This window comes from Aeromicrobium massiliense JC14, from assembly GCF_000312105.1.
Lineage (GTDB): Bacteria > Actinomycetota > Actinomycetes > Propionibacteriales > Nocardioidaceae > Aeromicrobium > Aeromicrobium massiliense.
In genome coordinates, this window is the sequence record NZ_HE978636.1 from 1,068,390 (window position 1) to 1,289,651 (window position 221,262).

210 protein-coding genes, 6 tRNA genes and 1 pseudogene (1 of these 217 cut by a window edge) are annotated in these 221,262 nt (G+C 72.7%); 138 read left to right on the plus strand and 79 right to left on the minus strand.

All coding sequences use genetic code 11. The features are described from left to right. Positions 1-2,309 carry the 5' portion of a glycosyltransferase family 2 protein gene (locus HGAM_RS17930; protein WP_019144465.1) on the minus strand. Its footprint begins 25 nt before the window's first position, so the window shows 2,309 of its 2,334 coding nt (coding positions 1-2,309); it begins with the start codon at positions 2,307-2,309; its stop codon lies off the left edge, out of view. Positions 2,310-2,461: 152 nt separating this feature from the next. After that, positions 2,462-4,759 carry a DEAD/DEAH box helicase gene (locus HGAM_RS05455; RefSeq protein ID WP_019144466.1) on the minus strand — a complete coding sequence of 766 codons (2,298 nt, stop codon included), beginning with the start codon at positions 4,757-4,759 and terminating at the stop codon, positions 2,462-2,464. 91 nt (positions 4,760-4,850) lie between these two features. On the opposite strand from HGAM_RS05455, the gene HGAM_RS05460 reads away from it, so the two are divergent. After that, on the plus strand, positions 4,851-5,195 hold the full coding sequence (locus HGAM_RS05460; RefSeq protein ID WP_019144467.1) for an STAS domain-containing protein: 345 nt from the start codon (positions 4,851-4,853) through the stop codon (positions 5,193-5,195). 12 nt (positions 5,196-5,207) lie between these two features. After that, on the plus strand, positions 5,208-6,677 hold the full coding sequence (locus tag HGAM_RS05465; RefSeq protein ID WP_019144468.1) for a DUF7059 domain-containing protein: 1,470 nt from the start codon (positions 5,208-5,210) through the stop codon (positions 6,675-6,677). Between the two features lie 10 nt (positions 6,678-6,687). Here HGAM_RS05465 and HGAM_RS05470 read toward each other — a convergent pair whose 3' ends face one another. Continuing rightward, positions 6,688-7,179 carry a GNAT family N-acetyltransferase gene (locus tag HGAM_RS05470; RefSeq protein WP_019144469.1) on the minus strand — a complete coding sequence of 164 codons (492 nt, stop codon included), beginning with the start codon at positions 7,177-7,179 and terminating at the stop codon, positions 6,688-6,690. A 21-nt stretch (positions 7,180-7,200) separates the two neighbouring features. Next, entirely contained in the window at positions 7,201-8,418 is a 1,218-nt protein-coding gene (locus HGAM_RS05475) for an MFS transporter (RefSeq protein WP_019144470.1), read from the minus strand. Positions 8,419-8,525: 107 nt separating this feature from the next. On the opposite strand from HGAM_RS05475, the gene topA reads away from it, so the two are divergent. From topA to HGAM_RS05495, 4 genes are all read left to right on the plus strand, one after another. Continuing rightward, positions 8,526-11,234 (plus strand): type I DNA topoisomerase, encoded by a 2,709-nt coding sequence (gene topA / locus HGAM_RS05480; protein ID WP_019144471.1) that lies wholly within the window; start codon positions 8,526-8,528, stop codon positions 11,232-11,234. 38 nt (positions 11,235-11,272) lie between these two features. Then, a complete protein-coding gene (tmk, locus tag HGAM_RS05485) occupies positions 11,273-11,926 on the plus strand; it encodes a dTMP kinase (protein ID WP_019144472.1) in 654 nt (217 codons plus the stop codon). A gap of 79 nt (positions 11,927-12,005) precedes the next feature. Beyond that, on the plus strand, positions 12,006-13,160 hold the full coding sequence (locus tag HGAM_RS05490) for a DNA polymerase III subunit delta' (RefSeq protein ID WP_019144473.1): 1,155 nt from the start codon (positions 12,006-12,008) through the stop codon (positions 13,158-13,160). 14 nt (positions 13,161-13,174) lie between these two features. Beyond that, positions 13,175-14,722: an alpha/beta hydrolase gene (locus tag HGAM_RS05495; protein ID WP_019144474.1), complete on the plus strand. Its 1,548-nt coding sequence runs from the start codon at positions 13,175-13,177 to the stop codon at positions 14,720-14,722. Here HGAM_RS05495 and HGAM_RS05500 read toward each other — a convergent pair whose 3' ends face one another. Beyond that, complete coding sequence (locus HGAM_RS05500; protein ID WP_019144475.1) at positions 14,723-15,013, minus strand: chorismate mutase; 291 nt, start codon at positions 15,011-15,013, stop codon at positions 14,723-14,725. It lies immediately after the preceding gene. Between the two features lie 94 nt (positions 15,014-15,107). Between HGAM_RS05500 and HGAM_RS05505 the strand changes: the two genes are divergently transcribed. From HGAM_RS05505 to HGAM_RS05550, 10 genes are all read left to right on the plus strand, one after another. Then, positions 15,108-15,183, plus strand: a tRNA-Thr gene (locus tag HGAM_RS05505). Positions 15,184-15,680: 497 nt separating this feature from the next. Beyond that, positions 15,681-16,682 (plus strand): ABC transporter substrate-binding protein, encoded by a 1,002-nt coding sequence (locus HGAM_RS05510; RefSeq protein ID WP_019144476.1) that lies wholly within the window; start codon positions 15,681-15,683, stop codon positions 16,680-16,682. Positions 16,683-16,818: 136 nt separating this feature from the next. After that, positions 16,819-18,390, plus strand: coding sequence for a sugar ABC transporter ATP-binding protein (locus HGAM_RS05515; RefSeq protein WP_019144477.1), 1,572 nt, complete (start codon positions 16,819-16,821; stop codon positions 18,388-18,390). Continuing rightward, positions 18,383-19,444: an ABC transporter permease gene (locus HGAM_RS05520; RefSeq protein ID WP_019144478.1), complete on the plus strand. Its 1,062-nt coding sequence runs from the start codon at positions 18,383-18,385 to the stop codon at positions 19,442-19,444. The genes HGAM_RS05515 and HGAM_RS05520 overlap by 8 nt, the downstream gene beginning before the upstream one ends. Next, positions 19,441-20,439 carry a galactofuranose ABC transporter, permease protein YjfF gene (yjfF, locus tag HGAM_RS05525; RefSeq protein ID WP_019144479.1) on the plus strand — a complete coding sequence of 333 codons (999 nt, stop codon included), beginning with the start codon at positions 19,441-19,443 and terminating at the stop codon, positions 20,437-20,439. The genes HGAM_RS05520 and yjfF overlap by 4 nt, the downstream gene beginning before the upstream one ends. Then, the gene (locus HGAM_RS05530) at positions 20,436-21,485 is read left to right on the plus strand and encodes a LacI family DNA-binding transcriptional regulator (RefSeq protein ID WP_019144480.1); all 1,050 of its coding nucleotides are present in this window, start codon (positions 20,436-20,438) and stop codon (positions 21,483-21,485) included. Before yjfF ends, HGAM_RS05530 begins: the two co-directional genes overlap by 4 nt. Then, a complete protein-coding gene (araB, locus tag HGAM_RS05535; protein ID WP_019144481.1) occupies positions 21,482-23,182 on the plus strand; it encodes a ribulokinase in 1,701 nt (566 codons plus the stop codon). The genes HGAM_RS05530 and araB overlap by 4 nt, the downstream gene beginning before the upstream one ends. Positions 23,183-23,187: 5 nt before the next feature. Beyond that, complete coding sequence (locus tag HGAM_RS05540) at positions 23,188-23,865, plus strand: L-ribulose-5-phosphate 4-epimerase (protein WP_038951582.1); 678 nt, start codon at positions 23,188-23,190, stop codon at positions 23,863-23,865. A gap of 51 nt (positions 23,866-23,916) precedes the next feature. After that, positions 23,917-25,428, plus strand: coding sequence for an L-arabinose isomerase (araA, locus tag HGAM_RS05545; protein WP_019144483.1), 1,512 nt, complete (start codon positions 23,917-23,919; stop codon positions 25,426-25,428). Beyond that, positions 25,425-26,483 carry an aldose epimerase family protein gene (locus HGAM_RS05550; protein WP_019144484.1) on the plus strand — a complete coding sequence of 353 codons (1,059 nt, stop codon included), beginning with the start codon at positions 25,425-25,427 and terminating at the stop codon, positions 26,481-26,483. Before araA ends, HGAM_RS05550 begins: the two co-directional genes overlap by 4 nt. Before the next feature lie 28 nt (positions 26,484-26,511). On the opposite strand, the gene HGAM_RS05555 is transcribed toward HGAM_RS05550, so the two are convergent. Next, positions 26,512-27,663, minus strand: coding sequence for a pyridoxal phosphate-dependent aminotransferase (locus tag HGAM_RS05555; RefSeq protein WP_038951583.1), 1,152 nt, complete (start codon positions 27,661-27,663; stop codon positions 26,512-26,514). Between the two features lie 64 nt (positions 27,664-27,727). Here HGAM_RS05555 and HGAM_RS05560 point away from each other — a divergent pair, with 64 nt between their 5' ends. From HGAM_RS05560 to fbaA, 6 genes are all read left to right on the plus strand, one after another. Beyond that, positions 27,728-28,327: a vitamin K epoxide reductase family protein gene (locus HGAM_RS05560; protein WP_019144486.1), complete on the plus strand. Its 600-nt coding sequence runs from the start codon at positions 27,728-27,730 to the stop codon at positions 28,325-28,327. 58 nt (positions 28,328-28,385) lie between these two features. Further along, positions 28,386-29,606, plus strand: a complete 1,221-nt coding sequence (locus HGAM_RS17935) for an MFS transporter (protein ID WP_019144487.1) — start codon at positions 28,386-28,388, stop codon at positions 29,604-29,606. 126 nt (positions 29,607-29,732) lie between these two features. Beyond that, complete coding sequence (pyrE, locus tag HGAM_RS05570; protein WP_019144488.1) at positions 29,733-30,386, plus strand: orotate phosphoribosyltransferase; 654 nt, start codon at positions 29,733-29,735, stop codon at positions 30,384-30,386. A 76-nt stretch (positions 30,387-30,462) separates the two neighbouring features. Beyond that, positions 30,463-31,113, plus strand: coding sequence for a TrmH family RNA methyltransferase (locus tag HGAM_RS05575; RefSeq protein WP_019144489.1), 651 nt, complete (start codon positions 30,463-30,465; stop codon positions 31,111-31,113). A 10-nt stretch (positions 31,114-31,123) separates the two neighbouring features. Further along, a complete protein-coding gene (locus tag HGAM_RS05580) occupies positions 31,124-32,506 on the plus strand; it encodes an FAD-dependent oxidoreductase (protein ID WP_019144490.1) in 1,383 nt (460 codons plus the stop codon). 43 nt (positions 32,507-32,549) lie between these two features. Next, a complete protein-coding gene (fbaA, locus tag HGAM_RS05585) occupies positions 32,550-33,569 on the plus strand; it encodes a class II fructose-bisphosphate aldolase (protein ID WP_019144491.1) in 1,020 nt (339 codons plus the stop codon). A 153-nt stretch (positions 33,570-33,722) separates the two neighbouring features. On the opposite strand, the gene HGAM_RS05590 is transcribed toward fbaA, so the two are convergent. Continuing rightward, positions 33,723-34,529: an Fpg/Nei family DNA glycosylase gene (locus HGAM_RS05590; RefSeq protein WP_019144492.1), complete on the minus strand. Its 807-nt coding sequence runs from the start codon at positions 34,527-34,529 to the stop codon at positions 33,723-33,725. Positions 34,530-34,581: 52 nt separating this feature from the next. On the opposite strand from HGAM_RS05590, the gene HGAM_RS05595 reads away from it, so the two are divergent. The 3 genes from HGAM_RS05595 (at position 34,582) to HGAM_RS17940 (ending at position 39,875) form a co-directional block, all read left to right on the plus strand. Then, entirely contained in the window at positions 34,582-34,989 is a 408-nt protein-coding gene (locus HGAM_RS05595) for a DUF3151 domain-containing protein (protein WP_019144493.1), read from the plus strand. A 2-nt stretch (positions 34,990-34,991) separates the two neighbouring features. Beyond that, the gene (locus tag HGAM_RS05600) at positions 34,992-36,632 is read left to right on the plus strand and encodes a phospholipase D family protein (protein ID WP_019144494.1); all 1,641 of its coding nucleotides are present in this window, start codon (positions 34,992-34,994) and stop codon (positions 36,630-36,632) included. A 156-nt stretch (positions 36,633-36,788) separates the two neighbouring features. Then, the gene (locus HGAM_RS17940; protein ID WP_020693412.1) at positions 36,789-39,875 is read left to right on the plus strand and encodes a 5'-nucleotidase C-terminal domain-containing protein; all 3,087 of its coding nucleotides are present in this window, start codon (positions 36,789-36,791) and stop codon (positions 39,873-39,875) included. A 60-nt stretch (positions 39,876-39,935) separates the two neighbouring features. Here HGAM_RS17940 and HGAM_RS05610 read toward each other — a convergent pair whose 3' ends face one another. Then, positions 39,936-40,841, minus strand: coding sequence for a diacylglycerol/lipid kinase family protein (locus HGAM_RS05610; RefSeq protein WP_019144496.1), 906 nt, complete (start codon positions 40,839-40,841; stop codon positions 39,936-39,938). A gap of 91 nt (positions 40,842-40,932) precedes the next feature. On the opposite strand from HGAM_RS05610, the gene HGAM_RS05615 reads away from it, so the two are divergent. The 5 genes from HGAM_RS05615 to purB all read left to right on the plus strand — a co-directional run bounded on the left by HGAM_RS05615 (position 40,933) and on the right by purB (position 47,685). After that, entirely contained in the window at positions 40,933-42,216 is a 1,284-nt protein-coding gene (locus HGAM_RS05615) for an adenylosuccinate synthase (RefSeq protein WP_020693411.1), read from the plus strand. 75 nt (positions 42,217-42,291) lie between these two features. Then, positions 42,292-42,801, plus strand: coding sequence for a hypothetical protein (locus HGAM_RS05620; protein WP_147543557.1), 510 nt, complete (start codon positions 42,292-42,294; stop codon positions 42,799-42,801). Between the two features lie 11 nt (positions 42,802-42,812). After that, positions 42,813-44,060: a phosphoribosylamine--glycine ligase gene (purD, locus tag HGAM_RS05625; protein ID WP_019144499.1), complete on the plus strand. Its 1,248-nt coding sequence runs from the start codon at positions 42,813-42,815 to the stop codon at positions 44,058-44,060. A gap of 51 nt (positions 44,061-44,111) precedes the next feature. After that, the gene (locus tag HGAM_RS05630; protein ID WP_019144500.1) at positions 44,112-46,217 is read left to right on the plus strand and encodes a phosphoinositide-specific phospholipase C-related protein; all 2,106 of its coding nucleotides are present in this window, start codon (positions 44,112-44,114) and stop codon (positions 46,215-46,217) included. Positions 46,218-46,263: 46 nt separating this feature from the next. Beyond that, positions 46,264-47,685 carry an adenylosuccinate lyase gene (gene purB / locus HGAM_RS05635; RefSeq protein ID WP_019144501.1) on the plus strand — a complete coding sequence of 474 codons (1,422 nt, stop codon included), beginning with the start codon at positions 46,264-46,266 and terminating at the stop codon, positions 47,683-47,685. Here purB and HGAM_RS05640 read toward each other — a convergent pair. Further along, positions 47,682-48,584, minus strand: a complete 903-nt coding sequence (locus HGAM_RS05640; protein ID WP_019144502.1) for an Lrp/AsnC family transcriptional regulator — start codon at positions 48,582-48,584, stop codon at positions 47,682-47,684. The two genes, purB and HGAM_RS05640, sit on opposite strands and share 4 nt — an antisense overlap. 208 nt (positions 48,585-48,792) lie before the next feature. Between HGAM_RS05640 and HGAM_RS05645 the strand changes: the two genes are divergently transcribed. The 8 genes from HGAM_RS05645 (at position 48,793) to purQ (ending at position 56,767) form a co-directional block, all read left to right on the plus strand. Further along, positions 48,793-49,191 carry a YybH family protein gene (locus HGAM_RS05645; RefSeq protein WP_019144503.1) on the plus strand — a complete coding sequence of 133 codons (399 nt, stop codon included), beginning with the start codon at positions 48,793-48,795 and terminating at the stop codon, positions 49,189-49,191. Positions 49,192-49,202: 11 nt separating this feature from the next. Then, positions 49,203-50,747 (plus strand): purine-cytosine permease family protein, encoded by a 1,545-nt coding sequence (locus HGAM_RS05650; RefSeq protein ID WP_019144504.1) that lies wholly within the window; start codon positions 49,203-49,205, stop codon positions 50,745-50,747. A gap of 14 nt (positions 50,748-50,761) precedes the next feature. After that, entirely contained in the window at positions 50,762-51,742 is a 981-nt protein-coding gene (speB, locus tag HGAM_RS17945) for an agmatinase (RefSeq protein WP_019144505.1), read from the plus strand. After that, the gene (locus HGAM_RS05660) at positions 51,739-53,088 is read left to right on the plus strand and encodes an NAD-dependent succinate-semialdehyde dehydrogenase (protein WP_019144506.1); all 1,350 of its coding nucleotides are present in this window, start codon (positions 51,739-51,741) and stop codon (positions 53,086-53,088) included. The genes speB and HGAM_RS05660 overlap by 4 nt, the downstream gene beginning before the upstream one ends. A 193-nt stretch (positions 53,089-53,281) precedes the next feature. Continuing rightward, positions 53,282-54,142, plus strand: a complete 861-nt coding sequence (locus HGAM_RS05665) for a phosphoribosylaminoimidazolesuccinocarboxamide synthase (RefSeq protein WP_019144507.1) — start codon at positions 53,282-53,284, stop codon at positions 54,140-54,142. Between the two features lie 78 nt (positions 54,143-54,220). After that, positions 54,221-55,774 (plus strand): long-chain-fatty-acid--CoA ligase, encoded by a 1,554-nt coding sequence (locus HGAM_RS05670; protein WP_019144508.1) that lies wholly within the window; start codon positions 54,221-54,223, stop codon positions 55,772-55,774. Positions 55,775-55,850: 76 nt separating this feature from the next. Further along, complete coding sequence (gene purS / locus HGAM_RS05675) at positions 55,851-56,099, plus strand: phosphoribosylformylglycinamidine synthase subunit PurS (RefSeq protein ID WP_019144509.1); 249 nt, start codon at positions 55,851-55,853, stop codon at positions 56,097-56,099. After that, on the plus strand, positions 56,096-56,767 hold the full coding sequence (gene purQ / locus HGAM_RS05680; protein ID WP_019144510.1) for a phosphoribosylformylglycinamidine synthase subunit PurQ: 672 nt from the start codon (positions 56,096-56,098) through the stop codon (positions 56,765-56,767). The genes purS and purQ overlap by 4 nt, the downstream gene beginning before the upstream one ends. Before the next feature lie 67 nt (positions 56,768-56,834). Here purQ and HGAM_RS17950 read toward each other — a convergent pair whose 3' ends face one another. Together HGAM_RS17950 and mdlC are read right to left on the minus strand one after the other, a co-directional pair. Continuing rightward, a complete protein-coding gene (locus tag HGAM_RS17950) occupies positions 56,835-58,079 on the minus strand; it encodes an MFS transporter (protein WP_019144511.1) in 1,245 nt (414 codons plus the stop codon). Between the two features lie 50 nt (positions 58,080-58,129). Then, positions 58,130-59,713, minus strand: a complete 1,584-nt coding sequence (mdlC, locus tag HGAM_RS05690) for a benzoylformate decarboxylase (protein WP_019144512.1) — start codon at positions 59,711-59,713, stop codon at positions 58,130-58,132. A 99-nt stretch (positions 59,714-59,812) separates the two neighbouring features. Between mdlC and HGAM_RS05695 the strand changes: the two genes are divergently transcribed. Continuing rightward, positions 59,813-60,745 (plus strand): LysR family transcriptional regulator, encoded by a 933-nt coding sequence (locus HGAM_RS05695; RefSeq protein WP_019144513.1) that lies wholly within the window; start codon positions 59,813-59,815, stop codon positions 60,743-60,745. A gap of 3 nt (positions 60,746-60,748) precedes the next feature. Here the strand turns inward: HGAM_RS05695 and HGAM_RS05700 are convergent, their stop codons facing one another. Both HGAM_RS05700 and HGAM_RS05705 read right to left on the minus strand, forming a co-directional pair. After that, positions 60,749-61,096: a VOC family protein gene (locus HGAM_RS05700; protein ID WP_019144514.1), complete on the minus strand. Its 348-nt coding sequence runs from the start codon at positions 61,094-61,096 to the stop codon at positions 60,749-60,751. A gap of 40 nt (positions 61,097-61,136) precedes the next feature. Next, a complete protein-coding gene (locus tag HGAM_RS05705; protein ID WP_038951587.1) occupies positions 61,137-61,844 on the minus strand; it encodes an IclR family transcriptional regulator in 708 nt (235 codons plus the stop codon). A gap of 118 nt (positions 61,845-61,962) precedes the next feature. Between HGAM_RS05705 and HGAM_RS05710 the strand changes: the two genes are divergently transcribed. From HGAM_RS05710 to HGAM_RS05760, 11 genes are all read left to right on the plus strand, one after another. After that, positions 61,963-62,385 (plus strand): nuclear transport factor 2 family protein, encoded by a 423-nt coding sequence (locus HGAM_RS05710; protein ID WP_019144516.1) that lies wholly within the window; start codon positions 61,963-61,965, stop codon positions 62,383-62,385. Between the two features lie 61 nt (positions 62,386-62,446). Continuing rightward, positions 62,447-63,277 (plus strand): SDR family NAD(P)-dependent oxidoreductase, encoded by an 831-nt coding sequence (locus HGAM_RS05715; protein WP_019144517.1) that lies wholly within the window; start codon positions 62,447-62,449, stop codon positions 63,275-63,277. Further along, positions 63,270-64,046, plus strand: coding sequence for an SDR family NAD(P)-dependent oxidoreductase (locus HGAM_RS20755; RefSeq protein WP_019144518.1), 777 nt, complete (start codon positions 63,270-63,272; stop codon positions 64,044-64,046). The genes HGAM_RS05715 and HGAM_RS20755 overlap by 8 nt, the downstream gene beginning before the upstream one ends. After that, positions 64,043-65,488: an FAD-dependent oxidoreductase gene (locus HGAM_RS05725; RefSeq protein ID WP_019144519.1), complete on the plus strand. Its 1,446-nt coding sequence runs from the start codon at positions 64,043-64,045 to the stop codon at positions 65,486-65,488. Before HGAM_RS20755 ends, HGAM_RS05725 begins: the two co-directional genes overlap by 4 nt. A gap of 65 nt (positions 65,489-65,553) precedes the next feature. Further along, on the plus strand, positions 65,554-66,894 hold the full coding sequence (locus HGAM_RS17955) for an MFS transporter (RefSeq protein ID WP_019144520.1): 1,341 nt from the start codon (positions 65,554-65,556) through the stop codon (positions 66,892-66,894). 68 nt (positions 66,895-66,962) lie between these two features. Then, complete coding sequence (locus HGAM_RS05735; protein ID WP_019144521.1) at positions 66,963-67,487, plus strand: MarR family winged helix-turn-helix transcriptional regulator; 525 nt, start codon at positions 66,963-66,965, stop codon at positions 67,485-67,487. Positions 67,488-67,566: 79 nt separating this feature from the next. After that, positions 67,567-68,757 carry a homogentisate 1,2-dioxygenase gene (locus tag HGAM_RS05740; RefSeq protein WP_019144522.1) on the plus strand — a complete coding sequence of 397 codons (1,191 nt, stop codon included), beginning with the start codon at positions 67,567-67,569 and terminating at the stop codon, positions 68,755-68,757. Then, positions 68,754-69,632 carry a hypothetical protein gene (locus tag HGAM_RS05745; RefSeq protein WP_019144523.1) on the plus strand — a complete coding sequence of 293 codons (879 nt, stop codon included), beginning with the start codon at positions 68,754-68,756 and terminating at the stop codon, positions 69,630-69,632. The genes HGAM_RS05740 and HGAM_RS05745 overlap by 4 nt, the downstream gene beginning before the upstream one ends. Further along, positions 69,629-70,807, plus strand: coding sequence for a fumarylacetoacetase (fahA, locus tag HGAM_RS05750; protein WP_019144524.1), 1,179 nt, complete (start codon positions 69,629-69,631; stop codon positions 70,805-70,807). Before HGAM_RS05745 ends, fahA begins: the two co-directional genes overlap by 4 nt. Beyond that, a complete protein-coding gene (locus HGAM_RS05755) occupies positions 70,804-71,571 on the plus strand; it encodes a CoA transferase subunit A (RefSeq protein WP_019144525.1) in 768 nt (255 codons plus the stop codon). Before fahA ends, HGAM_RS05755 begins: the two co-directional genes overlap by 4 nt. After that, a complete protein-coding gene (locus HGAM_RS05760) occupies positions 71,568-72,215 on the plus strand; it encodes a CoA transferase subunit B (protein WP_019144526.1) in 648 nt (215 codons plus the stop codon). The genes HGAM_RS05755 and HGAM_RS05760 overlap by 4 nt, the downstream gene beginning before the upstream one ends. Before the next feature lie 70 nt (positions 72,216-72,285). On the opposite strand, the gene HGAM_RS05765 is transcribed toward HGAM_RS05760, so the two are convergent. Continuing rightward, complete coding sequence (locus HGAM_RS05765) at positions 72,286-72,840, minus strand: hypothetical protein (RefSeq protein ID WP_019144527.1); 555 nt, start codon at positions 72,838-72,840, stop codon at positions 72,286-72,288. Positions 72,841-72,986: 146 nt separating this feature from the next. On the opposite strand from HGAM_RS05765, the gene HGAM_RS05770 reads away from it, so the two are divergent. The 4 genes from HGAM_RS05770 to HGAM_RS05785 all read left to right on the plus strand — a co-directional run bounded on the left by HGAM_RS05770 (position 72,987) and on the right by HGAM_RS05785 (position 76,260). Continuing rightward, entirely contained in the window at positions 72,987-73,253 is a 267-nt protein-coding gene (locus HGAM_RS05770) for a GNAT family N-acetyltransferase (RefSeq protein WP_019144528.1), read from the plus strand. Positions 73,254-73,400: 147 nt separating this feature from the next. Further along, positions 73,401-74,774, plus strand: a complete 1,374-nt coding sequence (locus HGAM_RS05775; protein ID WP_020693403.1) for a DEAD/DEAH box helicase — start codon at positions 73,401-73,403, stop codon at positions 74,772-74,774. A 235-nt stretch (positions 74,775-75,009) separates the two neighbouring features. After that, positions 75,010-75,261: a hypothetical protein gene (locus HGAM_RS05780; RefSeq protein ID WP_019144530.1), complete on the plus strand. Its 252-nt coding sequence runs from the start codon at positions 75,010-75,012 to the stop codon at positions 75,259-75,261. Positions 75,262-75,399: 138 nt separating this feature from the next. Continuing rightward, the gene (locus HGAM_RS05785) at positions 75,400-76,260 is read left to right on the plus strand and encodes an Fpg/Nei family DNA glycosylase (RefSeq protein WP_019144531.1); all 861 of its coding nucleotides are present in this window, start codon (positions 75,400-75,402) and stop codon (positions 76,258-76,260) included. Here the strand turns inward: HGAM_RS05785 and HGAM_RS05790 are convergent. Then, on the minus strand, positions 76,253-76,672 hold the full coding sequence (locus HGAM_RS05790) for a YkvA family protein (RefSeq protein WP_019144532.1): 420 nt from the start codon (positions 76,670-76,672) through the stop codon (positions 76,253-76,255). The genes HGAM_RS05785 and HGAM_RS05790 overlap by 8 nt on opposite strands. Next, positions 76,669-77,955: a hypothetical protein gene (locus HGAM_RS05795; RefSeq protein WP_019144533.1), complete on the minus strand. Its 1,287-nt coding sequence runs from the start codon at positions 77,953-77,955 to the stop codon at positions 76,669-76,671. The genes HGAM_RS05790 and HGAM_RS05795 overlap by 4 nt, the downstream gene beginning before the upstream one ends. A gap of 116 nt (positions 77,956-78,071) precedes the next feature. Between HGAM_RS05795 and HGAM_RS05800 the strand changes: the two genes are divergently transcribed. From HGAM_RS05800 to HGAM_RS05810, 3 genes are read left to right on the plus strand one after another with little or no spacing between them, the layout of a single operon-like run. Further along, on the plus strand, positions 78,072-78,407 hold the full coding sequence (locus HGAM_RS05800) for a YnfA family protein (RefSeq protein WP_019144534.1): 336 nt from the start codon (positions 78,072-78,074) through the stop codon (positions 78,405-78,407). Between the two features lie 50 nt (positions 78,408-78,457). Then, positions 78,458-79,081: a hypothetical protein gene (locus tag HGAM_RS05805; RefSeq protein WP_019144535.1), complete on the plus strand. Its 624-nt coding sequence runs from the start codon at positions 78,458-78,460 to the stop codon at positions 79,079-79,081. Between the two features lie 2 nt (positions 79,082-79,083). Then, positions 79,084-79,899, plus strand: coding sequence for a DUF72 domain-containing protein (locus HGAM_RS05810; RefSeq protein WP_019144536.1), 816 nt, complete (start codon positions 79,084-79,086; stop codon positions 79,897-79,899). A 1-nt stretch (position 79,900) separates the two neighbouring features. On the opposite strand, the gene HGAM_RS20565 is transcribed toward HGAM_RS05810, so the two are convergent. Genes HGAM_RS20565 through HGAM_RS05825 form a run of 3 tightly spaced genes read right to left on the minus strand, consistent with a single transcriptional unit; the run spans position 79,901 to position 81,932 of the window. Continuing rightward, entirely contained in the window at positions 79,901-80,491 is a 591-nt protein-coding gene (locus tag HGAM_RS20565; protein ID WP_019144537.1) for a TetR/AcrR family transcriptional regulator, read from the minus strand. Next, on the minus strand, positions 80,488-81,216 hold the full coding sequence (locus HGAM_RS05820; RefSeq protein ID WP_019144538.1) for an ABC transporter permease: 729 nt from the start codon (positions 81,214-81,216) through the stop codon (positions 80,488-80,490). The genes HGAM_RS20565 and HGAM_RS05820 overlap by 4 nt, the downstream gene beginning before the upstream one ends. Then, entirely contained in the window at positions 81,213-81,932 is a 720-nt protein-coding gene (locus HGAM_RS05825) for an ABC transporter ATP-binding protein (RefSeq protein WP_019144539.1), read from the minus strand. The genes HGAM_RS05820 and HGAM_RS05825 overlap by 4 nt, the downstream gene beginning before the upstream one ends. A gap of 79 nt (positions 81,933-82,011) precedes the next feature. On the opposite strand from HGAM_RS05825, the gene HGAM_RS05830 reads away from it, so the two are divergent. Together HGAM_RS05830 and aroQ are read left to right on the plus strand one after the other, a co-directional pair. Next, positions 82,012-83,091, plus strand: coding sequence for an NADH:flavin oxidoreductase/NADH oxidase (locus HGAM_RS05830; RefSeq protein ID WP_019144540.1), 1,080 nt, complete (start codon positions 82,012-82,014; stop codon positions 83,089-83,091). A 63-nt stretch (positions 83,092-83,154) separates the two neighbouring features. Beyond that, positions 83,155-83,595, plus strand: a complete 441-nt coding sequence (gene aroQ, locus HGAM_RS05835) for a type II 3-dehydroquinate dehydratase (protein WP_019144541.1) — start codon at positions 83,155-83,157, stop codon at positions 83,593-83,595. 34 nt (positions 83,596-83,629) lie between these two features. Here the strand turns inward: aroQ and HGAM_RS05840 are convergent, their stop codons facing one another. Next, a complete protein-coding gene (locus HGAM_RS05840) occupies positions 83,630-83,932 on the minus strand; it encodes a DUF1905 domain-containing protein (RefSeq protein WP_019144542.1) in 303 nt (100 codons plus the stop codon). 74 nt (positions 83,933-84,006) lie between these two features. Here HGAM_RS05840 and purL point away from each other — a divergent pair, with 74 nt between their 5' ends. Further along, complete coding sequence (gene purL, locus HGAM_RS17965; protein WP_019144543.1) at positions 84,007-86,322, plus strand: phosphoribosylformylglycinamidine synthase subunit PurL; 2,316 nt, start codon at positions 84,007-84,009, stop codon at positions 86,320-86,322. Further along, positions 86,322-86,672: a sterol carrier family protein gene (locus HGAM_RS05850; RefSeq protein ID WP_019144544.1), complete on the plus strand. Its 351-nt coding sequence runs from the start codon at positions 86,322-86,324 to the stop codon at positions 86,670-86,672. Before purL ends, HGAM_RS05850 begins: the two co-directional genes overlap by 1 nt. Positions 86,673-86,727: 55 nt before the next feature. On the opposite strand, the gene HGAM_RS17970 is transcribed toward HGAM_RS05850, so the two are convergent. Both HGAM_RS17970 and HGAM_RS05860 read right to left on the minus strand, forming a co-directional pair. After that, positions 86,728-88,038 carry a glycoside hydrolase domain-containing protein gene (locus HGAM_RS17970; RefSeq protein WP_019144545.1) on the minus strand — a complete coding sequence of 437 codons (1,311 nt, stop codon included), beginning with the start codon at positions 88,036-88,038 and terminating at the stop codon, positions 86,728-86,730. 49 nt (positions 88,039-88,087) lie between these two features. Continuing rightward, entirely contained in the window at positions 88,088-89,647 is a 1,560-nt protein-coding gene (locus HGAM_RS05860) for a long-chain-fatty-acid--CoA ligase (RefSeq protein WP_019144546.1), read from the minus strand. Between the two features lie 103 nt (positions 89,648-89,750). Between HGAM_RS05860 and purF the strand changes: the two genes are divergently transcribed. From purF to HGAM_RS20015, 3 genes are all read left to right on the plus strand, one after another. Continuing rightward, on the plus strand, positions 89,751-91,241 hold the full coding sequence (gene purF, locus HGAM_RS17975) for an amidophosphoribosyltransferase (protein WP_019144547.1): 1,491 nt from the start codon (positions 89,751-89,753) through the stop codon (positions 91,239-91,241). Next, entirely contained in the window at positions 91,238-92,305 is a 1,068-nt protein-coding gene (purM, locus tag HGAM_RS05870) for a phosphoribosylformylglycinamidine cyclo-ligase (protein WP_019144548.1), read from the plus strand. The genes purF and purM overlap by 4 nt, the downstream gene beginning before the upstream one ends. Positions 92,306-92,442: 137 nt before the next feature. After that, positions 92,443-92,619, plus strand: coding sequence for a DUF3073 domain-containing protein (locus HGAM_RS20015; RefSeq protein WP_019144549.1), 177 nt, complete (start codon positions 92,443-92,445; stop codon positions 92,617-92,619). Between the two features lie 46 nt (positions 92,620-92,665). On the opposite strand, the gene HGAM_RS05880 is transcribed toward HGAM_RS20015, so the two are convergent. Then, positions 92,666-93,757 (minus strand): Glu/Leu/Phe/Val dehydrogenase dimerization domain-containing protein, encoded by a 1,092-nt coding sequence (locus tag HGAM_RS05880; RefSeq protein WP_019144550.1) that lies wholly within the window; start codon positions 93,755-93,757, stop codon positions 92,666-92,668. Between the two features lie 116 nt (positions 93,758-93,873). Here HGAM_RS05880 and HGAM_RS17980 point away from each other — a divergent pair, with 116 nt between their 5' ends. Next, positions 93,874-94,839, plus strand: a complete 966-nt coding sequence (locus HGAM_RS17980; protein WP_019144551.1) for a sterol desaturase family protein — start codon at positions 93,874-93,876, stop codon at positions 94,837-94,839. Between the two features lie 370 nt (positions 94,840-95,209). Here the strand turns inward: HGAM_RS17980 and HGAM_RS05895 are convergent, their stop codons facing one another. Further along, positions 95,210-95,968 carry an SDR family oxidoreductase gene (locus HGAM_RS05895; RefSeq protein WP_019144553.1) on the minus strand — a complete coding sequence of 253 codons (759 nt, stop codon included), beginning with the start codon at positions 95,966-95,968 and terminating at the stop codon, positions 95,210-95,212. 129 nt (positions 95,969-96,097) lie between these two features. On the opposite strand from HGAM_RS05895, the gene HGAM_RS17985 reads away from it, so the two are divergent. After that, positions 96,098-97,402 (plus strand): APC family permease, encoded by a 1,305-nt coding sequence (locus tag HGAM_RS17985; RefSeq protein ID WP_019144554.1) that lies wholly within the window; start codon positions 96,098-96,100, stop codon positions 97,400-97,402. On the opposite strand, the gene HGAM_RS05905 is transcribed toward HGAM_RS17985, so the two are convergent. Further along, complete coding sequence (locus tag HGAM_RS05905) at positions 97,332-99,413, minus strand: MMPL family transporter (RefSeq protein ID WP_038951591.1); 2,082 nt, start codon at positions 99,411-99,413, stop codon at positions 97,332-97,334. The two genes, HGAM_RS17985 and HGAM_RS05905, sit on opposite strands and share 71 nt — an antisense overlap. A gap of 23 nt (positions 99,414-99,436) precedes the next feature. Between HGAM_RS05905 and HGAM_RS05910 the strand changes: the two genes are divergently transcribed. Continuing rightward, positions 99,437-99,913: a MarR family winged helix-turn-helix transcriptional regulator gene (locus tag HGAM_RS05910; protein WP_019144556.1), complete on the plus strand. Its 477-nt coding sequence runs from the start codon at positions 99,437-99,439 to the stop codon at positions 99,911-99,913. 1 nt (position 99,914) lies between these two features. Here the strand turns inward: HGAM_RS05910 and HGAM_RS05915 are convergent, their stop codons facing one another. Both HGAM_RS05915 and HGAM_RS05920 read right to left on the minus strand, forming a co-directional pair. Next, on the minus strand, positions 99,915-101,690 hold the full coding sequence (locus HGAM_RS05915) for a hypothetical protein (RefSeq protein ID WP_019144557.1): 1,776 nt from the start codon (positions 101,688-101,690) through the stop codon (positions 99,915-99,917). 117 nt (positions 101,691-101,807) lie between these two features. Further along, a complete protein-coding gene (locus tag HGAM_RS05920; RefSeq protein WP_019144558.1) occupies positions 101,808-102,554 on the minus strand; it encodes an NADPH-dependent F420 reductase in 747 nt (248 codons plus the stop codon). 146 nt (positions 102,555-102,700) lie between these two features. Here HGAM_RS05920 and HGAM_RS05925 point away from each other — a divergent pair, with 146 nt between their 5' ends. Then, entirely contained in the window at positions 102,701-103,018 is a 318-nt protein-coding gene (locus HGAM_RS05925) for an ArsR/SmtB family transcription factor (protein ID WP_019144559.1), read from the plus strand. A 50-nt stretch (positions 103,019-103,068) separates the two neighbouring features. Here the strand turns inward: HGAM_RS05925 and HGAM_RS05930 are convergent. The 5 genes from HGAM_RS05930 to HGAM_RS05950 all read right to left on the minus strand — a co-directional run bounded on the left by HGAM_RS05930 (position 103,069) and on the right by HGAM_RS05950 (position 106,097). After that, positions 103,069-103,145: transfer RNA gene (locus HGAM_RS05930), tRNA-Phe, on the minus strand. Between the two features lie 46 nt (positions 103,146-103,191). Continuing rightward, a complete protein-coding gene (locus tag HGAM_RS05935) occupies positions 103,192-104,544 on the minus strand; it encodes a dipeptidase (RefSeq protein WP_019144560.1) in 1,353 nt (450 codons plus the stop codon). Positions 104,545-104,665: 121 nt separating this feature from the next. Further along, a tRNA-Asp gene (locus HGAM_RS05940) sits at positions 104,666-104,739 on the minus strand. 129 nt (positions 104,740-104,868) lie between these two features. Further along, positions 104,869-105,750, minus strand: a complete 882-nt coding sequence (gene gluQRS, locus HGAM_RS05945; protein ID WP_019144561.1) for a tRNA glutamyl-Q(34) synthetase GluQRS — start codon at positions 105,748-105,750, stop codon at positions 104,869-104,871. Positions 105,751-106,024: 274 nt separating this feature from the next. Beyond that, positions 106,025-106,097, minus strand: a tRNA-Glu gene (locus HGAM_RS05950). Between the two features lie 57 nt (positions 106,098-106,154). Here HGAM_RS05950 and HGAM_RS05955 point away from each other — a divergent pair. Genes HGAM_RS05955 through HGAM_RS05975 form a run of 5 tightly spaced genes read left to right on the plus strand, consistent with a single transcriptional unit; the run spans position 106,155 to position 110,540 of the window. Continuing rightward, positions 106,155-106,505 carry a metallopeptidase family protein gene (locus tag HGAM_RS05955; protein ID WP_019144562.1) on the plus strand — a complete coding sequence of 117 codons (351 nt, stop codon included), beginning with the start codon at positions 106,155-106,157 and terminating at the stop codon, positions 106,503-106,505. After that, positions 106,498-107,160, plus strand: coding sequence for a pirin family protein (locus tag HGAM_RS05960; RefSeq protein ID WP_019144563.1), 663 nt, complete (start codon positions 106,498-106,500; stop codon positions 107,158-107,160). Before HGAM_RS05955 ends, HGAM_RS05960 begins: the two co-directional genes overlap by 8 nt. 56 nt (positions 107,161-107,216) lie before the next feature. Next, positions 107,217-108,578 carry an FAD-binding oxidoreductase gene (locus tag HGAM_RS05965; protein ID WP_019144564.1) on the plus strand — a complete coding sequence of 454 codons (1,362 nt, stop codon included), beginning with the start codon at positions 107,217-107,219 and terminating at the stop codon, positions 108,576-108,578. Then, positions 108,575-109,867 (plus strand): class I SAM-dependent methyltransferase, encoded by a 1,293-nt coding sequence (locus HGAM_RS05970; RefSeq protein ID WP_019144565.1) that lies wholly within the window; start codon positions 108,575-108,577, stop codon positions 109,865-109,867. Before HGAM_RS05965 ends, HGAM_RS05970 begins: the two co-directional genes overlap by 4 nt. Positions 109,868-109,871: 4 nt before the next feature. After that, a complete protein-coding gene (locus HGAM_RS05975) occupies positions 109,872-110,540 on the plus strand; it encodes an NUDIX domain-containing protein (protein ID WP_019144566.1) in 669 nt (222 codons plus the stop codon). Here HGAM_RS05975 and HGAM_RS05980 read toward each other — a convergent pair. The 3 genes from HGAM_RS05980 to HGAM_RS17990 form a co-directional block, all read right to left on the minus strand. Next, the gene (locus HGAM_RS05980) at positions 110,488-113,637 is read right to left on the minus strand and encodes an ATP-binding protein (RefSeq protein ID WP_019144567.1); all 3,150 of its coding nucleotides are present in this window, start codon (positions 113,635-113,637) and stop codon (positions 110,488-110,490) included. The two genes, HGAM_RS05975 and HGAM_RS05980, sit on opposite strands and share 53 nt — an antisense overlap. Before the next feature lie 139 nt (positions 113,638-113,776). After that, positions 113,777-114,463: a hypothetical protein gene (locus HGAM_RS05985; RefSeq protein ID WP_019144568.1), complete on the minus strand. Its 687-nt coding sequence runs from the start codon at positions 114,461-114,463 to the stop codon at positions 113,777-113,779. 32 nt (positions 114,464-114,495) lie between these two features. Continuing rightward, positions 114,496-115,005 carry an RNA polymerase sigma factor gene (locus HGAM_RS17990; RefSeq protein WP_020693395.1) on the minus strand — a complete coding sequence of 170 codons (510 nt, stop codon included), beginning with the start codon at positions 115,003-115,005 and terminating at the stop codon, positions 114,496-114,498. A gap of 86 nt (positions 115,006-115,091) precedes the next feature. Here HGAM_RS17990 and HGAM_RS17995 point away from each other — a divergent pair, with 86 nt between their 5' ends. The 4 genes from HGAM_RS17995 to HGAM_RS06015 all read left to right on the plus strand — a co-directional run bounded on the left by HGAM_RS17995 (position 115,092) and on the right by HGAM_RS06015 (position 118,614). Next, entirely contained in the window at positions 115,092-116,015 is a 924-nt protein-coding gene (locus tag HGAM_RS17995) for a serine/threonine-protein kinase (protein ID WP_019144570.1), read from the plus strand. Positions 116,016-116,465: 450 nt separating this feature from the next. Further along, positions 116,466-116,915, plus strand: coding sequence for an ATP-binding protein (locus tag HGAM_RS18000; RefSeq protein ID WP_019144572.1), 450 nt, complete (start codon positions 116,466-116,468; stop codon positions 116,913-116,915). A 13-nt stretch (positions 116,916-116,928) separates the two neighbouring features. Next, positions 116,929-118,272, plus strand: a complete 1,344-nt coding sequence (locus HGAM_RS20695; protein ID WP_019144573.1) for a PhzF family phenazine biosynthesis isomerase — start codon at positions 116,929-116,931, stop codon at positions 118,270-118,272. A 15-nt stretch (positions 118,273-118,287) separates the two neighbouring features. Then, positions 118,288-118,614 carry a hypothetical protein gene (locus tag HGAM_RS06015; RefSeq protein ID WP_019144574.1) on the plus strand — a complete coding sequence of 109 codons (327 nt, stop codon included), beginning with the start codon at positions 118,288-118,290 and terminating at the stop codon, positions 118,612-118,614. 135 nt (positions 118,615-118,749) lie between these two features. Here the strand turns inward: HGAM_RS06015 and HGAM_RS06020 are convergent, their stop codons facing one another. From HGAM_RS06020 to HGAM_RS06055, 9 genes and pseudogenes are all read right to left on the minus strand, one after another. Continuing rightward, a complete protein-coding gene (locus tag HGAM_RS06020) occupies positions 118,750-119,538 on the minus strand; it encodes an exodeoxyribonuclease III (protein WP_019144575.1) in 789 nt (262 codons plus the stop codon). Positions 119,539-119,547: 9 nt separating this feature from the next. Continuing rightward, positions 119,548-120,111 carry a serine hydrolase gene (locus HGAM_RS06025; protein ID WP_019144576.1) on the minus strand — a complete coding sequence of 188 codons (564 nt, stop codon included), beginning with the start codon at positions 120,109-120,111 and terminating at the stop codon, positions 119,548-119,550. Further along, positions 120,092-120,475, minus strand: a pseudogene (locus HGAM_RS21070) (serine hydrolase domain-containing protein); the annotation flags it as partial. The pseudogene HGAM_RS21070 and the gene HGAM_RS06025, both read right to left, overlap by 20 nt. Before the next feature lie 51 nt (positions 120,476-120,526). Further along, complete coding sequence (mnhG, locus tag HGAM_RS06030) at positions 120,527-120,847, minus strand: monovalent cation/H(+) antiporter subunit G (RefSeq protein ID WP_019144577.1); 321 nt, start codon at positions 120,845-120,847, stop codon at positions 120,527-120,529. Continuing rightward, a complete protein-coding gene (locus HGAM_RS06035) occupies positions 120,844-121,110 on the minus strand; it encodes an MrpF/PhaF family protein (protein ID WP_019144578.1) in 267 nt (88 codons plus the stop codon). The genes mnhG and HGAM_RS06035 overlap by 4 nt, the downstream gene beginning before the upstream one ends. Beyond that, entirely contained in the window at positions 121,107-121,634 is a 528-nt protein-coding gene (locus tag HGAM_RS06040) for a Na+/H+ antiporter subunit E (protein WP_019144579.1), read from the minus strand. Before HGAM_RS06040 ends, HGAM_RS06035 begins: the two co-directional genes overlap by 4 nt. Further along, positions 121,631-123,217: a Na+/H+ antiporter subunit D gene (locus HGAM_RS06045; protein WP_019144580.1), complete on the minus strand. Its 1,587-nt coding sequence runs from the start codon at positions 123,215-123,217 to the stop codon at positions 121,631-121,633. The genes HGAM_RS06040 and HGAM_RS06045 overlap by 4 nt, the downstream gene beginning before the upstream one ends. Beyond that, positions 123,214-123,642: a Na(+)/H(+) antiporter subunit C gene (locus HGAM_RS06050; protein WP_019144581.1), complete on the minus strand. Its 429-nt coding sequence runs from the start codon at positions 123,640-123,642 to the stop codon at positions 123,214-123,216. Before HGAM_RS06050 ends, HGAM_RS06045 begins: the two co-directional genes overlap by 4 nt. Positions 123,643-123,721: 79 nt before the next feature. Continuing rightward, positions 123,722-126,577 (minus strand): Na+/H+ antiporter subunit A, encoded by a 2,856-nt coding sequence (locus HGAM_RS06055; protein ID WP_019144582.1) that lies wholly within the window; start codon positions 126,575-126,577, stop codon positions 123,722-123,724. Between the two features lie 27 nt (positions 126,578-126,604). On the opposite strand from HGAM_RS06055, the gene HGAM_RS06060 reads away from it, so the two are divergent. The 3 genes from HGAM_RS06060 to HGAM_RS18015 all read left to right on the plus strand — a co-directional run bounded on the left by HGAM_RS06060 (position 126,605) and on the right by HGAM_RS18015 (position 129,395). Continuing rightward, entirely contained in the window at positions 126,605-127,786 is a 1,182-nt protein-coding gene (locus tag HGAM_RS06060) for a peptidoglycan-binding domain-containing protein (protein WP_147543560.1), read from the plus strand. A 97-nt stretch (positions 127,787-127,883) separates the two neighbouring features. Then, the gene (locus HGAM_RS18010; protein WP_019144583.1) at positions 127,884-128,510 is read left to right on the plus strand and encodes an MFS transporter; all 627 of its coding nucleotides are present in this window, start codon (positions 127,884-127,886) and stop codon (positions 128,508-128,510) included. 51 nt (positions 128,511-128,561) lie between these two features. Then, entirely contained in the window at positions 128,562-129,395 is an 834-nt protein-coding gene (locus tag HGAM_RS18015) for an exonuclease domain-containing protein (protein WP_019144584.1), read from the plus strand. 1 nt (position 129,396) lies between these two features. Here HGAM_RS18015 and HGAM_RS06075 read toward each other — a convergent pair whose 3' ends face one another. Then, on the minus strand, positions 129,397-130,047 hold the full coding sequence (locus tag HGAM_RS06075) for a lysoplasmalogenase (RefSeq protein WP_019144585.1): 651 nt from the start codon (positions 130,045-130,047) through the stop codon (positions 129,397-129,399). 73 nt (positions 130,048-130,120) lie between these two features. Between HGAM_RS06075 and HGAM_RS06080 the strand changes: the two genes are divergently transcribed. Together HGAM_RS06080 and HGAM_RS06085 are read left to right on the plus strand one after the other, a co-directional pair. Further along, positions 130,121-130,471 carry an ArsR/SmtB family transcription factor gene (locus tag HGAM_RS06080; protein WP_019144586.1) on the plus strand — a complete coding sequence of 117 codons (351 nt, stop codon included), beginning with the start codon at positions 130,121-130,123 and terminating at the stop codon, positions 130,469-130,471. Further along, positions 130,468-130,935, plus strand: coding sequence for an SRPBCC family protein (locus tag HGAM_RS06085; protein ID WP_019144587.1), 468 nt, complete (start codon positions 130,468-130,470; stop codon positions 130,933-130,935). The genes HGAM_RS06080 and HGAM_RS06085 overlap by 4 nt, the downstream gene beginning before the upstream one ends. 74 nt (positions 130,936-131,009) lie before the next feature. On the opposite strand, the gene cspE is transcribed toward HGAM_RS06085, so the two are convergent. From cspE to HGAM_RS06100, 3 genes are all read right to left on the minus strand, one after another. After that, positions 131,010-131,213, minus strand: coding sequence for a transcription antiterminator/RNA stability regulator CspE (gene cspE / locus HGAM_RS06090; RefSeq protein ID WP_019144588.1), 204 nt, complete (start codon positions 131,211-131,213; stop codon positions 131,010-131,012). 221 nt (positions 131,214-131,434) lie between these two features. Next, positions 131,435-132,151: a hypothetical protein gene (locus HGAM_RS06095; RefSeq protein ID WP_019144589.1), complete on the minus strand. Its 717-nt coding sequence runs from the start codon at positions 132,149-132,151 to the stop codon at positions 131,435-131,437. A 149-nt stretch (positions 132,152-132,300) separates the two neighbouring features. Continuing rightward, on the minus strand, positions 132,301-133,017 hold the full coding sequence (locus HGAM_RS06100) for a hypothetical protein (protein ID WP_019144590.1): 717 nt from the start codon (positions 133,015-133,017) through the stop codon (positions 132,301-132,303). Positions 133,018-133,232: 215 nt separating this feature from the next. Between HGAM_RS06100 and HGAM_RS06105 the strand changes: the two genes are divergently transcribed. After that, on the plus strand, positions 133,233-134,855 hold the full coding sequence (locus HGAM_RS06105) for a methyl-accepting chemotaxis protein (RefSeq protein ID WP_049798139.1): 1,623 nt from the start codon (positions 133,233-133,235) through the stop codon (positions 134,853-134,855). A gap of 118 nt (positions 134,856-134,973) precedes the next feature. Here HGAM_RS06105 and HGAM_RS18020 read toward each other — a convergent pair whose 3' ends face one another. From HGAM_RS18020 to HGAM_RS06125, 4 genes are all read right to left on the minus strand, one after another. Then, a complete protein-coding gene (locus tag HGAM_RS18020) occupies positions 134,974-135,405 on the minus strand; it encodes a DUF5994 family protein (RefSeq protein ID WP_218915230.1) in 432 nt (143 codons plus the stop codon). A gap of 107 nt (positions 135,406-135,512) precedes the next feature. Next, positions 135,513-135,588, minus strand: a tRNA-Lys gene (locus tag HGAM_RS06115). A 103-nt stretch (positions 135,589-135,691) separates the two neighbouring features. Then, a complete protein-coding gene (locus tag HGAM_RS06120) occupies positions 135,692-136,195 on the minus strand; it encodes a hypothetical protein (protein WP_019144593.1) in 504 nt (167 codons plus the stop codon). Positions 136,196-136,294: 99 nt separating this feature from the next. Continuing rightward, on the minus strand, positions 136,295-136,879 hold the full coding sequence (locus HGAM_RS06125) for a DapH/DapD/GlmU-related protein (protein WP_019144594.1): 585 nt from the start codon (positions 136,877-136,879) through the stop codon (positions 136,295-136,297). 331 nt (positions 136,880-137,210) lie between these two features. On the opposite strand from HGAM_RS06125, the gene HGAM_RS06135 reads away from it, so the two are divergent. Next, positions 137,211-138,419, plus strand: a complete 1,209-nt coding sequence (locus HGAM_RS06135) for a GAF domain-containing sensor histidine kinase (protein ID WP_172636421.1) — start codon at positions 137,211-137,213, stop codon at positions 138,417-138,419. On the opposite strand, the gene HGAM_RS06140 is transcribed toward HGAM_RS06135, so the two are convergent. Continuing rightward, complete coding sequence (locus HGAM_RS06140; protein ID WP_049798209.1) at positions 138,416-139,141, minus strand: MOSC domain-containing protein; 726 nt, start codon at positions 139,139-139,141, stop codon at positions 138,416-138,418. The genes HGAM_RS06135 and HGAM_RS06140 overlap by 4 nt on opposite strands. Positions 139,142-139,289: 148 nt before the next feature. Here HGAM_RS06140 and HGAM_RS06145 point away from each other — a divergent pair, with 148 nt between their 5' ends. The 9 genes from HGAM_RS06145 to HGAM_RS06185 all read left to right on the plus strand — a co-directional run bounded on the left by HGAM_RS06145 (position 139,290) and on the right by HGAM_RS06185 (position 146,627). Beyond that, positions 139,290-139,820: a TasA family protein gene (locus tag HGAM_RS06145; RefSeq protein WP_019144598.1), complete on the plus strand. Its 531-nt coding sequence runs from the start codon at positions 139,290-139,292 to the stop codon at positions 139,818-139,820. Positions 139,821-139,864: 44 nt separating this feature from the next. After that, positions 139,865-140,458, plus strand: a complete 594-nt coding sequence (locus HGAM_RS18025) for a signal peptidase I (protein ID WP_019144599.1) — start codon at positions 139,865-139,867, stop codon at positions 140,456-140,458. Between the two features lie 110 nt (positions 140,459-140,568). Continuing rightward, entirely contained in the window at positions 140,569-142,332 is a 1,764-nt protein-coding gene (locus HGAM_RS06155; RefSeq protein ID WP_019144600.1) for an Ig-like domain-containing protein, read from the plus strand. Further along, on the plus strand, positions 142,332-142,721 hold the full coding sequence (locus tag HGAM_RS06160; protein ID WP_019144601.1) for a hypothetical protein: 390 nt from the start codon (positions 142,332-142,334) through the stop codon (positions 142,719-142,721). The genes HGAM_RS06155 and HGAM_RS06160 overlap by 1 nt, the downstream gene beginning before the upstream one ends. Before the next feature lie 10 nt (positions 142,722-142,731). Beyond that, on the plus strand, positions 142,732-143,439 hold the full coding sequence (locus HGAM_RS06165; RefSeq protein ID WP_019144602.1) for a response regulator transcription factor: 708 nt from the start codon (positions 142,732-142,734) through the stop codon (positions 143,437-143,439). Then, positions 143,432-144,664, plus strand: coding sequence for a histidine kinase dimerization/phospho-acceptor domain-containing protein (locus tag HGAM_RS06170; RefSeq protein ID WP_019144603.1), 1,233 nt, complete (start codon positions 143,432-143,434; stop codon positions 144,662-144,664). The genes HGAM_RS06165 and HGAM_RS06170 overlap by 8 nt, the downstream gene beginning before the upstream one ends. Positions 144,665-144,754: 90 nt before the next feature. Beyond that, entirely contained in the window at positions 144,755-144,907 is a 153-nt protein-coding gene (locus HGAM_RS20570; protein ID WP_019144604.1) for a hypothetical protein, read from the plus strand. Between the two features lie 83 nt (positions 144,908-144,990). Next, entirely contained in the window at positions 144,991-145,608 is a 618-nt protein-coding gene (locus tag HGAM_RS06180) for a DUF47 domain-containing protein (protein ID WP_020693390.1), read from the plus strand. A gap of 20 nt (positions 145,609-145,628) precedes the next feature. Further along, positions 145,629-146,627: an inorganic phosphate transporter gene (locus HGAM_RS06185; RefSeq protein WP_049798211.1), complete on the plus strand. Its 999-nt coding sequence runs from the start codon at positions 145,629-145,631 to the stop codon at positions 146,625-146,627. A 65-nt stretch (positions 146,628-146,692) separates the two neighbouring features. Here HGAM_RS06185 and pstB read toward each other — a convergent pair whose 3' ends face one another. From pstB to HGAM_RS06230, 9 genes are all read right to left on the minus strand, one after another. Next, positions 146,693-147,472 (minus strand): phosphate ABC transporter ATP-binding protein PstB, encoded by a 780-nt coding sequence (pstB, locus tag HGAM_RS06190; protein ID WP_019144607.1) that lies wholly within the window; start codon positions 147,470-147,472, stop codon positions 146,693-146,695. 27 nt (positions 147,473-147,499) lie between these two features. Next, entirely contained in the window at positions 147,500-148,579 is a 1,080-nt protein-coding gene (gene pstA, locus HGAM_RS06195) for a phosphate ABC transporter permease PstA (protein ID WP_019144608.1), read from the minus strand. Further along, a complete protein-coding gene (pstC, locus tag HGAM_RS06200; RefSeq protein ID WP_019144609.1) occupies positions 148,579-149,520 on the minus strand; it encodes a phosphate ABC transporter permease subunit PstC in 942 nt (313 codons plus the stop codon). Before pstC ends, pstA begins: the two co-directional genes overlap by 1 nt. Positions 149,521-149,596: 76 nt before the next feature. Further along, complete coding sequence (pstS, locus tag HGAM_RS06205; RefSeq protein WP_019144610.1) at positions 149,597-150,682, minus strand: phosphate ABC transporter substrate-binding protein PstS; 1,086 nt, start codon at positions 150,680-150,682, stop codon at positions 149,597-149,599. 254 nt (positions 150,683-150,936) lie between these two features. Beyond that, entirely contained in the window at positions 150,937-151,821 is an 885-nt protein-coding gene (locus HGAM_RS06210) for an NUDIX hydrolase (RefSeq protein ID WP_019144611.1), read from the minus strand. A gap of 20 nt (positions 151,822-151,841) precedes the next feature. Continuing rightward, positions 151,842-153,950: an RNA degradosome polyphosphate kinase gene (locus tag HGAM_RS18030; RefSeq protein WP_218915262.1), complete on the minus strand. Its 2,109-nt coding sequence runs from the start codon at positions 153,948-153,950 to the stop codon at positions 151,842-151,844. A 99-nt stretch (positions 153,951-154,049) separates the two neighbouring features. Further along, complete coding sequence (gene mshD / locus HGAM_RS18035) at positions 154,050-154,865, minus strand: mycothiol synthase (RefSeq protein ID WP_019144613.1); 816 nt, start codon at positions 154,863-154,865, stop codon at positions 154,050-154,052. After that, positions 154,862-156,286 carry a carboxyl transferase domain-containing protein gene (locus HGAM_RS18040; RefSeq protein ID WP_049798212.1) on the minus strand — a complete coding sequence of 475 codons (1,425 nt, stop codon included), beginning with the start codon at positions 156,284-156,286 and terminating at the stop codon, positions 154,862-154,864. The genes mshD and HGAM_RS18040 overlap by 4 nt, the downstream gene beginning before the upstream one ends. A gap of 2 nt (positions 156,287-156,288) precedes the next feature. Continuing rightward, positions 156,289-156,999, minus strand: coding sequence for a winged helix-turn-helix transcriptional regulator (locus tag HGAM_RS06230; RefSeq protein WP_019144615.1), 711 nt, complete (start codon positions 156,997-156,999; stop codon positions 156,289-156,291). Positions 157,000-157,099: 100 nt separating this feature from the next. Between HGAM_RS06230 and HGAM_RS06235 the strand changes: the two genes are divergently transcribed. The 6 genes from HGAM_RS06235 (at position 157,100) to HGAM_RS06260 (ending at position 160,542) form a co-directional block, all read left to right on the plus strand. Next, positions 157,100-157,393 (plus strand): MoaD/ThiS family protein, encoded by a 294-nt coding sequence (locus HGAM_RS06235; protein WP_038951600.1) that lies wholly within the window; start codon positions 157,100-157,102, stop codon positions 157,391-157,393. Between the two features lie 46 nt (positions 157,394-157,439). Further along, positions 157,440-158,234 carry a hypothetical protein gene (locus tag HGAM_RS06240; RefSeq protein WP_019144617.1) on the plus strand — a complete coding sequence of 265 codons (795 nt, stop codon included), beginning with the start codon at positions 157,440-157,442 and terminating at the stop codon, positions 158,232-158,234. 47 nt (positions 158,235-158,281) lie between these two features. Continuing rightward, the gene (locus HGAM_RS06245) at positions 158,282-158,725 is read left to right on the plus strand and encodes a thioredoxin family protein (protein WP_019144618.1); all 444 of its coding nucleotides are present in this window, start codon (positions 158,282-158,284) and stop codon (positions 158,723-158,725) included. 180 nt (positions 158,726-158,905) lie between these two features. Then, positions 158,906-159,343 carry a DUF4395 domain-containing protein gene (locus tag HGAM_RS18045; RefSeq protein ID WP_019144619.1) on the plus strand — a complete coding sequence of 146 codons (438 nt, stop codon included), beginning with the start codon at positions 158,906-158,908 and terminating at the stop codon, positions 159,341-159,343. Positions 159,344-159,397: 54 nt separating this feature from the next. Next, positions 159,398-160,246, plus strand: coding sequence for a sulfurtransferase (locus HGAM_RS06255; protein WP_019144620.1), 849 nt, complete (start codon positions 159,398-159,400; stop codon positions 160,244-160,246). Beyond that, on the plus strand, positions 160,246-160,542 hold the full coding sequence (locus HGAM_RS06260) for a DUF1416 domain-containing protein (protein ID WP_019144621.1): 297 nt from the start codon (positions 160,246-160,248) through the stop codon (positions 160,540-160,542). Before HGAM_RS06255 ends, HGAM_RS06260 begins: the two co-directional genes overlap by 1 nt. A gap of 67 nt (positions 160,543-160,609) precedes the next feature. On the opposite strand, the gene HGAM_RS18050 is transcribed toward HGAM_RS06260, so the two are convergent. Both HGAM_RS18050 and dtd read right to left on the minus strand, forming a co-directional pair. Further along, on the minus strand, positions 160,610-161,761 hold the full coding sequence (locus HGAM_RS18050; protein ID WP_019144622.1) for an LCP family protein: 1,152 nt from the start codon (positions 161,759-161,761) through the stop codon (positions 160,610-160,612). Between the two features lie 93 nt (positions 161,762-161,854). Further along, positions 161,855-162,277 (minus strand): D-aminoacyl-tRNA deacylase, encoded by a 423-nt coding sequence (gene dtd / locus HGAM_RS06270; RefSeq protein WP_038951601.1) that lies wholly within the window; start codon positions 162,275-162,277, stop codon positions 161,855-161,857. Positions 162,278-162,337: 60 nt separating this feature from the next. Between dtd and HGAM_RS20865 the strand changes: the two genes are divergently transcribed. From HGAM_RS20865 to manA, 3 genes are all read left to right on the plus strand, one after another. After that, positions 162,338-162,856, plus strand: a complete 519-nt coding sequence (locus HGAM_RS20865; protein ID WP_019144624.1) for a heme-binding beta-barrel domain-containing protein — start codon at positions 162,338-162,340, stop codon at positions 162,854-162,856. Beyond that, positions 162,849-163,793, plus strand: coding sequence for a CAF17-like 4Fe-4S cluster assembly/insertion protein YgfZ (gene ygfZ, locus HGAM_RS20870; protein WP_019144625.1), 945 nt, complete (start codon positions 162,849-162,851; stop codon positions 163,791-163,793). Before HGAM_RS20865 ends, ygfZ begins: the two co-directional genes overlap by 8 nt. Before the next feature lie 105 nt (positions 163,794-163,898). After that, a complete protein-coding gene (gene manA, locus HGAM_RS18055; RefSeq protein ID WP_019144626.1) occupies positions 163,899-165,077 on the plus strand; it encodes a mannose-6-phosphate isomerase, class I in 1,179 nt (392 codons plus the stop codon). A gap of 3 nt (positions 165,078-165,080) precedes the next feature. Here manA and HGAM_RS06290 read toward each other — a convergent pair whose 3' ends face one another. After that, the gene (locus tag HGAM_RS06290; RefSeq protein ID WP_019144627.1) at positions 165,081-166,139 is read right to left on the minus strand and encodes a mannose-1-phosphate guanylyltransferase; all 1,059 of its coding nucleotides are present in this window, start codon (positions 166,137-166,139) and stop codon (positions 165,081-165,083) included. Positions 166,140-166,246: 107 nt separating this feature from the next. Between HGAM_RS06290 and HGAM_RS06295 the strand changes: the two genes are divergently transcribed. The 5 genes from HGAM_RS06295 to HGAM_RS18070 all read left to right on the plus strand — a co-directional run bounded on the left by HGAM_RS06295 (position 166,247) and on the right by HGAM_RS18070 (position 170,819). After that, a complete protein-coding gene (locus HGAM_RS06295; protein WP_019144628.1) occupies positions 166,247-167,173 on the plus strand; it encodes an asparaginase in 927 nt (308 codons plus the stop codon). A 53-nt stretch (positions 167,174-167,226) separates the two neighbouring features. Further along, complete coding sequence (locus HGAM_RS18060) at positions 167,227-167,637, plus strand: helix-turn-helix domain-containing protein (protein ID WP_019144629.1); 411 nt, start codon at positions 167,227-167,229, stop codon at positions 167,635-167,637. Further along, the gene (locus tag HGAM_RS18065) at positions 167,634-168,563 is read left to right on the plus strand and encodes a hypothetical protein (protein ID WP_019144630.1); all 930 of its coding nucleotides are present in this window, start codon (positions 167,634-167,636) and stop codon (positions 168,561-168,563) included. The genes HGAM_RS18060 and HGAM_RS18065 overlap by 4 nt, the downstream gene beginning before the upstream one ends. An 88-nt stretch (positions 168,564-168,651) precedes the next feature. Next, the gene (locus tag HGAM_RS06310; protein WP_019144631.1) at positions 168,652-168,915 is read left to right on the plus strand and encodes a DUF2516 family protein; all 264 of its coding nucleotides are present in this window, start codon (positions 168,652-168,654) and stop codon (positions 168,913-168,915) included. Positions 168,916-169,028: 113 nt separating this feature from the next. Further along, positions 169,029-170,819: a BCCT family transporter gene (locus tag HGAM_RS18070; RefSeq protein ID WP_019144632.1), complete on the plus strand. Its 1,791-nt coding sequence runs from the start codon at positions 169,029-169,031 to the stop codon at positions 170,817-170,819. Between the two features lie 124 nt (positions 170,820-170,943). Here HGAM_RS18070 and HGAM_RS06320 read toward each other — a convergent pair whose 3' ends face one another. Next, positions 170,944-171,234: a hypothetical protein gene (locus tag HGAM_RS06320; RefSeq protein ID WP_019144633.1), complete on the minus strand. Its 291-nt coding sequence runs from the start codon at positions 171,232-171,234 to the stop codon at positions 170,944-170,946. A 62-nt stretch (positions 171,235-171,296) separates the two neighbouring features. Between HGAM_RS06320 and HGAM_RS06325 the strand changes: the two genes are divergently transcribed. The 7 genes from HGAM_RS06325 (at position 171,297) to HGAM_RS06355 (ending at position 177,451) form a co-directional block, all read left to right on the plus strand. After that, complete coding sequence (locus HGAM_RS06325) at positions 171,297-171,926, plus strand: alpha-ketoglutarate-dependent dioxygenase AlkB (protein WP_019144634.1); 630 nt, start codon at positions 171,297-171,299, stop codon at positions 171,924-171,926. 39 nt (positions 171,927-171,965) lie between these two features. Beyond that, positions 171,966-172,259, plus strand: a complete 294-nt coding sequence (locus tag HGAM_RS06330) for a hypothetical protein (protein ID WP_019144635.1) — start codon at positions 171,966-171,968, stop codon at positions 172,257-172,259. Positions 172,260-172,287: 28 nt separating this feature from the next. After that, positions 172,288-173,286, plus strand: a complete 999-nt coding sequence (locus tag HGAM_RS06335) for an ADP-ribosylglycohydrolase family protein (RefSeq protein ID WP_019144636.1) — start codon at positions 172,288-172,290, stop codon at positions 173,284-173,286. Further along, the gene (locus HGAM_RS18075) at positions 173,283-174,236 is read left to right on the plus strand and encodes a PfkB family carbohydrate kinase (RefSeq protein ID WP_019144637.1); all 954 of its coding nucleotides are present in this window, start codon (positions 173,283-173,285) and stop codon (positions 174,234-174,236) included. The genes HGAM_RS06335 and HGAM_RS18075 overlap by 4 nt, the downstream gene beginning before the upstream one ends. Beyond that, on the plus strand, positions 174,233-175,684 hold the full coding sequence (locus tag HGAM_RS06345; RefSeq protein ID WP_019144638.1) for a purine-cytosine permease family protein: 1,452 nt from the start codon (positions 174,233-174,235) through the stop codon (positions 175,682-175,684). Before HGAM_RS18075 ends, HGAM_RS06345 begins: the two co-directional genes overlap by 4 nt. After that, positions 175,681-176,229, plus strand: coding sequence for a cysteine hydrolase family protein (locus HGAM_RS06350; protein WP_019144639.1), 549 nt, complete (start codon positions 175,681-175,683; stop codon positions 176,227-176,229). Before HGAM_RS06345 ends, HGAM_RS06350 begins: the two co-directional genes overlap by 4 nt. A gap of 361 nt (positions 176,230-176,590) precedes the next feature. After that, positions 176,591-177,451 (plus strand): hypothetical protein, encoded by an 861-nt coding sequence (locus HGAM_RS06355; RefSeq protein ID WP_019144640.1) that lies wholly within the window; start codon positions 176,591-176,593, stop codon positions 177,449-177,451. Positions 177,452-177,543: 92 nt separating this feature from the next. Here HGAM_RS06355 and typA read toward each other — a convergent pair whose 3' ends face one another. Continuing rightward, positions 177,544-179,406 (minus strand): translational GTPase TypA, encoded by a 1,863-nt coding sequence (typA, locus tag HGAM_RS06360; RefSeq protein ID WP_019144641.1) that lies wholly within the window; start codon positions 179,404-179,406, stop codon positions 177,544-177,546. Between the two features lie 206 nt (positions 179,407-179,612). Here typA and HGAM_RS06365 point away from each other — a divergent pair, with 206 nt between their 5' ends. Continuing rightward, the gene (locus HGAM_RS06365) at positions 179,613-181,178 is read left to right on the plus strand and encodes a DHA2 family efflux MFS transporter permease subunit (protein WP_019144642.1); all 1,566 of its coding nucleotides are present in this window, start codon (positions 179,613-179,615) and stop codon (positions 181,176-181,178) included. Positions 181,179-181,233: 55 nt separating this feature from the next. On the opposite strand, the gene HGAM_RS06370 is transcribed toward HGAM_RS06365, so the two are convergent. From HGAM_RS06370 to HGAM_RS06380, 3 genes are all read right to left on the minus strand, one after another. Beyond that, positions 181,234-182,811: a Na+/H+ antiporter gene (locus tag HGAM_RS06370; protein ID WP_019144643.1), complete on the minus strand. Its 1,578-nt coding sequence runs from the start codon at positions 182,809-182,811 to the stop codon at positions 181,234-181,236. 168 nt (positions 182,812-182,979) lie between these two features. Continuing rightward, positions 182,980-183,735 (minus strand): SDR family NAD(P)-dependent oxidoreductase, encoded by a 756-nt coding sequence (locus HGAM_RS06375; protein WP_019144644.1) that lies wholly within the window; start codon positions 183,733-183,735, stop codon positions 182,980-182,982. A gap of 19 nt (positions 183,736-183,754) precedes the next feature. Further along, the gene (locus HGAM_RS06380) at positions 183,755-184,897 is read right to left on the minus strand and encodes an acyl-CoA dehydrogenase family protein (protein ID WP_019144645.1); all 1,143 of its coding nucleotides are present in this window, start codon (positions 184,895-184,897) and stop codon (positions 183,755-183,757) included. Between the two features lie 93 nt (positions 184,898-184,990). Here HGAM_RS06380 and HGAM_RS06385 point away from each other — a divergent pair, with 93 nt between their 5' ends. Next, a complete protein-coding gene (locus tag HGAM_RS06385; RefSeq protein WP_019144646.1) occupies positions 184,991-186,505 on the plus strand; it encodes an acyl-CoA synthetase in 1,515 nt (504 codons plus the stop codon). 93 nt (positions 186,506-186,598) lie between these two features. On the opposite strand, the gene HGAM_RS06390 is transcribed toward HGAM_RS06385, so the two are convergent. After that, positions 186,599-187,348: an SDR family oxidoreductase gene (locus HGAM_RS06390; protein WP_019144647.1), complete on the minus strand. Its 750-nt coding sequence runs from the start codon at positions 187,346-187,348 to the stop codon at positions 186,599-186,601. 78 nt (positions 187,349-187,426) lie between these two features. Here HGAM_RS06390 and mshA point away from each other — a divergent pair, with 78 nt between their 5' ends. From mshA to HGAM_RS06410, 4 genes are read left to right on the plus strand one after another with little or no spacing between them, the layout of a single operon-like run. Next, on the plus strand, positions 187,427-188,677 hold the full coding sequence (gene mshA / locus HGAM_RS06395; protein ID WP_038951603.1) for a D-inositol-3-phosphate glycosyltransferase: 1,251 nt from the start codon (positions 187,427-187,429) through the stop codon (positions 188,675-188,677). Beyond that, positions 188,674-189,177 carry a type III secretion system chaperone family protein gene (locus tag HGAM_RS18080; protein ID WP_019144649.1) on the plus strand — a complete coding sequence of 168 codons (504 nt, stop codon included), beginning with the start codon at positions 188,674-188,676 and terminating at the stop codon, positions 189,175-189,177. The genes mshA and HGAM_RS18080 overlap by 4 nt, the downstream gene beginning before the upstream one ends. A gap of 4 nt (positions 189,178-189,181) precedes the next feature. Further along, positions 189,182-189,829: a DsbA family oxidoreductase gene (locus HGAM_RS18085; protein WP_019144650.1), complete on the plus strand. Its 648-nt coding sequence runs from the start codon at positions 189,182-189,184 to the stop codon at positions 189,827-189,829. 47 nt (positions 189,830-189,876) lie between these two features. Then, complete coding sequence (locus tag HGAM_RS06410) at positions 189,877-190,623, plus strand: phosphoglyceromutase (protein WP_019144651.1); 747 nt, start codon at positions 189,877-189,879, stop codon at positions 190,621-190,623. 57 nt (positions 190,624-190,680) lie between these two features. Here HGAM_RS06410 and HGAM_RS06415 read toward each other — a convergent pair whose 3' ends face one another. Together HGAM_RS06415 and HGAM_RS06420 are read right to left on the minus strand one after the other, a co-directional pair. Then, the gene (locus HGAM_RS06415) at positions 190,681-191,361 is read right to left on the minus strand and encodes a response regulator transcription factor (RefSeq protein WP_019144652.1); all 681 of its coding nucleotides are present in this window, start codon (positions 191,359-191,361) and stop codon (positions 190,681-190,683) included. Next, entirely contained in the window at positions 191,358-192,503 is a 1,146-nt protein-coding gene (locus HGAM_RS06420) for a sensor histidine kinase (RefSeq protein WP_019144653.1), read from the minus strand. The genes HGAM_RS06415 and HGAM_RS06420 overlap by 4 nt, the downstream gene beginning before the upstream one ends. Before the next feature lie 134 nt (positions 192,504-192,637). On the opposite strand from HGAM_RS06420, the gene phoU reads away from it, so the two are divergent. Next, the gene (gene phoU / locus HGAM_RS06425) at positions 192,638-193,279 is read left to right on the plus strand and encodes a phosphate signaling complex protein PhoU (protein WP_019144654.1); all 642 of its coding nucleotides are present in this window, start codon (positions 192,638-192,640) and stop codon (positions 193,277-193,279) included. A gap of 67 nt (positions 193,280-193,346) precedes the next feature. Next, positions 193,347-193,877: a DUF1990 domain-containing protein gene (locus HGAM_RS18090; RefSeq protein ID WP_019144655.1), complete on the plus strand. Its 531-nt coding sequence runs from the start codon at positions 193,347-193,349 to the stop codon at positions 193,875-193,877. A gap of 59 nt (positions 193,878-193,936) precedes the next feature. On the opposite strand, the gene HGAM_RS06435 is transcribed toward HGAM_RS18090, so the two are convergent. Beyond that, positions 193,937-194,590, minus strand: coding sequence for a hypothetical protein (locus tag HGAM_RS06435; protein WP_019144656.1), 654 nt, complete (start codon positions 194,588-194,590; stop codon positions 193,937-193,939). Between the two features lie 155 nt (positions 194,591-194,745). Between HGAM_RS06435 and HGAM_RS06440 the strand changes: the two genes are divergently transcribed. Continuing rightward, positions 194,746-195,246 carry a CarD family transcriptional regulator gene (locus HGAM_RS06440; RefSeq protein ID WP_019144657.1) on the plus strand — a complete coding sequence of 167 codons (501 nt, stop codon included), beginning with the start codon at positions 194,746-194,748 and terminating at the stop codon, positions 195,244-195,246. Positions 195,247-195,296: 50 nt separating this feature from the next. Here the strand turns inward: HGAM_RS06440 and ispF are convergent, their stop codons facing one another. Together ispF and HGAM_RS18095 are read right to left on the minus strand one after the other, a co-directional pair. Then, positions 195,297-195,770 carry a 2-C-methyl-D-erythritol 2,4-cyclodiphosphate synthase gene (ispF, locus tag HGAM_RS06445; protein WP_019144658.1) on the minus strand — a complete coding sequence of 158 codons (474 nt, stop codon included), beginning with the start codon at positions 195,768-195,770 and terminating at the stop codon, positions 195,297-195,299. Positions 195,771-195,792: 22 nt separating this feature from the next. Further along, a complete protein-coding gene (locus HGAM_RS18095) occupies positions 195,793-197,034 on the minus strand; it encodes a peptidase C39 family protein (protein ID WP_019144659.1) in 1,242 nt (413 codons plus the stop codon). Positions 197,035-197,206: 172 nt separating this feature from the next. On the opposite strand from HGAM_RS18095, the gene cysS reads away from it, so the two are divergent. Together cysS and rlmB are read left to right on the plus strand one after the other, a co-directional pair. Beyond that, complete coding sequence (gene cysS / locus HGAM_RS06455; protein WP_019144660.1) at positions 197,207-198,619, plus strand: cysteine--tRNA ligase; 1,413 nt, start codon at positions 197,207-197,209, stop codon at positions 198,617-198,619. Next, entirely contained in the window at positions 198,619-199,557 is a 939-nt protein-coding gene (gene rlmB, locus HGAM_RS06460; protein WP_019144661.1) for a 23S rRNA (guanosine(2251)-2'-O)-methyltransferase RlmB, read from the plus strand. Before cysS ends, rlmB begins: the two co-directional genes overlap by 1 nt. A 111-nt stretch (positions 199,558-199,668) precedes the next feature. Here rlmB and HGAM_RS18100 read toward each other — a convergent pair whose 3' ends face one another. Next, the gene (locus tag HGAM_RS18100) at positions 199,669-200,157 is read right to left on the minus strand and encodes a flavin reductase family protein (protein WP_019144662.1); all 489 of its coding nucleotides are present in this window, start codon (positions 200,155-200,157) and stop codon (positions 199,669-199,671) included. 197 nt (positions 200,158-200,354) lie between these two features. On the opposite strand from HGAM_RS18100, the gene HGAM_RS06470 reads away from it, so the two are divergent. The 3 genes from HGAM_RS06470 (at position 200,355) to HGAM_RS06480 (ending at position 203,052) form a co-directional block, all read left to right on the plus strand. Continuing rightward, positions 200,355-201,278, plus strand: coding sequence for a MetQ/NlpA family ABC transporter substrate-binding protein (locus tag HGAM_RS06470; RefSeq protein ID WP_019144663.1), 924 nt, complete (start codon positions 200,355-200,357; stop codon positions 201,276-201,278). Between the two features lie 80 nt (positions 201,279-201,358). After that, positions 201,359-202,384 carry a methionine ABC transporter ATP-binding protein gene (locus tag HGAM_RS06475; protein WP_019144664.1) on the plus strand — a complete coding sequence of 342 codons (1,026 nt, stop codon included), beginning with the start codon at positions 201,359-201,361 and terminating at the stop codon, positions 202,382-202,384. Continuing rightward, positions 202,381-203,052, plus strand: coding sequence for a methionine ABC transporter permease (locus tag HGAM_RS06480; RefSeq protein WP_019144665.1), 672 nt, complete (start codon positions 202,381-202,383; stop codon positions 203,050-203,052). The genes HGAM_RS06475 and HGAM_RS06480 overlap by 4 nt, the downstream gene beginning before the upstream one ends. An 89-nt stretch (positions 203,053-203,141) precedes the next feature. Here the strand turns inward: HGAM_RS06480 and HGAM_RS06485 are convergent, their stop codons facing one another. Both HGAM_RS06485 and HGAM_RS06490 read right to left on the minus strand, forming a co-directional pair. Then, positions 203,142-204,440 carry a D-arabinono-1,4-lactone oxidase gene (locus HGAM_RS06485; RefSeq protein WP_019144666.1) on the minus strand — a complete coding sequence of 433 codons (1,299 nt, stop codon included), beginning with the start codon at positions 204,438-204,440 and terminating at the stop codon, positions 203,142-203,144. After that, positions 204,437-205,603 carry an alanine racemase gene (locus HGAM_RS06490; RefSeq protein ID WP_019144667.1) on the minus strand — a complete coding sequence of 389 codons (1,167 nt, stop codon included), beginning with the start codon at positions 205,601-205,603 and terminating at the stop codon, positions 204,437-204,439. Before HGAM_RS06490 ends, HGAM_RS06485 begins: the two co-directional genes overlap by 4 nt. Before the next feature lie 88 nt (positions 205,604-205,691). On the opposite strand from HGAM_RS06490, the gene HGAM_RS06495 reads away from it, so the two are divergent. From HGAM_RS06495 to HGAM_RS06545, 10 genes are all read left to right on the plus strand, one after another. Then, positions 205,692-205,764 (plus strand) — tRNA-Thr (locus HGAM_RS06495). Between the two features lie 168 nt (positions 205,765-205,932). Further along, positions 205,933-206,391, plus strand: a complete 459-nt coding sequence (locus tag HGAM_RS06500) for a hypothetical protein (RefSeq protein WP_147543564.1) — start codon at positions 205,933-205,935, stop codon at positions 206,389-206,391. Between the two features lie 33 nt (positions 206,392-206,424). Beyond that, positions 206,425-206,859 (plus strand): hypothetical protein, encoded by a 435-nt coding sequence (locus HGAM_RS06505; RefSeq protein ID WP_019144669.1) that lies wholly within the window; start codon positions 206,425-206,427, stop codon positions 206,857-206,859. A gap of 174 nt (positions 206,860-207,033) precedes the next feature. Beyond that, a complete protein-coding gene (locus HGAM_RS06510; protein ID WP_019144670.1) occupies positions 207,034-207,342 on the plus strand; it encodes a hypothetical protein in 309 nt (102 codons plus the stop codon). A gap of 37 nt (positions 207,343-207,379) precedes the next feature. Continuing rightward, the gene (locus HGAM_RS20280) at positions 207,380-208,594 is read left to right on the plus strand and encodes a hypothetical protein (RefSeq protein WP_019144671.1); all 1,215 of its coding nucleotides are present in this window, start codon (positions 207,380-207,382) and stop codon (positions 208,592-208,594) included. Between the two features lie 111 nt (positions 208,595-208,705). Then, a complete protein-coding gene (locus tag HGAM_RS18105) occupies positions 208,706-209,281 on the plus strand; it encodes a helix-turn-helix transcriptional regulator (protein ID WP_019144672.1) in 576 nt (191 codons plus the stop codon). Positions 209,282-209,377: 96 nt separating this feature from the next. After that, the gene (locus HGAM_RS06525) at positions 209,378-210,061 is read left to right on the plus strand and encodes a hypothetical protein (RefSeq protein WP_019144673.1); all 684 of its coding nucleotides are present in this window, start codon (positions 209,378-209,380) and stop codon (positions 210,059-210,061) included. 207 nt (positions 210,062-210,268) lie between these two features. Continuing rightward, the gene (locus HGAM_RS06530; RefSeq protein WP_019144674.1) at positions 210,269-217,237 is read left to right on the plus strand and encodes an Ig-like domain repeat protein; all 6,969 of its coding nucleotides are present in this window, start codon (positions 210,269-210,271) and stop codon (positions 217,235-217,237) included. Between the two features lie 290 nt (positions 217,238-217,527). Next, on the plus strand, positions 217,528-218,664 hold the full coding sequence (locus HGAM_RS20285) for an Ig-like domain repeat protein (protein WP_020693373.1): 1,137 nt from the start codon (positions 217,528-217,530) through the stop codon (positions 218,662-218,664). A gap of 116 nt (positions 218,665-218,780) precedes the next feature. Further along, entirely contained in the window at positions 218,781-220,976 is a 2,196-nt protein-coding gene (locus HGAM_RS06545) for an Ig-like domain-containing protein (protein WP_020693372.1), read from the plus strand. Positions 220,977-221,262 lie beyond the last annotated feature (286 nt).

A 221,262-nucleotide genomic window follows, 5' to 3' on the forward strand; every position in this document is an offset into this window, starting at 1 on the left:
GTGTCCCGGTCGGCGTCCTGCTCCGGGTCGGTCGGGGTCTGCGCGTCGGTCTCGGCCGCGGCGGGACGCTGCCGCGGCGGACGCCGGCGCTCGCTCGAGCCGTGGTAGAGCGCCGAGCGCCAGTCCAGGCCCTCGTCACCGTCGGCCTGGGTGGGCTCGGTCCTGCGCGGCACGAAGAACCAGTGCAGCAGCGCGGTGAGGACGTCCATCACGGCCGGCCCGATGCCGATGAGCGTGATGATCGCGTAGACGGTCAGGACGCAGTTGAGCGCCAGGAAGAACGCGGTGAGCCAGTTCTGGTGCTCCACCTCGCGCCACAGCAGGAAGCCCCACAGCAGCGCCACGAGGATCGGCATGACGATCGACCACGCGGGCGCGGCCGTGCGGTTGCGCACCTTGGGCGTGCGGGCGAACGGGATCTTCTGGCCGCTGAGCGCCTGGCTCAGCGACTTCAGGACGCCCGAGAGGTTGACCGACAGCAGCACGAGGTTGAAGCCGTAGATGCGCAGCACGTCCGTGCGCTTGTAGCCGCAGGTGTGCAGGTCCGAGGCCATCGCCAGGAAGTACGGCACGCCCATGAGCACGACGAGCGGGCTGAGCAGGCGCTGGTCGTACGGGAAGAGCAGCAGGAACAGCAGGCCGACGGTCGCCCAGGTGATGGACGCCATGTAGTTGATCCGCAGCGCGAGCTCCATGAACGTCATCGGCATGCCGCTGGACTTGCGGATCTTCGCCTGCCGCCACAGCTTGGGCAGGATCAGCAGGCCGCCGTTGGCCCACCGGCGGCGCTGGACGACCAGCGAGCCCCAGTCCGGCGGGGTGGCGCTGTAGCTGAGCCGCTCGGGGTAGTTGACCAGGCGCCAGCCGTGCATGGCGATGTCGATGCTGGACTCGGTGTCCTCGATGACCGTGCGGTCCTGGATGTAGCGGTGCACGCGCCGGCCCTGCTCGACCGTGCTGACCTGGATGTCCTCCAGCGCGGCCCGGCGGATGAGCGCGTTGGCGCCGACCCAGAACGTCGCGTCGTACGCGGTGAAGCCCTGGTGCTGGATGTGCTGCAGGTCGGTCGTGGCGCCGGACAGGCGCTCGAGCCGGGTCGGGGCGCCGCGGTACGCCGAGTACGGGGTCTGGATGACCGCGACCCGCTCGTTGCCCGGCTGCTCCATCTCGTGCAGCAGCCGCAGGCAGTACTCGGGCAGCAGGATCGAGTCGGCGTCGAGCGTGAGGACGTACGGGGTCATGGGGACGGTGAGGGTGTGCGGTCCCGGCCCGCTGGCGGGGTAGAGCATGACGCCCTCGGGGGTGTTCTCGGCGTCGTAGGCGCCGCCCATGAGGCCGAGGTAGGCGTTGAGGTTCATCGCCTTGTTCGACTCGTGCGACAGGGACGCGTACTTCTTGCGCTCGAACACGTCCAGGTCGGCCGAGAAGATCCACACCAGGCGTCGGTACAGGTCGAGCGTGCGGTGGGGTCCGGGCGGCTCGCCGGCTGCGATCGCGGCCTCGACGGCGTCGGCGGTCAGCGCCAGGTCGTCGGCCAGCGACAGCAGCACCTGCTCGACGAAGAAGTCCGAGACGTGGTCGGGACGCTCCTCCGCCTCGGCCATGTCAGTCAGCCACGTGGCGGCCCAGCGGTAGTGCTCGAGCATCTCGACGTGGTCGCGCGGCTCGACGGCGACGGACTGGTCGAACTCGGCGGTGCGCCGGAACAGGGCGGCCTCGAACCGGGTGCGGGGCACCGACAGCACGGCCTCGATCTGCGAGGGGAGCAGGCGGGTGGCGGCCAGGCGCTCGCGCGCGACCGGGTCGGTGGGGGTCGGCGGGTCGTCCAGCAGCAGCACGACGCGCAGCGACGGCACCTCCTGCAGGGCGGCCGACCACAGCGTCAGCCGGATGACGTCCGGCTCCTCGGCGTAGGACGGGACGAGCGTCGTGACGGCCTGGTGCCCGGAGGCGAAGTGGCGCTCGAGCGCGGCGCGCGGGACCCGCTCGTGGTCGCGGAAGCGGCGCAGCGCCCCGCGCCGGGCCACCAGGTACATGACCGACGAGAAGCCCAGCGAGCTCAGCACGGCGACGAACAGGATCGTCTCCATCGTGTAGCTGAACCCGCCGAAGCCGTGGTCGAGCCGGTTGCGGACGACGGTCAGGACGAAGTAGGCCAGGCCGGCCAGGATGGTGGCCACGACGGCGGCGCCGGCCAGGAGCAGGGACAGGTCGGAGGGCCGGGGGTGCTGGCGCGGACGCGGGCGGGACGACTTCTCGGCGCCCCACTGTCGGCGACGGACGGGCTGCGGTGCGGGCGCGTCGGGCACGGGGGTTCTCCTGACCGGCCCGGATCTCGGGCCTTCGTCAGTCAACGGCCGGAACCGCCTCCGGACAACCGTTTTTGCCCGATCGTGGAGTGATTGTGGCCTCCATGGGGAGAGGTCGGGACGTTCGTCCCGGTGCCTGCCACCCGGACGGGTCACGCGGACGTGGCCGGGACGGGTGCCTCGGCGAGGAACAGGTCCAGCAGGCGGACGGCGGCGGCCTTGTCGAGCGGGTCGTTGCCGTTGCCGCACTTCGGTGAGTAGACGCACGACGGGCAGCCGTCGGCGCACTCGCAGGCCAGGACGGCGTCGCGCGTGACGGTCAGCCACTGCCGGGCGACCTCGAAGCCGCGCTCGGCGAACCCCGCCCCGCCGGGATGCCCGTCGTAGACGAACACGGTGAGCGTGCCGGTGTCCGGGTGGTGCGCGGTGGACAGCCCGCCGATGTCCCAGCGGTCGCAGGTGGCCAGCAGCGGCAGCAGGCCGATCGCCGCGTGCTCGGCGGCGTGCGCGGCGCCCGGGACGTCGGTGGCGTCGAGGTGCGCGGCGACCGTGGCCGGGTCGAGCGTCCACCACACCGCCTTGGTCGGCAGCGTGTGGGCGGGCAGGTCGAGCGGCTCCTCGCCGAGGATCTCGCCCGAGCCGTTGCGCCGGCGCAGGAACGAGACGACCTGGTTGGTCACCTCGACGTCGCCGACGCTGATGCGCGCCGTGCCCCAGTCGTGCGTGCGGTCCTCGCGCACCACGCGCACCTCGGTGGTGCTGCGGGCGGTGGTCGAGTACGGCGGGTCCTCGCGGTGCACCGCGGCGACGCCGAGGTCGAGGTCGTAGTCGTCGACGACCCACGTCTCGCCCTGGTGGACGTAGACGGCGCCGGCGTGGACGGTCGTGTCGGCCGAGCCCGCGTCGACGGTGCCGACCAGGCGCCCGGTGGCGCCGTCGACGATCTGCACGGGGCTGCCGCCGCTGCCGCGCAGGTCGGCCAGGTCGGCCGCACGGTCGCGGCGGGTCCAGTACCAGGCGTCCTGGCGGCGGCGCAGCCAGCCGGCCTCGGTCATCGCCGCGACGCCCTCGGCGGCGCGCGGCCCGAACAGCGCGAGGTCGGGCTCGGTCAGCGGCACCTCCTGGGCGGCGGCCGCGAGGTGCGGGCCCAGGACGTACGGGTTGTCGGGGTCGAAGACGCTCGCCTCGACCGGGGCGCCGAGCAGCGCCTCGGGGTGGTGGACCAGAAACGTGTCGAGCGGCTCGTCGCGGGCGATCATCACCCCCAGTGCGGGACGTCCGGCCCGCCCGGCGCGGCCCAGCTGCTGCCACAGCGCGGCCCGGGTGCCGGGGTAGCCGACCGTCACCACCGCGTCGAGGCCCGAGACGTCGATGCCGAGCTCGAGCGCGTTGGTGCTCGCGAGGGCCATCAGCTCGCCGCTGCGGAGCTGGCGCTCGAGCGCGCGGCGGTCCTCGGGCAGGTAGCCGCCGCGGTAGGTCGCGACCCGCGTGGCCAGGTCGGGGTCGACGTCGGCCAGCCGCTGCTGGGTGCCCAGCGCGACCGACTCGGCGCCGCGCCGCGAACGGACGAAGGCCAGCGACCGCGTGCCACCGATCACGAGGTCGGTGAGCAGGTCGGCCGCCTCCGCCCCGGCACCGCGGCGCGACGGCGGCGTGCCGTCGTCGCCGCCGATCAGCGGCGGCTCCCACAGCGCGACCGTGGTCTCGGGGTGCGGCGACCCGTCGTCGGTGACGGCGGTGACGTCGAGCCCGGTGAGCCGCGAGGCGAACGCGCCGGGGTCGGCGATGGTCGCCGAGGCCAGGACGAACGTCGGGCTCGCGCCGTGGTGCGCGGCGACCCGGCGCAGCCGGCGCAGGACGTGCGCGACGTGGGCGCCGAAGACGCCGCGGTAGTGGTGGCACTCGTCGACGACGACGTACTGCAGCCCGCGCAGGAACCGCGACCAGCGCTGGTTGCCCGGCAGCAGGACGCGGTGCAGCGTGTCGGGGTTCGTGAGCACGTAGTCGGCGTGGTCGCGCGCCCACGTGCGCTCCTCGCGGGTGTTGTCGCCGTCGACCGTGGCCGCCTTCACCAGGTGGCGCATGGCGCCGAGCCCGAGCAGCTGGTCGGCCGCGAGCGCCTTGGTGGGGGAGAGGTAGAGCACGGTGGGACGCCGCCGGGCCAGCGGGTCGTCGCCGGTGCGCCCGGCGGCCAGCGCGCTCAGCGCGGGCAGCTGGTAGGCCAGCGACTTGCCCGACGCGGTGCCCGTGGCCACGACCACCGAGCGTCCGGCGTGGGCCAGGTCGGCCGCCTCGGACTGGTGCGCCCACAGGTGGGTCAGGCCGCACTCGGCGTAGGCCTGGCGGACGTCGGGGTGGACCCACTCGGGCCAGGCCGCGTAGACGGCGTCGCGGGCCGGCAGCACCCGCCGGTGGGTGACCCGGTCGGCGTAGCGCTGCAACGGATCCACCGCACCATTCTCCCAGACCGGCCCAGCGCAGGACGCTCGACGGGCCGCCTCGGCGGGGGCGTGGTTGAATGCCACCTGACGAGGAGGTGCGATGGAGCTGTCGCTGACGTCCCGGGCCGAAGGACCGTTCGAGGTTCTCGCCGTGGGTGGAGAGATCGATGTGTACACGGCGCCGAAGCTGCGCGAGGCGATCGTGGCTGCGGTCGATGCCGGCCGGACCCGCCTGATCATCGACGTGGAGCAGGTCGACTTCCTCGACTCCACGGGCCTGGGCGTGCTGGTCGGTGCGCTGAAGCGGGTCCGTGGCGAGGGTGGCTCGCTCGACATCGTGTGCACCCACGAGCGCATCCTCAAGATCTTCTCGATCACCGGCCTGGACAAGGTCTTCGGCCTGCACGACTCCGTGCCGGCTGCGGTCTCCTCGCACGACGCCTGAGACAGTGGACGGGTGCTGAGCCCGTCCCACATCGCGTCCCTCCGGTCCGCCCTCGCGGCGGCCGGCTTCACCGTCGACGGCGTGTACGCCGTCCTGGGCGACGAGGCGCACCGCGCCCTGAGCCGCAACCAGACGGTCCCCGCGCTGCGCGCCACCGGTGGTGGCGCGCCCGTGGAGACGCTGACCCGGCTGTTCTCCCTGCAGGTCGCGGTCCCGCGCGAGCGGGCGGACGCGGCCCTGCCCGGGCTGGTCGAGCCGCTGGTCGCCGCCGGGATGCTCGACGCGTCCGGCGGTGAGGTGCGTGCCCTCGTGGACGTCCGCCCGTACGGCGACGAGGGGCACGACTGGTGGGTGGTCTGCGACCTCACGCCCGGCCTCACCGGCGCGCTCGGCGCCACCCGTCCGGACTTCGTGCTCGGCATCAGCGAGGCGTCCTCGTCCCTGGCCCAGCTCGCCCGCCGTGAGCCGGTCGGCCGCGCGCTCGACCTCGGCACCGGCTGCGGCGTCCAGGCCCTGCACCTGGCGCAGCACAGCGGCTCGGTCGTCGCCACCGACGTCAACCCGCGCGCGCTGGCGATGGCCCGGCTCACCGCCGCCCTCAACGGGATCGAGGTGGACGTCCGCGACGGCAGCCTCTACGAGCCGGTCGCCGGCGAGACCTTCGACCTGATCGCCACCAACCCGCCGTTCGTCATCTCGCCGCCCGACGGCGGCGAGCGGCTCGTCTACCGCGACGCCGGCATGCCGGGCGACGAGATGGTGCGCCGCGTGGTGAGCGGTGCCGCCGAGCAGCTCAACCCCGGCGGATGGTGCCAGGTGCTGGCCAACTGGGCGCACACCGACGGCGAGCCCTGGACCGAGCGGGTCCGGAGCTGGATCGAGCCCGCGGGCCTGGACGCGTGGGTGCTGCAGCGTGAGGTCGCCGACCCGGCCACCTACGTCGAGATGTGGCTGGCCGACGCCGGCCTGCGCACCGGCACCGCCGAGCACGCCGCGCGCTACGAGGCGTGGCTGGACTACCTGGCCGCGCAGCGCGTGACCGGCGTCGGCTTCGGCTGGCTGAGCCTGCGCAAGGCCGGGTCCGACCGTCCCGAGGTGCGGGTGGAGGAGTGGACCGGGGAGGTCGCGCAGCCGCTCGCCCCGGCCGTGTCGGAGTGGGCCCTCGCGGTCGACGCCGTCCGTGACGGCGACCTGCTGGCCACGCACTGGCGGGTGGCGCGCGACGTCGTCCAGGAGACGTACGGCCCGGTCGGGGCCGACGACCCCGAGGCGATCATGCTGCACAAGCAGACGGGGGTGCGCCGCACGCGCCGGCTGGACACCATCGGCGCCGGGCTCGTCTCGACCTGCGACGGCGACCTCGCCGCCGGGCAGATCCTGGACGCCCTCGCCCAGCTGCTCGACCAGGACGCCGGCGCGCTGCGCGAGCGCTACGCCCCGCTGGTGCGCGACCTCGTCACCGAGGGCTTCCTGACCGCCTAGCCCCGGCGCGTCAGCAGTCGAGCTGGAGGATCGCCAGGTCGAGCCAGCGGCCGAACTTGGTGCCGACCTCGCTCATCCGGCCGACCTCGCGGAAGCCGCGCCGCTCGTGCAGGCCGATCGAGAGCGTGTTGGTCGCCTCGATCATCGCCACCACGCGGTGCACCGCGTCGGCGCCGTGCGCCTGCGCGACGAGGGCGTCCAGCAGCGCGGAGGCCAGCCCGTGGCCCTGGTGGCCGGGGTGGACGTACACGGAGTTCTCGACCGTGTGCCGGTAGCCGGTCTTGGGCCGCCACGGTCCGTACGTCGCGTACCCGCCGACGACGCCGTCGCGCTCGGCCACCAGCACCGGGTACCCCGCCGCGGTGCGCTCGGCGAACCAGGCCTCGCGGTCGGCCAGGTCGACCGGCGTCTCGTCCCAGATGGCGGTGCTGTGGGCGACCGCCTCGTTGTGGATGGCCCAGATGGCCGGGACGTCGGACGCGGTCGCGGAGCGGACGGACATGCCGTGATCCTCCCGCACGGACTAGATGGGGGTGGACGCCGGCGAGCGTCGTGTCTGCCACACCACCAGGCCCATGGCCCCGAGCGCGACGACGGTCGCCACCGCGCCGCCGACGGCGAACCCGGCCCACGCGCCCTGGGCGTCCATGGCGGCACCGGCGAGCGGGGCGCCGAGCGCGCCCCCGGTCGTGAACGCGGTGCCCTGCCAGCCCATGGCCTCGCCGAGCCGGTCCGGCGGCACCAGCCGCGTGAGCCACTCGCTGGAGGCGGTCAGGGTCGGTGCGCACAGGGCGCCGGCCGGGATGACCAGCAGCGCCAGGCTCCAGACGTTCTGCGCGAAGACGGCCGGCAGGGTGAACAGGCCCAGCGCCAGCAGCAGGTAGGACGGCCGGATGGAGTGCGACCACGCGCCGTAGAGCAGCCCGCCGACCAGCGACGCGAGGCCCCACGTGCCGTAGACGACGCCGACCAGCGCGATCTCGTCCTGCTCGCGCAGCTCGGCGATGATGCCCAGGTCGGTGCCCATGAGCGCCACCATCGAGGCGGCCGAGATGACCAGCAGCAGCACGACCTTCGGCGTGATCCAGCCGCGGACGTCGTGCAGCGTCTCCGGACCGGCCGGGTCGGTCGCGACCGCGGCGCCCGGGCGTCCGGGGCCGGAGCGCAGGTCGGGGTCGAGCACCCAGAACATGACGCCGGCCAGCACGACGCAGCAGCCGATGCCGACCAGGGCGACCGACGGGCTGTAGAACGCCGCCAGGAAGCCGCCGACCGCCGGGCCGATGATGAAGCTCGCCTCGGCCATCGTGGAGTCGGCCGCGAACGCGGTGCGTCGCTGCGACTCCGACACCTGGGCGGTGAGCGCGAGCCGGACGATGGTGTGGATGGGGATGAGGAAGAGGCCGGCCAGGAAGGCCAGCGGCAGGAGCGCGAGGTAGGTCGGCACCAGGCCCAGGGCCGGGACGACGAGCGCGGTCACGACGATCGACGGGACGATCGCCCGCCGCAGCCCCGTGCGGTCGATGCGGCGTCCGCGCCACGGGGCGCCGATCGCGGCCCCGAGCGTCTCGCAGGTGGCGACCAGTCCGGCCTGCTTGTAGCTGCCGCCCATGCCCTCGGTGACCAGCAGCGTCAGCACGAGCGGGAGCGCCATCATCGGGATGCGGGCGAAGAACGCGGCGACGAAGATCGTGCGCACCTGACGGTCGGCCAGCAGCAGCCGATATCCCGAGAACTCCACCGGCGCATCCTGTCACGGCCGTCCATCCCTCAAACGCAGGGATTGACCGGACGCGTTACGGTGTGCGCGTCGAGCCACCGGGCCCGGCCAGATGAGAGGAACCCCCCTTGACCAGCCTCGTGATCGTCGAGTCGCCGAACAAGGTCCGCAGCATCGCGGGCTACCTCGGGGACGGCTACGTGGTGGACTCCTCGATCGGCCACATCCGCGACCTGCCGCAGGGCGCCGACCAGGTGCCCGAGAAGTTCAAGGGCCAGCCGTGGGCCCGCCTGGGCGTCGACATCGACAACGGCTTCGAGCCGGTCTACGTCGTCTCGGCCGACAAGAAGTCGCAGATCACCAAGCTCAAGAAGCTGCTCAAGGACGCCGACGAGCTCGTCCTGGCCACGGATGAGGACCGCGAGGGCGAGGCCATCGCGTGGCACCTGCTGGACGAGCTGAAGCCGAAGGTGCCGGTCAAGCGCATCGTCTTCAACGAGATCACCAAGGAGGCGATCCAGCGCGCGATCGCCAACCCGCGTGACGTCGACATGGACCTCGTGGACGCCCAGGAGACGCGGCGCATCCTCGACCGGCTGTACGGCTACGAGATCAGCCCGGTGCTGTGGAAGAAGGTCATGAGCGGCCTGTCCGCCGGCCGCGTGCAGTCCGTCGCCACCCGCCTGGTCGTCGAGCGCGAGCGCGAGCGCATGGCGTTCCGCACCGCGTCCTACTGGGACCTCGAGGCGACCTTCGACGCCGGTGCCGGCCACGACCCGCGTCGGTTCCCGGCCAAGCTGGCCTCGGTCGACGGCGCCCGCGTCGCCACCGGATCCAGCTTCGACAACACCGGCACGTTGACGGCCAAGAACGTCGTCCACCTCGACGAGGCCCGCGCCGGCGCGCTGGCCGACGCGGTGCGCGGCGAGACGTTCAGCGTCCGCTCGGTCGAGTCCAAGCCGTACACCCGCAAGCCGTACGCGCCGTTCCGCACCACGACGATGCAGCAGGAGGCGTCGCGCAAGTTCGGCTTCGGCGCCGCCCGCACGATGCAGGTCGCCCAGCGCCTCTACGAGGGCGGGCACATCACCTACATGCGCACCGACTCCACGACGCTGTCGCAGACCGCGATCACCGCGGCCCGCTCGCAGGTCAAGGAGCTCTACGGCGCCGACTACCTGCCCGAGAAGCCGCGCACCTACGCCTCCAAGGTCAAGAACGCCCAGGAGGCGCACGAGGCCATCCGCCCCGCGGGCGAGAAGTTCAAGACGCCCGCCCAGACCGGCCTGCGCGGCGACGAGCTGCGCCTGTACGAGCTGATCTGGAAGCGCACCATCGCCTCGCAGATGCTGGACGCCCGCGGCACGACCGCGACCATCCGCATCGGCTCGCAGGCCGCCAGCGGCGAGGACCTCGAGTTCGTCTCGTCCGGCCGCACCATCACCTTCTACGGCTTCCTCAAGGCCTACGTGGAGTCCGGCGACGACCCCGAGGCGCAGGGCGACGACCAGCAGACCAAGCTGCCGAACCTGTCCGAGGGCGACGCCGTCACGGCCGCCGAGCTCGGCCAGGCCGGGCACCAGACCAAGCCGCCGGCGCGCTTCACCGAGGCCAGCCTGATCAAGGAGCTGGAGGACCGCGAGATCGGCCGTCCCTCCACGTACGCCTCGATCGTCGGCACCATCCAGAACCGCGGCTACGTCTACAAGAAGGGCACGGCGCTCGTCCCGGCCTGGATCGCGTTCAGCGTCACCCGGCTCATGGAGGAGCACTTCGGCCGGCTCGTCCAGTACGAGTTCACCGCCGAGCTCGAGAGCGTCCTGGACGAGGTGGCCGGCGGCCGCGAGGACCGGGTCCACGTGCTGAAGGCGTTCTGGAACGGCGAGGGCGACCGCGACACCGGGCTCAAGCGCCTGGTCGAGGACCTCGGCGACATCGACGCACGCGGCCTGGCCACGTTCGAGCTCGGCGAGGGCATCGCCGTCCGCGTCGGCCGCTACGGGCCCTACGTCGAGGGCCCGCCCCTGACGAAGGCCGACGACGGCACCGAGACGCCGACCCGGGCCAACATCCCCGAGGACCTGCCGCCGGACGAGCTGACCCTCGACAAGGCCAAGGAGCTGCTGGCCACCCCGGCCGGCGCCGAGAACGTCCTGGGCGAGCACCCCGAGACCGGACTCACGGTCACCGCGCGGAACGGCCGCTTCGGCCCGTACGTCACCGAGGCGCTGCCCGACGACGCGCCCAAGGGTGCCAAGCCGCGCACCGCGAGCCTGTTCCAGACGATGTCGATCGACACCGTCACGCTCGACGACGCGGTCAAGCTGCTGACGCTGCCGCGCGTCGTCGGCACCGACGTCGACGGCAGCGAGATCACCGCGCAGAACGGCCGCTACGGGCCGTACCTGAAGAAGGGCACCGACTCGCGCTCCCTTGAGAAGGAGGAGCAGCTGCTCACCCTCACCGAGGAGGAGGCGCGCGCGATCTACGCCCAGCCGAAGACGTTCGGCCGCAAGGCAGCCAAGCCGCCGCTCAAGGAGCTCGGCGAGGACCCGGTCAGCGGCAAGCCGATCGTGGCCAAGGACGGCCGCTTCGGTGCGTACGTCACCGACGGCGAGTACAACGCGACGCTGCGCAAGGACGACGACGTCGAGACGCTGACGCACGAGCGCGCGGTCGAGCTGCTGGCCGAGCGCCGGGCCAAGGGGCCGGCCAAGAAGGCGGCGAAGAAGACCACCAAGAAGGCGCCGGCGAAGAAGGCCGCGGCCAAGAAGACGGCCGCCAAGAAGACCACCGCGAAGAAGACGACGGCCAAGAAGGCGACCAAGAAGTCCTGAGGCCCGGGCCGTCGGACGTGCCCCCTAGGATCGGGGGCATGGCCGACCGCTACACCTCCACCGGCGTCTTCCTGGCGCTCGAGGGCGGCGAGGGCGGCGGCAAGACCACCCAGGCCCGCCTGCTCACCGACTGGCTCGCCGGGCTCGGCCACGACGTCCTGCTGACCCGCGAGCCGGGCGGCACGCCGGTCGGCACCGAGCTGCGCCGCATCGTGCTCGACCCGGCCACCGGCGCGCTCAGCCCGCGCACCGAGATGCTGGTCTACGCCGCCGACAAGGCCGAGCACGTCGACGCCGTCGTGCGTCCCGCCCTCGACGCCGGCCGCGTGGTGCTGACCGACCGCTACGTCGACTCGACCATCGCCTACCAGGGCGCCGGCCGGGCGCTCGACCCCGCCGACGTCGAGCAGGTCGCCCGCTGGGCGACCGCCGGCCTGCGCCCCCACCTGACGATCGTGCTCGACGTCGACCCGCGCCTGGGCCTGTCGCGCGCGGGCGCGCCCGACCGCATCGAGGCCGAGCCGCTGGAGTTCCACGAGCGGGTCCGGGCGCACTTCCTGGCGCTGGCCGGACGCGACCCCGAGCACTACCTCGTGGTGAGCGCCGACGACGACCCGCAGGCCATCCACGCCGCCATCCGCCGCGCGGTCGAGCCGCTGCTCGCCCAGGCCGTCGCGGGGGCTCGCCGATGACGCGCGAGCGGAGCGAGCGAGCCGTCCAGGCTCTCATCGGCCGACGTCCGTACCCTGCGCTCTTCACGGAGGTCGGCCGATGACCGTGTGGGACGAGCTGGTCGGCCAGGAACCGGTGGTCGAGGTGCTGCAGCGTGCGGTCGCCGCGGCCTCCTCCGGCGGCAGCGGCATGACTCACGCCTGGCTGTTCACCGGGCCGCCGGGCTCGGGCCGCTCCAACGCCGCGCGCGCGTTCGCCGCCGCGCTGCAGTGCGAGCGCGGCACCGGCTGCGGTGAGTGCCACTCGTGCGTCACGGCCCGGGCCGGCAGCCACCCCGACATCACCCTGATCAGCACCCAGGGGCTGAGCATCGGCACCGACCAGGCCCGCGAGGTCGTGCGCGCCGCGTCGCTGCACCCGTCGTCCGGACGCTGGCAGGTGCTGGTCGTCGAGGACGCCGACCGACTCACCGACCAGGCGGCCAACGCGCTGCTCAAGGCCATCGAGGAGCCGCCGCCCGCGACCATCTGGATGCTGTGCGCCCCGGCGGTCGAGGACGTCATCGTCACCATCCGCTCGCGCTGCCGCTCGGTCGTGCTGCGCACGCCGCCGGCCGCGGCCGTCGCCCGGCTGCTCGTCGAGCGCGACGGTATCGACGCGCAGGCCGCGCGCGAGGCCGCGCAGGCGTCCCAGGGGCACGTCGGACGCGCCCGCGCCCTGGCCACCAAGGACGAGGTGCGCCGCCGCCGGCGGGAGATCCTCGAGCTGGCTGGCTCGCTGCGCACCCCCGGATCGTGCCTGCGCGCCGCGGCGACGATCCACGAGCTCGCCGCCGACCACGCCAAGGACCTCGCCGACACCGCCGACGCCAAGGAGCTGGCCGACCTGCGCGCGGGCTGGGGCGTGGAGGACCGCGGCAAGCGTCCGGCCGGCTACGCGGGCGCGCTGTCGGCGCTCGAGAAGGAGCAGAAGCGACGCCGCACCCGGCTGTCGCGCGACGCGATCGACGGCATGCTGCTCGACCTGCTGTCGCTGCAGCGCGACGTCCTGGCCGTGCAGCTGGGCTCGGTGCGCGACCCGTCCGGCCTGGTCAACGCCGACGTCGCGGGCGAGGTGCAGACCCTCGCGCGCCTGGGGACGGCGGAGTCGACCCTCCGCCGGGTCGATGCCATCCTCGAGTGCAGGGAGTCGGTGGCGGCCAACGCGGCCCCGCTCCTGTGCCTGGAGCGCATGATGCTCGCGCTCGCCGCCTGACCCAGGAGACCGCCGTGACCCGACTGCGCCCCTACCTGCTCCCGCTCGCCGTCGTCGTGGTCGTCGGGGCGATCGTCGCGGCCCTGGTGCTCGTGCTCGAGCGCGACCGGTCCACCGCCGCGGCCCCCGAGCCCACGGGGGAGAAGGGCCCCGCCGGGCTCGAGCGGTTCTACGGCCAGCAGCCGGAGTGGACCGACTGCGGCGACGACGACGCCCGCTGCGCCTGGATCGAGGTGCCGCTCGACTACGCCGAGCCGATCGGGAAGACCATCCGGCTGCGGGCCCGCGAGATCCCGGCCACCGGCGACGACGTCCAGGGACACGTGGTGGTGAACCCGGGCGGCCCCGGTGGTGCGGCGCTCGACTTCGCCGGCCAGGTCGCCGCCGTGCTCGACGACGACGTGCGCGAGACGTACGGCGTCGTCGGCGTCGACCCGCGGGGTGTCGGCTCGAGCGAGCCCGCGCTGGACTGCCTGACCGACGCCGAGCTGGACGCCTGGACCCAGGTCGACTCGACCCCGGACGACGACGCCGAGGTCGAGGCACTGCGGGAGGCGTCGCTGGACTTCGGCCGCGGGTGCGTCGACCGGTCCGGCGCGCTCGCGTCGCACGTGTCGACCGTCGAGGCCGCCCGCGACCTGGACGTCGTCCGGGCCGTGCTCGGCGACGACGAGCTGACCTACTACGGCGCCTCCTACGGAACGTCGCTCGGCAGCACCTACGCCGCGCTGTTCCCGCAGAAGGCGGCCCGGCTGGTGCTCGACGGCGCGATCGCCCCCGACCTGACGCCCGCGGAGGGCGCGCTGGGGCAGAACGAGGGGTTCCAGCGGGCGCTCACCGCCTACCTGGAGGACTGCGTGGCCGACGACTGCCCGCTGGGCGACGACGTCGAGTCCGCCGAGCAGACGCTGGGCGACGCCATCGAGGAGCTCGACGCGAAGCCGCTGAAGGTCGGCGACCGCGAGCTGACGCAGACCCAGGCCTTCTACGGGGTCGCGACGCCGCTGTACGGCGAGCAGAACTGGCCGATCCTCACCGCCGCGCTCGGCCAGCTGCTCGACGGCAACGGGGCCGGGCTGCTGCAGCTGTCGGACTTCTACTTCGACCGGGGGCCCGACGGCCGCTACGCGAGCAACAGCGCCGAGTCGTTCCGGGCCATCTCCTGCCTCGACGCGACCGGGGAGCCGGCGCCGTCGCCGGACGAGGCGGAGCGCCTGGCCGACCAGCTGCGCGAGGTCTCGCCGGTCTTCGGCCCGTTCTTCGCCGGCGACTCGTCCGGCTGCGAAGGCTGGCCCGCCCGCAGCGAGGCCGCGCAGGCCGAGCTCGACGTCGCGGCGCCCGGTGCGCCGCCCATCCTGGTCGTCGGCACCACGCGCGACCCGGCCACGCCGTACGAGTGGTCGCAGCGGCTGGCCGACGCGCTCGACTCCGGCGTCCTGCTCACCCGTGAGGGCGACGGGCACACCGCGCTCGGCCAGGGCAACGAGTGCATCGACGACGCGATCGCGACCTTCCTGCTCGACGGCGAAGCGCCGAAGGACGGGACGGTCTGCGAGGAGTAGCTACTCCTCGCGAGCGGCCTCGTGGTGGCGGATGACCTCGTCGATGATGAAGTTCAGGAACTTCTCCGCGAACGCCGGGTCGAGGTCGGCGTCCAGCGCGAGCCGGCGCAGCCGCTCGATCTGCTGGCGCTCGCGCTCGGGATCGGCCGGCGGGAGATCGTGCTCGGCCTTCAGCCGGCCCACGCGCTTGGTGCACTTGAACCGCTCGGCGAGCAGGTGCACGAGGGCCGCGTCGATGTTGTCGATGCTCGAGCGCATCTCGTTCAGGTCGGCGCGGATGTCGTCGGTCACGGGCACGATCCTAGGCCGACCCCCGATTTCGGTTCCGCGAACCCCTGCGGCTAGACTCGGTGACCGGTCCGGCGGGCGATCCTCGCCAGGCCTCGCCGCCTTAGCTCAGTCGGCAGAGCGTCTCACTCGTAATGAGAAGGTCGTCGGTTCGATTCCGACAGGCGGCTCCACCCGAAGCCCTCGTCCCCAGGACGAGGGCTTCGTCGTTCGTGCGACTGAGTCGGAGAGCGGTCCCACTCCGTCATGAGAAGGTCGTCGGTTCGATTCCGACAGGCGGCTCCACCCGAAGCCCCAGCCCTCGTGGCTGGGGCTTCGTCGTGTCTGTAACTGACTGAGTCGGAGAGCGGTCCCACTCCGTCATGAGAAGGTCGTCGGTTCGATTCCGACAGGCGGCTCCATCCGAAGCCCTCGTCCCCAGGACGAGGGCTTCGTCGTTCCCGGTCCCTGAGCTTGTCGAAGGGGCGAGGCGGACCGGGCACCAGACCGGAGATCTCGTGGCGCCGTGCGGCCCCGCACGTGCGGAGATGCGGTCACGTGAACGCTCACATTCGGAACGCCGATTTCCCGCAAAGGGGTTGACGACTCGTAATGTTAACGTTCACACTCGCTGGAACGTGACACCGGTCACAGTGGGCGGAGACCGCCCCTTCACCCCGAGGAGCACCCAGTGTTGAAGAAGACCTTGATCGCCCTCAGCGCGATCCCACTCACCGTGCTGTCGCTGACCGCGTGCGGCTCGGACTCGGACTCCGGCGACGGTGGCGGCTCGCAGGGCGGCGGCGCCATGACGATGGGCTTCGCCCAGGTCGGCGCCGAGAGCGGCTGGCGCACGGCCAACACCAAGTCGATCCAGGAGAGCGCCGAGACCGAGGACGTCGATCTCAAGTTCACCGACGCCCAGGGCAAGCAGGAGAACCAGATCCAGGCGATCCGCTCCTACATCCAGCAGAAGGTCGACGTGATCGCGTTCAGCCCGGTCGTCGAGACCGGCTTCGACGCGGTCCTGCAGGAGGCGAAGGCGGCCAACATCCCGGTGATCCTCACCGACCGCGCCGTCGACGTCGCCGACAAGTCCCTGTACAAGACGTTCCTCGGGTCCGACTTCGTCCTCGAGGGCGAGAAGGCCGGCGAGTGGCTGGTCGAGAACGCCAAGGACGCCGACGGCAACGGCGACGGCACCATCAACGTCGTCCAGCTCGAGGGCACCACCGGCGCCGCGCCGGCGATCGACCGCGCCGAGGGCTTCGCGAAGGCGATCGGCTCCGACGACACGATCAAGGTCACCGCGTCCCAGACCGGCGACTTCACCCGTGACGGCGGCAAGCAGGTGATGGAGTCCTTCCTGCAGTCCGACGACGGCATCGACGTCGTCTTCGCCCACAACGACGACATGGGCCTGGGCGCCATCGAGGCCATCGAGGCGGCCGGGCTCAAGCCGGGCGAGGACGTCAAGATCATCACGATCGACGCGGTCAAGGACGGCATGCAGGCCCTCGCCGACGGCAAGATCAACTTCATCGTCGAGTGCAACCCGCTGCTCGGCCCGCAGCTGATGGACCTGGCCCAGAAGGTGCTCGACGGCGAGGAGGTCCCCGACCGGGTCGTCACCGAGGAGACGACCTTCACCCAGGAGCAGGCGAAGGCCGCGCTCCCGGACCGCCAGTACTGATGAGCGGCACGTCCGGGCTCGTCGGCCGCACGTCCCCTCGTCCGAGGTGACGAGACCCGGAAGGCGCCGGGCCCGTCCGGACCACACGGCCGGGCCCGGCGCCACCCCTGCGAGGAACCACCCAGAGAGGAACGCGATGACGCAGCTGACGCGGTCGGAGTCCGTGGCCCCACCCGGGACGGATCGACAGCCCGTCATCGAGATGCGCGACATCTCGATCACCTTCGGGGCGGTGACGGCGCTCGACCAGGTGTCCGTCCGGCTCTTCCCCGGCGAGGTGCACGCGCTGATGGGCGAGAACGGCGCCGGCAAGTCCACCTTGATCAAGGCGCTCACCGGCGTCTACTCGGTGGACGCCGGGACGGTGCTCGTCGATGGCGAGCAGCACGAGTTCCACTCGCCGGCCGCGTCCCAGGCCGCCGGCATCAGCACGGTCTACCAGGAGGTCAACCTGGTGCCGAACCTGACCGTCGCCGAGAACATGATGCTCGGTCGCGAGCCCCGCCGGTTCGGCGCGATCAACGTGCGGGCGATGAACCGCAGCGCCCGCCGCACGCTGCTCGAGCTCGGCCTGGACATCGATCCCGGCTCGGTGCTGGAGGAGCACCCGATCGCGGTGCAGCAGCTGGTCGCGATCGCGCGCGCCGTCGACGTGCAGGCCAAGGTGCTCATCCTCGACGAGCCCACCTCCAGCCTCGACGCCGACGAGGTCGAGAAGCTGTTCACGGTCATGCGTCACCTGCGCGACGAGGGCGTGGCGATCGTCTTCGTCTCGCACTTCCTGGACCAGGTCTACGAGATCGCCGACCGCATGACGATCCTGCGCAACGGCCGCATGGTCGAGGAGCGGATGGTCGCCGAGACGTCCCGGCTGGAGCTGGTGCGGCTCATGATCGGCCGTGAGCTGGAGACGCTGGACCGGCTCGACCGCGCACCACGGACCGAGGCCGAGACCGGAGCCCCCGTGCTCACGGCGGTCGGGCTGGGCCGCAAGAACACGCTGCAGGCCACCGACCTGGAGCTGTTCGAGGGCGAGGTGGTCGGTGTCGCCGGACTGCTCGGCTCGGGGCGCACCGAGCTGGCCCGGCTGCTGTTCGGCGCCGACCACGCCGACACCGGCGAGGTCGCGGTCAGGTCCGAGAAGCGGCGCCTGCGCAGCCCGCGGCACGCCATCGACCGCAAGATCGCGTTCTCCAGCGAGAACCGCAAGTCCGAGGGCGTGGTCGGCGACCTCACGGTGGCCGACAACATGCTGCTGGCCCTGCAGGCCTCCCGCGGCTGGTTGCGGCCGCTGCCGCAGGCGACCCGCACCCGGCTGGTGCAGGAGTACATGGCGGCGCTGGACATCCGTCCGGCCGACCCGACGGCGCTGATGCGGAACCTGTCGGGCGGCAACCAGCAGAAGGTGCTGCTCGCCCGGTGGCTGATCACCCAGCCCGAGATCCTCATCCTGGACGAGCCGACGCGCGGCATCGACATCGGCGCGAAGGCGCAGATCCAGGCGAAGGTCGCCGAGCTTGCCGAGAAGGGGATGGCGGTCGTGTTCATCTCCGCCGAGCTGGAGGAGGTCCTGCGGCTCAGCGACCGGCTCGTGGTCATGCGCGACCGCCGCAAGATCGACGAGCGGCCCAACGACGACGTCAGCGTCCGCGACGTCCTGGAGATCATCGCGGGCGAGGCCCGTGCGGAGGGGGAGACCGATGCCTGAGTCCGCGACGCTCGTCCGGCGCGCGCTGCAGCACCCGCTCGTGTGGCCGGTGCTGGCGCTGGCCGTGCTGGTGCTGGTCAACGTCCTGGCCAAGCCGACGTTCCTCAACGTGCGGATGCAGGACGGCCACCTCTACGGCAACGTCATCGACATCCTGCGCAACAGCGCGCCGATCATGCTCGTCGCGCTCGGCATGACCCTGGTCATCGCCACCCGGGGCATCGACCTGTCGGTGGGGGCCATCGCGGCGATCGCGGCGGCCATCGCCTGCACGCGCATCGTCGGCGCCGGTGACGAGGGCGCCCTGGTCACCGCCGTCGCGGCGACGACGTACGCGCTCGTGGTGTGCCTGCTCCTCGGGGCGTGGAACGGCTTCCTGGTGTCGGTGCTGGGGATCCAGCCGATCATCGCGACGCTCATCCTCATGGTCGCCGGCCGCGGCATCTCGATGGCGATCACCGACGGGCAGATCACCACGGTCAACAACCCGTGGTTCAGCGACCTCGCGTCCGGGTTCGTCCTGACGTTGCCGCTCGCCTTCCTGATCGCCGCCGGGATGATGCTGCTCGCGGCCGCGCTGACCCGGCGCACGGCCCTGGGGATGCTGATCGAGGCCGTCGGGATCAACCCCGAGGCCAGCCGCCTGGCCGGCGTCCGCTCGCGGACGATCATCTGGACCGTCTACGCGTTCTCCGGTCTCTGCGCCGGCCTGGCCGGGCTGGTGATCGCCGCCAACACGAACTCGGTGAACGCCAACAGCCTCGGCCTGTGGATCGAGCTGGACGCCATCCTCGCCGTCGTCATCGGGGGCACGTCGCTCATGGGCGGCCGCTTCTCGCTCGCCGGGACGTTCGTCGGGGCGCTGTTCATCGCCACCCTGGCCCGCACGATCCCCAACATCGGCATCCCGTCCGAGGTCAACTACCTGTTCAAGGCGATCGTGGTCATCGCGGTGTGCCTGCTCCAGTCGCCGAAGGCGCGCGCGATGCTGCGCCCGCACCGTCGCGCCGCCGCTCCCCGCCCCACCACCGCGAAGGCAGGTACCCCCGCATGAGCGCCGTCACCGTCCCCCCGTCGACCTGGGACCGGGTCCGCGGGTACGCGCCGCCACCGCGCTACCTGCCCATCGTCGCCACCTTCGCGCTGTTCCTGGGCCTGTACGGCCTGGGCGGCATCCGGTACGAGGGGCTGAGCGACCCGCAGGTGCTGCTGAGCCTGCTGCTGGACAACGCGTTCCTCATCGTGCTGGCCGTCGGGATGACGTTCGTCATCCTCACGGGGGGCATCGACCTCTCGGTCGGGTCGGTGGTCGCGCTGTCGACGATGATCGCGGCCCGGACGCTGCAGATGGGCTGGTCGCCGTACCTGGCGATCGCCGCCGTCCTGGTCACCGGCACCCTGCTCGGCCTGCTGATGGGCGTGCTGGTCCACTACTTCGACATCCAGCCGTTCATCGCCACGCTGGCCGGGCTGTTCCTGGCCCGCGGCCTGACCTACCTGATCAGCGTCGAGTCGATCTCGATCACCGACACGACGTTCACCTCGCTCGCGTTCAAGACCGTGTACATCGGCGAGTACTACCTGCGCTGGACCGCCATCGTGGCGCTGTTGACCGTCGCGGTCGCCGCCTTCGTGCTGGCCCGCACGCGCTTCGGGCGCACGGTCTACGCCATCGGCGGCAACGAGAGCAGCGCGATGCTGATGGGCCTGCGGGTCGCCGCGACCAAGGTGGGCGTGTACGTCATCAGCGGCTTCTGCGCCTCGCTCGCCGGCCTGCTGTTCTCGCTGTACATCCTGTCGGGCAACAGCCTGCACGCCGTCGGCATGGAGCTCGACGCCATCGCGGCGGTGGTCATCGGCGGCACGCTGCTGACCGGCGGACGCGGCTACGTCCTCGGCTCGCTGCTCGGGGTCCTGGTGCTGGGGATGATCAAGACGCTCATCTCCTTCGACGGCACGCTGAGCTCGTACTGGATGCGCATCATCACCGGCCTGCTACTGCTGGCCTTCGTCATCGTCCAGCGGTTCGCGACCAGGCGGCAGCGGTGAGCCGGGCCACGCCGCCGCCGTCGGCGCCGCGCAGCCCGGTCATGGCCGACGTCGCCCGTCTCGCCGGCGTCTCCCACCAGACGGTGTCGCGGGTCATCAACGGCCAGGACAACCTGCGTCCGGCGACCCGGCAGAAGGTCGAGGAGGCCATCCGCCAGCTGGGCTACCGGCCCAACTCGGCCGCACGGGCCCTGGTGACGCGACGGTCGGCCACCATCGGCGTGATCGGCTCCAAGAGCGGCTTCTGGGGACCCTCGACCGTGCACCGGACGATCCAGGCGGCCGGGCGGGAGGCGGGCTACTTCGTCAGCTCGGCCAACCTGCAGAGCCTCACGCGCGACGAGCTCGTCGACGCCATCGACCACCTGCGCGACCAGAGCGTCGAGGGCATCGTGCTGATCTCCGCGACCGACGAGGCGCTCGAGGTGGCGCGGGCCCAGGAGCACCTCGGCGTCCCCGTCGTGGTGGTGGAGGGCGAGCCGGCCAAGACCCGCTGGACGGTCGGCGTCGACCAGGTGGCCGGCGCCGAGCTGGCCACACGCCACCTGCTCGAGCTCGGCCACACGCGCATCGTCCACCTGGCCGGCCCGCCGGACTGGACCGAGGCGCGCGGTCGCCAGCTCGGCTGGCAGAACGCCATGACGGCGGCCGGGCTGGAGCCCACCGAACCCGTCGTCGGCGACTGGTCCGCGGCGAGCGGGTTCGAGGCGGGACGCTCGATCGCCGCCCGCGACGAGGTCACCGCGGTGTTCTGCGCCAACGACCAGATGGCGCTCGGCCTCCTGCGCGCGCTCCACGAGGCCGGACGCTCCGTCGACGCGCCGGCGGGCGGCGTCAGCGTCGTCGGGTTCGACGACATCCCCGAGGCCGCGTACCTCATCCCGCCGCTCACCACGGTGCGCCAGGACTTCCAGTCCGTGGGCCGCCGGGCGATCGAGATCCTGCAGGCCGCGCTGGCGGACCAGCCGGCTCCGGAGAGGCTGATCAGCCCCGAGCTGGTCGTCCGCGTCAGCACCGCCCCCGTGGGAGAGGACCAGCGCTCATGAGCGACGACCGGGACGACCAGTACGTGGTGGGCGTCGACTTCGGCACCCTCTCCGGCCGGGCCGTGGTGGTGCGCGTGTCCGACGGCGCCGAGCTGGGCACGGGGGTGCACGCGTACCCGCACGCCGTGCTCGAGGACGTGCTCCCCGCGCACCTGGCGGGCGTCGAGCGTCCGCTCCCGCCCGAGTGGGCCCTGCAGGTGCCCGAGGACTACCGCGAGGTGCTGCGCGTGGCCGTTCCCGCGGCGGTGGCCGCGGCCGGGATCGATCCGGCCCGCGTGGTCGGCATCGCCACGGACTTCACCGCCTGCACCATGGTTCCCACCCGCGCGGACGGCACCCCGCTCAACGAGGTCGACGGGCTCGCCGACCGCCCGCACGCCTACGTGAAGCTCTGGAAGCACCACGCCGCGCAGCAGCAGGCCGACCGGATCAACGAGCTGGCACGGCAGCGCGAGGAGCCGTGGCTCGGGCGCTACGGGGGACTGATCTCCTCGGAGTGGGAGTTCGCCAAGGGCCTGCAGATGCTCGAGGAGGACCCCGCGGTCTACGACCGGATGGACCACTGGGTCGAGGCGGCCGACTGGATCGTCTGGCAGCTGTGCGGCACGTACGTCCGCAACGCGTGCACGGCCGGCTACAAGGGCATCCGCCAGGAGGGGCGGTACCCGGACCCGGAGTTCCTGGCGCAGCTGGCGCCCGGCTTCGACCGGTTCGTGGCCGACAAGGTCGAGCACCGCATCGGCGCGCTCGGCGACGTCGCCGGCACGCTCACCGCGGAGGCGGCCCGCTGGACCGGTCTGCCCGAGGGCATCGCGGTCGCGGTCGGCAACGTGGACGCCCACGTCACAGCGCCCGCCGCCCAGGCGGTCGGACCCGGTCAGATGGTGGCGATCATGGGCACCTCGACCTGCCACGTCATGAGCGCGGAGGTCGTGCGCGAGGTGCCCGGCATGTGCGGCGTCGTCGACGGCGGCATCGTCGCGGGCCTGTGGGGCTACGAGGCGGGCCAGAGCGGGGTGGGCGACATCTTCGGCTGGTTCACCCAGCACGCCGTCCCGCCGGCCTACGTCGAGACGGCCGCCGCCGCGGGCGAGTCGGTCCACGAGCACCTCACCCGGCTGGCCGCGGCGCAGGAGGTCGGCGAGCACGGGCTCGTGGCGCTCGACTGGCACTCGGGCAACCGGTCGGTGCTGGTCGACCACGAGCTCTCCGGGCTCGTGATGGGGCTGACCCTGGCGACCCGTGCCGAGGACGTCTACCGGGCGCTGCTGGAGGCGACCGCCTTCGGCACGCGGGTCATCGTGAACGCCTTCCGCGACAGCGGCGTCCCGGTCGAGGAGCTCATCATCGCCGGCGGGCTGGCGCGCAACGCGCTGCTCATGCAGATCTACGCGGACGTCACGCGGCTCCCGCTCTCGGTGATCGGCTCCGCGCAGGGGCCCGCGCTGGGCGCGGCCATCCACGCCGCCGTCGCCGCCGGCGCGTACCCCGACGTGCCCACCGCGGCCAAGCAGATGGGCCGCGTCCGCCGGCACGTGCACCTCCCGGACGAGCGCCGGTCGAGCGCCTACGACGCCCTGTTCGAGGAGTACCAGGCGCTGCACGACCACTTCGGCCGGGCCACCGGCTCGATGCGCCGGCTCAAGGGCATCCGTCGCGAGGCCGTGGCCCGCCGGCGCACGGCGCAGGCGCGGTGACGACCATGACGATCCTGGCCGACGTGCAGGACGCCCTCCGCGAGCTGCGTCACGAGGTGTGCGCGCTGCACGAGCAGCTCACCCGCTACCAGCTCGTCGTCTGGACCGCGGGCAACGTGTCGGCCCGCGTGCCGGGGCACGACCTGCTCGTGATCAAGCCCAGCGGAGTCGCCTACGACGCGCTCACCCCCGAGAACATGGTGGTGTGCGACCTGGACGGGCGGGTCCTGGAGGGCGACCACGCGCCCTCGTCCGACACCGAGGCGCAGGCCTACGTCTACCGCCACATGCCGCACGTCGGGGGCGTGGTGCACACCCACTCCACGTACGCGACCGCGTGGGCGGCGCGCGGCGAGCCCGTCCCGTGCGTGCTCACCATGGGGGCCGACGAGTTCGGCGGCGAGATCCCGGTCGGCCCGTTCGCGATCATCGGCGACGACTCCATCGGCCGGGGCATCGTGGAGACCCTGCAGGACAGCCGCTCGCCGGCCGTCCTCATGCGCAACCACGGCGTCTTCACCATCGGGCCGACCGCCCGGGCCGCGGTGAAGGCGGCGGTGATGTGCGAGGACGTGGCCCGCACCGTCCACGTCTCGCGCCAGCTCGGCGAGCCGATCCCGGTCGAGCCGCAGCACGTCGACGCCCTCTACGAGCGCTACCAGAACGTGTACGGCCAGCGCTGAGCCCGCCGGCACCGCCAGCGTCCACGACCCCCACCTGCGAAGGAAGTCCCCATGACCACGACGTCCACGTCCGTCCCCGAGGTGTGGTTCCTGACCGGGAGCCAGGCGCTCTACGGTCCGGAGACCCTCGACCAGGTGGCGACGCAGTCGCGCGCGATCGCCGACCGGCTCGCCGAGGTGGCCGACCTGCCGGTCTCGGTGGTGTGGAAGCCGGTCCTGCTCGAGTCGGGCTCGATCCACCGCCAGGTGCTCGACGCCAACGCCGACCCGGCCTGCGTCGGCGTGATCGCCTGGATGCACACGTTCTCGCCGGCCAAGATGTGGATCGCCGGCCTCGAGGCGCTGCAGAAGCCGCTGCTGCACCTGCACACCCAGGCCGGCATCGCGCTGCCCTGGGCGACGATCGACATGGACTTCATGAACCTCAACCAGGCCGCGCACGGCGACCGCGAGTTCGGCTACATCCAGTCGCGGCTGGGGGTGCCGCGCAAGACCGTCGCCGGGCACGTCGAGAACCCGGCGGTCGCCGAGCGCGTCGCCGGGTGGACGCGGGCGGCGCTCGGCCGCCACGAGCTGCGCCGGCTCAAGCTGGCGCGCTTCGGCGACAACATGCGCGGCGTCGCGGTCACCGAGGGCGACAAGGTCGAGGCGCAGCGGCGCTTCGGGGTCGCGGTCGACGCGTACGGTGTCAACGACCTCGTCGCCGTCGTCGACCAGGTCGCCGACGCCGACGTGGACGAGCTCGTCACCGAGTACGCCGATCGCTACGCGGTCGCGCCCGAGCTGCTGCCGGGGGCGGAGCGCCACGAGTCGCTGCGCTACGGCGCCCGGCTCGAGCTCGGGCTGCGCGGGTTCCTGACCGACGGCGGGTTCGGCGCGTTCACGACGAACTTCGAGGACCTCGGCGGCCTGCGCCAGCTGCCCGGGCTGGCGGTGCAGCGGCTCATGGCCGACGGCTATGGCTTCGGCGGGGAGGGCGACTGGAAGACGTCCGTGCTGCTGCGCGCGACGAAGGCGATGGCGGTGGGGCTGCCGGGCGGCACGTCCTTCATGGAGGACTACACGTACCACCTGGTGCCCGGCGAGGAGAAGATCCTGGGCGCCCACATGCTCGAGGTGTGCCCGACGATCACGACCCAGCGTCCGTCGCTGGAGGTGCACCCGCTCGCCATCGGCGGGCGCGAGGACCCGGTCCGGCTGCGCTTCACCGCCGACCCGGGCCCCGCGGTCGTGGCCGGGCTGTCGGACCTCGGGGACCGGTTCCGGCTCACGGTCAACGAGATCGACGTCGTCGAGCCGGACGAGGACCTGCGCCGGCTGCCCGTCGCGTGCGCCGTCTGGAAGCCTCGACCCTCGCTGTCGACGTCGGCCGAGGCGTGGCTGATGGCCGGCGCGCCGCACCACACCGTGCTCTCCCAGGCCGTGGGCGTCGAGGTGCTCGAGGACTTCGCGGAGATGACGCGGACCGAGGTCGTCACCATCGACGCCGACACGACGCCGCGGGGGTTCGGGCGCGAGCTGCGCTGGAACGCCGCCTACCACCGTCTCGCCGAGGGCCTGTGAGCCGCGCGTCCGCCGAGCCCGACGGGGTGCTCGGCCGACTGCCGGACGGACGCAAGGTCCGGGTGCTGCGCATCGGCAGCGAGCCGGGGCCCGTGGTCGACGTCCTGACCCTGGGCGCGACCGTCCACCGGCTCGAGGTCACCGGCGGCGACGGCGAGCGCCGCAACGTCGTCCTCGGCCACCCCGATGTGGCCGAGCGGCTGGCGAGCACCGACTACGTCGGGGGGACGATCGGCCGCTACGCCAACCGCATCGCCGCGGGCCGGTTCACCCTGGACGGCCGGGAGGTGCGGGTTGGCGCGCACGACCGGGGCAACAGCCTGCACGGGGGACCGGACGGCTTCGACCGTCGCCTGTGGGACGTGGTCGCGCACACGCCGGACGCTGTCGAGCTGCGGCTGGTCAGCCCCGACGGGGACCAAGGGTTCCCGGGCACGGTCACCGCCACCGTCCGCTACGCGGTCGAGGGTGACGCCGTGACGGTCGCCATGACGGCGGTAACCGACGCGCCCACCGTGGTGAACCTGACCAACCACGCGTACGTGAACCTGGCCGGCGAGGGGGCCGGCACGATCGACGAGCACCTGCTCCAGGTGGACGCCGACGCCTACACCCCGGTCGACCCCACCGGCATCCCGCTGGGCGAGCACGAGGCGGTGGAGGGCACGCCGTTCGACCTTCGGATCGCCCGGCTCGTCGGCCCGGCCGTGAGGGCGGAGCACCCGCAGGTCGCGGACGCGCGCGGCATCGACCACAGCTTCGTGGTGAGCGGCACCGGCCTGCGCCGGGCCGCCGTGCTGGAGCTCGAGCGCACGGCCACCCGGCTCGAGGTGTGGACCGACCAGCCCGGCCTGCAGGTCTACACGGGGAACTTCCTGGACGGGAGCCGGCGCTCCACGAGCGGCGGTCGCTACCGCCAGGGCGACGGGATCGCGCTGGAGCCGCAGCTCTTCCCGGACTCGCCGAACCGGCCGCAGTGGCCGTCGTCGGTGCTGCTGCCCGGCGAGACCTACCGCCATCGGATGCAGTGGCGGTTCGGCACCCGTCGCCCCTGAGGGTGCGACGGGACCGCCCACGAGTGGCCTAGCGCAGCCGGGCGAGGCGGCGGACGGCTTCCTCGAGCACCTCGGGACGCTTGCAGAACGCCCAGCGCACCAGCGGACGTCCGGCCTCGACGTCGTCGTAGAACACCTGGTGCGGCACGGCGACGACGCCGGCCAGCTCGGGCAGGCGGCGGCACAGGTCGAGCCCGTCGTCGAAGCCGAGCGGGCGCACGTCGGTGGTGACGAAGTAGGTGCCCTCGGGGCGCAGGACGCCGAAGCCGGCGGCCTCGAGCCCGTCGCACAGCAGGTCTCGCTGCGCGCGCATGCGCACCGCGTTCTCGGCGACCCACGCGTCACCCTCGTCCAGGGCGAGCGCCACGGCCGGCTGCAGCGGGGCGCCCGACGTGTAGGTCATGAACTGCTTCGCAGCGAGCATCGCGTCGACGAGCGGGGCGGGCCCGGACGCCCAGCCGACCTTCCAGCCGGTGACGGCGAACGTCTTGCCCGCGCTGGAGACCGTCAGCGTCCGCTCGGCCATGCCCGGCAACGTCGCGATCGGGACGTGCTCGACGTCGAACGTCAGGTGCTCGTAGACCTCGTCGCTGACGACGACCAGGTCGTGCTCGATCGCGACGTCGGCGATCGCCTGGAGCTCGGCGCGGGTCAGCACGGCGCCGGTCGGGTTGTGCGGGGTGTTGAGCAGGATCGCCGTGGTGCGCGGGGTGACCGCGGCGCGCAGCTCGTCGAGCGGCAGGCGGAAGTCCGGCGCCCGCAGCGTCACGGGCACGCGCGTGGCCCCGGCCATCTGCAGGCACGCGGTGTACGAGTCGTAGTAGGGCTCGAGCACGAGCACTTCGTCGCCGGGCTCGACCAGCCCGAGCATCGCCGCGGCGATCGCCTCGGTGGCACCGGTGGACGCGGCGACCTGGGTGTCGGGGTCGAGCTCGAGTCCGTAGTGGCGGCGCTGGTGGGCGGCCACCGCGCGGCGCAGCTCGGGCACGCCGCGACCGGGCGCGTACTGGTTGCGACCGCCGGCGATCGCCTCGCGCGCCGCCTCGAGCAGCCAGTCCGGGCCGTCGGTGTCGGGGAAGCCCTGGCCCAGGTTCACCGACCCGGTGCGCTGGGCCAGCTCGGTCATCTCGGCGAACACGGTGGTGCCGAGCCCGGCCACCCGACTGCTGGACGTCCTCACCGCTGTCACTGTAGTCAGGGCGGGAACCGATGTCCCGGCTCGTTCGTCTGCCTAGGATGTGCCCGTGACGACCCTCGAGACCTCCGCCGACGAGCGCGAGGTCGTGCCTCCCGCCCGACCCCTCGCCCTGGCCTGGCTGCTGCTGGTCGGCGGCGCGATCGGCCTGGCCGCCTCGTTCACGCTCTCGCTGGAGAAGATCCGCCTGCTGGAGCAGAAGGACTACGTCCCCAGCTGCAACTTCAGCGTGATCTTCAACTGCCTCAACATCATGAAGACCGACCAGGCGTCGCTGTTCGGCTTCCCGAACCCGTTCATCGGGCTCATGGGCTTCGCGGTGGTCATCACGCTCGGCGTCGTGCTGCTCTCCGGGGCCCGCCTGCCCGAGTGGATCTGGGCCGGCCTGCAGGTCGGCGCCACGCTCGCCTTCGCCTTCGTGTGCTGGCTGCAGTACGAGAGCCTCTACGTCATCGGCTCGCTGTGCCCCTGGTGCATGGTCGTGTGGGCGGTCACCATCCCGATCTTCTGGTACGTCACGCTGCGCAACCTCGGCACGTGGGCGCCGGGCAGCCGCGTCGTGTCGTTCCTGCGTGACTGGCACGCGCTGATCCTGGCGCTGTGGTTCATCGGCCTGGCGACGCTGATCTTCTTCCGCTTCTTCGCCTGAGCCGCCCCGCCTGAGCCCCGCGTCGGCCACACTGTGGCCGACGACTAGGAGCCAGGCCATGAGCGACCCCCGTACCGCCGCGCTGCGCCCGACCCGGGTCGCGGTGTCGACCGGGTTCCTGCTGCAGGGCCTGGTGATCTCCTCGATCCTCACCCAGGCGCCCCGGCTGATCGACAAGCACGACGTCGGCGACGGCACCTTCACGACCGTGCTCGTGCTCGTCGCCGTGCTCTCGGGCGTCGGCAGCGTCGCCGCCGGACGGGTGGCCGAGCGTCGCACCAGCGCCACCGCCCTGCGCCGCGGCCTGTGGGGCATCGCGCTGGGTGCCGCGGTCATCGGGCTCGCGCCGACCACGGCCACGCTGATGATCGCGTTCGCGGTCTACGGCATCGGGCTCGGCGCGGTCGACGCGAGCATGAACATGCAGGGCGTGCGGGTGCAGGCGCTCTACGGACGCAGCCTGATCAACGGCCTGCACGGGCTGTGGAGCGTCGGCGGCATCCTCGGCGCCGGCTACGCGTCGCTGTGCGCCTGGCTGGACGTGCCGGTCGCCGTGTCGCTGCTCATGGTCGCGGCCGTCGCGGTGGTCGCGTGCGAGACGGTCCAGGCCCACTTCGTCCCGGCGGTCGAGCAGGAGGTGAGCCTGGTCCAGACGGACGGGCCGCGCGTCCCGTGGCGTCCGGTGCTGGTGCTCGGCCTCGTGGTGCTCGTCTTCTTCGCCAGCGACACCGGCATCCTCACCTGGTGCACGCGCTACCTCGAGGACGCGCTCGGGGCCAGCGACGAGCTCGCGCCGCTTGGGTACGGGGCCTACCAGGTGGGTGCCCTCGTCTCGCGGCTGAGCGCGGACCTGCTGGTGCGCCGCATCGGCGCCGTGCGCGTGGTCGTGGCCGGCGTGGCCACCGGCCTGGTCGGCCTGGGCATGGTCGTCGCCTCCGGCACCACGGCCCCGGCCGTCGTCGGGCTCTTCCTGACCGGTCTGGGCCTGGCCGTCCTGGCCCCGCTGTCGTTCGCCGCGATCGCCGGCGCGGTGCCGCCGGGCACCACCGACGTCGCGATCGCGCGGCTCAACCTGGCCAACTACGTGGGGGCGATCCTGGGCGGCGGGCTCATCGGGGCCGTGGCCGAGGGGTGGGACCTGCGCTGGGCGTTCGTCGTGCCGCTGGTGCTCGTGCCGTTCGTGCTCGTGGCCCTGCGCGACCTCGCCGCGGCGGACCCCGGACATGGAAGACCGCGCCGCTCTTCTCGGGGGGTTAAAGAGCGACGCGGTCAGGGATGAATCTACCGGTTCAATCCCGTGCGGACCAAAGAACGGGCGAAATCACCCGGGTGTGAGGTGCGTCACACCGCACGTCGGGTCGGTCGGGCCCGCGGGGCCGGGGAGGCGGGGTCCTAGGCTGGCCCCGTGACCGGCCTCCAGGACCACCAGCGTGCCTTCATCGACCTCGCCCTCTCCCAGGGGGTCCTGCGCTTCGGGGAGTTCACGCTCAAGTCGGGGCGCACGTCCCCCTACTTCTTCAACGCGGGGCTGTTCAACACCGGCAGCCGTCTGGCCGGCCTCGGCCGCCACTACGCGGCGACGATCGCCGGCAGCGACCTGGCCTACGACGTCCTGCTGGGCCCGGCCTACAAGGGCATCCCGATCGCGTCCGCGACCGCGGTGCAGCTGGCCGAGCAGCACGGTGTCGACGTGCCGTGGTGCTTCAACCGCAAGGAAGCCAAGGCGCACGGCGAGGGTGGCACCATCGTGGGCGCGCCGCTGGAGGGCCGCGTGCTCGTGGTCGACGACGTCATCACCGCGGGGACGGCGATCCGCGAGGTCGCCGCGATCGTGGAGCAGGCCGGGGCCGAGCTGGCCGGCATCGTCGTGGCCGTCGACCGCCAGGAGCGGGGCACCGGCGAGCTGTCGGCCATCCAGGAGGTCGAGCGCGACTTCGGCGTGCCGGTGCTGCCGATCGTCACGCTGGCCGACGTGGTCGCCCACCTGCGCGAGACCGGCCAGCACGCCGAGCACCTCGACGCGATCGAGGCCTATCGGCAGACCTACGGCGTCGCGTGACCGAGCGCAGCGAGCGAACGATGAAGGGTGTCGCGGGCGGCTCTGCGTATCGTCGGTTCTTCACGCAGGGACGTCCGTGACCGAGCTGGGCGAGCCCGACGCGGCCGGGCCGTACGAGCGGCCGGACGAGGTCGGGGTCGGCGCGTGGCCGGGGGAGTGGCCCGACGACCCGCGCTACGACCCGGCGCTGCTGGCCGAGGGCGACCGGCGCAACGTCGTCGACCACTACCGCTACTGGACGGTCGAGGCGATCCGTGCCGACCTCGACACCCGCCGCCACCCGCTGCACGTCGCGATCGAGAACTGGCAGCACGACCTGAACATCGGCTCGGTCGTGCGCACCGCGAACGCGTTCAACGTCGCCGCCGTGCACGTCGTGGGCAAGCGGCGCTGGAACCGGCGGGGGGCGATGGTGACCGACCGCTACCTGCACGTGCAGCACCACCCGGACGTCGACGACCTGGCCGCCTGGGCGGACGCCGAGCGGCTGCCGCTGCTGGGCATCGACAACACCGAGGGGTCGGTGCCGATCGAGACCGCCGACCTGCCGCGGGCCTGCGTGCTCGTGCTCGGCCAGGAGGGCCCGGGCCTCACGCCGGCGGCCCGGGAGGCGTGCGCGACCACGCTCTCGATCGCCCAGTTCGGGTCCACCCGCTCGATCAACGCCGGGGCCGCGGCCGCCGTCGCGATGCATGCGTGGGTCCGGCAGCACGCCGGGCGCGGCTAGGGTCGGGCGCATGGACCGTCTGCTCGTGATCGGCGGTGACGCCGCGGGCATGACGGCCGCGTCCACCGCGAAGCGCCTGGCCGGCGACGCCCTCGAGGTCGTCGTGCTCGAGCGGGGCGACTGGACGTCGTACTCGGCCTGCGGCATCCCCTACTGGATCGCCGGGGACGTGAAGGACCACCACGACCTCGTCGCCCGCACGCCCGCCGAGCACCGCGCCCGGGGCATCGACGTGCGCACCCGGACGACCGCCGTCGCGGTCGACCTGGACGCCCGCACGGTGACCGCCCAGGACGAGCACGGCACCGAGTCGACGCTCGGCTTCGACCACCTGCTGGTGGCCACCGGCGCGCAGCCGGTGCGCCCGCCGCTGCCCGGCATTGACGCCGACGGGGTGCTGGGGGTCCAGACCCTCGACGACGGCGTGAAGGTGCTGGCCGAGCTGGAGCGCGACCCGGAGCGCGTCGTCGTGGTCGGCAGCGGCTACGTGGGCCTGGAGATGGCCGAGGCGTGCCTGCGCCACGGCTCGCAGGTGACGGTGCTCGAGCGCAGCGCCGAGCCGATGGGGCTGCTCGATCCCGACCTCGGCGAGCAGGTCGCCGCGGCCGTCCGCGGCCTGGGCATCGAGCTCGTCGCCGGCACCACCGTGACGGGGTTCCGCACCGGGCCGGACGGCCGCGTGACCGGCGTCGAGACCGAGTCCGGCGTGCACGACGCCGACCTCGTCGTGCTGGGCCTGGGCGTCACGGCTCGCAGCGAGCTCGTCGCGGACGCCGTCGAGCTCGGCGCGAGGGGCGGCATCGTCGTCGACGAGCACCAGGCCGTGCCGGGCCGCGACGGCGTGTGGGCGGCCGGCGACTGCGTCGTGACGCAGCACCGCCTGACCGGCGAGCTGGTGCACGTCCCGCTCGGCACGCACGCCAACAAGCAGGGCCTCGTGGCCGGACGCGCGATCGCCGCCGCGGTCACCGGCGACGCGTCCCTGCGCGGCGAGCCGTTCCCCGGCGTCATCGGCACCGCGATCACGAAGGTGTGCGACCTGGAGATCGCGGTGACCGGGCTCAGCGAGTCGGCCGCCCGCGACGCCGGGTTCGACCCCGTGGTCGCCACGATCGAGTCCACCACGTCCGCCGGCTACTTCCCCGGCGCCGAGCAGCTGACCCTGCGGCTGGTCGCCGACCGGGCCAGCCGGCTGCCGATCGGCGCGCAGATCGTCGGACGCCAGGGCGCGGGCTGGCGCATCGACACCCTGGCCATGGCGCTGTGGACGTCCACGACCGTCGACGACCTGGCCATGACCGACCTGGCGTACGCCCCGCCGTTCTCGTCGGTGTGGGACCCGGTGCAGGTCGCCGCCCGCGTCGCGGCGAGGCGGCTCGGCACTATGGTGTGATCGACGCAACCCCGCCGAGCGAGAACCGCACAGAGGAGCCCTCATGCCCGTCGCCACCCCTGAGATCTACGCCGAGATGCTCGACAAGGCCAAGCGCGAGAAGTTCGCGTACCCGGCCATCAACGTCTCCTCGTCGCAGACCCTGAACGCGGCCCTGGCCGGGTTCGCGGAGGCCGAGAGCGACGGCATCATCCAGATCTCCACCGGGGGCGCCGAGTACCTCTCCGGCCCGACGGTCAAGAACATGGTCTCGGGCTCGCTGGCGTTCGCCGCGTTCGCGCAGGAGGTGGCCAAGAAGTACCCGGTCAACGTCGCGCTCCACACCGACCACTGCCCCAAGGACAAGCTGGACGGCTTCGTCCGCCCGCTGCTCGCCGCGTCGACCGAGCGCGTCCAGGCCGGCGGCCTGCCGTACTTCCAGTCGCACATGTGGGACGGCTCGGCCGTGCCGCTGGAGGAGAACCTGCAGATCGCCGAGGAGTTGCTGGCGGCGGCCGCGGCGGCCAAGGTGATCCTCGAGGTCGAGATCGGCGTCGTCGGCGGCGAGGAGGACGGCGTCGAGGGCGGCATGGGCGAGCACCTGTACACGACGGCCGAGGACGCGCTGGCGACCGCGGCGGCGCTCGGCGTCGGCGAGAAGGGCCGCTACCTGACCGCGCTCACGTTCGGCAACGTCCACGGCGTCTACAAGCCGGGCAACGTGAAGCTGCGCCCCGAGATCCTCAAGCAGGCCCAGGACGTCGTCGGCGAGAAGCACGGCGTCGACCGTCCGTTCGACCTGGTCTTCCACGGCGGCTCGGGCTCGCTGCCCGAGGAGATCGCGGCGGCGGTCGACTACGGCGTCATCAAGATGAACGTCGACACCGACACCCAGTACGCGTTCACCCGCCCGGTCGCCGGTCACATGCTCGCCAACTACGACGGCGTGCTGAAGATCGACGGCGAGGTCGGCAACAAGAAGGCCTACGACCCGCGCGCCTGGGGCAAGGCCGCCGAGGCCGGCATGGCCGCCCGCGTCGTGGAGGCCTGCCAGGCCCTGCGCTCGTCGGGCACCAAGCTCTGACCCACGCCTGACGCACGGCCCCGGGAGTCTCTCCCGGGGCCGTCGTGCGTCCCCTCCCCGCTGGGCGTGACGTTCTGCACGCGACACGCCGCGCGGGGCGAGCACAACGTCACGCCCAGCGCCTGGGTGACCGGCGCCAGCGCATGGGACCGGCTAGGCCTGCTCGGCGGAGCACCACCAGGTCGTGCGGCCGCCGACCGTGCCGCGCACCATCTCGGCGCCGCAGCGCGGGCAACGGCCACCGGCCCGGCGGTGCTCGATCACCTCGCCGGTGTGGGCGCCGCCGTGCCGGATCGCGTCACGCACCGCCTTGCGCAGGTGACGGCGCAGGTCGTCGAGGGTGTCGGCGTCCAGGTCGCCGGCCGGACGCCGCGGGGACAGGCCGGCCTGCCACAGCGTCTCGTCGGCGAGCAGGTTGCCGACACCGGCCACGACCGACTGGTCGAGCAGGCGCGCCTTGAGCGGGGCCCGGCTGCCGCCGACGCGGGCGCGGAACTCCTCGCGTCCGACCTCGGCGGCGTCCGGGCCGAGCGCGTCGAGGTCGGGGTCGAGCCGGGCCCGGCCCAGCCGGCGCGGGTCGACCAGGTGCAGCGTGCCGCCGTCGTCGAACGTGATCGAGAAGCGCGAGAACCGCTCGGCGGTCGGGACCGGACGCCCCGTGCCCACGTAGTCGCCGCCGGAGTCGTCGCCGACCAGGATGCGTCCGCTCATGCCCAGGTGCAGGCCCAGCACCGGGCCGGGCGTCTCGTCGCCGTCGCGCCCGGACGTCTCGCACCACATCGACTTGCCCCGCCGGTGGGCGGCCGTCAGCGTGCGGCCCACCAGGGCGTCGCGGATCTCGCCGGGCGCGTGCGGACGGCACTCGTAGGAGTCGGAGTCGTCGACGTCGGCGATGCGCCGGTGCAGCGCGGACCGCTCGACGACGGCGCGGGCGGACTCGACCTCGGGCAGCTCGGGCACCCGGCCAGTCTGCCGAAGCCCGGCCCGCTCGGCGCGTCGGTAGGGTCGCGGCATGACGAACCTGCTGGGCGAGCCGCCCGAGACCCTGCTGCCCGAGGACCCGGCCGCCGAGCGCCTGGCCGCCGGCGACCCGCTCGAGGACGTCGTCCGCGAGCACCCGTCGTCCACGCTGGCCTGGTCGCTCATGGCGCAGGCCGCGCTCGACGAGAACCGCGACGTCGAGGGCTACGCGTACGCCCGCACCGGCTACCACCGCGCGCTCGACCTGCTGCGCCGCAACGGCTGGAAGGGCCACGGCCCGGTGCCGTGGGCGCACCAGCCCAACCGCGGCTTCCTGCGCTCGCTGGCCGTGCTGGCCACGGCGTCCGAGCGCCTGGGCGACGAGCCCGAGGCCCACCGCTGCCGCGAGTTCCTGCGCGAGTCCAGCCCGGAGGCGTACGCCGAGCTCGTCCAGGCCTAGGGGTGCACGACGCGCGACCCCGCCTCACCGAGTGGCTGCTGACGCGTGAGGGGCGGGGCAACCCGCACACGCGCCTGGACGACCGCCACCCCGACGGGGTCGCCTGGTCCACCGGCAACCTCGCCCGCCCGCTCGTGCACGGTGCGACCTACTTCGCGGCCCTCGCCGACGTGCTGGACGGCGTCGGCGAGGGTGACCTCGTCTGCTTCACCGACTGGCAGGGCAACCCCGACGAGCGGCTGCGCGGCACGCCGGGCAGCGAGCTGGTCGAGGTGCTCGGCCGCGCCCTGGACCGGGGTGCGGACGTGCGGGCCCTGGTGTGGCGCTCGCACGCCGGACGACTCGGCTACGCGGTCGACGAGCACCGCGACCTGGGCCGGCTGCTGCAGGCCCGCGGCGCGGACGTGCAGCTCGACATGCGCGTGCGCGCGTCCGGCGCCCACCACCAGAAGTTCGTGGTGGTGCGCCACGGCGACGACCCCGCCCGCGACGTCGCCTTCGTCGGGGGCCTGGACCTGTGCCACACCCGCCGGGACGACGCCCGGCACCTCGGCGACCCCCAGGGCGACCCGATCGCGCACGAGTACGGCGAGCGTCCGCCCTGGCACGACGTGCAGCTGGAGCTGCGCGGCCCGGCCGTGCATGACGTCGAGACCGTCTTCCGGGAGCGCTGGGAGGACTCCACGCCTCTGACGCGCAGCCCGGTGCGGCGGGTGCGCGACCGGCTCGACCGGCTCGACGACGAGCGGCGCCGGCTGCCCGAGCAGCGTCCGGCGCCCGACGAGCTCGGCCCGCACACCGTCCAGCTGCTGCGCACCTACCCGAGCCTGGGCCCCGGGTGGAAGCACGACTTCGCGCCGCGCGGCGAGCGGTCGGTCGCCCGCGGGTACACGCAGGCGATGCGCCGGGCCCGCTCGCTGGTCTACATCGAGGACCAGTTCCTGTGGGGCCGCGCGATGAGCCAGGTGTTCGTCGAGGCGCTGCGCGCGAACCCCGACCTGCACGTCGTGGCGGTGCTGCCGCGGGTGCCGGACCAGGACGGCTGGTTCGCCCGCGACCCGCAGGTGCTGGGCCGGATGCGCGCCATCGCCCGCGTCACCGCCGCCGCGCCGGACCGCGTCGCGCTCTACGCGCCGGAGAACCAGGCCGGCACGCCGGTCTACGTCCACGCCAAGGTCTGCGTGATCGACGACGTCTGGGCCAGCGTCGGCTCGGACAACTTCTGCCGCCGCTCCTGGACGCACGACTCCGAGCTCTCGGCCGTCGTCGTCGACACCGACAGCGAGGACGGCAGCAGCTCGTACGGCCGCCGGCTGCGGCTCGCCCTGGCCGGCGAGCACCTGGACCGGGTCGACGTCGACGCGCTCGGACCGATCGGACCCGAGGCGGACGAGCACCTGCTCGACGTGATGGCCGACTGCGTCGGCGGTCGCGAGATGTTCGAGCGGCTGGCCGCGAGTGCGGACGCGCTGGAGGCCTGGCACGCCGGCGGTCGGCAGGGCCTGCGCCCGCCCGGTCGCCTGCGCCGGCTGCCGACCCCTCGGCTCCCGTGGCCGCGGCGGCTGCTCGCCGCCCCCTGGTACGCGCTGCTGCACGACCCCGACGGGCGCCGCTGGACCGACCGGCTCCGCCGCCGGCTCTAGCCCGTCCGGCCGACCCCGCGGGCCCCGCGACGACTGTCGCGGGGCCCGCGTGCGTCCACTCGGTGACGTTTCGGCTAACCCGGCGCCCGGCGCCGTGGGGCGGTCCTAGGGTCTCGGCTGTGCGCCCGCGCGGGCGCCGTCCCGGAAAGGACCTCAGTGAACCTCTTGCGTCGCAGGACGGCCATCGGCGTGGCCGCCCTCCTCAGCTGCGGCGGCCTCGCGGTCGCCTCGCCGGCCCACGCGGCCGACCCCGTCACCGTGAACCTCATCGACGTCAACGACTTCCACGGGCGCATCGACGCCAACACCGTGAAGGTGGCCGGCACCGTCGAGCAGCTGCGCGCCGCCGCCGGTGACGCGAACACGCTGTTCCTGTCGGCCGGCGACAACATCGGCGCCAGCCTGTTCGCGTCGTCCTCGCAGAAGGACGAGCCCACGATCGACGTGCTGGACGCGCTGGACCTGGCCGTCTCGGCGGTCGGCAACCACGAGCTCGACGGCGGCGAGGCCGACCTCGCCGGACGCGTCGAGGGGGCCGCGGACTACCAGCACGTGGCCGCGAACATCTACCGCAAGGGCACCACCGACCCCGTGCTCCCGGCGTACGAGACGTTCACCGTCGCCGGCCAGGACGTGGCGGTCATCGGCGCGACCACCGAGGAGACCGCCTCGCTCGTCTCGCCCGCCGGCGTGGCGAACCTGGAGTTCGGCGACCCGGTCGAGGCCGTCAACCGCGTCGCGCGCCAGCTCGAGGCCTCCGCGGACAAGCCGGACGTCATCGTCGCGTCGTACCACGAGGGCGCCGGCTTCAAGACGCCCGGAAGCACGACGCTGGAGCAGGAGGTCGCCGACGGTGGCGCCTTCGCCGACATCGTCACCAAGACCGACCCGGCGGTGGACGCGATCTTCACCGGCCACACGCACAAGGAGTACGCCTGGAACGCGCCGGTCCCCGGCGTCGCCGGCAAGACCCGTCCGGTCGTCCAGACCGGCAGCTACGGCGAGCGCATCGGCCAGGTGCAGCTGAAGGTCGACCCGGACACCGGCGAGGTCGTCTCCTACACCGCCGGCAACGTGGCCCGCACGACCGCCGCCGACGACACGCTGGCCGCGACCTACCCGCGCGTCGCCGAGGTCAAGACGATCGTCGACGACGCCCTGGCGAAGGCCAAGGCGCTCGGCGAGCAGCCGGTCGCGACCATCAGCGCCGACATCACGACCGCCTACACGGGATCGACCCGGGACGACCGGGCGAACGAGTCCACCCTGGGCAACCTCGTGGCCGACGCCGTCCTGGCCCAGGTCTCGCAGCTCGAGGTCGGCGCCGACCTCGGCATCGCCAACCCCGGCGGCCTGCGCGCGGAGCTGATCCACGCCGGCTCGACCGGCGCCGACGCCGCCGTGAACAAGGACGGCGTCGTCACCTTCGCCGAGGCCAACGCGGTGCTGCCGTTCAACAACACGCTCAGCTCTGTCAGCCTCAAGGGCTCGTCCCTGAAGAAGGTCTTCGAGCAGCAGTGGCAGACCAACCCCGACGGCTCCGTGCCGACGCGCGCCTACCTGCAGCTGGGCACGTCCGCGAACGTCCAGTACACCTACGACGACACGCGGGAGCGGGGCGACCGCATCACCAGCCTGACCATCGACGGCGATCCGCTCGACCCTGACAAGACCTACCGGGTCGCGACGTTCAGCTTCCTCGGCGCCGGCGGCGACAACTTCCGGGCGTTCACCGAGGGCAGCAACTTCGACACCGGCCTGCAGGACTACCAGGCGTGGATGGACTACCTGAAGGCCGAGTCCCCGGTCGCGCCGGACTACCGCCGCCACGCGGTGAAGGTCGCCGGCGACCGGGACGTCGTCCTGGGCGAGGCGCTGGACCTCACGTTCCCCAAGCTCGACCTCACCTCGCGCGGCGTCCCGGCCACGACCTCGGTCTCCGCGTCGCTCGTCCTGGACGGCACGACGACCGACCTCGGCACGTTCCCGGCCGCGGCCGGCTCGGCCCGCGTCACCGTGCCGGCCACGACCGTGGCGGGCACCGGCACGGTGCGGGTCACCGCGCAGCCGACCGGCGCCACGTTCGAGGTCCCGGTCTCGGTGGGCAAGGTCGAGAGCACGACGACCGCGCAGGGCCCGGACACGGTCGAGCGCGGCGAGCAGGCCGTCGTGGACGTCGAGGTGACGACCGAAGGCGACCTCGTGCCGTCCGGCCGTGTGGACGTCCTGTCCGGCTCGACGGTCGTCGGCACGGCGACCCTCGACCAGGGTGTCGTGTCCGTCGACGTGGACACCACCGGCCTGGCGGTCGGCACCCGGACGCTCACCGTCGCCTACGCGGGCGACGACTCCGTGCAGGCCTCCACCAGCACGGTCGACCTGAAGGTCGAGCGGGGCGCGTCCGCGGTCACCGTGGGCCAGGTCGCGAAGGCCCCCGTCACCGGCGTCCTGTCGGTCCCGGTCACGGTCACGTCGGCCACCGGCGTCACCCCGACCGGTCAGGTCGAGGTGCTCGGCAACGAGCGGGTCGTCGGCACCGCCGACCTCGCGTCGGGACGCGCGACGGTGCGGGTCCCCGCCGGGGCCCTCGGCGTCGGCGTGCACGAGCTCGACGTCCAGTACGTCGGCGACCTCCAGCACGAGGCCGCCACGGCGTCGGCCTCGGCCACGGTGACGGTCGCGCCCACCGCGCTCAAGGCGACCGGCTACGCCGGCACGTACGGCAAGGTCGGCACGGTCGTCGTGACCGGTCCGGCGGCTGCGACCGGCACGGTCACGGTCACGCGCGGCTCGACCCGCCTGGGTGTGTCCTACCTGGACAAGGGGCGCGCGGTCGTCCAGGTCGCGGGCACGGCGCTGAAGCCGGGCGCGCACACGCTGACCGTGACCTACCCCGGCAACGGCACCTACGCCGGTGCGCGGACGACCGTCCGCGTCACGGTGGCCAAGGCCCGCACGTCGGTCACCGCGAAGGTGACGACGCGCAAGGTCGTCGTGAAGAAGACGCGGGCGAAGGTCGCGGTGACGGTGCGCGCGTACGGCGTCCCGGTCACCAGCGGCACCGTCGGGGTCTACCAGGGCTCGAAGCGCGTCGGCACCGCCACGGTGCGTGACGGCAAGGCGACCGTCCGGCTGGCGCGCCTCACCAAGGTGGGCACGCAGCGACTGACGGTGAAGTACGCCGGTGCCTCGCTGTTCTCCGGCTCGACGACGACCGTGAAGGTCAAGGTCGCGCGCCGCTGAGCCGCACCCCAGCACGAGGCCCCCGCGAGCAGCGCTCGCGGGGGCCTCGTCGCGTCCGCGTCAGTCGTGGGCGGGCGCGGGGCTGCGCGGGAGCAGCATCGTCAGGACCCCGGGCTCGACGTGCCAGGCGTGGGACGAGCGTGCGTCGTCGATCTCGCCGTCGAGGTTGCCGCGGGTCTCCTCGCCGACGACCGTCACCTCGCGGCCGCGCAGGTACTCGACGTCGTCGCGGTACGGGTGGCGGCCCTTGCGCAGGCGCCACGCGTACGCGACCCGGCGCAGCCGCGGGTTCGACCACGACACCGACACGTCCAGCAGGCCGTCGCCCGGGTCGGCCTCGGGCAGCAGCGGGGCGCCGCCGCCGATGTAGCGCCCGTTGCCGACGGCCACCTGGATCATCCGGCCGCGGCGACGGATCTGCCGGCCGTCGACCGTCACCTTGGCCCGGAACCCCTTGTGCTTGACGCCCGAGATGACCGCACCGACGGCGTAGCCGACCGGACCGAGCCTCGCCTTGTACGGCTTGGCCTCGACCGCCGCCTCCGCCCCGATGCCGACGTGGACGGCGTTGACCACGACACGGCCGCGGTCGTCGCGCACCAGGTCGAGCGTGCAGGGCTCGGAGTCGAGCACCTGCTCGGCCGCCTCGAGCGGGTGGTCGCGGCGCATCCCGATCGTGCGGGCGAAGTCGTTGCCGGTGCCCATCGGCACGAGTGCGACCTGGACGTCGGGGAGCAACCCCAGGTCGTCCAGCACCTTCACCACGGCGTGCAGCGAGCCGTCGCCGCCGAGCACCACGACCAGCCGGCCGGACGCCTCGGCGAGGGCCTCGCGCAGGTCGTCCTCGCCCTCGGTGTGGGCCAGCCGGACGTCGGTGCGCTCGCGCAGCCGGGCGACGACCTCCTCCACCGCCTCGGTCTCGCTGCTGCCGGCCTGGGCGTTCGCGATCGCGATGACGGGTCTCATGGGTCGTCACCCTAGGCGCCGCTCCGATAGGCTGTCGCGGTAAGAGCCCCGGAGACGGGGCTTGTCTTGTGCTCGAGGTTGGTGCGAATCCATGCCCGCAGTCGTGATCGTCGGTGCCCAGTGGGGAGACGAGGGGAAGGGCAAGGCGACCGACCTGCTCGGTAGCCGTGTCGACTACGTCGTCAAGTTCAACGGTGGCAACAACGCCGGCCACACCGTCGTCATCGAGGGCGAGAAGTACGCCCTCCACCTGCTGCCCAGCGGCATCCTGACCCCCGGCTGCACGCCGGTGATCGGCAACGGCGTCGTGGTCGACCTGTCGGTGCTGTTCGAGGAGATCGACGGGCTCGAGGCCCGCGGCATCGACACCTCGCGGCTGAAGCTCAGCACCAACGCGCACGTCATCGCCGACTACAACCGCTCGCTGGACAAGACCACCGAGCGCTTCCTCGGCAAGCGCAAGATCGGCACCACCGGGCGCGGCATCGGCCCGACGTACGCCGACAAGATGAACCGGCTCGGCATCCGCGTCCAGGACCTGTTCGACGAGAAGATCCTGCACGCCAAGGTCGAGGGCGCCCTGGAGCAGAAGAACCAGATCCTCACCAAGATCTACAACCGCCGCGCCGTGGGAGTCGACGAGACCGTCGAGGAGCTGCTGTCGTACGTCGACCGCGTGCGCCCCTACGTCACCGACACCGCGCTGCTGCTGCACGAGGCGCTCCGCCGCGACGAGACCGTGCTGCTGGAGGCCGGCCAGGCCACGCTGCTGGACGTCGACCACGGCACCTACCCGTTCGTGACGTCGTCGTCGGCGACGTCGGGCGGTGCGTGCACCGGCTCGGGCATCGCGCCCACCGAGATCACCCGCGTCATCGGCATCGTCAAGGCGTACGCCACCCGCGTGGGCGAGGGCCCGTTCCCGACCGAGCTGTTCGACGAGGACGGCGAGCGCCTGCGCGTCAACGGCGGCGAGTTCGGCACGACGACCGGACGTCCGCGCCGCTGCGGCTGGTACGACGCCCCGGTCGCCCGCTACGCCGCGCGCATCAACGGCGTCACCGACTTCGTGCTGACCAAGCTCGACGTGCTCACCGGCTGGGACCGCATCCCGGTCTGCGTCGCCTACGAGGTCGACGGCGAGCGGGTCGAGGAGATGCCCGCCTCGCAGACCGACTTCCACCACGCGAAGCCGATCTACGAGTACTTCCCGGGCTGGTCCGAGGACATCTCCGGCGCGCGCGAGCTGAGCGACCTGCCGGCGAACGCCCAGGCGTACGTCCGCGAGCTCGACGCGATCAGCGGCTCGCGCATCTCGGCGATCGGCGTCGGCCCCGGCCGCGAGCAGACGGTCGTCGTCCACGACCTGCTCTGAGCTGTTCCGCCCTCCCCGCGGCGGCCTGCGTGAGACGGTGAGTCCTCTCGCGACATGACCGGGCGAGGAGGTCCCATGCGCCGAGCAGCCCTGATGGTGGTGGCGGTGGCCGTGGTCGTGCTGCTGCCCGCGTCGCCGGCCGCGGCTGACACCTGCACCGCGCTGGAGGGCACGGTCGACGCGCCGGTCGTCCTGGTCGGCACCGTCGAGGCCGCCTGGTCCGAGCACGCGCGGCTCGCGGTCGACGAGGTCTGGGCCGGGCCTGACCTGGCACCCGTGGTGTGGGTCGAGGCCGCCGAGGGCGATCTCGGTGGTGACTACCTCGTGCCGGGCGAGCGCTACGTCGTCGCCGCGGACGAGGGCTTCCGCACCGACCTGTGCGGCGTCGCCGCCGTCTCTGACGTGAACCGGCCGGCCGAGGTCCGCGAGCCCGTCGCGGACGGCGCGACCGGCACCGACGCGCCCCGCTCGGCCGCCGAGACCCTGGCCTGGAGCGCAGGTGCGGCCGGTCTGGTCGCCGCCGCCGGCGCGCTCGTCCTGCTCGTCAGGCGGCGCCGTGGCCGGGTGGTGGCCGGACGCCGTTAGGCTCGGGGTCCGTGAAGACCCTCGTGATCGGCACCGGAGGCCGCGAGCACGCGCTCGCCCTCGCCCTGTCCCGCGACCCGCACGTCAGCGAGGTGCACGCCGCACCGGGCAACCCGGGCATCGCCGCGTTCGCCACGCTGCACCCCGTCGACCCGATGGACGGCGCCGCCGTGGCCGCGCTGGCCACCGAGCTGGGCGCCGAACTGGTCGTGGTCGGCCCCGAGGCGCCGCTCGTCGCGGGCGTCGCCGACGCCGTCCGCGAGGCCGGCATCGCCTGCTTCGGACCGAGCAAGGAGGCCGCGCAGCTCGAGGGCTCCAAGGCGTTCGCCAAGGACGTCATGGCCGCCGCCGGCGTCCCCACCGCCATGGCCCACGTGTGCACCACGCGCGAGCAGGTCGAGGCGGCACTGGACGCGTTCGGCGCCCCCTACGTGGTCAAGGACGACGGCCTCGCCGCCGGCAAGGGCGTCGTCGTCACCGACGACCGCCAGGCCGCGCTCGACCATGCGCTCGCCTGCGAGCGGGTGGTCATCGAGGAGTTCCTCGACGGCCCCGAGGTCTCGCTGTTCGCGATCACCGACGGCGAGACGGTGCTGCCGCTGCAGCCCGCCCAGGACTTCAAGCGCGCGCTCGACGACGACGCCGGCCCCAACACGGGCGGCATGGGCGCCTACACCCCGCTGCCGTGGGCGCCGGACGACCTCGTCGAGGACGTCTGCCGCCGCGTGCTCGTCCCGACCGTCAAGGAGATGACGCGTCGCGGCACCCCGTTCCAGGGCCTGCTCTACGCCGGGCTCGCGCTGACCTCGCGCGGCACCCGCGTCGTGGAGTTCAACGCCCGCTTCGGCGACCCGGAGACCCAGGCGCTCATGGCCCTGCTGCAGACCCCGCTGTCGACGCTGCTGCACGGCGCGGCGACCGGTGAGCTCGGCCGCGTCGGGCTGCCGCAGTGGCGCACCGGCTCGGCGGTCACGGTCGTCGTGGCGTCCGAGGGGTACCCCCAGTCGCCGCGCACCGGCGACGTCATCGAGGGCGTCGACGCCGCGAACGCGCTCGAGGGCGTCGACGTCATCCACGCCGGCACCGCGCTGGACGCCGAGGGCCGCCTCGTGACCGCCGGTGGCCGGGTGCTCGCGGTGACCGCCTCGGGCGACGACCTGGTGCAGGCGCGCGAGCGGGCCTACGCCGGCGTCGACGCGTTGAGCATCCGCGGCGCCCACCACCGCGGCGACATCGCGCTGAAGGCGTCGCAGGGCTGACCGCGCCCCGTGCGCGGGAGTAGCGTCCGGGTCAGACCCGTGGAGGCTCCCGTGCGCATCCTGTCCCGCGTCCTGACCGCCGTCGGGGTGCTCGTGCTGCTGGCCGGCCTCGTCTCGGTCCACGTCGACCGCCAGGTGCTGGACGCAGACCGGTTCGCCGGGCACGTCGAGGCGGTCCGGTCCGACGGCGACGTGTCGCGGCTGCTCGGCGTCGAGATCAGCGACCGGGTGATCGAGGTCGACCCCGAGCTCGTCGCGCTGCGTCCGCTGCTGGAGTCGGTGGGCGACAGCCTCGTCTCCAGCCCGGCGCTCGAGCCGGTGGTGCGAGCCGCCGTCCGCCCGCTGCACGACGCGCTGGTCTCCGGCGGCGACGGGGGCGACCAGCTGGTGCTTCAGTTCGCCGACATCGGGGCGCTCGTCGTCGCCGCGGTCACCACGGTCGCGCCGGACGTGGCCGCGTCCCTGCCCGACGACCTGGACGTGCGCCTGGCCGAGATCGGGTCGGGCAGCGCGACGAACCGCTTCGTCGAGCAGGCGCACCTCGTCGGCACGCTGTCGTGGACGCTGCCGCTGCTCGGGCTGGCGCTCGTGCTGGCCGGCGCGTGGCTCGACGGGCGGCGCGGCCGACGGCTGGCGGACGCGACCGGGCAGGGCCTGCTGCTCGCCGGCGGCGGCCTGGCCGGTCTCGCGCTGACCGGCGGCTTCGCCGCGTCCGTGCTCGATCCGTCCACGCTCGCCCGCGCCCTGACGACGGCCGCGTGGAACAGCCAGGACACCAGCCTGTGGGCGCTCGTCGCGTTCGTCGCGGGGTCCGGCTACGTCGTGCGCGTCGCCGCGGCGATCGACCCGGACGCCGACCTGCGCGACGTCGGGCACCGGGTGCGCGAGCTGGCCCTCGTCCGCCGCGACCCGCAGGCGTACCTGGTGCGCGGCGCGGTGCTGGTCGGCGTGGCCGTGCTCGCGCTGGTGCGGCCGCTGCAGACCGTCCGGCTCGCCGTGGTGGCCCTGGCCTTCGTCGCCCTGGTGCACGGGCTGCGCCAGCTGGCGCACGGCCTCACGCGTCGCCGGCCCGACGCCGGCCGGGTGGCCCGGTGGGTGCTGGCGCACGTGCGCGTCCCGGTCGCCGCCGGGCTCGCGGTCGCGCTGGTCGGGCTGGTCGTCGTCGTGGCCGTGTGGCCGCGCGAGGGCTCGATCGCCGGCTGGGTCGGCGGCGGCGGCGGCAAGGACCCCGCCGGGTGCAACGGGCGCGTCGCGCTGTGCGACCGGCCCTACGACCAGGTCGCCCAGCCGGCGACGCACAACTCGATGTCGGCCGGCGACGAGCCGGGCTGGTTCCTGGCCGAGCAGCCCACCGGCGTGATGGGTCAGCTGCGCGACGGCGTCCGGGTGTTCCTCATCGACACCTGGTACGGCCGCGAGACCGACCGGGAGGGCGTCGTCGCCACGTCGGGCCGCGCGCGCGAGGAGGCGCTCCGCCAGGCGACCGAGGCCTACGGCTCGGCGATCGTGGCCAGCGCGCTGCGGGTGCGGGACGCGCTCGGGGCCGTGCCGCGCGGGCCGGAGCGGGTGTACCTGTGCCACGCCCTGTGCGAGCTCGGCGCGACCGAGCTGGGACCCCTCCTGCGCGACGTGCGCGGCTGGATGGACGATCACCCGCGCGAGGTCGTCACCCTGTTCGTCCAGGACGAGGTCACGCCGGGCGACCTCGCGGCCCTGGTCGACGACGCCGGCCTCCTGCCGATGGTGCACACCCAGCGGACGGGCGAGCCCTGGCCGACGCTGGGGGAGATGGTCGACTCGGGCCGCCGCCTGGTCGTGCTGCAGGAGAACGTGGGCGGCGGCGACACCTACCCGTGGATGCTCGACGGCTTCGCCTGGGTGCAGGACACCCCGTACGGCTTCCGCAGCGCCGACGAGATGAGCTGCGCCCCGAACCGCGGCCCGGCGGACGCGTCGCTGCTGCTGATCAACCACTGGCTGAGCAACTACTCGTCGCGGGTGAGCGACGCCGAGCGGGTCAACGCGCGCGACGTGCTGCTGCCGCGGCTGCTGCGCTGCCGCGACGAGCGGGGGCGGCTGCCCGCGTACGTGGCCGTCGACAACTACGACCGCGGCGACCTCTTCGGGGTCGTGGACGTGCTGAACGGCGTCGACTAGCGGCGCTGTTGCCGCGCCGCGGGCCGGGTGCGAGAGACTAGGGCCCGTGACCACGCCGAACGTCCTCGCCTCCCGCTACGCCTCGCCCGAGCTCGCCGCCATCTGGTCGCCCGAGCACAAGGTCGTCCTGGAGCGCCGGCTCTGGATCGCGGTCCTCCGCGCCCAGCGCGACCTCGGCGTCGAGACGCCCGACGGCGTCATCGAGGCCTACGAGGCCGTCGTCGACCGAGTCGACCTCGGCTCGATCGCCGACCGCGAGCGCGTCACCCGGCACGACGTGAAGGCCCGCATCGAGGAGTTCGCGGCGCTGGCCGGCACCGAGCACATCCACAAGGGCATGACGTCGCGCGACCTCACCGAGAACGTCGAGCAGCTGCAGGTGCGCGCCTCGCTCGAGCTGCTGCGCGACCGCGGCGTCGCCGCCCTCGTGCGCCTCGGCCGCCTGGCCGCCGAGAACGCCGAGCTGGTCATGGCCGGCCGCAGCCACAACGTCGCCGCCCAGGCCACGACGATGGGCAAGCGGTTCGCGACGGCGGCGGACGAGCTGATGGTCGCGCTCGAGCGGCTGGAGAACCTGGTCGAGCGCTACCCGCTGCGCGGCATCAAGGGCCCGGTCGGCACCGGCCAGGACATGCTCGACCTGCTCGGCGGCGACGAGGGCAAGCTGGTCGAGCTCGAGCGCCGGGTCGCCGAGCACCTGGGCTTCACTCGCACGTTCACGTCCGTGGGCCAGATCTACCCGCGCTCGCTCGACCTGGACGCGATCACCGCGCTCGTGCAGCTGGTCGCGGCGCCGTCCAACGTCGCCACGACCATCCGGCTCATGGCCGGCAACGAGCTGGTCACCGAGGGCTTCAAGCCCGGCCAGGTCGGCTCGTCGGCGATGCCGCACAAGATGAACACCCGCTCGTGCGAGCGGGTCAACGGCCTGGCCGTCGTCCTGCGCGGGTACGCCTCGATGATCGGCGAGGTCGCCGGCGACCAGTGGAACGAGGGCGACGTCTCCGAGTCCGTCGTCCGCCGCGTGGCCCTGCCCGACGCCTTCTACGCCGCCGACGGCCTGTTCGAGACCTTCCTGACCGTGCTGGACGAGTTCGGCGTCTTCCCGGCCGTCGTCCAGCGCGAGCTCGACCGCTACCTGCCGTTCCTGTCGACCACCAAGGTGCTCATGTCGGCCGTCCGCGCCGGGGTCGGCCGCGAGCAGGCGCACGAGGCGATCAAGGAGCACGCGGTCTCCGTCGCGCTGGGCATGCGCGAGCAGGGCACTGCCGACAACGACCTGTTCGAGCGCCTGGGCGCCGACGAGCGGCTCGGGCTCACGGCGGACGACCTGCGCTCGCTCGTCGCGGAGCCGCTGTCGTTCACCGGCGCCGCGGTGTCGCAGGTGGCCCAGGTCGTGGCGCAGGTCGAGCAGTGGGCGACGCGCCACCCGCAGGCGGCCGCCTACGCGCCCGGCGCGATCCTCTAGGCCTGGGTCACGACGCCGAGCTGGCCCAGCGCGTACGACTCCTTCACGACGCGCAGGTGGGTCCAGCTGTCGACCTCGTGCACCTGGGGCAGGGCGCGCAGCGACTCCACGGCGTCCACCAGCTGGGCGGTCGAGGGTCCGCGCATCGAGACGAGCAGGTCGAAGCGGCCGAGCGTGCGGGCCACGAACGTCACCGTCGGCATCGCGCTCAGGGCGGCGACCACCTCGCGCTGGTCGCCGTGCAGCCGCAGCCCGACACCCATCGCGCTGCGGCCGTCCTGGCCGGTGGGTCGCACCAGCGCGCCGACCCGGACGACCTGGGCCTGCAGCATCCGCAGCACCCGGCGCCGGGCCCCGGCGGCCGAGATGCCGGCGAGGGCCGCGAGCTCGACGAAGGACGCCCGGCCGTCGTCCTGCAGGGCGCGCAGCAGGGCGAGGTCGGTCGCGTCGACCGCGTGGTCGACCGCGCCGACCGGTCCCACCACGTCGCGCGCGACCTCGACGTACACGAGCGTGTCGACGCCGTGGACGTGGTCGAGCGTGCGCAGCTGGGCGATCGCCTCGTCGACGGCCAGCGGCGACTCGGCCCGCAGCTCGGCCACGACGCCGTGCCGGCCCGTGGTGAGCGAGACGAAGGCGACGTCGTCACGCTCGGCCACCGCCTCGGCGACCGGCGCGGCCGGCCCGTGCACGGCCAGCGCGACGTAGGCCAGCGAGCCGCGGCCCAGCACGGCGGGGTGGACGACGCCGCGCACGACCACGCGTCCGGAGCCGATGAGCCGCTGCACGCGCGATGCGGCGGCCGAGCGCGACAGGCCCACCGCGCGGGCCACGTCGCCATGGGTCAGGCGTCCGTCGGTCTCCAGCAGCGCCACGATCGCCTCGTCGAGCTCGTCCACGACCGCTCCTGCCCGTAGTTTTTTCCGCCGGGTCGAGCGTGCGCATCCGTCAGCGCAGCCGCTCGTCGAGACGCGATCGTACACGCACGTCCGGTCCCGTCGGACAGATCGTTCACCGCGGCCGGTCGTCCGCGAACGAAGTGCTTGTCGGCTGCGTCGCGCCGTCCTTACAGTGACGCCCAGCACAGTCCGAGCGAGGAGAACGCCGATGAGCACGCTGACCACCGAGGCCGTCCTGGCGGCGGCCGACCGGCTCGTGGCCGCGTTCACCGCGACCGACACCGAGGCGTACTTCGGCTGCTTCGCGCCGGACGCCACCTTCGCGTTCCACACCGAGCCCGCCCTGCTCGCCGACCGCGCCGCCTACGAGGCGACCTGGGCCGGCTGGCTGGCCGAGGGCTGGCGCGTCGAGGCGTGCACCAGCACGGACCGCCTGGTCCAGCTGCTCGGCGACGTCGCCGTCCTGACCCACGCGGTCGAGACGACGACGAGCACCCCGGGGGGAAGCACCACCACGCGCGAGCGTGAGTCCATCGTGTTCGCGCTGGACGGCGACCGTGTCGTCGCCGTGCACGAGCACCTCTCGCCGGTCCCCGCCGGCCTCTGAAGGAGCTGCCCATGTCCGTCCCCACGACGACGCCGCCGCCGAAGGTCACCGAGGTCGAGGTCCACGGCGTCGAGCCGATCCCCGACGCCGAGCGCACCGCGCGTCCGTTCGACCTGTTCCGGCTCGTGTTCGGCGGCGCCAACACGTTCGCCACGGTCGTGCTGGGCACCTTCCCGATCCTGTTCGGCCTGGGCTTCTGGGACGGCCTGCTGGCCACCGTGGCCGGGCTGCTCGCCGGCGCGCTGATCCTGGCGCCGATGGCCGTCTTCGGCCCGCGCACCGGCACCAACAACGCCGTCACCTCCTCGGCGCACCTGGGCGTGCACGGCCGCGTCGTCGGCTCGTTCCTGTCGCTCCTGACCGCGTTCGCGTTCTTCTCGATCTCGGTCTGGAGCTCGGGCGACGCGCTCGTCGGCGGCGCCAACCGCGCCGTCGGGCTGCCGCAGAACGACCTCACGCTCGCGGTCGCGTACGGCGTCTTCGCCGCGCTGGTGCTGACCGTGTGCATCTACGGCTTCCGCTTCATGCTGCTGATCAACAAGATCGCCGTCGTCGCCGCGACGCTCATGTTCGTGCTGGGCGCGTTCGCCTTCGCCGGCGCCTTCGACGCCGGCTACGGCGGGTCGCTCGACCCGGGCACGCTCGGCTACTGGCCGGCCTTCGTCGGCGCGATGCTCGTGGTGATGTCGAACCCGGTCTCGTTCGGCGCGTTCCTGGGCGACTGGGCCCGCTACATCCCGCGCGAGACGCCGTCGTGGCAGGTCATGACCGCCGCGTTCGCCGCGCAGGTCGCCACGATCGTCCCGTTCCTGTTCGGCCTGGTGACGGCCACGATCGTCGCCACCGAGGCGCCCGACTTCCTGGCCGACAACAACTACGTCGGCGGCCTGCTCGAGGTCTCGCCCGGCTGGTACTTCCTGCCGGTCTGCCTCATCGCGCTCATCGGCGGCATGTCGACCGGCACCACCGCGCTGTACGGCACCGGCCTGGACTTCTCCAGCGTCTTCCCGCGCTTCAGCCGTGTGCAGGCCACGATCTTCATCGGCGCCATCGCGATCGCGTTCATCTTCGTCGGCCGCTTCGCCTTCGACGTCGTCACCAGCATCTCGATGTTCGCCACCCTCATCGTCACCTGCACGGCGCCGTGGATGGTCGTCATGATGATCGGCTGGTTCGTGCGCCGCGGCTGGTACGACTCGGACTCGCTGCAGGTCTTCAACCGCCGCCAGACCGGCGGCCGCTACTGGTACGGCCACGGCTGGAACTGGCGCGGCCTGGTCGGCTGGCTCGTGCCCGCCGCGCTCGCCCTGGCGTTCGTGAACCTGCCCGGCCAGTTCGTCGGCCCGCTCGGCGAGCTCGCCAACGGCGTCGACCTGTCCATCCCCATCGGCATCGGCCTGGCCGCGCTGCTCTACCCGGCGCTGCTGTTCGCCTTCCCCGAGCCGCGGGACGCGTACGGCCCCGAGGGATCGCGGATCGTGCCGACCGCCCCCGCCGCCGAGCACCCGATCGTCGACGAGCGCACCGGACGTCCGGCCGCCTCCGTCACCGCCTGACCCGGAAGGACCCCATGAGCACCATCGGACCGATCGACAGCTCGCTCACCCCGCGCTACGCCGGGCCGGCCTCGTTCGCGCGGCTGCCGCGGCTGGAGCAGGTCGAGCGTGCCGACATCGTCGTGGCGGGCATCCCGTTCGACACCGGCGTCTCGTACCGCCCGGGCGCCCGCTTCGGGCCGACGCACGTCCGCGAGGCCTCGCGCCTGCTGCGGCCGTACCACCCGGCGCTGGACGTCGCGCCGTTCGACGTCGCCCAGGTCGCCGACGCCGGCGACGTGGCGGTCAACCCGTTCTCGATCGACGAGGCGGTCGACACGATCCAGGCCGCGGCGCTCGACCTGACCGCCGACGGACGCACCCTGGTGACGATCGGCGGCGACCACACCATCTCCCTGCCGCTGCTGCGGGCCGCCGCCGAGCGGCACGGCCCGGTCGCGCTCGTCCACTTCGACGCCCACCTGGACACCTGGGACACCTACTTCGGCGCCGAGTACACGCACGGGACGCCGTTCCGCCGCGCCGTCGAGGAGGGCATCCTCGACACCGAGGCGCTCAGCCACGTCGGCACCCGCGGCCCGCTGTACGGCAAGAAGGACCTCGAGGACGACCGCCGCTTCGGCTTCGGCATCGTCACGTCCGCGGACGTCTACCACCAGGGCGTCGTCGAGGTCGTCGACCGGCTGCGCCAGCGCCTGGGTAGCCGTCCGGTCTACGTCTCGATCGACATCGACGTGCTCGACCCGGCCCATGCGCCGGGCACCGGCACGCCCGAGGCGGGCGGCATCACGAGCCGCGAGCTGCTGGAGATCCTGCGCGGCTTCCGCGGGTTGAACGTCGTCGGCGCGGACGTCGTGGAGGTCGCCCCGGCCTACGACCACGCCGACATCACGGGCGTCGCGGCGTCGCACGTCGCGTACGACCTCGTGTCCCTGCTGGCGCTCCGGCACGAGACTGGTGCAGGCTCGTCGCACCAGACCAAGGAGGCGCGATGAGCACGATCTACGCGGTGACCGACCCCGCCACGGGAGAGGTCGTCCAGGAGTACCCGACGGCGACGGCGCAGGACGTCGAGCAGGCGGTGGCCTCGGCCCACGCCGCGGCGTCCCGCTGGGGCCGCACGACCACGGTGGCCGAGCGCGCGGCGCTGGTGCGCCGCGTCGGCGAGCTGCACACCGAGCGGCGCGACGAGCTGGCGGCGATCATCGTCCGCGAGATGGGCAAGCCGCTCGAGGACGCCCTCGGCGAGGTCGACTTCAGCGCCGAGATCCACGCGTTCTACGCCGACAACGCCGAGCGCCTGCTGGCCGACGAGCCGGTCGAGCTGCTCGGCGGCGAGGGGTCGGCGCTGGTGCGTCGCAGCCCGGTCGGCGTGCTGCTCGGGATCATGCCGTGGAACTTCCCGTACTACCAGGTTGCCCGCTTCGCGGCGCCGAACCTGGCCACCGGCAACACGGTCGTGCTCAAGCACGCCCCGCAGTGCCCGGAGTCGGCCGCGGCGATCGAGCAGATGTACCGCGACGCCGGATTCCCCGAGGGCGCGTACGTCAACGTCTACGCCACCAACGAGCAGGTCGCCGACATCATTGCCGACCCGCGCGTGGCCGGCGTCTCGCTGACCGGCTCGGAGCGGGCGGGTGCGGCGGTCGCCGAGATCGCCGGCCGTCACCTCAAGAAGGTCGTGCTCGAGCTGGGTGGCTCGGACCCGTTCATCGTCCTGGGCGCGAGCGACCTGGACGAGACGGTCGAGGCCGCCGTCGTGGCGCGCCTGGACAACACCGGACAGGCCTGCAACGCCGGCAAGCGGTTCATCGTGGCCGCGGACCTCTACGACGACTTCGTCGAGAAGTTCACCGCCGGCATCCTGGCCTCGGCCGAGGGCCTCGCCCCGCTGTCGTCGGAGCAGGCCGCGGCGAACCTGGAGCAGCAGGTGCAGCGCGCGGTCGAGCAGGGCGCCGAGCTGAAGAGCGCCGGCGAGCGTCGCGGTGCGCACTTCCCGCCCGGCGTCCTCACCGGCGTGAAGCCCGGCGACGAGGTGTTCCACCAGGAGCTGTTCGGCCCCGTCGCGATGGTCTTCAAGGCCGCCGACGAGGACGAGGCGGTCGCGCTGGCCAACGACACCCCCTACGGCCTGGGCTCGTACGTCTTCACCGACGACGCCGACCAGGCCGCCCGCGTCGCCGACCGCCTGGAGACCGGCATGGTCTTCGTCAACGGCGTCGGCGCCGAGGGCGCGGAGCTGCCGTTCGGCGGCGTCAAGCGCTCGGGCTTCGGCCGCGAGCTCGGCCGCTTCGGCATGGACGAGTTCGTCAACAAGAAGCTCATCCGCACCGTGCGCTGAGCGTCCTTCAGACCGGCGGCTCGCCCCGTCCCCCCGATCGGGGGCGGGCCGCCCACCAGCGGCGGCCGGCCCAGGTTCCCCCGAGCCCGGGCCGGCCGCCTTCCACGTCTCAGCGCGGACGTGCGCGGCTCGGCGCGGACGTGCGCGCGAGACGCTCGTGAGGCCGGCGGCGCCGCGCCACTAGGCTGACGCCGTGCCTCTCGACATCCCCGGCGCCACCCACCTGCACTCGGGCAAGGTGCGCGACCTGTACGAGCTCGCCGACGGCAACCTGCTGATGGTCGCCTCGGACCGCATCTCGGCCTACGACTTCTCGCTGGAGCCCGGCATCCCGGACAAGGGCGAGATCCTCACGCGCATGTCGCTGTGGTGGTTTGACCAGCTGGCCGACCTCGTGCCCAACCACGTCGTTTCGACGGACGTCCCGGAGTCCGTCCGCGGACGCGCCCTCGTGGTCGAGAGGCTCGACATGTTCCCGGTCGAGTGCGTCGTGCGCGGCTACCTGACCGGCTCCGGCCTGGAGGACTACCGGGCCACCGGCGAGGTGTGCGGCGTCCGGCTGCCCGCCGGCCTCGTGGACGGCGACCGGCTGCCCGAGCCGATCTTCACCCCCGCGACGAAGGCCGCGATCGGCGAGCACGACGAGAACGTCTCGTTCGAGGCCGTCGTCGACACGATCGGTCGCGAGCACGCCGAGCGCCTGCGCGAGCTGAGCCTGGCCGTCTACGCCCGCGCCGAGTCTGTGGCCCGCGAGCGCGGCATCGTCCTGGCCGACACCAAGCTCGAGCTCGGCCGCCGCCCCGACGGCACGATCGTGCTGGGCGACGAGGTGCTGACCCCGGACTCCTCGCGCTTCTGGCCGGCCGACTCCTACGCGCCCGGACGCGCCCAGGCGTCGTTCGACAAGCAGTACGTCCGCGACTGGCTCACCCAGGAGAGCGGCTGGGACCGCCGCGGCGAGGAGCCGCCGCCGCGCCTGCCCGACGAGGTCGTCGAGCGCACGCGCGCCCGCTACGTCCAGGCGTACGAGCAGCTCACGGGCCGGACGTTCTGACACCACCGTCAGATGTGTGGTGCCCGCCACTAGAGTGAGTGCGACGACGGTCACACTCACCACGAGGGAGCACCATCCATGACCAACCTGGCGACCCTGCTCGACGATGCCACCGCGAGCTACCCCGACCGCACCGCGATCGTCTTCGGCGACACGACCCTGAGCTATCCCCAGGTGAACGGCGCGGCCAACCAGGTCGCCAACCTGCTGGTGTCGCGCGGCATCGAGCCCGGCGACAAGGTCGCCCTCTCGTGCCCGAACCTGCCGTACTTCACGATCATCTACTTCGGCATCCTCAAGGCCGGCGCGACGGTCGTCCCGCTGAACATCCTGCTCAAGGGTCGCGAGGTCGCCTACCACCTGGCCGACTCCGACGCGAAGGCCTACTTCGCCTTCGAGGGCACGCCCGACCTGGCCATCGGCGACGAGGCGTGGGCCGGCTTCCAGCAGGCCGAGGCCTGCACCGAGTTCTTCCTGATCAAGCTCGACTCGGCCGCCCCGGCGCCGCTCGTGGGTCCCGAGCACTACGCGCCGCTCGTCGCCGAGCAGCCGCCCACGTTCGAGACCGTCGAGCGCGACGACGAGGACACCGCGGTGATCCTCTACACGTCCGGCACCACCGGCCAGCCCAAGGGCGCCGAGCTGCGCCACCGCAACATGCGCGACAACGCCACGTCCGGTGCCGCGCTGTTCAACGCCGACGCGACGAACCCGGACACGTACCTGTGCGTGCTGCCGCTGTTCCACTCCTTCGGCCAGACCGTCATCCAGAACGGCTCGATGGCCTACGGCGGCACGGTCGTCATGCTGCCCCGGTTCGAGGCGGCCCCGGCGATCGGCCTCATGCTGCGCGAGAAGGTCACCTTCTTCGCCGGCGTCCCGACGATGTACTGGGGCCTGCTGACCGCGCTGGACGACACCGTTGACGTCGACTCGCTGGCCAAGAACCTGCGGGTGGCCGTGGCCGGTGGCGCCGCGCTGCCCAAGGAGATCCACCACCAGTTCCGCGAGCGCTTCGGCGTGACGATCCTGGAGGGCTACGGCCTGTCCGAGACGTCGCCGGTCGCCTCGTTCTCGCGCTACGGCGAGGAGCCGCGGGTCGGCTCGATCGGCGTCCCGATCCCCGGCGTCGAGATGAAGCTGATCAACCCCGACTGGTCCGACGTGGCCGACGACCCCGACGCGGTCGGCGAGATCGCCATCAAGGGCCACAACGTCATGAAGGGCTACTACAACCGGCCCGAGGCGACGGCCGAGGCGATCCAGGACGGTTGGTTCCGCAGCGGCGACCTGGCCAAGAAGGACGCCGACGGCTTCTACTACATAGTCGACCGCTCCAAGGACATGATCATCCGCGGCGGCTTCAACGTGTACCCGCGCGAGATCGAGGAGGTGCTGATGACGCACCCGGCGGTCTCGCTGTGCGCCGTCATCGGCGTGCCGCACGAGTCGCACGGCGAGGAGATCAAGGCGTTCGTGGTGCCCATCCCGGGCACCGAGGTCGACCCCGCCGAGATCGTCGCGTGGAGCAAGGAGCAGCTGGCGGCGTACAAGTACCCGCGCGTGGTCCAGGTCGTGGACTCCCTGCCCATGACGTCCACGGGCAAGATCCTCAAGCGCGAGCTGTCCTAGCGGCGGCCCCGTCGGGGCAGCAGGCTCGTCTCGGTACGATGAGCCTGCTGCCCCCTCGTCTTCCTAGGAGCGCCCCGTGGCCCGTGTGATCGTCGACGTGATGCCCAAGCCCGAGATCCTCGACCCCCAGGGCAAGGCCGTGCACGGCGCGCTGCCGCGCCTGGGCTTCACCGGGGTCACCGACGTCCGCCAGGGCAAGCGGTTCGAGCTCGAGGTCGAGCAGGCCGACGAGGCCACGCTCGCCGAGATCGACCGCATCGCCGGCACCCTGCTGAGCAACCCGGTCATCGAGGACTACACGGTCCGGGTCGAGGTGGACGCGTGAAGATCGGCGTCGTCACCTTCCCCGGCTCGCTCGACGACGTCGACGCGCAGCGCGCCGTCCGCCTGGCCGGTGCCGAGCCGGTCGCGCTGTGGCACGGCGACCACGATCTCAAGGGCGTCGACGCGGTCATCCTGCCCGGTGGCTTCAGCTACGGCGACTACCTGCGCTGCGGCGCCATCGCCCGCTTCGCCCCGGTCATGACCGAGGTGATCGAGGGCGCGAGCAAGGGCATGCCGGTGCTGGGCATCTGCAACGGCTTCCAGATCCTGTGCGAGTCGCACCTGCTGCCCGGCGCCCTGATCCGCAACGACCACCGCACGTTCGTGTGCCGCGACCAGGAGCTCGTCGTCGAGAACGCCGGCACCGCCTGGACGCAGGCGTACGAGCAGGGCCAGCACGTCACGGTGCCGCTCAAGAACGGTGAGGGCGGCTTCGTGGCCGACGCCGAGACGCTCGACCGGCTCGAGGGCGAGGGACGCGTCGTCGTCCGCTACGTCGGCGCCAACCCGAACGGCTCGCTGCGCGACATCGCCGGCGTCACCAACGAGCGCGGCAACGTGGTCGGCCTCATGCCGCACCCCGAGCACGCGGTCGAGGACCTCTGCGGTCCGGGCACGGACGGGCTGGGCTTCTTCGCCTCCGCCGTCCAGGCCCTCGCCGCGGTCTGACCCGCACGCACCGACGCCGCCGGCCGCTGCCCCGAGGGGCGCGACCGGCGGCGTCGTCGTTCCTGGCTCAGGCCTCCTCGGCCGCGGTGCCGCGCGGCAGGGTCGCCACGGCGGCCACGGCCAGCACGCCCACGAGGGCGAAGAAGTAGAAGCCCCACGGGTGGCCCCAGCCGGCCGCCACGAGCGCGCCGGTGATCGTCGGTCCGACGATCGAGCCGAGGCGCCCGATGCCCGAGGCCGAGCCGAGGGCGGTGCCGCGGATGTCGGCGGGGAAGTAGTTTGTCACGTAGGCGTAGACCAGCACCTGCGCGGAGAACACGAACACGCCGGTGAAGAACACCACGACGCTCAGCACCAGGTCGCTGTCCATCTTGATGCTGAGCAGCGCCAGCATGACCGCGGCGACGGCGAACCAGACCAGCGCGGTCCACTTGATGCCGCGGCGGTCGGCGACGAAGCCGCCGACGACCAGGCCGACGATGCCACCGGCGTTGAGGATCAGCAGCTGGGTGACGGCCTCGGGCACCGCGTAGCCGGCCGAGCGCATGAGCTGCGGCAGCCAGGTGTTCAGTCCGTAGACGAGCAGCAGGCCCATGAACGAGGCGATCCAGACGCCCACGCACGCGCGCAGCAGGGCGGGCTTGAGCAGGTCGGTGTACGGCACCTTCTTGCGCTCGCCGCCGTTGGACGCGGCCAGGAACGCCTCGGACTCGGGCAGCTTGAACCACTGGATGACGGCGATCACCAAGCCGACGGCGCCCAGCACGTAGAACAGCCACTGCCAGTGGCTGGCGAACTGCAGCGCCAGCAGGGACGTGATGACGGCACCGGTGTGGTAGCCGGTCATGGTCAGCGTGCTGGCCCGGGCACGCTGGCGCGCGGGCAGGCTCTCGGCCATGAGCGTCAGCGACACCGGCATGCAGGCGCCCAGGCCGAGACCGGCGATGAACCGCAGCGCCGCGAACATGGTGATCGAGTCGGCCCACGGCACCGCGATGGTGAACAGCGAGAACAGCACGACCGAGCTGATCAGCAGCTTGCGCCGGCCGAAGCGGTCGCTCAGCGGGCCGACCGAGATCGCGCCGATCGCCACGCCGACCAGCGACAGCGTCGCGACGGTCGTCGCGTCGCCCGCCGTGAAGCCGAGGTGCTGGGTGTCGAGCAGGGTCGGGATGATCGCGCCCAGCACGACCAGGTCGTAGCCCTCGAGCATGACCGTGATCCAGCACAGCGCGACCGTCCAGGGGTCGACGCGTCGCGCGGGGCTCGTGCCGTCGGGCGCGAGCGCCTCCGGGCGGGTTCCGGGTGCCATGGTTGCCTCCGTGGTGGGGGAGGGGACGGTGCCCCTCGCTGGGCGGTGGGTCAGGAGCTGGGGGTGGTGAGGACGGTGTCGACCTGCACCAGGCGCGGGCCGTCGTGCGGGGTCGCGAGCACCGAGCGCAGCTCCTCGACGGAGCCGGCGTGCACGGCGGGGACGCCGTAGCCCTCGGCGATGCGGGTGAAGTCCAGGCCCGGGACGTCCAGGCCGGGCGCGTCCGGGACGCCGAGCAGGTCGCCGAACCAGCGCAGCGCGCCGTAGGTGCCGTTGCGCAGCAGCACGACGGTCAGCGGGACCCGGTGCTGGGCGGCGGTCCACAGCGCGGTGATGCCGTAGTTGGCCGAGCCGTCACCGATGACGCCGACGACCGGGCGTCCGGGCTGGCCGAGGGCCACGCCGACCGACGCGGGCAGGCCGTAGCCGAGGCCCCCCGCGGCCGGGAAGTAGTACGAGCCGGGCCGGCGCAGGTCCATCTGGCGCCACCACGAGCCGGTGGTCGAGGTGGACTCCACGACGTACGACGTGTCGGCCGGCTGGGTGTCGCGCAGGGCCGCGAACACCTCCTCGGGGTGCAGGCGGCCGGCCTCGCCGGCGCGCGGCGCCGGGGGAGGCGTCGGCTCGAAGATCGTCCCGACGGGACGGTCGAACGCCTTGGCCAGCAGCTCCAGGGCGGACGCCGGGTCGGCCACCAGCGTCTCGCCGACCGGGGCGCGGGCCGCGGCGCTCGCGTCGTCGGTGACGTGCACGAGTCGGGCGCCGTCCGGGAGGTAGCGCCCGGGCTGGTGCTCGTGGTAGCGGAAGACCGGCGCGCCCACGACCAGCACGACGTCGTGCCCGGCCAGGGCGTCGGACACGGCGGAGATGCCGGCGGGCAGCACCCCGCGGAACAGCGGGTGGCGGTTCGGGAACGGCAGCCGGAACTGCGACGGTGCCGCCCACACCGGGGCGCCGAGCCGCTCGGCCACGTCGACGGCGCGGTCGAACAGGCCCTGCGTGTCGACGTCGCCGCCGAGCACGACCGCGGGGCTCGTCGCGGAGGTGAGCTGGTCGACCAGCCAGCGTCCCTGCTCGTCGTCGAGCGCCCCGGCCCGGCGGACGGCCCGGTCCAGCACGCCGGCGACCGCGTCGCCGACCGGCACGGTCCAGTCGTCGTACGGCACCGACACGTAGGTGGGGCGGCGCTGCAGGGTGGCCTCGAACAGCGCCTGGGCCATGGCCCGGGGCACGTCCTCGGCGCAGGCCGGCTCGGTCGCGAAGCCGACGAGCGGGCGCATGAGGGCCGTGGCGTCGACGTTGGCCAGGTTCGCCTCGACGCCGATCGCCGACCGCACCTGCTGGCCGGCCATGACCACGAGCGGCGTCCGGGCAGCCACCGCGTTGGTCAGCGCACCCATGCCGTTGCCCGAACCGGACGCGGCGTGCACGTTGACCAGCACCGGACGTCCGGTGGCCTGCGCGTAGCCGTCGGCCATCGAGACGACCGCGCCCTCGTGCAGGCCCAGGACGTAGCGGAAGCCGTCGGGCAGGTCGGCCAGGAACGGCAGCTCGTTCGACCCCGGGTTGCCGAAGATCGTGGTCATCTCGTGGCGCTGCAGCAGCTGGTGGACGGTGTCGCGGACGGTCGGCACGGAGCTCCTCGGACGTGATGGGGGTGACCCGCGTCACGCTAGGCGTCCCACCCGTCCCGTACCAATAGATGTTCCGCGACGTCGACATAGAGTGCGTCTATGAAGGACTTCGACCTCAACCTGGCCCGGGTCTTCGTCCTGCTGTACGAGACGGGCAGCGTCACGGTCACCGCGGACGCGCTGCGGGTGACCCAGCCGACCGTGAGCTACAGCCTCGGGCGGCTGCGGCGGCACTTCGACGACGAGCTGTTCCGCCGCACGGGCCGCGGGCTCGTGCCGACGGCCACGGCCCAGCGCATGTACGAGCCGCTGCACCGCGCCGTCGCCGAGATCGACGGGGTGCTCAGCCAGGCGGGCGGCGGGTTCGACCCCGATCAGACGCCGGCCCGCTTCTCGATCGCGCTCTCGGACCTCGGCGAGGTCACCCTGCTGCCGCGCCTGGCCGCGGCCGCGCGCGAGGCGGCGCCGCAGGTCTCGTTCACGGTGCGTCCGCTCGACGTGGACGACGTGGAGCGCCAGCTCGCCCGCGGCGAGGTGGACGCGTTCGTCGCCACGCCGGTGATGACGTCGCACCGCACGGTGCGCATCCCGCTGTTCCGCGAGCGCTACGTCGCCATGGTCGCGCAGGACCATCCGCGCGTCGGCCGCGGCGCGGTGCCGCTCGAGCGGCTCGGCGAGGAGCGCCATGCCATCGTCGTGGGGCCCAGCGGGCACGCGGCGCCCCGCGAGCTGCTGGCCCAGCACGACCTGCTGGACCGCGTGGCGGTCGAGGTCAGCCGCTTCTCGGCGCTGCCGTACCTGCTCGAGTCGACCGACCTGGTCGCGATCCTGCCCGAGTACGTGGCCGAGGTGTTCGCGGCGTCGCACCGGCTGCGCCCCGTGCCGCTGCCGTTCGAGACCGAGCCGATGGAGGTGGCGGCCTACGCGCGCCACGAGGCGTCACGCACGCCGGCTCAGCGCTGGCTCGTGTCGTTCCTGGTCGGCGTGCTCGGCGAGCAGGTCTCGCCGGCGCAGCTGCCCGTGGTGCCGTAGCCGTCAGCCCTGGGAGGGGGCGACGTCGAACAGCAGGCCGTCGGGGTCGCTCAGCGTGATCCACCAGAAGGAGTCGTCGCCGAGGCGGCCGTGACGGGTGGCGCCCAGGCCCTCGAGCCGCGTGGCCTCGGCCTCCGGGTCGTCGGCGGTGAAGTCGTAGTGCAGACGGTTCTTGCCCGGCGTGGGCTCGTCGACCTGCTGGAAGCCGAGCATCGTGCCACCGGGCAGGGCGAGGGCGGCGAAGCCGTCCATCTCGTGGGCGATCTCGGCGCCGAGCGCCTCGGACCACCAGCGGGCGGAGGCGAGCGGATCAGTGGAGTCGGTCGTGATCATGGCGAGTGAGAGGTTCATGGACCGACGGTAGGACCGGCCACCGACAGCGTCCAGGGCCCTACGGCAGGAGGGCGCGAAGCTCGCGGGCCGCCTCGACGACGTCCGGCGCCGTGCGCCGCGCGGAGTCCTCGTCGAACAGCGACAGCCCGATCGCCGCGGACGGCGTGGTGCGCCCGCTCGGGATGCCCACCGAGACGCCGACGGTGCTGGGCACGACCTCCCCGGCGGAGATGGCGTAGCCGTCGCGGCGGGCCTGCCCGACCTCGGGCCGTTCGCCGTCGAGCACCGGCTCCGTGGCCAGGATCGCCATGGCCGCCGAGCCGCGCGGCATCTCGATCGGCTGGCCCGGCTGGAAGGCGATGTGCATCGGGGCGCGGCGCGGCTCCACCACGAGCAGCACGCGCGCCTGGGTCTCGGTCTCGCGGACGACGAGGTGGGCCGTCGCCTGCGTCGTCTCGGCCAGGCGCTCCAGCACCGGCAGGGCGACGGTGCGCAGACCGTGCTCGACCGACTCGGCGAGCGAGACCAGGCCGGTGCTGAGGCGCACGCGCTTGTGCTCGTCGCGACGGACGAGCCGGTGCGCCTCGAGCGTGCGGAGCAGGCGGTGGGCGACCGTGCGGTGCACGCCGACGGCGTCGGCCACCTCGGTGACCGTCAGCCCCTCCGGCCGGCGCGCGAGCTCCTCGAGGATCACCAGGCCGTGGTGCAGCGTCTTCGACATCCCGGCGTCCAGCTCCACGCCGGTCAATCTAGGGAACTCGGGCATCGGCCGTCACCTCCTGTGACCCGTGTCGCACCCCGCGGTTGACGGTGTGACGCGGCGCACGTAGTGTGTGCGTTTGTCGCACGGTGTGTGCGATTAACGCACAGAGGGAGCGTAGCGGATGAGCCCGACGACCGACCCGCGGACCGCGGCCGCCGTCCACGCCCTCTACGCCCGGCAGAGCCACCTCATCGACGGCGGCGACGCCGCGGGGTGGGCCGCGACCTTCACGGCCGACGGCGTCTTCGCCTCGCCGAGCTACCCCGCCCCGGTCGAGGGCGTCGACGCGCTGGCCGCGTTCGCCGCGCGCTTCGCCGAGGCCGGACGCGCCACCGGCGACGTGCAGCGCCACGTCGTCACCAACGTCGACGTCGTCGACGCGGCGCCGGACGCCCTGACCGTGCGGGCGTACCTGCAGATCGTCGGCACCCGCCCGGGCGAGGACGCCCGGCTCGTCCGCCTCACCACGCTGCACGACCGGCTCGTGCCCGACGGCGACGGCTGGCTCGTCGCCCGCCGCGACGTCGTCCGCGACCACGCCTGACCCCGAGACCCTGCGCCGCCACCGCCGCCGGCGCGCCACCCCGCCTGGAGGAGAGCACCCCATGACCACCGTCGACGAGAACCCCGGCCGCACCAACACCGCCACGATCCGCGCCATCTACCCCGAGATGCCCGGCAAGGTCGCCGTCGTGACCGGCGCCGCCCGCGGCATGGGCGCGCAGTTCGCCAAGGGCCTGGCGGCCCGCGGCGTGCACGTGGTCGGCGGCGACGTCGACGACGTGGCGATGAAGGCCACCGCCGAGCGGATCAACGCCGAGCTCGCTACCGACGCGCTGGTCGACCAGCCCGGCCGCGTGACCGGCGCCCGGGTCGACGTGACGGTCGCGACCGACCACGAGGCGCTCGCCCAGGTCGCGCTCGCCGAGCACGGCCGGCTGGACTACTGGATCAACAACGCCGGCATCTTCCCCTTCGCGCTGGCCGAGGAGATCAGCCCCGAGCAGATCTCGGCGACGCTCGACGTCAACGTCGAGGGCGTCCTGTTCGGTGCCCAGGCGGCGGCCCGGCACCTGGGCGAGGGCGGCGCGATCGTCAACATGTCGTCGGTCTCCGCGCTGCGGGTGCGTCGCGGCCGCGGCGCGTACTGCGCGTCCAAGGCCGCCGTGCACCACCTCACCGAGTCGCTGGCGTTCGAGCTGGGCGACAAGGGCATCCGGGTCAACCAGATCGCGCCGGGCTTCATCGACACCGAGATGACGCAGTGGATCAAGGGCGACCCCGAGGCCCTGGCCAAGGCGCTCGACAACGTCCCGCTGCACCGCTTCGGGGCCCCCGAGGAGGTGCTCGGCGCGATGCTGTTCCTGCTCTCGGACGCCGCGCGCTACGTCACCGGCAACTCGATCTCCGTCGACGGCGGCTCGCGCCATGTCTGAGTCCTACCCGGACGTCGTCCTGGTCACCGGCGCCGCGGCCGGCATGGGCGCCAACCACGCCCGTGCGCTCGCGGCGGCCGGCAGCCACGTCGCCGTCGCCGACGTGGCGGACGCCTCCGACGTCGTCGGTGCGATCGCCGCGGCCGGCGGGAGCGCCTCGGCCCACGAGCTCGACGTCACCGACGCTGCGGCCTGGGCCCGCGTGGTCGACGAGGTCCGCGGCGAGCACGGCGAGATCGGCGGGCTGGTCAACAACGCCGGCATCTCGCGCCGGCTGGCCTTCCTCGACACCCCGGACGACGTCTGGGAGCTGACCATGCGCATCAACCTGTTCGGCCCGTTCTACGGCATGAAGGCCGTGGCGCCGTCCATGCGCGCGAACGGCGGCGGCTCGATCGTGAACATCTCGTCGATCTCGGGCCAGATCGGCTACTTCTCGCCGGCGTACTCGTCGAGCAAGTGGGGCCTGACCGGGTTGTCGAAAGCCGCGGCCGGCAACTTCGCCGAGTGGGGCGTCCGGGTCAACTCCGTGCACCCCGGTCTCGTGGGCACCGCCCTGCTGGAGGGCTCGGACGGCTTCGTCCGGTCGGCGGTCGACTCGATCCCCCTGGGCCGGATGGCCACGGTCGACGAGGTCACCGACGCCGTGCTGTTCCTGCTGTCGGACCGGTCCACCTACATGACGGGCAGCGAGGTCACCGTCGACGGCGGCCTGGTCTCCAACGGCCTGTACCACCGCATCGTCCAGGAGTCGGGAGGAAGCCTGTGAGCACCGAGGAGGACGTCGTCGACGTCGTCGTGGTCGGAGGAGGCGGGGCCGGGCTGGCCGCCGCCGTCTCGGCCGCCGAGCAGGGCGCGAGCGTGCTGCTGCTCGAGTCGCAGAAGGAGCTGGGCGGCTCCACGCAGCTGTCCGCCGGCCTGTTCACCGCCGCCGGCACGTCCGTGCAGCGCGGCCTGGGCGTCGAGGACTCGGCCGAGAAGTTCTTCCAGCACTACATGGACCTCAACCAGTGGCTGCTGGAGCCGGGCCTGGTCAAGGCGTTCTGCGACAACGCCGGGCCGACGCTGGAGTGGCTGCTCGAGCTCGGCGTCGAGATCCCCGCGGTCGTCTCGGCCAGCGCCCACGAGCCCGGCCTGTGCCGGGCCGGCGTCGAGGACGTCTGGCGCGGCCACGTGCCGAAGGACCAGGGCTACGGGCTCGTGCAGACGCTCGACGCCGCCCGCAAGAAGCACGGCGTCGAGGCGGTGCTGAACGCGCGGGTGCAGCGCCTGCTCGTCGAGGACGGCGAGGTGCGCGGCGTCGTGGTGGACGACATCGAGGTGCGCGCGCACGCGGTCGTCGTCGCCTCCGGCGGCTTCGCGCAGAACCCCGCGCTGCTCGAGCAGCTCTACCCGACGGTGCTCGAGGCCGGCGACGACCTGTTCGTCGTCGCCGCCGAGGGCTCGCAGGGCGACCACCTCGCGTTCGGCGAGCAGGTCGACGCGGCCGTCGTCGGGCACGACTGGGGCCTGCTCATGCCCACCGTCTACTTCCAGCGCCTGCACCACTGGCAGTCCGGCTTCCCGCCGCGCTCGCGCGTCCACGTGAACCCGCAGGGCCGCCGTTTCATGGACGAGGACGCCTCGTACGCGGTGTCCGGCGGACTCATCGACCTGCAGGGCGGGCCGTGCCACGTCGTCTTCGACGAGAAGGCCCGGCTGAGCCTGCCGGCCGGCTACGCGCACTGGGACGCCGAGCACGTGCTCGCCGAGGCCGAGGCCGGACGCACGCTGCGGGCGGACTCGCTCGAGGAGCTCGCCGGGCTCATGGGCGTCCCGGCCGACGCGCTCGTCGCGACGGTCGAGCGCTGGAACACGCAGCTTCCGCAGGGGGAGGACCCCGACTTCCTGCGGCACGTCTCGCTGGCCGCCAAGGGCGTCAGCGAGCCCCCTGCCCCCATCGCGGACGGGCCGTTCTACGCGGCCCGCATCCGTCCTGCCGAGCTGGTGTGCACCCACGCCGGCCTGCAGATCGATGGCTCGGCCGCCGTGGTCGACCGGGTCGGTGACACCGTCCCCGGTCTGTTCGCGGCGGGAGAGGCGGGCGCCGGAGTGCTCGGCGCCCGGTACGTCGGCGGCGGCAACGCCGTCGCCAACGCCCTGACCATGGGCCGCATCGCCGGTCTCGGAGCGGCCCGTGCGGCCGTCGCCAGGACCACCACCACCGTGTGAACGGTGGACGCGGGACGATCTTGTCCAGAGCCCGGCCCGCGCCCACCCCCGACTAGGAGACTCTCATGGGAGCACCTGACCGCGACACCGTGTCGCAGGCCGAAGGCCAGGCGATCGTGCGCAAGATCTCTGTGCGCATCATCCCGATCGTCATGCTGCTGTACATCTTCAACTACATGGATCGCACCAACATCAGCTACGCGCAGCTGACGATGGGCGAGGAGCTCGGCATCACGACGGCCGCGTTCGGCCTGGCGTCGTCGATCTTCTTCCTGGCGTACGTGGTCTTCGAGGTCCCCTCGAACATGGCGCTCAAGAAGTTCGGCGCCCGCGTCTGGCTGGCGCGCATCGCCATCTCGTGGGGGCTCGTGACGATCCTCATGGGCTTCGTGCAGAGCCTCAACCAGCTGTACGGCGTGCGCATCCTGCTCGGCATCGCCGAGGCCGGCCTCTACCCGGGCCTGTTGCTGTACCTGACGCTCTGGTTCCGCCAGGCCGACCGCGGCCGCGCGATCGCGATGATGGCGATGGCGCAACCGATCGCGATGATCGTCGGCTCGTTCACCGGCGGCCTGATCCTGGACCACGTCTCGTGGTTCGACCTGAGCGGCTGGCGCTGGGTGTTCATCCTGCAGGGCGCGCCCACGGTGCTGCTCGGCATCGCGGTGCTGTTCCTGCTGCCCTCGCTGCCCAAGGACGCGAAGTGGCTCAGCAAGCGCGAGGCGGACTGGGTCGACAGCTCGATCAAGGCCGAGTACGACGAGCCCGAGGACGCCGACGGGTGGCGCGAGCTGCTCAAGGCGGTCAAGAACCCGCGCGTGCTGCACCTGGCCGTCGCGAACTTCTTCGCCGCGTGCGGACTGTACGGCTACACGTTCTTCGTGCCGCAGATCATCAAGCAGATGAACCCGGACTACTCGTCTACCAACATCGGCTTCCTGGGCGCGCTGCCGTTCATCGTCGGCGCGATCGGCATGTTCCTCATCGCCCGGCACAGCGACCGCACCGGGGAGCGCCGGTTCCACACGATGGGCGCGCTGTCGCTCGCCGCGGTCGGCCTGCTCGGCACGATCCTGACCGTCGACACCGCGCAGGTGGCGCTGATCTTCCTGTCGATGACCGCGATCGGCGTGCTGGGCTACCTGGCGCCGTACTGGGCGCTGGCCAGCCAGGTGCTGACCCGGGCCGAGACGGCCGTCGGCCTGGCCGCGATCAACACGATCGCCGCGCTGGGCGGGTTCGCCGCGCCGTACGTCATCGGCAAGAACGCCACGGCCGACGACGTGACGATCGGGCTGTACTTCCCGATCGCCTGCCTGGTGGTCTCGGTCGTCATGCTCGGCCTGGTGAAGGTCCGCGAGGGCGAGCAGAAGCGCACCCCGCGCGTCAGCGAGCCGGTCGCGTGACCCGGGGGACCGGGGTCGCCCCGCGCGGCCCCGGTCCCGCCGGCGTCCGGGCCGGTAGCCTGACGCCCATGTCCGCCACCGAGGACCTCGACTACTGGTCCTTCGTCGAGCTGGCCTCGCGCCGGCTGAGCGCGCGGGTCGGCGACCACGACGCGGCGGCCACCCGGGTGCTGCTGAGCCTGAACCGGGCGTCCGACGTGGTCACGTACGACCTGGAGGCGGCCATCCACCGTCCGCGTGGACGCTCGTGGTCGGCCTACCGGCTGGTGTTCGTCGTCTGGCTGGCCGGGCCGATCGAGCCCAAGACCGCGGCCCTGCTGACCGGCATGAGCCGGGCGGCGGTGTCGAACCTGGCCAAGCCGCTGGTCGACGACGGGGTGCTGCTGCGCACGCCCGACCCCGAGGACGGCCGCTCGGTCCGGCTCGAGCTGTCCGACGCCGGCCGGGAGGCCATCGAGGAGACGTTCCGCGCCCAGAACGAGCGCGAGGCGGCTTGGGTGGACGTCCTCACCCCCGACGAGCAGGAGACGCTCGTCGGCCTGCTGAACAAGCTGGTCACCGCGCGCGACTTCGGCGTGCGGGACCGCCGCTAGACCCCGAGCCGAGAACGTGGTTGTCGTCACGTCGGCATGTAGTTAAGGTATTTATCAACTCGAACGAGGAGGCCAGACCATGGCGCACTACCGCTCGCTCGGCCACGTCCCGCCGAAGCGTCACACCCAGCACCGCGACCCCGAGGGCAACCTCTACTACGAGGAGCTCATGGGCGAGGAGGGCTTCTCCTCCGACAGCGCGCTGCTCTACCACCGCCACATCCCGTCGGCGATCGTCGAGTCGACCGAGTGGGTGCTGCCCGACCAGACGCTCACCCCGAACCATCCGCTGCGCCCGGTGCACCTGCGCCTGCACGACCTGTTCCCGGAGGACTCGTGGGACGGGACCGACGTCGTCACCGGCCGCCGCCTCGTGCTGGGCAACGCCGACGTGCGCATCCACTACGCCGTCGCCCGCAAGGCGTCCCCGCTGTACAAGAACGCGTACGGCGACGAGATGGTCTACGTCGAGTCCGGCACCGCCCGGGTCGAGACCGTGTTCGGCGCGCTCGAGGTCGAGTCCGGCGACTACGTGATGATCCCGATGTCGACGGTGTCGCGCTGGATCCCGACCGGCGACGAGCCGCTGCGCGCGTACGTCATCGAGTCGTTCAGCCACATCGAGCCGCCCAAGCGCTTCCGCTCGCGCTTCGGCCAGCTGCTCGAGAACGCGCCGTACTGCGAGCGCGACATCCACGGCCCCACCGAGACGCTGCTCGTCGACGAGACCGACGTCGAGGTGCTGGTGAAGCACCGCACCAGCCGGGGCGTCGTCGGCACCCGCTTCGTCGTGCCGCACCACCCGTTCGACGTCGTCGGCTGGGACGGCTGCCTGTACCCGTGGAAGTTCTCGGTGCACGACTACGAGCCGCTCACCGGGCGCATCCACCAGCCGCCGCCGGCGCACCAGGCCTTCGAGGGGCACAACTTCGTCATCTGCAACTTCGTGCCGCGCAAGGTCGACTACCACCCGCTCGCGGTGCCGGTGCCGTACTACCACTCCAACGTCGACTCCGACGAGGTGATGTTCTACTGCGGCGGCGACTACGAGGCGCGCAAGGGCTCGGGCATCGGGCAGGGCTCGATCTCGCTGCACCCCGGCGGCCACGCCCACGGCCCGCAGCCCGGTGCCATGGAGGCGAGCCTGGGCGCGGAGTTCTTCGACGAGCTCGCCGTCATGGTCGACACCTTCCGTCCGCTGGAGCTGGGGGAGGGAGCGCTCGCCACCGACGACGGCACGTACTACCAGTCGTGGGCGCGCAACCGATGAGCCTGTCGCCGCTGGTCTCGGGCCTGTACGACGACGCGTCGCTCTTCCCGCCGGGGAACGCGCCACTGCCCGAGGCCCTGGCCGCGCACGCCGTGCACGAGCGCGCGCCGCACGCGGACCTGGTCGGCACGTTCGTCCTGCCCGCCGCGCGCGTGGGCGAGCTGGCCGCCGAGCTGGCCGAGCGGCCGTTCCCGGGCGACCTGGTGCTCAGCCTGACCGTGCCGGACGTCGCACTGGCCGACGAGACGGTCGCCCGGGCCACCGCGCTGCCGGCGGTCTCGGTGGCCGCGGTCGAGGTGGTGGTGCCGCCGGGCCAGGACGTCGTCACCCTGCTCGCCGGGCTGGACGCGCTCGCGTCCCGCCGCCCGGGCCTGGACGTCTACGTCGAGGTGCCGCGCGACGAGCGTCGTCCGGCCGTCGTGGACGCCCTGGCCGGCACCCGGTACCGCGCGAAGCTGCGCACCGGCGGCGTCGTCGCGGACGCCCATCCCGACGAGCGCGAGCTGGCGTCCGTCATCGACCTGCTGGTGCGCCGCGGCGTCCCGTTCAAGGCCACCGCGGGCCTGCACCACGCGGTGCGCCGCACCGACCCCGACACCGGCTTCGAGCAGCACGGGTTCCTCAACGTGCTCGCGACCGTGGCCGCCGCGCAAGCCGGCGCCGACGTCTTCACGCTGACCGGCCTGCTGGCCGAGCGTGACGGCCGGGTGCTGGTCGAGCGGCTGACCGCGCTCGACGCCGAGGCGGCCGCCCGCCTGCGCGACGGCTTCCGCTCGCTCGGGTCGTGCAGCGTGGCCGAGCCGCTCGACGACCTGCTCGCGCTCGGCCTCGTGCCCGACTCGATCCCCCCGATCCCCGAAGGACGGCTCGCATGACCCGCATCGACATCCCGGACGGCTCGTTGTTCGGGCTCGACAACCTGCCCTACGGCGTCTTCTCGACCGACGGCTCACATCCCCGCGTCGGCGTCCGGCTGGCCGACCGGGTCGTCGACCTGGCCGTGCTGCTCGGTGACGACGTGTTCGCGTCGGCCTCGCTCAACGCGTTCATGGCCCAGGGCCGGTCGCGCTGGGACGCCGTCCGCGCCGACCTGGTCGCGCGCCTGGCCGGCGACCTGCCGGACGAGGCCGTGCACGCGCTGGCCGACGTCCGCCTGCACCTGCCGATCGAGGTGGCCGACTACGTCGACTACTACGCCTCCGAGCACCACGCCTCGAACCTCGGCCGGCTGTTCCGTCCCGACTCCGAGCCGCTCATGCCCAACTGGAAGCACCTGCCGGTCGGCTACCACGGTCGCTCGTCCACGGTGGTCGTGTCGGGCGTCGACGTCGTGCGACCGTGCGGCCAGCGCAAGGCGCCGAGTGAGGACGCCCCGACGTTCGGCCCGTCGCGCCGGCTCGACATCGAGGCCGAGCTCGGCTTCGTCGTGGGCGCCGGCACCCAGATGGGCGAGGCCATCGGCACCGACGACTTCGCCGACCACTGCTTCGGCGTCGTGGTGCTCAACGACTGGTCGGCCCGCGACGTCCAGGCCTGGGAGTACGTGCCGCTCGGCCCCAACCTGGGCAAGTCGTTCGCCACGTCCATCTCGCCGTGGGTCGTGCCGCTCGCCGCGCTCGAGGCCGCCTGGATCCCGACGCCCGAGCAGGAGCCAGAGGTGCTGCCCTACCTGCGGGCCGAGCAGGCCTGGGGCCTGGACGTCGACCTCGAGGTCGAGTGGAACGGCGACGTCGTCAGCCGTCCGCCGTACGCGCAGATGTACTGGTCGCCGGCGCAGATGCTGGCCCACATGACGGTCAACGGCGCCACCAGCCGCACCGGTGACCTGTTCGGCTCGGGCACCGTCTCGGGCCCCGAGAAGCACCAGCGCGGCGCGTTCATCGAGCTCACCTGGGGCGGCGCGGAGCCGGTCACGGTTTCGGGCGAGTCGCGCACCTTCCTCGAGGACGGCGACGAGGTCGCGATCTCGGCCACCGCGCCGGGCGTCGACGGCGGGCGCATCGGGTTCGGCGAGGTCCGGGCGCGGATCCTGCCGGCGGTGACCGCGTGAGCCGCGGCGGCGGCAAGGTCGTCGCGTCCGCCGCCGAGGCCGTGGCCGACGTCGCGTCCGGCAGCTCGCTCGCGGTCGGCGGCTTCGGGCTGTCCGGCATCCCGGACGCGCTCATCGAGGCCCTGGCCGAGCAGGGCGCGGACGACCTCGAGGTCTACTCCAACAACTGCGGCGTCGACGGCCACGGGCTCGGCATCCTGCTCGAGCGCGGACGCATCCGCCGCGTCGTCGCCTCGTACGTGGGCGAGAACAAGGAGTTCGCCCGGCAGTACCTGGCCGGCGAGCTCGAGGTCGAGCTGACCCCGCAGGGCACGCTGGCCGAGAAGCTGCGGGCCGGTGGCGCGGGCATCCCGGCGTTCTACACGCCGGCCGGCGTCGGCACACCGATCTCCGACGGCGGCCTGCCGTGGCGCTACGCCGCGGACGGCTCGGTCGCGGTCGCGTCCCCGCCGAAGGAGGTGCGCGAGCTCGGCGGCCGGCGGTACGTCCTCGAGGAGTCGCTGACCGCGGACGTCGCGCTCGTCCACGCGCTGCGCGGCGACACCGAGGGCAACCTGGTGTTCAACCTGGCCACGCGGAACTTCAACCCGCTCGCGGCGATGGCCGGCCGCGTCTGCATCGCCCAGGTCGAGGAGCTCGTCGAGCCCGGCGGGATCGACCCGGCCCAGGTGCACCTGCCCGGCATCTTCGTCCAGCGCGTCGTGCACACCGGGCCGCAGCACAAGCAGGTCGAGAAGCGCACCGTGCGGGAGGAGACGGCATGACCGAGGTGACGACGCAGGCGGGCTGGACCCGGCCGCAGATGGCGGCGCGAGCGGCACTCGAGCTGGGCGACGGCGAGTACGTCAACCTCGGCATCGGGCTGCCCACCCTCATCCCCAACCACCTGCCCGAGGGCGTCCACGTGACGCTGCACAGCGAGAACGGCATCCTCGGCACCGGTCCGTACCCGACCGAGGACCAGGTCGACCCCGACCTGATCAACGCCGGCAAGGAGACCGTCACGGTGCTGCCGGGGGCGTCCTTCTTCGACTCGGCGCTGAGCTTCGGGATGATCCGGGGCGGCCACGTCGACACCGCCGTCCTGGGCGGCATGCAGGTGGCCGCGAACGGCGACCTGGCGAACTGGATGGTGCCCGGGAAGATGGTCAAGGGCATGGGTGGCGCCATGGACCTCGTCCATGGCGCGCGCAAGGTCATCGTGCTCATGGAGCACTGCGACCGCTCTGGCGGGGCCAAGCTGGTCGAGCGGTGCACGCTGCCGCTCACCGGTCAGGGAGTCGTGCAGCGCGTCGTCACCGACCTGGCCGTGCTCGACGTGGCCGGGGACGGGTTCGTGGTCGTGGAGCTCGCGCCGGGCGTCGACGAGGCGACGGTCCGCGAGCGCACGGCCGCGCCCCTGCGCTGAGGCGCCTTCGACAGGCTCAGGGGCCGGAGCGTGCCTAAGCCGACTTCCGCTCCCTGAGCCTGTCGAAGGGTCAGAGGACGATGTCCGGGTCGCAGTTGACCTCCAGCTCCTCGCGGAGCGGAGCCAGGTCGCCTTCGCGGACGGGCTCGATCACGGTCGCGAACCAGAGCCGCTCCGGATCCGAGTGCAGACGTCGGACGACCGGCATGTCGTAGAAGCCGGACAGGTGCTCGGTCGCGTCGACGAAGCGTCCGGCGTCGTCGGTCTCCGCAGCGGCCAGGAGCTCCGCCTCCCAGGCGCAGCGCCAGAGGCCGCTCACCTCGCTCTCGCCGTAGGGGTTGGTGGGCCAGCCTTCGGTCTTGGCCGCGATCTCACCGACGAGCCGTTCGGCGTCCAGGCCGGTTGGGAAGGGCGCCCCCATGATCTCGACCGCCGCGGCCACGTCAGGAGACATCGGACCGGTCGACCCTGGCGTCGGCGCCGAGGTCGGCGCCGCAGCCGGCTCGTCGTCCGGAGCGGCGACCAGGACCGCCGCGACGGCGACGCCGGCCACGGCGCAGCCGAGCACGACGGCGGAGACGAGCGTGAGCACCAGGGCCCGGCGGCGGGGGCGGGGACCGCGCATGGACACGTCCGATCTGTCGAGGAGCCTCGAGGGTAGACGGTGCGCGGGGCCGCGGGAGCGGGTTCGGCGAGACCCGGGGCCGCCCGGACGGACGTCCGGGAATGTCGCCGCCGTCCCCGGGCGTTGTGCCTGGCATGAGCCGACAGGTGCGACGCAACGAGGAGCAGTCCCGCTACGAGATGGTCGTGGACGACCAGGTGGCGGGCTTCGCCGACTACGTCGACCAGGCGGACGTGCGGATGTTCCCGCACACGGTGACGTCCCCGCAGTTCCGCGGCCAGGGCGTCGCCGGCGAGGTCGTCAAGGTCGCCCTGGACGACGCGCGCAGCGAGGGCAAGAAGGTCGTCCCCGCCTGCTCGTACGTGGCCGACTACATCGACCGCAACCCCGAGTACGCCGACCTGCTCAGCTGACGATTCCGCCCGCCAGCCACCCGCCTGCTAGGCTCGACCCGTTGAGCCCCCGTTCCGGCTGCGGCTCGCACCCCCACCAAAGCCCGTCGATGATGCGCACTCCCGCGCGGTCTGGACGAACGGGCGTCTTCACGAGTCTGTGAGTACATGACCCATCCTGTGGGCAGCCCTGCGCTGCCGTCCTTCTCCACCCTCGGTCTGCCGAAGCCCGTCGTCGCCACGCTGGCGCGCAAGGGCATCGAGACCCCCACGCCCATCCAGGCGGCCGTCCTGCCCGACGCGCTCGCCGGCCGCAACGTGCTCGGCCGGGCCAAGACCGGCTCGGGCAAGACGCTCGCGTTCGGCCTGCCCGTCCTGGCCGCCCTCGCCGGTGGCGAGCGCCGCCCGAAGGCCCCGCGTGGCCTGATCCTGCTGCCGACCCGCGAGCTCGCCACGCAGGTGCGCGACGCGCTCGACCCGGTCGCCGAGGCCCTGGGCCTGCGCATGGCGACCGTCTACGGCGGCACGTCGATCGAGCGCCAGATCCAGCGTCTGCGCTCGGGCGTCGACCTCGTCGTCGCCACCCCGGGCCGCCTCGGCGACCTGATCGAGCGTCGCGCCGTCACCCTGGACCGCATCGAGGTGACCGCCCTCGACGAGGCCGACCACCTGTGCGACCTGGGCTTCTACAAGCCGATCGACCGCCTGCTGGCGATGACGCCGTCCGACGGCCAGCGCCTGCTGCTCTCGGCCACGCTCGACGGCGACGTCGACCGGCTCGTGCGCCGGCACCTGCCCCAGCACGTCCTGCACGAGATCGAGTCCGACGACTCCGACGCCGGCACGATGGACCACCACCTGATGGTCACCCCGCGGGAGAACCGGCTCGAGGTCATCCGTGCCCTGGTCGAGGCCAACCCGCGCGCGATCGTCTTCACCCGCACCAAGCGCGGCGCGACCCGTCTGGCCAAGCAGCTGACGACCGCCGGCATCGAGGCCGTCGACATGCACGGCGACCTCGCGCAGAACCGTCGCGAGCGGAACCTGGCCAAGTTCAGCGCCGGCCAGGCCAGCGCGATCGTCGCCACCGACGTCGCCGCGCGCGGCATCCACGTCGACGACGTCCGCCTGGTCGTCCACTTCGACGTGCCGGCCGAGCACAAGGCGTTCACGCACCGCTCGGGCCGCACCGCCCGCGCCGGCGAGTCCGGCACCGTCGTCACGATGACGATGCCCGAGGACCTGCGCGACACCCTCGCGCTGCAGCGCAAGGCCGGCGTGGCCGCACGTCGCCACACCGCGGCGAACGCCCCGCGTCCGATGACGGCGCAGGCGCTGTCGACCAGCGGCGAGCTGCCCAAGGACGAGCCGCAGGGTCAGCACCAGCCGACCGGCGGACGTCCGGCCCGCCAGGGCCAGGGCGGCGGCCGTCCCGGTGGCGGCGGCAACCGCAACCGTCGTCGTCGCCCCAGCGGCAGCGCGGGCGGCAACCGCTCGGGCAACGGCGGGGGCGGCAACCGCTCGCGCACCCCGCAGCGCTGAGCAACGCGCTCGCTCCCTGAGCGGCGCACCCACTCCCTGAGCTTGCGCACCCGCTCCCTGAGCTTGCGCTGGGAGCCCCCGCACGCACGAGCCCGCCGTCCCCTCGGGGCGGCGGGCTCGTGCGTGTCCCGGACGTCATGGGAGTCACACGGTCCGCGATGACCGTTCGGCTCCGCGGACGGGGGCCGGCGGCCTAGGCTGCGGTCGCCCGTCCCGTCGTCGAAGGAGTCCGTCCATGGTCGTGCGTCAGGCGCTCGCGCGGACGCTGCTGGTGCTGCTCGTCCTGGTCGCCCTGCTCGCCGGAGTCTTCGCGCTGGAGGGGTGGACGTCCGAGCCGACGGCCGGCACCCAGGCGCACGAGCCGCTCCCGGTCGCCGGCGGCGAGCTCGTCGCCGGGCTGTCGCTGTTCCTGCTCGTCCCGGGGGCCGTGCTGTTCGCCCTGTTCGTGGTCTACGGCCGCTGGCGCGAGACCGCCGCCACGCGCTGAACGCCAGGTCCCGGGCATCCCGCCACACCCCGGCGAAGCATCCCGGGGGTCTGTCGGTTTCCCTGGGGCCCCAGGGAAACCGACACCGGGAGCGGTGTTCCCCGTGACGTCGTCCCCGGTCGGTGCCAGACTCTCGGCATGCCTGAGCTGCCCGAGGTGGACGCCCTCGTCGGCTTCCTGCGCGAGCGCGCCGTGGGGGCCGTCGTCGCCGAGCTCGAGCTCGCCTCGTTCTCGGTGCTCAAGACCTTCGACCCGCCAGCCTCGGCGCTGTCCGGCCTGCAGGTCGTCGGCGTCGCGCGCCACGGCAAGATGATCGACCTCGACGTCGACGGGCTCCACGTCGTCGTCCACCTGGCGAAGGCCGGCTGGCTGCGCTGGTCCGACCAGCTCGCCGACAAGCGGCTCAAGCTGGGTGGCCCGATCGCCGCCCGCCTGCGGCTCGACGCCGGCGACGGCCCGCACGTCGGCTTCGACGTCACCGAGGCCGGCACCCGCAAGGGCCTGGCCATGTACGTGGTCCGCGACCCGCACGACGTGCCGGCGATCGCCGCGCTCGGGCCCGACCCGCTGGAGCCCGGCTTCGACGTGCGCCCGCTCGTGCGCGGGCGCCGCATGCAGGTCAAGCGGCTGCTGCGCGACCAGAAGGTCGTCGCCGGCATCGGCAACGCCTACAGCGACGAGATCCTGCACGCCGCCCGGCTGTCGCCGTTCCAGATCGCCGACACGCTCGACGACGAGCAGCTCGACCGGCTGCAGACCGCGCTGCACGACGTCCTCACCGAGGCGCTGCAGGAGGCGGCGGGCAAGCCGGCGTCCGAGCTGAAGGACGACAAGCGCACCCGCATGCGCGTCCATGGTCGCGCCGGCGAGGCGTGCCCGGTGTGCGGCGACACCGTCCGCGAGGTGTCGTTCGCCGACTCCTCGCTGCAGTACTGCCCGACCTGCCAGACCGGCGGCAAGCTGCTCGCCGACCGGCGCACGTCGAAGTTCCTCAAGTAGGCGGACGCAAGCGGGTCACGCGCCGCACGGCGTCGAGCCCGGCGGGTGTCCCCGGCCAGTGCCGGTCCAGCGCGTCCGGGCCGGCGGCCCGCACCACCGACCGCAGCACGAGCGCGACGACGAGCGCGTCGTCCAGCAGGCCGACGACCGGCAGCACGTCCGGCACGAGGTCGAGCGGCACGAGCAGGTAGCCGACGGCCAGGCCCAGGCGCACCCGCACGCCGCGCGGAAGCTGAGGGTCGGCGGCCAGCCGGCGCAGCAGCCGCACCACGTCGGGCACGAGCCGCAGGACGTCCAGCAGGCCGGCACGGTCGGGCTCGCGGCGGGCGGCCACGAGCAGCGCGACGACCAGGACGAGCCACACCAGCAGGAGCGACGCGGCGACCGAGCCCGCGACCACCCAGGCGCTCACCGGCGCGGGTCGTCCTCGTCGGTGTCGGGCTGCGGGACGTCGAGCGGTGCGCGCGAGGCGAGCCACTGCCCGATCTGCTCGCGGTGGCTCAGCACCTGCTCGGCGGCCTCGACCGTCGCGGCGGCCTGCGCGTCCTCGCTCTCGCGGCCCAGCCACGGGAAGGTCGAGGTGACGTCGGGCTGCTCGGCGACGTGCTCGAGCAGCCGGGCGAGCACGGCGTGGGCGGCGTCCTCGCGAGCGCGCTGCTCGGCGAGCTCGCGACGGGCCTGGTCGCGCAGGACGCCGACCAGCTCGCGGTTCTCCAGCGCGTGGTGCCACAGCCGGACGACGAGCACCTGGAGCACGACGCGGTCGGCCGCGCGCAGCGTCTCCATCGCCGAGGCGAGGTCCTGCAGCAGCAGCTCGACCCGCTCGGGGTTCGGCTCGGCCCAGAACGGCGAGTCCTCGGCCCCCTGGGCGACGAGCTCCTCGACGTCGGCCCGGGCGGCCTCCTGGTCCTGCACGGCCTGGTCCAGGTGCGGGGCCAGCAGTCCCCAGGTGCCGTCGGGCAGGTGGGCGAGACCGCGGACCGGCTCGTAGACCCGCTCGATGATGCCCAGGTGGTTGCGCACGGACTCGCGCAGCTCGGCCTGTGCCGGGTGCGGCATCCAGGTCGTGACGTCGACCAGGTCGCCCAGCTTCTGCTCCAGCCCCGTCATCTCGACGAGCAGCGACAGCGAGCTCAGGACGTACGCCGCGTCGCGGCTCGCGCCGGTGCCGGAGCCGATCTCGCCGAGCTGGGGGACGCTGGCGATGCGTCCGTCCCGGGTGATGACACCGAGCACCCGACCGCGGGTCTTCGCCACGGTCGTCGCGGTGGCCACGCCGGTGGCCTCGAGGGAGTCGAGCACCACCAGCCGGACGGTGGTGGGCATGGACTCGTACGCGCCACGGAGCGCGGGGGAGACGTCGGCGACGGAGCGGGCGAGCCCGTCGGGCACGGCCAGGCCGGACTGCCCGTGGGCCGACGTGCGGACGGCGGTGACGACGACGTACTCGTCGCGGTTGCCGGTCGGCAGCAGCAGCTCGGCTCCGGCGCGCAGCAGCGTCTCGAGCTCGCGCTGCGCGACGACCAGCTCGCGGCGGCGCAGGTGCGGGTCGTCGGACGGCGCGGGGGAGGGGGTGGGTGGGGTCGCCTGGGGGCCGGCAGCCTGCTGGCGGCGCTTGTCGTCCCCGGCGAGGAGGACGACGAGCAGCACAGCGGCGACGCCGGTCGCGAGCACCGCGACGGCCAGCTCGAGCATGCGACCTCCTTGTCAGGGGCAGATCCTACGGGCCCGGGCCCTTTTCCGCGGAATCCTGGCGAGGATCACAGTGCGCGGCTTCCGGTGGCCGGTGCCCGGTCTGCCACGATCGGCGCATGACCGTCGCGAAGTCGTTGATCCTGTTCGCCGTCGCCGCCCTGGCCGAGATCGGTGGCGCCTGGCTCGTCTGGCAGGGCGTCCGCGAGCACCGCGGCTGGCTGTGGGCCGGGGCCGGCGTGGTCGCCCTCGGTCTCTACGGCTTCGTCGCGACGCTGCAGCCCGACGCGAGCTTCGGTCGCATCCTGGCTGCCTACGGCGGCGTCTTCGTGGCCGGGTCGCTGCTGTGGGGCATGGTCGTGGACGGCTTCCGGCCGGACCGCTTCGACGTGACCGGCGCGCTCGTCTGCCTGGTGGGCGTCGCGGTGATCATGTACGCCCCGCGCGGCGCCTAGCGCCTGTCCGGCGACGGGCGGCCCGTGGGCGTCCCTCCTAGGCTGGCGGCATGAGGATGCGAGGGACCGGCCAGCGCGCCAACGAGTACGTCCGGGCCGCGGCGGGCCGGGTCGACGGCGGCACCCAGGAGGCGGCGGCGCGCGTCGTGCAGGTGCTGGCTCCCACCATCCGCCTGCTCCGCATCCCCTCGCTGGCGCTGGTCGTCGTCCCGCTGCCGCTCGAGCTGGCCACGCTGCTGCTCTCCCTCACCTGGGACGGCACCGCGCGTTGGGTCGGCGTCGTGGTCGCGCTGCTCATGCTCGGCGTCACCGGGTTCTTCGCGCTGCGCCGCAAGCGCATCCTCGACGCGGTGAACCAGCCGGCCGCGCTGGCCACCGAGCTGGCCGTGGCGATCAACCTCACCGAGCGGGTCGAGGAGACGCGCGGCGTCCTGACCCAGCTCGCCGGGGGCGGCGGCTGGCGGGTGTTCTCGCGGCTCCAGGGCGCCTGGCGCGGCGCGAGCATGCCGGTCCGCTGGGTCGACGGGGTGAGTGACCTGCCGCGTGCCCGCTACTTCGTCCCGCCCCGCCTGGGCACGACCATCACCGGCACGTTCGCCGCGCTGTGGATGGTGCCGGTGTCCGCGGTCGTCCTGCTGCTGGCCCTGGTCGGCACCGCGGCGGGCACCTTCTGACGATGGCCGGCACGGCGCGCATCGGCATCAGCGGCTGGCGCTACGCCGGCTGGCGCGGCGACTTCTACCCCAAGGGGCTGCGCCAGGCCGACGAGCTCAAGTACGTCGGCGAGCGCATGCGCACGGTCGAGATCAACGGCACGTTCTACTCGCTGCAGCGGCCCGAGAGCTTCCGCCGCTGGCGGGCCGAGGTGCCGGACGACTTCGTGTTCGCGGTCAAGGGCGGCCGGTTCATCACCCACATGAAGAAGCTGGCCGACGTCGAGACGCCGCTGGCCAACTTCTTCGCGTCCGGCGTGCTCGCGCTCGGGCCGCAGATGGGGCCCGTGCTCTGGCAGTTGCCGCCGCGCCTGCGCTTCGAGCCGGAGCGGCTGACGTCCTTCTTCGCGCTGCTGCCGCGCACGACGGGCGAGGCCGCGGCGCTCGCCACCAGGCACGACGCCCGCGTGGACGGTCGCGCGGTCACCGAGTGCGAGGTGGACGTCCCGGTGCGGCACTGCCTCGAGGTCCGCGACGACAGCTTCCACGACCCGGCGTTCCTGGAGCTGCTGCGCGCCCACGACGTCGGCCTCGTCGTCGCCGACACGGCGGGCAAGTGGCCGCTGATCCGGGAGGTCACCAGCGACTTCGCGTACGTCCGGCTGCACGGCGACGAGGAGCTGTACGCGAGCGGCTACTCGCCGCGCGCGCTCGACGAGTGGGCCGCGCTGGTGCGCGGCTGGACCGAGCAGGGCACGGACGTCTACGTCTACTTCGACAACGACATGAAGGTGCACGCGCCGTACGACGCCTTGTCGCTCGCCGAGCGGCTGGCCTAGCTCATCGCCCGTCGACGAGCGTCTGCACCGCCGGCCCGTAGACCCGGGCCAGCTCGGCCGGTGCCAGGTCGCGGACGTGCGGCAGCCGCGCGACGTACCGCGTGACCGCCAGGCCCACGACCTGGGCGGCGACCAGGGCGGCGCGCCCGTCGGCGTCCGCACCGTCGAGCTGCTCACGGACCCCCACGACCAGGACGTCGCGGGCCAGCTGCAGGGCGGGAGCGCGCTCGGTGTCGCCGGTCATCGCCGTGCGCAGCAACGCCGCGATGACGTCCTCGTGCGGGTCCCAGGTCTCGGTGAACGTGCGGACGAGCCGCTCGCCGAGCCCGGCGGGCCCGCCGGCCAGCACCTCGCGGATCCGGGCGGCGGGGTCGACCGGCAGCGCCATGGTGGCGACCAGCAGGCCCTGCTTGTCGCCGAAGTAGTGGCTCACCAGGGCCGGGTCCACGCCCACCTCGCGGGCGACGGCCCGCAGCGAGGTGCCGGCGAAGCCGCGCTCCGCGAACAGCCGCCGCGCCGCGTCCACGAGCGCGGCCCGGCGGTCGGCGCCGTCGGACGCCTTGGGCCGGCCGCGGCCGGGTCGGGTGGTCACGCGGTCCGCCGGCGCATGCTGACGCCGGCCAGGGCCAGGGCGGCGACGCAGCAGCCCACGAGGACGGCCACGTCGGTGGCCAGCTCGGCGTCCAGGGTGCCGCCGACGGCGAGCAGCGAGAACGCGTCGGTGGCGTAGCTCATCGGCAGGACGTCGGAGACGAGCTCGAGCGCCCGCGGCATCTGGTCGCGCGGCTGCAGCAGGCCGCAGAGCAGGATCTGCGGGACGACGACGAGCGGCATGAACTGGACGGCCTGGAACTCGGTCACCGCGAACGCCGACATGAGCAGGCCGAGCGCGGTGCCCAGCACGCCGTCGACGACGGCGAGCAGGGCCATCGCGCCGGGCCGCTCGGCGTCCAGGTCGAGCAGCCACAGGCCGACCGCCGTGGCGACCAGGGCCTGCACGACCGCGGCGAGGCCGAGCGCGAGGGCGTATCCGGCGACCAGCTCGCCCTTGCGCAGCGGCGTCGTGAGCAGCCGTTCCAGCGTGCCGGACGTGCGCTCGCGCACCATCGTCACGGACGTCAGCAGGAACATGACCACGAACGGGAAGAGTCCGAGCATCTGCGGCCCCACGCGGTCGAACACGGCGGGGGAGTCGTCGTACACGTAGCGGAAGATGGCCAGCAGCAGCGAGGGCAGCGCGACGACGAGCACGACGCTGCGCCGATCGTGCGACAGCTGCTGCAGCACGCGGCGGGCGGTGGCCAGGGTGCGGGTCATGCCGCGGCCCCCTGCTCGGCGATGGTCAGGAAGGCCTGCTCCAGGTCCGGGGTGCCGGCCCGCGTCCGCAGCCCGTCCGGGGTGTCGTCGGCGACCAGCCGGCCCTCGCGCATCAGCAGCACGCGGTCGCAGCGGTCCGCCTCGTCCATGACGTGGCTGGAGACGAGCAGGGTGCGTCCCTCCGCGGCCAGGCGTCCGAACAGCTGCCACAGGTCGCGCCGCAGCACCGGGTCGAGCCCGACGGTGGGCTCGTCGAGCAGCAGCAGCCGCGGGTCGCCCAGCAGGGCGGCGGCGAGCGAGACCCGCGTCCGCTGGCCGCCGGACAGGGCGCCGACGAGGGACGACCGGTGGTCGCCGAGGTCGACCTCCGCGAGCGCCCGCTCGGCGGCCGCGCGGCCGGTGCCGGCGAGGGCGGCGAAGTACGCCAGGTTCTGCGCGACGGTGAGGTCCGGGTAGACCGACGCCGCCTGGGTCACGTACCCGACGTGGCGGCGGTTGGTGGCGGACCCGGCCGGCTCGCCGAGCACCGTGACGCGGCCGGACTCCACGCGCTGGACGCCCGCGATCGACCGGATGAGCGTCGTCTTGCCGCAGCCGCTGGGTCCCAGCAGGCCGACGACCTGTCCGGCCGGGACCTCCAGGTCCAGGCCGGGCAGCACGGTCCGTCCGCCCCGCACGACGCGGAGCCCGACGATCTCGACCGAGTTATTCATCATGCGTTGAATATAGGCACGATCGGGCGCCGGCGACAAGACCCGTGGAACAAGTCGGCCGGGGCGACCGTTGGCACCAGGCGTGACCCAGCTCTTCGAGCCGCTGACCCTGCGCGGCACCACGTTCCGCAACCGCATCTGGCTCGCGCCGATGTGCCAGTACAGCGTCGACGCCCAGGACGGCGTCCCGACCGACTGGCACCTGGCGCACCTCGGCTCGTTCGCCCGCGGCGGCTTCGGCCTCGTGCTCACCGAGGCGACCGCCGTCGTGCCCGAGGGCCGCATCAGCCCCCAGGACACCGGCATCTGGAACGACGAGCAGGTCGAGGCGTGGCGCCGCATCGCCGACTTCGTCCGCGCCCAGGGCGCCGTGCCCGGCATGCAACTCGCGCACGCGGGCCGCAAGGCGTCCACCTACGCGCCGTTCCACGACGGCGAGGGCACCGTGCCCGAGAGCGAGGGCGGCTGGCCGACCGTCGCCCCGAGCGCCCAGGCGTTCACCGGGTACGCCGAGCCCCGCGCCCTGACCGCCGAGGAGGTCGCCGCGCTGCCGCAGGCGTTCGCCGACGGGGCCGAGCGGGCCCTGCGCGCGGGCTTCGAGACGGTCGAGATCCACGCCGCCCACGGGTACCTGCTGCACCAGTTCCTCAGCCCGCTGTCGAACGAGCGCACCGACGAGTACGGCGGCTCGTTCGAGAACCGCACGCGCGTCGTCCGCGACGTCGTCGCCGCCGTGCGCGCCGTCTGGCCGCAGGACAAGCCGCTCATGGTGCGGCTGTCGGCGACCGACTGGGTCGAGGGCGGCTGGGACGAGGACCAGACCGTGGAGCTGTCCAAGGCCCTGCACGAGCTCGGGGCCGACTTCGTCGACGTCTCCACCGGCGGCCTGGACGCACGGCAGAAGATCAGCGTCGGGCCCGGCTACCAGGTGCCGTTCGCCCGCTCGGTGCACGAGGCGGACGTCCCGGCGGGCGCGGTCGGCCTCATCACCGACCCCGCGCAGGCCGAGAAGATCCTGCTCGAGGGGTCGGCGGACGTCGTCCTGCTCGCCCGGGCCGCGCTGCGCGAGCCGCACTGGCCGCTGCGCGCCGCCCACGAGCTCGGCGTCCCGGCGGCCGAGGCGCCGTACCCGCCGCAGTACACCCGCGGCGCCTGGCGCTGAGCGTCCCGGCCCGCCGCGTCGTGACCGGCCGGCGGGCCGCGGGCGGACGCTAGGCTGACGGGCGTGTCCCGCCGCCTGCTGATCGTCAACGGTCCGAACCTCAACCTGCTCGGCACCCGTGAGCCGGACGTCTACGGCCGCGCGACGCTGGCCGACGTCGAGGCGCTGTGCACCGAGCGTGCGTCCGCCCACGGCGCCGAGGTCCGGTTCGTCCAGAGCAACCACGAGGGCGTCCTGATCGATGCGATCCACGCCGCCCGGGAGGACTGCGACGGCATCGTCGTCAACCCCGGCGGCCTGACCCACACCTCGGTCGTGCTGCGCGACGCGCTGAGCGGTGTCGCGCTGCCGGTGGTCGAGGTGCACGTGTCGAACGTCCACGCCCGCGAGGAGTTCCGGCACCACTCGTACGTCTCGGGCATCGCGAAGGCGGTCATCGCCGGAGCGGGCATCGCCGGCTACGGCTTCGCGATCGACCTGCTCGCCCCCGCCCCCACGGCCTGACCGGCCCCCTGAGCCGGTCGAAGGGCCCTAGCGGCTACAGCACCTCCACGGTGACCTGGACGGGCGAGCCGTCGTGCAGCTGCTCGGCCTCGCGCACCGCCTTCTTCACCGGCAGGACGTACGCCTCGGCCTGCTTGGAGGGGAACAGCGACGTCGTCCAGGACGTCGCCCCGACCCGGACCCGCACCTTCAGCGAGCCGAAGCCGGCCGCGCTGTCGCGGTGACGCTCCTCGATCTCGTCGGACAGGTCGAACGGCAGCGTGGTGAAGAACCACGTGCCCGGGTCGTCGACCTTCCACACGGTGCTCTCGAACTCGTACGTGCGCGTGCCACTCACGGGTGACAGCCTGCCCGGCCGGACCGACACTCGCGCCGGTCGGGCCCGCGGACGGCGCGGGTAGGATTCTCGGCGTGACCGACGCCGCCGCGCCCACCACCCGCCAGCTCGACACCGTCGAGGTCGCCACCGGCACCCCCGAGCGCGAGCTCCCGTGGTCCGAGCTGGGCCTCAAGGCCGACGAGTACGACCGCATCCGCGAGATCCTCGGCCGCCGCCCCACGGGCGCGGAGCTGGCCATGTACTCGGTGATGTGGAGCGAGCACTGCTCGTACAAGTCCTCCAAGGTGCACCTGAAGAAGTTCGGCGAGCTGTCCCAGGAGACGCCGCGCGGACGCACCCTGGCCGGCATCGGCGAGAACGCCGGCGTCATCGACATCGGCCAGGGCTACGCGGTCACCTTCAAGGTCGAGTCGCACAACCACCCGTCCTACGTCGAGCCCTACCAGGGCGCGGCCACCGGCGTCGGCGGCATCGTCCGCGACATCCTCGCGATGGGCGCCCGCCCGGTCGCCGTCATGGACCCGCTGCGCTTCGGCCCGCTGGACGCGGAGGACACCGCCCGCGTGCTGCCCGGCATCGTGGCCGGCGTCGGGGGCTACGGCAACTGCCTCGGCCTGCCCAACATCGGCGGCGAGGTCGTCTTCGACGAGACCTACCTGGGCAACCCGCTGGTGAACGCGCTGTGCGTCGGCGTGCTGCGCCACGAGGACCTGCACCTCGCCCACGCCACCGGCGTCGGCAACAAGGTCGTCCTCTACGGCGCCCGCACCGGCGGCGACGGCATCGGCGGCGTCTCGGTGCTCGCCTCGGAGACGTTCGACGCCGACGGCCCGGCCAAGCGCCCGAGCGTCCAGGTCGGCGACCCGTTCATGGAGAAGCTGCTCATCGAGTGCACGCTCGAGCTGTTCCGCGCGGGCGTCGTCAACGGCATCCAGGACCTCGGCGGCGCCGGCCTGTCGTGCGCCACGTCCGAGCTGGCCAGCGCCGGCGACGGCGGCATGCACGTCGAGCTCGACACCGTGCCGCTGCGCGACTCCAGCCTCTCGCCCGAGGAGATCCTCATGAGCGAGAGCCAGGAGCGCATGATGGCCGTCGTCGAGCCCGCGCACCTGGACGGCTTCATGGCGATCTGCGAGAAGTGGGACGTCGAGGCCGTCGTGGTCGGCGAGGTCACCGACACCGGCCGCCTGGTCATCGACTGGCACGGCGAGACCGTCGTCGACGTGCCGCCGCGCTCGGTCGCGCACGACGGTCCCACCTACGAGCGTCCCTACGCCCGTCCGGACTGGCAGGACGCCCTGCAGGCCGACGCGGCCGAGGCGCTGGCCCGTCCGGCCAGCGGCGACGCGCTGCGCGAGCAGCTGCTCGACGTGCTCGCCTCGCCGAACCAGGCCGACAAGTCGTGGGTCACCGACCAGTACGACCGCTACGTGCAGGGCAACACCGTCATGTCGCAGCCCGACGACGGCGGCGTGGTGCGCATCGACCCCGAGACCAACCTCGGCGTCGCCGTGGCCACCGACTGCAACGGCCGCTTCGCCAAGCTCGACCCGTACGCCGGCGCCCAGCTCGCGCTGGCCGAGGCGTACCGCAACGTCGCGGTCACCGGCGGCGAGCCGCTGGCCGTCACCGACTGCCTGAACTTCGGCTCGCCCGAGGACCCGGCCGTCATGTGGCAGTTCGAGCAGGCCACGCACGGCCTGAAGGACGGCTGCGCCGAGCTCGGCATCCCGGTCACCGGCGGCAACGTGTCGTTCTACAACCAGACCGGCGACGTCGCGATCCTGCCGACGCCGGTCGTCGGCGTGCTCGGCGTGGTGGACGATGTCCGCCGCCGCGTGCGCAGCGGCTTCACCGGTGCCGACGAGCACGTGCTGCTGCTCGGCGAGACCCGCGAGGAGCTCTCCGGCTCCGCGTGGGCCGGCGTCGTCCACGACCACCTGGGCGGCATGCCCCCGGCGGTCGACCTGCAGGCCGAGAAGGCCCTCGGCGCGCTGCTGCGTGCGGCCATCGACGCCGGCCTGCTGACGTCCGCGCACGACCTGTCCGACGGCGGCCTGGCGATCGCGCTGGCCGAGTCGGTCATCCGGAACGGCGTCGGCGCGCACGTCGAGCTCGACGACCCGTTCGTCGACCTGTTCAGCGAGTCCGCCTCGCGCGCCGTCGTCACCGTCCGCGAGGACCAGCATGAGGCGTTCATGACGCTGGCCGAGCAGCACGGCGTCGTCGTGTCGTCCATCGGACGCACCGGCGGCGACGCGCTCGAGGTCGCCGGGTCGTTCAGCGTCCCGGCCGCCGAGCTCGAGCAGCGCTGGCGCGCGACCCTGCCCGCGGTGCTCGGCCACACGATCCCCGGCGCCATCGGCACCACCGCCGTCCAGGGCTGATGGCCCGCCGGCTCGTCCCGCTCCCGCCCGAGGAGGCGTCGGCGCTGCTCGCGCGGCTCGACGCCGGCGAGGCCGACCGCGCCGAGCTCAAGGCGATCGTCAAGCACCTGCTCGCGCTGCTGGCCGAGCGGGCGCCGGGCCGCAGCGTCGAGGTGCGCGTGCCCCCGTTCGCGGCCGTCCAGTGCATCGAGGGTGCCCGGCACACGCGCGGCACGCCGCCGGCGGTCGTCGAGATGGACGCTGACACCTGGATCGCGCTGGCGCGTGGCCGGCTGGCCTGGGCCGACGCGAAGGTCTCGGCCTCCGGCGAGCGCTCCGACCTGTCGCCGTACCTGCCGCTGTCGTCCTGACACGACGACGGCCGCCCCACCCGGAGGTGGGACGGCCGTCGTGGGCCGGGCCGGGTCAGGACCGGCGGCCGGCCTGCAGCTTGCGCCAGACCGAGGCCTCCAGCGTCTGGTAGCCCGGCAGGCCGTTCTTCTGCCGGTAGCGCTTGACCGCCACGGCGGTGCGGGCGTCGAAGAACCCGTTGACGCTGACGTTCGCGCCTCCCGCCTTGAGCGCGCGCTGGGCCCGCCAGACCTTCTCGCCGGTGGAGCCGTACTTGAGCACGCCGCCGGTCGAGCCCTCGGCGAGCAGGGCGGCCCACACGGTGCTGCTGACGCGACCGTTGGCCGACCAGCCCTTCGAGCGGCGGTACGTGTTCACGGCCCGGGCGGTGGCCGACGAGTAGCTGCTGCTCACCGACTTCACCAGCCCCTCGCGGCGCAGCAGGCAGCGGAGCAGCTTCACCTGCGTGTTGCGGTTGCCCTTGCGCAGCGACTTGTAGCGCGACTGGTTCAGGGGCACGCCGCACGCCTTCTTGGCGCGGGTGGCTCGCGAGCCGCCCCCGGTCTGCAGGAAGTTGCGGTCGATGTTGACCGTCGCGCCGCCGTACGAGGCCTTGGTGTCCAGGTCGTACTGGTGGATCCGGCGGCCCTTCCAGCCGGCGTCCGCCAGGTACTTGCCGCCCGAGACGTCGGCCCGGCCGTTCTCCCACGCCATCCACAGGTGGTAGGGCTGGGTGAAGCCCTTGCGCTTGGTGCGCCGGGCCTCGTCGACCGACATGATCGCCGCGGCGCCGCTGGAGTAGAGACCGGCGCGGTAGCCGCGCTTGGCGACCCGCTCGTTCCAGGCGTCGATGAACTGCAGCGTCGCCTCGTTGCAGGCCCGGTTGCCGCGGTTGTAGTACTCGATGTCCAGGTACAGGACGTTCTTGGCCCCGAAGCCGTAGCGGCGCGCGGCGGCCGCGGCCTCGTCGGCGTCGACGCGCGCCTGCTGGCGGGCGGTGCGGACGTCGGAGGACATCCGCGACTTCTTGCCGCTGAAGCACGGCGCCTGGTAGCCGACGTGGATCGGCAGGAAGCGCCATCCGCGGTCGGCCTGGCGCTTCACCCACGCGGGGCTCAGGTTCGGCTGCGCGCTCTCGGGGCAGGCCCGGGCGCGGCCGGACGTGTAGATGCCGACGACCGAGAACGGTGACGTCATGCGCCAGGCGTCCATCACCTGGTTCGACGGCGCCACGCAGGTGTCGAAGGCGAAGCCGGTGAAGCGGCCGGGGGTCTTCGGGCTGGCGGCACCGGCCGGCGCGGCGAGGGCGACCAGCAGGCCCGCGACGAGCGCGAGCGAGGCGGCCAGGCCGAGCCGGCGCGTGGCCGGGCGATGGAAGGTGTCCATGCCCTCCAGGGAAACACGGTCTGCCGGCCGGTGGCAAAGTTATCGCAGGTCAGACCTGGCGCGACGCCTGGCTCCAGTACGGCTTGCGCAGCTCGCGCTTGAGGATCTTGCCCGACGGGTTGCGCGGCAGCTCGCCGAGCACGTCGAAGCTGGACGGCACCTTGTAGTGGGCGAGCCGCTCGCGGGCGAAGCCGCGCAGGTCGTCCGCGGTCGTCGTCGAGCCCTCCTTGAGCACGACGACGGCCTTGACCGCCTCGCCCCAGCGGTCGTCCGGCACGCCGATGACCGCCAGCTCGAGCACGTCGGGGTGCTCGGCCAGGACCCGCTCCACCTCGGGGGAGTACACGTTCTCGCCGCCGGTGATGATCATGTCCTTGATCCGGTCCTCGATGAACACGAAGCCGCCGTCGTCGACCCGGCCGACGTCGCCCGACCGCAGCCAGCCGTCGTCGGCGAACAGCTCGGCGGTGGCCTCCGGACGTCCGAGGTAGCCGGGGGTGGACTGCTCGGTGCGCCACCACAGCTCGCCGGCCGTGCCGGGCTCGACGTCGCGGCCGGTGGCCGGGTCGACGACGCGCAGCTCGACCCCCTCGATCGGGCGTCCGGCCGAGACCAGCCGCTCGGGGTGCGCCTCGTCGCGGTGGGCGGCGTCGTCCAGGATCGTGGCCACGCCGCACATCTCGGTCATGCCGTAGACCTGCATGAAGTGGGTCGTCGGCCAGGCCTCGAGCGCCGTCCGCAGCACCGGCAGCGGCATCGGCGCGGCGCCGTAGCTGAACACCTTGAGCCGGCTGAACAGCGCCATCGCCTCCGGCCCGGCCTGGATGAGCCCGGCCACGACGGCTGGGACGAGGAACGCGTGGGTGCAGCCGGCCATGACCGCGCCGGCCAGCTTGGCGCCCTCGACCTCGCGCACCACGTAGGCCGGGATGCCCGCGGCCGGCCCGAAGAACGCGTACGAGGAGCCGCCGACGTGGAACATCGGCATGGCGACCATGAGCATGTCGTCGTCGGCGTAGTCGACGTCGCCGCCGCCGTGCGCGGTGTGCTGCACGAGGTTGTGCTGGGTGAGCATGACGCCCTTGGGACGTCCGGTCGTGCCGGAGCTGTACATGACGGTGACGACGTCGTCAGGCGTGACGGCCGGGTCCTGGTCGAGCGGCTCGCCCGACGCGACCAGCGCCTCGTACTCGTCGTCGGGCCCGCCGACCACCACCACGCGCTCGACGTTCGTCAGCCGGTCGCGCACCAGGTTCACGGTGTCGAGCAGCTCGTGGCCGACGAGCAGCACCGTGGCCCCGCTGTCGTTGACGACGTAGTCGAGCTCGTCGCCGGCGAGGCGCCAGTTGACGATCGCCTGCTTGGCGCCGAGCAGCGCGGCGGCGTACGTGGTCTGCATGATCGCCGGGTTGTTCTTGTCCAGGAAGGCCACCGTGCCGCCGCGCCCGACCCCCGCCGCCCGCAGCGCCCCGGCCAACCGCCGGGCACCGTCGGCGGCCTCGGCCCAGGTCCAGGAGCGGCCCTCGTAGAGCCAGCACGGGGCGTCCGGCTTCTCCTGCTCGCGCTGCCGCAGGTGGTCGAAGACGAAGGTGGCGGGCGGGACGGCCATGGTGGACTCCTGAGGGTGTGAGCCAGATCACCCGGAGCGTAGGGCGAGCGCGGGTGCATCGCGGGTGGTCGAGGCACCGCCGGGCGTCCCGTAGACTGGCGAGGTGCCTCGCGGAGACGGACGCCTTACGCACGACCTCGATCCTCAGGACCGTGGACCCCAGGACGCCTGCGGCGTCTTCGGGGTCTGGGCCCCGGGGGAGGAGGTCGCCAAGCTGACCTACTTCGGGCTCTACGCCCTGCAGCACCGCGGCCAGGAGTCCGCCGGCATCGCGGTGAGCAACGGCCGCCAGATCCTGGTCTACAAGGACATGGGCCTGGTCTCCCAGGTGTTCGACGAGGCCACGCTCGAGTCGCTCACCGGCGACGTCGCGATCGGCCACTCGCGCTACTCGACCACCGGCGCTAGCGTCTGGCAGAACGCCCAGCCGACGTTCCGGCCCACCGCCACCGGCTCGGTCGCCCTGGCCCACAACGGCAACCTCACGAACACCGCCGAGCTGATCGCCACCCTCGCCGAGCGCGAGACCGGCACCCCGGCCCGACAGGGTGAGCTGCAGACGTCCGACACCGGGGCCATGGCCTCGCTGCTGTCGTCCTACCCCGACCGCACCGTCGAGCAGGCCGCCTTCGAGGTGCTGCCCATGCTCCGCGGCGCGTTCTCCCTGGTCTTCATGGACGAAGGGACGCTCTACGCCGCCCGTGACCCGCAGGGCATCCGCCCGCTGGTGCTCGGCCGGCTCGAGAGCGGCTGGGTCGTGGCCAGCGAGACCGCCGCGCTCGACATCGTCGGCGCCTCCTACATCCGCGAGGTCGAGCCGGGCGAGTTCATCGCCATCGACGCCGCGGGCGTGCGCAGCGAGCGGTTCGCCCCCGCCGCGCCGAAGGGCTGCCTGTTCGAGTTCGTCTACCTCGCGCGTCCCGACACCCGCATCTCCGACCGCCGCGTGCACACCGTGCGGGTGGAGATCGGCCGCCGCCTGGCCCGCTCCAACCCGGTCGAGGCCGACCTGGTCATCCCGGTGCCGGAGTCGGGCACGCCGTCGGCGATCGGCTACGCCGAGGAGTCCGGCATCCCGTTCGGCCACGGCCTGGTGAAGAACTCCTACGTCGGACGCACGTTCATCCAGCCCTCGCAGACGCTGCGCCAGCTGGGCATCCGGCTCAAGCTCAACCCGCTGCGCGACGTCATCGCCGGCAAGCGGCTCGTGGTGGTCGACGACTCGATCGTCCGCGGCAACACCCAGCGCTCGCTCGTGCGGATGCTGCGCGAGGCCGGCGCCGCCGAGGTGCACGTGCGCATCTCCAGCCCGCCGGTCAAGTGGCCCTGCTTCTACGGCATCGACTTCGCCTCGCGCGCCGAGCTCATCGCCAACGGCGCCTCGACCGAGGAGATCTGCCGCTCGATCGGTGCCGACTCGCTCGCGTACGTCGAGCTGGACGAGCTCATCGAGGCCACGGAGGTCCCCAAGGACGACCTGTGCCGCGCCTGCTTCGACGGCATCTACCCGGTGCCGCTCCCCGAGGACGACCTGATCGGCAAGCACCTGCTCGAGGACCGCACGCCGAACCCCGAGCTGAAGGTGCTGCCATGACCACGTCCCCCAGCAGCTACGCCGCCGCCGGCGTCTCCGTCGCCGAGGGCGACCGCGCCGTCGAGCTGATGAAGCAGTGGGTCGAGAAGTCCCGCCGGCCCGAGGTCGTCGGCGGCATCGGCGGCTTCGCCGGCCTGTTCGACGCCTCCGCGCTCAAGCGCTACTCCCGCCCGCTGCTGGCCACCTCGGCCGACGGCGTCGGCACCAAGGTCGCCATCGCCCAGGCCATGGACGTCCACGACACGATCGGGTTCGACCTGGTCGGCATGCTCGTCGACGACCTGGTCGTGTGCGGTGCCGAGCCGCTGTTCCTCACCGACTACATCGCCACCGGCAAGGTCGTGCCAGAGCGCATCGCCGACATCGTCAAGGGCATCGCGATGGCCTGCGCCGAGTCGGGCACCGCGCTGCTCGGCGGCGAGACGGCCGAGCACCCCGGTCTGCTGGGCGTCGACGAGTACGACGTCGCCGGCTCGACCACCGGCGTGGTCGAGGCCGACCGCCTGCTGGGCGCCGAGCTCGTCCGCCCCGGCGACGTCGTGGTCGCCATGCGCTCGTCCGGCCTGCACTCCAACGGCTACTCGCTGGTGCGCCACGTCCTGCTCAACCAGGCCGGCTGGCAGCTCGACCGCGAGGTGCCCGAGCTCGGCGGCACCCTGGGTGCCGAGCTGCTCACCCCGACGCGGCTGTACACCAAGCCGTGCCTGGCGCTGGCCGACCAGCTCGAGGTCCACGCGATGTCGCACGTCACCGGCGGCGGGCTCGCCGCCAACCTGGCGCGCGTCCTGCCCGACTCGGTGTCGGTGCGCGTCGACCGCGGCACCTGGACCCGCCAGCCGATCTTCGACCTCGTCGAGCAGGTGGGCTCGGTGCCGCAGGCCGACCTCGAGGAGGCGCTCAACATCGGCGTCGGCATGATCGCGCTGGTCGCTCCCGACGCCGCCGACGCGGCCGTCCGGCTGCTCGCCGACCACGGTGTCGACGCCTGGATCGCCGGCGACGTCGCCGCCGCGGGCGTGCACGGAGACGGCGGGACGGTCACCCTCACGGGCACCCACGGCTAGGCCGTCGAACGTCCCTGAGGCACCACGAGTCACCCCGGTGTGACATCCGTGGGGCTGGTTCGTGCTTTCCCGTCATCGTTGGGTAGGGTGGGTGCCACGACGTATTGATGCCTATCTCTCTGTGAGGGGGTCGACCCATGGGGCGCGGCCGAGCCAAAGCCAAACAGACCAAGGTCGCTCGCGATCTGAAGTACCGAACGTTCGACACGGACTTCACCGATCTTCAGCGCGAGCTCCACGGGGAGTCGGGTGACCCGATCCCCGACCAGTACGTCGACCTCGTGCATCAGCGCGAGGACCCGGCCGCCAGCTGAGCTGGCCAGCCGGGCCCTCGCCCGTCTGCTCGTCTCGATCCTGCTGCTACGGCAGCAGGATCGAGCGCAGTCGTCCCACCTGACGCATCCGCTGCTCGGCCAGTCGGTCGGCAGCCTGCGACGGCGGCACACCCTCCGCCTTCGCGGTCTCCAGCACGTCCAGCGTGGTGTCGAAGATGCCCGTGGCGCGTGACTTGGCGCGGTCGAAGTCGAAGCCCTCGAGCTCGTCGGCCACCTGGATGACGCCTCCGGCGTTGACGCAGTAGTCCGGCGCGTACACGATGCCGCGGTCGGCCAGCTGCTTCTCCACGCCGGAGTGCGCCAGCTGGTTGTTGGCGGCGCCGCACACGATGCGCGCGGTCAGGACGTCCACCACCTCGTCGCTGAGCGCTCCGCCGAGCGCGCAGGGCGCGTAGACGTCGAGCTGGTCGCGCACGAGCGCGTCGGTGGACTCCGCGACCTCGATGCCCGGGTACGTCTCGCGCAGCCGCTCGACGGCGGCAGCGTCGACGTCGGTGACGACCACGCGGGCGTCCGCCTCGACAAGCAGCCCGGTGAGGTGGCGACCGACCTTGCCCACACCGGCCACGCCCACGCGGCGTCCGGCCAGCGAGGTGTCGCCCCAGACGTGCTGCGCGCTCGCGCGCATGCCCTGGAAGACGCCCCAGGCGGTGAGCACCGAGGAGTCGCCAGCACCGCCGTGCTCGACGGTGCGGCCGGTGACGTAGCGCGTCTCGCGGGCGATGACGTCCATGTCGGGGCTGAAGGTGCCGACGTCGCAGGCGGTGAAGTAGCGGCCGCCCAGGGTGTCGACGAACCGGCCGTACGCGCGCAGCAGCGCCTCGGACTTGTCGCGGCGCGGGTCGCCGATGATGACCGCCTTGCCGCCGCCCAGGTCGAGGCCGGCGAGCGCGTTCTTGTAGGCCATGCCCTGGCTGAGCGCGAGGACGTCGGCGAGCGCGGCCTGCTCGGAGCCGTACGGGTAGAAGCGCGTGCCGCCGAGGGCGGGGCCCAGCGCGGTCGAGCTGATGGCGATGATCGCCTTGAGGCCGGAGTCGGCGTCGTGGCAGAACACGACCTGCTCGTGCGGCGCGCCGAAGGCGGACACGGGCAGGTCGTCGGTGCGGTGGTCGGTCACGGTGGTGAGCTCCTCGGTTCGCGGACGGCGGTGGTGGGCCGGCCGGTGGTGCGGCCACGGGGTGTGGTGGCCTGGCCCCACTGTAGTGCGACCTGCGTCACACCTACGATCGCGGCATGGACCTGTGGGAGTCGTTGGACCCGCTCAAGAACCCGTTGACGTACGCCGCGCCGTTCTTCGTGCTCTGCATCGGCATCGAGCTGGCCGCTCTGCGCTGGCTGGACGACGACCACGAGCACCCGCGCACCGGGTACGAGGCGAAGGACGCACGCACCAGCATCTCGATGGGCGTGGTGTCCGTCGCGGTGCTGACCGTCTACAAGATCATCACCTTCTTCGCCTTCGTGGCGGTGTACTCCTACCTGGCGCCGTGGCAGCTGCCCACCGACACCTGGTGGTACTGGCTGCTCGTCGTCCTCGGCGTCGACCTGGCCTACTACTGGCACCACCGCTTCTCGCACCGCGTGCGGCTGGGCTGGGCCGGGCACCAGGCCCACCACAGCAGCGAGTTCATGAACTTCGGCACCGCGCTGCGGCAGAAGTGGAACCCGTGGTTCGAGTTCTTCTTCTGGCTCCCGCTGCCGTTGCTCGGGTTCGCCCCGTGGACGCTGTACGTGGCGTTCGCGCTCAACCTCGTCTACCAGTTCTTCACCCACACCGAGACGATCGGACGGCTGCCGCGGCCGGTGGAGTGGCTGTTCAACACCCCGTCCCACCACCGCGTCCACCACGGCAGCGACGCGGAGTACCTCGACACGAACTACGGCGGCATCCTCATCGTCTGGGACCGGATGTTCGGCACCTTCGTGCGCGAGGGGCGGCGGCCGACGTACGGACTGACCAAGCCGGTGGGCACGCACAACCTGCTGCGGCTCCAGTACGGCGAGTACGCCCGCATCGTCCGCGACCTGCGGCATGCGCGGTCGTGGCGCGAGCGGGCCGGCTACGTCCTCGGCCCGCCCGGCTGGGTGCCTGCGGGTGAGAGCGCCACCAGCACGTCCCCGGAGTCGCCGGACGCGACGACGGCCGAGACGAGCCAGGACGTCCGCGTGTCGACCAGGGCGAAGTCGTCCCACTCGTAGCCGGGCACGACCTCGAGCAGTCCGACGGCCGTGAGGCGGTGGTGCCCGCTGAGGTCGGGCGCGCGACCGGCGACGTGCACCTGCACGGCGAGGTCACCGCAGTGCAGCACGAGCTCGAGCGGGGCCCGGCCGGAGAGCGCCCACTCGACCGGGCGCTGGGCCGAGACGGTCCCCGTGGCCCGATAGCGGCGCTGGGCGGCCGGGGCCGACGCGTCGACGGCCAGCACGCCGTCGCCGCTGAGCGGTGGGCCGACAGCGTCCGCGTGGAGCCGCAGCCCGACGCCGTGCCAGATCTCGCCTGGTGCCGGCCGTGGCGGGTCGTCATCGGCTGACGCAGCGCCGGACAGCAGCGCCCACCACGGCTGACCCGTCACAGGGCGCGGGTGGCGCCGCCGTCGACCGGCAGCATGACGCCGGTGAGGTAGCCGGCAGCGGGGGAGAGGACGAACGCGGCGACACGGCCGAACTCCTCGGGACGTCCGTAGCGGCGCAGCGGGATCGTCGCCGAGCCGGCGGCCCGGGCGGCCTCGGGGTCGCCGCCCAGCGCGTCCAGCTCCTGCACGCGCTCGGTGTCGACGCGACCGGGCAGCAGCCCGTTGACGCGCACGCCACGCGGGCCGAGCTCGTCCGCGAGGGTCTTGGCCGCCATGGCCAGGCCGGGCCGCAGCCCGTTGCTCAGGCCGAGCCCGCCGATCGGCTGCTTGACCGACGTGGACAGGACGAACGCGATCGACCCGCCGTCCTCGGTCAGGGCTCCGGCGACCGCACGGGCCACGCGCAGGCCGCCGACGACGATGCTGTCGAACGCCGCGCGCCACTGCTCGTCCGTCGCCTCGGAGACCGGGCCCGGGGGCGGACCGCCCACGCTCACGAGCGCTCCGTCGAGCCGGCCGAAGCGCTCGAGCGCCGCGTCGACGAGGGCCTGCGCGGTGCCCGGGTCGGCGTTGTCGAGGGCGAGACCGTGGGCGCGCTCGCCGAGCGCCGCCACGGTGGCGTCGACGCTCTCCTGGGTGCGGGACGAGACCACCACGTTCGCGCCCTCGGCGACGAGCACCTCCGCCGTGGCGCGGCCGAGGCCGCGGGTGCCGCCGGTGACGAGAAAGGTGCGTCCGCTGAGTCCGAGGTCCATGTCGTCACGGTATCCCCGTCCGTTCACCCGGACGCGGCATGCTCGGACCGTGAGCGAGCGGAGCGAGCGAGCCGTTAAGAGCATCGCGGACGGGCCTTCGTACCGTGCGCTCTTCACGGAGGTCCGTCCGTGAGCGAGCGGAGCGAGCGAGCCGTCGAGGGCATCGCGGACGGGCTGCGGCGACGGCTGGGGCTGGGGTCGGCGGTCGTCATCGGGCTGGGCTCGATGCTGGGCGCCGGCGTCTTCGTCGCGCTCGCGCCGGCGGCGGCGCTGGCCGGGGACGCGCTGCCGGTCGCGCTCGTGGTGGCCGCCCTCGTCGCCGCGGCCAACGCGTCCTCGATGGCGGTGCTGGCGGCCCGCTGGCCGCAGTCGGGCGGGGCCTACGTGTACGGGCGCGAGGCGCTCGGACCGGTGTGGGGCTATCTGGCCGGCGTCGCGTTCGTGGTGGGGAAGCTGGCGTCGTGCGCGGCGATGGCGCTCGCCGTGGGCGCCTACGCCTGGCCCGGGCACGCACGCGTCGTGGCAGTACTCCTGGTCGTCGGGCTGACGGCGCTCGGCTGGTGGGGCGTGCAGCGGACGACGGTGGTGATGGCCGTGATCGTCACGGTCGTCCTCGTGGCCCTGGCGGCAGTCGTCGCCGTGGGCGCCGGGGCGCCGCGGGTGGTCGGTGGCGCCGAGCCGGGCGGCGTCCGCGACGTGCTGGCCGCCGCCGGGGTCATGTTCTTCGCCTTCGCCGGGTACGCCCGGGTCGCGACGCTGGGGGAGGAGGTGCGCGACCCGGCGCGCACCGTCCCGCGGGCGGTCGGGATCGCGCTCGGCGTCGTCCTGGTCGTCTACGCGGCGGTCGCCTGGACCGGTGTGCGCGTGCTCGGTGTCGAGGACCTCGCCGCCTCGACCGCGCCGCTGGTGGACGTCGTCGAGGCGGCCGGCGCCGACGCGCTCGCGCCCGTCGTCCGGGTCGCGGCGGCGCTCGCCGCGGGCGGTGCGCTGCTGGCGCTGCTGCTGGGTGTCTCCCGCACGGTGCTGGCCCTCGCCCGCGACCGACACCTGCCCGGCGTCCTGGCGGGCGTCGACGCTCGTCATGGCGTCCCCCGTCCCGCCGAGGCCGCGATCGCCGTGGTCGTGGCGCTCCTGGTGCTGGTCGGCGACCTCGGGACGGTCGTCGGTGCGTCGTCCTTCGGGGTGCTGCTCTACTACGCCGTCGCCAACGCGGCGGCGCTCACGCTGCGGACGCGGCGAGGCCGGCGTCGGGTGGTGCCCGTCGCCGGCCTCGCCGGGTGCCTCGCGCTCGGCTGGACGCAGCCGCTGGACGCGGTGCTGCCCGGTGCCGTCGTGCTCGCGCTGGCGCTGGTCGCCTACGCGGTCACGCGGCGTGCGCGCCCGGGGCGTGCGGCTTCGACAGACGGTTCGGCCACCAGAACCAGCGACCCGTGACCGCGACGAGCGCCGGGGTCACGACGCTGCGCACCAGCAGGGTGTCGAGCAGGACGCCGAAGCCGACGACGACCCCGAGCTGGGCGAGCAGCACCAGCGGCAGGACACCGAGCACGGTGAACACCGCCGCCAGCAGGATGCCGGCGCTGGTGATCACGCCGCCGGTGACCGCCAGCGCGCGGACGATGCCGTCGGTCGCGTCCCCGGTGGCCGCCGTCTCCTCGCGGGCACGGGCCGTGAGGAAGATGTTGTAGTCGACGCCCAGCGCCACCAGGAAGATGAACGCGAGCAGCGGCGTGCTGACGTCCATGGCCGAGTAGTCGAGCCAGCGGAACACGAGCCAGCCGACGCCGAGCGCCGACAGGTAGCTGAGCACCGTGGTCGAGGCGAGCAGCACCGCCGCGACCACCGAGCGCAGCAGCACGAGCAGCATCACCAGCACCACGCCCAGGACGATCGGTATGAGCAGCGCCCGGTCGTCGGCCGCGGTGGCGCGCTCGTCGATGTCCTCGGCGTCCGCACCGCCCACCAGGGCCTTCGGGTCGGCGTCGTCGAGAGCGACGCGCAGGTCGCGGATGGTGTCCAGGCTGTCGTCCGTGCCGGGGTCCGCGGACAGCGTCACCGAGACCTCGGCGTACCGGTCGTCGCGGCCCTGGACGGTGGCGTCCTCGACCCCGTCCACCTGCTTCGCGGCTGCGACCACGTCCTCGGCCTTGTCGGGGCTCGTGACGACGGTGGTGGGGGACGACAGGCCGCCGGGGAAGCCCTCCGACAGCGTCTTCTGCGCCGAGATCGACTCCGGCTCGTCCAGGAACTGCTCGCTCTGGCCGAGACCGGTCTTGAGGCCGAGCAGGGGCAGCGCCATCGCGACGAGCGCGGCGAGGCTGACCACCAGGACGACAGCGGGACGACGGGTCACGCCGGTGCCGAGCCGGCCCCAGAACCCGCTGTACTCCTTGCCCTCCTGGCCCTGGCGCGGGACGAACGGCCAGAACAGCCAGCGGCCGGGCAGCACCATCGCCGACGGCAGCACGACGAGGGCGTAGAGGACGGCGACCACGATGCCGAGCGCGCCGGCGGCACCGATGCTGCTGACGAACGGGGACTCCGCGAGCGTGAGCGCGACCAGGGCGAGGGCGACGGTGCCCGAGCTGGACAGGATCGCCGGAGCGGCCGCGCCGACCGCGTGCCGCATGGCGTCGCGCCGGTCCTCGTAGCGGCGCAGCTCCTCGCGGTAGCGGGCGATGACCAGCAGGGCGTAGTTGGTGCCCGCGCCGAACACCAGCACGGACGTGATGCCGGTGATCGAGCCGTCGATGGGCTTGTCCAGCAGGTTCGACGCGTAGTCGAGCGAGACCGCCGCGACACGGTCGGCGACGGCGATGACCGCGAGCGGGACGAGCCACAGCCACGGGCTGCGGTACGTGATGAGCAGGAGCAGCGCGACGACGCCGGCGGTGACGGCCAGCAGGCGCGTGTCGGCGCCGTCGAACACCTTGCCCAGGTCGGCCTGGACGGCGGGCCCGCCGGTGACCTCGGCGGTCACGCCATCGGGCGTCCACTCGGCGACGGCGTCACGCAGCTCCTGGACGTTGTCGGCGTTCTCGTCGTTGGAGACGTCGCCGGGCAGCGGCAGGGCGAGCAGCGCGAGCGTCCCGTCCTCCGACGGCACGGGCGGGCTGGCCTCGCCGAGGTCGGCGAGGTCCTGGCGCAGGCCGGCGATGGCGGTGAGGTCCTGGCCGGTGAGCTTCTCCCCGTCACGCGAGAACACGACGATCGCCGGGGCGTCCTCGGCACCGGGCAGCTGGGCCGTGGCCTTCTTGGCCAGCGCCGACTCGGCGTCGTCCGGCAGGTTCGAGCCCGCGCCGCTGCCCTCGACGGGGTCGGGCGCGAACATCATCACCAGGACGGACACGACGAGCGCCGCCAGCACGACGAGGATCGAACGCTTGCGGCCCACGAGGTGCACGAACGGGACGCGCGAATTCGTTCGATGATCGAAAGAAGTCATGTCGCGATACTAGACTGGCCGTCGTGACGACGCCCGCCGACCTCCCCGACCCGCGCCGCCGGGTCGTGATGCTGCTGCAGGCGTTCTCCGCCGCGGCCCAGCGCTACGCCGAGGCCGCCGGGGCCCAGCGCGGTCTGCACCGCTCCGACCTGCACGCGCTGCTGGCGGTCATGCAGGCGACGATGGCTGGACGCGCGACGAGCCCCGGCGAGCTCGCGCGCGCGGTCGGGCTCACTCCGTCGGCCACCACCACCGTGATCGACCGTCTGGTCGCGTCGGGCCACGCCGAGCGCGAGCCCGACCCGCTCGACCGGCGGCGCACCATCGTGCGTCCGACCGAGAGCGCCCGCACCGACGGCCGCGAGATGTTCCGCCCGCTCGGCGACGCGATGAGCGTCGTCGTCGACGACCTGGACGACGCCGAGCTCGAGGTCGTCACACGCTTCCTGCACCGCGCGATCCAAGCCACGACCGAGGCCGCCGAGGCGGCCCAGGGCTAGGTCAGCCGCTCACTCTCGCGGTGCGGGACCACGCAGTCGCTGTCCGGTAGCCGGTGTGGCCCACCGTCACCTTCACGCGGATCCGGACTCCGGCCAGCCGCTGCGTGATCTTCAGCCGTGACTTCGTCGCGCCCTTGATCGCCCTATTGCCGGCGTACCACTGATAGCGCACGCGGGTCGGACGGGGGCTCCAGCGGCCCTTGGACACCCGTGCCGTGTCGCCGACCTGGAGTTGTTTCTGGTTGTCGATGGCGGGCGGGGCGGCCAGGGATCGGACCATGTTCGCTAGCTGCACCCGCACGGTCGCCGTCTCCACTGCGACAGGGCGGTAGCCCACTTGCGTCAGCGTGACACGAGCCCGGAGGCTGCGCCCCGCGAGACGCCACGACAGTCGGCCGGGCGGGTTCGCCAGCGGCTTGCCGTCCAAGTACCACTGAGTGCGGAACCGGTAGTCGTCCGAGCCTGCGACAAAAGGTGTCGGAGTCCAGGTCCGGAAGATGTCGTGCACGGCAGGCGCTTGTCCGACCCGCGCGCGCAGCACCCGAGGACGCGAGACGAGACGTCGGGCGGTCGCGCCCACGACGACCGAGGTCTCGGCGGCGATGCGTCGCCCCTCCAGATCCTGGGTGACGCGGACGCGGAGAGTCCTGCCGACGGACGTGCGCGGAGGCAGGTACCTGCCGTAGGAGTTCGATTCCATGAGTTTTCCGTCGAGGAACCACTGGTAGACGACGTACTGGCCATTGATCCACTCGCCGGCGAGGCGTGCGCCAGTCTCGACGTCAGCCGTCGTGCGGCCGAGCGTCACGGCGACGTCGCGGTCGAGCGGCTCCGAGACTCGCTGCGTCTCGCTCCAGTGCACGGTGTCGGGGTGTCCGGCACGCCTGACCACCGTCCTGGCAGCTACGCGATGACCGTGGTGCTGCGACCCGGCCGAGAAGATCCGGCCCGGTGCTCCGTCCACGGGGTGCATGGTGCTCGTGCCGGAGTACCACTGCTGGTCCAGGACGGTCGTTCCCTCCGCCCACGTGCCGAGTCGCAGCTCGAAAGTCCCGTCGTAGCGAGGTTCGCTCACGGAGGGGTGCACGATCGGCTGGATGAGTCCCGCCGACATCGGGACGTCGACCTCGACGCTCTGGATCGACCCCGGCTTCACGACGATGTCCTGGTCCTGATCGACAGGGACGGGCGTGACACCTTCCGAACGCTGGCCCCGCGCGTTGCGCCCGGGCATCGCCTCGAGGTGCAACCGGTATGTCCCGGGTTCGAGGCCGTGGAACGGTGCCCACCACGGCGACTGATCGATCAGGAAGGTGTGCCGGGTGGGCAGCCAGGAGTCGCTCTCTCGGCGCAGCAGCTGGACCTGCAGGCTGCCTTGCTGGGGGGCGCACTCGACCACGATGCTGCCGCCCAGGGTTATCGACGCGTCAATTCCTGTGACCGCGCCTCCGGGAATGACGACGACAGCGGCCGGGTCCTGGCCGCCCCAGTGCTGACGGACCACGGACCTGCCGCCGGCGAAAAGTACGCGGTAGGTGCCCTTCGGGACGGCGATCGACCATCGCCCTTGCCCATCGGGACGAGTCGCGGCGATCGCAGAGCTCTCCGCCGAACGGATGATGAGGACCTCGACGTCCGTGACGTCCCCGCCGGCAAGGGTCACGGTGCCGGAGATGGTGCCGGTCTCGTCCGCCGCAGTGGCGGTCGTGGACGGGCCTGCAAGGGCGCCGACCACGAGGGCCAGGAGCAGTGGCAGGGCGAAGAAGGGTCGGCGCATGGAATCCCCCGGTCTCGAGCGTCGGCCTGCCGAGAGTACGGCAGGCCGGTGCCCGAGCGGGCCGGAATCGGGGGACTCGTGGGCGTCCGGCCGGTGGCCGACCGGACGCCGTCCCGGTCAGTCGGCGAGGGGGCGGTGCGCGGCCCGGTTCGTCGCGACGACCTCGTCGTGCGACGGCCAGGCGGTGAGCCCCGCGTAGTGCTCGGTCAGGCGGTCGCGGGTGAGCGGGGCCTGGTCCTTGACGGCGGCGGCGAGCGCGCGGCGCAGGTCCTCGGCGCCCAGCTCGGTGCAGTAGGCGGGCGTGCCCGGCTGCTGGCGCCACGAGTCGGCCAGCGGGCCGGCGTCGACCGCGTCGAAGCCGGTGTCGTCGACTAGGCCCATGACGAGCTGTCGGGCGTCGGCGGAGTCAGCAGCGACCGGGATGGCGATGCGGTCCGGCGACCCGGCGGGGAGGCCCCGCTCCTGCTGGGTCGCGGCGAGGGCGGCGTTCCACGCCTTCACGACCGGGCGTCCGAGCTGCTCCTGGGCCCAGAGGCTCTCGACCTGGCCCTGGTCGATCGGCTCGACCCGTCCGTTCATGTCCGGGTAGTAGTTCGAGGTGTCGACGACGACCGTGCCCTCGGCGGCCGTGGCGAGCAGGCCGGCGAGGTCGGGCTGGCGGCCGAAGGGGATGGACAGGACGACGACGTCCCGGTCGAGCACCGCGTCGTCGAGCTCGACGGCCCGGACGCCGGCGGCGAGGACGTCGGCGGCCACGGCCTCGGGACCGCGAGCGTCGGCGGCCAGGACGTCGTGGCCGGCCTCGCTGAGCCGGCGGGCGAGGTTGCCGCCGATGGCTCCGGTGCCGATGACGGTGATCTTCATGGGTCTTCCTCCGTAGGTGGTCGGCGAGGCCGGCGCACGGGGCGCCGGTGCCTCGGCCGGGTGACTTGATGTACGTTCGTCGTCGTACATGAAGACCGTAGCCCATGTACGCACAGATGCGTACATAGGGGTGGAGGGAGTGCCTGGTGGCCAGTCGGCTGGCGAGTCCGCTCGCGATCCCGGACGAGGGCGAGATCGACCTGTTCGAGGTGATGTCGGCGCTCACCGACCCGGTGCGGCGGGCGATCGTCTCGAGCATCGCGGCCGAGCCCGGCCGGGCCTGCAGCAGCGACGACTTCGGCGTCTCGAAGTCGACGCTCACCCGACACTGGCGGATCCTGCGCGAGTCGGGGCTCATCCGCCAGGAGGTCGACGGCACGCGGCACCGCAACTGGGTCCGCCGCGAGGAGCTCGACCGCCGGTTCCCCGGCCTCATGGACCTCGTCCTCGACCAACGGCCCTAGCGCCGCGAACGACGAAGCCCCCGCACCGAGGTGCGGGGGCTTCGTCGTGGTGGTGGCCAGGGCCGGGGTCGAACCGGCGACCTACCGCTTTTCAGGCGGTCGCTCGTACCAACTGAGCTACCTGGCCGTGCTTGCGAGCAAGCGACGATCACCTTACCCGATGGGCTCGGGGCTCAGGAAACCGGTCCCACGTCGGCCAGACGCTGCAGCAGCAGCGTCTCGGCCAGGCAGACACGCGCGAACTCGGCCAGGTGCAGCCCCTCGTCGATGCCGTGGGCGCGGGTGTCCGGGTCCTCGACGCCGGTCACCAGCACGGCCGCGTCCGGGAAGATGCGGGCGAACTCGGCGATGAACGGGATCGAGCCACCCATGCCCATGTCGACCGGCTCGGTGCCGTCCCAGGCGTCGCGGAAGGCGCTGCGCGCGGCGTCGTACGCCGGGCCGGTCGCGTCGACCGCGTAGGGGGATCCCACCTCGCCGCGGGTCACCTCGATCTTCGCGCCGAACGGGGCGTGCTGCTCAAGGTGGCGCTGCAGGGCGTCCAGGTGCGCCTCGGCGTCGCCACCGGGCGCGACCCGCATGCTGATCTTGGCCCGCGCCGACGGCGACAGGGTGTTCGACGCGACGTCGACCGGGGTCGCGTCGATGCCGATGACGCTGATCGCCGGCTCGGCCCACAGTCGCTGGACGACCGAGCCGGTGCCGATCTGCTCGACGCCGTCGAGCACGCCGGACTCGGCCCGGAGCCGGTCCTCGGGGTAGGTGAGGTCGGCAGCGGTGCCGTGGTGCAGACCCTCGACCGCCACCGAGCCGTCAGCGTCGTGCAGGGTCGCCACGAGCCGGCACAGCGTGGTCAGCGCGTCCGGGACGACGCCGCCCCACATGCCCGAGTGGACGGCGTGGTCGAGCGTGCGGACGGTGACCTCGCAGTCGACCAGGCCGCGCAGCGAGACGGTGAGGGCCGGGACGCCGACGTCCCAGTTAGCCGAGTCGGCGATGACGATGGCGTCCGCGGCCAGCTCGTCGCGGTACGTGGTCAGCAGCTCGACGAGCGTGGGGGAGCCGGACTCCTCCTCGCCCTCGACGAACACGGTGACGCCGACCGGCGGGTGGCCGCCGTGCGCCCGGAAGGCGGCCAGGTGCGCGGCGATGCCGGCCTTGTCGTCGGCGGCGCCGCGGGCGAACAGCCGGTCGCCGCGCTGCGTCGGCTCGAACGGCGGGGACGTCCACAGGCGCTCGTCGCCGACCGGCTGCACGTCGTGGTGGGCGTAGAGCAGGACGGTCGGCGCGCCCTCGGGCGCGGGATGGTGCGCGATGACCGCGGGGGCGCCGTCGTCGACCGACACGATCTTGGTCTGCGCGAAGCCCGCCTCGCGGAGCAGCCGCTCGACCTCGGTCGCCGAGCGGCGGACGTCGTCACGGTGCTCGGGCTGGGCCCACACCGAGGGGATGCGCACGAGCTGGTCCAGGTCGGACAGCACGCTCGGCAGGACGTCGTTCAGGCGGGAGGTCAGCGCGTCGGACATGGCTTCACCCTGCCACGGGCTCCCGTCGACAGGCTCAGGGACCGGTCCCTCGAGGAGCTCAGGGTGCGGGCACGAAAAAGCCGAGAGGCCGGTCATGACGACCGGCCTCTCGGCTTTCCTGCGACCCCGACGGGACTCGAACCCGCGACCTCCGCCGTGACAGGGCGGCGCGCTAACCAACTGCGCCACGGGGCCATGTTGCTGTTCCTGCTGCGGCCCTGCTCTCGCTGAGCCGACGGCAACTCTAACCTACCCCTCCGCGGACCTCAAAACCGGGGGTCGCTTCGCCCGATCCGCCCGGCAGGACAGGCGTGCGCCGCCGGGTCAGGCGGGTGCGCCGGGCGGCACGACGACCCACGGATCGCGGGGCAGTCGGGCCGGGTCGAAGGCCTCCAGCATCTCGTGCGGCGAGTCTCCGGAGAGGCCGAGCGAGCCGGCGATCATCGTCAGCACGTCGACGCCGAGGTCGACCAGCTCGCGCCGGGTGACCGCGCCGTCGCGCTTGGCCAGGCGACGACCGTCCGCGTTGAGCGCGAGCGGGACGTGCGCGTACTCGGGGGCGGTCTGGCCGAGCAGGTCGGCCAGGTACGCCTGGCGCGGGGCCGAGCTGAGCAGGTCGTCGCCGCGCACCACCTGGTCGATGCCCTGGTCGGCGTCGTCTACCACCACGGCGAGGTTGTAGGCCGGGACGCCGTCGTTGCGGCGCAGCACGAAGTCGTCGACCGTGCCCTCGTAGCGTCCGTGCAGCACGTCGTGGACGGCCCACGTGGTGACCCCGGCCCGCAACCGGATCGCGGCCGGACGCTCGCGCCGGCGTCGGGCCCGCTCGTCGTCGGTCAGGCGGCGGCAGGTGCCCGGGTACGCACCGGGTGCGGCGTGCGGGGCGGACGCGGCCTCGGCGATCTCGCGCCGCGTGCAGAAGCACTCGTAGGTCAGGCCGGCCTCGGCGAGCCGGGCGATCGCGGCGACGTGGACGTCCGTGCGGGTGGACTGCAGGAGCGGCTCGCCGTCCCAGTCGAGCCCGAGGGCGCGCAGGTCCTCGAGCTGGCGCTCGGCGGAGCCGGGGCGCACACGGTCGATGTCCTCGACCCGCACCAGGAAGTCGCGTCCGGTCGAGCGGGCGAACAGCCAGGCCAGCAGCGCGGTACGCAGGTTGCCGACGTGCAGGTCGCCCGAGGGGCTGGGGGCGTAGCGTCCGGCGGGCACGACGCCCAGCGTGCCACGTCCTTCGACAGGCTCAGGAACCGTCCTTCGACAGGCTCAGGAACCGTCCTTCGACAGGCTCAGGAACCGTCCTTCGACAGGCTCAGGAACCGTCCTCGGCCGGACGCGAAGGGACCCTCGTCGGCCGAGCCGACGAGGGTCCTAGTTTCGTTGCCCTCCGCCACAGGGATGCGCGATGTGCGGTGGAGGTGATGAGAAAATCCTCACCCGGTTCGGCACCTGGCGCATCTCGAGATGGGCGGAACGTGATCAAGAGCACCCCCGACGGGATTCGAACCCGCGCTGCCGCCGTGAAAGGGCGGTGTCCTAGGCCGCTAGACGACGGGGGCTGGACCGGCTCAGCATACCCACCGGCGCGGTTGGGCCGGCCCTGGGACGATGTCCGCGTGGTGGAGATCAGCGCGGAGCGGTTCGACCAGCTCGTCGACGAGGCGTTCGCCGGCGTGCCCGCCGAGCTCGTGGCGCTGCTGGACAACGTCGTGCTGTTCGTCGAGGACGACGCCCCGCCGCACGACCCGCACCTGCTGGGGCTGTACGACGGCATCCCGCTCACCGAGCGCGACCACGCCTACGGCGGCGTCGTGCCCGACCGCATCTTCGTCTACCGCAACCCCACGCTCGCCCTGTGCGACAGCGAGGAGGACGTCGTGGAGGAGGTCCGCATCACCGTGGTCCACGAGATCGCCCACCACTTCGGCATCGACGACGCGCGTCTGCACGAGCTCGGCTATGCCTGACCTCGAGCTGCGCCGCGCCGCGGAGCGCTACGAGACGACCGGCGACGGCGTCCGCACCCGGCACTCGTTCTCCTACGGCGACCACTACGACCCGGCCAACGTCGGGTTCGGTCCGCTGGTCGCGATCAACACCGAGCACGTCGAGCCGGGTCGCGGGTACGACCCGCACCGGCACGCCGACGTCGAGATCGTCACCTGGGTGCTGGAGGGCGCGCTGCGCCACGAGGACACCGCCGGTCCCGGCGGCGTCGTCACGCCCGGCACCGCCCAGCGGCTCAGTGCCGGGTCGGGCGTGCTCCACGGCGAGAACAACGCGTCCGCGACCGAGCCGCTGGTGTTCGTGCAGATGATGCTGGCGTCGCGGCACTGGGACGCCCCGGAGTACGCCCAGGCGCAGGTCGCCGACGGCCCCGGCCTGCACGCGTCGGTGGACGTGCACGCCCCGGCGCGGCTGCTCGTCGCGCGCCTGGCCGGCGGCGACCGGGTCGAGCTGCCCGCAGCCTCGCGGACGCTCGTCCACGTCACGCGGGGCCGCGTCCGGCACGGTGAGGACGAGCTCGGACCGGGCGACGAGCTGCGCGTCCACGACGGCCGGACGCTGACGCTGAGCGCCCCCGCTCCGGCCGAGGCACTGGTCTGGCTGCTGGAGGCGTGACGGAGGTCGCCACGACCCGTGCACCATGCAACTTGTTGCGGTAATAGTCTGAGCCTGTGAAGGGCTGGGACGCGCACCGCGTGGCCATGGACCGACTGCTCGCCTCGTACGCTGCCATAGCGCCGGGCGAGCGGGTCCGTCTGGCCAAGAAGACGTCGAACCTGTTCCGTCCGCGCGCCGCGACGACGACGCCCGGGCTGGACGTCAGCGGGCTCGACGGGGTGATCTCCATCGACCCGGTCGCCCGCACCGCGGACGTCCAGCTGGCGTGCACCTACGAGCACCTGGTCGAGGCGACGCTGCCGTACGGCCTCGTGCCGTACGTCGTGCCGCAGCTGCGCACCATCACCCTCGGCGGGGCCGTCACCGGCCTCGGCATCGAGTCCACGTCGTTCCGTAACGGCCTGCCGCACGAGTCGGTGCTCGAGATGGACGTCCTGACCGGCAGCGGCGAGGTCGTCACCGCGACGGCCGACAACGAGCACGCCGACCTGTTCGACGCCTTCCCCAACTCCTACGGCAGCCTCGGCTACGCCACGCGTCTGCGCATCAAGCTCGAGGCGGTACCGCCGTTCGTCCGGCTGCGCCACGTCCGGTTCGACGATCCGGCGTCGGCCACCAAGGCGCTGGGCGAGGTCGTCGAGGCAGGGGAGTGGGAGGGCGTGCGCGTCAACGCCGTCGACGGCACCGCGTTCAGCCCCGACGAGATCTACCTGACGCTGGCCGAGTACACCGCCGAGCGTCCGGCCGAGCTGAGCGACTACACCGGCCAGCAGGTCTACTACCGATCGATCCAGGAGCGTCCCACCGACGCCCTGACCATCCACGACTACCTGTGGCGCTGGGACACCGACTGGTTCTGGTGCTCGGCCGCGTTCGGGGCGCAGAACCCGCGGCTGCGACGCATCTGGCCGAGCCGCTGGCGGCGCAGCGACGTGTTCCACAAGATCGTCGCGCTGGACGCCCGGTTCGGCCTCATCGAGAAGCTGGACCGGATCAAGAAGGTGCCGGGTCGCGAGCGGGTCATCCAGGACATCGAGGTGCCGCTGGCGCGGCTCCCGGAGTTCCTGGAGTGGTTCGACGCCGAGGTCGGCATGCGTCCGGTCTGGCTCTGCCCGCTGCGCACCCAGCGCCCCTGGGCCACCTACCCGCTCGAGACCGGGGAGCCCTACGTCAACGTGGGGTTCTGGGGCACCGTCGTCGTCCCCGCGGACGCGCCGGCCGGCTATGTGAACCGCAGGGTCGAGGAGGCGGTCGGGCGCCTGGACGGCCACAAGTCGCTGTACTCCGAGGCGTTCTACGACCAGGAGACCTTCGACGCGATGTACGGCGGCGAGAACCTCGCGCGGGTGCGCGAGCGCTACGACCCGGCCGGACGACTCAGCACGTTGTACGAGAAAGCGGTGAGGAACTCATGACCCTGCTCGACCCCGAGCGCATCACCATCGCCGGAGCCCTGGAGCGGCTCATGCGCCACGGCATCCCGTTCCGCTTCGAGGCCTACGACGGCAGCACGACCGGCGACCCGGCGTCGCCGTACACGGTGCGGCTGCTCAACCAGCGCGGCCTGGCCTACCTGGTCACCGCGCCGGGCGACCTCGGCTTCGCCCGCGCCTACGTGGCCGGTGACCTGGAGATCGACGGCGTCCACCCGGGCGACCCGTACCCGCTCATGACCAAGATCCTGAGCAAGCTGAGCTTCAAGCTGCCCGCTCCGGCCGAGCTGGTGAAGATCGTGCGCGGCCTGGGCGTGGGCAACCTCGTGCCGCCGGCGCCCCCGGCCGAGGAGCACCTGCCGCGCTGGCGGCGGACGCTCGAGGGCCTGCGCCACACCAAGGTGCGCGACGCCGACGCCATCCACCACCACTACGACGTGTCGAACCGGTTCTACGAGCTGGTGCTCGGCCCCTCGATGGCCTACACCTGCGCGGTCTACCCGACGGCGGACGCGACGCTGGAGCAGGCGCAGGCCGAGAAGTTCGACCTGGTCTGCCGCAAGCTCGACCTGCAGCCCGGCCAGCGCCTGCTGGACGTCGGCTGCGGCTGGGGCGGCATGGTCATGCACGCGGCCGAGCACTACGGGGTCAAGGCGCTCGGCGTCACGCTCTCGCAGGAGCAGGCCGAGTGGGCGCAGAAGGCGATCAAGGAGCGTGGCCTGGAGCACCTGGCCGAGGTCCGCTTCAGCGACTACCGCGACGTGCTCGAGAGCGGCTTCGACGCGATCAGCTCGATCGGCATGACCGAGCACATCGGCGTCAGGAACTACCCGGCCTACTTCTCCTTCCTGCGCGACAAGCTGGCCGTGGGCGGACGGCTGCTCAACCACTGCATCACGCGCAAGGACAACGTCTCGCCGACGTCCGCCGGGGCGTTCATCGACCGCTACGTCTTCCCCGACGGCGAGCTGGCCGGGTCCGGCACGATCGTGTCGACCGTCCAGGACGTCGGCCTGGAGGTGCGCCACACCGAGAACATCCGCGAGCACTACGCGCGGACGCTCGAGGCCTGGTGCGACAACCTCGTGCGGAGCTGGGACGAGGCGCTGGGCGAGGTGACGCTGGGCCGGGCCAAGATCTGGGGCCTGTACATGGCCGGCTCGCGCATCGCCTTCGAGCGCGACGAGATCGAGCTGCACCACGTGCTCGCGGTCAAGAACGCGCCCGACGGCACGTCGGGCTTCCCGCTGCGCCCGACCTGGCTGTCCTAGCCCGGTGGCCGACGGAGTCCCGGGCGTCGACGTCCCCGACGGCCGCGGGCGCACCGGCCTGCACCTGACCGGGCTCGACCTGCGCCGCAACCCGCGCGTGCGGGTGCGCGAGGTCGAGCTGCTGGCCAGCGACTGGTGCGTGCTGCGCGCGACGACCTACGACTACACGCACCCGGACGGCACGGTCAGCACCGAGCGGCGCGAGACGTACGACCGCGGCGACGGCGCGACGATCCTGCTCTACGACCCCGACCGGCGCACGGTGCTGCTCACCCGCCAGTTCCGCTACGCGGTCTACGTCAACGACCACCCCGACGGGATGCTGCTGGAGACGGCGGCCGGGCTGCTCGACGACGACGCGCCCGAGGACGCCATCCGCCGCGAGGCCGCGGAGGAGACCGGCGTCGAGGTCGGCGACGTCGAGCACGTCTTCGACGTCTACATGAGCCCCGGATCGGTCACCGAGCGGCTGCACTTCTTCGCCGCGCCCTACAGCGTCCGCGGGCTCGACGGGTCGCGCGCCGGGCTCGCCGAGGAGGGCGAGGACATCGAGGTCGTCGAGCTCGACTTCGACGCGGCGCTCGCGTCGATCGGCACGGACGTCGTCGACGCCAAGACCGTCATGCTCCTTCAGTGGGCGGCCCTGCGCGGCCCCTTCGCCGGCCCTCGCTGAGCGCGCCGCAGCGCTGGCGGGCGAGGTAGAGGTGCGCGCCGTGCTTGATCGCCACCCGAGTCGCGCGCGCGTGCTCCTCGTCCGCCGCTGCGACGTCGTCGTCGGCCAGCAGACGGGCCCGCAGCAGGTGCAGGTCGACCAGGTCGAACCGCTCGCCGGTGCGCTCGGTGTGCAGGAGCGCCGCCTCGGTCAGGCGCAGCGCCTCGCCCCGCCGTCCGGCCCGGCCGTGCAGGTCGGCGGCGAGCCGGAGCATGAACGGGCCGAACAGGTGCCGGTCCGACAGTGAGCTGAACGCGTCGATCGCGCCGTTCAGCATCGCCAGCCCGGTCTCGGTGTCGCCCAGCCGGCCGGCTCCCCAGCCGAGCGGCATGAGCGCGAACGCCTGCAGCTGGAGGAACTCGTTGGCGACGGCGAGCTCCTGCCCGCGCCGGGACTGCTCCGCCGCCTGCTCCGGACGGTCGAGCACGACGCTCCGCACACCCTCGGCGATGAGCTGGAAGCTCATCGTGTACAGATGGCCTGACTGCTCGGCGAGGGTCTCGGCCTCGCGAGCGATCCGGTGCGACAGGTCCACCTCGCCCTGCTGCGCGACCGCGAGGGCCAGCCAGATGCGCGCCTGCACGCCGGGGTGCTGCAGCCACAGGTCGAGGTCCAGCGGCCGGTCGCACCGGTCGGAGCGCTCGACGGCACGCTTCAGGGCCGTCCGGGTCGCGGGCAGGTGTCCGAGGTGCCAGGACGTCTGTCCGCGAGCCACGTCCGCCGCCAGGGCGAACATGGGGTCAGTGGTGCTGTCGGCGACGTCCTGCAGGCCCTGGACGGACGTGCGCGCCTCGTCGAAGTGCCCCGAGACCAGAGCGTTGCCCCACGTGCCCCAGTGCGCCGAGAAGATGTCCGAGACCGCGCCGCCGGGGCCGCTCAGCTCCAGCACACGCCGGCGCTCCTCGGCGACGCCCGGCCCGTTGTACCCGTGGCGCAGGGTGAGCAGGGACCCGAGCTTGACCCGCAGCTCGATCTCGAGCGCGGTCGCCTGCTCCGTGGGGACTGCGTCGACAAGGTCCAGCGCCCGCCGGACCAGGCGCTCGGCGTCGTCGAAGGCCAGGCGCTGCTGTGCGAGCGCCGCGGCGTGCAGCGATGCGCGGATGGCCTTCGAGGCGTCGGTGTACGGGTGGGCCTCGACGTGGTGGTGTGCTACGGCCGCCGCGAAGTGCGGGTCGTGGCCGTGACGCGTCTGGAGCGCCTCGGCGACGGCCGCGTGGACGGACGACCGGCGCGCGAGGCTCATTGAGAGGGTCAGCGTCTCCTGCACCAGCGCGTGGCCGAACCGGTACTCGAGGACGTCGTCGGCCGCCGTGAGGATGCCGGCGGTGGTCGCACGGTCGATGGTCTCCAGCAGGGCCAGGCGACCGGTCGACGTCACGTCCTCCAGCAGGAGCAGACCGAAGGTGCGGCCGATGACGGCGGCAGCCGTGAGCGCCGCGACGTCCCCGGCAGGCAGGTGCCGCAGGCGGCGTTCGATGACGGCGCGCACGCCCTTCGGCACCGGGGTGTCGCCGCGGCCTGTACGACGACGCTCGTCCCCGTACAGCCGGGCCAGCTCGCCGACGTAGAACGGGTTGCCGTCGGTCCGGTCGCGCAGAGCCTGAGCCGCGGTCAACGTGATGGAGGAGCCCAGGCTGCGCGCAGCCAGCTCCTGGACCTGCGGCACGTCCAGGCCCGACAGGTCGATCCGCGTCGTGCCTGCCGATCGCGCGAGCGAGGCAGTGAGCGGGGTGGTGCGCACCGCGGACTCATCCGGGTCCCGCACGGTCAGGACGACGGCGAGGCGTCCACCGCGGCACGTGGCGAGCAGGTAGTCCATGAGCTCGACGGACCCGGGGTCGGCCCAGTGCATGTCCTCCAGCACCAGCAGGAGCGGTCGTCGGGACGACACGACCTCCACGAAGGCGGTCACTGCGTCGTAGAGCCGGGCCGGGGCCACGTCCGCGTTCACGGCGGTCGCTGGGTCCTCGTCGGAGCCGCGCAGCAGCACCCGCGCCAGCTGGCCGCGACCGGACGTCGCGGCGTCCAGGAGGTCGGGGTCGAGACGATCGGAAAGGCTCGACAGAACTTGCTCCCACGGCCACAGCGCAGGGGTTCCCTCGGTGTCCCAGCACCGTCCGAACGCGACGAGTCCGCCGTCCTCGTGCGCGAGGGCGGCGGCCTCCTCCACCAGACGGGTCTTTCCGATGCCCGCTTCCCCGACCACGGCGGTCACCGACAGACCGGCGAACCACCCGTGGTGGAGCGCGCGAGCCAGCCGACCGAGCTCCTGCTGACGACCGATGAGTCCCGGGCGGTCGGGCGTGGCGGGCTGTGTGGGGGCGGCGGCAGGCACCGGAGCCAGGGACTCGTCCTGGCGCAGGATGCGCTGGTGCATGTCCCGGGTCGCGGGGGTGGGTTCGACCCCGAGCTCCTCGTCCAGGCACCGGCGGGCGCGGTCATAGGTTGCCAGCGCCTCGGCCTGACGTCCGCTGCGGTACAGCGCCAGCATCAGCGGGGCCAGCAGGCCTTCCTCCAACGGGTAGGCGTCCACGAGCGCCGACAGACGCTCGGCGACCTCGTGGTGCCGGCCCTCGTCGAGGTCCAGCTGGGCGAGCTGATGGTGGGCCGACAGGCGCATCGCGTGGAGGCGGTCCGCTTCCGTGCGTGCCACGCGCAGCTGGACGTCCGCGTAGGCGTCACCGCGCCAAAGGGCCAAGGCGGCGTGGATGCTCGCCCGAGCGGCACTAGGGTCCTGCGTCTCGCGCGCGGTGCGGAGGTGGGCCTCGAAGACGTCGGCATCGAGCTCATGCCCCTCAAGGGCGATCCGGTAGCCCGGCGCCTGGGTCCGGATCAGGTCGCCACCGATGCGTGACCGCAGGCGGGAGACGACGACGTGCACGGACCCGGGCGCGACCCGGCTGTCGCCCCACACCTCGTCGATGAGGGTCTCCAGCGGGACGACGTCGCCGGCCCGGACCAGGAGGGCCGACAGGACCTCCTGGCTGCGGCGCGGCCCGACGTCGAGGTGCTGCTCGCCGCGCGTGATCGTCATCGGCCCGAGGACGTTGACCTTCACGCCGCTCCTTCATCCGTCGTCTCGTCGGCCGTGCGGTGGTGGACAGTGCGCGCTCGAGGTCCGTCCGAGGCGTTGCGGCGCCGGGCGTCAGGGGAACTCGCGACTCGCGTGGTGGCGCCTTGTCGACCGTGTGATGCGATCAGCATCCGGAACGGACGAGCTCGGGCTGCACGCCCTTCGTCAGCTCCACGAACGAGACCTCGTCCGAACCCTTGAGCCGCTCGGGGCTCGTGTTGAACAGGTAGCCGATCCAGCGGCCCGTCTGCCCGTCGAACTCGAACAGCCCGGACTGGCCGAACCCGACCTCCTGGGCGGTGTCCTCGTCGACGACCCCGCGGACCTCGGCCGCGGTGCTGCCGACCCCGAGGCCGGCTGCCGTACGGGGCTTGCGCCCGCGCACCCCGATGGAGCTGACCTCGCCGTTGCCGAGGGTCTGCACGTCGAACGTCTCGCGGTGGGCCCGCTTCCAGGCGAGCACCTGGTCCGGGCAGCCGTCGCTCCCCGGGACGTCGGCGTCCAGGAGTCCGGTTGCCAGGGCCTCGTCCTTGCTCATGCCGACCTCGAGCGGGCCCGCTCGGCCCGGCGCGAGGACGTCGGCGTCGGCCGCGGCGTCCTCGGCGACCGGCGCCGTCGTGGGCGACGACGTGCCGCCGGCCGCCGTCGTGGGCGACGACGTGCCGCCGGCCGCCGTCGTGGGCGTGGTCGCTGCCGCGGACGGACGGGCAGCGTCGGCCTGATCGGTGCGGGTTCCGTGCACCAGCGCTCCGGCGAGGGCGCCCAGGGTGAGGGCGGAGACGAGGACGAGCGCGGCAGGCTTCAGACGCATGGGGGTGCTCCTGTCGAGAGGGGGGACACCTACTAGATGCGCGGCGGCCGCGAAAGGTTGCCTGCGGGACGAAGATTCTCGCGAACGTGTCCGCGGGCGGTGTGGATGCGAGCCTTCACCGTCCCGATCGGGACGTCGAGCTGGGCCGCGATGTCCGCGTACGAGAGCTCGGCCAGGTCGCGCAGCACGAAAGCCCGGGCTGCAGCAGGATGGTCACGCTCCAGCCGGTCGAGCGCGTCGAGCAGGTCCAGCCTCGTCCCGGCGACGACGCTCGTCGTGCGTGGGTCGGCGTGCTCGGGAAGGTCGGAGGTCCCCGTCTCGGCGAACCTCCGGCTCATCGTCCGGTAGGCGGCACGGGCAGCGTTGGTGGCGACGGCGGCCGACCAGCCGGCGAACGATCCCCGTCCCTCGTACGAGCCGAGCTTCGTCGCGATGGTCAGGAGCGCCTCCTGGCACGCGTCCTCGGCGTCCTGGTGGAAGGGCAGCACGCGAGCGCAACGACGCATCACGTGGGGACGCACGGACTCCAGCAGAGCGCGCATCGCGTCACCATCGCCGGTCCGCGCGCGTGCGGCGAGATCCTCCCACTCATCAGCCACCTGGTTCCTCCTGAGCTCGGATGACCATAATGACCCGCGTGAGATCCATCGGACGCTACCGCCTCGACTCCGTGAGGGGATCGGGTGCGTTCGCGACCGTCTGGCAGGGCTTCGACACCGAGCTCGACATCCCGGTCGCGGTGAAGGTCCTGGCGGACAACTGGACCCACCACGCGGACGTGCGGGAGCGGTTCCTGGCCGAGGCGCGCCTCCTCCGGCGGGTCGAGAGCGATCGGGTCGTCCGCGTCCACGACACGGGCGTTCACGACGGCCGGCCCTTCTTCGTGATGGACCTGGCGGAGGGCGGGACGCTCGAGGCCCGGGCGGGCGGGTCGTTGGATGCCGTCGAGGCCCTGCGGCTCGCGGCGGAGGCAGCCCGATCGGTCGCGGTGCTGCACGACGTGGGCGTCGTGCACCGGGACGTGAAGCCCTCGAACTTCTTGCTGCGCGGAAGGGGCGACGGTCGGGTCATTGTGGCCGACCTGGGCAGCGCCAAGCGTCTCGCCGAGGCCAGTGGGATCACCGTGACCACGGGAACGCCCTCGTTCATGGCGCCCGAGCAGGCTCTGGGGCGCGGCGTCGATGCCCGGTGCGACGTCTACGCCTTGGGTGTCCTGGCGTACGTGCTGCTGACGGGATCGCTGCCTTTCGACGTGCGCGACCCGTACAGCCTCGTGACACGTACGGAGTCCGACCGGCCGCCCCGGCTCGCTCCCGAGCACCTGCCGAGGCGCGTGGACGCGGACACCCTCGACGGTGTCCTGGCCAAGGCGACCGCGCTGGATCCTGCACGGCGGTTCGGAAGCGCGACGGACCTCGCGGACGCGTTGGAGCACGTCGCCGACGGTGGGCGCGCGCGTCATGGTGAGCGTCACGTCTCCCCGGCGATCGTGTGGTCCGCGGCGTGCGGCCTGTTCGGCCTCGGTGCGGGAGTCGTCTGGCGCATCCTGTGACGTCGCGCTGAGTCTCGCGGACGAGTCGGTCCCAGGTCCCAGGGACGCGCCCGACACCCGGTTCGACCAGCATCGGAGCCATGCTTGCCTTCCTGACGCGTGTCCTCACTCCGAGGGCCCCGTCCGTCCCGGCCGACGTCGATCTGGTTCGAGCGGACCCCGCCGTGGTGCCCTCGGCGAGCGGCGTCGCCTCGCCGGCCCGCGACGAGCTCTTCCTGACCCTGCGATGACCTGCCCCCGTGCGCGTGGGATGGCACGCGGTCGTCTCGCCCCTAGGCTTCCGGCCGTCGCCGTCCCGTGGGGGCTCCACACGGCGACGCCGGTCGCACGAGGCGGCCAGGGCACGCTTCGGTCGGTGGCTGATGGACGCCGCCCGGAGCGTGCCCGACCTCGGGAGTGCCATCGGCCGTCTGGGGCTCACCGCACCCCGGGGGACGCGAGGTCCCGAGCGTGACCGAGGGATCCCGGGCCAGCTGTGCTCTCGTCGGGACCGTGCTGAGGCTGCCGTTCGAGCCGGCCAGCGTCCCGTCAGCCCGGCGACGCCTCAAGACCGAGCTCGCTGCAGCAGGCGTCGATCCCCAGACCGTCGCAGATGCCGCCCTGGTGCTCTCGGAGCTCGCCTCCAACGCCCTGCGGCACGGGACCGCCACGCACAGCGGCGACTTCGCGGTGGGCTGGCACGCGAGTGGCGGCACCGTCACAATCTCGGTCATCGACGACGGGAACGGTGGGCGCGTCGCGCCGCGCCCGCTGACCGAGGACCACGAGGCCGGGCGGGGACTGGCCCTGGTCGAACGGTTGTCCGAGTCCTGGACGACGGACGATCGTGCCGGCATGAGAGTGACTGCGCATCTACGCTGCAGCGATGAACCAGCTGTTCGACGCACACCCCCGAGCTGAGGAGACCCGAGTCATGACCGACAACGCCGCTGGACGGGCGCCGGTCCTGCCGGCCGAGGTGCTGCACTACGCCGCGTTCACCGACGGCGGCTCCGGCGGCAACCCCGCCGGTGTCGTCCTGGACGCCCGGGCCTGGAGCGACGCGGACCGGCTCGCCCTGGCGGCGCGGCTGGGCTACTCCGAGTGCGCGTTCGTCGAGCCGACCAGCCGGCCGGGACGCCACCGACTGCGCTTCTTCAGCCCGCTCGACGAGGTGGGCTTCTGCGGCCACGCCACGGTGGCGACGGCCGTCGCGCTGGCCGAGCGCGACGGCGTGGGGTCGCTGACCTTCGAGACGTCGGCCGGTCCGATCGAGGTCGAGACCGCCGAGGACGCCGCCGGCATCATCGCGACCCTGACCAGCGTCCCGGCGTCGAGCGGCGCTCCGGCGCCGGACGTCCTGGCCGAGGCGCTGTCGGCGCTGCGCTGGGCGTCCGACGAGCTGGACCCCCGGCGTCCGCCCGCGGTCGCGTTCGGCGGCATGAACCACCTGCTCGTCTTCGCCGGCTCGCGCGAGCGGCTCGCGCGGCTCGACTACGACGTCGACCGGCTCAAGGCCCTGTGCCTCGGCCAGGGCTGGACGACGGTGAGCCTGCTGTTCGTCGAGCGCCCCGACCTGGTGCACGCGCGCAACCCGTTCCCGGTCGGCGGGGTCTACGAGGACCCGGCCACCGGTGCGGCGGCCGCGGCACTCGGTGGATGGCTGCGCGCCGCCGGCCACGACCCGCAGGTGCGCGTCACCGTGCTGCAGGGCCACGACATGGGCCGGCCGTGCCGGCTGCTCGTCGACGTCTCGCGCCCCGACGGACGCACCCGGGTCAGCGGCGTGGGCTCCCGCTTCCACGACGTCGCTACCGAGACGGACCTGTGGCGCGAGTACGTGGCCGCCCACCCCGAGCACGACGGCGAGAAGCCGCCGCTCGAGGCGTTCGGCGACTCGATGCCCCTGGGCGACGAGCTGCTGGCCCTGGTGACCGACGGGCCCAAACGGGCGACGGCCGAGCTGGTCGCCCAGTTCGAGGCCGACGGTGACCCCGTGCCGCAGCCGGGCGACCACTGGGTCGTCGCGGACGGGGCCGGCGTCCCGACGGTCATCTTGCGGACGTCCGAGATCCGCGTGGGCCGGCTGGAGTCGGTCGACGACGCCTTCGCCTGGGACGAGGCCGAGGACGACCGCACCCGCGACTCGTGGCTCGCCGGGCACCGGCGCTACTTCCGGCGCTCCTGCCAGCGGCTGGGCCTGGACCCCGACCGGGTCGACGAGCTCGACGTGGTCTTCGAGCGCTTCGAGGTCGTCTGGCCTCCGGCGCAGGACTGATCGGGGAGCCTGCGCATGCGATGGCGACGCCGGGACCAGGAGCCCACGCTCGACGACAAGCTGTGGCACGTGGAGGCGCGGCTGCACGTCATGGAGGGTCTTCTGCGGGCGCTCACGGAGCGAGCGGCGGTGCTCGACGCCCTCGACGCCGCCTCGTCGATGGACGACGCGATCGTGCGGCTGGGCGAGCGGCTGGGGATCGACGAGGTGCAGGCGACCGCGGTCACGGACATGCAGCTGCGCCGGCTCGTGCCGGCGGAGATCGTCAGGATCGAGCAGGAGGTCCGGTTCTGCCGCGAGCAGCGCGATCGCTACCTGCGTCAGGGCGCGAAGCCGCGGTAGGCCTTCGACAGGCTCAGGCAGCGGGGCCAGGCAGGCAGCGGGGCCCGCTCCTCGAGCCGGTCGAGAGGACCGGCTCAGGCAGCGGGGCCAGGCAGGCAGCGGGGCCCGCTCCTCGAGCCGGTCGAGAGGACCGGCTCAGTCCAGGTCGACGATGACCGGGGCGTGGTCGGAGGCGCCCTTGCCCTTGCGCTCCTCGCGGTCGATCATCGCGCCGCTCACGCGGGCGGCGAGCGCCTGCGAGGCCAGGATGAAGTCGATGCGCATGCCCATGCGCTTGGGGAAGGCCAGGCGCTGGTAGTCCCAGTAGGTGTAGGCGCCCTCGGTGTACGGCCGGACGACGTCGGTGAAGCCGGCGTCCAGCACGTGGCGGAACGCCGCACGCTCGGGCTCGGAGACGTGGGTGCTGCCCTCGAAGGCGGTCATGTCCCAGACGTCCTCGTCCTGCGGCGCGATGTTCCAGTCGCCGGTCAGCGCGACCTGCTTGGCCGGGTCGTCGGCGAGCCACTGGGCGGCGGAGGCGCGCAGCTGCTCGAGCCAGGCGAGCTTGTAGTGGTAGTGCGGGTGGTCGAGCTCGCGGCCGTTGGGCACGTACAGGCTCCAGACCTCCACGCCGCCGCAGACCGCTCCGATGGAGCGGGCCTCCAGCACCGGGGCGTCGGCGCCGAACAACGGCTGCTCGGGCGCGAACTGGGTGCGGACGTCCTCGAGACCGACCCGCGAGATCAGGGCGACGCCGTTCCACTGGTCGAGGCCGACGTGGGCGGTCTCGTAGCCGAGCTCGTGCAGCGGCAGCGCGGGGAACTGGTCGTCGCGGCACTTGGTCTCCTGCAGGGCCAGGACGTCGACGTCATGACGCTGCAGGAAGGCGGTCACCCGGTCGATGCGGGTGCGGACGGAGTTCACGTTCCAGGTGGCGATGCGCACCGGACGAACCTATCGAACGCCCCCGACGGCCTCGCCTAGGTGCTGCTCGACGGCGGTGGCGACGGCGTCCAGGCGCGCGTGGTCGAGCAGCCCGCGGGTCACGTAGGCCATCGCGTAGCCGGGGGCGGGCGACCACCAGGCGGACGAGCCGCCGATGCCACCCATGCCGACCTCGCCGTTCTCGACGTCGAACCCGAGCGACCACTCCGCGTCGCGGCGCAGGAACGCGTCGGGGCCGGACGCCTGGGTGTGGAGGGTCTTGGCCCGCAGGTCCGCCCCGAGCAGGCCGGCCAGCACGCCGTCGTCGCGCGACAGGTCGTCGTAGAGCACCGCCAGCGACCGCGCATCCGCGTGCAGCCCGACGGCCGGGAACGACGTGCGTCGCCACGCCTCGGTGCGCAGGTAGGCGGGGTCGAGCAGGCCCGGGGGACGCAGCAGGGCGTCGCGGGCGAACGGGTCGGTGAGGTAGCCGTCGGCCCACGCGTCGGTGAGCGGCTCGAGGTCGGCGACGCGGTCGAGGTCGTCCGGCTCGACGCCGACGGTGCGGGGCGAGGTCGTCGGCGTCCGGTCCAAACACCGGCTTGCCCGCCGTGTGCGACAGCACGTGGCGCAGCGTCGTCGGCTGCTCGGGGTGGTCGCGGTAGGCCGGCCACCAGGTGACGAGCGGGTCGTCCAGGGTCAGCTGCCCGTCGCGCACCGCGAGCAGCGCGGCGATCGCGGCCAGCGGCTTCCCGGTGGAGTAGACCTGCACGAGCGTCCGCTCCGACCAAGGCGTCCCGCCCGCGGCGTCCTGGGTGCCGCCGCCGGCGGCCAGCACCTCGCGTCCGGCGACCATCACGCTCACCCCGGCACCGGGCTCCGCCCCGGACGAGACCAGTCCGTCCAGCACCTCGAGGGCCGGCTCCAGGCCGGGGACGCAGCGCGCGTAGCTGAGCATGGGCCGGACGCTACCGCGCACGGCCGGGCGTGCCCCGCCCCGAAGCTGGGATCAGCCGTCGGCGAGCTCGTCGACGGTCAGCTGCCGCGAGTCGTGCATGCCGGCGCGGTAGGCGTTGCGCGCCACCATGTGCGCGGCGACCGGCGCCGTCACCAGCTGGAACACGGCCACGAGCGAGACCATCGCGATGACCGGCGCCGTGTGGAAGTGCACGGCGATGCCGGCCAGGATCAGCAGCAGGCCGACGCTCTGCGGCTTGGTGGCCGCGTGCATGCGCGTCAGCACGTCCGGGAAGCGCACCAGGCCGATCGCCGCAGTCAGCGACATGAGCGAGCCGGCGACCAGCAGCACCGAGGTGGCGACGTCGATCATGCTTCCTCCTCCGAGCGGACGGCGAAGCGGGCGACGGCGACCGAGCCCAGGAAGCCGATGAGCGCGAGCGCGACCAGGATCGGCAGCGTCACGGTGCGGTCGTTCGCGACCGCCTCGATGCCGACGGCCGCGGCCATCATGGCGATGAACGTGTCGGTGGCGACGGCCCGGTCCAGCATCGACGGGCCGCGGACGATGCGGACGACCGCGACGAGGGCGCTGACCCCCAGGATGGCGGTGCAGACGACGGCGACGGTGGTCATGCGGCCTCCTCGGGGTGACCGTTCTCGGTCAGGTCGGCGTCGGTGGCGAAGGCCCGCAGCACGCGCTGCTCCTGCGCCGCCGCCATGCGGTGGGCGTGCTCGACCGCCTGCTCGTCGTGCCCGTCGAGCACGTGCAGCCACAGGCGTCCGGTGTCGGGGTCGGTCTCGACGAGCAGCGAGCCGGGGACGAGCGAGATCATCTCGGCAATCTGGGTCATCACCAGCTCCGAGCGGGTCTGCAGCTGCACCTCGATGATCGCGCTGCGCGGCGGCCGGGCGGGCCGGATCGCGAGCCAGGCCACCTGGACGCTGGCGCGCAGCACGTCGGCGAAGAACCGGGCGGTGAGCACGACGAAGGGCCAGGGCCGGAAGGTCACGTCCCAGGTCATCGTCGGGAACGGGAACGCCACCATCGCCAGGACGGCCACGAGCACGCCGCCCACGACGGCGAGCGGGGTCACCGAGCCCCACAGCATGAGCCACAGCACGGTCAGGCCCGCGGTGAACACCAGCCGCGCGGTCATCGCTCGCTCCCCAGCACGGCCTCGACGTACGGGCTGCGGTCGAGCGTCTCGGCGGCCGCGCGCTCGGTCAGCGAGAACAGGGGCCCGGCCAGCACGGTGAGCGCCAGGCCCACCACCACGAGCAGCAGCGTCGGCACCGCCATGCTGCGCGGCAGGCGGGTGTCCTCGACCGCCTCGACGATGTCGGACGTGCGCAGGTCGCCGGCCGCCGGCCGGCCGTGGCCGTGCAGCGAGTCGGTGTGGTCGCGGTCGACCGTCTCCTCGGGCATGGGCTGCCAGAACGCGCGGTTCCAGGCCTTCGCGACCGCCCACAGCGTCAGCAGGCTGGTCGCGATGGCGACGCCGATGGCGAGCGCGGGCAGGAAGCCGGGCAGGTCCGCGGTGGCCTGGACGAGCGCGAGCTTGCCCAGGAACCCCGACAGCGGTGGGATGCCGGCCAGGTTCATGGCGGGGACGAAGAACATCACCGCCAGCACCGGGGCCGCACGGGCGAGACCGCCGAGCTTGTCCAGGCTGGTGGTGCCGCTGCGGTACTCGATGAGTCCCGCGACCAGGAACAGCGTGGTCTGCACCGTGATGTGGTGGGCGACGTAGAAGATCGAGCCGGTCAGGCCGAGCTCGGTGCCCACGGCCACGCCGAGCAGCATGTAGCCGATGTGGCTGACCAGCGTGAACGAGAGCAGACGCTTGATGTCGGACTGCGCGACGGCGCCGAGGATGCCGATCAGCATCGTCAGGATCGCGGCCCACATCAGCAGGTCGTTCATGCCCGAGTCGGGGAAGATCAGCGTCTGGGTGCGGATGATCGCGTAGACGCCGACCTTGGTGAGCAGGCCGGCGAACACGGCGGTGACCGGCGCCGGTGCGGTCGGGTAGGAGTCGGGCAGCCACGCCGACATCGGAAAGACGGCCGCCTTGATCGCGAACACCGAGAGCAGCAGCAGCTGCAGCACGTGCTGCACGGGCAGCGAGACGTCCGGCATGCGCAGCGCGAGCTCGGCGAAGTTGACCGTGCCGCAGGCGGCGTAGACGCACGCGATGGCGACCAGGAACAGCACCGACGACAGCAGGCTGACGACGATGTAGATCGTGCCCGCCCGCACGCGGGCGTCGGTGCCGCCGAGCGTGATGAGCACGTACGACGAGACGAGCAGGATCTCGAAGCCGACGAACAGGTTGAACAGGTCGGCCGAGAGGAAGGCGTTGGAGACGCCGGCGCTCAGCACCAGGAACGTCGGGTGGAACACCGACAGCGGAGTCGCCCGGCCGTACTCGGCCACGCCCTGGCCCAGCGAGTACAGCAGGACGCACAGGGTGACGACGGCCGAGACGAGCAGCAACAGGGCCGACAATCGGTCGGCGACCAGGCTGATGCCGATGCCCGCCGGCCACCCGCCGACGTCCACCGACTGCGGCCCGACGGTGTCGGCGCGGTGCAGCAGGAACCCGGCCACGGCGACGACGAGCGCCAGCACGATCACGGAGACGAGACGCTGGGCGGCGGCCGAGCGGCCCAGCACGAGGCACAGCCCCGCGCCGAGCAGCGGCATGATCACCGGCAGCAGCACGACCTGGTCGATCACTGGTCGGCACCTTCCTCGTCGAGCACGGCGCCGGGCGCGGCCTCCTCGAACGTCGATGAGACCTCGTCGCGCTCGGCCCGCCGGCGGATCAGGTCGTCCTCGACGTCGTCCTGGACGTCGTCGGTGCCACGCAGCTGCCAGGCGCGGTAGGCCAGCGCGAGGCCGAACGCGGTGGTGCCGAGTGTGATGACGATGGCCGTCAGCGCCATCGCCTGGGGGAGCGGGTCGGCCATCTCGTCGTCGCTGAGCCCGACGATCGGCGGTGCCCCCGCGGGCCCGGACACGAGCAGCAGCAGGATGTTGACCGCGTTGCCGAGCAGCACGAAGCCGACCAGGATGCGCGACAGGCTGCGCTCGAGGATGAGCGTCACGCCGCACGCCACGAGCACGCCGACCAGCAGCACCAGCGTCAGGCTCGGGCTCATGGGCGCACCTCCGTGGAGAAGGGCGCACGGTACGGAGGCCCGCCCATGAGCGTGCTGGTCGTTCGCTCGCTGCGCTCGCTCATGGGCGCACCTCCTCTCGGTCGGCCTCGTCGGCCGCGTCGCGCTCGTCGTCGTGGTCGGTCTCGATGTCCTTGTCGATGCCGCCGCCGAGGCTGCGCAGCACGTCCAGGGCCAGGCCGACGACCACCAGGTAGACGCCGATGTCGAAGAACACCGAGGTCACCAGGTGCAGCGTGCCGAGCACCGGGATGTGGACGTCGACGATCGCGCTCTGCAGCACGCCCCCACCGAGCAGCGTCGGCAGCAGCCCGGACGCGGCGGCGAGCGCCAGGCCCAGGCCCAGCACGACACCGGCGTCGATGGGCGCGGCTGCGTCGAGCTCGCGGCGTCCACCGGCCAGGTAGCGCAGCATGAGGGCCAGGCCGGCGACCAGTCCGCCGGCGAAGCCGCCGCCGGGCAACTCGTGCCCGACGAGCGCGAGGTAGACCGAGAACACGATCACGGCGTGGAAGATCAGCCGGGTCACCACCTCGAACACGATCGAGCGACGCTCGGGCGGCAGGCTCGGGTTGCGCAGCCAGGCCGAGTCGTGGCCCGGCTTGCGGGTGGTCGGCAGGGTGGCGCGGTCGGTGATGAGGAAGATCAGGCTGGCGATGCCGGTGGCGGCGACGACGAGCACGGACAGCTCGCCGAGCGTGTCCCAGGCGCGGATGTCGACCAGCGTGACGTTGACGATGTTCGAGCCGCCGCCGTACTCCTTGGCCGGCTTGGCGAAGCCGTCGGAGATCGGGTCGGCCACGCGGGCACCGGACGCCACGTAGGCGAGCCCGGCGACGAGGGCGCCGCTCATGACGCCGATGGCCACCCGCACCCAGCGCGAGAGCGTGAACGGGCGGGTCGAGAAGTGCTGGGGGAGCCGGCGCAGCACGAGCACGAACGTGACGAGCACGAAGGTCTCCACGAGCACCTGGGTCAGCGCCAGGTCGGGCGCGCCGTGCAGGTCGAAGAGCAGCGCCGTGCCGTAGCCGGTGATGCCGGCCAGCAGCACCGCGCGCAGGCGGCGGCGCGACCGGACGGTCATGACGGCGGCGACGGCCATGACGACCGCGACGACCACCTGGGCGGGGGAGTCGGCCACCCGCACGTCGACCGGCTCCCAGGCCAGCACGAGCGCCGTGCCGGGGACGGCGGCGACGACGACGAGGATCGAGCCGAGGTAGAAGGGCAGTGAGCCTCGCTGCGTGCGTCCGGTCAGCTCGATGGCCAGGCGGTCGACGCCGCGCAGGACGAGCTGGTAGCCGCGCTCGGCGTCCGGCATCGGCACGCGGTCGACGACCGCGTGCTGGACGGCGGCCACGGGGTGCCGGGCGACGAACAGCGCGACGCCGAGCACGAGCACCAGCGCCGACAGCACGAGCGGCACCGTGACGCCGTGCCACAGGGTCAGCTCGGGCTCGTGCGCGCCGGCCGGGAAGGCGTCCGCGTACGGCGCGAGCAGCTCGGTGAGCGGCCCGCCCATGAGGCCGAGCACCACGCTGGCGACGGCGAGCACCGCCGGAGAGGCGACGAGCCAGCGGCCGGGACGCTTGACCGAGCACGGGTCGACGCCCGGCGCCGGACCGAACACGCCCCACACGAAGCGGGCCGCGTAGGCGACGGTCAGCACCGAGCCGACGGTGAGGCCGGCCAGCGTCAGGGGGCCGGCGACGTGCCAGCCGAGGTCATGACCGAGGTCCTCGGCGGCGGCGAACGCGGCCTCCTTGGACAGGAAGCCGAGCAGCGGCGGCACGCCGGCCATCGAGCCGGCGCTGACGGCGGCGACGACCATGAGCAGCGGCATCCGGCGGTGCAGCCCGGTGAGCTGGCGGATGTCACGGGTGCCGGTGGAGCGGTCGACGACGCCGACCACCATGAACAGGGCGGCCTTGAACAGCGCGTGGCCGAGCACCAGGGCCAGCCCCGCGAGTGCCGCCGAGCGCGTCCCGAGCCCGACGAGGGTCATGAGGAAGCCGAGCTGGCTGACGGTGCCGTAGGCGAGCAGCAGCTTCGCGTCGTACTGGCGCAGCGCCCGCAGGCCGCCGACCACCATCGTGAGCAGGCCCAGCGACACCAGCACCGCCCGCCACCCGGGGGTGTCGGCGTAGGCGGGGGCGAGCAGCGCGACCAGGAAGATGCCGGCCTTCACCATCGCCGCGGCGTGCAGGTAGGCGCTCACCGGCGTCGGCGCGGCCATGGCGCCCGGCAGCCAGAAGTGGAACGGGATCAGCGCCGACTTCGAGATCGCGCCGACCAGCACCAGCATGATCGCGACGGTGACGAGCGTCCCGGAGGCCGGCGGGTCGGCCACGAGGGCGGTGGCCGAGTAGGTGCCGGCGTGCTCGCCGAGCAGGATGAAGCCGACCAGCATCGCCAGGCCGCCGAACGTGGTGACCAGCAGGGCGGTCATGGCCGCGCGCCGGTTCGCGCTGCGCTCGGGGTTGTGGCCCACGAGCAGGTACGACAGGACGGTCGTCAGCTCCCAGAACACGTAGAGCAGGAGCAGGTTGTCGGACAGGACGAGCCCGAGCATCGCGCCGGCGAAGGCGACGAAGACGGCCGAGAAGCGCCACAGGCCCGGGTCGCCGGCACGGAAGTAGCTCGTGCAGTAGACGAGCACCAGCGCGCCGATGCCGGTGACCAGCAGCGCGAGCGTCCAGCGCAACGGGTCGAGCGCGAGGCTCACGTCGAGCCCGAGGGTGCCGATCCAGGTGTGGTGCTCCAGATCCGTCCCGTCGGGACGGCCGTGCACCAGCAGCCACACGAACCCGCCGGCGGGCACCAGCGCCAGCACCGGGAACGTGCCGCGATGCAGGTAGCGGACCAGGACAGGGGCCACCGCTGCGGCGAGGAAGTGGAGCGTCAGCAGCGGCAGCATGAGGTTGAGGAAAGGGTATCGGTTCCCATGAAGGCAGGCGAAATCTCGGGAGCCCCGCGACGGAGGCGACGAGGCTGGGCGACCACCCTGGCCGTCGCGCTCACGGCGGGGCTGCTCGTCACGACAGGCGCGACCGCGCAGGCGGACGTCCCGGTCCGGATGCCCAGCGACCCGCACGGCCTGCGCGCCCCCGCGCGGCTCACGGGCGCTCTGGACCCGGTGCCGGCGTACGTGCCGCAGTCGTCGTGCTCACCCACGGAGAAGCGTGGTGTCGCCCGCCTGCGCAAGCTCGTGCTGCGCACGTACGGACGCGGCCACACGGGCGGCAGCGTCCGGCTCTGCAGCGCCGCCGACTCCGAGCACCTCGAGGGCCGCGCCTGGGACTGGATGCTGAACCCGAGGAGCAAGCGCGACCGCCGGGCCGCCGGCGACTTCCTGGCCTGGCTGACCCGCCGCGACGGCGAGAACGCGCGCCGGCTGGGGATCATGTACGTCATCTACAACAAGAAGATCTGGGCGTCGTACCGGTCGCAGGACGGCTGGCGGAAGTCCTGGGGTCACGAGGACCACGTGCACGTGTCGTTCTCGTGGGACGGGGCCAACGGGCGCACGTCGTTCTGGCGCGGACGCGCCCTCAGCCGTCAGGACCTCGGTCCGTGCGCGTCCTTCACCGGCACCTTCGCCGCGCTGCCCTCCGGCCGCCGGGTCGGTGACTGCGCGGTGCGTCCGGTGGCGCCGCTGCGCACGTCCCGGCTCGCCGAGCGCGCCTACGGCCACACCGGCGACGCCGTCCGCATCGGCCAGAAGCTGCTGCGCGTGCGGCAGACCGGCACGTTCGACGCCCGCACCTGGAAGGCCGTGCGCCGCTACCAGAAGCGTCAGGACCTGCCGGTCACCGGCGTCCTGGACCAGGCGACGTGGGCCTCGCTGAGCCCCGCCCACGTCCGCGCGGACGTGACCGCCGGTCTCACCCGTCCGGCCGCCGGCCGCCTGGCCAAGGCGCACTTCGTCGACCACGTCCTGGCCAAGGGGCGCTCGGTCGGCCGGGACGTCATCACGCTGCAGGTCGCCCTCGGCATGCCGCGCTCCCGGGTCAACGGCTACTTCGGCGGCCACACGCGCGTGGCGGTGAAGCGGTTCCAGAAGTCCCGCGGGCTGCGCGCGACCGGGGTCGTCGACGCGGCGACCTGGAGGGCGTTGCCGTCCTGAGCGCGGCCGGGACCGGGGCGGGTGCACGTGCGCCCGCCCCGGTCCTGCTCCCGCTGCTTGCCGCGCGCGACCTGCGGTGGCGGGGCACGATGACCGCATGAGCACCGACGACCCCACCCGTCCCGGCGACCCCGGCGTCCCGGGCGTCCCGGGCGACGAGCGCACCGACCCGGTCCCGCCCGCCCCGGTCCGCGAGCGCCGGTGGGTCGCGCGGCTGCTGTGGTCGATCGTCCTGGCCGCCCTGCTCGTGGCGCTGATCGTGCTCGCCGCCGCGACGCTGCCGCAGTGGTGGGCCGAGCGCATCACCGACCGGGTGAACGGCTCGACGTCGTCGGGCATCGCCTGGGGGCTGTTCTACGGATTCGGCTTCACCCTCGTGCCGCTCCTCGCGATGCTGCTGGTCAACCGCCGGTGGGGACGCCGGGCCGGGGCCGCGATGGTCGTCCTCGCGCTGCTCGTGGCCACGCCCAACTGGCTCACCCTCGCCGTCGTGCTCGGCACCAACGACTCCGCCGTCGACGGCCGCGCGCTGATGGAGGCCGACGCGCCCGGCTTCCGCGGAGCCACGCTCGCCGGGGCGCTCGTCGCCGTGGCGCTGGTGCTCGTGGCCGCGGCCCTGCTCGGCTCGGCCCGCCGCCGGCGCCGCCAGGTCCACGAGCTGCGTGACCAGATCGCCCGCCGCGACGCGCAGGCCCCGCCGGACGGGCCTCGACACACCGCCTGACCTGCCGCCTCCTGTCGGTGACCCCACCTAGGTTGCTGGCAGGAGGTCGATGTGAAGCCGAACGCGTACGACGGATGGTGCGCCACCTGCACGGTGGCGGTGCCCGCGGGCACCGGACGACTGACCGGGGCCTTCGGGAGTCGCCAGGTCGTGTGCCTGGCCCACGTCCCGGTCGCGCCCGAGCGAGGCCAGCACGACGGTTGGTTCCGGCTCCCGCTCGCCTCCCTCGACTTCGAGACCACCGGCGTCGACCCGCACGCCGACCGCGTCGTCAGCTACGCCCTGCTCGGTCCGCACGGCGAGGACGTCGTCGGGCTCGTCGACCCCGGTGTCGAGGTGCCGGCCGCCGCGTCGGCCGTCCACGGCCTGACCGCCGAGTCGCTGCGCGGTTCGCCCGGCTCGTTCGAGGCGGTCTCGCGCATCGCCGCCTGGGTCCAGTCGCTCGCCGACGCCGGCGTGGGCCTCGTGGTCTACAACGCCGCCTACGACCTGACGATGCTCCGCGCCGAGTGCGAGCGCTGGGGCGTGCTGCAGCCGGACTGGTCGCGCCTGCTGGTCGTCGACCCGCTCGTCGTCGACTGGAGCCTGCACCGCGGCACCCTCGGGTCGCGCACGCTCGGCATCGCCTGCGAGTACTACGGCGTCCGCATCGCCGACGCCCACGACGCCCGGTGCGACGCGGTCGCCGCCCGCGAGGTCGCGGTCGAGATCGGCGCCCGGCACCGTGAGGTCGGCGAGGTCACCCTCGAGGCGCTCGTCCACCACCAGCGCGGCTGGTTCGGCGAGCGCGCCGACGACTGGAACGCCTACGCCCGCCGGGCCGGACGCCGGGTCGAGGACCGCGCCGGCTGGCCGCTCGCGGTGCCCCTGCCTCAGCTGGTCTGACCTAGGCGCGCACCGGCACACGCGCGTCGGTGCGCGCTCCCAGCACGCCCGCGGTGATCAGCCCGATCGCCAGCGCGTAGGTGAGCATGATCCACATCCCCTCCGGCCGCGGGGTCCACCGGCCCGCCACGTCGAGGGCGATGAGCGCGTCGGACAGCAGGAACAGCAGGCCACCCGCCGCCGTGACGGGGCCCAGCGCCCAGGCGCAGGCCGCGGTGGTGGTGAGCAGCACCGCGTAGACGGCCACGGGCACGCGCAGGTCCGGCTCCAGCCCGCTCCACAGCCACGCGACGAGCCCCAGCGCGGCGGCCAGGTACACGGCGCCGACGAGCGGACGGTCGGCCAGCCAGCCGAACGCGCCGCGCGAGGCGAAGAAGGTCACGAAGCACACGTGCGCCAGGGCGAACGCGGCCATGCCGGGCAGGAACCACGTGTCGGACGGCGTGAGCTCCAGGAACAGGTCGCCGAGGACGCACAGCAGCAGCGCCAGCGCGACGATGCGCGGCCCGCCGGCGGCCAGGACCCAGCCGGCCAGCAGCGGCGCGAGCAGGCACTTGGTCACCGAGTCCCACGGGGTCGCTCCCGCGACATTCAGCACGAGGTGGACGACGGTGGCGGCGACGAAGGCGAGCGGCCAGGCGACGAGAGGCATGGGCGCACCGTAGCGACGGCCGGTCTCACCGGGGGTCTTGACGACTCCCGGGTCGAGGTCAATACTTAATGATGTGCTTAACCATCAGGAGGACCTCGACAGCGTCTTCCGTGCCCTCGGCGACGGGACCAGGCGTGCGATCGTCGCGCGGCTGAGCCGTTCGGCGGCGACGGTCAGTGAGCTGGCCGCCCCGTTCGAGATGTCGTTGCCCGCCGTCCTGCAGCACCTCAAGGTGCTGGAGGCGTCGGGGCTGGTCGCCTCGCAGAAGGTCGGTCGCGTCCGCACGTTCCGGGTCGTCCCGGGCGCCATGGACGACGCCGGCCGCTGGATCGCAGACGTCCGCACGCCGGCCGAGCGCCTGCTCGACCGGCTCGAGGCACACCTGGACGAGCACGCCCCACCACCACCCGAGGAGTCCCCATGAGCACCACCACCGAGCGGTCCCAGGCCCACCACACGTTCGTCGTCGAGCGCGACGTCGCCCACCCGGTGGAGCGCGTCTGGCAGGCGTTCGCCGACCTCGACGCCAAGCGGCGCTGGTGGGGCGGCGGCACCGACGACCTGGAGCTGTCCGAGCTGACCGACGACTTCCGGGTCGGTGGCCACGGCACGGACGCCGGGCGGTTCGGCGACGGGCCGGAGCACCGCTTCCACTCCACCTACACCGACATCGTCGAGCACGAGCGGATCGTCTACACCTACGACATGTGGATCGACGGCGCGCACATCTCGACGTCGGTGACGACGATCGCGCTCGAGCCCACGCCGGCCGGCACGCGCCTGACCTTCACCGAGCAGGGGGTCCACCTGGACGGCTTCGACGACGGCACGATGCGCGAGCACGGCACGAACGAGCTGCTGGACGCGCTCGTCGCCTCGCTCGACTGAGCCGGGGGAAAGGACGAGGCCCCCGCACCGTGACGGTGCGGGGGCCTCGTGCGTTCAAGCAGCGGCTGCTCGAATCAGATGGGGCGGATGTTCGCCGCCTGCAGGCCCTTCTGGCCCTGCTCGACGTCGAACTCGACCTTCTGGTTCTCGTCGAGCGAGCGGTAGCCGCTGGACTGGATCGAGGAGAAGTGCGCGAAGACATCCTCGCCGCCGTCGTCGGGGGCGATGAAGCCGAAGCCCTTCTCAGCGTTGAACCACTTCACAGTTCCGGTAGCCATAGTGTTCTCCTTCGGGTGAATCGGGCCGCACGCACTTTACGAGCGGCCGGTCGCGCAAACATCAACCTGGAGAAGAACTGCTGGTGCCTCCGAAGAGGCGCATTCGAAACCGGGGTACAACGTCGTGCAACTGCCTCAACCGTACAGGACGGCCGGGTGCCTGTGCACCCGCACGTGTCCCACCTCTCGATGACGAGTCGGTGAACGCGCGTCGGCGGGGCTCAGTAGACCCAGCGGCTGCTGCCGGCCTTCGGCCCGATCTCGATGTCGACGTCCACGCGCTTGCCCGACGTGCGCAGCGTGTAGCTGCGGCCCTTGCGGGTGCTCTTGTACGAGTGGACCTTCTCGCCGAACTTCTTCGACGGGCGGACGCCGAGGCGCTTGGCCGCCTTGACCAGCTTCGCCTTGCTGCTGGGGTACTTGCCCGTGCGGGCCCGGTAGTCCTCGGCCGCCCGGCGCACGCCGTCGGTGTAGAAGAACAGCTCCGAGACGGCGTAGGCGGCACCCGAGCTCTTCCAGCTGCTGGAGTCGCCGAGGATCATCGGGCGGGTGCCGGAGCACTCGGGCTTGCCCTTCACCGTGACCGTGGCCTCGCCGAGGATGAGGCGCTTCTCGACGGCGCGCAGCGACACCTTCACGCGGCCGCGGCTGTTCTTCTTCGAGAAGGTGGTCTTGGAACGGCTGAACTTCTTCGCCGAGCGGCCCTGGAACCCGTCACCGCACTCCGACCCGACCCACCAGCCGTGGATGCGTCCCTTGTTGCCCATCTTGAGCGCGAGGCCGTTCTCCTCCGTGGCGTCCCAGAAGACGTGGGCGACCGGGGTGACGGTCTTGCCCGCGGCGGACGAGGGGGCGGCGGTGCCGGCGACCGCCAGGGTGCTGGCGACCAGGGCGGTCGCCGCGAGCCGGGCCGTGCGGCCGAGCGTGATGAAGCGCATGGGTGTTCCTCAGGACGTGGGTGGGTGACGTGCGCGGTCACGCTAACCCGGACCCGCCCCGCCGCGGAGCGGTTTGGCCGCACTCGGGACGGACGCACCGCGGGCCCGCACCGAGACGGTGCGGGCCCGCGGGCGGGGGCGTCGAGGGGTCAGAGGACCCAGTCGAAGCGGTACGACGAGCTGAACTCGATGCGGACGTCGGTGCCGCGCTTGGTGCCGAGGGTGACGACGAAGCCCTTGCCCTTGCGCTTGGACTCGTACGCGGTCACGCGCTCGCCGAACTCCTTGCTCGACGTGATGCCGAGGCGCTTGGCGTGGCGGACCAGCTTGGTCTTCGAGCTCGGGAAGCGGCCGGTGCGCTCCTTGTAGTCGCGCGCGGCCCAGTCGACGACGCCGGTGTAGGCCAGCAGCGTGTTGACCGCGATGGCCTCGCCGTTCTTCTTCCACGCGCCCTTGGTGCCGGACACGACGGTGTAGGTCGCCGAGCAGTCGCGGTCCTTGGCCTTGATCGTCACCTCGCCGACGACGACCTTCTTGCTGGCCACGCGCAGGTCGAAGCTGACCTTGCTGCCCTTGACCTTCTTGGTCGCCTTGAGGCGCGAGTCCTTGAACGTCAGCTTCTTGCCGCTGAGCTTGGTGCCGCAGACGTCGAACAGGCTCCAGCTCTTCACGACGCCCTTGCTGCCGACCTTGAACGTCAGCGCCGAGCCGCTGTTGACGGCGTGGTCGACGAAGGTCTTCGCCGACGGGACCGCCGGGCGCTCGGCGGCGTTCGCCGGGCTGGTCGCACCGCCCACGACAAGGGCGGAGGCGACGGCCGCGACCGCGGTGAGGCGGACGGCGCGGCGGGGGAAGGTGAGACGCATGGGGGTCCTAGCGACGAAGTGATGGGAGTGCTCAACCTAGGTGCGGCCTGCGCGGGTGTCCGCCAAACCGTTCCATCCGGCCCGAACGGGCCCCCGCGACTGGTCCTTCGCGCCCGTCCGGCGTTCCGGGTGACGGATGCGCCTCAGGTCGCGGGGGCGCCCGCCGATGGACCCAGATGGCCGCTTTAGGCCACACCGCCGTCGAGAGGAACGCGATGTTGAACCGTGTGCTGCGTGATCGTCCGATCGGCGTCCGTCTGGGCGCCGTGTTCGCGCTGTGCGGCCTGCTGCTGGGTGCTGCGATCGTGGTCGACCTGGTCTCGCAGGAGCGTGCGCAGGAGAAGCAGGCCGAGCTGGCCGACGCCTACGAGGCGCGGCGCATCTCCGACGACCTGCTCATCCGGATCAACGACGTCACCGGCTGGCAGGGCCTCTACATCGCCGAGGCCGCGGCCAACGGCGTCCGGAAGGGCCTGTCCGACGACGCGTACAACATCGCCGGCTTCGCCGAGTCCCAGGCCGGCATCGAGAAGATGTTCGCCGACGTCGACCGCGACGTGCTGGCGCCGGTCGAGCTGAAGGCCGTCGAGAACGCCGAGGCGCAGTTCCAGCAGTTCTTCGCCGAGGACGTCAAGCTCCGCGAGCAGCTGCGCAGCGAGGGCCTGGACGCGCTGCCCGCCATCATGGAGAGCATCAACGGCGGCGCCGCCGGCGAGGCGTGGGAGGCCGTCTACGGCGAGGCCGACACGCTCAGCACCTCGGTCGCCAAGCGCCTCAAGACCCTGCAGGACGAGCAGGAGTCGACCGTCGCAACCGGACGCACCCTCTACCTGGGTGTCCTGGCGCTCGCCGCCGCGCTGACCGTGGCGCTGCTCGTGCTGGTCACCCGCTCGGTCACGCGTCCGCTCGGCCGCATGGTCGAGCTGCTGGCCACGGTCGCGACCGGACGGCTCGACGTGCGCGCCGACGACGCCGGCAAGGACGAGGTCGCCCGGATGAGCGCGGGCCTGAACGGGGTCCTGGAGACCCTGGCCGGGTCGATGCAGCAGCTGGACGAGCAGGCGACGGCGCTCGCCAGCGCGTCCGAGCGCCTGACCGGCGTGTCGGCGTCGATGTCGGGCTCGGCCGCGGAGTCCGCCACCCAGGCCGGGCTGGTGGCCGACTCGGCGAACCTGGTCTCGACCAACGTCCAGACGGTCGCCGCCGGCACCGAGGAGATGTCGGCCTCGATCCGCGAGATCGCGCACAGCGCCAGCGAGGCGGCCACGATCGCCGCCAGCGCGGTGACCGCGGCCAGCAGCACGAGCCAGACCGTGGCGCGGCTGGGCACGTCGTCGGCCGAGGTCGGCGACGTCGTCAAGGTCATCACCTCGATCGCCGAGCAGACGAACCTGCTCGCGCTGAACGCGACGATCGAGGCCGCTCGCGCCGGCGAGGCCGGCAAGGGCTTCGCGGTCGTCGCGAACGAGGTCAAGGAGCTCGCGCAGGAGACCGCGCGGGCCACCGAGGACATCGCCCGCCGGGTGCAGGCCATCCAGGGCGACACCGAGGAGGCGGTCACCGCGATCGGCCAGATCTCCGAGGTCATCGGCCAGATCAGCGACAGCCAGACCACCATCGCCTCGGCGGTGGAGGAGCAGACGGCGACCACGAACGAGATGAGCCGCAACGTCGCCGAGGCCGCCAACGGCTCGGTGGCGATCGCCGGCACCGTCTCGGGCGTGGCCCGTTCGGCCGCCGAGAGCCGCGAGGCCGCGGACAGCACGCGGGAGGCCGCCGAGGACCTGTCGCGCATGGCCGGCGACCTGCGCGAGCTGGTGGGTCGCTTCTCCTACTGAGCCGCCACGATCGTCCACGACCCGCGTTCCCCGGAAGGGGCGCGGGTCGTGTGTCGTGCAAGCGGGTCCCGGCCGGCCACTGCGTAAGGGCTAGCGGACGGGAGCCGCTGGTCTGGGGTCAGCTCGCGACGGCGGCCAGCACCTCGGACGCGGTGCGGCTCGGGGTGTCCGCGTCGGACGACTGGCGCAGCGCCTCCTCGGCCTGCGTCTCGTCCTGCGCGGGCGGGACGACGAGCAGGCGCAGGACCTTGGCGTCGCTGAGCGTGAGCAGCAGCAGGTGCGTGTCGTCGCGCGGGAACGAGCCGACCTTCACGTAGCGGCCGCTCACGGGGACACGGCGGGGGTGGTCGTCCCAGTCCGGCGGCGAGAAGACCGCGCGGGAGACGCGCAGCGGCGCGGGGACGTGGTCGACCAGGTCGGCCAGCTCGGTCGCCAGGTCGCGGCTCTGCGGCCACCAGCCGCCGTCGAGCTTGCGGGGGCCGGGAGCGTCCGCCAGGCGCAGCCGCAGGGGCACGCGCGTCAGCGAGGGAGAAGGAGTGGGACTGGACATGGTGCCCGTCTCTCGACCGGTGCGGTCCTCCGGCGGAGGGTGCCTCGCGGTCTGTTGACCTCAGTCTACGCGGCGCCACCTAATCGAGCGGCGTCCCGAGATCGCGCTGGTAGGCCCCGTGGGACTCGAACCCACAACCCGCGGATTAAAAGTCCGCTGCTCTGCCAATTGAGCTAGAGGCCCGGGCGCGTGGAGCGGACTCCACGTCCCGGCCCGATTGTCGCAGAGCCGGCGTGACGCGGCGGCCCCTGGACGTCCGGGTCCGGCACGATCGCCGCTCTCGGCGTCAGTGCAGCAGGAACTTCACCGCGACGGCGAGGACGCCCAGGGAGGCCGCGCCGATGGACTCGACCAGGAGCCACCAGCCGCGGATGCCCGCTCGGTGCGCCCCGAGGTAGCCGATCAGGAACAGGAAGCCGACGGAGAACCACAACGCGCAGAACGCTGCGTCGCTGGCCGAGAGCTCGACCAGGTCGTGCCCGGCCAGGTAGACGACGACGGCGGGCACGCCCCCGACGAGGATGCCCGCCTCCTCGCCCGCCGCGGAGCCGAACCGTCGCGGCAGGGATCCGCGGTGCCCGTCGAAGAGCATCGCCTGGGTCGCGGTGTACACGTGCGCCAGCCAGTACGCCAGCAAGGAGGCGCCGACGCCGAGCGCGACGCGGTGGACGTGCGAGATCTCCGCGCTCACCGCGGCCAGGACACCGGCCGTGACCACCGCGCCGTAGAGGACGTTGCCCGGGTCGCGGCGCACCAGCACCTCGACGAGCCGGCGGTGGGCGCCGTTCATGCGGGCGCACCGCTGACGGCGGGGGAGCCGGTCCGGGCCATGGGGCGATCCTCCCGCAACCGCGGGGTCCCGTCACCGGGTCGGAGTCGTCCGTCCGGCTCAGGACGCGGCGGAGTCGAAGCCGGTGGGCCGGATGGGACGGGCGGGCACGCCGGCGACGATCGTGTCGGCCGGGACGTCGCGAGTGACGACCGCGCCGGCACCCACGACCGCGCCGTCGCCGATGCTCACGCCGGGCACCACCGTGACGTTCGCGCCGAGCCAGACCCGCCGACCGATCGTGATCGGCGCGGGCACCATGTCGGCGCGGCGGGCCGGGTCGATCGCGTGGTCGAGCGTGGTCAGCGTGCAGCCGTGGCCGATGAGCGTCCCGTCGCCGATGGTGATTCCGCCGGTGTCCTGGAACCGGCAGCCGATGTTGATGAACACGTCCCGGCCGAGCCGCAGGTTCCGGCCGAACTCGCTGTGGAAGGGCGGGAACACCGCGACCGACTCGTCGACCGGGCGGCCGGTGAGCCGGGACAGCAGCGCGCGCACCTCGTCGGGGGAGTGATGGCCGCCGTTGAGCTCGGCGGTGACGGCGAGCGCGGCCTGGGCGGCGTCGTGCATGAAGCGGTGTGCGGCCGAGCCACCGACGATCGTCTCGCCGCGGTCGACGTGGTCGAGGAACTCCTGCAGGTCCATGGGTCCCATCGAACCCCGCTCCGGACGGCCGGGGAAGGTCGAGCCTGTCGGGGGGAGAGTGACGACCCCTTACAGGGCCATGAGCACCAGCACGATCACGGCCGTCACCACGAGCGAGACCAGCAACGAGCCGGCGCAGCCCAGACGGTTGCTGAAGAACAGGAACACGGTGCCTCCTCGTCGTGGTCGGGCGTCCAGCCTCGCGGCCGGTCGACCGAGGCGCACGCCGAGCGGTCGCCGAGAAGCACCGGACCCCACCGAGCGGTGCACACCCCTACGATCGGACACGTGCGGCCGCATCGGGGCGTCTGCCGGGGGACGAGGGGTGAACGTGGACGGCGTCCTGAGCACCGCGCAGCGCGTCGACGCCGAGATCGAGCGGTACGACGCGCTCGACCCGGACGCCCCGGGGCTCCAGGCGCTCGTCGACCTCGTGACCCGGGTCTGCGGTGTCCCGTACGCCGCGGTCAACATCCTCACCAGCACCGAGCAGCACCAGGTCGTCGCGTCGGGGATGGACGGTGGCGTGTGCCGCCGCGAGGACTCGATGTGCGCCTCGGTCCAGCAGGTCGCCCGGCCGGTGGTGGTCGGCGACGCCAGCCAGGACCCGCGCTTCGCCGACAACCCGTTCGTCACGGGCGAGATCGACGCCGTGCGCTTCTACGCGTCCGCCCCCATCACGACCCCGGACGGCGTGACCATCGGGCGCATGTGCGTGTTCGACACCGAGCCGCGCGAGCTCGACGAGCAGCAGGTGCAGGCGCTGCGGACGCTCGCGGACCAGGTGATGGAGATGCTCGAGCTGCGCCTGCGCACCCGTCTGCTCGAGCAGTCGCTGCGCGAGCTGACCGCGGTGCGCGACGACCTGCGTCGCTCCAACGAGCACCTCGGCCTGTTCGCGGCGCAGGTGAGCCACGACCTGCGGAACCCGCTGACGGCCATCCAGACCAACGCCGAGCTGCTGGCGACCGAGCCCGCCGTGGTGGACGACCCCGACGCCCGCACCGTGGTCGACGGCATCCTCGCCGCGGCCACCCGGATGGACCAGATGATCGGCGAGGTGCTCGGCGTCGCCCGCGACGGCGGACGCCTGCGGGTGGGCGAGGCGCCGCTGGCGGACGTCTTCGAGTCCGCCCGCGCCGACGTCGCGACGCTGCTGCGGCGCACCGGCGGCACCATCGAGGTCGGTGACCTTCCGGTCGTCCGCGGCGACGCCGGCATGCTGTACGTCGTCGCGCTGAACCTGCTCTCGAACGCGCTGAAGTTCGGCCGCCCCGGCGTGCCGCCCCGGGTGCGGGTCAGTGCCGAGCGCCGCGACGGCAGCTTGCGGATCCGGGTCACCGACAACGGGGTGGGCGTGCCGCCCGAGCGCCGCGAGGCCCTGTTCGGCCTCTACGAGCGCGGGACGACGGACGTGGAGGGCCACGGCATCGGCCTGACCACGGCGCTGCGCCTGGTCCAGGCGCACCGGGGCACGATCGGCCTGGACACGCCCGACGGCGGCGTCGGCCTCACGGTCTGGTTCGACCTGCCGGCCTAGGCGAGCACCCGCACCGCGTCGCCGACGGTGACGGTGCCGGGGCGCACGACCTCGGCCAGGACGCCCGCGGTGGTGTCGTTCGCGGCGGCGACCGTCTGCAGCACGTCCGGGTCGGCCGGGACGCCGTCGCGCTGGCCCATGTTCAGCATCACGCACCGCGGCATGGCCATGAGGACGCGCACGACCACCTCGGGTCCGACGGCGAGCTCGCGGCCGATCCACGCGTCCTCCACGAAGCCGTCGCCGTCCGTGCCGAGCACCAGGTTCGGCCGGAACCGGCGCGGGTCCACCGGGCGTCCGAGGGCCGCCTCCACGGCGCGCACCGTCGACGTCGTCACCAGGTGCAGCGGGCCGTCGTCGAAGTGCGACACCTCCGCCTCCGGGGCCACCGTCACCGGACGTCCGACGTGGTCCGACACCGCGCCGTGCACCGCCGGGTCGTCCACGCGCAACGTCGTGCCGCCGGGCAGCCGCAGCACCGGCACCCCGTCGTCGCCCAGGCGCGCGACGAGGTCGAGCAGGCCGGGCATGCGCCGGAACCGCCGGGTGGACTTGCCGCTGCCGAGCTTGCCGTCGGGGTCGCGCACCGCCCACCCACGGTCGCCGACCAGTCCGCGGGCGTCCACCTGCGCAGAGACCAGCGACTCGCCGGACGTCGACTTCACCGGGTAACGGTGCAGGGACTGGACGTGCGCGTCGGCGGCGGGGCTCGGGACGGTCATGGCGGCACTCTCCCAGACGTCCACGGACGACCGTCGAGGAACCGTGGACCGGATGGGGAGCTCGCGTGGAGAAGGCGTGGATCGCGCCTGCATAGCGTCGGAGACACCAAGCAGGACCCACGGACACCACCACGAAGGAACACCTCCCATGGCTCTCAGCGTCAAGCTCCTCGCCCCCCTCGCCACCGTCGCCGTCGCCGGCGCCGTCGCGATCGGCTCGGGCGCCACGTTCACCTCGCAGACGAACAACACGATCAGCGCGGTCACCTCCGGCACGCTGTCGCAGGCCAACACCAAGGCCGACGCGGCGATCTTCAACCTCAACGGCATCAAGCCCGGCGACACCGTCAACGGCGGCCTCACGATCACCAACACGGGCTCGCTGCCGGCCAAGTTCACGCTCGCCGAGACCGCGTCCGCGAACGGCTTCTCCGGCTCGAACCTGACGTTGACGATCAAGAACGTCACGACCAACAAGGTCGTCTTCGACGGCACGTTCGGCGCGCTGGTCGACAACGAGAAGCAGGACCTGGGCACGGTCGCCGCCGGCGCCGCGAACCAGTACGCGTTCACCGTGAAGCTCGACCAGAACGCCGACAACACCCAGCAGGGCAAGACGGCCTCGGCCTCCTACCAGTGGGCCTCGACGCAGCTCGACGGCCAGATCACCAACCAGTAGGACCCGACACCCCCAGACCCCCACCCGTGATCCCAGGAGCAACCATGAGCACCGTCACCCACGACGTCCCCCGCCGTCGCGTCGCCGTCCGAGTCGGACGTGCGCTGGTGGACCTGGTGCTCCTGGTCGTCACCCTGGCCGGCGTCGCCTACGTGGTTCCGTGGGCCCTCGGCTACGACCGGTACGTGATCACGGGTGGGTCCATGTCGGGGACCTTCGAGAAGGGGTCCCTCGTCCTGGAGCAGGAGGTGCCCGTCGACGACCTGGAGGTCGGCGACGTGATCACCTACCAGCCCCCGGCGGACACGGGCGTCAGCACGCTCGTCACCCACCGCATCTCCTCGGTGTCCACGACCGAGGACGGCGTCCGGCAGTTCGTCACCAAGGGCGACGCGAACCCCGACCCGGACCCGTGGAAGTTCAGCCTCACCGACGGCACGCAGCCCGTCGTCCAGCACGCCGTGCCGTACGTGGGCTTCGCGCTCATCGCCATGGCCGACCGCGAGGTGCGGATGTTCGCCGTCGGCGGCCCCGCGGCCCTCATCGCGCTCGGCGCGATGGTGCAGCTCGTCCGCGGCCTGCGCGAGCCCCGCACGAAGGCGCCCACGGGCGCCGAGCCCTCGGCCGCCCGCGCCTGACCGGCCCGGCTCCCGACTGTGGAGCCGCTGGGGAGCTCGTGTGGAACGAGCGTGGATCGACGCTCCGTAGCGTGGTCGACGTACCCCACCGAACCCCGAAGGAGCCCCCGATGAACCGCCGAGTCCTGGTCGCCCTCGCCGCCCTCAGCGGCGTGCTGGCCCTCGGCACGGCGCAGTTCTCGTCGGCCACCTTCACCTCGCAGAGCGGCAGCACGGCGACCGTCGCGGCCTCCTCGGACTGGACCCGCCCGACCGTGACGCTGAGCGTGCCCTCGACCGTCACCGGCACGGCGTCCGGCACCGCCACCGCGACCGACGCCGAGTCCGGCATCGCCGCGGTGCAGCTGCAGGGCCGGGTCGCCGGTGGCGACTGGGTCACCCTGTGCACCCAGGCCAAGAGCCCGGCCACCTGCTCCTACGACACCGCCACCGTCGCCGACGGCACCTACGAGGTGCGCGCCCTGGCGACCGACGCGGCGGGCAACACCGGCACCTCGGACGTCGCCCGTGTCACGGTCGTCAACCGCGCCGCGGTGACGCTCGACCGTCCCGCGTCCGTCGTCCGCGGCGACGTCAGCCTCGGCGCCTCGGTCAGCACCTCCTCCGCGACCGACGCGACCGTGCGGCTCGAGCGTTCCCCGGCCGGGGCCGGCACCTGGACGACGGTCTGCGGCCCGCTCGCCTCGCCGTACTCGTGCACCTGGGCCACGACGTCCGTCACGAACGGGTCGTACGACCTGCGGGCCGTGCTGGTCAGCGGCTCGACGGTGCTCGCGACCTCCGCCACCGAGCGCGTGCTGGTCGACAACGCCGCACCCTCGGTCACGCTGGCCAACCCCGGCAGCCCGCTGTCGGGCACCCGCACCTTCACCGCGACCGCCACCGACGCGCACTCCGGCGTCGCGCAGGTCGCCGTCCAGCACTCGACCGGCTCGTCCTGGACGACGCTGTGCACCGCGACCGCCGCCCCCTGGAGCTGCAGCGCCGACACCCGGACGCTGGCCAACGGGACCTATTCCTTCCGCGCCGTCGCCACGGACGTCGCCGGCAACACCACCACCTCGGCCAGCATCACCGGGCGCGTCGTGAGCAACGTCGTCTCCACCGTCACGCTCGCCGACCCGGGCGCGAACCTGCGCGGCACGGTGACGCTGACGGCGGCGACCACCACGACCGGCTCGATCGCCAAGGTCGTCGTGCAGCGCGCGCCGGCCGGCTCGGGCACCTGGACCGACGTCTGCACCGACACCACCTCGCCGTACTCGTGCTCGCTCGACACCACGCGGCTCGCCGAGGGCGCCTACGACCTCCGGGCCGTGCTCACCGACACGCAGGGCGCCACGGTCACGTCGGCCGTCGTGGCCGACCGCACCGTCGACAACACCGCTCCGCGCGGCTACGACGTGCAGACGACCAACGGCGGCGCGGCCGGCCGCATCGACGCCGGCGACACCATGTCGTTCACGTTCAGCGAGCGGATCGACCTCGGCAGCGTCCTGAGCGGCTGGGACGGCTCGGCCGTCGCGGTCCAGGGCCGCGTCACCGACGACTGGGGCTTCCGCAGCAACACGTTCCAGGTCGTCGGCCGGTCCGCGACCGTCCGGCTCGGCTCGGTCCAGCTGAACGAGGACTTCACGATCCTGTTCGGCAACACGGTGAACGGGACGCTGAGCGCCGAGACGGTCACCGTCGACGGCGTGGCCCGCACGGTCGTGACCATCCGCATCGAGAGCTCGGGCGGGTTCGGCATGACGACCGTCGACGGCCCGGCGACGCTGGAGTGGACGCCCGCGTCCGGCGTCACCGACCTGGCCGGCAACCCGCTCGACACCGCCGTCGTGACCGAGCGCGGCGCGCTGGACCGGGACTTCTGATGCGTGTCCCGCACACCGCGCTCAGCCGCCTGGCCGTCGTCGCGCTGTGCCTGGTGGCCGCCGCCCTGGCCGAGCTCGGCGCCACGAGCGTCGCCCTGCCCTACCTGGTGCTCCCGATCACCGCGGCCGCCGTCGTCACCGTCGGCGCGGCGTTCAAGATGGCCCGCGACAACTGCTTCGAGTCGCGCCTGGTCTCGTGGCTCACGACGCTCGCGGCGCTGGGCGGCGCGATCGCCGCCGCGACGGTGGGCCTGCCCGGACGCGTCCCGTCGACCAGCCCGGCCGGCGTCGTGCTCGTCGCGGCCGCCGTCGTCTTCCTCGTCGTGGTCGCGGTCGAGCTGCCGCGCCGTCACCGCACCCGGCCGGCGGTGTCGCCGTATGCTCCCTGACGTGAGTGCCATGGTCCTGGTGGTGGAGGACGACGACCAGATCGCGCCGCCGCTGCTGCGCACCCTCGAGCGTGAGGGCTACACCGTCGAGCGGCTCGCCGCCGGGCTACCCGCCGTGGACCGCGTGGCCGCCGGCGACGTCGACCTGGTGCTGCTGGACCTCGGCCTGCCCGACGTCGACGGCCTCGAGGTCTGCCGCCGGCTCCGCGCCGACGGCTACGAGGGCGGCATCATCATCCTCACCGCCCGCGGCGGCGAGCTCGACCGCGTCGTCGGGCTCGACGTCGGTGCCGACGACTACCTGCCGAAGCCGTTCTCGTTGGCCGAGCTGCTCGCCCGCACCCGTGCCCTCCTGCGGCGCAGCGGTCCCCGCACCGCGACCGCCGAGCCGGCCGAGGACGCCCTCGAGCCCGCCGGCGCCGGCGGCCTGCGCGTCGACGTCCCGACCCGCCGGGTGTGGGCGGGCGACCGCGAGGTCGTGCTCACCGTGAAGGAGTTCGACGTCCTGGCCCTGCTCGCCGCCGACCCCGGCGCCGTCGTCACCCGCGAGCGCATCATGGACGAGGTCTGGGACGAGAACTGGTTCGGCTCGACCAAGACCCTCGACACCACGCTGGGCCGCCTGCGCCAGAAGCTCGAGGAGAGCGAGGCGCCGGCCCGCATCGTCACCGTGCGAGGTGTCGGCTTCCGGCTCGAGGACGCCCCGGCCGATGCGTGAGCGCCTCGTCGTCACGCTGGTGGGGATGACCGTCGCGGTCATCGCGCTGTTCGGCGTGCCCCGCGCCTACGAGACGGCCGACCTCATCACCGACCGTGAGCGCGAGGCGGTCGGCCGCACGGTCCAGCTGGCGGCGACGGCGGTCGAGGCCCGGCGCGAGAGCGGTGCCCCCGTCGACTCCGGCTTCCTGCGCAGCCTGGCCGGCGACGACGAGCGGATCGCCGTCACCGGGCCGGACGGTGGCACCGCCGTGATCGGCGACCCGGTCGGCGACGACGCCTTCACCGCCTCCCGCGACCTCGCCGGCGGGGGCGAGGTCGTCGTCCAGCGCGGACGCGACGCCGTCGACGAGCGCATCTCCGACGCGCTCACGCCGCTCGTGCTGCTCGCGCTGCTGCTCGCCGCGCTGTCCGCCGTCGTCGGGTTCGTGCTGGCCCGCCGCCTGGCCCACCCGTTCCTGCGGCTGGCCGACTCCGCCCGGGTGCTCGGCACCGGACGTTTCGACGTCGAGGTGCCGCACTCGCACGTCCCGGAGGCCGAGGCGCTCGGCGACGCCCTGCGCGCCACCGCCCGTCAGCTCGACGACCTGGTCACCCGCGAGCGCCAGCTCGCCGTCACCGCGTCGCACGAGCTCCGCACCCCGGTCACGTCCCTGCGTCTCGTGCTCGAGGACCTGTCCTTCTGGCCGCAGACACCGCCGGACGTCGCGCAGGAGCTGACGACGGCGATGGGCGAGCTGGACCGGCTCGACGCCGCCATCGGCGAGCTGTTGGTGGACCGCAAGGGGGCGAACCTCGGGCAGGCGGTCGAGATCGACCTCGTCCGCCTCGTCGCCGGCACGATCGACCGCTTCCGTGAGCCCGCGCGCCAGTCCGGGCGCCCCGTGCGGATCGGTGGCGACGACGAGGTGCCGGTCACCATCGTGCCCGGACCCGTCGCGCAGGTCGTCGAGGCGCTGATGGACAACGCTCTGGCCCACGGCGAGGGGGTCGTGTCCGTCGTCGTGGCCCGCCGGCCGGCCTACGACGAGATCTCGGTCAGCGACGAGGGGGAGCGCACCGCGGCCCCCGGCGTCATCCACCAGGTGCGCGGCGTCGGCGGCGGCCTGTCGGCGATCTCGCTGCTCGCCGAGTCGATGGGCGGTCAGCTGCTCGTCGCCGACGAGCCCACCACGCGCTACGTCCTGCGGCTTCCGCGCCGTGACGCCGGGGACGTGCTGGCGTGAACCGGCTGTCCGGACGGGTGCGATCGGGCGGAGTTGGGCTTACGCTGGCCCCTGGGGGATCGACCTGGCACAGGCACCTCAGGAGGCACCATGGCGGAGCCCCTCGACGAGCGACTGCGCGACGACGCGGCGCTGGACGAGATCGAGCTGACCAGCGACCTCATGATCGCGGCCTCGGCCCGCGAGACCCCGCTGACGCAGGCGGAGGTCGATCGCATCCTGGGCCTGGACGGCCGCACCTGACCTGAGGTCGCCTGCACGTTCTTCGCCCTGCCCGCCATGACCTAGCATTGCCGTGGCCCACTCACCGTCGACTGGAGTTTGTCGTGCGTTTCAGCCTGCGTCCCGTGGAGACGTCGTTCTACGACCTGTTCACGGAATCGGCGTCCCACCTCGTCGAGGGGTCCCGACTCCTCGCCGAGATGCTCGACCCCACCAAGGATCGATCCGCGATCGCCGAGCGCATGCGCGAGGCCGAGCACCAGGCGGACGAGACCACCCACAAGATCGTGCGTCGCGTGAACAGCACGTTCGTGACGCCGTTCGACCGCGAGGACATTTACCGTCTCGCCGGTCTGCTCGACGACGTCATGGACTTCATGGAGGAGACGGTCGACCTGATCGGCCTCTACGAGCTCGGTGAGCTGCCGCCCGAGGTCGCCCAGCAGGTCGAGGTGCTCCAGCGCGCCACCCAGCTGACGGCCGAGGCCATGCCGCGCCTGCGCACGATGAAGGACCTCGAGGAGTTCTGGATCGAGATCAACCGTCTCGAGAACCAGGGCGACCGGGCGTACCGCCGCATCGTGGCCCACCTGTTCGGCGGCTCGTACAAGACGCTCGAGGTGATGAAGCTCAAGGACGTCGTCGACTCCCTCGAGCACGCCATCGACGCCCTGGAGTCCGTCGCCAACACGGTGGAGCAGATCGCCGTCAAGGAGTCCTGAGCGTGGACTCCACCCTCATCATGGTCATCGTCGTGGTGGCCATCGCACTGGTGTTCGACTACACCAACGGCTTCCACGACGCGGCGAACGCCATCGCCACCTCCGTGTCCACCCGGGCCCTGACCCCGCGCGCCGCGCTGGCGATGGCCGCGGTGCTCAACTTCGTGGGCGCGCTGCTGGGCGTCGGGGTCGCCCAGACCATCCAGGGCCTGATCGACATCGAGCCGACGATCGCCCGAGAAGGCGCCCAACACGCCTTGACGATCGTCCTGGCCGCTCTCGTCGGCGCCATCACCTGGAACCTCATCACCTGGTACTTCGGCATCCCGTCGTCCTCGTCGCACGCCCTCATCGGCGGCATCGTGGGTGCCGGCGTGGCGTCGGCCACGACGGTGCACTGGGACAGCCTGGTCGACAAGGTCGCCATCCCGATGGTGCTCTCGCCGCTGATCGGCTTCCTCGGTGCCTTCCTGCTCATGACCGCGATCATGTGGATGTTCCGGAAGGCCAATCCCGGACGGGTCAGCCGCGGCTTCCGCCTGGCCCAGACGCTGTCGGCCGCCGGCATGTCGCTGGGCCACGGCCTGCAGGACGCCCAGAAGACGATGGGCATCATCGTGCTCGCGCTCGTCGCGGGTGGCTACGCCGACGGCGACGACGTGCCCTTCTGGGTCATCGCCGCCGCCGGCACGGCGATCGCGCTGGGCACGTACTCGGGCGGCTGGCGCATCATGCGCACGCTGGGCCGGCGCATCATCGACCTCGACCCGCCCCGCGGGTTCGCGTCCGAGGCGACCGCCGCCACCGTCCTGTACGGCATGGCGATCGGCCTGCACGCCCCGGTCTCGACGACGCACACGATCACCTCGGCGATCATGGGCGCCGGCGCCACCAAGCGCTTCAGCGCCGTGCGCTGGGGCGTCGCGCGCGGCATCGTCGTCGCCTGGATCGTCACGATGCCGGCCGCGGCCGCGGTCGCCGCGGGCACGTACTACGTCGCCCGCATCTTCCTGCCGTAGCCGCACGACGCAGAAGGCCCCGCCCGGTTCGCCCGGGCGGGGCCTTCTGCGTGCGGGAGCGCGACTCAGCCGAAGCGGCCCTGGATGTAGGCCTCGGTGGCCGGGTCCTCGGGGTTGGAGAAGATCTTCTCGGTGCGGCCGGTCTCCACCAGGCGGCCGGGCTTGCCGACGCCCGACAGGTTGAAGAACGCCGTGTCGTCCGAGACCCGGGCGGCCTGCTGCATGTTGTGCGTGACGATGACGATCGTGTACTCGCTCTTGAGCTCGTGGATCAGGTCCTCGATCGCGCTCGTCGAGATCGGGTCCAGCGCCGAGCACGGCTCGTCCATGAGCAGCACCTCGGGCTCGACCGAGATCGCCCGGGCGATGCACAGGCGCTGCTGCTGACCGCCGGACAGGCTCGAGCCCGGGCGGTTCAGCCGGTCCTTGACCTCGGCCCACAGGCCGGCACGGCGCAGCGAGCGCTCGACGATGCCGTCGGCGTCGGCCTTCTTCATGCGCTTGCTGTTGAGCTTCTGCCCGGCGATGACGTTGTCGTAGATCGACATCGTCGGGAACGGGTTCGGCCGCTGGAAGACCATGCCGATCGTGCGGCGGACGTTGACCGGGTCCATCTCGTCGCCGTACAGGTCCTGCCCGTCGATGAGGACCTTGCCCTCGACGCGGGCGTTCGGGATCACCTCGTGCATGCGGTTCAGCGACCGCAGGAAGGTGGACTTGCCGCAGCCGGACGGGCCGATGAACGCGGTCACCGAGCGGGCGGGGATGTCGATGGTGACGTCCTCCACGGCGAGGAAGTCGCCGTAGTAGATGTTGAGGTCGGAGACGTCGATGCTCTTGGCCATGATGGGTTCCTTGTCAGACCGGGGAGCTCAGCGCTCGCCCTTGGGGGAGAAGAAGTACGAGACGAGCCGCGCCGCGAGGTTCAGCAGCATGACGATGATCAGCAGCACCAGCGCCGCGCCCCACGCCCGCTCGAGCGCGAACTCCGGCGGCACGCCGGGGTTGCGGATCGAGGTGTAGGCGAAGACCGGCAGGGTGGCCATGCGGCCGTCGGTGAGGTTGAAGTTCACCGAGTCGGTCATGCCGGCGATGATCAGCAGCGGGGCGGTCTCGCCGATGACGCGGGCGATGGCCAGCGTCACGCCGGTCACGATGCCGGCCAGCGAGGTGGGCAGCACGACCTTGGTGATGGTGCGCCACTTCGGCACGCCCAGCGCGAACGACGCCTCGCGCAGCTCGTTCGGGACGAGCTTGAGCATCTCCTCGCAGGAGCGCACGACCACCGGCACCATGAGCACCGACAGCGCGACCGAGCCGCCGATGCCCATGCGGACGCCCTCGCCGAAGAACAGCACGAACAGCGCGTAGGCGAACAGGCCGGCGACGATCGACGGGATGCCGGTCATGACGTCGACCAGGAAGCGGATCCAGCGGGCCAGGCGTCCGCCCGCGCCGTACTCGACCAGGTAGATGGCGGTGAGCAGGCCGATCGGGACGCTGATGACGGTCGCCGCGCCGGTGATCAGCAGGGTGCCGATCAGGGCGTGGTAGATGCCGCCGCCCTCGCCGACGACGTTGCGCATCGAGTAGGTGAAGAACTCCGCGGACAGCACCGGGGCGCCCTTGGAGATGACCGTCCACAGGATGCTGGCCAGCGGGACGAGGGCCAGCACGAACGCCGAGGACACCAGCACGGTCACCAGGCGGTCGACGGCCTTGCGGCGTCCCTCGACGGCGGCCGACCAGACCGGCAGCGCCAGCGTGACGACCCAGGCCAGCAGCGCGGCCTGCACGGGCGAGGCGCCCGCGACGTACGCCAGCACGGCGGCAGCCAGGGCGACGCCGAGGACGACGCGACCCGCGCCGGCGGGCAGCGAGCGCCCGCGCAGCTGGTCGGCGAGCGACTGCTCGGGACGGGTGCCCGGCTCGGGGCTGAGGACGGTGCTCATCAGTTGGCTCCCGAGAAGTCCTTGCGGCGGTCGACGATCGCGCGCGCGGTGAAGTTGACGACGAAGGTGATGACGAACAGCACCAGGCCCGAGGCGATGAGGGCGTTGACCGTGAGGCCGCTCGCCTCGCCGAAGCTCAGCGCGATGTTCGCCGCGATCGTGCTGGGGTTGGTGGAGCTGATCAGGTTGAAGGTCACGACGCCGCTGGCCGACAGGACCATCGCGACGGCCATGGTCTCGCCGAGGGCGCGGCCCAGGCCGAGCATGGCGGCCGAGACGATGCCGGAGCGGGCGTAGGGGAAGATCGCCATCCGCGCGACCTCCCAGCGGGTGGCGCCGAGCGCGAGCGCGGCCTCCTGGTGCAGGCGCGGCGTCTGCAGGAAGATCTCGCGGCAGATCGCGGTCATGATCGGCAGGATCATGAGGGCCAGGACGACGCCGACGGTGGCGATCGTGCGTCCGGTCGCGGAGGCCGGGCCGGCGAACAGCGGGATGAAGCCCAGGTGGGTCTCCAGCCAGGCGTAGGCGGGGGCGAGCCAGCCGGCCAGGACGGCGATGCCCCAGGCGCCGTAGACGACGCTGGGGACGGCGGCGAGCAGGTCGATGACGTAGCCGAGCGCCGCACCGACCCGGCGCGGCGCGTAGTGCGAGATGAACAGGGCGACGCCGACCGACAGCGGCAGCGAGATGAGCAGCGCGAGCAGCGCCGACAGCAGCGTGCCGAAGACGAGCGGGGCGACGAACGGCAGGAACGACTCGCCGCTCTTGACCTCGTCGGGGGACGCGGTGATGCCGGGGATGCCCTCGGTCGTCAGGAAGACGGCCACGCCGGCCAGGACCAGCAGGATGAGCAGGCTGGCTCCGGTGGACAGGCCGCGGAAGACCTGGTCGCCGGCGCGACGGACCCCACGCGGTCGGCGTGGGGTGGGGGTGGTGGTCACGTGGTGCCTTTCGAGCGGGACTGCGGCGGCCGCCCGGCCGGTCCCCGAGGGGAGCGCGGCCGGGCGGCCAGGCGGGTCAGGAGATCTTCGCGACGATGTCGGCGACCTTCTGGGACACCGACTCCGAGAGCGGCGCCGAGCCGGCCGCGTCGGCGGCGGCCTTCTGGCCGTCGGTGCCGGTGACGTACTCGAACCAGCCCTTGGCCAGCTCGCCCTGCGCCTCGTCGGCGTGCTTGAGGCACGTCGCCAGGTAGGAGACCAGGACGATCGGGTAGGTGCCGGCCTCGGTCGTGGTGCGGTTCAGCTCGAAGACCAGCTGGGTGTCGGCGCCGGTCTCGGCCTCCTCGCTCGCGTCGAGGATCGCCGCGGCGGCCTCGGCGGTGGGCGCGACGTAGTCCTCGCCGACCTTCACCTGGACGGTGCCGAGCTCGCCGGCCTGGCTGGCGTCGGCGTAGCCGATGGTGCCGCTGCCGTTGCCGACCGCCTGCACGACGCCCGAGGTGCCCTCGGCCGCCTCGCCGCCCTTGACCGGCCAGGTCTCGACGACGCCGCCCTTCCAGCCGCCCTCGGACGCCTGGTCGAGGTAGTCGGTGAAGTTCTTGGTCGTGCCCGAGTCGTCCGAGCGGTGGACCGGCGTGATCTTGGTGGACGGCAGGGTCGCGTCCGGGTTGTCGGCCTTGATCGCCGCGTCGTCCCAGGTGGTGATGGTGCCCTGGAAGATGGCGCCGATCGTCTTGGCCGACAGCTTCAGGTCCTCGACGCCGTCGAGGTTGTAGATGACGGCGATGGGGGAGACGTACGAGGGGACCTCGACCAGGTCGCTGCCGCACTTCTGCGCAGCCGCGGTGGTCTCCTCCTCGTCGAAGGCCGAGTCGGTGCCGGCGAACGCGACGCCGCCGGCGATGAACTGCTCGCGGCCACCGCCCGAGCCGACCGGGTCGTAGTTGACGGTCACGTCCGGGTTGGCGGTCTGGAAGCCCTGCTTCCAGGCGCCGACAGCGGCCTCCTGGGAGCTGGCGCCGGCGCCGTTCAGGGTGCCGGAAAGCGTCGACTCGGAGTCGGTGTCGCCGGAGGCCTCGTTGCCGGCGCTGCAGGCGCTCAGGCCGAGGGCCAGCGCGAGGGCGGCAGCGGGGAGGGTGGCGCGGCGCAGGGTGCGGTTCACGTCCTGGTTCCTCTTTCGATGTCTGGGGGTCTGACATCCAGGACGCTAGGGACGCCAGGTGTATCGATGCCCCGTCGCAGGTGAACGGAGGGTGAACCCTGCCCGACGAGTGGCGGCACCCGCTCAGGCCCGCGCGACCGGCCCGTCCGGCCCGGCGTCCCGGGGTGTGGCGCCTGCCACGTCCCGGACGTGCGCGAGCCCGCCGGGCGCGGGGCGCGGCGGGCTCGTTCGCTGGGTGTTCACCGGCGGACGGCTCAGGTGAGCTCCTCGACCGCGACGACCCGGCCCTTGCGGTGGTGGACGACGAGCGCCGCGCTGGGCGCCATGCGGGGTCCGTCGACGCCGAGCGCGGCCCAGAGCAGCGGCAGCGTGGGGCGGTGGGTGCACACGACGGTCGGCTTGCGGCGCTCGAGCAGGGCGTCCACCGAGCGTCCGACCTGGCCGGACGTCGTGTCCTCGCCGAGCCGCTCGTCGACCTCCAGGAAGGTGCCGAGGGTGTCGGCGTAGGGCTCGACGGTCTGCGTGCACCGCAGGGCGGGGCTGGAGACCACGTGGCGCACGCCGTAGGCGGCAAGGGCCCCACGCAGGGAGAGCGCCTGCTCGCGCCCGAGGTCGGTGAGCGGGCGGTCCAGGTCGTCGCCCACGAAGTCGTCGCGCTGGACGGCCTTGCCGTGGCGCACGACCACGAGCGTGCGGGTCTTGTGGGAGCGGTCGATCGCGGCGTCGACGAACCGGTCGAGCACGCGGCGGTCGGTCTCGTGGCTGAGCAGCGCCTGCGCGGCCTTGGGGGAGACCCACGCGATCTCGTCGACCTCGTCGTTGGGCACGAACGGCTGCTCGCGCCCGACGACCTTGGCCGACCAGTACGAGACCCGCTTGTGGCCGCCGTTGACGACGTAGCCGACGACGTCCAGCGGGACGCCGAGCCGCACCTGCTGGCCGGTCTCCTCGGCGAGCTCGCGGACGGCGGTCTCGGCCACCCGCTCGCCGACGTCCGCCTTGCCCTTCGGGAACGACCAGTCGTCGTAGCGCGGGCGGTGGACGACGAGCACCTCCAGGGCGCCCTTGGTGCCGCCGACCCGGCGGCGCCAGACGACGGCGCCCGCGGCCAGCACGACGGACTCGGGGGAGCTGTTCATGGTCACCTCTCGGGTGGGGTTCAGCCGCGGGGCCGGCGGGCGGCCCGGGCCTTGGCGATGAGCACGTGGTGGGCGTCGCGGGTGCCGACGTGACGCGTCCACGCGCCATCGGGCCCGAGCCGCCAGCTCGTCGTGTCGTCGGCGGTGAGCAGGTCGAGCAGCTCGCCGAGCTCGGCGACGTGCTCGGCGCTGGGCACCCGCACGAGCACCTCGACGCGGCGGTCGAGGTTGCGGTGCATGAGGTCGGCCGAGCCGAGCCAGGCTTGCGGCTCGCCGCCGGAGGCGAACCAGAACACGCGGCTGTGCTCCAGGTAGCGGCCGAGCACGCTGAAGACGCGGATGTTCTCCGACAGCCCGGGCACGCCGGGTCGCAGGGCACAGATGCCGCGCACGACCAGGTCGACGGGCACGCCGGCGCGTGACGCCTCGTAGAGCGCGTCGATGGTCTCCTCGTCGACGAGCGAGTTCACCTTGAACACGATGCGGGCCGGCCGTCCGGCCCGGTGGTGCTCGACCTCTGCGGCGATGCGCTCCAGCAGGCCGTCGCGGACACCGGAGGGCGCCACGAGCAGGCGGCGGTAGGACTGGCGCCGGGCGAAGCCGGACAGGTTGTTGAACAGGTCGGTGAGGTCGGCGGTGATGTCGCGGTCGGCGGTCAGCAGGCCGAGGTCCTCGTAGGCCCGCGCGGTCTTGGGGTTGTAGTTGCCCGTGCCGACGTGGGCGTAGCGGCGCAGGCCGTCGGGCTCGTCGCGCAGCACGAGGGCCAGCTTGCAGTGGGTCTTGAGCCCGACGACGCCGTAGACGACGTGGCAGCCGGCCCGCTCGAGCTTGCGTGCCCAGCGGATGTTGGCCTGCTCGTCGAAGCGGGCCTTGATCTCCACCAGGACGAGCACCTGCTTGCCCGACCGGGCCGCGTCGACCAGGGCGTCGATGATCGGCGAGTCGCCGGACGTGCGGTAGAGCGTCTGCTTGATCGCCAGCACCTTGGGGTCGGCGGCGGCCTGCTCGATGAACCGCTGGACGCTCGTGGCGAACGAGTCGTAGGGGTGGTGCACGAGCACGTCGCGCTTGCGCAGCGCGCCGAACAGGTCGGCCGGGCTCGACGTCTCGACCTCGGCGAGGTGGCGGTGGGTGCGCGGCACGTACGGCTCGTAGTGCAGGCCCGGCCGGTCGAGGTCGGCCACCTGGGCGAGGCCGCGCAGGTCGAGCGGCCCGGGGAGCCGGAAGACCTCCTCGGCGCGGATGCCGAGCTCGGAGACGAGCAGCTCGAGCACGTCGTGCGAGACGTCCTCCTCGACCTCCAGCCGCACGGGCGGGCCGAAGCGGCGGCGCAGCAGCTCCTGCTCGAGCGCCTTGAGCAGGTTCTCGGCGTCGTCCTCCTCGACCTCGAGGTCCTCGTTGCGGGTCACGCGGAACAGGTGGTGGTCGACGATCTCCATGCCCGGGAAGAGCAGGTCGAGGTGGGCGGCGATCATCTCCTCGAGCGGCAGGTACCGGCCGTCACCGAGGTGGAACCAGCGGTCCAGGATCGGCGGCACCTTCACCCGGGCGAAGTGCTCCTTGCCGCTCTCGGGGTTGCGGGTGATCAGCGCGAGGTTGAGCGACAGGCCGGAGATGTACGGGAAGGGGTGCGAGGGGTCGACGGCGAGCGGCGTCAGCACGGGGAACACCCGCTCGCGGTAGACCTCGCCGGCGCGGCTGCGCTCGGCGGCGGTCAGCTCGTCCCAGCGCAGCAGGTGGATGTCCTCGGCGGCGAGCAGCGGGACGATCGCCGACGCGACCTCGGCGTGCCGGCGCATGAGCACCTGGGCGGCGCGCAGCAGGTCGTCCAGCACCTGCGAGGGCGGGGCCCCGGCGGCGTTCGGCACTGCGACCCCGGCGGCGATGCGCCGCTTGAGGCCGGCGACGCGGACCATGAAGAACTCGTCCAGGTTGCTGGCGAAGATCGACAGGAAGCGGACCCGCTCGAGCAGGGGGAGCGTCTCGTCCTCGGCGAGCTCGAGCACGCGGGCGTTGAACGCGAGCCACGAGAGCTCGCGGTCGAGGAATCGGTCGCGAGGCAGGTCGCTCGCGGCCGGGTCGAAGGGAGGGTCGACGTCGAACTCGTCCGGCGACGCCGCCTCCTCCATGGCCGCGGACATGTCGGCAGTCTCCACGCCCCCACCGTGCCCCAGCAACATGAACGTGGCGTGAACCCCGCCCCACGCCCAGGCGTCGCCCCTCGTGGGTCAGCGGGTGTAGAGGACGTCCTTGGCGTGGGTGACGAACCCGAGCCGGCGGTAGACGGCCAGCGCGGGGGCGTTGTCGCCCTCGACGTACAGGTCGACGACGCGCAGCCCCGACTCCCACAGGTGGCGCAGGCCGCGGGCGGTGAGCGCGGTGCCCAGGCCGCCGCCGTGGCGGTCGGGATCGACGCCGACGACGTAGACCTCGCCGACGCCGTCCTCGACCTTCGTCCAGTGGAAGCCGATCACCCGGCCGTCGGCCTCGGCGACGAACAGGCCCTCGGGGTCGAACCAGTCGCTGGCCGCGCGGCGCTCGAAGTCGGCCCGATCCATCGCGCCCTGCTCGGGGTGCGCGGCGAAGGCGCGGGCGTTGACCGCGACGACCGCGTCGACGTCGTCCGGACCGAACGTGCGGATGGTGACGCCCGCGGGGACGCGCTCGGGCGCCGGGGCCTCAGTCAGCTCCAGGCGCAGCACGAGGAGCGTCCGCTCGGCGCGCAGGCCGGCGGACGCTGCGAGTGCCTGGGCGGCCGGCAGGTCGCCGTGGGCCCAGAACCGGGCCTCGCCGTCGGCCAGCAGGGCGTCGAGCAGGTCGCGGCCGAGGCCACGGCGCCGGTGGTCGGGGTGCACGACGAGCTCGACCGGCGCGTCGTCGACGGCGTAGGCGGCAGCCACCACCGCGTCGCCGTCGGTGCGGGTCGCCAGCACGCGCGGCTCGCGCTGCTCGGCCATCGCCAGGCGCGACGCCTCGTTGAACGGGGCCACGCCGTCGCGGGCGGCGGCGGCGTCGGCCACACGGGCCAGGTCGGTCGCGGTCATCGGGCCAGCTCCCTCAGCTGTGCGCCGACCTCGGCGGCCACGGCCGACGCGAGGGTCTCGGCGGTGTCGTCGTCGCGCTCGGGCACGACGACCTGGACGGTTCCGGCGCGGTGCAGCTCGCGGGCACCGACGCGCTGCGCCTCGGCCATCTGAGCGGCATGGTCGACGTCGCCGTGGACGATGGCGCTCGCGCCCTCGGGCGGCAGCGGCGACAGCCAGGCGTGCTCGGTGGCGATCGTCCGGTCGGCCGGCAGCAGCGCGAGCGCGCCGCCGCCGCAGCCCTGGCCGAGCAGCACCGACACCGACGGCACGCGCAGCGTCGACATGTGCGCGATGCAGCGGGCGATCTCGCCGGCGACGGCGCCCTCCTCGGCGGCCGGCGACAGCTCGGCGCCGGGGGTGTCGATGAACGAGACGAGCGGGAGGCCGAGCTCGTCGGCCAGCCGCATGCCGCGGCGGGCCTCGCGCAGCGCGGCCGGGCCCATCGGCGTGGCCGGGGTCTGGGTCTTGCGGTCCTGCCCGACGACGACGCACGGGACGCCGTCGAGCCGGGCCAGGGCGACGAGCATGGCGCTGTCGCGCTCGCCCTCGTCGGTGCCCTGCAGCCGGACGGTGGCCGAGCTCGCGTGGCGCAGCACCTCGCGGACGCCGGCCCGGTGCTCGCCGCGGGTGCGCTGGATCGACTCCCAGGTGCCGCTCGCGAACCGCGGCTCGTCGGTGCGGCGGGGGAGCGTGGCCGGCTCGACGGGGTCGAGCAGGATGCTCAGCGCCCGGTCGACGACCTCGGGCAGCTCGTCGGTCAGCACGACCGAGTCGATGATGCCGCGCCGCGACAGGTTCTCGGAGACCTGCACGCCCTGCGGGAACGGGCGTCCGTTGAGCTTCTCGTAGACCTTGGGGCCGAGGAAGCCGACGAGCGCGCCCGGCTCGGCGACGGTGACGTGGCCGAGCGAGCCCCACGACGCGAACACGCCACCGGTGGTGGGGTGGCGCAGGTGGACGAGGTAGGCCAGGCCGGCGGCTCGGTGGTCCATGATCGCCCGGGAGATGTCGACCATCCGCACGAACGCCGGGGTGCCCTCCTGCATGCGCGTGCCGCCGGACGCGGTGGACGCGAGGATCGGCAGCCCCTCGGCGGTCGCGCGACGCACGGCCGCGACGATGCGCTCGGCGGCGGCCCGGCCGATCGAGCCGGCCAGGAACGAGAACTCGTTGACGACGACGGCGACCGGACGTCCGCGGACCGTGCCGCGTCCGGTCAGGACCGACTCGTCCGTGCCGGCCCGCTCGGCGGCGGCCAGCAGCTCGCGCCGGTAGGCCTCCGGGTGGTGGTCGATGTCGACCGGCGCGTCCCAGGACTCCCAGGAGCCGGGGTCGAGGACGAGGTCGAGCAGGTCACGGGCGTGGACGCGCTGGGCCACGCTCACGCCTTCGCGTCGGCCGTGTCCCGCGCGTCGGCCTTGGTGGCGACGAAGCGGTAGCCGACGTTGCGCACCGTGCCGATGAGCGTCTCGTTGTCGGCGCCGAGCTTGGCGCGCAGGCGCCGCACGTGGACGTCGACCGTGCGGGTGCCGCCGAAGTAGTCGTAGCCCCACACCTCCTGCAGCAGCTGCTGGCGGGTGAAGACCCGGCCGGGGTGCTGGGCGAGGAACTTGAGCAGCTCGAACTCCTTGAACGTGAGGTCGAGCGTGCGGCCCTCGAGCTTGGCCGTGTAGGTGGCCTCGTCGACGACCAGGCCGCTGGTGGAGATCAGGTGCGAGTCCTCGTGGCCGTCGCGGGCCTCGGCCAGGCGGCCCTGGCTCAGCCGCAGCCGCGCCTCGAGCTCGGCCGGGCCGGCGGTGGTGAGGATGACGTCGTCCATGCCCCAGTCGGCGGCCACGACGGCCAGGCCGCCCTCGGTGAGGATGAGCACGAGCGGGCACTCGATGCCTGTGGTGCGGATGACCCGGGTGAGGCTGCGCACCTGGGCCAGGTCGTTGCGCCCGTCGACGAGCACCGCGTCGCACGGTGGCGCGTCCAGCAGGGCGCTCGCCTCCGCGGGCAGGATGCGCACCGAGTGCGGGAGGAGCGCCAGGGCAGGCAGCACCTCGGCCGAGGACTGCGTGCTCTTGGTGAGCAGGAGCAGGTGGGACACGGTGCCTCCTTGCCGGACGGGTTTCACCCCGTAAACACGTTGAGGCCGTCAGCGATCTCTCGATCGCCGCGGCCTCATTGCATGCCTCAGACTAGACCATGTGTCACGACCGTCTCCACAGCGTTACGAGAATGCGAAGCACGTCACAGTCCGGTACTGGGCCGCGGCGCGGGCCGCTGCGGGCCTGAGCGAGGAGCAGGTGCCGCCCGGCACGCTGGCCGACGTGCTCGACGAGGTGCGGCGCCGGCACGCCGACCGCGACCGCTTCGCCGAGGTCGTCGCGATGTGCTCGGTGCTGGTCGGTGACACCCCCGTGAACACCCGCGAGCCTGCCTCGGTCGACCTCCCGGCCGGCGCCACCGTCGAGCTGCTGCCGCCGTTCGCCGGTGGATGAGCGGGTTCGCCCGCGGCGCGCGGGACGCGGCTGAGATCATGCGTCCGTGACCCGTCTGCGCTCCGCCGCCCTCGTCGTCGTCCTGGCGGTCGGGGCGGCCCTGGCCGCGCGGTCAGGGACGCTCGCCGTCGCCGTGCCGGTGCTGGCCACGCAGCTCGTCGTCGCCGGGGCGCCGTCGCCCCTGGACGCCCGCGGCCGCGTCGTCCGCGCCCCGCGGCTCGTGCCCGTCGTGCTGACCGCGCTCGTCGCGACGTTGCTCGTGCTGCGCCCGCGCCTGCTCGACGGTGCCGAAGGCGTGCGCGTCGACGTCACCGCCGCTGAGTCCGGCACGATGACCGGAGTCCTGCCCGCGGTCGCGCTCGGCGTGGTGGCGACGTTCGTGGCCCAGGTGCTGCGCCGCGACGAGCGCCGCCAGCTCGTCGCCGCCGTCGCCTACGCGGTCGGGCTGTGCGTGGTCGCGGCCCTGGCCGCCGGGTGGATCGCCGCGGCGCACGGACCGCGCGGTGCCGAGGTGCTCGCCGTCGTGGCCGCCGCCGCGTCCGCCGCCGTGCTGGTGCGGGCCGTGCCGCTGCGCCGCCTCGTCGTGCTCCCCGCCGCCGGCCTCGCGGGCCTGCTCGCCGGCGGTCTCGCCGCCGAGCTCCAGGACGCCTACGCGTTCGGCTGGCTCGCGGGCGGTGCCGTGGGCCTGCTCGCCGCGGTGACCGCCCTGCTGGGGCTGGCCGTCGGCAGCGCCTGGGTGGCCGGCCGCGAGCGCACCTGGGGGCTTCCCGCCGCCACGTCCGTCGCGCTGCTCGGCCCCGTCGCCTACGTCGGGGCCCAGGTCGCCGGGCTCTCGCTGTGAACCGCAGGGGTGCCGGCGGCCCTGGAGCACGCTCGTAGGCTGGCGGCATGACCGGGACCTGGGTGCTGCTGGGCGCGCTCGCCGCGACCGTCGTCGTCGCGCTGCTGCTGCGCCGCCGTGACGGCCGGTTCGCCGCCACGCCCGCGCCCGCGCCGGACACGGCGGCGGACGAACGCGAGCGCGTGGACGCCGCCGACCTCGACGTGCCGCTCGGCGAGCGGGCCACCCTGGTGCAGTTCTCCAGCTCCTTCTGCAGCCCGTGCCGGGCCACGCGGGTGCTGCTGTCCGACGTCGTGCGCAGCGTGCCCGGTGTCGTCCACGTGGAGGTCGACGCGGAGTCCCACCTCGACCTCGTCCGCCGTCACCGCGTCCTGCGCACGCCGACCGTCCTGGTGCTCGGACCTGACGGCGAGGTCGTCCAGCGGGCCTCCGGCGTCCCGCGGCGCGAGCAGGTGCTCACCGCCCTCGCGCTCGCCGTTCCCGAGGACTGAGACGCCTGTCCGTCATGTGGGACGCCGGAGGGCTTCCCGGGACGGCCCCCTAGGCTGGGCCCATGTTCGAGACCACGCTCCTGACGCGTCGCCTGGCAGTGGACTGCTGCCGCACGCGCTCGGCGCTGTGTCGCGCGCGCTGATCCGCGCCCGACCCCTCGAACCTCCCGGAGACCATCCATGACCCGACCGCTCCAGGTCGATCCGCGCGGCCTGCGCTTCTCGGCCGCGCTCACCTCGGTCGTCCTCGCCGCCGCCCTGCTGGCCCCGCGTCCTGCAGCGCTGGCGCTGCTGGCCGCGCAGGCCCTCGTCTTCGCGGCCGGAGCCTCGGGCCGGTTCGACCTCTCGCCGTACGGCCGGCTGTTCGCGCGGGTGCTCCGGCCCCGCCTGGGCCCGCCGGCCGAGCTCGAGGACGCCCGCGCGCCGCAGTTCGCGCAAGGCGTCGGCCTCACCTTCACGCTCGTCGCCGTCGTCGCCCTGGCCGCCGGCCTGGACGTCGTCGGCCTCGTCGCGACCGGCTTCGCGCTGGTCGCCGCCCTGCTCAACGCCGTCGTGGGCTTCTGCCTCGGCTGCGAGACGTACCTGGTCCTGCGCCGCCTGGCGCCGGTCCGCGCCTGAACCCTTCTCACCAACCCCTGCCGTGGGACAAGCCCACGACGAAACGGAGGAAACATGAGCCGCGAGAACGCGCTCGTCACCGCTGACTGGGTCGAGCAGCACCTCGACGACCCGAAGGTCGTCCTGGTCGAGGTCGACGAGGACACCGAGGCCTACGACAAGGGCCACATCCCCGGTGCCGTGAAGCTGGACTGGAAGAAGGACCTGCAGGACGGCGTCCGCCACGACTTCGTCGGCCAGGAGGCGCTCGAGGCGCTGCTGTCGGCCAAGGGCGTCGCCAACGACGACACGATCGTGCTCTACGGCGGCAACAACAACTGGTTCGCCGCGTACGCGTACTGGTACCTGACCTACTACGGCCACGAGAACCTGCGCCTGCTCGACGGCGGCCGCAAGAAGTGGGAGCTCGAGAGCCGTGAGCTGACCACCGACGTCACGGACCGTCCGGCCACGACCTACACGGCGAAGGCCCCCAACGACGACATCCGGGCGTACCGCGACGAGGTCGTCGAGGCCATCGGCGCCAAGAACCTCATCGACGTCCGCAGCCCCGACGAGTACGCCGGACGCCTGCTCGCCCCCGCGCACCTGCCGCAGGAGGCCGCGCAGATCGGTGGCCACATCCCCACCGCGGGCAACGTCCCGTGGAGCAAGGCCGCGAACGACGACGGCACGTTCAAGTCCGACGACGAGCTCAAGGAGCTGTACGCGGGTGCCGGCCTCGACGAGGGCAAGGACACCATCGCCTACTGCCGCATCGGCGAGCGCTCGAGCCACACCTGGTTCGTGCTCTCGGAGATCCTGGGCTACCCGAACGTGAAGAACTACGACGGGTCGTGGAGCGAGTACGGCTCGCTGCGCGGCGTCCCGGTCGCGCTCGGCGACGAGCCCGGAGCCCGCTGATGTGCGGCGCCACGGCCGGCGGACCCTCGCTCGAGGGGGTCGACGTCGCCAACCAGGCGGTCATCCAGGGCATCGTGACGCGTGACGGCGAGCCCGTCGGCAACGCGTACGTGCGCCTGCTCGACCGCCACGGCGAGTTCACCGCCGAGGTGCCGACGTCCGTGACCGGCCAGTTCCGGTTCTTCGCCGCCGACGGCGCCTGGACGCTGCGCACCCTCGCGCCCCGGGCCGAGGCCGTCGACCGCGAGGTCGTGGCCCAGAAGGGCTCGGTCGCCGAGGTGCTCGTGACGGTCTGACGACCGACGCACGAAGGCCCTCCCACCGCCTGGTGGGAGGGCCTTCGTGCGTCCGCGGACGAGCGGGTCAGCCGGCGTCGGAGGCCTGGGCCTCCTCGTCGTCCTCGGGTGCCTTGTTGGTGGCGTCGGGGTACTTGCGCAGGTAGCGGGCGACCCGGTCAGAACGCAGTGCCTGGTACAGCTCCTGCGCCTGGTCCTGGTCCAGGCGCACGACGTCGCCGTAGGGATCGACGCGCTCCGTGCCGGCGATGGGAACCGTCATGAACTGCACGTCGTCCGCGGCGATGCCGCGCAACGACAGGGCCAGGCCGCGGATGTCGCCGGACTTCCACTGCTGGTCGACCGTCAGGTTGCGCGTGACGGCGCCCAGCGTGTTGGTGAGCTTCACCGGGTTGGTCAGGGTGCCCGACGAGAGCATCTTCTTCATCAGCGCGCGGATGAAGTTCTGCTGGCGCTCGATGCGCTCGAAGTCGCCGCGCACCAGGCCGTGGCGGGTGCGGACGTACTGCAGCGCGCGCTTGCCCTGCAGCTTCTTCCAGCCCTTCTCCCAGGTGATGTCCTGGTTGCTGTCGTAGGACGTGTACGGGATGTAGACCCGCACGCCGTCGACCGCCTCGGACAGGTCCTTGAACCCGTCCCAGTCGATGATCGCCAGGTGCTTCATGCGCAGGTCGGTCAGGTGCTCGACGGTCGAGATCGCTCCGGCCGGGCCGTAGTTGGAGAAGGCGGAGTTGATCTTGGCCATGCCGGCCTCGTCGCCGTTCTCGTCGTAGATCATCGTCAGCGTGTCGCGCGGGATGGAGACGAGGTGGACGTTCTTCCGGTCCGCCGAGATGTGCAGCACCATGATGGTGTCCGAGCGGTACTTGCCGGCCGGCCACTCCTCGTTCGCCGCGTCCTGCGAGAGGGTCGTGTCCTTGTACTCGGCCAGCGAGGTCTCGCCGCGGTCGGAGCCGAGCAGCAGGATGTTGAGCGCGTTGCCCTTGTCGGGGTCCGGGCGCTCGTCCTCGTTCAGCGTGTTGCCCGGGTCGACGCGAGCGATGTTGTTGAACTGCCGGTTCAGGTTGTAGGCGTAGCCACCGAGGGCGACGCCGGCCAGCATCACGACCGAGAGGACGCCGACGAGCAGCTTGCGGTGCCGCTTGTGGAAGGGGAGGCCACCGGCGCGGCGCTTGCCCGCGCCTCGGTACTTGCGCGGCCTCGCGCTGTCGTCGCTCATCGATCTCCTGCTGGTGAGGGGTCCTGGGACATTGTGCCGGGTGCGTCCCCGCCGCCCAACGCCTACGGCCCGATTGCCAGGGAGATCTTGGTTTCACACCTCCAGCAGGATCGTCACCGGACCGTCGTTCGTGAGCGAGACGGCCATGTCGGCTCCGAAGACCCCGCGCTCGACCTTCGCGCCCAGAGAGGCCAGGTGCGCGCACACCGCGTCGTACAGCGGCTCGGCCACCGGACCCGGCGCGGCGGCGTTCCAGGTGGGCCGGCGGCCCTTGCGGGCGTCGCCGTAGAGCGTGAACTGGCTGACCACGAGCAGCGGGGCGCCGACGTCGCTGCACGAGCGCTCGTCGCGCAGCACGCGCAGCGTCCAGAGCTTGTCGGCCAGCCGGCGGGCCTGCTCGGGGGTGTCGTCGTGGGTGACGCCCACGAGCACCATCAAGCCGGCGCCGATGCGCCCGACCTCCTCGCCGTCGACCGCGACCGCCGCCTCGCTGACCCGCTGCACCACTGCTCGCACGTGCCGGACCCTAGTCGACGCCGCCGGGCCGCCCGTGCGTGCGCCGATAGGATCGGGGGCATGGCCTTCGAGATCCCCTCCGACCTGCACCGCGACCTGGTGCCCTTCGCGTGGCTGCTGGGCACGTGGCACGGCAACGGCAAGGGCGAGTACCCCACGATCGAGCCGTACGAGTTCGAGCAGGACGTGGTCTTCGCCCACGACGGCCGCGACTTCCTGCACTACTTCAGCCGCACCTGGATCACCGACGCCGAGGGCGAGCGTCAGGGTCCCGGCCCGATCGAGACCGGTTTCATCCGTCCGACCGACGCTCCGGCCGGCGCCCCGAAGACCGCGACGGGCGTCGAGCTGGTCATGGCGCACCCCAGCGGGTACGCCGAGATCTGGTACGGCACGATCGACGGCCCGCGGCTCACGCTCGCGACCGACCTGGTCGCCCGCACCGAGACCGCGCCGGCCTACACCGCCGGTCAGCGCATGTACGGCCTGGTCGAGGGCGACCTCATGTACGCCTACGACAAGGCCGCCGAGGACCAGCCGATGCAGTCGCACGTGTGGGGACAGCTCAAGCGTGTCTGACCTCCGCAGCCCCCTGCTCGACCTCCACGGCGCCGTGGAGGGCGACCCGCCGGACACCGGCGTGGCCGCGCACTACGGCTCGATCTCGGCCGAGCAGCGCCGGCTCGAGGCCGGCGAGGCGTTCGTCGACCTCTCGCACCGCGACGTGCTGGCGATCTCCGGTGCCGACCGGCTGACCTACCTGCACTCGATCACGACGCAGCACCTGGCGGGGCTGGCCACGGGCACCCCCACCGAGGCGCTGATCCTCAGTCCGCAGGGCCGGGTCGAGCACGCCTTCTCCGGCGTCGACGACGGCGAGACGTTCTGGGCGCACACCGAGCCGGGCGCCGGCGTCGCGCTGGCCCAGTTCCTGGACTCGATGCGCTTCATGATGCGCGTCGAGGTGCGCGACGTCTCGGCGGACAAGGCCGTCGTCGGCCTGCCGGGCCTGCGCATGGAGGTCGTCGACCGCGCGACGCTCGGCGAGCAGCCCGCTCGCCTGGGCGACCCGGTCGGCACGTGGGCGTGGGAGGCGCTGCGCATCGCCGCCGGCGTCCCGCGGCTCGGTCTCGACACCGACGACAAGACGATCCCCAACGAGGTCGGCTGGATCCCGTCGGCCGTCCACCTGGACAAGGGCTGCTACCGCGGGCAGGAGACGGTGGCCCGCGTGCACACCCTCGGACGTCCGCCGCGGCGCCTGGTGATGCTGCACCTGGACGGCTCGGTCGACCGGCTGCCGGCCCACGGCAGCGACGTGCTGCTGGACGACAAGCGGGTCGGGTTCGTCGGGTCGGCCGCCCGGCACCACGAGCTCGGTCCGATCGCGCTGGCGCTCGTCAAGCGCAACGTCGACCCGGCCGCCACGCTGCTGGCCGACGGTGTCGCCGCCGGCCAGGAGGTCGTCGTCGACCCCGAGGTCGGGCTGCACGTCCGTCCCGTCCTCGACCGGTAGCGACGGCCCGCCGAACCTGTTCCGCGCCCGCCGCGAGCGGGACGGAAGGGCGCTGACTACGCTGGACCGCTGGCGCGAGCGCGCCGAGGCGACGGAAGGAGAGCCGTGCATCGTCTGGTCAATGGCACGCAGGGGTACGACTGGGGCTCGACCGACCTCATCCCGCGGTTCCTGGGCGCCGAGCCCGACGGCTCGCCGGTCGCCGAGATCTGGGTCGGCACGCACCCCCTGCTCCCCTCGAGCCTGGCCGACGACGAGCGTCCGCTGCAGGACGTCGCCGGTCGTCTGCCGTTCCTGCTGAAGGTGCTGGCCGCGGCCAAGCCGCTCTCGCTCCAGGTCCACCCCGACAAGGGGCAGGCCGAGACCGGGTACGCCGCCGAGAACGAGGCGGGCATCCCGCTGGACGCACCGCACCGCGTCTTCCGCGACGACAACCACAAGCCGGAGATGGCCTACGCGCTCACCCAGTTCGAGACGCTCGTCGGCTTCCGGCCCACGGCCGAGATCCTGCGGGTGCTCGACCACCTGCGGACCCCGCTGGCCGCGCGCATGAGCCACGAGCTGCACGAGGACCCGGGCTTCCCCGGCATCGTGCGCCTGGTCGAGCGGCTGCTGAGCGAGACCCCCTCGGCCGACGAGATCGCCGGCGTCGTCTCCGAGGCCCGCCGGAACCTGGACGAGGGCACCGACGTCAAGCGCGCCTTCGCCACCGCCGTCGAGCTCGCCGAGCACTATCCCGGCGACGTCGGCGTCGTCGTGGGGCTGCTGCTGAACCGGCTGACGCTCCAGCCGGGAGAGGCCGCCTTCCTCGACGCCGGCATCATCCACGCGCACCTGAGCGGCATGTGCCTGGAGATCATGGCCGAGTCCGACAACGTCCTGCGGGCCGGCCTCACCAGCAAGCACATCGACCCGACCGGCCTGGTGAGCACGCTGACCACCCGGTTCTCACGCCTGGCCCGGGTGACGCCCGAGCCGGTCGACCACGCGACCATCCTGCTCAGCCCCGGGTCGGACGAGTTCGCGCTCGCCGTCACCCAGTGCTCGGGCGCGGACGCCGACGGCGTCGAGGTGCCGGGCGCCGGCGAGCGGCTGCTGATCTGCACCGGCGGCGAGGTCGTGCTCGGCAACGAGCACGGGCAGGAGCTGCGGCTGCGCCGCGGCGACACCGTGCACGCCGGCGCCGACGACGGCGAGCTGCGCCTGCGCGGGCTCGGCGAGGTGGCCCAGGCGTTCCAGCCGGCCAGCCTGCCGGCGACGTCGCGCCTGGTCGACCTGGTCTGAGGTCTAGACCAGGTCGGGCCGGCCGCGCTCGGCCCAGGCGCCGGGCAGCTGCTTGACCGCCTGGGCGTGCTCGGCCGTCGTGACCAGCAGCGCGTCGCCGGTGTCGACCACGACCGCGCCGGGGATGCCCAGCACGGTGACCGGCTTGCCCGGGTCGGCCAGCACGAGCGCGTCCTCGGAGTCGACCAGGAGCGCGGACGACGCGGGCCGCGGCAGCGTCGCCAGGGCGGCGAAGTCGCCGATGTCGAACCAGTCGAACTCGCCGGGCACGACCGCGACGCCGCCGGCTGCGGCGACCGGCTCGGCGATCGCGTGGTCGATCGCGACCTTCTCCAGCGAGCTCCAGACCTCGGCGTCGAGCGTGCCGTCGTAGCCGTCGACGAGCCGGTCCAGGCCGGCGCGCAGGGCGGGCTTCTGCTCGGCGAGGTGGTCGAGCAGGACGTCCGTGCGGGCGACGAACATGCCGGCGTTCCAGCGGTACCGGCCGGTGGCCAGGTAGGCGGCGGCGGTGTCGGCGTCGGGCTTCTCGACGAAGCCGACGACGTCCAGCGCGTGCGGGGCCGCGTCCAGGCCGAGCGGGTCGCCGGCCTCGATGTAGCCGAACGCGGTGGACGGGCCGGTGGGCTCGATGCCGATGGTGACGACCTTGCCCGTGCGCGCGACGGCGTCGGCCTCGGCGACGGCGCGGGCGAACGTCTCGACGTCCTGGATCAGGTGGTCGGCCGCGAAGGAGCCGACGACGGCGCCGGGGTCGTCGCGGTGGATGAGCGCCGCCGCCACGCCAATGGCCGGCATGGAGTCGCGCCCCTCGGGCTCGATCACCAGGTGGGTGAGCTCGGGCAGCTGCTCGCGGATGGCCTCGGCGTGCTTGGCGCCCGTGACGACGTGCACGTGGTCGGGCTCGACGAAGGTCGTCAGGCGGTCCCAGGTCTGCTGCAGCAGCGAGCGTCCGCTGCCGGTCAGGTCGAGCAGGAACTTGGGCCGCGTCGTGCGCGAGAGCGGCCACAGGCGGGTGCCGGCGCCGCCCGCGGGGATCACGGCGTGGAACGACTCCAGGGTCACGTGCGGTCCTTCCGGTTCGAGGTCCGGCCCAGCGTAGCGGCGCGACACCGGCCCGCCCGGCGTGGTCGCGTCGCTGGCGGCCCGGCCGGTTGCCTAGGGTGACCGGCATGGACGTCATCGCCGAGTACGTGAGGTCGGGACTGGTCGAGAGCCGCCACCGGGGGGCCGTCGTCCGCGTCGAGCGCGGCGCCGCCACCTGGTCGGTCGGCGACCCGGACGTCGTCGTCTTCCCGCGGTCGGCGAACAAGCCGATCCAGGCGCTGGGCATGCTGCGCGCCGGCCTCCCGCTCGACGGACGCCTGCTGGCGCTCGCGTCGGCCAGCCACTCCGGCGAGGACGTCCACCTCGAGGGCGTCCGCGAGGTGCTGGCGCAGGCGGGGCTGGACGAGTCGGCGCTGCAGACGCCGCCGTCGTACCCGCTCGACCCGAAGGTCCACGCGGCGTGGATCCGCGCCGGCGGAGAGCGCGAGCGCATCCTCATGGACTGCTCGGGCAAGCACGCGGCCATGCTCCTCACCTGCGTGCAGAACGGCTGGGACACCGCGACCTACCTCGATCCCGAGCACCCGCTGCAGCGCACGATCACCGAGACCTTCACCGAGCTGACCGGCGGCTCGCCGAGCGTCGTGGGTGTCGACGGCTGCGGCGCCCCGCTGCTCGCCACGAGCCTGACGAGCCTCGCCGCCGCGATCGGCTCGATCAGCGGAGCCCCCGAGGGCACGCTCGAGCGCCGGCTGGTGGACGCGCTCGTCCAGAACCCTCGCTACCTCAGCGGCACGAGACGCAGCGAGACCGCGTTCATGGCCGCGCTGCCCGGGGCGATCGCGAAGTCCGGCGCCGAGGCGGTCTACGTGCTCGGGCTGCCCAGCGGTGTCGCGTACGCGCTGAAGGTCGAGGACGGGAACGACCGCGCCGCGGCGCTCGTCCTGGCCCGGGCGCTCGAGGTGAACGGGGAGGCCGCCGACGGTCTTCCGGGGCACGTCGAGGTGCTCGGCGGCGGGCGCCCGGTGGGGGAGATCCGTCCCGCGTTCTGAGCTTTGCATGCTCCCTGCTTGCATCCGCTAACTTTTGCAAGCACACTGGAGGCATGGCGAAGCTGTCGATCAACCACACGGTCGAAGGTCTGGGGGAGTACCTCCGCGACCAGCGGCGCCAGGCACAGCTCTCGCTGCGCCAGCTGGCCGAGCAGGCGAACGTCTCCAACCCCTACCTCAGCCAGATCGAGCGCGGGCTGCGTCGCCCGTCCGCCGAGGTCCTGCAGCAGATCGCGAAGGCGCTGCGCATCTCGGCCGAGTCGCTGTACGTCCGCGCGGGGATCCTCGACGCCGACGACAGCGGCGCACGCATGGTCGAGGACGCCATCGCCCTCGACCCCCGGCTGACCGAGCGCCAGAAGAGCGTCCTGCTCGAGATCTACCGCTCGTTCACCGGCGCGGACGCCAGCTCCAACGAGGAGCTGTCCGAAGCGATCCAGGCCGTCAACACGGAGGAAGCATGAGCATCACCGACACCATCAACGCCCAGCTGCGCGCACTCGTCGACGGCGTCGTCGACGCCCTGCCGCAGAGCCTGAAGAGCCAGGCGCTGAGCACCTACACCGACCTGGCCAAGCGTGGCGAGGACCTCGGCGCCAAGGCCGACGAGCTCGTCGCCCTCGCCCGCGGGCTCAAGGCGGAGGACCTGCGCAAGGCCGCCGCCGACCTGCGCACCAGCGCCGCGGCGCTGGCCACCGACCTGGACAAGAAGGCCCGCGACCTGTCGGCCGACGACCTGCGCCAGGCCGCCGCCGACCTGCGCGAGAAGGCCGACGCCCTTGGCGACGAGCTGGAGGACCGGCTCGAGGACCTCGCCGAGGACGCCCAGAAGCGGGCCAACGCCCTGATCGGCGAGGCGCAGGCCGTCGTCGCGCGGCTCTCGAAGCGCGGCGCGTCCACCGGCACGGGCGAGGGCTCGGTCGTGAGCGAGCCCGCCTCGCCGGTCTCCGAGCCGGCCCAGGCCGCTCCGGCGGCCACCGGTGCCACGAAGGCTCCGGCGGCCTCGGGCGCCACGGCCTCGGCCAAGAAGGCCCCGGCCAAGAAGTCGAGCACCGCCAAGAAGACCGGTGCGGCGAAGAAGACGGCCGGCGCGAAGTCGGCGGCCGCCGACGCCAAGCCGGCTGCCGGCGCGTCCGGCTCGACGCCGTCCGCGAAGAAGGCGCCGGCCAAGAAGGCGCCGGCGAAGAAGGCCGCGAGCGCGTCCGCCCCGGCCAAGAAGACCGCCGCGAAGAAGGCGCCGGTCAAGAAGACCGCGGCGCAGGAGGCGGCGGCGCGTGAGGCCGCGGCCAAGCGTCAGGCCGCGAAGCAGGCGTCCGAGTCCAACCCGGTCGCGGGTCCCCGCACCCCGTCGCAGAACGCGCCGGCCGCGCAGCCCGACGCCCAGGAGTGACCGCTCGCTGGGAGTGACGTGCTGCGGCGGCGCGACCGCGTCGCCGCAGCAGCGTCGTCCCCAGCGGGCCGGTCGGTAGGGTGTCGCCGTGAGCTTCTTCGAGGTGCAGGGCGGCATCGCCCTGGTGCTGGCGCTGATCCTGTTCGCGGTGAAGGCGTTCGCCCTCATCGACTGCGTGGCGCGCAAGGAGTCGGACTTCTCCTACTCGATGCCGAAGCGCAACTGGCTGATCATCCTGATCATCGCGCTCGTCGCGCACCTGCTGATCTGGGACCCGATCTCCATCCTCAACCTGCTCGGCACCGTCGCCGCGCTGGTGTACCTCGCGCAGCTGCGCGGCAGCCGCGTCTGACGTCGCTCGATTCGCACATCCGCCGAGGTTGACGTAACGTCCCTCGACGGCTCGTGCCGTCCGTCTTCCCGCGATGGCACGTGTGACGTGCAATCGACCTCGAGGAGACGTACATGGCCATCGCGCGCCCGACGACCGAAGCACCCACCGGCGGGGGGTGGCGCGACCGGATCGACCCCGTCGTCTTCGCCGTCACCGGATTCTTCGCGATCGCCTTCGTGGTGTGGGGACTGGTCAGCAGCGCCGGGCTCTCGTCCACCGCGTCCGACCTGCAGGGCAAGGTCATCGAGGGCGCCGGCTGGTTCTACGTCCTGACCGCCTCGTTCCTGGTCGTCTTCGTCATCTGGATCGCGGCCAGCAAGTACGGCCAGGTGCCGCTGGGCCGTGACGGCGAGCAGCCGCAGTTCCGCACGCTGAGCTGGATCGCCATGATGTTCAGCGCCGGCATGGGCATCGGCCTGATGTTCTTCGGTGCGGCTGAGCCGCTCACCCACTTCGTGAGCCCGCCGCCGGGCACCAGCGAGGCCGAGTCGACCGAGGCGCTGCGCACCGCGATGGCCACCACGATGTTCCACTGGGGCCTGCACCCGTGGGCGATGTACGCCCTCGTCGGCCTGGTCATCGCCTACGGCACCTACCGCGCCGGACGCTCGCAGCGGCTCTCCGCCGCCTTCTGGCCCCTGCTCGGCCGCAAGTCCGACGGCTGGTTCGGCCGCGTCGTCGACATCCTGGCCATCTTCGCCACGCTGTTCGGCTCGGCCGCCTCGCTGGGCCTCGGCGCCCTCCAGATCGCCGGCGGCATGCAGTTCGAGGGCTGGGTCGGCGAGGTGGGCGAGCCCGTGCTCGTCGGCATCATCGTCGTCCTGACCATCGCCTTCATCGCCTCGGCCGTCTCGGGCGTCGAGAAGGGCATCCAGTGGCTGTCCAACACGAACATGGCGCTGGCTCTGCTGCTGGCCGTCTTCGTCTTCGTGGCCGGCCCGACCCTGCTGATCCTCAACCTGCTGCCGACGACGCTCGGCGAGTACGCCGGCCAGATGACCGAGATGGCCTCGCGCACCGGCGCCAGCGGCTCGGAGATGGAGGAGTGGCTGGGCGGCTGGACGATCTTCTACTGGGCCTGGTGGATGTCGTGGACGCCGTTCGTCGGCATGTTCATCGCGCGCATCAGCCGCGGTCGCACCATCCGTCAGTTCGTCACGGGTGTGCTGCTCGTCCCGACGCTGGTCAGCCTGGTCTGGTTCGCCATCTTCGGCGGAGCGGCGATCGACGCCCAGCGCACGACCGGCGGCCTGGTGGCCGACGACGGCTCGGTGAACTCGAACACGAGCCTGTTCGCGCTGCTCGAGCAGTACCCGGCCGCGTCCGTCACCGCCGTGCTGGTGATGGCGCTCGTGGCGATCTTCTTCGTCTCCGGCGCGGACGCCGCGTCGCTGGTCATGGGCACGCTGAGCGAGCGGGGCAGCGAGACGCCGTCCAAGGTCACCGTCGTCTTCTGGGGCGTGCTGACCGGTGCCGTCGCGGCGATCATGCTGGTCGCCGGCGGGGGTGAGGCGGACGCGCTGAACGGGCTGCAGGCGATCACGATCGTCGCGTCACTGCCGTTCACCCTCGTCGTGGTGGCGCTGTGCCTGGCCATCTGGAAGGACCTGCGCCACGACCCGATCATCGTCCACCAGCAGCTGGCTCGCGCCGCTGTCGTGGACGCGGTGGCGACCGGCGTCGAGGACCACGACGGCGAGTTCGCGCTCGTCGTCGAGCCGGCCGACTCGGTGCCCGGTGACCACAGCACCGCGCTGGAGGAGGTCACGTACGTCGCCCCGCTCGAGGAGGAGGACGGCGAGGTCTCCGAGTCGACGCCGGTCGACGCCGACGGGACGGCCGACGCCGAGCCGGTCCGCTAGGTCCCGCGGAGCGAGACCGCCCGCCTCTGAGCGGCACCGCCCGCTCCCTGAGCGACCACCCGCTCCCTGAGCCTGTCGAAGGGTCCCCTTCCGCAGGCTCGGGGAGCGGTCGTGCGTCCGGCGCTCAGCGCGCGGGCAGCGGACCCATGCGCGCCGGCCGGAGCCAGCGGGTGGCGATCATCCGCATCGTGGCGATCTCGGTGTCGGGGTCGTAGTCGGGGTGCGTCTCGGTGAGCCGGCGGCACGCGTCCGCGAGGGCGACGAGCCAGCGGGCCGTCGCCTCGGCGCGCAGCTCGCGGTCGACGACGTGCGCCGCCTGCGCCGCCTCGACGTGCGCGGTCAGCGCCGGCACGTCCTCGTGGCCCCCGGCCAGCAGCCGGTCGACCTCGGTCCAGATGGCGTCCCACTCGTCCATGGGGCCATCGTGCCGCACGTGAGGGGCTGGAACATGTGTTCGAACCGGCGTACGCTCGCAGCATGGACGCGTTCTTCCAGGGATCCCTGCTCGACACCGCCTCCGAGCCCACGCTCGGCGAGCTCGGTGGCACGGTCGAGCGCACCGAGCTGAGCCGTGGCGCGTGGGTCGACGTCCGGCGCGACTGGGTCTCGGGCGCCGACGAGCTCTACCTGCACCTGCAGCAGCAGGTGCCGTGGCGCGCCGAGCAGCGCGAGATGTACGACCGCGTCGTCGACGTGCCGCGGCTGCTGTGCTTCTACGGCGAGCGCGACGCCTGGCCGCACCCGGTCATCGGCGAGGCCCGCGAGGCGCTGACCCGGCACTACCTGCCCGAGCTCGGCGAGCCGTTCGCCACCGCCGGGCTCTGCTACTACCGCGACGGGCGTGACAGCGTCGCCTGGCACGGCGACCGCATCGGGCGCGGCCGGAGCACTGACACGATGGTGGCGATCATGTCGCTCGGCGAGCACCGGCGGCTCAGCCTGCGCCCGGTCGGCGGCGGCGAGCAGATCGGATTCACCCTCGGCCACGGCGACCTCGTCGTCATGGGCGGCAGCTGCCAGCGCACGTGGGAGCACGCGGTGCTCAAGACGGCCAAGCCGGTCGGCGGACGCATCAGCGTCCAGCTGCGCCCCCGGGGGGTGCTGTGAACCGCTGACCCGCGTCGCCGGGGCTGGGAGGATGGCGTGGTGAGCGACCGTCCCCTGCCCCACTGGGGTTCTCGTGCACGCACGGTCTCGCGTGCCCTCGTGTACCCGCTGGGAACCCTCATCATCGGTGCGCACCTGCTCGACCTCGTGCTCGGCATCGACCTCGGACAGTGGCTGCACGACGAGTCGGACGCGAAGAACCCGTGGGTGCTCACCGGTGCCGTGATCTTCATCGGCTCCCTCGCGCTGTGGGCGCTGGCGAGCGTCGTGCGCGGCGTCGCCTGGGTGGCCTCGTCCCTGTACCGGGCCCGCCCGGCAGACGAGGCGTGTTGACCACGCTGCGTCCTGGGACGATGGCCTCGTGACGTCGTACGACCGAGCCCTCGGTGCCCTCACCGGGCTGGCGCTGGGCGACGCCCTCGGGATGTCGACGCAGTCGATGAGCCGGGCGCAGATCGAGGCCGACCACGGGACGATCACCGGGCTCGTGGCCGCAGGGCCGCACCAGCGCATCGCCGCCGGCATGCCGGCCGGGCGCATCACCGACGACACCGAGCAGGCGCTGCTGCTCGCGCAGCTGCTGGTCGATGGCGGCGGCACGGTCGGGGCGGACGTCCTGGCCGCCGAGCTGCTCGCCTGGGAGCGCAACATGGCCGCGCGTGGCTCGCTCGACCTGCTGGGTCCGTCGACGAAGCGGGCCGTCGAGCGGATCTCGGCCGGCGAGCCCCCGGAGCAGGCCGGACGCGACGGCGTCACCAACGGCGCCGCCATGCGCATCGCCCCGGTCGGCATCGCCGTGCCCGCCGAGCCGCTGGACGCCCTCGTGGACACTGTCGTCGCGGCCTCGTTCGTCACGCACGCGACCTCGCTGGGGCTCAGCGCCGCCACGGCGGTGGCCGCTGCGGTGAGCGTCGGCGTCGCCGGCGGCACGCTCGCGGACGTCCTGGAGCTCGCTCCGCGGGCCGCCGACCTCGGTGCCGAGCGGGGACGCTGGGTGGCCGGCGGTCACGTCGGGGCTCGCATCGCCTGGGCGACCCGTCACCTGCCGGCGCTGCCGCAGGAGCGGTGGGCCGACGAGCTCGACACCGTCGTCGGCACGAGCGTGGCCGCGCAGGAGTCCGTCGTCGCCGCCTTCGCCATCGCCGCCGCCGAGCCCGACCCCTGGGCCGCGCTGTGCCTGGCCGCCTCGGTGGGCGGCGACACCGACACCATCGCCGCGATCCTCGGCGCCGTGCTGGGCTCGGTGCACGGCGTGGGCGCCTGGCCTGCGGACGCGGTAGCCGTCGTGACCGAGGTGAACGGGCTCGACCTGGCTTCCGTCGCCGGCGACCTGCTGGCCCTGCGGGAGGCACGTCCGTGAGCCGACTGGTCCACGTGGGCGCCGTCATCGCCGACGTCGTCATGGACGTGCCCCACCTGCCTGAGCACGGTGGCGACGTACTCGCCACGACGTCCACGATCACGGCGGGCGGCGGCTTCAACGTGCTGACGGCCGCGGCGCGGGACGGCGTGGACGTGCTGTGGGCGGGGCTGCGCGGCACCGGTCCGTTCGGCGACGTCGTCGCGGCCGGCCTGGCCGCCGAGGGCGTCAGGGCGGCGCTCGACCCGTTGCCGGACCAGGACAGCGGCTACTGCGTCGTGCTCGTCGACGGGTCGGGGGAGCGGACGTTCGTGACGTCCTTCGGCGCCGAGACGCACCTGGACGCCGACCACCTCGCGTCGGTCGCGCTGCGTCCCGACGACCTGGTCTACCTCAGCGGATACACGCTCGCGGTGCCCGCCAGCGCGTCCCTCGTCGGCTGGGTCGAGCAGCTTCCGGCGTCCGCACGGCTCGTGCTCGATCCGGCGTCCCTCGTGGCCGACCTCGACCCCGGCCTGCTCGAGCGCGTCCTGCGCCGCACCTGGCTGCTGTCGCTCAACGCCCGCGAGGCGCGCGTGCTGACCGGCGCGTCCGACCCCGGCGACGCGTCCGCGGCGCTGCTCGGCCGGATCGCCGGCGGGGGAGCGGTCGTGCTGCGCGACGGGGCCTCCGGCACCCACGTCCGCGACGCGTCCGGACTGCGACACCACGCGGCGCACCCGGTGGACGCCGTCGACACCACCGGCGCCGGCGACGCACACACCGGCGTCGCCATGGCCGGGCTCGCCCGTGGCCTCGGCCTCGACGACGCGGTGCGCCGCGCGAACGTCGCCGCCGCCATCGCGGTGACCCGACGCGGACCCGCGACGTCGCCGGTGGCGTCGGTGATCGACGCGGCGCTCGCGACACGACAGGATGAGGCGCAGCCTTCCCCCGAGGAGAACCCATGACCCACCCCGAGCAGCCGCTCGAGCCGACCCGCGTCGAGCTCAACGGCACCAACGTCATCGCCGAGGACGAGCGCAAGGGCACGCCCCGCGACCTGTTCTGGCCCTGGACCGCGGCGTCCATCTCGGTCTTCGGGGTCAGCTACGGCTCGTTCGCGCTCGACTACGGGGTCAGCTGGTGGCAGGTCGTCCTGGCCGCGATCGTGGGCGTCGTCGGATCGGGCGTGCTCGCGGGCCTGATCGCGATCGCCGGCAAGCGGGGCTCCGCGCCGACGCTCGTCCTGTCGCGCGCGTCGTTCGGCGTCACGGGCAACAAGCTGCCTGCGGCCGTCTCGTGGCTGCTCAGCGTCGGCTGGGAGATCGTCCTGGTCTCGCTCGCCGCGCTCGCCACCGGCACCGTGTTCGAGGAGCTCGGCTGGGGTGGCGGCGACGCGACCAAGGCCGTGGCGCTCGCCGTCGTGGTGGCGCTGGTGATCGCCGGCGGCGTGCTCGGCTACGACGCCGTGATGCGCATCCAGACCTTCATCACCTACGTCGGCATCATCCTGACCGTCATCTACGTGGTGCTGGTGATCGACACGGTCGACCTGGACGCGGTGACGTCCCTCTCGAACGGCGGCTTCCCCGCAGTCGTGGGCGTCGTCATCCTCATGATGACCGCGACCGGTCTCGGCTGGGTCAACGCGGCGGCGGACTACTCCCGCTACCTCCCGCGCAGCTCGTCGGGCGCAGGCGTGGCCGGGTGGACGGCGCTGGGGCTCTCCGCCGCGCCGCTCGTGCTCATCCTCTTCGGCCTCCTGCTCGCCGGCTCGGACCCCGCGCTCAAGGACGCGATCGGGGCCAACCCCATCGGGGCGCTCGCGACGCTGCTGCCCACGTGGTTCCTGATCCCCTTCGTCGTCGTGGCCGTGCTCGGGCTCGTCGCCGGCGCGCTGCTCGACATCTACTCGTCCGGCCTGTCGCTGCTCAGCCTCGGTCTGCCGGTCTCGCGGCCGGTCGCCGCCGCCATCGACGGCGTGATCATGGTGATCGGCTCGGTGCTGGTGCTGTTCGTGGCGACCGGGAGCTTCTTCGACCAGTTCCAGGGCTTCCTCATCACGCTGGGCGTCCCGATCGCAGCCTGGGCGGGCATCATGCTGGCCGACCTGCTGCTGCGCCGGCGCGACTTCGACGACCTCGCGCTGTTCGACCCGGCCGGGCGCTACGGCGCGTTCCGCTGGGGCGCGATCGGCACGCTCGTCGTCGGCACCGTCGTCGGCTGGGGGCTGGTGACCAACACCTACGCCGGATGGCTGGACTGGCAGGGCTACTTCATGGGCGTCCTGGGCGGCAAGGAGGGCGACTGGGCCTTCGCGAGCCTCGGCGTCCTCGTGGCGCTCGTGATCGGCTTCCTCGGCTACCTGCTGCTCGAGCGTCGCGCGGTGCGCCGCCAGGAGGAGCGGGTCGCGTGAGCGATCCCTGGCTCGTCGTCGTCGACATGCAGCGCGTGTTCGCCGACGCCGAGGCGAGCCCGTGGGGGATGGGCGCCGACTTCGACGCGATCGTCCCGAACGTCCGCGCGCTGGTCGACGCCTACGAGGGACGCGTGGTGATGACCCGCTTCGTGGCGCCGGCCGAGCCGCAGGGAGCGTGGGTCGACTACTACCGCGACTGGCCGTTCGCCCTGGAGCCGTCCGCGGCCCCGTTGTGGGAGGTCGTCGACGTGCTGGCCCCGGCGACGGGCGTCCCGGTGGTGGACGCGCCGACGTTCGGCAAGTGGGGCCCGGAGCTGCTCGCGGCCACCGGCGGCTCGCGCCGGCTCGACCTGTGCGGCGTCTCGACCGACTGCTGCGTCATCACGACGGCCCTGGCCGCGGCCGACGCCGGCTGCTGGGTGCGGGTCGCGTCCGACGCCTGCGCCGGCGTGACCCCGGCCGACCACCAGCGCGCCCTCGACGCGATGGCGATGTTCCCGCCCCAGCTGACGATCACCACGACCGCCGCCCTCCTCGCCTGAGGGCACGCCGCGAGTCGGGGCGGTGAGCTAGCGTCCACCGTCCCGGGCGGGCGGTGAGCAAGCGTCCACGCTGCCGTCCATGGTGGACGCTAGGTCACCGCCCACGTGTCCAACCGTTGCAAAGCGTCCACCGTCGGACCGGCCACCGCGGGATTCCACAGGCGATGTCCGGCTTCTGCCCCGGCCACGGACGCGATGCTGACCTGGTGACATGCCAGCGCCGCGTCCTGTGCCTCCTGAGCTCCTGCACGGCCCGTTCACCTCTCGTCGTGCACGCGAGCTGGAGGTCAGCGAGAAGGTCCTGCGCGGACGCCGATTCCGTCGTCTCCATCCGCGGGTCTGGGTGGCGGCCGATCATCCCATGAGCGAGCGGGACGTCCTCCGCGCGGCGGTCATGGCGATGCCGGCTCGAGCGCGGATCAGCCACGGCTCGCGGCTGCGGCTTCTCGGCCTTCCGGTCGGCCCCGTGGCACCCGTGCACCTCACCGTCCAGGGCGAGCTCCACCTCGACCTGGACGGCATCGTCCTCCACCGCACAAAGGCCATGCCCCCGTGCGACGACGACGGCGTCACCCCGGCAGCCGCGTTCGTCCAGACCGTGTCGACGGGACGGATGATCGACGTCCTGGCGCGAGGTGAGTGGTTGCTGCACCGTGGGCACCTGACCCTGACCGAGATCTCAGAGATCGCCCGCGTCCATCCGTGGCGTCCCGGTGCGGCCGAGTCACGCGCGATCGTCCCTGCCCTCGACGGTCGCAGCGCGTCCCTGCCGGAGTCGCGGCTGCGACTGGTGGTGGCCGCCGCCGGGCTTCCCGTGCCCGTCCCGAACGTCGACCTCGTGGAGGACGACCGGGTCGTGGCGCGGTCCGACCTCGTCCTGGCGCCGTGGAACCTGCTGCTGGAGTACGAGGGTCGACAGCACCTGCACGACCCGGCGCAGTGGCGACGCGACCTGGCCCGCTACGCGGACCTCCGCGCCCGAGGCTGGACGTACCTGCAAGTCACGCACGAGATGCTGCAGCACCCGCGGGCGCTCGTGCTCCGCGTCCACGCTCTGCTGCGGGACAACGGGTACGACGGGCCACCGCCGCAGTTCGGTGTCCGCTGGTGGCGCCTGTTCAGTCCGGTGTCTGCGCGAGTCCCGTGGGCCGGTGACCTAGCGTCCACCGGCGGCCACGTCGTGGACGCTGCCTCACCGTTGCGACGAGTCGTTGGACGCTAAGTCACCGCCCAAGCGCCACCACCCTTCAGCCCCCCAACGCACGAGCCCGCCGATCCCCATCGGGGACCGGCGGGCTCGCGTGAGGAGCAGGCTCAGCGCTTGCGGGCGGTGCGGGCGCGCTCTCCGGCGTCCAGCACGACCTTGCGGATGCGCACGGCGGTCGGCGTGACCTCGACGCACTCGTCCTCGCGGCAGAACTCCAGGCACTGCTCGAGCGACAGCTTCTTCGGCGGGATCAGCTTCTCGAAGTTGTCCGACGTCGCCGAGCGGATGTTGGTCTGCTTCTTCTCCTTGGTGATGTTGACGTTCATGTCGTCGTCGCGGCTGTTCTCGCCGACGATCATGCCCTCGTACACCTCGGTGGTCGGCTCGACGAACATCGTGCCGCGCTCCTGCAGGCTGGTCATCGCGTACGCGGTGGCCGCACCGGCGCGGTCGGCGACGAGCGAGCCGCTCGGACGCGTGTTGATCTCGCCGAACCACGGCTCGTAGCCCTCGAACACGTGGTGCGCCATGCCGGTGCCGTGCGTGTCGGTGAGGAACTCGGTGCGGAAGCCGATGAGGCCGCGCGACGGGACGACGAACTCCATGCGGACCCAGCCGGTGCCGTGGTTCACCATCTGCTCCATGCGGCCCTTGCGGACGGCCAGCAGCTGCGTGATCGCGCCCAGGTACTCCTCGGGGGCGTCGATCGTCAGGCGCTCGATCGGCTCGTGCAGCTTGCCGTCGATCTGCTTGGTGACGACCTGCGGCTTGCCGACGGTCAGCTCGTAGCCCTCGCGGCGCATCTGCTCGACCAGGATGGCCAGCGCGAGCTCGCCACGACCCTGGACCTCCCAGGCGTCCGGACGGTCGGTCGGCAGGACGCGCAGCGACACGTTGCCGATGAGCTCGGAGTCGAGGCGGTCCTTGACCAGGCGGGCGGTGACCTTGGTGCCCTTCTCGCGACCGGACAGCGGGGACGTGTTCGTGCCGATCGTCATCGAGATCGCCGGCTCGTCGACGTGGATGAGCGGCAGCGCGACCGGGTTCTCCGGGTCGGCCAGCGTCTCGCCGATCATGATGTCGGCCATGCCGGCGACGGCGACGATGTCGCCGGGGCCGGCCTGCTCGCCGGGCTTGCGCTCGAGCGCCTCGGTGATGAGCAGCTCGGTGATCTTGACGTTCTGCACCGAGCCGTCGCGCTTCATCCACGCGACCTGCTGGCCCTTGCGCAGCTCGCCCTGCTCGACGCGGACGAGCGCCAGACGGCCGAGGAACGGCGAGGAGTCGAGGTTGGTGACGTGCGCCTGCAGCGGCGCGCCCTCGGTGTACTCGGGGGCCGGGACGTGGTCGAGGATCGTCTTGAACAGCGGCTCGAGGTTGTCGTTCTCGGGCAGCGTGCCGTCCTCGGGCTTCTCGATCGAGGCGCGGCCGGCCTTGCCCGAGGCGTAGACGACGGGGAAGTCGAGCGCGTCGTCGCTGGCCTCGTCGCCGAGCAGGTCCAGGAACAGGTCGTAGGTCTCGTCGACGACCTCGGCGATGCGGGCGTCGGGACGGTCGACCTTGTTGACGACCAGGATGACCGGCATCTTCGCGGCGAGCGCCTTGCGCAGCACGAAGCGGGTCTGCGGCAGCGGGCCCTCGGAGGCGTCGACGAGCAGGACGACCGCGTCGACCATCGACAGGCCGCGCTCGACCTCGCCACCGAAGTCGGCGTGGCCGGGGGTGTCGATGATGTTGATGGTGACGCCGCCGTCGGAGCCGGGGCCCTCGTAGCGCACGGCGGTGTTCTTCGCGAGGATCGTGATGCCCTTCTCGCGCTCCAGGTCGCCGGAGTCCATGACCCGCTCGGTCACTTCCTGGTGGGACTGGTAGGCGCCCTGCTGCTGGAGCATGGCGTCGACGAGCGTGGTCTTGCCGTGGTCGACGTGGGCGACGATCGCGACGTTGCGCAGGTCGGAGCGAGTGGGCATGCGGGTGGGACGTCCTTGCGTGGGGAGTGGGTTCCGCGACTGCGGGCCGGATCAAGTCTACGGGATGCCGCCGCGTGCGCGTGGGGCGCAGGCCCGGGAATACCTCGGCGTTCACCGATGTTCACCGCCCTGTCAGTGCCCTGCAGTAGCCTGACGCGCCCGCGGTCACCATCGCGGGACAGACCGAGCCTCACCAGGACGTGCCTATGACCAACCCCGCTGTGAACGCAGCCGACGACGACAAGATCACTCCCGACATCCTCAAGGTGGCCGGCGTCGTCGTGCTCGGCGCCATCATGTCCATCCTCGACATCACCGTGGTGAACGTCGCCCTGCCGACGTTCCAGGAGGAGTTCGGGGTCTCCGAGCTGTCCACGGTCGCGTGGACCGTCACCGGCTACACGCTGGCCCTCGCGGCGGTCATCCCGCTGACCGGCTGGGCGGCCGACCGCTTCGGCACCAAGCGCCTCTACATCACGGCGCTCGCGCTGTTCACGCTCGGCTCGGCGGCCTGCGCCACGGCCTGGAGCATCGAGTCGCTGGTCGCCTTCCGCGTCATCCAGGGCCTGGGCGGCGGCATGCTGATGCCCCTGGGCATGACGATCATGACCCGCGCCGCGGGCCCGCACCGCATGGGCCGGCTGATGGCCATCCTGGGCATCCCGATGCTGCTCGGCCCGATCATGGGCCCGATCCTCGGCGGCTGGCTGATCGACGCCGCCTCGTGGCACTGGGTGTTCCTGATCAACCTGCCGATCGGCATCATCGCCCTGGTCTACGCGTTCATGATCCTGCCCCAGGACGACACCGAGCCGAGCGAGTCCTTCGACCTGGTCGGCGTGCTGCTCATGTCGCCCGGCCTGGCGCTGTTCCTCTACGGCGTCTCCTCGATCCCCGAGACCGGCACCGTGGCGTCCACCAAGGTGCTGCTGCCCGGTCTGGTCGGCCTGGCGCTGATCGTCGCGTTCGTCTTCTACTCGTTCAAGCCGAAGCACCCGCTGCTCGACCTGCGCCTGTTCAAGGACCGCAACCTGACGCTGGCCACCATCGTGATGTTCCTGTTCACGCTGGCCTTCTTCGGCGCCCTGCTGCTCGTCCCGACCTACTTCCAGCAGATCCGCGGCGAGTCGGTGCTCAAGGCCGGCCTGCTCGTGGCCCCGCAGGGCATCGGCGCGATGCTGACGATGCCGATCGCCGGCACGCTGGCCGACCGCCTGCCGGTCGGACGCATCGTGCCGTTCGGCTTCGTGGGCATCATCGTGGGCATGTTCGGCCTCACGCAGAGCGCCGAGGTCGACACGCCGTACATCCAGGTCATGGCTTGGCTGTTCGTCATGGGCCTGGGCATGGGCGCGACCATGATGCCGATCTTCACCTCCGCGCTGCGCACCCTCGGCGCGCACGAGGTGGCGCGCGGCTCGACGCTGATCAACGTGATCCAGCAGGTCGGCAGCTCGATCGGCGTCGCGCTGATGACCGTCGTGCTGACCAACCAGATCAAGGCGTCCGACGCGGCGTCCGCGCTCGGTGCGACGCTCCAGGCGCAGGCCCAGGGCGAGGAGCCTCCGGCCGGTGCGCTCGAGGTGGCGCGCCAGCTCGGCGACTCGTTCCTCCCGACCGGGTTCAGCGAGTGGGCGGACGCGTTCTCGACCACCTACTGGGTCGCGACGATCATCCTCGTCCTCACGCTCATCCCCGTGGCGTTCCTGCCGCGCAAGCGCGAGGCGGGCCTCGACGACGACGCCGTCAAGGCGCCGATCGTCATGCACTGACGCTCGACCACGAGACGAGGGCCCCCACCGCGTGCGGTGGGGGCCCTCGTGCGTCCTAGCGGTCCAGAAGCACCGTGCGCAGGTCGAGCCGGCGCAGCAGGTGGTCGACCACCTCGGGGTCGGTGCCCACCTCGTTGCGGGCCAGCAGGATCTCGGTGCGGGCAGCGTCCAGCGCGACCTTCTCCACCGCCTGCATGGTCGACCGGGCCTCCCGGGCGGACCGGTGCAGCTCGTCCACGTCGTCGGCGGCCGCGTCGAGGATCCGCTCCAGGCCGGACAATCGGCGGCCGATCGCGCGGCGCTGCTCGGCGGTCAGCGTCGTCGCGGACGAGTGCGAGCGCAGGGTCTCGAGCGCCGCCTTCTGCGCGCGCCGGGCCAGCGCCTGCTCGGCCTTGCGCTCCTCGGCCTCGCCCGTCGGCAGGGCCAGCCAGCGCATGAGGGCCGGGAGGGTCAGGCCGGGCACCACCAGCGTCACCAGCAGCACCGCCGCGGCGCAGGTGATGATGAAGTTGCGCTGCTCGAAGGCCGACCCGTCGTCCAGCGTCACCGGCAGGGCCAGCGCGAGCGCGAGCGTCGCCAGGCCGCGCATGCCGCACCAGGTCAGCACCAGCACCTCCTTGAGCGACGCGGGTGCGAGCAGCGGGGTGCCCTCGCGCCGGGCGACCGCGTGCATGCCCAGCATCCACAGCAGCCGGACGACGACCGCGACGACGCACACCGCCACGACGCCCGGGATGAAGCGGGCGATCTCGCGGCCCTCGTCGGCGATGATGTAGCGCATCTCCATGCCGACCAGGCCGAACGCGACGCCCGTGGTCAGCAGCTCCACGACGTCCCAGAAGGCGCGCCGCGTGAGGCGCTCCTCGGAGTCCTGCGGACGCGCCCGCCGTCCGATCTCCAGGGCCGTGACGACGACCGCGACGACGCCCGACAGGTGCGCCTCCTCGGCGGCCAGGTACACCGCGTACGGCGCGACGAGCGTGGCCGCGCTGTGCGCCACCAGGCTCGGCACCGCAGCCGCGACCCAGGCGACGATCGCGGCCACGACGTAGCCGAGCAGGGCCGCGCCGGCCGAGCCGACGACGAAGGAGAGGGCGAGGTCGCCGGCGGTGAGGTCGCCACCGGCCACGGTCGCCGAGAGCGCCGCCTGGAACAGCACGATCGCCATCGCGTCGTTGAACAGGCCCTCGGTCTGCAGCGTCGTCACCAGCCGCCGGCGCATGCCGACCTTGCCGGCGACGGCCTCGACGGCGACCGGGTCCGGCGGGGAGACCAGGGCGCCCAGCATGAGCGCGGCCGGCAGGGTCATCGAGCCGACCACGAGCATCGTGGTGCCGGCGACGGCGAGCGCGCTGACGACGACGAGGGCGACGGCGAGCAGGATCAGCGTCCGCCAGCGCATCCGGAAGGTCGACCACGAGCTGCGCTGCGCCGCGGCGAACAGCAGCGGCGGCAGGAAGAGCGGCAGGATGAGCTCCGGCTCGACGTGGATCTCCGGGATGCCCGGCACGAAGGCCACGAGCGCCGCGAACAGCAGCATGAGGATCGGGTACGGCAGGCGGGCGCGCTCCGCGACCCCGACGAGGACGACCGTGCCGACCAGGAGTGCGACGAGCAGGGTCAGGAACTCCACGGGCGGCCTCCGCACAACTGGTTGACTTGCCGCAACGGTACCGAACGGCTCCCAGCCCGGCCGGGTCGCGCTCGGCCGGGACGCGCCGTCACGCGGGCACGGCTCGCCCCGCACGGCAGCGGGCCCGCGACCTCCGGGAGGTCGCGGGCCCGCTGCGTGGGGACAAGGTCAGCGCGGGGGCATGCGCAGGGCGCCGTCCATGCGCACGACCTCGCCGTTGAGGTAGTCGTGCTCGACCAGGAACGTCGCCAGCTGGGCGTACTCCTCGGGACGGGCGAGGCGCTGCGGGAACGGCACGCCGGCGGCGAGCCCGGCGCGGAACTCGTCCGAGACGGTGGCCAGCATGGGCGTCTCGACGATGCCCGGGGCGATGGTGTTGACCCGGATGCCGTGCTGCGCGAGGTCGCGCGCGGCCGGCAGGGTCAGGCCGACGACGCCGCCCTTGGACGACGCGTAAGCGGCCTGGCCGACCTGGCCGTCGAACGCCGCGATCGAGGCCGTGTTGACCACGACGCCGCGCTGACCGTCCTCGAGCGGCTCGGTCTCGGCGATCTTCTCCGCCGCCAGCGTCATGACGGTGAACGTGCCGACCAGGTTGATCTCGACGACCTTGCGATACAGCGAGAGGTCGTGCGTGCCGCGCTTGCCGAGGATGCGGGCGGACGGCCCGATGCCGGCGCAGCTCACGGCCACGCGCAGCGGAGCGGCCTCGGCGGCGGTCGCCACGGCGGCACGCACCTCCTCCTCGCTCGTCACGTCGGCAGCCAGGTAGGTGACGCCGTCGACCTGCGGGGCGTCCGCGATCGATCCGGGCAGGTCGAGCGCGAACACGTGCGCGCCCTTCTCGGCGAAGGCGCGGGCGGTGGCGGCGCCGAGGCCCGAGGCCCCGCCCGTGACGATGGCGGCGTTGCCGGTGAGCTGCATGTCTCTCCTGTCGGGGTGGTCAGCGCGCCAGGTGGCGGCTGATGACGAGTCGCTGGATCTGGTTGGTGCCCTCGAAGATCTGCATGACCTTCGTCTCGCGCATGTAGCGCTCGGCCGGGAAGTCCTTCGTGTAGCCGGCGCCGCCGAGCACCTGGACGGCGTCGGTCGTCACCTTCATCGCGTTGTCGGTGGCGACCAGCTTGGCCACGGACGCCTGCCGGCCGTAGGGCCGTCCGGCGTCCTTGAGCCGGGCGGCGTGCAGGTACGTGGCGCGGGCGGACTCGACGGCGGCAGCCATGTCGGCCAGCACGAAGGCCAGCCCCTGGTGGTCGATGATCGCCTTGCCGAAGGCCTCGCGCTCCTTCGCGTAGCGGACGGCCAGGTCGAGCGCGCCCTGGGCCACGCCGGTGGCGACGGCGGCGATGCCGAGCCGTCCGGCGTCCAGGCCGGCGAGCGCGATCGACAGGCCCTGGCCCTCCTCGCCCACGCGGCGCTCGAGCGGCACCCGCACGTCGTCGAGCAGCATGGTGGCCGTCGTGGACGACATGAGGCCCATCTTGTCCTCGGGCACGTCGGCGCTGAGCCCCTCGGCGTCCGCGGGCACGAGGAAGCAGCTGATGCCGCGGCCGCCGTCGTCGGACGTGCGGGCCATGACGGTGTAGAAGTCGGCCTCGCCGCCGTGGGTGGTCCAGGCCTTGGCGCCGTTGAGCACGTACTCGTCGCCGTCGCGGACGGCGCGGGTGCGCATCGCGGCCGGGTCCGAGCCCGCGTGCGCCTCGGACAGGCAGTACGCGCCGAGCTGGTCGCCGCCGAGCATGTCGGGCAGCCACCGCTCCTGCTGCTCCGGGGTGCCGGCGGTGAACAGCGGGAAGCTCGACAGCGCGTGCACGCTCGTGCCGACGCCCACGGCGGCCCACGCGGTGGCGATCTCCTCGACCACCTGCAGGTAGACCTCGTAGGGCTGGCCGGCGCCGCCGACCTCCTCGGGGTAGGGCAGGCCGAGCAGTCCGGCGCGGCCGAGCGTGCGGAAGACGTCGCGCGGGAAGGTGTGGCTGCGCTCGGCCTCGTCGACACGCGGACGCAGCTCCTTGTCGACGATGCTGCGGGTCAGCTCGACCAGGTCGGCGGACTCGGGGGTGGGCATGAGCCGGTCGGCGGGCATGCGGGCTCCTCTCGGCGGACGGTCGGCGCGGGCGGGCGCCGGGTGGGAGCGCGAGGCTCCCGCAGTGATACTAGGACGTCCTAGCATGCGTCCATGACCGATCCTCGCTCCAGCACCGTCGACGGCCTCGTCCGGCGCAGCGCCCGCCGCACCCCGGACCGCACCGCGCTGCACTTCCAGGACCGCGCCTGGACGTACGCCGAGCTCGACGCCGCGGTCAGCCGCACCGCGCGGCTGCTGCTCGACCTCGGGCTCGAGCGCGGCGACCGGGTCGCCGCCTACGGCAAGAACTCCGACGCCTACCTGCTCGCCTTCCTCGGCTGCGCCCGCGCCGGGCTCGTGCACGTGCCGGTCAACTTCGCGCTGACGGGGGAGGAGCTGGCCTACCTGGTGCAGCAGTCCGGCGCGCGGGCGGTGCTGCTCGACCCGGCCCTGCGACCGACGCTCGAGGGTGCCGGCCTGACGCTCGACCACGTCCTCGCGCTGCGCGACGAGGACGGCTCGTTGCTCGAGCAGGTGGGCGCCGGCGACGTGCCCGAGCTGGACGTCGACGTGGCCGACACGGACCTGGTGCAGCTGCTCTACACGTCCGGCACCACGTCCAAGCCCAAGGGCGCGATGATGACCCACCGCGCGCTCGTCCACGAGTACCTGTCGAGCATCACCGCCCTGGACTTCGCCCCCGGCGACGAGCCGCTGCACGCGATGCCGCTCTACCACTCGGCCGGCATGCACGTGTTCCTCGTGCCGTACCTGGCCATCGGCGCGACGAACCACCTGGTCGAGGCGCCGGTGGTGCCCGAGGTGCTGGCGCTGGTCGAGGAGCGGAGCATCGGCTCGCTCTTCCTGGCCCCGACGGTCTGGGTTCCGCTGGCCAACCACGACGACTTCGGCACGCGCGACCTGTCCAGCCTGCGCAAGGCGTACTACGGGGCCTCGATCATGCCCACGCCCGTGCTGAAGCGGCTGCAGGACGCCCTGCCCGGTCTGGGCTTCTACAACTGCTTCGGCCAGTCCGAGATCGGTCCGCTGGCCACCGTGCTGCGTCCCGAGGAGCACGCCGAGCGTCCCGACTCGGCCGGACGTCCGGTGCTGTTCGTCGAGACGCGGGTCGTTGACGCCGACGGGCACGACGTCCCGCCGGGCACGCCCGGCGAGGTCGTCTACCGCTCGCCCCAGCTGTGCGCGGGCTACTGGGACAAGCCCGACGAGACGGCCGAGGCGTTCACCGGCGACTGGTTCCACTCCGGCGACCTCGTCGTGCAGGACGAGCAGGGCTTCCTCGCCGTCGTCGACCGGATCAAGGACGTCATCAACACCGGCGGCGTGCTGGTCGCGTCGCGCGAGGTCGAGGACGTCCTCTACACGCATCCGGCGGTCGCGGAGGTGGCCGTGATCGGCACCCCGGACGAGCGCTGGATCGAGGCGGTCACCGCCGTCGTCGTCACCAAGGCGGACGTGACCGAGGCCGAGCTCGTCGCCCACGCCAAGCAGCACCTGGCCGGCTACAAGATCCCCAAGCGCGTCCACCTCGTGCCCGAGCTGCCGCGCAACCAGTCGGGCAAGCTGCTCAAGCGCGTCCTCCGCGACGAGCTCACCCAGGCCTAGCGCCGCCGCGAAGTGTGAAGGAATCGACCTGTCTAGCCGGAGAACAGGTTCATTCCTCCACACATCGCGGCGGACGCCCCACCGGGGTGAGGCTCAGTCGAGGGAGGTGCGGTGCACCTTGTGCTGCGCGGCCTGGGCGACCGGCTTGATGACCAGCTTGTCGACGTCCACGTGGGCGGGCAGCGACGCCACCCAGCGGATCGCCTCGGCGACGTCCTCGGCGACGAGCGGCTCGGCGACGCCCTCGTAGACCTTGCCGGCGGCGGCCGCGTCGCCGCCGAAGCGGTTGAGCGCGAACTCGTCGGTGCGCACCATGCCCGGCGCGATCTCGGTGACCCGCACCGGCAGGCCGTTGAGCTCCAGCCGCAGCGTCTCGGTCATGACCTTCACCGCGTGCTTGGCCGCCGTGTAGCCGCCGCCCCCCTCGTAGGCGGTGAAGCCCGCCGTCGAGCCGACGTTCACCAGCAGTCCCGCGCCCGACGCCACGAGGGCGTCGACCAGGGCCTGGGTGACCTGCAGCGTGCCGATGACGTTGCTCTCGTACATGTCGCGCCACGCCTGCGGGTCGGCCTTGGCGACCGGGTCCAGGCCGATCGCGCCACCGGCGTTGTTGACCAGGACGTCCAGCCGCGGGCCGACCTGCTCGGCCAGCGCGGCGACCGACGTGGGATCGGTGACGTCGCAGACGACGGCGGTGCCGCCGATCTCGGTGGCGAGCGCCTCGACGCGCTCCTGACGGCGCGCGGCGCAGTAGACGTGGAAGCCGTCCCCGGCCAGGGCGCGGGCGGTCGCGGCGCCGATGCCGCTGCTGGCGCCGGTGACGACGGCGGTGCGGGTGCTCATGGGCTCATGCTCCCAGACGCCCTCGCCGTGCCGAGGTGGGACGCGGTGGGATGATGGGAGGCCGAAGGCGAGGTGCTGATGATCCGACGGGTCGCGATGCTCTCGGCGCACACCTCCCCGCTGGAGCAGCCGGGGGACGGGGACGCCGGCGGCATGAACGTGTACGTGCTCGAGCTGTCCCGACGGCTCGCCGCGCGCGGCGTGGAGGTCGACATCTTCACGCGCGCCACGTCGTCCAGCCAGCCCGAGGTCCACGACGCCTTCGAGGGGGTCCGCGTCCACCACGTCGCCGCGGGGCCGTTCGAGGGCCTGACGAAGAACGACCTGCCGGCGCAGATGTGCTCGTTCGTGCGTGACGTGCTGCGCGCCGAGGTCGAGAACGGGCCGGGCACGTTCGACGTCGTCCACTCGCACTACTGGCTGTCCGGCCAGGTGGGCACGGTCGCCGCGGAGCGCTGGTCGGTGCCGCTGGTGCACACGATGCACACGATGGCCAAGGTCAAGAACGCCCGGCTCGCCGAGGGCGACGCCCCCGAGCCGATCGGTCGCGTGCGCGGCGAGGAGGAGATCGTCCGGCTCGCCGACCGGCTCGTGGCCAACACCGAGGAGGAGGCCGCCGAGCTCGTCGGTCTCTACGAGGCCGACCCGGCCCAGGTCGTGGTCGTGCACCCCGGCGTCGACCTCGACGTCTTCCGCGCCGACCGGTCCGAGACCGCGCGCACCGCGCTGGGCCTGGTTGACGACGCCGTCGTGCTCCTGTTCGCCGGACGCATCCAGCCGCTCAAGGCGCCGGACGTGCTGCTGCGTGCCGTCGCGGTGCTGCTGGAGCGCGACCCGTCGCTGCGCGAGCGCCTGGTCGTCCCGGTCGTCGGGGGAGCGTCGGGCTCGGGCCTGGACGCCCCGGACGCGCTCGCCGACCTGTCGCGCGAGCTGGGCCTGGACGACGTCGTGCGGTTCGAGCCGCCGGTGCGCCAGGACGTGCTGGCCGACTGGTACGCCGCCGCCACCGCGGTCTGCGTCCCGTCGTACAACGAGTCGTTCGGCCTCGTCGCGATCGAGGCCCAGGCCTGTGGCACGCCCGTGGTCGCCGCCCGCGTCGGGGGTCTGCCCACCGCGGTCGCCGACGAGGTCAGCGGGCTGCTCGTCGACGGCCACGACCCGGCCGACTGGGCCGACGCGCTCGAGCGGCTCGTCACCGATCCCGGCCTGGCCGACGCCATGGGCCGCAAGGCGGTCGAGCACGCCTCGTCCTTCGGGTGGGAGGCGACCGTGGACCGTACGCTCGAGGTGTACGAGGCGGCGCGCGCCGCCCGGGAAGGACGTCGATGACCCAGCAGCACGCGGCCGAGGTGGTCCGCGACGCCCTGGAGCGCTCGGGGCTCGAGCACACCGAGCACCGGCCCGGCGCCTTCGACGTCGACCTGCCCGGCGAGCGCAAGCTCAAGACCACCGTGCGCCTGGAGGTCGGCCGGCACTCGCTGGCCATCCACGCCTTCGTCGCCCGGCGCCCCGACGAGAACCACGAGGCCGTCTACCGCTGGCTGCTGGAGCGCAACCTCAAGCTGTACGGCGTTGCGTTCGCGCTCGACGCGGCCGGCGACGTCTACCTCGACGGACGCGTGTCGCTGGAATCGGTCACGCCCGACGAGGTCGACCGGCTGCTCGGCTCGGTGCTCACCTACGCCGACGAGTCGTTCAACCCGATCCTCGAGCTCGGCTTCGAGACCTCGATCCGCAAGGAGTGGGAGTGGCGGCTGTCGCGTGGGGAGTCCACGAAGAACCTGGCGGCGTTCGAGCGCTTCCGCCCCGACGCCCCGAGCGAGGCGTGATCGCGTGAGGGCCCGTCTGTTCGTCGACGTCACCGACCCCTGGTCCTACGTCGGCACCACCCGCTTCGAGCGCGCCGCCGCCACCTTCACGATCGTCCGCGGTGAGCCCGTCGACATGGCGCTGCGCGCCTTCCAGCTCGACCCGGACGTGCCGAGCTCCGGTCGCCCGCTGCGCGACGCGCTCGCGGCCCGGCACGGCGAGCACGAGGCCGACGAGATGCTCGCGCAGGTCAGCGCCGCTGCCCGCATCAGCGGCATCGACCTGAACTTTCACGACGCGATCGAGGCCAGCTCGTTCGACGCCTGGCGCCTGCTCACCTGGGCCGGCGACGTCGGCGCGGCCGAGCAGCGCGACCTGGCCCACCAGCTGTGGCGGGCGCACCTGCTCGAGGGCGCGGACGTGTCCGACCCGTTCGTCCTTGCCACCCGGGCGGCCCTCGTCGGGCTCGACCTGGAGACCGCCGAGGCGCTGCTGGCCAGCGACGAGTACGCCGACCAGGTGCGGCTGCAGGTCGAGGCCGGCCGCGCCGTCAACGTCACGCAGCTGCCGACGGTCGTCGTCGAGGACCGCTGGACGCTGGCCGGCCTGCACAGCCAGGACGACTACGTGCAGGCGCTCGACGCCATCTACCGCGAGTGGCGCGAGGCGTAGCCATTCGCTCCCGCGCCGGCGGCGAGCCCGCTCGATAGGCTCGGGTCATGACCATGAACCTCGTCCTGCTGCGGCACGGCCACAGCGAGTGGAACGCGCTGAACCTGTTCACCGGCTGGGTGGACGTCGACCTCAACGAGCAGGGCGTCGCCGAGGCCCAGCGGGCGCCGGGCCTGCTGCGCGACGCGGGCCTGCTGCCCGACGTCTCGCACACCTCGCTGCTGCGTCGCGCGATCCGCACCTCGCAGATCGTCCTGGACGGCGTCGACCGGCACTGGGTGCCGGTCCGCCGGTCGTGGCGGCTCAACGAGCGCCACTACGGCGCGCTGCAGGGCAAGGACAAGAAGGCGACGCTGGAGGAGTTCGGCGAGGAGCAGTTCATGCTCTGGCGCCGCTCGTACGACACCCCGCCGCCGGCGCTCGCCGACGACAGCGAGTTCAGCCAGGCCGGCGACGCCCGCTACGCGATGCTGCCCGACGAGCTGCTGCCGCGCACCGAGTGCCTCAAGGACGTCCTGGAGCGCATGCTGCCGTACTGGTACGACTCGATCGTCCCGGACCTGCTGGAGCAGAAGACCGTCCTGGTCACCGCGCACGGCAACTCGCTGCGCGCGCTGGTCAAGCACCTCGACGGCATGAGCGAGGACGCCGTCACCGGGCTCAACATCCCCACCGGCATCCCGCTGCACTACGAGCTGGACGCCGACTTCACGCCGGTCAAGGCCGGCGGCACCTACCTCGACCCGGACGCGGCCCAGGCCGCCATCGCCGCGGTCGCCAACCAAGGCCGCTGACCCGGCCGTCGCGCACGAGCGCCCCGAGCCGAGCTCGGGGGCGCTCCTGCGTCCGGGTCAGGACTCGTACTTGTAGCCCAGGCCGCGCACCGTGACCAGCGTGCGCGGGGCCGCGGGCTCGGGCTCGATCTTGGCCCGCAGGCGCTTCACGTGGACGTCCAGCGTCTTGGTGTCGCCCACGTAGTCCGAGCCCCACACACGGTCGATCAGCTGGCCCCGGGTCAGCACCCGCCCGGGGTTGCGCAGGAAGTACTCGAGCAGCTCGAACTCCTTGAGCGGCAGCCGCACCTCGTCGCCGTCGACCGTCACCAGGTGCCGCTCGACGTCCATGCGCACACGGCCCGCCTCGAGCGCCGCGTCGTCCTCGACCTGGTCGACCACGCCGCGGCGCAGCACCGCCCGGATGCGGGCGACGAGCTCGCGCGGGCTGTACGGCTTGGTCACGTAGTCGTCGGCGCCGAGCTCGAGCCCGACCACCTTGTCGATCTCGGTGTCCTTCGCGCTGACCATGATGATCGGCACGTGGGACGTCTGCCGGATCTGGCGGCACACCTCGGTGCCCGACAGGCCGGGCAGCATCAGGTCGAGCAGGACGATGTCCGCCCCGCCGCGCTCGAACTCGGTCAGGGCGTCGGGACCGGTCTCGGCGACCGCCACCTCGAAGCCCTCCTTGCGCAGGACGTACGACAGCGCCTCGCTGTAGCTCGCCTCGTCCTCGACCACCAGGACACGGGTCATGCGTGCTCCTCCTCGTTGTCCGGCACGTGCGCCGGGAGGACGAGGGTGAACGACGACCCCTCGTCCGGCTTGCTCCACACCTCGACGGACCCGCCGTTGCTGGCCGCGACGTGCTTGACGATGGACAGTCCCAGACCGGTGCCGCCCGTCGAGCGGTGCCGGGCCGGGTCGACGCGGTAGAACCGCTCGAAGATGCGGTCGAGCTCCTGCTCGGGGATGCCGATGCCGCGGTCGGTGACGGTGATGCGGATGTCGTCACCGTAGGCCTCGGCGGTCACCGACACCCGGGTGCCCGCCTCGGAGTAGGTGACGGCGTTCTCGACCAGGTTGCTGACGGCGGCGTGCACCTGGCTGCGGTCGCCCCGCAGGTACAGCCCCGGCTCGCAGGCGCGCACCAGCTCGATGCCCTTCGCCTCGGCGTCGGTCTGGCTGTGCTCGCACGCCTCGGCGACGAGGTCGGCGACGGACACGACGTCGGGCGTGTCGTTGAGGACGTCCGCCTGCAGCCGCGACAGGTCGATGATCTGCTGCACCAGACGGGTGAGCCGGCGGCCCTCGTCCTGCATACGCCCGGCGAAGCGGACGACCGCCTCGGGGTCGTCCTTGGCCTCGCCCACCGCCTCGGCGAGCAGCGAGATCGCGCCGATCGGCGTCTTGAGCTCGTGGCTGACGTTGGCGACGAAGTCGCGGCGGATCGTCTCGACCCGGTGCTCGTGGGTGCGGTCCTGCACGAGGACGAGCACGACCTGGCGGGTCAGTGGCGCGACACGGGCGTGGACGTGGACGGGCGCGCGGCCGCGGCGGTCCAGCGTCGTCTCGCCCTCGCGCACCTGGCCGTCGCGCCGCACCTGGCGCACCAGCTGCAGCAGCGACTCCGAGGTCAGCGCGTCCTCGCGGACCAGGCCGAGCGCGTACGCCGGTGCGGACGCCTGCACGACGACGTCGGAGTCGTCCAGCAGCACGGCCGAGGACGACAGCACGCTCAGCACGGCCTCGGCGCCCGGCGGGACGGGGCTCGCCGGCGCGGGGCCCGCGGGGACCTCCTGCAGCCGGCGCTCGCTCAGTCGCCAGACGTAGGTGATGGCGGCACCGACCAGCGCTCCCAGGAACGCGGTGATGACCAGCTCGGTGCTCAGCTCCACGGCACTGATGGTACGCACGCCGGACACCCGCCCGACGTCCGCGAGGGGGCCCTGACCTGGGACGTTCCGGGCCTGTTCATGCCCCGTTCACGGCAGGTCGCCGCCCGTTCACCGGCGCTGCCTAGCCTGCTCGCATGCGTGACCAGTACTACGAGCAGCTCGACACTCTCGTCGACGAGCTCGTCTCCCTGACCAACGACGTGCGGCGCACCGTCGCCGACGCCACCTCCGCCCTGCTGGGCGCCGACACGGGCCTCGCCGAGCGGGTGATCGCCGGCGACAAGCACATCGACACCGAGACCGAGTCGATCGAGGAGCGCGCCCTGCTCCTGCTGGCCACGCAGCAGCCGGTCGCCACCGACCTGCGCCAGCTCGTGGCCACCCTGCGCATGGTCACCGACCTGCAGCGCATGGGCGCCCTCTCGGTGCACGTCGCCAAGGTGGCGCGCCGCCGGGCCCCCGACGTGGCGGTGCCCGAGAAGCTGCGCCCGACGATCATGTCGATGGCCTCGGTCGCCGACCAGATGGTCGACGCCGCCGCGCGCATCGTCGCCGACCGCGACGTCGAGGCCGCCGGCCGGCTCGAGGCCGAGGACGACGAGATGGACCGCCTACGCAAGCACATGTTCCGCGTGCTGCTGGACGACTCCTGGGAGCACGGCGTCGAGCCGGCCATCGACCTGGCCCTGCTCGGGCGCTACTACGAGCGCATCGGCGACCACGCGGTCTCGATGGCCCGTCGCGTCGTCTACCTGGTCACCGGCGAGCTCACCTGAGCCTCGTCCCACCGCGACGGCCCCCGCAGCACGTGCTGCGGGGGCCGTCGTGCGTCACGATGCGGGCATGATCCGCCTGCGTCCCGATCTCGGCGCCGCGCTCGAGCGCGCCCGCACGCTGGAGCCGCTCGACGAGGGCTGGTCGCTGGCCGACCCGCCCCCCGGCGCGGACGTGCTCGACCGCTGGACCGACGTGCCCGACGGGACGGACCTGGACGCCGCTGCCGCCGCGCTCCGTGACTGGGGCGTGCACCGCGGGGCCGGCCTCCGGGTGGCCGCCGACGGCCCCGCGACGCTCGGCTCGGACGTGGTGCTCGGCATCGGACTGGGGCCGTTCTGGGCGCTGGCCCCGTGCCGGGTCGTGGACGTCTCCGGCCACGGGTTCACCTACGCCGCGCTGCCCGGGCACCCCGAGGCCGGGCTCGAGCGCTTCGAGTACGTCCGGGACGAGCACGGGACGCGGTTCCACCTGCGGGCGGTCAGCCGGCCGGCCTGGCGCACGACGCGGCTCGTGCCGGCCGCTGCGCGGCGCGTGCAGGCGGTGGTCACCGCGCGGTACGTGCAGGCCGGCGCCGACCTGGCTGCCGCGACCCTCTGACCGGGGAACGACGAGGCCCCGGCAACCCCTCGGGGGTGCCGGGGCCTCGTGCGGCCGGGTCACTCGGGACGGGCGGTGGTCTCCTCGGAGTCCGCGTCCTCGGCGTTGCCGGTGGCGTCCCGGTCGGCGGGCTGGCGGCCGTCGGTCGACTGCAGCACCGACTCGTAGACGTCCTGGTCGCCACGGGCGACGGTCGGCGTGTCCACGACGACGGTCGTGCCGTCGGCGAAGCTGAAGGTGAGCTCGACGTAGCGTCCGGCGGCGATCGGCGAGACCGCGAAGAGCGTGCGGGCGTCGACGCCGAGGCGGACGAGCTGTCCCTTCGGGACGCGGACACGCGACGGTCCGGTGACCTCGACCTGCTCGCCGTCGACCTCGCCGGCGGTGATGCCGGTGAGGACGGCGTCGTCCTCGCCGTTGTTCACCAGCGAGACAGCCACGACACCGGCCTCGGCGGCCTCGCGCTCGGGCGCCTCGGTCTCCTGCTCCTCGCCCTCGGCCTCGGACACCTCGACCGGCTCCAACGAGCCCTCGTCGGCCACGACCAGCGTGTGCAGCGCCTCGACCTCGCCCTCGCGGTTGTCGGCGCCCACGGCGGCCTGGTACTGCTGGTTCACCGCCGTGTCGAACCCGGTGCCGCAGGCCGACAGGCCCAGCGCGGCGACGAGGGTCAGGGAGGCGGCCGCGGTGCGGCGGGTGCGGACGGAGCTCACGTGGTTCCTGCTTCCGGACGAGGGACGACAGCACCGCGATCCTACCCAAGGGCCGCCGGTGGCACCGATCAGGTCCTGTGTCCCCCGTCTCACCAGTCGGAAGGGCCGTCGGTCGTCGATGGTAGGATGGGTCCCCAGAGAGAGGTGCTCATTACATGACCTTCCGAGTCGGCGAGACCGTTGTGTACCCCAACCACGGCGCGGCCCTGATCGAAGACATCGAGACGCGCGTCATCAAGGGCCAGGAGCGCGAGTACCTCGTGCTCCGGATCCAGTCCCAGAACGACCTCATCGTCCGCGTGCCGGCGGACAACGTCGATCTCGTGGGCGTCCGTGACGTCGTCGACGAGCAGGGCCTGGAGCGCGTGTTCAACGTGCTGCGCGCCGAGCACGTCGAGGAGCCCACGAACTGGTCGCGACGCTACAAGGCCAACGTCGAGAAGCTGCACAGCGGCGACGTGCTCAAGGTGGCGGAGGTCGTGCGCGACCTCTGGCGCCGTGACCACGAGCGCGGGCTGTCGGCCGGCGAGAAGCGCATGCTCAGCAAGGCGCGCCAGATCCTGGTGTCCGAGCTCGCGCTGGCCGAGCGGACCAACGAGGACAAGGCGGAGATCCGCCTGGACGAGGTGCTCGCGTCGGCCACGCCGGCTGCCTGAACCTCGCACGCACGAAGGGCCGCTCCCGCCGGGAGCGGCCCTTCGTGCGTCTAGCGGCCGAGCAGCAGGGCCGAGGCGATCGCGGCGACGCCCTCGCCGCGGCCGGTGAGCCCGAGTCCGTCGGTCGTGGTGCCGCTGACGCTCACCGGGGCGCCGACCGCCTCGGACAGCACGCGCTGGGCCTCGTCGCGCCGCGTGCCGACGCGCGGGCGGTTGCCGATCACCTGCACCGTCGCGTTGGCGACCTCGAACCCGGCCTCGCGCACCAGCCGGGCGGCCTCGGTCAGGAACGTCGTGCCGGACGCGCCGGCGAAGCGCGGGTCGGCGGTGCCGAAGCGTGACCCGATGTCGCCGAGCCCGGCGGCGGACAGCAGCGCGTCCACCAGGGCGTGGGCGGCGCAGTCGCCGTCGCTGTGGCCCTCGAGGCCGAGCGGCTCGTCCTCCCACAGCAGGCCCGCGACCCACAGCGGGCGGTCGGGGACGAGGCGGTGGACGTCGGTGCCGAGGCCGGTGCGGGGGATCACGGCACGATCATGCCGCACCCGCTCACCAGCGGGCGGTGTCCTTCGGCAGGGCCTTGTTCGCCGGGCGCATCACGTAGGTGATGCCGCCCGAGCCGCGCAGCCACGCGCGCTCGAACTGGGCCCGCTGGTAGACCCGGCGCACCTGCTGGGCGGTGCTGGACGAGCCGGCCGGGTCGTTGGCGATGACGCGACCGTCGCGGGTGAACCCGCGGATCACCATGAGGTGACCGGCCGTGGACGAGATGGGCGCACCGGTCAGGCCGCCCTTGCCGAACGCCACCGAGACGACGACGGGGATGCCGGCCTGGACGAACCGCTCGGCGTCGCGCAGGTCGTACAGCCGGGTGACGAAGGCGTCGAGCCCGAACAGCCCGGCGTAGGCGGTGTTGAACGGCCAGTTGCCGGTGCCGCCGTAGCGTCGGTCGATCGTGTAGCGGGCCGCGTGGTCGACGAAGCCCTCCTTCTCGCCCGTCCAGGCGTAGCCGGCGGCCGTCGGGCCGCGGCCCCAGTAGCGCAGCACCATCGAGACGGACGTCGGCGAGCACCAGGCCTCGCCACCGGCGCCGTAGCGCCCGCCGTGGTGACCGCGGTGGATCATCTGCGAGGCGTACGGGACGTTCAGCTCGACCGTGCGGGTCATCGTCGTGGGCGACGTCGAGCGGCTGCGGGTCGTGTACCCGGCGGCGGCGCCGCTGACCGACGTGACGGACGGGGTCGCGCTGCTGCCGGACCTCCGCACGAGCATCACGCGCACCTGCCACTGGCGGAAGCGGTGGCTGCCCCGGGCGACCACGGTGTCGGTGTTGACCTGGGCCAGGTCGTCGGCCTGGGCCGACAGCGACGTGCGGCGCAGAACGTCCGTGCCGCTGGCCCAGTCGGCGACCGTGTCCCACGACCCGACCTTGCGGCCGTCGCGCACACGCACCTGCACCCGCACCCACGTGCCCTTGGGCGTGGTGGCGTTCCAGGACGGGACGAGCGAGCGCGCGTCGAAGCCGGTCGAGGCCCACGGCGACGTCCAGCTGCCGTAGCGGTAGCGGACGCCCGACCGGGTCAGCACCTTCTTCGGCGAGCGGAGCGTCACGGTGCCGCCGGCGACACGGACGCCGCTGAGGCTCCCCTTGCGCAGCTCGGCGGACGACGAGTACTGGGTGAACCGCGCCTTCTGGGCGTCGGCGGCCTGCGCGGGCGGCGCCACGAGGGTGGCGGCGAGCAGGCCGAGGGCCGGGACGAGGGCGGACGCGAGACGCCGGGGAAGAGGCATGGCCGCAGGATAGGTCACGAAGATGGCCGACGGGACGCCTTCGCCGCCGCGCGATGGTCGGCGCCGTGCTCCGCGGCGGATACCCTTGGCTGGTGAACGAGCGGAGCGAGCGAATCATCAGCGCGGTCGCGGGCGAGCGTCCGTGCCGCGCTCTTCCCACGGAGGCACGCCCGTGACGCTGCACCTCTACGACACCGCGACCAGGTCGCTGACCGAGCTCGTCCCGGTCACCCCCGGGCACGTGGGGATCTACCACTGCGGCCTCACCGTGCAGGGTCCGCCGCACATCGGGCACATCCGCAAGGAGGTCGTCTTCGACGTCCTGCGCCGCTGGCTCGTGCGGGCCGGCTACGACGTGACCATCGTCGCGAACGTCACCGACGTCGACGACAAGATCCTGGCCAAGGGCGAGGAGCAGGGCCGGCCCTGGTTCGCCGTGGCCTACGAGAACGAGCGCCGGCTGCACGACGCGTACGCCGTGCTCGGCTGCGAGCCGCCGACGTACGAGCCGCGTGCCACCGGCCACGTGCCCGAGATGGTCGAGATGATCGCCGACCTCATCGAGCGCGGCCACGCCTACCCGGCCACCGACGACTCCGGCGACGTGTACTTCGACGTCCGCTCGTGGCCCGCGTACGGCGAGCTGAGCAACCAGAGGCTCGACGACATGCAGGCCGCCGAGGACGCCCCGCCGTCCGGCAAGCGCGACCCGCGCGACTTCGCGCTGTGGAAGGGCCACAAGCCCGGCGAGCCCGAGACCGCGTCCTGGCCGACCCCTTGGGGTCGCGGACGCCCGGGCTGGCACCTGGAGTGCTCGGCCATGGCGGCCAAGTACCTGGGCCACGAGTTCGACATCCACGGCGGCGGCCTGGACCTGCGCTTCCCGCACCACGAGAACGAGCTGGCCCAGTCGCGGGCGGCCGGGCAGAAGTTCGCCCGCGTCTGGATGCACAACGCGATGCTCAACCTCGGCGGCTCGAAGATGGCCAAGAGCGTGGGCAACACGATGATGGTGAGCGAGGTCGTCAAGCGCGTCCGCGCCGTCGAGCTGCGCTACTACCTCGTCGCCGCGCACTACCGCTCGATCATCGAGTACAGCGAGGAGGCCCTGCTCGAGGCCGCGACCGCCTACCAGCGGCTCGAGGGCTTCGTGCAGCGCGCCAGCGAGGTGACCGGCGGGGTCGAGCCCGGTGACGTCACCGCCGCGTTCGCCACCGCGATGGACGACGACCTGGCCGTCCCGGCCGCGCTGGCCGCGATCCAGGCGTCGGTCGCCGACGGGCAGAAGCTGCTCGCCGACGGCGACTCCGCCGCGCTCCGCGAGACGCTCGCGAGCGTCCGGGCCATGCTGGACGTGCTGGGCGTCGACCCGCTGTCGCCGCAGTGGGCCACCTCCGGGACGTCCGCCGCCTACGAGCAGGCGCTCGACGTGCTCGTCAAGGCGCTGCTGGAGCAGCGCACCCAGGCCCGGTCCGCCAAGGACTGGGCGACCGCCGACCTCGTCCGTGACCAGCTCGCCGCCGCCGGCGTCGAGGTGGAGGACACCCCGCAAGGACCGCGATGGTCCGTGAAGGAGAACCGCTGATGGCCGGCAACAGCCAGCGCCGCGGAGCGATCCGCAAGGGCAGCAAGAACACCGCAGGCTCGGGCGGACGCGTCCGCCGCGGCCTCGAGGGCAAGGGCCCGACGCCCCGCGCCGAGGAGCGCCCGAACCACAAGGCCTACAAGATGGCCCGCGCCGCCGACAAGCGCGAGCAGGCCAAGCCCAAGAAGCGTCGGGTCAACGACGCCGAGTGGGTCGCCGGACGCAACTCGGTCGTCGAGCTGCTGCGCGCGACCGTCCCGGTGGCCGGCCTGTACGTCGCCGAGGGCACCGACCGCGACGAGCGCATGCGCGAGATCTTCTCGCTGGCCTCCGAGCAGCACGTCTCGCTCATGGAGATCGGCCGGATCGAGATGGACCGGCTGACCGGCGGCGCCGTGCACCAGGGCATCGCGGCCAAGATCAACGCCTACGAGTACGCCGACCCCGACGACCTCGTCGACCTGGCGACCGAGGCCGGTGAGGTGCCGCTCATCGTCGTGCTCGACGGCATCACCGACCCGCGCAACCTGGGCGCCATCGTGCGCTCGGCGTCGGGCTTCGGCGCCCACGGCGTCGTCATCCCCGAGCGTCGCTCGGCGCAGATGACCGCCTCGGCCTGGAAGACGTCCGCCGGTGCGGCCGTCCGCGTGCCGGTGGCCAAGGCCACGAACCTGACCCGGCAGCTGAAGAGCTTCCAGGAGGCCGGCTGCATGGTCATCGGCCTGGCCGCCGACGGCGACGTCGAGCTGCCCGCCTGCGAGCTGCTCGACGGCCCGCTGGTCGTCGTCATCGGCAGCGAGGGCAAGGGGCTGTCGCGCCTGGTCGCCGAGACCTGCGACCAGATCGTGTCGATCCCGATGAGCTCGTCGCTGGAGTCGCTCAACGCCGGCGTCGCCGCGGGTGTCGCGCTCTACGGCATCGCCCAGGCCCGCCGCTAGCCCTCACCACCCCGCGGCTCCGCCGCGATTCGTGAAGAAAAGGACCGCTCTCGGCGTGAGAGCGGTCCTCTTCTTCACACATCTCGGGGGAGCGGGGCTCGGGTGAGGGCGTCAGAAGAGCTGGACGGTGCCGAAGCCGCGCTGCCAGTAGGCCAGGGGTGCGCCGCCCAGCACCTCGGCCTCGAGCACGTCGGCCAGGACGATCGAGTGGTCGCCGGCCGGGATGATCGTCTGCACGTCGGCCAGCGCCCACGCGTGGATGCCCTCCAGGCGGGGCGCGCCGGCGTCCGTCCACGGCACGTCGGCGAACCGGTCGTGGACGTCCTTGGAGAAGCGCAGCGCGAGCTGGTCCTGGTGCGCGGCCAGCAGGTTCACGCCCAGCTGGCCGCCCTGGCGCAGGCGCGCGAGCAGGGACGACGTGCGGCTCAACGTGACCGCGACGAGCGGCGGGTCGGTCGAGGCGCGCTGGACGTTGCGCACCGTGGTGCCGTGCGGACGTCCGCCCGCGCCGGTGGTGACGATCGCCACGCCGGCGGGCACCGTCCCGGCCAGCGCGTCGACCGCCCGGCGGAGGGCGGCGGGCGTGGATGCGGCCGTCACGGCCGGGATTCCGGGCGGGAGCGCGAGGTCATGCTGCCATCGTCGACATGCGCCACGGATCTGAGACGCCGATCTCGCTCTGCGAGACACGTTCGGGGTTCGGTGGAAGTCGAACGTACGGTCTTGCGAGTTCGATCCCGCGGCCCGACCGGCCGCGCTTCCCCCGGCGGCCACGAGCCGCGCACGAAAGGAACGTCATGTCCGAGCCGAACCTCATCGAGGCTCCCAAGCGCCGCGGCCCGCTCGTCGCCGTGGTCGTCGTCGTGGTGCTCGCGGTCATCGCCGCCATCGTCTTCTTGGCCACCCGCGGTGACGACGACGCCGCCGCCGGTGCCACCAAGGTCAAGCTGGGCGTCGTCGGCGCCAGCGACCCGTACTGGGAGGACTTCAAGAAGGCCGCCGCCGACGCGGACATCGACGTCGACATCCAGGACTTCAGCGACTACACGCAGCCCAACCCGTCGGTGAGCGAGGGCGAGCTGGACATCAACCAGTTCCAGCACATCATCTACCTGGCCGAGTACAACGTGGCCAACGACGACGACCTGACGCCGATCGGCGCCACGGCGATCTACCCGCTGTCGCTGTACTCGCAGAAGCACGACTCGGTCGAGGACATCAAGGCCGGCGAGACCGTCGTCGTGCCCGACGACGACTCCAACCAGGCCCGCGGCCTGCTCGTGCTGCAGTCGGCCGGCCTGATCGAGCTCAAGGACGGCGGCTCGCCGTACTCGTCGCTGGACGACGTGCTGCCCTCGTCGAAGGTGAAGGTCAAGGCGCTCCAGGCCGACCTGACGCCCACCTCGCTGCCCGACGTGGCCGCCGCGATCATCAACAACGACTACGTCACCAAGGCCGGCCTGGACGTCGACGACGCCATCGCGACCGACGACGCGTCGGACCCGGCCGCGGCGCCGTACATCAACATCTTCGCGGTCCGCAACGAGGACAAGGACGACCCGACGCTGAAGAAGCTCGTGCAGATCTACCACGACACGAAGGCCGTCACCGACGGCGTCAAGGAGGTCTCCGGCGGCACCGCGGTCGTCGTCGACACCCCCGTCGAGGACCTGCGCAAGACCCTGGCCGACGTCGAGGCCGACGTCCGCGCCAAGGGCTGACCCACCGCACGACACCTGAGGGGGCGCGGCGCCACGAGCGCCGCGCCCCACGGTCCTTCCACCACCCCGAGAGGACGAACGTGGCACTCGTCGAGCTGCGCGACGTGCGCAAGGAGTACCCGCCGGCCAAGCGCGGCGCCGAGCCGGTGCACGCGATCCGCGGCGTCGACCTGGACGTCGAGGCCGGAGACATCTACGCCGTCGTCGGCTACTCCGGCGCCGGCAAGTCGACCCTCGTCCGCCTGGTCAACGCGCTCGAGCCGGCGACGTCCGGCTCGGTGACCGTCGACGGCGTCGAGCTGACCGGGCTCAAGGAGCGCCAGCTCCAGCGCGTCCGGCTCGGGATCGGCATGATCTTCCAGCAGTTCAACCTGTTCCACTCGCGCACCGTGTGGGGCAACCTGGCCTACCCGCTCGAGGTCGCCGGCGTCGGCCGCGCCGAGCAGCAGCAGCGCATCAGCGAGCTGCTGCACTTCGTCGGCCTGGCCGACAAGGCCCACCAGTACCCCGAGCAGCTGTCGGGCGGGCAGAAGCAGCGCGTCGGCATCGCCCGCGCCCTCGCCACCAACCCGAAGCTGCTGCTCGCCGACGAGGCCACCAGCGCGCTCGACCCGGACACGACCCAGGAGGTCCTGGACCTGCTGGCCCGGGTCAACCGCGAGCTCGGCATCACCGTCGTCGTCATCACCCACGAGATGGACGTCGTCCGCTCGATCGCCAACAAGGTGGCGGTGATGGAGGACGGTCTCGTCGTCGAGCGCGGCCTGGTCAAGGACGTCTTCGCCGAGCCGCAGCACGAGGTCACCAAGCGGTTCGTCGGCACCGTCGTCGACACCGTCCCCGAGGGCGACGTGCTCGACGACCTTCGCGAGCGTCATCGCCGGCTCGTCACGCTCGAGTTCCGCGAGGGGTCACCGGGCCAGTCGCAGGTGTTCGCCGAGCTGCTCGACCGGGGCGTCCGTTTCGAGCTCGTCCACGGCGGCATCGAGCGCGTGCAGGGCGCGACGTTCGGCAACCTCACCCTTGCGCTGACCGGCGAGCCGGAGCGCGTGCGCGAGGCGGTCACGGCCGTGAGTCGCCTGGTGCGGACGGAGGAGCTGGCATGACCACGCGCGAGACCCGACTGCCCGAGCTGTGGGACCTGATCTGGCAGAACACGTTCAGCACGCTGTGGATCGTCGCTTTGGTCATGCTGATCGGTGGCCTGCTTGGCCTCGTCCTCGGTGTGAGCCTCTACGTGACCCGTCCCGGTGGGTTGTTCACGAACAGGCCGGTCAGCGTTGTGCTGAACGTGCTGGTCAACTTCTTCCGGCCCATCCCGTTCGTCATCCTCGTCGCGGCCGTCCAGCCGGGCGCCCGGCTCGTGGTCGGTACCGGCATCGGCAACCGGGCGGTCATCTTCGCGATGGTGGTCGGGTCGATGTTCGCCATCGGGCGCATTGTCGAGCAGAACCTCGTGACGGTGCAGCCGGGCGTCATCGAGGCGGCTCGCTCGATGGGCGCCAGCCGCTTCCGGATCCTGCGCACCGTCGCCCTGCCCGAGGCTCTCGGCCCGCTCGTGCTGGGCTACACCTTCGCCTTCGTCGCGGTCATCGACATGCAGGCGATCTCCGGCGTCATCGCCGGTGACGGACTGGGCAACTTCGCGCTCAACTACGGCTTCAAGCAGTTCGACACGGCGGTGACGTGGACGGCCGTGGTGATCATCGTCGTGATCGTCCAGGTCGTGCAGTTCGGCGGCAACCGCCTGGCCCGCCACTTCCTGCGCCGCTAGTCACCTCTCGCTGGGTGCGGGACGCGCTGAGTGTGACGTTTCGGGGGTTGATCGGCCTGATCGAGCCCCGAAACGTCACACTCAGCGGGTCAGGGACCGAGGACCCGGTCGAGGTAGGCGTTCGCGAACGTCCGCTCGGGGTCGAACCGGTCGCGGGCCGCGAGGAAGTCGTCGAAGCGGCTGTAGCGCTTGGCCAGGTAGCCCGCGTCCCGGGTGTGGATCTTGCCCCAGTGCGGACGTCCCTCGTGGGCGGTGAAGATGTCCTCGGCCCCGGCGAAGTAGTCGGCGAACGGACGCTGGACGTACTGGTGCACGGCCACGTACGCGTTGTCGCGCTCGTGCCCGGTCGACATCCAGACGTCGTCAGCCGCCGTGAAGCGGATCTCGACCGGGAAGCTGACCGTGAGCCGGCTGCGGTCGACGAACGCGGCGAGCTCCTCGACGACGTCGCGCACCGCCTCGCGCGGCACGGCGTACTCCATCTCGCGGAAGCGGACGCGGCGCGGCGAGCAGAACACCTCGTGCGAGCGGTCGGTGAACTCGCGCGCCGACAGCGCCCGGGCGTTCAGCCGGTTGATCGCCGGCACCCAGGCCGGCTTGGCGGTGCCGACCCGGCAGATCGCGCCGAACGCGCCGTTGCTCAGCACCTCGTCCTCGAGCAGGTGGCGGGCCCGCGAGACCGGACGCGGCTCGGTGCCGGCCGGGACGCGGTTGTTGCGCTTGGTGCTGGTGCGCCGGGTGTGCGGCCACCAGTAGAGCTCGAAGTGGTCGTTGCCGTCGACGAGGTCGTCGAGCCCCTCCCACACCGCGTCGAGCGCCATCGGCTCCTCGCGGGCGTGCAGCAGGAACGCCGGGACGCACTGCAGGACCACCTCGGTGACGACGCCGAGGGCGCCCAGCGAGACGCGTGCGGCGCCGAACAGCTCGTCGCCCTCGGCCAGGTCGAGCACCTCGCCCGTGCCCGTGACGAGCCGGACCCCGACGACGGCCTTGCTGATGCCGTGCAGGCGTCCGCCCGTGCCGTGGGTGCCGGTGGAGACGGCGCCGGTGATGGTCTGGTGGTCGATGTCGCCGAGGTTCGGCAGGGCGAGCCCGAGGGCGTCCAGCAGCCGGTTGAGGTCGCGCAGGCGCAGGCCACCCTCGACGCGCACCCGGCCGGTGGCGGCGTCGGCGTGCAGCACCCGGGTCATGCGGGTCATCTCGACCATGACGCCGTCGGTGGCCGCGATGGACGTGAACGAGTGCCCGCTGCCGACCGCCTTGACCCGGCTGCCGACGGCCGCGGCCTCGCGGACCAGCTCGACGACCTCCTCGGTGCTGGTCGGGCGCAGGACGGCGGACGGGTGCGCGACGGCGCTGCGTCCCCAGTTGACCCAGGTGGTGCTCATCCGAAGTTCTTCCCCTCGCCGCGGTAGGTGGGCAGCAGCTCGACGTCCCCCGCGGCATCCACGAGCGCGACCCGGTCGAAGCGCTCGCACATCTCGCCGGCCTTGGCGTGGCGCATGAGCACCCGGTCGCCGAGTCGCAGCGTGCGCGCGGCAGCGCCCTTGACCGGCGTCTGCACCTCGCCCGCGCCCTCGGAGCCGATGAGCGAGAGCCCGTCGGGCCAGACCGGGCTCGGCGCCCGGGACGCCTTCGCGGGGCCACTGGCCGTGTAGCCGCCGGAGAACAGGGTCACGACGTCGTCGGTGGGCCGCCGGACGACCGAGAGCGCGTAGTACGCGGCCGGACGGGCGTGGAAGGCGTCGTAGCGGTCGAACAGCGTCGGCATGAACAGCCCGGACCCGGCGGTCAGCTCGGTGATCGAGGGGTCGGTGCCGGTGACCTCGAGGCTGCCGGTGCCGCCGGCGTTGACCAGCTGCAGGTCGGCGTGGCGGCGGACGGCGTCCACGACGGCGGAGCGGCGCTCGGCCAGGTCGTCGTTGGAGCGCTTCTTCACCAGCCGGATGGCGGGGGAGGTGTCGGGCAGACCGGCGACCTGCGCGTCGTAGAACATGACGCCGACGAGCTCGAAGCCCGGCCGCGCGGCGATCGCGGCGGCGACGGCCGTGGCGTCCTGCGGCGTGCGGACGGGGGAGCGGCGCACGCCGAGGTGGAGCGGCCCCACGCGCAACGAGCAGTCGACGTCCAGGCACAGCCGGATCGGCGGGTGGTCGGTGGTGCCGATCAGGGCGTCGAGCAGGTCCAGGTGCTCGACGGAGTCGACCATGAGCGTGATCGCCGCGAGCCGCTGCTCGGACGCGACCAGGTCGCGCAGCGCGGCGGCGTCGGCCGTCGGGTAGGCGAGCAGCAGGTCGTCGTGGCCCAGGTCGGCGAGCCAGACGGACTCGGCGAGCGAGTAGGTCATGAGGCCCGCGAACCCGTCGTGGGCCAGCGTGCGGTCGAGCAGGTCGCGCACGCGGACGGACTTGGAGGCCACGCGCACAGGGACGCCGCCGGCACGACGGACGAGGTCGTGGGTGTTGGTCGCCAGGGCGGGCCCGTCGAGGATCGCGCACGGGGCCGGGAGGTCCGCGGTGGCGCGCAGCAGGCGGTCGTAGGGCTCGGACACGCGCTCACCCTAGGGGGCCGCGGGCTCGCCGGGGAGGGGTTCGCGGTGACCGGGTCCACTACGATGACCCCGCGGGCCCGGCCCGCACGCCTCCGTAGCTCAGTCGGTAGAGCGCCTTACTTGTAATAAGGATGTCGCGGGTTCGATTCCTGTCGGAGGCTCCGCGGCAGCGGTCTCGCGTGTGCGATCCCGGGTCGGACGGACGTCCGGCTTCGCGCACCGACCACCTGACGTCCTTGCACGGCGATGCAAGCATCGCGTAAGCCATGGCGCCCACGCTGGTCACAGCCCACCGGGATCTCGGTGCGCTCCTGACTGAGAGGCCCACCATGCGAACGTCCCGTCCTGCTTCCTCCGTCGCCGCCACGGCGATGGTGCTCCTTGCCGTCCTCGCCGGGTGCGGGGGGCCGTCCGACGACGCCACAACGGCCGCGGGCGCCGACGCGCAGGGCCTCGCGGCCGCCGGAGCGACCTGCTTCGACGCGTTCCCGGAGGCGATGGGCACCCCGGACCTGGAGATCCTCACCATGGTGCCCGAGGGCTGGCCCGAGCCGTCGGTCGACGCCACGCTGTGCCAGACCTTCCAGCAGTCGGACGGTCACAGCGAGCTCGTCGGCTACCTCGTGGAGCAGGGCGGCGCCGCCGACGTGCTCGACGGCTACGAGAGCGCCCTGTCCGACATGAGCCTGAAGCGCACCGGCGACGTGATGACCGGGACGTCGGGCGACGCGTCCTTCACGATCACCGTGCTGTCCGACACCGCCTTCACCCTCGAGTTCCGTCGCTGACGCGCGGCCCCACACCGAGAACAGGAGACGCGCATGAGCGCCATGACCACCCTGCGCCGCATCGCCACCGTGCTGGTCCAGCACCACGGCGACGAGCTGCGCCAGCACGTTCACCCCTCCGTTCGCGTGGTGACGCCCCCGCGTCCGCCGCGCGCTGACTGGACCTCCCGCGAGTGGGCCGAGGACTTCGTCATCACCGTCCGCGACTCCGGGGTCGACGCCGACGGCCTCGACTACTCGCCGAGCTCGCTGGCGCTGGTCGACGAGTACGTCGGCCTCTTCGCCGAGCACGAGGTCGAGCTGCCCGACGACGTGGCCGAGGGAGCGGCCGCCTACTTCGTCCAGGTGATCGCCGGTTCCTGGCGCGAGCTCGGGGAGTCCGAGGCGGCGAGCCTGCACGCCTCCGCCCGCTCGCTCGTCGCCCACGGCGGGTCGCTCGGCGAGAGGTACAACGCGGTCGTCGACTGACGAGCGCGAGGAGGGGCCCGGACGCTGACCCAGCGTCCGGGCCCCTCGCCATGTCCCTGGTTCCGGAGCCGGGAACGGCCACGTGTTCACCGAGGATCTGGGATCACACACCGGCGAGGGCTCCCTATCTTCGGGTCACCGGTCGCGCCGCGGCCCCGACACGAGGAGATCCAGATGTCCGACCAGCAGCCGCACGAGGCACCCGTCGTCGCCCACACCCCCGAGGAGGACGACGGCGCGGACTCGGCCCTGTCGTGGTTCGGTGGAGCCCTGCTGGGCGTCGCGTTCGCCGTCTTCGTCTGGACGCCGTGGGGGGCCAGCCAGTTCGGTGACGGTGACAACACCGGACGCCGTGCCGGGTTCAAGAACCTCATCGACGACCTGGGCCAGAGCGGCGTCACGGCGATCGCCCTCGGCGTGGCCGTCCTGTTCACCGTCGTCGGCGCCTTCACGCTCCGCGCCGAACGTCGAGACAAGGCGTGAGCCGGGTCGCCCGACCGCTTCCCAGGACGCGGCCGGCATGAGGCGCGTCGTCGAGGTGACCACCCCGGCGGCGTGGTGGTGGGCGCGATCGCAGGGGGTGGTGCGGCGCCTCGTCGTCGCGCCTGCCGCCAGTGGCCAGCCGCCGGCCCTCACGCCGCAGGTCTGGGTGGCCGTCGCGGCGACCATCGACGACGTGCTGCGCCTGGCTCGCCGCACCGCCCCGGCCCTCTCGTCCCGCTCGGTGCGGGTCGAGCTGACCGCCAGCCTCGACGACGCGTGCTGGTCCCTCGTGCAGCAGTACGTCCTGCACGACCCGCCGCGGTGGGACGGCCTGGACGGCACGCTCCACGCCTCGAGGGGTGCGGTCCGGGCGATGCGCGCCATCGGGGCCCCGCGCGTGCCGGTGCTCGACCTGGGGACGGCTCGCCTGGTGCAGCGGCTCGGGGCGCGCGGCGGGCGAGAAGTGCCGCACGGGGACGAGCGAGTGGTGGTCGACGAGTGCAGCGTCCGTGTGGCGCTGGGACAACACGGACCACGTCTCCCTGCGGGCGGAGCTGATCAGGCAGACCCGCGATCGTGCACGCGGTCGCGAGCGGACCGAAGGAACGCAACGATGAACGAATCCACGATGCTCCACGTGGCGGCGCCCGCCGCCTGGGTGCTGGCGCCCGCCGGCGCATGGCGTGCGACCGACGGCGACCGCCGCAGAGGCGCTGACGACGCGGCACGCGAGCCGAAGGAGGGCTGGAAGCGTTTCCGGAGCGAGATCCTGGCGGTGCTGGCCGAGGCGCGTTCCCGTGCGTCGCGCGTGTCGGACTGTCTGGTGCCCGTCCCGGTGCCCGCGTCCCTGGCCCCGTCGACGGTGTCGCTCATGCGGCGCTGGCTGGCCCGCGGCAGCGCACCCACCTGGCACGTCGAGTCCGGTCAGGTCGATCAGGGACGCACGCTCGTGTCGGCGATGTTCCGGGCGGGCTTCCCGACCGTCCCGGTCATCAGCGCGACGACCCTGCAGATGGTGACCTACCAGCAGTCCGTGGCGACACCGCTGCTTCCGCCGCTCACCGACGACATGGTCGCGCAGTGGCAGGTGGAGCACATCTGGTGGGCGACGCCGGCAGGGAAGTCGTGGCGCATGCTCAACCCCCGTCACCTGGGCACGACGCGCACCCTCCTGGAGTGCCTGGACTCCCGAGCCGTCGTCGCCGCCGGGATCGATCCACGCCAGCCCGACGCGACCCTGTCACCGGCCTGACAGATCGTGCGGAAGAGACGCAAGGCGGACGAAAGGGATCCGCAAGCCTCGTCGACGAGCCTGGGGCCAGGCAGATCGCCTTCGGGGCAGGTTGAGTGGGAGAACGATCCGATGAGCATGGCAACGCTGGCGCGACGCGCCGAGGAGTCCGTTCTGAGCGACGTGGACTGGGAGCAGGAGCAGGCCGTCCTGGTCGTCGACCGTCGAGGTGACGTCCTGCAGGCCGACGAGGGTGCTCGTGCGCTCCTCACGCCGCTCGGTCTGCGTCACGACCTGTGCCCCACGCGCCAGATCCGGGCCCTCATCGCCGAGGTGTGGCGCCACTACGAGTCGACCCACACCCGACTCGTCCGGCCCCTGCGGGCCCAGGCCATCCGCGGGGTCATCGTGCGGGTGACCTTCCGTCGCTCGGTGACCGGCGCCTCCGAGGCCGTCCTGACCTTCAATCGGTCGGCGCGGTCGGAGGCCGTGCGCCGACTGGGGCTCGACTTCGGGCTCACCCGGCGCGAGGTCGAGGTGGTCGCCGAGGTGCTCACCGGCGCGTCGACCAAGGAGATCGCCCGGGAGCTGAGCGTGTCCGCGTACACGGTCCAGGACCACCTGAAGTCCGTGTTCGCCAAGTGCCACGTGACCAGTCGGCTGCAGCTGACCGCGCTGATCTTCAGCCGGCTCGACGCGGTCATGTGAGCCGACATGCTCACGACCGTCGCGCCTCCGATCCGGCGCATCCGCTGCGGGACCGCACCGGCCCCGTCCCGATCCACCATCGAAGTGCCTCTTCTCATGACCTCTGATCTCCTCGCCGCCCGCCTGGCCCCCCAGCTGACCGACCTCGTCGCGGGCATCGAGCAACGGCTCGTCGTCGGTCGGCGAGGCGCCGCGCGCCTGTTCGCCCGCGTCGAGGTGCTCGATCCGGCCCATCCCGACGAGATCCGCGGAGGCCTGGTCCGCGAGGACGGTGCCGCGCAGGTGACCGGGGCCTGGACGCTCGACTGCGCCGACGCCTTCCGCGTGTTCGTGGCCGAGGCGAGCCGGGCGGACGTGCCGATCAGTCGGGTCGAGCTGACCTGCTCGCCGGTCGGCGGGAGCCGGGCCTGGGCGGTCGGTCTGGAGCAGGCCACGACCGAGTACAAGGTCCGTCCCGAACGCATCCGGATCGACGGGCTCGTCTACCGGGCGATGATGACCGCGGTGCGCCCGGCGTGGGACGTGCCTGGCGAGAAGACGCTGACCTTCGGCGCCCGGCCGGGCGCCGACCCGCAGCTGACCCTCCTGACGGCGACCGATCGTCGTCGGATCGACCCGCCAGCGGAGCTGCTCGACCTGCTCGTCGAGATCGACGCGCTCTACCGGAGCCATGGGCGGACGCTGACCTGGCCGGAGTGGGAGGTCGAGGGCGTGCCCGGCGACTACCAGCTCCAGTCCTCCCTGCCCTACCGCGTCGTGCCGGTGTCGACCGCCCGCTGACCCGTCGCGCCGCGCCTCGAAGGCCCGTGCCACCGCCGTCCCCGGCAGGTGGCGCGGGCCTTCGTCGTGGTGCCGGCGCGACGGCGTCCCTCGAGGACTACTGCCCAGAATCCCTGGATTAGGGGACGTGCACACGTCCCGTCCGTCCGTACGGTGCAATCCCCTCCCGTCTCGGGAAGGGGAGAACGCAAGCCCCCGGAGGACCCCATGCCCGCCTTTGTCTCGCTGCGGCGACCGGTCAGCGTCGTGATCGCTGCCCTCGTCGCGCTCGCGCTGATGCCACTCTTCTCACCGTCCGCGTCCGCGGCACCGCTCGCCGCCGAGCCGTCGCTGGCCAGCAGCAACGGCGCCATCACCGGCCGGTTCGACACCCGGGACATTCCCGAGGGCACGAACATGCGCGTCGACGTCTTCGAGAAGAAGGCGATGCCGAACGGGCACCCCTGGACCGAGCGTCCCGAGCTGGCGGTGGAGACTCCGAACAACTTCTGGCGCGTGGTCAACGTTCCGCCCGGTGACTACACGCTGAGGTTCTCGGTGATCGAGAACAAGCGGATCAGCGCCTACGAGCATGGCCTCGCCCCGATCTACCTGGGCAACGTGGGGACCCTCAAGGACGCGCAGGTCGTGACCGTCAAGGCCGGCGAGGAGTCTGCCGACCACGTGGTCAAGAAGGTCTACGACGGTACGTCGATCCGACCCTGGGTCTCAGTCTCCGGTGGTGCGAAGGCGGCTGAGTCCGTCACGCTGTACGAGGACCTCGGTCTGGCCGGGGGGCCCTCGGCATGGCGGAAGGTGGGGACCTACGGCCCGGACCCCACGGACTCGTCGGGTGTCTCCTTCATGGTGCGCCACCTGGGTCCGGGCAAGTACAAGCTCCGCTACGACCCGGTGCCGGGTGTCATCGGCCGGTGGTACAACGACGCAGGCACCGAGGCTGACGCCACGGTCTTCACCCTTGGATGGGCGTGCGGGTACTGCGACGGCCGCAAGTACGACGCGAGGCTGGCCACGGGCCCCGGTGCGGTCACGGGCAAGCTGACCTTCGCCACGGGCGCGCCCAACTGGCTCGGCACCGTCCAGTTCGTCGAGAAGGTCGTGAACGACGACAAGACCACCGATTGGATCGAGCGGCCGGAGCTGACCCAGCAGTACGACCCGCGCGTCCCGTACCAGTACGACAAGCTGCCGGTCGGCGAGTACACCCTGCGGTTCCTGGTCCCCAACACCACCTACGGAACCACCTACCTGGGCGGCGTCGCCCGGCTGGGTGACGCCAAGACGGTCAAGGTGGTAAAGGGCGAGATCACCCAGGCTCCCGAGACCCTGATGCCCCTCGGCGGACGCATCGTCGGCAAGGCCGTCGACGCCGCCGGCACCGGCGCGATCCGGAGCGTCACACTGTTCGAGGCGTTCCCGGGTGAGAACGGCACGGTCGAGTGGAAGCCCACTCGCGAAATCGAAGCGAACTCCAGCAACGGTGACTTCATCATCCCCGGCCTGGCGCCCACGGAGTACAAGCTCCGATTCAACGCTAGTGAGCCGTACATGACCCAGTACTCCGGCGGCACGGACACCCTGGGCAACGCAAGCGCGGTCGAGGTGCTGGCCGGCAAGGACTCGCCGCTGCGCATCGAGCTGCCCAAGGGCGGCACGCTCGAGATGTCCGTCGGGCTGGCCGGAAAGACCGAGCCGGCGCCCACGACCACCCCGGTCGAGCTCTTCCAGTGGACCGAGACGTCCACGGGCCTGAAGTGGGTCAAGAAGGCCGAGAAGACGGTCGACCTCAGTGGCAAGGTCTCGTTCGGCGGCCTCGACACCGGTGAGTACACGCTGAAGTACGGCGGCGACAGCACCAAGATCGGGGAGCACGTCGCCCACTACGCCGGCGATCCGACGGACTCGACGCGCCGCGCGTGGCACCTCAGCCAGGCCGCCCACATCCCGCTCAACCGCGGTGAGGTCAAGCAGTTCGCGCCGACGCTGCGGCTGGACTCGACGATCAGCGGCGTCATCCGCGATGCCAATGACTCGAAGATCTCCATCGCGGGGGTCAAGGCGACGCTGTGGGCCAAGCGCATCTGGGGCACGGACACCGAGGAGACCTACCGGGTCCTCGCCGAGCAGGACGTGACCAAGTCCGCCGAGGGCTTCGCCTTCAAGCACCTGGGCCCCGGTGCGTACAAGCTGCAGTTCACCGCCAAGGACGGCACGCCCTACAAGAGCACGTGGCACAACCTCGGCGCCAAGAACATCGAGGAGGCCACCGAGATCACGATCCAGGAGTCCAGCACCCAGCGTGTGCACGACGTCCCGCCACTGATGGAGATGGGCGGAGAGGTCTCGGGCACCGTGCTCGACCACACGGCCGGCTCGGGACTGAACGGGTTCCGCGTGTACCTGTACGAGGTGTCGGACCGCAATGCACCGCCGAAGCTCGTGCGCGACCAGCTCACCTACACCAACGACACGACCTCGACCAAGGGCACGTACTCCTTCTCGGGCCTGGGACCCGGCACCTACAAGGTGCGGGTCAATGACGAGGGCGAGAACGACTACGTCTCGACCTGGGTCAAGGACAACGTCATGAACGGCGCGGACACCGCGGCGGACGCGACCGCCTACACGGTGGCTGCCAGCTCGATGAAGCACGTGAACAAGAAGATCGCGCTCAAGCGCGGTCTCGTCATCGGCGGCACGGTCTCCGGTGCCAGCGGCGGCGCGCAGGTGCAGGCTCAGCTGTACACGGCCGTGGACGGCACCTTCAAGCCGTTCGGCAAGCCGGTCAGCACCACCGACCAGGGCGTCTACGCGCGACCCGGTCTTCGGGCCGGCACGTACAAGATCGGCTTCACCGACCTGCGGACCGCCCCGGTGTACCGCGAGCGGTTCTACGTGAGCTCCGACGAGGTCGAGAAGGCCACGCCGGTCACCGTCCTCACCGCCGACTCCAAGGGCAACAACATCACGATGCCCAACGCGGCGACCATCAGTGGCAAGGTCTCCGGAGGCGAGGACTCGCTCACGAGCGTGAAGGCCGTGGCCTACCGCCGCACCGGCACGGGTGATGAGACGAAGTACACCGCCGTCCGGACGGCCGCTGTGTCGGCGACGGGCGACTACCTCATCACCCCGCTGCCCGCCGGCGACTTCAAGGTGCGATTCGTCGACGAGGCGCGCAAGTACGCACCGGTCGTCTACGACAAGGACGCCGCAGGCGGCGTCCCGTCCCTGCCGGTCGGCACCGAGCTCGCGCTCACCGACGGCCAGGCCAAGACCGGGGTCGACGTGAAGCTCCCCGCGTCCGCGATCCTGGGCGGCAAGCTGAATCACGACGCGCCGCAGGCCGACCTGACCGTGACGGTCTACCGCCTCGGCGGCGAGCTCGGGCTCGAGTCCGGCTTCGTCCCGATCAAGGAGATCCCTCTGGGCACGTCCGACGTGCAGCCGGCCTCGTGGTCGCTCAACGGCCTGCCGACCGGTGAGTACCGCGTCCGTGTGGCGGACAGCACCGGCACCCTCGCCACGCAGTTCTTCGGTGGTGGCGGCACCCTGGACGACTCCAAGACCCTGAGCATCCCACTCATCGCGGGGGCGGCGAACTTCCGTTCGGCCAACATGACTCTCAAGGGAGCGTCGAAGATCCAGGGAGTCCTGACCAAGGACGGCAAGGGTGTCTACAACGTGCTCGTCCGTGCTTGGCGACTGACCAGCACCACGCAGGGCGACAGCTGGAGCCTGATGCCGGTGACGGCTCGGTCCATGCCCTCGGGCGCCTACACGTTGGGCGGACTGCCGGCCGGCACTTACCGCGTCGAGTTCGACGACCAGGACCATGGCCTGGCCACGGAGTTCTACAACAACGCACCCGACATCAAGCTGGCCGACAGCCTCGACCTCGAGGTGGGGCAGATCTTCAAGGACGTCGACGCCAAGCTGGACACCACGGCGCCGGCTCCCAAGGAGACCTCCCTGGTGAGCGTGTCGCTGAACGGCTCGAACAAGGTCGTGGAGACCACCGCGCCGAAGGTGTCGGTGACGGTCGAGTCGCCCGGGCACGAGACGCCGCAGGGCTGGGTCTACGTCCAGGTCGACGGCAAGGAGGTCGCCAAGCAGGAGGTCGACGAGGGTGGTCTGGCGTCGCTGACCCTCCCGTACTCGACGGCGACCTTCCCGCTCGGTCGTCACGAGATCACGGCGACCTACGGTGGATCGGACAAGTTCCGGTTCTCGAGCTCGACCGCTGTGACGTTGTCCGTGGTGCCCCCCAGCCCCAAGACGTTCACCACGCTGAGGCTCGGTGCGGAGCGCGTCGAGAGCCAGGACCGCACGACGGCTGACGTCTGGGTCGACGCGCTCGGCCAGGTGCCGCCGGCGGGAACGATCGAGCTCATGGAGGTGACGGCCACGGGGCTCAAGTCCTTCGTGCCGCGCGTCACCGGCACCCTGGTGAACGGCCACGTGCAGCTGCAGACGCCACTCCTGGGGGAGGGCGCCTACTTCCTGCGGGCCGTGTACGCAGGCGACCGGACGCCGTCCGAGTCCGGAGACCGTCCGCTCAGCGTGGTCAAGGCCGGTTCGGCGGTCACCATGTCCCTGGAGGAGCCTCAGCTCGTCTCGGGTCAGCAGATGGTCGCGACGGTCACCGTCAAGCCCAACTCGCCGGCCAAGGCGACCGGTGTCGTGTCGGTGTTCGAGGGCTCGACCCACCTCGGGTCGGCCAACCTGGACGCGACCGGCACGGCGAGGGTCACCATCCCGGAGAAGGACCCGTTGAGCGTCGGCGGTCACGAGCTGAAGGCGGTCTACAACGGCAACGCGGACCTGGCACAGGCCGAGACGGTCAAGACGACGCCTCTGTCGGTGCTGGCACTGGCGCACGGCACGGACACGCGGGTCGTCACGGCGGCGCCGGCGAAGGCCGTGTACGGCACCGACCAGCAGATGGAGGTGTCGGTCAAGCGCCAGTCGGACAGCAAGGACGCCTGGCGCGGAAAGGTCTGGCTGCAGCGCCAGGAAGGCACCTCGTGGCTGAACGTGGGCGCCGCGGTCGACGTCACGGCCGGCAAGGCCACCGTCGCCATCCCGGCGGGTCAGCTCGACGGAGTCGGTGTCAAGACGCTGCGCGTGGCGTATCGCAACGGCGCTCTCCTCGGCGACAGTGCCACCGGAGCGTTCAACCTCGAGGTCACGCGTGCGGGGACGACGGCCTCGGCCAGCGTCCTGCAGGCCAACCCCGTGGGAGAGACGTCGAAGGTCTCCATGGCGGTCTCCTCGCAGACTGCCCTGGATGCTGATCTGGACGGCGACGTGCACATCTACGTCGACGACGTGAAGCTCACCGCGACGGGAGTCGTGACCGACGGCAAGGGCACGATCGACCTGGCCGGCCTGAGCCTGGGCGCGCACAAGGTGCGCCTGGTCTTCGTCGGCAACGACCTGGTGACCAGCTCGGAGGCCACCGTCGACGTGACGGTCCCGAGTGCTGCGTCCAGCACGAAGCTGACGATCACGAAGCCGTCGGTGAAGTTCGACGAGGACGTCGCGGTCAAGGTCGAGGTCTCCTCGCCCACGGTCCCGGCGGCCCAGGTGAGCGGTACCGCGACGTTGTACCTGCACCGCGGCACGGCGAACGAGAAGGTGCTGGCCACCGGCTCGGTCTCCGGCACCACGGCGCTGGACATCTCGTTCAAGGCCAACAAGCTCGCGATCGGCACGAACTCGGTCGAGGCCGTGTTCACCCCGGGTGCGACCTCTCCGGTCGGCACGAGCTCGGCGGCCAAGAACGTCGACGTGGCCAAGGCCAAGTTCAGCAAGGTCGGCACGGCCACGATCACGGGAACGGCCAAGGTCGGCCAGACCCTGACCGCTAACCCGGGTGACTGGGCCGCCGAGGCGAACAAGGCGTACACCTGGTTCGTCGACGGCACGGAGGACAAGACCGTCGCCGAGCCGAAGAACCAGTACCCGCTCAAGCCCGCCCACGAGGGGAAGAAGATCACCGTCAAGGTGACCGGCACCGCCACGGGCTATGACGAGGCGTCCAGCACGAGCGTGGCCACGGCCGCGGTGGCCAAGGGCACGATCGACAACCCGCCGGCGGTCACCATCGACGGCGAGCTGAAGGTCGGCAAGGAGCTGACCGCCAAGCACGACGACTGGCCCGCGGGCATCCAGCCCACGTACGCCTGGTCGATCAACGGTCAGGTGGTCGACACGGCGAAGGCCAAGACCTTCACCCTGGAGCCGGCCCACGTCGGAGCCTCCGTCTCCGTCACGGTCTCCGGCTCGGCGGAGGGCTATGACCCGGCCACGTCGACCAGCCCGGCCAGCGACGCGCGCGTCGCCAAGGGCACGTTCGAGGCCAAGCCGAAGGTGACCGTCACGGGCACCGCCCAGGTCGCGTCCACGCTGACCGCCAAGAGCGAGGCATGGCCGACCGGCACCGTCGTCGCCTACAGCTGGATCGTGGACGGCAAGGAGATCGGCAAGGCCGACAAGCTGACCATCGCCCCGGCCCAGGTCGGCAAGAAGATCACGCTGAAGGTCACGGGAACGGTGCCGGGCTACGATCCGGCGGACGTGACCGTCGGTCCGACGGCCCCGGTCGCGTCGGCGAAGTTCACCCTCGCGCCGAAGCCCGTGATCGTGGGTCAGGCGAAGGTGAACGGCGTGCTCAGCGTGCGCGTCGGCACCTGGAAGCCGGCGCCGCGGTTCACCGCCCAGTGGATGGCGAACGGGGTCCCGATCAAGGGTGCGACGCGCTCGTCGTTCAAGCCGACGGCTGCGTACGCCCGCAAGCGGATCCAGGTCGCCGTGACGGCCTCGGCACCGGGCTACGTGACCACCAAGGTGGTCAGCAACCCGGTGACCGTCGGCGCCACGCCGAAGGTCAACCCGGCCGCCGCGGTGGCGTGGAAGGTCTCGGCGAAGAAGAAGGGCACCGCGACGCTGGTGCTGCGGGCCGGCCGACTGCGTCCCACGGGCACCGTCCAGGTGTTCGACGGTCGCAAGGGCATCACGCGCAAGCTCGTGGTGAAGCTGGCGGCTGGCAACAAGATGGTGATCAAGCTGCCGAAGCTGAAGAAGGGCAAGCACGTGCTCAAGCTCGTGTACAGCGGCAACGCCCAGATCAACGCCAAGACGGTCGTCAAGGCGGTGAAGGTCAAGAAGTAGCCGCCGACCCGGCACGACGGCGCCCGTCCCTTCGGGGGGACGGGCGCCGTCGTCGTTCCCTGCCACGCGTCCCGCGGTCCCGGCCCCCAGGTCCGCGGGATGGCACGTCCTCGACGACCAGGCATGCTCGTCCTCGCAACAGGGTCCGTGCCTCCGGGGCACGGGTCGTGGTGCGGCTTCAGTTCAACGGTCGAAGGCGGGACCGCGGGTGATCCTCGCGGTCCCGCCGGGCCGGACGACAAGCCCTCGCGACACTCGCCCTCCGTGCGCAGACTTCCCTGGGGGCCACCGTGCTGCTCGTCCGTCGTGTCGCCGTGGGGGCCGTCGCCACCGCACTGACGTGGAGCACCCTCGCGGCCCCCGAGGCCGCATCGGCGCAGCAGCGCGACTTCGCGAACCCCTTGGCGAGCACGGACCCAGCTGACCTGGCCGTGGAGCGCGTCCACCTCGACGCCAACGCCGAGTCCGTCTCGGTCCGGCTCGACGCGCGAAACGTCGACATCGACGGCGACGGCTACCTCGCCGCGTACGCCGAGCTCGCGTCCTCGCCCGACGCCGCCGTGAACGACGAGATCACTCGCCTCGACGCCGCGATCGGGGAAAACCGCTGGAACGTCCGCGGTGCCACGATGCTGAAGGGTTCGGTCCGGCAGCTTCCCTCCACTGCGGTCTCCGTCTCTCGCGTCGGCGGGGCGATCACCCTGCAGGTCAAGACGAGTGCGCTCGGATGGTCCGGCCCGGTCTACGTCAACGGCGGTGTCATCACGAGGCGGCACGTCGCCAACGCCCAGGCCAGCCTCGACGACCGTCGACTCCGTATCGGGCCGGTCGCGACCACGCCCGACCCCACGCGGACGACCCTGTCGCTCTCGCGGGCGTCACGCACCGCAGGGCGGGAACCCGTGACGGCCACGGTCACCACAGCCCCCGCGGTGCCCGGTGTCGTGCTCGTCTCCGACGGCACCCGCGAGATCGGACGAGTCACCCAACGGAACGGAAGGGCGACGTTCGTGATCCCCGCGTCGTTGTCGATCGGCACGCACACCCTGCGCGCGACCTTCCGCCCCCTGGACACGGCGCGTCACGCGTCGAGCGCCTCGAGCGCGACGCTGCGCGTGCTGCGCCCGCCGGCCCGCACCACACGCACGGCGTTGAGGCTTTCGCGGACGGCCATGGTGCGCGGCCGGAGCAAGCCGGCGAGGGCCGCCGTCGTGGTCAGCGGCCGTGCGTCGGGCACGGTCACCCTCTACGACGGACGCCGGAGGCTGCGGACGCTCGTGCTGAGGCACGGCGTGGCGCGCTACACGTTCAGCCGGCGGCTCAAGGTCGGCGTCCACCGCGTGAAGGCGGTGTACCGGCCGGCAGACGTGCGCGTGCACCGACCCTCCGCGTCGCCGGTGCGCCGACTGAAGGTCACGCGCCGCTAGGGCGTCGCGGGCACCCTGATCGCGCGCTCCACCGTCCTCCCAGAAGCGAGGGGGCCGCTGACGGGAGAACGCGCGTAGCGTCCGGTCGTCCTGTCCTGCGTGTTCGGAGGCTGCTCATGCGCCGACTTCTGGTGCCTTTCGCCCTTGCCCTCGGTGGTGCGCTGCTCGGTGGTACGCTCCATGCGCCCGCCAACGCGGCCGAGCCGCTCGAGGTGGTCATGACGGTGCGACAGCCCGACGGCAGCGTGGCCTTGACCGGCTCCGCCCAGGCGTGGGAGGTCTACCAGGGCGCGGACGGCGCGGAGTACGTCCGTCACCGCCAGACCTGCCAGGTGGACGTGGCGGCCGAGACCTGTGCGTTTCGAGGCCTGCCAACCGGTACGTACGTGTTCGACACCGGCTCGTGGGACTCTCGGGACGGCACGACACGCACGTTCTACGACGCCACCTCGACCGGCACGCCTGATCCCAGCAAGGCTTCGCGCGTGCAGGTGACCGCCAACGACGGCGTCGTGCGTGACCTCGACGTGCGCCGTCAGCGAGCCGCCGTCGCGTTCGTCAAGATGACCAACGAGGCGTGGAAGGACGGATCGTGGACCGGCCTGGCGACGTTCCCGAACCCGTTGCGCACGGAGGGTCAGCCCGCGGAGACGACCGTGTCGACCTTCGTCGACGAGGGCAGCTCGGACTTCTATGCGTTGCCGCCGGGGCTTCCCCTCACCTTCGCCTTTCGGCCCGACAGCAACCAGGACTACGTCCACACCTATCTCGGGAACGCGAGGAAGAAGAGCGCCGCGCGGGTCGTCGCCCTGGCGGCAGGCGACCCGACCCGGCTGCAGATCACGCCGCAGCACCGGCCGACGCTGCGCGGCACCGTCCAGATCGCCGGAGGGGGTGACGTGACGAAGCTGCGGGTGCAGGGGTGGATGCTGCGGACCGAGGGATGGACCCGCTGGATGAGCGGCACCGAGGTGGCGCCTGGCGGCAGCTTCGTGATCACGGACATCCCCACCGGCCGCTGGCGACTCGAGGTCGTCGACACCACGGGAGTCTTCCGTGACCGCTGGTACCACAACGGCACGTCCCTGGCCTCGACCGACGACATCTACATCGACGACCAGCTTCCGACCCCGCTCGACCCGATCGTGCTGAGCGGTGCCGCGCCTCAACCTAGGTTCGGCGTGACGGGCCTCGTTGCCAGCGCCCCGGCCGCGACGATCGTGGGCCGGCCGGTGCCGGTCACGGTCTCGATGACCGACCACTCCGGCGGCACCGTGCACGTGCTGGACGGCGAGCGGTTGGTCGGGACGGGCCGCCTCGTCGATGGCAAGGGCGGAGCCAAGGGAACTGTCGACGTCGTCGGTCTGGGTGCGGGTGCCCACGCCCTGCGGGCCTACTTCGCCGGTACTGACGCGTTGCGTTCCGCGTTCTCCGCGCCCATGAGCGTGAGCGTGCGGCACCCGGCCACCGTGTCCGCCAAGCCGGCGGGGTCGTTCACGGCGGGACGGTCCGGAGCCCTGACGGTCTCGGTCGCCAGCGCGGCAGCAGTGCCGACCGGGACGGTGACGGTCAAGGACGGCACGCAGGTCGTCGGCCGAGCGGAGCTGCGCAGCACCGATCGCGGGACCGTGCGTGTCCCGGTGTCCGCGCGTCCGTCGGGCTCGCGCACGCTCCGTGTGGAGCTCGCCGGGTCGACGAACGTCGCGCCAGCCGCGACGACCCTTCAGGTCACGGTCGCCAAGGCGTCGCCGACGCTCAGCGCCCGCGTGACCCGCTCCCTGGTGGTCGGCTCGCGGGGTGAGCTGGCCGTCACGGTGACGGCGCCGGGCCTGACACCGGCGGGTGGCGTGACTGTCAAGGACGGCAGCACGATCGTGGGCCGCGGCACGCTGACGGGCGCGAGTCGGGGCACCGTGCGTGTGCCGCTGGCGCCGCGTCGAGCCGGAACCCGCGCCTACACGGTCGTCTTCGCCGGTTCGGGTCACGTCGGCTCGCGCTCGGTGTCCGCTCGGCTCGGAGTGGCCAAGGCTCGCTCGAAGGTCGCGCTGGCGCCACGGGGAAGGATCACGGCGAAGCGCAAGGCCAAGATCTCGGTCCGCGTGTCGGCCGCCGGCGTGGTGCCGACGGGACGGGTGACCGTGCGGAGCGGGTCGAAGATCGTGGGCGTCGCCACGCTCACTGCGCGGGACCGCGGCCTGCGCGTGATCACGATCAAGGGACTTCCCAGGGGCAAGCGGACCCTGACCGTGACGTACTCCGGCAGCGCCCAGATCAACGGGGCGACCGGTCGGCGGGTGCTGGCCGTCCGGTAGGCCACCGTCTCCGACCATCGTGGCTACATGAGGTCCGCATCCTGCCGGGTGCGGGCCTCATGTCCTGCTGTCCGGTCGAACGCCGCCCCTCCGGTCGCCGGGGGACCGGGATTGCGGCGGAGCAGTGCGAGACCGCGGCGTGGGATCCATCGCCCGGGTGCTCCTGGGTGCCGAGGGCTCGCGAGGACGGCATGGTCCCTGCTCCTCGACGAGGGCGCGACCGGGTCGCCCTGGAACGACAGCGTGGCGGATCCCGTGAGGGATCCGCCACGCCTGGTCGGCAAGT

Excerpts from the sequence above, each read along its gene's own strand:
- HGAM_RS05460 (WP_019144467.1), top strand. The coding sequence starts at position 4,851 with ATGGAGCTGTCGCTGACGTCCCGGGCCGAAGGACCGTTCGAGGTTCTC.
- HGAM_RS05470 (WP_019144469.1), bottom strand. The coding sequence starts at position 7,179 with ATGTCCGTCCGCTCCGCGACCGCGTCCGACGTCCCGGCCATCTGGGCC.
- tmk (WP_019144472.1), top strand. The coding sequence starts at position 11,273 with ATGGCCGACCGCTACACCTCCACCGGCGTCTTCCTGGCGCTCGAGGGC.
- HGAM_RS05490 (WP_019144473.1), top strand. The coding sequence starts at position 12,006 with ATGACCGTGTGGGACGAGCTGGTCGGCCAGGAACCGGTGGTCGAGGTG.
- HGAM_RS05515 (WP_019144477.1), top strand. The coding sequence starts at position 16,819 with ATGACGCAGCTGACGCGGTCGGAGTCCGTGGCCCCACCCGGGACGGAT.
- HGAM_RS05520 (WP_019144478.1), top strand. The coding sequence starts at position 18,383 with ATGCCTGAGTCCGCGACGCTCGTCCGGCGCGCGCTGCAGCACCCGCTC.
- yjfF (WP_019144479.1), top strand. The coding sequence starts at position 19,441 with ATGAGCGCCGTCACCGTCCCCCCGTCGACCTGGGACCGGGTCCGCGGG.
- araB (WP_019144481.1), top strand. The coding sequence starts at position 21,482 with ATGAGCGACGACCGGGACGACCAGTACGTGGTGGGCGTCGACTTCGGC.
- HGAM_RS05540 (WP_038951582.1), top strand. The coding sequence starts at position 23,188 with ATGACGATCCTGGCCGACGTGCAGGACGCCCTCCGCGAGCTGCGTCAC.
- araA (WP_019144483.1), top strand. The coding sequence starts at position 23,917 with ATGACCACGACGTCCACGTCCGTCCCCGAGGTGTGGTTCCTGACCGGG.
- HGAM_RS17935 (WP_019144487.1), top strand. The coding sequence starts at position 28,386 with ATGAGCGACCCCCGTACCGCCGCGCTGCGCCCGACCCGGGTCGCGGTG.
- HGAM_RS05580 (WP_019144490.1), top strand. The coding sequence starts at position 31,124 with ATGGACCGTCTGCTCGTGATCGGCGGTGACGCCGCGGGCATGACGGCC.
- fbaA (WP_019144491.1), top strand. The coding sequence starts at position 32,550 with ATGCCCGTCGCCACCCCTGAGATCTACGCCGAGATGCTCGACAAGGCC.
- HGAM_RS05595 (WP_019144493.1), top strand. The coding sequence starts at position 34,582 with ATGACGAACCTGCTGGGCGAGCCGCCCGAGACCCTGCTGCCCGAGGAC.
- HGAM_RS05610 (WP_019144496.1), bottom strand. The coding sequence starts at position 40,841 with ATGAGACCCGTCATCGCGATCGCGAACGCCCAGGCCGGCAGCAGCGAG.
- HGAM_RS05615 (WP_020693411.1), top strand. The coding sequence starts at position 40,933 with ATGCCCGCAGTCGTGATCGTCGGTGCCCAGTGGGGAGACGAGGGGAAG.
- HGAM_RS05620 (WP_147543557.1), top strand. The coding sequence starts at position 42,292 with ATGCGCCGAGCAGCCCTGATGGTGGTGGCGGTGGCCGTGGTCGTGCTG.
- HGAM_RS05645 (WP_019144503.1), top strand. The coding sequence starts at position 48,793 with ATGAGCACGCTGACCACCGAGGCCGTCCTGGCGGCGGCCGACCGGCTC.
- HGAM_RS05650 (WP_019144504.1), top strand. The coding sequence starts at position 49,203 with ATGTCCGTCCCCACGACGACGCCGCCGCCGAAGGTCACCGAGGTCGAG.
- speB (WP_019144505.1), top strand. The coding sequence starts at position 50,762 with ATGAGCACCATCGGACCGATCGACAGCTCGCTCACCCCGCGCTACGCC.
- HGAM_RS05660 (WP_019144506.1), top strand. The coding sequence starts at position 51,739 with ATGAGCACGATCTACGCGGTGACCGACCCCGCCACGGGAGAGGTCGTC.
- HGAM_RS05670 (WP_019144508.1), top strand. The coding sequence starts at position 54,221 with ATGACCAACCTGGCGACCCTGCTCGACGATGCCACCGCGAGCTACCCC.
- HGAM_RS17950 (WP_019144511.1), bottom strand. The coding sequence starts at position 58,079 with ATGGCACCCGGAACCCGCCCGGAGGCGCTCGCGCCCGACGGCACGAGC.
- HGAM_RS05695 (WP_019144513.1), top strand. The coding sequence starts at position 59,813 with ATGAAGGACTTCGACCTCAACCTGGCCCGGGTCTTCGTCCTGCTGTAC.
- HGAM_RS05700 (WP_019144514.1), bottom strand. The coding sequence starts at position 61,096 with ATGAACCTCTCACTCGCCATGATCACGACCGACTCCACTGATCCGCTC.
- HGAM_RS05705 (WP_038951587.1), bottom strand. The coding sequence starts at position 61,844 with ATGCCCGAGTTCCCTAGATTGACCGGCGTGGAGCTGGACGCCGGGATG.
- HGAM_RS05710 (WP_019144516.1), top strand. The coding sequence starts at position 61,963 with ATGAGCCCGACGACCGACCCGCGGACCGCGGCCGCCGTCCACGCCCTC.
- HGAM_RS05715 (WP_019144517.1), top strand. The coding sequence starts at position 62,447 with ATGACCACCGTCGACGAGAACCCCGGCCGCACCAACACCGCCACGATC.
- HGAM_RS20755 (WP_019144518.1), top strand. The coding sequence starts at position 63,270 with ATGTCTGAGTCCTACCCGGACGTCGTCCTGGTCACCGGCGCCGCGGCC.
- HGAM_RS17955 (WP_019144520.1), top strand. The coding sequence starts at position 65,554 with ATGGGAGCACCTGACCGCGACACCGTGTCGCAGGCCGAAGGCCAGGCG.
- HGAM_RS05735 (WP_019144521.1), top strand. The coding sequence starts at position 66,963 with ATGTCCGCCACCGAGGACCTCGACTACTGGTCCTTCGTCGAGCTGGCC.
- HGAM_RS05740 (WP_019144522.1), top strand. The coding sequence starts at position 67,567 with ATGGCGCACTACCGCTCGCTCGGCCACGTCCCGCCGAAGCGTCACACC.
- HGAM_RS05745 (WP_019144523.1), top strand. The coding sequence starts at position 68,754 with ATGAGCCTGTCGCCGCTGGTCTCGGGCCTGTACGACGACGCGTCGCTC.
- fahA (WP_019144524.1), top strand. The coding sequence starts at position 69,629 with ATGACCCGCATCGACATCCCGGACGGCTCGTTGTTCGGGCTCGACAAC.
- HGAM_RS05760 (WP_019144526.1), top strand. The coding sequence starts at position 71,568 with ATGACCGAGGTGACGACGCAGGCGGGCTGGACCCGGCCGCAGATGGCG.
- HGAM_RS05765 (WP_019144527.1), bottom strand. The coding sequence starts at position 72,840 with ATGCGCGGTCCCCGCCCCCGCCGCCGGGCCCTGGTGCTCACGCTCGTC.
- HGAM_RS05775 (WP_020693403.1), top strand. The coding sequence starts at position 73,401 with ATGACCCATCCTGTGGGCAGCCCTGCGCTGCCGTCCTTCTCCACCCTC.
- HGAM_RS05780 (WP_019144530.1), top strand. The coding sequence starts at position 75,010 with ATGGTCGTGCGTCAGGCGCTCGCGCGGACGCTGCTGGTGCTGCTCGTC.
- HGAM_RS05785 (WP_019144531.1), top strand. The coding sequence starts at position 75,400 with ATGCCTGAGCTGCCCGAGGTGGACGCCCTCGTCGGCTTCCTGCGCGAG.
- HGAM_RS05795 (WP_019144533.1), bottom strand. The coding sequence starts at position 77,955 with ATGCTCGAGCTGGCCGTCGCGGTGCTCGCGACCGGCGTCGCCGCTGTG.
- HGAM_RS05800 (WP_019144534.1), top strand. The coding sequence starts at position 78,072 with ATGACCGTCGCGAAGTCGTTGATCCTGTTCGCCGTCGCCGCCCTGGCC.
- HGAM_RS05805 (WP_019144535.1), top strand. The coding sequence starts at position 78,458 with ATGAGGATGCGAGGGACCGGCCAGCGCGCCAACGAGTACGTCCGGGCC.
- HGAM_RS05810 (WP_019144536.1), top strand. The coding sequence starts at position 79,084 with ATGGCCGGCACGGCGCGCATCGGCATCAGCGGCTGGCGCTACGCCGGC.
- HGAM_RS05820 (WP_019144538.1), bottom strand. The coding sequence starts at position 81,216 with ATGACCCGCACCCTGGCCACCGCCCGCCGCGTGCTGCAGCAGCTGTCG.
- HGAM_RS05825 (WP_019144539.1), bottom strand. The coding sequence starts at position 81,932 with ATGATGAATAACTCGGTCGAGATCGTCGGGCTCCGCGTCGTGCGGGGC.
- HGAM_RS05850 (WP_019144544.1), top strand. The coding sequence starts at position 86,322 with ATGGCCCGCCGGCTCGTCCCGCTCCCGCCCGAGGAGGCGTCGGCGCTG.
- HGAM_RS17970 (WP_019144545.1), bottom strand. The coding sequence starts at position 88,038 with ATGGACACCTTCCATCGCCCGGCCACGCGCCGGCTCGGCCTGGCCGCC.
- HGAM_RS05860 (WP_019144546.1), bottom strand. The coding sequence starts at position 89,647 with ATGGCCGTCCCGCCCGCCACCTTCGTCTTCGACCACCTGCGGCAGCGC.
- purM (WP_019144548.1), top strand. The coding sequence starts at position 91,238 with ATGACCACGTCCCCCAGCAGCTACGCCGCCGCCGGCGTCTCCGTCGCC.
- HGAM_RS20015 (WP_019144549.1), top strand. The coding sequence starts at position 92,443 with ATGGGGCGCGGCCGAGCCAAAGCCAAACAGACCAAGGTCGCTCGCGAT.
- HGAM_RS17980 (WP_019144551.1), top strand. The coding sequence starts at position 93,874 with ATGGACCTGTGGGAGTCGTTGGACCCGCTCAAGAACCCGTTGACGTAC.
- HGAM_RS05895 (WP_019144553.1), bottom strand. The coding sequence starts at position 95,968 with ATGGACCTCGGACTCAGCGGACGCACCTTTCTCGTCACCGGCGGCACC.
- HGAM_RS05905 (WP_038951591.1), bottom strand. The coding sequence starts at position 99,413 with ATGACTTCTTTCGATCATCGAACGAATTCGCGCGTCCCGTTCGTGCAC.
- HGAM_RS05915 (WP_019144557.1), bottom strand. The coding sequence starts at position 101,690 with ATGCGCCGACCCTTCTTCGCCCTGCCACTGCTCCTGGCCCTCGTGGTC.
- HGAM_RS05920 (WP_019144558.1), bottom strand. The coding sequence starts at position 102,554 with ATGAAGATCACCGTCATCGGCACCGGAGCCATCGGCGGCAACCTCGCC.
- HGAM_RS05935 (WP_019144560.1), bottom strand. The coding sequence starts at position 104,544 with ATGTCCGACGCGCTGACCTCCCGCCTGAACGACGTCCTGCCGAGCGTG.
- HGAM_RS05960 (WP_019144563.1), top strand. The coding sequence starts at position 106,498 with ATGCCTGACCTCGAGCTGCGCCGCGCCGCGGAGCGCTACGAGACGACC.
- HGAM_RS05970 (WP_019144565.1), top strand. The coding sequence starts at position 108,575 with ATGACCCTGCTCGACCCCGAGCGCATCACCATCGCCGGAGCCCTGGAG.
- HGAM_RS05985 (WP_019144568.1), bottom strand. The coding sequence starts at position 114,463 with ATGCGTCTGAAGCCTGCCGCGCTCGTCCTCGTCTCCGCCCTCACCCTG.
- HGAM_RS17990 (WP_020693395.1), bottom strand. The coding sequence starts at position 115,005 with ATGCGCGCTCTGCTGGAGTCCGTGCGTCCCCACGTGATGCGTCGTTGC.
- HGAM_RS17995 (WP_019144570.1), top strand. The coding sequence starts at position 115,092 with ATGACCCGCGTGAGATCCATCGGACGCTACCGCCTCGACTCCGTGAGG.
- HGAM_RS20695 (WP_019144573.1), top strand. The coding sequence starts at position 116,929 with ATGACCGACAACGCCGCTGGACGGGCGCCGGTCCTGCCGGCCGAGGTG.
- HGAM_RS06015 (WP_019144574.1), top strand. The coding sequence starts at position 118,288 with ATGCGATGGCGACGCCGGGACCAGGAGCCCACGCTCGACGACAAGCTG.
- mnhG (WP_019144577.1), bottom strand. The coding sequence starts at position 120,847 with ATGATCGACGTCGCCACCTCGGTGCTGCTGGTCGCCGGCTCGCTCATG.
- HGAM_RS06035 (WP_019144578.1), bottom strand. The coding sequence starts at position 121,110 with ATGACCACCGTCGCCGTCGTCTGCACCGCCATCCTGGGGGTCAGCGCC.
- HGAM_RS06040 (WP_019144579.1), bottom strand. The coding sequence starts at position 121,634 with ATGACCGCGCGGCTGGTGTTCACCGCGGGCCTGACCGTGCTGTGGCTC.
- HGAM_RS06050 (WP_019144581.1), bottom strand. The coding sequence starts at position 123,642 with ATGAGCCCGAGCCTGACGCTGGTGCTGCTGGTCGGCGTGCTCGTGGCG.
- HGAM_RS06055 (WP_019144582.1), bottom strand. The coding sequence starts at position 126,577 with ATGCTGCCGCTGCTGACGCTCCACTTCCTCGCCGCAGCGGTGGCCCCT.
- HGAM_RS06060 (WP_147543560.1), top strand. The coding sequence starts at position 126,605 with ATGAAGGCAGGCGAAATCTCGGGAGCCCCGCGACGGAGGCGACGAGGC.
- HGAM_RS18010 (WP_019144583.1), top strand. The coding sequence starts at position 127,884 with ATGAGCACCGACGACCCCACCCGTCCCGGCGACCCCGGCGTCCCGGGC.
- HGAM_RS06075 (WP_019144585.1), bottom strand. The coding sequence starts at position 130,047 with ATGCCTCTCGTCGCCTGGCCGCTCGCCTTCGTCGCCGCCACCGTCGTC.
- HGAM_RS06085 (WP_019144587.1), top strand. The coding sequence starts at position 130,468 with ATGAGCACCACCACCGAGCGGTCCCAGGCCCACCACACGTTCGTCGTC.
- cspE (WP_019144588.1), bottom strand. The coding sequence starts at position 131,213 with ATGGCTACCGGAACTGTGAAGTGGTTCAACGCTGAGAAGGGCTTCGGC.
- HGAM_RS06095 (WP_019144589.1), bottom strand. The coding sequence starts at position 132,151 with ATGCGCTTCATCACGCTCGGCCGCACGGCCCGGCTCGCGGCGACCGCC.
- HGAM_RS06100 (WP_019144590.1), bottom strand. The coding sequence starts at position 133,017 with ATGCGTCTCACCTTCCCCCGCCGCGCCGTCCGCCTCACCGCGGTCGCG.
- HGAM_RS06105 (WP_049798139.1), top strand. The coding sequence starts at position 133,233 with ATGTTGAACCGTGTGCTGCGTGATCGTCCGATCGGCGTCCGTCTGGGC.
- HGAM_RS18020 (WP_218915230.1), bottom strand. The coding sequence starts at position 135,405 with ATGTCCAGTCCCACTCCTTCTCCCTCGCTGACGCGCGTGCCCCTGCGG.
- HGAM_RS06120 (WP_019144593.1), bottom strand. The coding sequence starts at position 136,195 with ATGAACGGCGCCCACCGCCGGCTCGTCGAGGTGCTGGTGCGCCGCGAC.
- HGAM_RS06125 (WP_019144594.1), bottom strand. The coding sequence starts at position 136,879 with ATGGACCTGCAGGAGTTCCTCGACCACGTCGACCGCGGCGAGACGATC.
- HGAM_RS06140 (WP_049798209.1), bottom strand. The coding sequence starts at position 139,141 with ATGACCGTCCCGAGCCCCGCCGCCGACGCGCACGTCCAGTCCCTGCAC.
- HGAM_RS06145 (WP_019144598.1), top strand. The coding sequence starts at position 139,290 with ATGGCTCTCAGCGTCAAGCTCCTCGCCCCCCTCGCCACCGTCGCCGTC.
- HGAM_RS18025 (WP_019144599.1), top strand. The coding sequence starts at position 139,865 with ATGAGCACCGTCACCCACGACGTCCCCCGCCGTCGCGTCGCCGTCCGA.
- HGAM_RS06155 (WP_019144600.1), top strand. The coding sequence starts at position 140,569 with ATGAACCGCCGAGTCCTGGTCGCCCTCGCCGCCCTCAGCGGCGTGCTG.
- HGAM_RS06160 (WP_019144601.1), top strand. The coding sequence starts at position 142,332 with ATGCGTGTCCCGCACACCGCGCTCAGCCGCCTGGCCGTCGTCGCGCTG.
- HGAM_RS06165 (WP_019144602.1), top strand. The coding sequence starts at position 142,732 with ATGGTCCTGGTGGTGGAGGACGACGACCAGATCGCGCCGCCGCTGCTG.
- HGAM_RS06170 (WP_019144603.1), top strand. The coding sequence starts at position 143,432 with ATGCGTGAGCGCCTCGTCGTCACGCTGGTGGGGATGACCGTCGCGGTC.
- HGAM_RS20570 (WP_019144604.1), top strand. The coding sequence starts at position 144,755 with ATGGCGGAGCCCCTCGACGAGCGACTGCGCGACGACGCGGCGCTGGAC.
- HGAM_RS06185 (WP_049798211.1), top strand. The coding sequence starts at position 145,629 with ATGGTCATCGTCGTGGTGGCCATCGCACTGGTGTTCGACTACACCAAC.
- pstB (WP_019144607.1), bottom strand. The coding sequence starts at position 147,472 with ATGGCCAAGAGCATCGACGTCTCCGACCTCAACATCTACTACGGCGAC.
- pstA (WP_019144608.1), bottom strand. The coding sequence starts at position 148,579 with ATGAGCACCGTCCTCAGCCCCGAGCCGGGCACCCGTCCCGAGCAGTCG.
- HGAM_RS06210 (WP_019144611.1), bottom strand. The coding sequence starts at position 151,821 with ATGAACAGCTCCCCCGAGTCCGTCGTGCTGGCCGCGGGCGCCGTCGTC.
- HGAM_RS18030 (WP_218915262.1), bottom strand. The coding sequence starts at position 153,950 with ATGGAGGAGGCGGCGTCGCCGGACGAGTTCGACGTCGACCCTCCCTTC.
- mshD (WP_019144613.1), bottom strand. The coding sequence starts at position 154,865 with ATGACCGCGACCGACCTGGCCCGTGTGGCCGACGCCGCCGCCGCCCGC.
- HGAM_RS06245 (WP_019144618.1), top strand. The coding sequence starts at position 158,282 with ATGACCGGGACCTGGGTGCTGCTGGGCGCGCTCGCCGCGACCGTCGTC.
- HGAM_RS18045 (WP_019144619.1), top strand. The coding sequence starts at position 158,906 with ATGACCCGACCGCTCCAGGTCGATCCGCGCGGCCTGCGCTTCTCGGCC.
- HGAM_RS06255 (WP_019144620.1), top strand. The coding sequence starts at position 159,398 with ATGAGCCGCGAGAACGCGCTCGTCACCGCTGACTGGGTCGAGCAGCAC.
- HGAM_RS06260 (WP_019144621.1), top strand. The coding sequence starts at position 160,246 with ATGTGCGGCGCCACGGCCGGCGGACCCTCGCTCGAGGGGGTCGACGTC.
- HGAM_RS18050 (WP_019144622.1), bottom strand. The coding sequence starts at position 161,761 with ATGAGCGACGACAGCGCGAGGCCGCGCAAGTACCGAGGCGCGGGCAAG.
- HGAM_RS20865 (WP_019144624.1), top strand. The coding sequence starts at position 162,338 with ATGGCCTTCGAGATCCCCTCCGACCTGCACCGCGACCTGGTGCCCTTC.
- HGAM_RS06295 (WP_019144628.1), top strand. The coding sequence starts at position 166,247 with ATGGACGTCATCGCCGAGTACGTGAGGTCGGGACTGGTCGAGAGCCGC.
- HGAM_RS18060 (WP_019144629.1), top strand. The coding sequence starts at position 167,227 with ATGGCGAAGCTGTCGATCAACCACACGGTCGAAGGTCTGGGGGAGTAC.
- HGAM_RS18065 (WP_019144630.1), top strand. The coding sequence starts at position 167,634 with ATGAGCATCACCGACACCATCAACGCCCAGCTGCGCGCACTCGTCGAC.
- HGAM_RS18070 (WP_019144632.1), top strand. The coding sequence starts at position 169,029 with ATGGCCATCGCGCGCCCGACGACCGAAGCACCCACCGGCGGGGGGTGG.
- HGAM_RS06320 (WP_019144633.1), bottom strand. The coding sequence starts at position 171,234 with ATGGACGAGTGGGACGCCATCTGGACCGAGGTCGACCGGCTGCTGGCC.
- HGAM_RS06325 (WP_019144634.1), top strand. The coding sequence starts at position 171,297 with ATGGACGCGTTCTTCCAGGGATCCCTGCTCGACACCGCCTCCGAGCCC.
- HGAM_RS06345 (WP_019144638.1), top strand. The coding sequence starts at position 174,233 with ATGACCCACCCCGAGCAGCCGCTCGAGCCGACCCGCGTCGAGCTCAAC.
- HGAM_RS06355 (WP_019144640.1), top strand. The coding sequence starts at position 176,591 with ATGAGCGAGCGGGACGTCCTCCGCGCGGCGGTCATGGCGATGCCGGCT.
- typA (WP_019144641.1), bottom strand. The coding sequence starts at position 179,406 with ATGCCCACTCGCTCCGACCTGCGCAACGTCGCGATCGTCGCCCACGTC.
- HGAM_RS06365 (WP_019144642.1), top strand. The coding sequence starts at position 179,613 with ATGACCAACCCCGCTGTGAACGCAGCCGACGACGACAAGATCACTCCC.
- HGAM_RS06375 (WP_019144644.1), bottom strand. The coding sequence starts at position 183,735 with ATGCAGCTCACCGGCAACGCCGCCATCGTCACGGGCGGGGCCTCGGGC.
- HGAM_RS06380 (WP_019144645.1), bottom strand. The coding sequence starts at position 184,897 with ATGCCCGCCGACCGGCTCATGCCCACCCCCGAGTCCGCCGACCTGGTC.
- HGAM_RS06385 (WP_019144646.1), top strand. The coding sequence starts at position 184,991 with ATGACCGATCCTCGCTCCAGCACCGTCGACGGCCTCGTCCGGCGCAGC.
- HGAM_RS06390 (WP_019144647.1), bottom strand. The coding sequence starts at position 187,348 with ATGAGCACCCGCACCGCCGTCGTCACCGGCGCCAGCAGCGGCATCGGC.
- mshA (WP_038951603.1), top strand. The coding sequence starts at position 187,427 with ATGATCCGACGGGTCGCGATGCTCTCGGCGCACACCTCCCCGCTGGAG.
- HGAM_RS18080 (WP_019144649.1), top strand. The coding sequence starts at position 188,674 with ATGACCCAGCAGCACGCGGCCGAGGTGGTCCGCGACGCCCTGGAGCGC.
- HGAM_RS06410 (WP_019144651.1), top strand. The coding sequence starts at position 189,877 with ATGACCATGAACCTCGTCCTGCTGCGGCACGGCCACAGCGAGTGGAAC.
- HGAM_RS06415 (WP_019144652.1), bottom strand. The coding sequence starts at position 191,361 with ATGACCCGTGTCCTGGTGGTCGAGGACGAGGCGAGCTACAGCGAGGCG.
- phoU (WP_019144654.1), top strand. The coding sequence starts at position 192,638 with ATGCGTGACCAGTACTACGAGCAGCTCGACACTCTCGTCGACGAGCTC.
- HGAM_RS18090 (WP_019144655.1), top strand. The coding sequence starts at position 193,347 with ATGATCCGCCTGCGTCCCGATCTCGGCGCCGCGCTCGAGCGCGCCCGC.
- HGAM_RS06440 (WP_019144657.1), top strand. The coding sequence starts at position 194,746 with ATGACCTTCCGAGTCGGCGAGACCGTTGTGTACCCCAACCACGGCGCG.
- HGAM_RS18095 (WP_019144659.1), bottom strand. The coding sequence starts at position 197,034 with ATGCCTCTTCCCCGGCGTCTCGCGTCCGCCCTCGTCCCGGCCCTCGGC.
- rlmB (WP_019144661.1), top strand. The coding sequence starts at position 198,619 with ATGGCCGGCAACAGCCAGCGCCGCGGAGCGATCCGCAAGGGCAGCAAG.
- HGAM_RS06470 (WP_019144663.1), top strand. The coding sequence starts at position 200,355 with ATGTCCGAGCCGAACCTCATCGAGGCTCCCAAGCGCCGCGGCCCGCTC.
- HGAM_RS06480 (WP_019144665.1), top strand. The coding sequence starts at position 202,381 with ATGACCACGCGCGAGACCCGACTGCCCGAGCTGTGGGACCTGATCTGG.
- HGAM_RS06485 (WP_019144666.1), bottom strand. The coding sequence starts at position 204,440 with ATGAGCACCACCTGGGTCAACTGGGGACGCAGCGCCGTCGCGCACCCG.
- HGAM_RS06500 (WP_147543564.1), top strand. The coding sequence starts at position 205,933 with ATGCGAACGTCCCGTCCTGCTTCCTCCGTCGCCGCCACGGCGATGGTG.
- HGAM_RS06505 (WP_019144669.1), top strand. The coding sequence starts at position 206,425 with ATGAGCGCCATGACCACCCTGCGCCGCATCGCCACCGTGCTGGTCCAG.
- HGAM_RS06510 (WP_019144670.1), top strand. The coding sequence starts at position 207,034 with ATGTCCGACCAGCAGCCGCACGAGGCACCCGTCGTCGCCCACACCCCC.
- HGAM_RS20280 (WP_019144671.1), top strand. The coding sequence starts at position 207,380 with ATGAGGCGCGTCGTCGAGGTGACCACCCCGGCGGCGTGGTGGTGGGCG.
- HGAM_RS18105 (WP_019144672.1), top strand. The coding sequence starts at position 208,706 with ATGAGCATGGCAACGCTGGCGCGACGCGCCGAGGAGTCCGTTCTGAGC.
- HGAM_RS06525 (WP_019144673.1), top strand. The coding sequence starts at position 209,378 with ATGACCTCTGATCTCCTCGCCGCCCGCCTGGCCCCCCAGCTGACCGAC.
- HGAM_RS06530 (WP_019144674.1), top strand. The coding sequence starts at position 210,269 with ATGCCCGCCTTTGTCTCGCTGCGGCGACCGGTCAGCGTCGTGATCGCT.
- HGAM_RS06545 (WP_020693372.1), top strand. The coding sequence starts at position 218,781 with ATGCGCCGACTTCTGGTGCCTTTCGCCCTTGCCCTCGGTGGTGCGCTG.